Below are 165786 nucleotides of genomic sequence, written 5' to 3'. Positions count from 1 at the left end.
GGTTTCATCGTATTCCCCCTTTATCTATCCATGGTTCAAAAACATTGTAGCGAGGAGAAAAGGGAGTGGCAAGATTTTTCGACAGACAAAATACGAGACATTTCGACAAAATTCAGTCCGATGATCCTTTTTCCTCCTATTCCTAATCTGGCCGGCCATTCCAGAGAAGCTGAATAAAAAGCCAGACCTTATTTAAGAATAGCTTAGTGCTTTCGTTCAAGTTGGAGAGAATAAAAAAGACATATGATTTTTTAATGAAAAACTGAAGCAGTTGATAATACAGGAATTAAAACGAAAACGTATCTACACGCTCTTTTTCTCAATCATACTCTTTCATTCAATCCATATCTCATAAGAACTAAAGGTGCGTTTTTTGCGAGTAGTTATGCAATACGGATTTACATGTACATGGGGGACGGCTGTAATCAATTATTTACTCTTTCTAAAGCTTTCACAAATTACCAATCGTCATTTGTCAGAAGAAGCCTGACATAAGAGTGCAAGTCTAACCTTAGTACCTAGAGTTTAATACTAACTCATTCTATTATTTTTTTCTTATCGAAAAAGCAAAATCTTTATCAAATCGAGTGGTCACTGCCAAACTATGAGAGGGAGGCTCAATTGATTATTAATTTCTTTATATAACATTTAGCAGAGATCCCAGAATATAGCAACATAGAAAATCTAAATAAACTGTTCTCGTTATCATCATGCTGAAAACGTACATTCATTTTTCTAGAAAAGGTTTTGTCTTGCACTCTTTTTGCCAACAAAAAATGAGGATTATGAAAACCTATATTTCTTTTTTAATATTTCCTCGTCCTAAAATCACCACAGCTAATTCCCTTATATACCTTATTGTCATCACTGAACTATATTTTTTATTTCTTTCAATAACTGTGTCTAATTCTAACCATAAATTGCAATCTCTTTTCCCATGCAGCCTGTTAGTCCCAGCAATTCCCGATGGAAGCACGGCTCATTTTGATATCCTCATTTAGCTGTTTGGCTATTAAATACTTGAATGCTACTGCTGTCTGACACAGAAACAACCACGTTCTTTGCTCTGCCTCCTCTTGTGCTTCACTTCGTCTCTCTCATTCTGAATAAATCAACGGCTTCAGCCTGCGGTGATGGTATAAAAAGCCACCTTTTCTCCGCCTATCCAAGCGGGCAAAAGGTGGTTCCAATAGGTTTATAGCTGATAAATCGCTCGATATTTATCTTCTAGGTATTGAATTAAATAATCCACATTTAGCTCTTCACCTGTCGCTTCTTGCAAAATGTCAAGCGGCTTTTTCGTTTTTCCGAAGCAATGGACTTTTTCTGTCAGCCAGCTGCGGATCGGGAGCATGTCTCCCTTTTCCAGCAAATCGTCAAAATGAGGCAGATCCTTCAGCATCGCATGCTTGAATTGGGCGGCATACATATAGCCAAGCGCATAAGAAGGAAAGTAGCCAAAGCTGCCTCCTGACCAATGCACATCCTGCAATATGCCAGACGCATCGGAATCCGGTCGAATGCCTAGATATTCCTCGTATTTATCGTTCCAAAGCTCCGGCAAGTCGTCCACAGCAACGCTTCCATTGAACAGTTCTTTCTCGATTTCATAGCGAATCATAATATGTAAAGAATAGGTGAGCTCATCCGCTTCAATGCGAATAAGAGATGGCTTCGCTTCATTCACCGCCCGATAAAACTCATCTAATGTGATGCTGGCAAATTGCTCTGGCGCGTATTTCTGGAGAAGCGGATAATGGCGCTTCCAATATGAATAATGACGGCCGATGAAATTTTCGTAAAACAGCGACTGCGACTCATGAATTCCCATTGACGTTCCTGTACATAGGGGAGTACCGACCAGCTCTTTAGCAATATTTTGCTCATATATCGCATGGCCGCACTCATGAATCGTACCAAATAGAGCCGTGCGAAAATCGTGCTCATCGTATCGAGTGGTAATCCGGACATCTCCTGGATTTAACCCAATCGCAAACGGATGAACCGTCTCGTCTAAACGGCCGGCGGAAAAATCGTAGCCAAGCTCGCGCAACAATTCGAGGCTAAAAGCGCGCTGTTTCTCCTTCGGAAATTTCTGAAATAAAAATGAGGTATCGGGTTTATGCTCGGCAGCGGCCACTGCTTGAACAAGCGGAACCATACGCTCTCGCAGTTTGGCAAATACTTGGTCGAGCAGTTCAACCGTTATGCCCGGTTCATACAAATCAAGCAACGTATTGTACGGATGTCCTTGATAGCCCCAATATTCGATAAATTTTTGATTAAACTCCACTAATCTTTCTAAATAAGGACGAAACATCGCAAAATCGGATTTTTCTTTCGCTTCTTCCCAAACGCTTTCCGCTTTCGACTGCAACACAACATATTCCTTATATTCCTCAACCGGAATTTTTTTATTTCGTTCATATTCTTTTCTGCATTCCGCTAAGGCACATTGCACCACTGCAGATAGCTCCGTTTGCACATGGCTTGGTGAAAGCTTGGCGATATAAGCGGCCATTTCCTCTGATATCGACATTTTAAACATTTCTTGAGATAGAATGCCGACTACTTCTGCACGTTGCTCTAAGCCTTTTTTCGGAGCGCCAGTCCGCATGTCCCAATACATTAGTTGGATCGCTTCATTGTAGCTCATCATTTTTTTTACATAGCGCAAAAATTGCTGCTCCATTTCCTTCAGCATATTTATCCCCCTTTCTTGGTTCGCCCAAATTATTATAATTCCCTCTTCATCTTCCTTTTCCTCTTTCTTTATGAAAATAACCATGCCACGAAAAAAAAGGGAAGAAATTATTCTTCCCTTACATTCGTCGGCAGCACTCTTTTAACTGCTTCAATTACTTTCTCGCTTTCCTCATTCGTTACAAAAATGGACACGATTCCTTGATCCTCATGTGTGCGGATCAGTCGCCCTATTCCTTGGCGCAACCGCAATAACATATACGGAACATCGACTTCCCAAAATGGATTTTCGTATGCCTTCCGTTTCGCTTGAAACACAGGGTCGTTTGGCGGATATGGAAGCGACCAGATGATGACGTTTGCCAACGACGGTCCCGGAATATCTAATCCTTCCCATAAATGTTCAGAGCATAAAATCGTTTCTTCTTGTCTTTGGAAAGTCGCTACAAGCTCACTTATTTCTTGGTCTCCTTCAAATAAAAAGGAAAGCCCGTCCTCATGTACGGCCTTTTTCTTAAATCTTTGCAGCTCTTGCCGTGAAGGGAACAAAAGTAAAGCCCGTCCATTTGTTTCGCGAATTTTTTGCAGCGCATAGCGATATTTTTGTTCAAATAATGTTTCATCATTTGCAAAAAACGGCATATAAATCGTCATCTGCTCATCGTAATTAAACGGTGATTCCACGATAAAAGATAAATAATCCTTAATTCCTAAGCTCATAGCGATATACTCAAACGATTGGTGATTCGACAGCGTAGCAGATGAGAAGATAAAAGGAATATTTTTGCTAAACACTTTCTCCTGCAATACTTCCTGCACCGTCCGCGGCATGATGACTAGTGTTTTTCCTTCGTTCAGTACTTCCAGCCACGTAATCGCATCACGATTATGGATCAATAAGTGAAGTGAATGGCTAATCTGATCTAAATATTCATCAACAATATTTAATTGATAGTGATCGATGGTAAATGTTTCACTTTCAAAAACAAGTTCATTGCCGATCTTCTCAATCGCTGCAAGCAGTTGTTTGCCTCGTTTCATCAACTGGTCAGAGAAAGAAATTTCTTGGCGATTCGAACCTGCAATTTCTACCGCGCAAGCCGTCAGCTCAGCAAAAAAGCGAGCATTCAGTTGCAGTGCTTCTTCAATAAGATAAGCGAGCTCCTCACGAATGTCGTTTTCTAATAAGCGAGTCAATAGTGTTTCTAATGTTGTTTCCTTCATTCGATATGTTAAGGCCTTTTGAGCGGCAAATTCCAATAAATGCCCTTCGTCAAAGACCACACAGCACGCCTCAGGCAAAAGCGGAAGCTGTCCCTCCCGTTTGCGTGCCTCATATGTCCATACGTGCTCCATATAAAAATCGTGTGAACAAACAATTAAATCAGCTGCTTTCCGATAATGCTCACGCGACAATGTTTGTCCACAGCGATGCCGCTTATCACAGGCAAAGCAATCTTGAAATGAATCCCAGGCAATTTTTCGCCATTGCTCGTCGCTTAAATGTGCATATTCTTTGCGGTCTCCGTAATGATAGAACGACTGCAGCGCTTTGTAATCATGTACAAAATCAGGAAGATCATCAAAAATTTGCTCGTAAAGCTCGACATCATCTTCCGTCATTAACACTCGATCAAGCTTATTTAAACATAAATACTGATCTTGTGATTTAGCAAGACGCACATCAATATGCAAGTCGAGCACATGGGAAATTTTGGCGATATCTCCCTCTTTTTTCACTAACTGCTCAATGAGCGTTTCATCGGCACAAGCAATGATCGCTGGTTTCCCGGTATAACGCGCATAACAGATCGCATAAAGCAAATAAACGATCGTTTTTCCTGTTCCCACCCCGGCTTCAGCAAACATCACTTTCTTTTCTTTAAACGCTCTTTCCAGCTGAAACGCCATATAAACTTGCTCATCGCGCAATTCAAAGCCAGCGTCCGGCAAAATATCATAAAATACATCGCCGATCCATTCATTTAATTTATCAAAAAAGTTCTCGTTTTTTTCTAACGAAAAAGGATAGCGCTCGCGGCTCATCCTTCGACCCCCTCCAACATAATAAGAGTAACAATCAATTATTATCCCTTATCTGTCGGAGGATGTCAATGTAAGAGTCGGAACACTGGCCGCCATTACGCACGAAACACATCAGACATTGCATATGTAAATGCTTGTTTCCATTCGTGTTTGGCTATTTCAATGCTTTCAAGCCCTGTTGTTTCCTCCTGATGCTGCTCTAACAGAGCATAGGTTTTGTCGAGCGCTTGAGAAATTTTTAACAAATCCTTACATAATAAAGCCATTTCATTCTCTCCTTCATCCATTTTGTTATTTCTGCAAGACTCGCATCAAAGCAGATATAAACGTTTATTTCAAGCGAATAAACGCGCAATCCCCTCAATGGCCAAGAGTCTTGTCTTCCTTTATCTCCAAAATATCCAGAAATATTCAAACCGTTGAACCAGCCATTTCCTTGTGAATGGAAGAATGATGCATTTTTGTGCACAATAGGTGCCGATATTATTTATATGCCCAAAAGAAACAAATCATGCTATATTTCTTTACCTATTCGTCATGATGTTTCAACAGAAAGGAGAAAGGAAGTATTTATTTTTATCGTTATATCACTAGTGTTGATGATTCATTAATAAAAACAGAGTAATATGGCTTAACGTCCGCTTTTCTGTTTGCTGACTTCAGCAAAAAAATGAGGGATTCAGGGCTGCTCATTGGATCGTCCATACGCCTAATCTTATATATAAATTTTTACTTTGCAGCGAATCGATTCAGTAAATATCTGATTTTTCGAAAAACCCTTCATCACATAAAACATCAATAATCGACAAAAAACAACCGCACCTCGTTTAAAATAAAAGAGATGCGGTGCAACAATAAAAATGGAATATTGGTTGTTCGTCTGCGAGGCAAAAACTCTTCACTCATCGCTCTTTTGGAGGACGTGGCCCCCAATATTGATAATATTGTGTTTCAATAAAGCCGTTGAAAAGCTTGCGGCGCTTGGTTGCCGGTTTCCCATAATATGTTTCAAATTGTTTGTGCGCAGTTAACATATAGATGGACCATGTATCAAGCTTAGCGAAGGTTTGTCCCATTTCTTTATACATTTCCTCTACCTGCTTCCGCTCGCCAAGCCGCTCGCCGTATGGCGGATTGCCGAGGATCACTCCGTATAGTTTTTTAGTTGTAAAATCCTTTACTTGCATCTGCTTAAATGCAATGATATCGCCTAATCCCGCTTCTAGCGCGTTATCTTTGGCTACTTGAACCATGCGGTGATCAATATCGAATCCGGAAATATCAAGCGGCTGATCATATTTCGCCAAATCCTCCGCTTCTTCACGCGCCCGCTCCCAATGGCGCTCGCCAATCCAGTCCCATTGTTCCGACACAAAGTCGCGATTGAACCCAGGAGCAATGTTTTGCCCGATCAGTGCCGCTTCAATGGGAATGGTTCCCGATCCGCAAAAAGGATCGACGAATGGACGATCTGGTGTCCAATTTGTTAATTGAATGAGCGCGGCCGCCAATGTTTCCTTTAATGGCGCTTCCCCTTGAGCAACGCGATAGCCGCGCTTGTGAAGACCGGCTCCGCTTGTATCAATCGTTAAGGTAGCGATATCTTTATGCAGCGCCACTTCAATGCGATAGAGCGGTCCCGTCTCTTCAAACCACGATACCCGATAATGCTGCTTTAAACTTTCAACAACGGCTTTTTTTACAATAGCTTGACAATCAGAAACGCTGAACAATTGGGACTTCACTGATTTTCCGATGACCGGGAACTCCGCATGAACAGGGATATAATCTGCCCACGGGAGCGCTTTCGTTTGCTCAAACAATTCTTCAAAGGTTGTTGCTCGAAATTCACCCATTTTTAATTTGATTCGATCCGCTGTTCGCAGCCATAAATTGGAGCGGCAAATAGCTAATTCATCGGCAGCAAATGTAATTTTGCCGTTCTCTACCGTGCATTCATAGCCAAGGCGCCGCACTTCTTCTGCTACAATTGATTCAAGTCCCATGGCTGCAGTCGCGATAATCGTCAGCTTACCCATCTGTATTCCCTCCTATAATCGCTGTCCATTCCTTTAAAAATTCTTGCAGTTCCGCAAACGGCAGAGGCTTCGATATATAATACCCTTGTGCATAATCACATCCTTGCTGCCGCAAAAACTTAAACTGCTTTTCCGTTTCTACTCCCTCGGCAATAATCGAAAGCCGTAAATTTTGTCCCATTTTAATAATCGCTGTAACAATTGATGCGTCATCATAGGAAGACAACAAGCTTTTAATAAAGCTTTGATCAATTTTTAAAATATCGATAGGAAAACGGCGCAAATAGCTTAGAGAAGAAAAACCGGTGCCAAAATCATCGACCGCAATTTTCAGACCGAGCTGCTTCAGCTTCACTAGCTGTTCAATGGATTTTTCCGCACGAGGCATAATCGTACTTTCTGTCAGCTCTAATTCTAAAAACCTTGGATTTACGTTCGACTGTTCGATCATTTGTTCAAGCTTTTTCACAAAATCGGCTTGCTGAAAATGAATAGCTGAAATATTAACGGACATTTTTAAATGCGGATAGGTTAAACTCAGCCTTTTTAAATCTTCACAGGCTTGCAAAAGCACCCACTCGCTAATGGGGATGATCATCCCCGATTCTTCGGCAATCGGAATAAACTGGCTCGGAGATACAAAGCCGATATCCGGACGCTTCCATCTGAGCAAGGCCTCCACACCATAAATTTGTTTTGTTTCAATGTGAATTTGCGGCTGATAATGCAATTCAAATTCTTTGTGTATGACTGCTTTTCGGAGCAGATTTTCAAGAAAAAAGCCTTGCTGGTCCTGATCATGTGATTCACTATGATACACTTCAAAATGATTTCGGCCGCTTACTTTTGCCTGATACATCGCCCGGTCTGCATTGCGAATCAATGTTTCGATGTCCTCCCCGTCGTGCGGGTAAAAGCTGATTCCGATGCTCACTGAAATATAAGCTTCATGGCCATTTAAGCGAAAAGCAGCCTTCAAGGCTTCATGGATGGCTTCTGCTATTTGAATCGCTTCTCTAATATGCCTCAAGTTAGGGAGAACTATAATAAACTCGTCTCCGCCGATTCTGGCGATCGTATCCTTTCTTTGCAAAATCCCTTTCAATCTCTGAGCCACCTTTTTCAGCAGCAAATCTCCCGCCAGATGGCCCAGCGTATCATTGACGTACTTAAATCGGTCCAAGTCTAAAAACAAAACAGCAAATTGCTGATTATATTTCCTAGACGTTTGAATTAAGCTTTCGATCCTTTTCGTTAATAAATAACGATTGGGCACACCTGTCAAAATATCATAATGTGCCATCTTTTTTAGCTGCTCAATATTTTTTTTCCGCTCCGTAATATCGGAGAAAATCGCAACATAATTTGTAATCGCTCCTTGGCTGTCTTTAATGGAATGGATTTTCAGCCACTCAACAAATAGCTCTCCGTTCTTTCGTTTATTCCAAATTTCCCCTTCCCAAAAACCGTGATGAATAATCTCATTCCACATGCTTTCATAAAATTCTTTGTTGTGTACTCCCGATTGCAAAATGTTTGGGTTTTCTCCAATCACTTCTTCTGCGACGTATCCTGTGACCATTTCAAAAGCCGGATTGACAAACAGAATATTTCCTTTTTCATCGGTGATAATAAGCCCCTCATGAATATGGTTAATGACGTTTTTGGCAATTTTAGAAAGTATATTTTGTTTCAGCATGACCAACATCCCCCCATTATAGTCAGTAAAAGAACGTCTTGTCTGGTCATTCACAACACTCTTCGCTTCACTTACCACATAAGCTCAGGAGCGCTTCTAGGAGAACGGGTGCGTAACAAAGGCAAGTCGATGACTTGCCTTTGACTTATGTGCAGATTGGCATGAAAAAAAACATACATCGCCACGATATGAATGATTGCAGGTAGAAAAGGGTAATCTCTCTGTACTCTCATATGCGTGAAACGAAACAAAAGAAAAAGACCGACTGCATATGATTTTCTCTAGCTTCAACCGCTTTAATTTCATTGTATCATTTTAGAATGATGGAATATGTGTTTGAACGTTCAAAAATGATAAATATTTTATGTACTTGTGCCATGAGAACCTGTTGTCCTTATACTGTATAAATACATGGAAAAGATGGCTCGATTTAGCCGAAGAGATATTTTATGTATGCACCGTAAAAAACAAAGCAATGATCGGCTCTAAAATCCCAAAGCTTTTTGGCAGCCTTCCCACCCTAGGAGCATCAAAGCATTCGAGAGAAAAAGGATCTTTAACGATACACAGTACCGTTCGACAGAAGCAAGAAAAGCCCTCCTATATGCAGGAGAGCTTTTGCCACCATGTTTAGCCATTAATAATGCTCTGTAAGCCATGTTTTGTTCCTTCGTACTGCAAGCGGCTTTTCGCCTCGTACTCCGGCGGTAATCATCTATCTACAGATGGAACATGCCATCTGTCCTTCCCTCCGTTCATTTCCTTCGGGAAGATGCCCCTACCATCATTTGGGTTTCTCGCTCGAGGGGTTTACCGCGTTCCACCTCTAAGGTTTCCCTTAGAGCTACGTCACTGTGGCACTTTCAGGGTAATTGAGCCATATCAGAACTTGACTTAGGCTCTTTCCCCGCCGTCAGCCCAGCCGAAGCCAGACTGCCCTAGCTTATGGATTCGCTAGGCACGAACACTACGGGCATCTCAGCACCGTGCGAGCATGGACTTTCCTCTACGGCAAAACTGCCGCAGCGATTACCCGAACATTATCAATGGCGCAATATCTGCATAATGTAGTATAGTCCATTTTTTCCTTCACTTCAATGGAAATTTTGTGTTTTATGTAGCCTACTCATATAATTTGTTGCCAAATACGTGCTTTTCTAAATTTGACAACCGCTGTAAAATATCAAAATTGGTCGTGCCAACAGGAGTAGCTGGCCGTTTTTGCAGTTGCTCTATTTGATGCTTTAAACGTAGGTTTTCTTGCTGAAGCTCCTCAATTTCTTGATGAAACGCTTCATAATCCTTAATAATCGCATCTAAAAACTGATCTACCTCATCTTGATTATAGCCCCGCATGCTTACTTTAAATTCTTTTTCTAGAATATCCTTCGCTGTCAGTTTCACGCGACCTGCTAACATAAAAATTCGCCCCCTTAATTCCACATTCCGCTTTTCTTTTCTTTATTTTTTCAGAAAGTCGATCGATTGTCAATTTACCATTGATTCATTTGTTCTTCTTCTATGATAGCCTGTAAATCAGAAAATGAAATAAAAAAAATAGGATAGTTTTTTCTTCTTTTGGCGACGTTTAGTAAAAACTTTGGCGTTCCTTCTTGCTCTTCGTCATAAACAAGCAGCAGCCCCTCACTTTTAGCAACAATAAATTCGTTTTTTAAGCGAAATTGCATAGGACTTTCGTAAGGGCGTTTAGTTACACAGTCAAAAAAGTCCGCTTGTGAGACAATCGATTCGTAATACTCGCGGTTTTCTCCCTTCCATCGTTCTTCTTGATTTAAAAATGGAGCAATGACGGCTAAACGCAGATGCGGATAGGATTCCTGCAATTCATATACCGCTTCTGCTGCCCATAATTCGACGCCAAGCTGTCCGCTAATCATGACCCATTCCAGCCCTTCATCCGCCAGCTCCGTTAGACGCTCTTTAATCGCTTTTTTGATATAAGCAACAGCCGGGTGATGATGGGAAAAAATATGAAGCTCATGCGGCTTGTATCCGCTTAATGCAAGGACCTTGAGCACTTTTTTCTCCCTCCTTTTCGGAGAAATAAAACAGGAACTGAATTTTTCAGTTCCTGTTTCTTTACGGTTTAGAAGCCCCAAGGCATCGGTCCTGCTGGGCCTGGTCCTACTGGTCCTGGTCCAAGTGGCATTGGCGCAGGGCCTCCACCGCAAAAGAATTGTTGATTTGCCGTCTCATTTACCGCCGACTCCGTGTGCGGGAAATAGTGTTGATGCTGGTAAAGATGATGATTGACATGCGTCGTATGAGACGGGTGAATATGTGGTACAATGGTTGCTTGGAAGTGATGCTGTACACAACATTTTGTCGGATGAACAATTGGCGCCGTTACATTTGGTCTGCAATGCATAAATACATCTCTCCTTTTGATTTATCATAAGCTGTTTTACAATACTAGCCTATGATGAAAGGAGCGGACACGTACTAGTATAGATACCCATTTTCTCCGTTATATCATGTTAAATTGGTAAATACAACGACCGTTAAGCCAACCACGACAAAAAATAAATACAAAATTTTTTTATACATCCTTTTCAAGGCTCGTCTCCCCATTACTACTTGTTTTTTCGCACTATTCACAACACATAATTGTACACCTTTTGCGATTTTTCTACAATATTCGCAATAAAGAATAAATTTTCTGTATGTTCTGTCGTTTTTTGCGCTTTCCGGGGAAATCATCATTTCCTGATTTTCCGTTCAAGCCTCTTCAATCGCTTGAGCAACTCGTCGGAGGGCTCGCTGAAGCGATGGGTACGAGCGATCTTTTTCCACATGTGATAAGCTGTTTGCGCATATTCATAAGCCTCTTCTGGCTTTTTATAAACATGTTCATATAGTTTGGCCAGCTCCACTGCAGCTTTGATGCTCCGCGGATCAAAATCAGCCTGCAACAGCTCTCTCCAAAGTTTGACGGCCTTTTCATACTGCTTTTCTTTTTTATAAATAAGCGAAAGCTGCCATTTCGCTATTGCGGATTCCTTCCCTTCCTTTTCGGCTACTTGCTCATATATTTTTCTCGCTTCCCCAGCTTCGCCAACAGAATCAAACCATCGGCCCATCTCTAACTTTTCTGTCACATGTTCGATATCGTACGCTTGCAAAATTTGCTTCGATAAATGAATGTATAGAACAATAAGAGACAGCACATCCATTTCGTTATGCTTCAGCACCCCGGTCATTCCGTCTGGTTGCTTTGATGAGAGAAATTCAAAATACATCATAGGTGCTAAAAACCCGGGAATATCCTCTGTTCGCTCCACCCCAAGAATTTCTTTCTCTACATGGGCTAGCTTGACAGATTCCAACCGATGCTTCCATATTCTTCGTGAAGCATGGTATAAATCGAAATGCCCAAATGCCGGCAATTTCGGTACGGTGTCACGGAGGAGGGTATGACGCGTCTTTAACACCGGCCAATCAAAGGCTTTTCCGTTATAGGTCACAAGCGTTGTATAGTCTACCTCTGATAAAAAGCTTTGATAAAGGGCTACTTCCGCCCCCGGATGCGGCAAAAAATGCTGACGCACCACAATGCGATCAGCATATACACGTGCATGTCCAAGCAAAAAAATTGTATTTCCTGTTCCGCTTCCAAGTCCTGTCGTTTCCGTATCAAAAAAAAATAAATCGCTTATATCATGGCCTTTGCTAGAAAGCGGATGAGAGAATAAAGCCTGCTGCCATTTTTCATGGATCTCATGCAATTCGCCAAGCCGATAGATTCCATGCTGTTGATCGAGTGAATAAGTGACTTCGCGAATCAAGCAATACTCTCCATCGAAAAAAAACGGCTCAGCATTCATGGTACGCCATTGTGCCAAATAAGGCACGTCCGTCTCTGTTTCATCATCTCTGCAAGCTGGCGAAGCCGCGGCGATACTCGTTCCTTTTAATTTTGCCAGCTTTTCTTTAATCGACATGCTCCTCCTCCTTTTCTTCGTTAAGGATGGCCAAAAGCTTAAGCGCATCGCGTTTCGCTCGTTCGGATGATATATGAGTCCCAATGCAGGACGGGCAACCAGATTCACATGGACAGCGCTCAATCATTTGTTTGGCTTCCCTAAGCACCTGCTCCATCTCATGATACAACGCATCACTCAGTCCAATTCCTCCCGGATACCGATCATAAACGAAAATGGTCGGTTGTTCATTATGGAGCGATTTTACTTGCGGTACGACATGCAAGTCAGTGCGGTCGCACATCAAAAACAAAGAAGCCACATACTGGAGGACATGGGTGATTCCAAGCAACCCTTGCTCCATGCGTTCATCGTTCCAATGCGGCAACGCTTCTCGTTTGATGCTGATCCATGCGGCGTTCGTGTGCAGCTCCGCCTCCGGCAAATAAATCGGTCCTGAGCCGATATTCTCGTGTGTTTCTAGTTTGATTTTTTTAAAAATTGTCGCTTTCGCGAGCACCATCACATCGCCAAATCCGATAATTGATAAGTCCGCTTCCCTCTTCCGATCCTCCTCGAGCACTTTCAATTCGACTGCTACATTCGCATCAGTAAAATAGTCGACATCCACTTCGCGAACATACGCTTTTTTCTCTTCCCAATCCAGCTTCTCCACCTGATACTGAACCCCTTGATGCAAATAGATCGCTTCCTCATGAAGCAATGTCATCGCACTAAAGCGGTCCATTTCTCCGATTACCCGATGGTCTCCTCTATTTGACACATCGATAATGACCACATTTTCCTGAGAGGCGGAACGCAAACTGATGCCATGAGCTGGAAACGAGTCACTCATCCAATGCCATTTATTTCCTCGTTGATAAAGCACTCGCTCGTCTGCCAAATATTCAAGAATTTCCTCGATCTCGACACCAGCAAATGTTTCCCCTTGGCGAAAAGGCAATTCAAAAGCCGCACATTTCACGTGATCGACGAGAATCACAAGATTGTTCGGATTTAAGCGTGCGCTTTCCGGACTCCTCTCCAATACATATGCAGGATGTTGAATAATATACTGATCGAGCGGGCTGGAGCTGGCCACCATGACTACCATTGCTTCCTCTTGACGTCGACCAGCCCGCCCCGCCTGCTGCCAAGTGCTTGCAATCGTACCAGGATATCCTGTTAGCACGCATGCCTGCAGCTGGCCGATGTCCACTCCTAACTCAAGCGCATTCGTACTGACTACTCCATAAATTTCTCCGTTTCGCAACCCTCGTTCAATCTCTCTGCGCTCGTTCGGCAAATAGCCTCCCCGATAAGCACGAATAGCTTTGCTCCCCAATTCGTGCTTGATGAGCTGTTGCAAATAAGTAAGCAAAATTTCGACACGAACACGACTTTTTGCAAATACGATGGTTTGAATGCGATGCTTTAACAGTTCGCTCGCGATCGCTTTCGCTTCCAATGTAGCACTTCTGCGAATGTTTAATGCTCGGTTGACAACCGGAGGATTATAAAAGACAAAATGCTTTCTTCCCGACGGCGCTCCATTTTGATCAATGAGCTCCATCGCTTCCCCTGTTAGCACTTCTGCATGCTCTTTTGGGTTCGCAATCGTGGCCGATGTGCAAATAAAACGCGGATGACTTCCATAAAATTCACAAATTCGTTTTAAACGACGGATGACGTTGGCAACATGGCTGCCAAATACTCCCCGATATGTGTGAAGCTCGTCAATCACAACAAATTGCAAATTCTCAAACAATGACACCCATTTCGTATGATGCGGCAAAATTCCTGAATGCAACATATCGGGATTTGTTATGACAATATGGCCCGCTTTTCTCACCCTTTGCCGAATGGTTGGCGATGTATCTCCATCATACGTATCACAATAAATCGTTGTTTCCATTTCCCCAATAAGCTCATTTAAGGCGCTTTTTTGATCTTGAGCCAGCGCCTTCGTCGGGAATAAATAAAGCGCTCTTGCTTCCTTTTGCTGCAATATCTTCTGCAGCACAGGCAAGTTATAACACAATGTTTTTCCTGACGCCGTCGGTGTAACAGCCACGATATTTCGTCCGGCTTCTACCGCTTCATATGCTTTTTTTTGATGGATATATAACGATGAAATGCCTCGTTTCTCTAAAGCATGCCGCAAAGCAGGATGAAGCGATTCAGGAAACGGTGTGCTTTGTGCTTCTTTTTCCGGAATGGTATGCCAATAGGCAACGCATTCATTCTCTTTCCAGTCTTCAATGACTTGTTGCAACGTTTTGCGCTGGTTCAGCATGTTTCTCACCTACCTATTTCTATTTTAGAGAATAGAGGTTCGTTTTCAATAAAAAAAGCACGAAAATGTCGTGCGTTTATTTTAGCAGCTATTTTATTCACTTTCATCCATGCAAACGGTTTGCTTTGAAACAGTTTTGTAGCGAGCAAAATACCAAACAATCCAAAGGAAGGAAGAGCGGCTTCCTCTTTATCTCTCCTGCCATTCACCGATCTCATCCATAACCAAACGAGAGTTTGTTGTGCATATAGAAATTAGAAAATGGAATGTATCTATTTTGATGATGCGTCGCTTCCATATCAATGCCAATGTTGAGCTGCCAAGTTACGTCACAATAAATAGCTATAAAAGGCGCGCCAGTCAGCGAGCCTTTCTAAAAATTGAACAAATCCCATGATAAATACCGTTCTCCAGAATCGGGCGCCATGCAAAGAACACGGGCATCAGACGGCAATCGCTTTGCTATTTCTATCGCATAATGTGCAGCCGCGCCAGCTGAAGCCCCCACCAAAATCCCTTCTTCTGCTGCTAAACGGCGCGCCATCGTTTGGGCATCTTCATCTTTAATTAATAAAATTTCATCAAAAATGTCGCGATTTAATATCTTTGGAACAAATCCAGGCCCAGTTCCCGGGATTTTATGCGGCCCCGGTTCTCCTCCAGACAGTACAGGCGAGCCGTACGGTTCTACGACATAAATCCGCAAACGAGGAAGATGCTTTTTTAGCTCCTCGCCCGTACCCGTCACGGTTCCTCCTGTTCCAGCGGTTAGCACAAAAGCATCAAGCCTTCCTTCAAAGGCCGCTAAAATTTCTAAAGCCGTGCTCTGTCTATGGGCATCTGGATTAGCGGGATTTTCAAATTGCATTGGAATAAAACTATCTTCAATAACAGCCGCAAGACGATGCGCTTCATCAATCGCCCCCTGCATGCGAAGCGAAGAAGGAGTTAGATGCACCTCAGCTCCGTACGCCTTTAAAAGCTTGACACGCTCCATTGTGGCATTATCCGGCATGGTAATCATGCAGCGATAACCTTTCGCAGCGCATACCATGGCTAGTCCGATCCCTGTATTTCCAGAGGTCGGCTCAATAATCGTACTTTTTCCTGGCACGATTTTCCCTTCTTCCTCCGCGCGCTGAATCATTTGAAATGCAGCCCGATCTTTCACGCTTCCACCCGGATTAAATGATTCAAGCTTGATATATACCTCTGCTCCCTTCGGATCGGGAATTCGGTTTAGTTTGACTACTGGTGTATTGCCGATCACATCTAAAATAGACTGATACCGCTTCATCAATATCGCCAACCTTTGTTTATCATTTTTCTTTAACGATTATATTGCTTCACCTTTCCTCTTTCAACGCTTGGCCATTTATGTGAGGAAGAGGGAAGCTGAAAGATCAAACAAGCTTTTATTCTAGAATCCCGGTTTGTAAGTTTTACTGATACTGCTCATTCATAAGATCACAGAGCGCAAGAACCGAGTGAATGGATTGGATCTGTCGCACCGAGAGTGGCTGGAGTTTTTCATGATTCTGTATTCCGTTCACTCGACCTCATGTTGCTGGTCATCCCACATTGGCAAACAAATGGACACCTCTGTTCCTTTTCCCTCTTCGCTGGCAAACGCTATCGTGCCACCATGAAGATGGACGATCTGTTTGACAATCGCTAATCCAAGCCCCGTGCCGCCTTCTGCTCTTGTGCGCGCTTGATCGACACGGAAAAAACGCTGTCCCAACAGCGGGAGCTTCTCCTTTGGAATGCCTTTTCCGGAATCTCGGATGACAAAGCAGCAAGAATGAGTCTCCGCTTCAAAAAGCTGCAGTGTGATCGTGCCTCCTTTTGGCGTATAGCGGATCGCATTGTCGAGCAAATTATGGATGACTTGCTCCATGCGATCGCCATCCCCTTCAACAATCACTTCTGGACTTAAATCCGCGACAACTTGTATTTCCTTTTCATGCAAAAATGGCTCATATTTGGCTAACGTATCTTCAATAACTTGTGAAAATACGAGCGGCACCTTTTGCAGTGGGACGCTTTTTCCTTCCAATTGCGCTAAATCAAGTAAGTCGCGGACAAGCCGTTCCATTCTTCCTGCTTCTCGATGAATGAGCTTCATGTATTTTGTTTCTTCTTCTTTTGTTTTCACCATTCCTGCTAAAATGGCTTCACTGTATCCTTTGACATAACTGAGCGGCGTTCGCAATTCGTGCGACACATTGGCGAGGAATTCCCTCTTGCGCATATCCTCCTCGTGAATGGCTTTTGCCATTACATTAAACGCCCGAGCGAGCCTTCCTATTTCGTCATTCGCTTGAGTCGGAATCCTTGCTTCATAATCCCCCTGCGACATGCTGTAAGCAACTCTTTCCATCTCCTTGAGCGGTCCAGCCAAGCGGTCCGCCATTTTTTTTCCGAACAGCAGCAAAGCCGCCACAAATAAAATAGCAAGCGGAATCCAAATGGACGCAGCCTCCTTGGTCATTTCCTGAATGGTCGCAAGCGGAATATAAAGATAAAACACTCCTTGTAAGCGATGCTCGTCCAATAGCGGCACGATCACACCCATGATTTTGCGCCCAAATCGCTTTTCATAGCCTGTTTTCGTCACTACTTTTCCTTCAAGCAGCTTTTGCCGATCTGCTTCGCTAATCAACGAATCGTAATCGATTTGAAACGGCAAACAAGCGCTTAATTCCCGCGGGTTGCTGACGAGCAGCACTTCCGATGTCGTCTTTTCGTTATACCATTCTACCCGCTTCCGATATTCTTCAGTTATTGGTCCTCCTTGATAATCGCTTGCTAAATTTCTGCCTTCTTCAATCAATGTTTGTTCTACTTTATTTACATATAAATTTTGGTAAAAATAATTTAAAAGAAAATAAGAAAAAAGTACAGTAATAATCACAACAAGGCTCATAGCCAGCCAAATCTTTTGTACTAAAGTCATGGATTTTCGCCGCATCTGTCACACCTCAAATTTATAGCCAATCCCCCACACCGTTTTAATGAATGCTCCACTTTCCTTTAGCTTTAACCTTAATGTTTTAATGTGTGTATCCACCGTTCGAGCGTTTCCTGCATAATCATATCCCCATATCCGAATAAGCAAATCTTCCCTGCTAAATACTTGTCCGTGATGCTTAGCAAGAAAAAGAAGCAAGTCAAATTCTTTTAATGTTAAAATAACATTTTCTCCTTTTACCGTCACTTTCCGTCCTTTTTCATCAATCAAAAGCCCGCCAAAAGAAAGGTCATCTTGCTTTTTGGCTTGATATGTGCGTCTCATGATCGCCTCAATGCGCGCAATTAACTCTCCGGGGCTAAATGGCTTTACGATGTAATCGTCACCGCCAAGCTTAAATCCACGAACTTTATCCCATTCATCTCCTTTTGCTGTCAAAAAGATAATCGGCACATTCGAATAGCCGCGAATATGCTCACATAATGAAAACCCGTCCATATTCGGCATCATGATATCAAGCAAAATCAAGTCGATGGTTTGTTTCTGGATAAGCGCCAGCGCCTCTCGTCCATCTTGTGCTTGCAAACAGGTAAATCCGGAGTTTTCAAGATACATACATACTAAAAAACGCATATCCTCCTCATCATCAACAACCAGAATCGTTTGCTTCGTCTCCATTCTCACCCTTCCTCTCTTATCATTAGTTGAAACGGACCTTTTCCCGTTGTCAATCGTTGAACCACTTGGAGTGTACGGCCATCAATGACCGTCACTTCATTGCTGTCATAGCTTGCGACATATAAGTAATGGCTTTCGCCAATCATCACAAACGGATTCGCCCCTACTGTAATCGACGCTTTTTCCTCTCCTGCATGATCCCATTTGCGCACAGTATTTGAGCCGTGACTTAATGCAAAAATTCCTTCATTTGTCTCGGCAAAACTAACAGGCATCTCTGGAGCAGGAATCGTCTTCATGAGTGTTCCACTAGGTAATGAATAGATATGAATCACGGTTTCTACCGAACTTCCGCTTCCATGGCCGCCAACCCAAAGCTCTTGCTCCCGCTCGCGAAGCAAACCGCCGAGCGCAAATTTCGGAACCGAAAACGTATGGGTCACTTGATGTTTCTCCATATCGATCACAGCGGCTTTTTCATCTTGGAAATCAATCGCATACACACGTGTCCCTGTGCTGTTTTGCAGTAGAGTAAGGGGCTGGCTTCCTATTTTGATGGATCCATTTTCTTTGCCGTTCATGTGAAAAATGCGGATCGCCTTTTGATTTTGGTCAGCTAATAATAGATGCTGTTGATCATTGGAAACAAGTGCACTAATAATCCCCTTGCCTGTTTTCCATTCCTTCTCCATTTTCCCAGTTGCCAAATTATACTCATATGCCCGGTCCAGCTCATGTCCGTATAACAGCAGCGTGCTCCCGTTATTCAGCAGCACTCCTCCTTGAATAGGCTGACCAAGCTCCCATTGGGCGTATTTTTTTTCACGTTTTAAATCGAAAAATGTGACACTTCCATCCTTAATATTTATACTAATCAACACTTTCATCCGTTTAGGAATCTGCGTAAACTCTTCCTGTCGTTCGCACCCCATTAACAAGCTGACAAACATAAAGGCAAGCACAAGGGCAAGTCTCATTGTTCTCCTCCTTTTCAGGCGAAACACTTGACATATTATAAACAAATATTGTGAGAAACTTGTGAAAAATGACGAAAAAATTTTGTATGATATCATTCAGCAATAGAGCATTGTAAAAACTGCAAATTTAGCAATATTTCTCTTTATCATTTTAGCTATTTCCTTTTATAATAATAACATGCGATGGCGAGCGGATAAATGAGGTGAGTGGATTTGGAGTCTTCAAAAGAAAAACTAATTGCGTTTCTAGAAGAGCATGTATCTGATTTTCTAACGCATTGGCGAAACCATGTGCGTATCGCCGATAATGATAAATATATTGATCAAGTAGAGCATAACGGGCTATCTTTCTTTCAACTTGTGAAAGAAATGCTCAGCCATCCCCTTCCGTCAGAACACATTCAAGCACTGGCGGAAAAAATCGCAAAAGAAAGAGCAGAAGCAAATGTGAATATCGGTGAATTTGTCTATAATACAAACCTCGGCCGAAGTCTATTAATCCGGTATGCGTTGCAGTCTGGTCTTCCAATTGACGAGCTTCAACCATTAATTGACGATATTAACGCTTTATTTGATCGTTTTTCGTTTTATGCGGTTACAAAATACACCGAACTAAAAGATGCGGAAATTCAAAAAAGAAACTTGTTTATTTCTCAGTCTCATAAAGATCGGCTCACATTGCTTGGCCAAATGTCTTCGAGTTTCGTTCATGAATTTCGCAATCCATTGACGGCTATTATCGGGTTTATTCAGCTGCTAAAATTTGAACATCCAACCTTAAAATATTTGGATATTATCGAACATGAGCTCCAACAATTGAAATTTCGCATTTCTCAATTTCTTCATGCTTCAAGAAAAGAAGCGGTTGAAGAGAAAAAGGAGACTGTATCTCTTTCCGAGTTTTTCGAAGAGATCCTATCCTTTCTGTACCCAAGCTTTGTGGATGAAGATGTCGATGTGTCTACCAATATCGATTCAACATTGACTGTATTTGTCTATAGGAATCAGCTCAAACAGGTCATCATGAATATTCTTCTCAATTCCATCGAGGCGGTCAAAGAAAAGGAAAAGCCGCGGCGGATCAATATTGATGTGTCATTGATGGACGGAAAGATTGCCATCATGATTTCTAATAACGGTCCAATGATTCCTTCGGAAGCCATTCACGCCATCTTTGAGCCATTTTTCACAACGAAAAAGCTTGGCACAGGAATCGGCCTGTATGTATGTAAAAAAATTATTGAAGATCATGGCGGCCAAATCACCTGCTCTTCCAATCAGCATGTTACTTCCTTTATGATTTCCCTTCCCAGTTCAAACTAAATCCCTCTCCCCTTAATATGGAGAGAGGGATTTAGCGTAGCGGTTTGCGAAATCCTGCATCTTGTGCCTCTTTCTCAGTACAAAACATTCTTTCTGCCTTTGTTACCTTATATTGCGGACTTCCAGGAACATGATAAATTTTTTCTCCGCTTTTTGAAATATTGCCTTTAATCATTGGCTTGGAGCACGATGATGAAGAAGAAGCTTGATCGTTAAATCCTTGATCTGTTGCATAATTTTCTATTGACCAAATCCCCAGTTGCTTCTCCCTGGCTTTCTCCTGAATTTGCCGGAATTCATCGACATATTTCGTATTAGGCTCAAATACGTAAGCCACCCGAGCATAGCCCTGCTCCAGCAGCAGCTCATTAAGCATTTTGTTTCCGATCCATACATAGGCTAGCAACCGGCCGTATTTGTCTCGTTCTCTCACATCCAATTCCAGCTCCACCTTTGTCCCTGATGGCAGTAATTGCTTCACATATTGACTTGACTCCACGCCAAACGGCTGCACGGGCTTGGTCGGATGTACAGATTCAGGTGTGTCAACCAACAATAAACGGACGGTTTCTTCTTTGCTTCCGACTGCAACTTTTAACGTATCCCCATCAATGACCCGTTGAACAATAGCTGGAATTTTTTCTGAAGATGATTGGCATCCCGTTAACACGAGAACCGCAAAAGCAGTCAAAAGCGCCATGAGGTATTTCTTCAATCTTTCTCCTCCTTCCGTATCTTATCGTAGCGCATCTCAGAAAACTTGACCACTATTTGTTCACTTTTTTATCCATAATCCTAAGCTTTCAAGACCATACACAACATTTTCCAAGGCGCATGGATCGCCTAAAAATAGAACTATTATTCCGTTTATATGGAGAAACTATAGAGAAAATGGAACGAACCTTTCGATCTTTTCATTTAAGCGATGCCATCCAATGGAATGGGTCAACATTTCTTCCTCAAACGAGTATGAATTGAACAAGCACCATGAATGCCCTGTTTCCATTGAACGAAATAGCTAGTATATAGAGTATGATGGAAAGATTCATTATACAAATAATATAATATTTAGATTAATAACACTATTAAATCGATAAAGATAAGTTTAAAAGTTTATATTTTTCTATTTCTATATAATTTTATTGACTTATAGATATTTTATAAAATAAAATGTTCTTTGCACGATCATCAATTTAGGAGGAAGAAAAATGGGAGCATTACCTGAGGTTCAACCGATGCAACAGGAACAAAGCAAAAAACATCCTCCCGGGCTTTATCTTTTATTCTTCACCGAGATTTGGGAGCGTTTTAGCTACTATGGAATGCGGGCGATCCTAGTTCTTTATTTAACGACAGCAACCATTAGTGGCGGTTTAGGATTTGATCAAAGAATCGCCGTAAGTATTTATGGGTTCTTTACAGGGATTGTTTATTTTACCCCTATTATCGGTGGATACCTTTCTGACCGCTTTTTAGGTCGTCGCTTAGCTATTACCATCGGCGGAATTATTATGGCCGTCGGCAATCTTATACTGTTTGCGGTCAATACAAAAATAGGGTTATATACGGGGCTTTTACTATTAATTATCGGAAACGGTTTCTTTAAACCTAATATTTCGACGCTTGTCGGTGAATTGTACGGACCAAATGACAAGCGCCGCGATGCAGCCTTTACCATTTTCTATATGGGAATTAACATCGGCGCCTTTTTTGCTCCGCTGATCTGTGGATTTTTAGCTGAAGATTATTTTAAAACGACTGTCAATGGCGTCGTGCAGTATGGATTTAAATATGGTTTCCTTGCCGCATCCATCGGTATGATAATTGGTCAAGTATTTTTTAATCTATTAGGAAATCGTTATCTAGGAGAAATCGGCAAAAAGCCGATTGGCAAACAGAAAACAGCTTCAACTGCGCCAAAAGAGCCGTTAACAAAAAAAGAAAAACAGCGCATTCGTGTGATCTTAATTTTAATGTGCTTTGTTGTCTTTTTCTGGGCTGGCTTCGAACAAGCAGGAAGCTCGCTTACATTGTATACCGATAAGTTCGTCGATAAATCCATCGGCAGCTGGACCATGCCAACCTCTTGGTTTCAATCATTAAATCCATTATTTATCGTTCTATTAACACCCGTTTTATCTGCATTATGGGTAAAATTGGCTAACTCTAAACGCGGTGATTTATCAGCTCCGACAAAGATGGGATTAGGTATGATTTTGCTTGGTCTCGGATTTGCTGTTTTGGTTCCTGCTCTGCTGCAAACCGGAAGCGACGAGCAACACATTACGGTAAAAGCAAATGCATTATTTATTGTTTTAACATACTTTTTGCATACGCTTGGTGAGCTTTGCCTATCACCGGTTGGGCTATCACTTACAAGCCGCATCGCACCGATTCGTCTCGCTTCCCTGCTAATGGGAGTTTGGTTATCAGCAACTGGTATCGCGAATATTTTAGCAGGTCAATTAGCAGCTTTTACGGAGTCATTAGGCTATCTAGAAATTTTCAGCTTAATTGGCGGCATTACCATTGTTCTTGGCTTTGTTCTGTTATTATTATCGAAAAAACTTGTAGAAATGTCAGAATAATAAAGAAAAAAGGATTCACTTATATCGTGAATCCTTTTTTCTTTGCTTATTTACCATTGGTCGTTTTAACATTCTTCAGTCGAGAAGTCTCCCATTTCTAAATCTTGCGAAGCTTGATGAAAGTGGGAGATGAATCGACTTCGGACAAGGACAGGCTTTTGCCTGTTCAATTGTCTGACCCTGTGGTAAAATAAACCTATGTCGTTCTTTCATAACTAGATATAGGAGGTTGCATGGAGAAAATAAAATGCGAAAACCAAGCTGATCCTTCCATGCGTAAAATATCCAAGGTACAAAAGAACTCCGAATTGTCGGACATCTAGGGTTGGAACGACCCGAAGTCACGCTCAGGGAGACGAAAGGCGGCTTTCGTCGTGGAACTGAGAAGCTCCCACTTCAAGCTTTAGCTAAGTGGTGAGTAGTTCACGAAACAGGATTTCTATCGTTCCATGCCTCTCGCTCTATTCCACGTATATAGTAAACATAGAAGGGTTTGGCTTTTTTGCGATTGAAGCATAAATAAATATTGTTTTTGTACAAAAATTGTTTTATAATCATCATGGAACAAAATGAATAGCATCCTCATTCACCCGATGAGGTAGAGGTTGCGGCTTTTATGAGTACAGCGAACGAGATGCAGAGAACATTGAAGACTTCGCTCGAAGGGAAAAGCCGCCGAAGTTGGCACATTTCTCTGGATGTGCGAACTGGGGCTGTCACCGAATAGGGGCAGCACTGTCACGGTTTGCGTAAAGCAACCGTGGGGCGCTATCTTCACGGAAGGGTTGATACGGGTAATGATTGCATTGCCGCCGAATCTCCTTCGGCGGCTTTTTTTATTGCCCGGCTCCTTTCCATGACAACATGAAAAAAAGGAGCGATGAAAACATGGAAAGCGTCATTCAAAAACAGGAAGCCGCCACACCGGCTTCGCCTAACCAGCTGCAACGAAAGCTAAAAACAAGGCATTTAACAATGATTTCTCTTGGGGGAACGATTGGTACTGGGTTGTTTTTAGCAAGCGGCGGAGCGATTCATACCGCTGGACCGGGTGGAGCGCTCATAGCGTATATCGCGATTGGAGTGATGGTATATTTTTTGATGACCAGCCTTGCGGAAATGGCCGCTTATATGCCCGTTACCGGAACGTTTAGTACGTATGCAACGAAATTTGTCGATCCTGCTCTCGGATTTGCTTTAGGATGGAACTACTGGTATAACTGGGCCATTACAATTGCCGCAGAACTCTCGGCTGTGACTATGATCATGAAATTTTGGTTTCCGAATAGCCCTTCACTTTTATGGAGCGCATTATGCTTAGTGATTATGTTTTTACTTAACTATTTATCTGTAAAAGGATTTGGTGAAGCCGAATATTGGTTTTCCCTTATTAAAGTAGTAACGGTTATTATTTTTCTTATTGTCAGCTTTTTCATGATTGTAGGTATTATGGGTGGTGAAGCGGTTGGATTTAGAAACTTCACCATCGACGACGCTCCGTTCCATGGTGGGTTCATGGCGACTCTCGGCATTTTTATGGCCGCAGGATTTTCTTTCCAAGGAACAGAGCTGCTTGGGGTTGCAGCCGGTGAAAGCGAGGATCCGAAACGAAACATTCCTCGCGCCATTCGTCAAGTATTTTGGCGTATTTTGCTATTTTATATACTGGCTATTTTAGCAATCGGGCTGCTTATTCCGTATACAAATGAAAATCTAGCGAATAGCGACGTTACGGTCAGCCCATTTACTCTCGTCTTTGATAAAGCTGGCATTGCGTTGGCTGCATCCGTTATGAACGCCGTCATTTTAACAGCGGTTTTATCAGCCGGAAATTCCGGTATGTATGCGTCTACTCGAATGCTTTGGGATCTAGCAAAAGAAGGAAAAGCGCCAAAATTTCTGGCCAAGCTAAATCACCGCGGTGTTCCTGTTAATGCATTACTAGTCACAGCTTCACTAGGAACGCTTGCTTTTTTGGCTTCGTTCTTTGGCGATGGCACCGTTTATGTATGGTTATTAAATGCCTCTGGTATGTCGGGATTCATTGCGTGGCTAGGCATCGCGGTCAGTCACTACCGTTTCCGCAAAGCATATGCCGCGCAAGGGCGCGATCTCAATGATCTTCCTTATAAAGCCAAATGGTTTCCATTTGGACCATTGTTCGCTCTAGTGCTTTGCACGATTGTCATTTTGGGACAGAACTATGGGGCCTTTATGGGGAAGTCAATCGATTGGTACGGCATTCTCGTTTCCTACATTGGACTGCCATTGTTTTTAGCGGTTTGGCTTGGCTATAAAATCGTGAAAAAGACAAAGGTCGTTCCCCTCAAAGAATGTGAATTAGACTAAAAAACCGCTCGGCTATGCCAAGCGGTTTTTTCAGTCGTGCTTTTTCGTTTTCTGTTCTTCGTCATCCATGATGCCTTTTGTAGCATTTTTAAATTCGCGGAGCGTTTTTCCAGCTGCTTGTCCAAGCTCTGGCAGCTTTTTCGGGCCGAAAAGTAACAGGGCAAAAAATACGATCAAGGCAATCTCGCCAAATCCTATGTTCATATCATTCACTCCATGCGCTTCATTTTCGTCTTTTCCTTTTCCATTATATCATATCATCTTTGAATTACTACCACTTTCGCTTCAAAGTGGGAGATTCCTGCGAACATGGAAACATCCTTCGGTTTTTCAGCTAGCAGACCTTCCCCGTTGTTCCAACGGGAAACGACAAGAAAGCTTGTACATTCGTCCGCTTCACACGTTCGACTGGGCTCGGTTTTCGTTGCTTCGAACCGTGCACAGACAAGGGAACGTTGAAGCTTTTACGTAACGGACGGTGTTCCTTGTCACAATCCTCTATCTTCAGTTTTTCCAAGAACCACTTACAAGTATAGAATAGCACATAGATTCTTGTGATTCCACTACTTTGGCCAATGCCAACCGACATTTCTCTCTCTAACTCATGAAGCGATGTCCGTCATGTTCCTTGAGGCCATAGTCTTCTGTCGGGATATGGAGTAGTCCAATGATCGACATCCTTATTCGTTCAGTGCTTCAGAAACCGCTCTTGCCAGCCATTCCGCACTTTTTTTAGGAGAAGGAGCTAAACTGATCGCGCTAATGACAGACACCCCGTCTGCTCCAGCGGCAATAACCTTCTTTGCGTTGTTCGCGGTAATTCCGCCAATGCCCACGATCGGTATCGACAGACCATGCTCACGCATAAGACGAAGAACGGCCGTTCCTTGTGCCTCTTTTGCATCTTCTTTTGTGCTGGTTGGAAAAATAGGACCGACTCCAAGATAGTCAGCGCCTTGCTCAATGGCGCGTTTCGCTTCTGCCAAATTATGAGCTGAAACGCCGAGAATTTTATTTCCTATTTTTTTTCGTACGACATCTGCCCGTTCATCGTCTTGTCCAATATGGACCCCATCAGCATCAAGCTCTAATGCTAGCTCCACATCATCATTCACAATAAACGGAATATGGTGCTTCCGGCAAAGCGCTTGCAACTCTTTGGCTAATGCATACTGCTCCTTTTTCGAAAGAGCCCCTTTGCCCTTTTCGCGAAATTGAAACATCGTAATTCCGCCTTCAATCGCTTCTGTCAGCACCTCTAACGGACTTCGTTCACAATTGTTGCTTCCCATAATAAAATAAACACGTAATTGCTCTTTCAGACTATCCATTGAAGTTTGCGCCATTTTCATCACCTACGACATCCATTTTTGCCGATACGCCCAATGGTTGGTTGGGCCATGCCCATTGCCGATCCCCAGTTCGTTTTCAATCGCGGCTTGAATAAATGCTTTCGCTGTTTCGATCGCTTCATGGACGCTGCGCCCCTTAGCAAGCTCCGCTGTTACTGCAGCGGCAAACGTGCAGCCTGTTCCATGCGTATGTCTCGTTTCAATTCGGGCGCCCTTGAAATAGGAAAATTCACGGCCATCATATAGCAAATCAACCGCTGCATTTTCAACATCATCGTGGCCTCCTTTAATGACCACGTACGTGACTCCGATTTTGTGAAGCTGTTTTGCCGCTTCTTGGCGTTCCTCTAATGTGCGGATCTTCATCCCCGTCAATACTTCTGCCTCTGGAATGTTAGGAGTGGCTACCATCGCCAGCGGCAACAAATGTGTTTTTAACGCTGACACCGCTGCTTCCTGTAAAAGTGGTGCCCCGCCTTTAGCGATCATAACCGGGTCAACGACAAGCCGACGCCAGCCAAATTGCTTCACCTTTTTCGCTACGGCTTGGATGATATCTGCATTAAACAACATGCCCGTTTTGACGGCGTCTGCTCCTAAGTCCGTACCAATGGATTCAATCTGCTGCTCAACGGCTTCTACAGAAAGCGGATACACTCCCTGCACGCCAAGCGTATTTTGCGCCGTTACCGCCGTTAATGCAGACATTCCAAAGACGCGTAACTCTTGAAATGTTTTTAAATCCGCCTGAATGCCGGCTCCACCTCCACTGTCTGACCCAGCAATCGTTAATGCTTTATAAACTTGATTCACCATGTCTCTCCCCTTCATTCAACTTTGGTAAAGGATCCATATTGACTAATGGCCTCCGCGCCAACTTTGGCCAACTGATTTAAAAAGGCGATTTGAAAGCTTCCAGGCCCATACTCTGCCGCTTCATCAGCAGCTAGTTGCGCCGCCACGCCATAGCTGACAAGCGCCGCTGTTGCCGCTGCTGCATAGTCCTTTTCAACAGCCGCAAACGCTCCGATTACAGATGTGACAAGGCAGCCTGTCCCAGTGACTTTTGTTAACAGCGAATGACCGTTATGAACCACATAAACCGTCGCTCCGTCTGTGACAACATCGTCCTTTCCGGTAATAGCGACTGTCATTTTTAACTGCTGTGCTGCTTTTTTCGCTAGTGCCACCACATCGCCGCTTCCTTCGGCGGCATCCACTCCTTTAATCTCCCACCGCTCGCCGATAACATTCGCGATTTCTGCTGCATTGCCGCGGATGACGGCAATATTTAATTGACGGACTATTTTTCGGGCGGTTTCCGTGCGATATGGCGTCGCTCCCGCTCCAACCGGATCGAAAATCACAGGAACTCCCTGTTCATTTGCTGCCTTGCCGGCAATCAGCATCGCTTCAATTTCCTGTTCATTTAGCGTGCCGATATTTAAAACAAGCGCTCCGGCAATTCGCGCCATATCCGCTACTTCTTGCTTGGCATAGGCCATCACTGGTGAAGCGCCAAGCGCAAGCAGACCATTTGCTGTAAAATTGGTCACAACTACATTTGTGATGTTATGCACAAGTGGATTAGCCTTGCGCACTTGATCGAGTACTTCTGCCACATGTTGCAAATTCATCTTTTCCATCCTCTCCCTTATTCGTTTGTCCAGCTGGATTTGCAAATAAAAATGCACTTTGCGCGTAAGCAAAGTGCATCTATATCGCCTCTATCACTTTCCCTACGCTGGCATTACCCAACAGGTTCAAACGGTCAACGGCGGATGATAGCCGTACTCTCAGCCTGATTCCACAGACTCCCGTATCCTTTTCACTGTTTACAAGCACAGTCTACCCCTTCTCGCCCGAGAATGCAAGCAAAAAATTATGTGCTCCCTCCCGGCAATGATTCCGTTCTTCTTGGCTCTTCATGAAACGAGGAAGATCGCGGCAATGGCAAATTAAATAAATCTAAATCCACAATATAACGAGGGCGCCGTTTCGTTTCTTTATAAATCTTTCCGATGTATTCACCGATTAGCCCAAAAGCAATCAGCTGCAATCCTCCAAGCAGCCAAATCGATGTAATCAACGATGTCCATCCCGTTTGTGTGTGACCGGTCCATTTTAAAAACAGGAAGTAAGCACCAAATAACAGGCTGACAAAAAAAGAAACAAACCCGATCATGGAAATAAAACGAATAGGTGTCACACTAAATGACGTAATACCGTCAAGAGCAAAGGAAATCATTTTTTTTAGCGGATATTTTGTTTCACCGGCAAGTCGTTCCTTTCGATCATAATAAACAACAGTTGAACGAAATCCAAGCAATGGAACAATTCCTCGCAAAAATAAATTGGCTTCTTCAAATCGTTCCAGCTCTTCAACCGCCCGCCTGCTCATCAAGCGGTAATCGGCATGATTATATATAAGGTGAACGCCCATCGCCTTCATCATTCTATAAAATCCCTGTGCTGTATGACGCTTGAAAAACGTATCTGTATCGCGGCGGTTGCGAACCCCGTATACAATCTCATACCCTTCATGAAATTTTTGTACAAACTGGCGGATGACCGACACATCATCCTGTAGATCGGCGTCAATGGAAATGATACAATCTGAGCGAGTTTTTGCGGAAAACAAACCAGCTAATAACGCATTTTGATGGCCGGCATTATGGGCAAGCTTGACCCCTTTGACCTCCGGATAATGCAAACTCGCTTTGTAAATGATCGTCCATGTTGCATCTCGGCTTCCATCATCGACAAATAGTAAAGCACTATATTCGGAAATAAGCCGCTCCCTGACAAGCTGCTCGCGCAGTTCGCGCAGCTGCCGAATCGTTTCCGGAAGCACTTCTTCTTCGTTGTAGCAAGGTACAACAATCGTTAATACAGGTTCGCTCATGATGCTCTCCTCCCTATGATGCTAGTTTGTATAAATAAATCGTCCATGCGGATTCCTTGGAATGAAACACTTTCTCAAGCCGTAGCTGATTTTGGGCTGCGTTTTCGATCGGAAGCGCCGAAAAAATATAACGGCCGCCCATCTTGCGGAATACATCGGTATTCAGCTCTAAATGTTGAATTTTCTTCTTTGAATTCTTTTTAAACATGTAGTGCTTGCCAAGCTCATCGACAAATAAATAGCAACGGCCGCCCCACTTATCGAAATACTTGCGCAGCGTCTGGTTTTTTGCTAGCTCAGGAGCAATGATTTGCCGAAATTGATGTTTATATTCAAGCGGATAAAAATTGTTGTACGTATCCAGCGTATAAAAGCCGTTATATTGAGCAATGGCCGGATGAATGCCGATGCTGGCAACGCGGTATGTATCAACGGGCCGCGCGATATAACGTTTAATTTCCGCGAATTGTTTTTCAGCGTAGAACTGGCGAAACGACGGCTTATTTTGATACATAATTTCTTCGTTAAATATAGCTAAAATAAAAAGCTGCAGCGCAAGCGCCAGCCACACAACATTTTTCCATGCTTTAGCATGCTGCCATATGATTCGCAATGAAAGAGCAAACAATACGTAAATCACCATAGGTCGCAAGAAGTGATAGCGGGCAAAATTAAACTTATTAAGAAGATCAAACCGTTCTGTAAGTGGCAGCCACCCTCGATAAAACCAAAACGCATACCACAGGGAAAGGGCAAAGTTAAGCACATGGAGAAATAAAAACAGCTTTTCTTGCCGCCATTTCTTCCTTTTTCCCACAAAATACAAGGCGAAAAGCGTGATTGGTAAAATCACGAGTCCGTGCACGGTCATGACATGCGTATGACCAAGAATATAATTTTTAAATGTCAAACGAACCGCACGCCAAAAAGAAAGATCAGCATGAAAATATTCATCGCGGCTTGTTGGCTCTTCGGAAAATAGAAGTGAATGAACAAGCCGATAATCAACGGCTAAATATAACACAGTCATATAGATGATGGCGGCCAAAAAGCGCAGATTCCATCTTTTATACCTCAATGCATCCACAAGCCACCAAATGCCCAGAGCACTGAGGAAAAAGAAGAAACCAAGTACAAGACCAGAGTATAGCGGCAATAGTGTAAGCACGAGATAATCCACCCACGACCGCCTGCCAGCGCGAATATTTAAAAACGCCCAAAGTGCCAGCGGCATACCAAGAGTGCTTAACATTCCGGACGGCCAAAATGGTGTTAATGCAAAAGCAAGTGCTACACCAATGCGAATCCATGCCCATTCTTTCTCCCTCATAACATGCGTTTTCAGCAATAAGTACATTCCGATAAAAGCAAATACCCTTGTAATCAGCTGGCTGAGTCCATAAGCATAAATCGATGGAAATAACGCATGGAGCCATACGATTCCACTAAATTCTGTTCCAAAGGCATTTCGCGGCAGACCGTTAATGATTTGCGGAATGACCGCCCCCACCGGCCCAAACAGCTGACCGCTGTTGGCGAGCACCTTGTACCAAGCGATGTTGGAATCTAAATTATCATGTACTCGCATATGCGCATTCTCGCCTAAAATAAAATAAGGCGATACAAACAAAGCGATCACAAGGAATGAGAAGAGCAAAAGTCGCTTTTCTGTTATCGTCATTTCTTCTCCTCCTCTTGTCTGATCATGTTATTTTTATCTTTTAACAAAAAGAGGAAATTATACAGAAAAAAATTGCATGTATAGCAAAAACGTGCGGCTCGATCGTCTCTATACTATGGACACAACTCTATGAGCCGCCTTTGTTCTCAAGAAGCACCATGCATATCAAGTGTGGTCTAAGTCGATACAACCCCTTTCATCGTTGCGTCCTGCCTCTCTTTTGCTGAACCCCTAACATTTCGGCGCTTGATGCCCCCATAAAAAAACAGCGCCATTCCCTCTTATTTGGAATGGCGCTTTCGCAAACGTTATTCTACATTTAATTCGAGCTCTTCAATCCGTTTTTCTGCATAGTTTTGATCCTTTTGCGCATGATAATGCTCCGCTTTTTCAACGATGGCCACCGTATTGTATTCCGGAATGTGCGCGTACGTTTCATACACTCCTTTTGGAATGAGCACATTTCCCTCCGGCCAATAGACGGCGATGTTGCCGCGTTTGACGTCCGCGTATTTGGCGCTCCCCTGCATCATGCCATGCCGGTTGTACACAACGATCGGTTCACCGTCGCGAATATGGAGCGATTTGGCGTCTTCTTCGTTCAGCAAAATATCATAACGGTCGGCGTTATTAAACGGGTCTTTCTCGCTATAGACCATCGAGTTGAACTGCTTGCCCCGCCTTGTTGTGACAAAAAAGCTGCCTTCCGTCTTGCGCAGCTCTGGCAATTCGATCGGAATAAGGTTTCCGCGGCCGTCTGGGGTCGGGCATATGCCGCCTTCACAAAGCCACGCGCCGCCCCATTGAAACACATCACCTTTTTTCCGCAAATGTTGAATGCCGTCGTAGTTTCGGTTGGCCACCGCAATTTCGTCGCGAATTTGCTGGGCGTTTTGAAACTCGATGAGATGCTTTTGTTCCGGCTTGACTCTAGAGGCGAGATCAACATAAATTTCCCATTCCGCGCGCGCTTCCTCAATGCGTGGGCCGTCAATTTCCGGGCTGAAATAGACCATCCGCTCTGTGCTGGTCGAGGTACCGCCACCCGGCTGCTCGTATCGCGTCATCGCCGGTAAAATAATCACCTCTTCCTTCGCATCTAAGAGTGTTGAAGTATTGAAAATAATATCTTGATGCACGCGCAGCTCCAACTGTTCAAGCGCCTGGCGAACGAAATCAGGATTCGGCATCGTCTCAAGAAAATTGCCGCCGCTCGTATACATCAGCTTCATTTTTCGTTCATGACCATCTGGAAGCAAGATGTTTTCAATCGTTTGTCCGATTGTGTCCCCTTGCCAGCGAGGAATCGGAAAGCCCCATATTTGTTCAAGACGGGTAATATTTTCCTCATCAAATTCGCCGCCCGGAAGAACAAATGGGTCAGCCCCCATTTCCCCCGAACCTTGCACACCGCTATGGCCGCGAATCGGCATGACGCCGCAATGCTCACGTCCGATAAACCCGCGAAGCAAGGCAAGGTTAACGACTTGTGACACATTATCCGTACCGAACCGGTGCTGAGTCAATCCCATGCTCCAAACAAATACAGCTGACTTGGCATTAGCCAGTAATCTAGCAAACTCATACATTCGTTCCTTTGAAAGCCCCGATGACTGCTCAAGCGTCTGCCAATCATATTTCGCGACATGCGAACGCAGCTCGTCAACACCGTTCGTGTGTTTGGAGACAAACTCCCAATTAATTGCATCCTCCATCTCAAACCAATGCTTGATAACTCCATTTATAAAGGCGATATCTCCGCCAATATGGACTTGATAAAAATCATCTGCGATTTTTGTTCCGAATAAAGCGCTTTCCCAAATGGACGGAATCCAGTAGTTTTCCATAGCCGGCTCACGGTACGGATTCACAACGATGATTTTCGTGCCTGCTTTTTTCGCAGCGTACATATATTTCGTCGATACCGGCTGGTTGTTGGCAGCCACAGATCCCCAAAAGACAAGAACATCTGTGCCGATCCAATCTTTATAGCTGCAGCTTGATGCACCGATTCCAAGTGAACGCTTTAACGCTGTTTTGCTTGGTGAATGACAAATGCGTGAAGCATTATCGATGTTGTTTGTTCCTAAAAAGCGCGCTACCTTGGCGGCAGTGTAATACACTTCATTCGTAATGCCGCGCGCTGTCAAATAAAAAGCGATCTGTTTCGGATCAAGTGAGCGGATTTTTCGGGCAATCCGTTCAAGCGCTTCATTCCAACTAATTCTTGTAAACTTTTTTTCTCCTGGTTTTCGTGACAGTGGATAGGGAATGCGGCCAAGCTTGCGCAGCTCTGTACTGTCCATTTTGCGCAGCTCCTCCACATCTTCCAGCCATTTTGGGTCCATTGCTGGCATCGTATTTAGACGAAGTACGTTTAAACGAGTCGTACAAAGATGCGGACCTGTCAATGTTTGATCATGAAGTCCGGATACACCGAGCGCACAACCATCGCATACTCCCTGCGTTAAAATGCGGTAGGCATAAGCAAGCTGGTCTTTGTTTTCCAGCATCACTTTTAAAGTATCACGGAGATGATGAGGCTTTATCTTTCCAACTCCCATCGGCAAAAGGCTCGCCCAAAGCGAGGGTTGGGGACGCTGATTCAGTTTGATTGGGCCGGTGTGTTTCGTTTTGCCCATCTTCGCTCCTCCTTTTTATTGGTCATCCTATTTTCGAAACATTCCTACATTTTTATGGTATTATTATATTATATCATCCCTTCTTATTTCCTCAATCAATATGCAGCTGATCCTTTGAGCATGATCAATAAAAAGGAGAGGATGAATGGTATAAATCAGCGATCCTGATCCGACCAGTCAAACAAGAAAAACATCACTTCATTGAATAGAGTAAATCAAAGGAGAATTCGATGGTTTCGACAGTCGCAGGCAAGTTCTTGACTTGTTTCTCATGCCTGCCCACGGAAGGAAGAAAGATGGGCACATTCCATTGGAGTTCTATCACCACACAAGAGGACATCTCTAAAAGGAAAAGGGTGAAAGATTCACCCGGCTTTATATACGCCTAATAGCTTCGGGGTTATATATGAAAAGAAGGTGAAAAGGGTGAAATCGAATATAACGACTGCCAAGCAAATCTATAAATATATGGAGGGAGAACTTCACGAGCAAGAGGACGCCATTGTTCTTGAACAGCCATTGACCATTATCGTGAATGGAGAGGAGTTTGCCACGCTCGTTTGTTCGCCAGAGCACCTTGATGAGCTTGTTCTCGGCTTCCTTGCTTCTGAAGGAGTGATTCGTTTCCACGATGATATTCACCAACTATCCATTGACGAAGAGCAAGGGTTTGCCTATGTTGATCTGTCCGTACCTCTAGCCCCAGCTTCTTCTTTTTCCAAACGGTTCATCGGCTCATGCTGTGGAAAAAGCCGACAGTTTTATTTATTAAATGATGTAAAAACAGCAAAAACGATTACAACCTCCACACGCATCCGCGTTGAGCAATGCTTCGCTCTTATGAATACATTGCAAAATGAAAGCACGGTTTTTCGCCATACAGGAGGAGTGCATAATGCAGCCTTATGCAATGAAGAAGGGATGATCATCGCCCGCTCTGATATCGGTCGTCACAATGCTCTTGATAAAATTTATGGCTATTGTTTGCGCCATGCGATTCCGATGCGTGACAAGCTCGTCGCTTTCAGCGGCCGCGTATCTTCGGAAATATTGCTGAAGGCATCGAAAATGGGGGCAGGAATCGTACTTTCAAAATCGGCCCCGACCGATTTAGCGTTACAGCTTGCCGATGACTTGCACATGACCGTTGTCGGCTTTATTCGCGGAACAACCCTCAATATATACACCCATCCGGAACGGATTATTGTATAACAACCGGCTTCTGTTCGTTTGAAACGAATCTAAAGAAAAAGTTCGGCTGTTACGACCGAGCTTTTTCTTTGTAACAAACAAATGAAAGCCAAATACTAGCAGCCATAAGAACGGTGTGAAAAAATGGTGTAACGAAATGATGAAACTACGATTGATGAAAGGTGACTTCCATCATGTTCTATGATGCATTGTCCCACCTCTTTCTGAATCCAAACGTTGCTCAAAGCTTATAAGTAAAGGAATGGTTTCTATATCCTCCGCCATTCGCTAGCGGCCTTGCCACATCGCTTTTGCGCTTCCTTTGCCGCGAGAATCCGGACGAACGGACAGACAGAAAAATACATTTACCGTGAATGACGCCGGAATATATCACGTTTTCGTTATCCAATCGCTTGGATTTCAATCATTGCACCATGCAACGCTTGAACTAACCGCTTCGCAAACGAAACGGCTTGACTCCCGTCACCGTGAACACACACCGTTTCTGCCACAATTTCCACATCAGTACCTGCAAGCGAACGAACACAGCGTTCGCGCACCATTTTCACCACTTGACGCACCGCATCCTCTTCGTTCGTAATCAAGGCCCGTGGATGACTTCTTGGAGTGAGTGAGCCATCTTCTTGATAGGTCCGGTCGGCAAACACTTCATTTGCCGTTCTCAAACCAAACCGTTTGCCGGCACGAATCAGTTCGCTTCCGCTAAGCCCATATAAAACGAGCGACGAATCCACATCCCGCACCGCTTGAGCGATCGCTTCCGCCAATTCTGCATCTTTCGCCGCCATATTATACAAGGCGCCGTGCGGCTTGACATGAGAAAGCCGGCCTCCTTCCGCCTTGACAAATGCCGACAGCGCTCCAATTTGATAAACAACGTAGGCATACGCCTCCTCAAAAGTGACATGCATATGGCGGCGTCCAAAGCCAAGCAAATCAGGAAAACCAGGATGTGCACCGATCGCCACTCCCTTTTCAAGCGCCATCTGCACGGTTTTCCTCATGACAACCGGATCGCCGGCATGAAATCCGCATGCTATATTAACGGATGTGACATAGTGCAATATTTCGTTTTCGCCAAGCTCATATATACCAAAGCCTTCACCAAAATCACAATTTAAATCGATTTGCGCCATTTATCTCCCTCCATTTTTGGCGGATGATCGCTCTTGAGTACATCATCTCACGCTCGCGCTGGATGTATAATCGCTGCGCTTCCTGCCAAGATGATGGTTGAAAGCGAATGCGATCGCCAGGGCGCGCTTGTGCTAAAATTGGCAAATCGACAGCTAATACTTGAGCGATACGCGGGTAGCCGCCGGTTGTTTGCCGATCCGCCATTAACACAATTGGATCGCCGGACGCGGGCACTTGTACGGTTCCAAACGTCACCGCTTCTGAAACGATCTCTTGGTCCACACTTCTCTGCAACTTTTGACCTCGCAGCCGGTAGCCCATCCGATCAGACTGTGTCGTGACTTCATATACTTCGGTAAAAAAATGTTCAATGCTTTCTTTTGTAAACGTGTGGAAGTCTGGTCCTTCTACGGCACGAATCACTTTTTCTTGACTGTTGATATATTGACGTATAGAAAAAGCGATTCCCCATGAAGGCGGCCATTCTGGCAAACAAGGAGCTGGCCGCAGCGAAAGCTCATCATCTTTTTGCAAAGGGCGGCCATAAAAGCCGCCAATAGCGGCTTTCGTGTAGGTTGAACGGCTGTTCATCAGCGGCGGAACATGCAATCCTCCAGAAACAGCGACATATCCCCGATAGCCTATCCGACAGGCGCCAATGGCAAGTATATCGCCCGGTTGTACCATAAACGGCTGCCACAGCGGTACGGACTGATCGTTCAGTTTGCCAGAAAATTCGCCGCCGCAAATAGCGACAACCGTTCCTATTTCAAAACGCAGGGTCGGACCCAGCATGGTTATTTCTAACACGGCTTCATTTGCTTCGTTTCCGACTAAAAAATTAGCAAGGCGGCTCGCAAAATCATCCATAACGCCGCTGACCGGCACACCGTCTTTTTGACCCCCCCATCTCCCCAAATCTTGTACAGTTGTGAAAAAGCCTCCATCAAGAACAAAAATCCCCATTATTTTTCCACATCCTATATTCTTTCTCCGTCATCGGATGAAACTGCACAACATCTCCAGCTTGCAACAAGCTAGGAGGCTGCCGCTCTGCACAGAATAAAGACAGTGGAGTTTTCCCGATAATTTGCCATCCCCCCGGTGTAGCAAGCGGATATACTCCCGTCTGGCGGTCGGCAATACCGACAGATCCCTCTGGGACAAGCAAGCGTGGAACAGCGCGGCGCGGGGTGGCAAGCTGCGATGGCAGCCCTCCCAAATACGCAAATCCTGGAGCAAACCCAATCATATATACTTTATATGTTCCTGCCGAATGAAGACGAATCACCTCTTCCTCCGTTATGCCATGATACTGCGCTACTTCTGGCAAATCAGGTCCGAACTCTCCCCCATAACAAACCGGGATTACCACCGTGCGTCCTGCTAAAGCTGAAGCCGCTCTCTCCATTCCTTCCACTTTCTCGCTGATGTCTCGGCTTGCTTGTTCATATGTCCCAAGCACAAGCGGGTTGTAATAGACCGTAACCGATGAAAAGGCAGGGACGATATCTATGATCCCTTCCATCGCTTCACAACGGAGCAAACGAGTTAGTTTTTGAACGCGCTCATGTGCTTCGTCGCTGATCTCATTCGAAAAGCGAATCGTCAATGCATTCTCGCTTAATGGAAACATCGTATATCTCATCATTTTTTCCCTTTACATAACGAAGATAGGACGTTTGGAATGGCGCTGATTACATCGGTCGCCAGCACATCGAATGGCGAATGCTTCGTTTTCACTAAAAAATCAGCTGCTTTTCCATGCACCCAAACCGCATTGCTGATCGCCGCTTCAAGCGAACGATGCTGCATCAAAAACGCAAGAATCATTCCTGTAAGCGCATCGCCGCTTCCCCCTTTGGCCAGAGCCGGATTCCCCGTCGTATTGATATACTGCTTTCCATCAGGGGTAGCGACAATCGTATAAGGCCCTTTTAAGACGACGTAGATCCCATAGTCAATGGCCATTTGTCTGCTTACTTGAAAGCGGTCATTTTCCACCTCGCGAATCGATAGGCCAAGCATGCGCGCCATTTCTCCTGGATGTGGGGTCACGATCGTGGGGCTTGTTCGTTTTTTCAAAAAACGAGCGTAGTCGCTCCAAAAAAATAAGGCATCGGCATCAAGAACAACTGGCACTTCTTGGGCAAGAGCCGCTTGAACGATCGGTTTCGTTCCTTCCAGCCTTCCCATCCCCGGCCCTATAGCGATGGCATCCATATCCAAATGGATCAAATCGATCTCTCCAGCAAAGCCGCCATTTTTCGCTGAACAAGGATGATACATCGCTTCAAGCACGCCGCTAGCCACCACAGGATAAATCGTTTCAGGAATGGCCAGCGTCAAAAGTCCCGCCCCGCTCCGTAAAGCCGCCTTTGCTGCCATCATAACGGCGCCGGTCATCCTTTGAGAGCCTCCAATAATCAATCCCTTACCATGCACTCCTTTATGTGAGGCGCGCTTTCTTTCTGGGAGCGTGCGGATGACGTCCTCTTTCATCCATACTTTACGGAAAGCCGCATGGTGCTCCGATGAACGCGGAGGGATCCCGATATCAACCACTACTAATTCACCGTAATAATCAGCGCTTGGAAATGTATAAGCGCTCAGTTTTGGATATTGTATCGTAATCGTCATATCTGCATAAACAGCCGCTCCTATCTCTCCACCGTCAGCCGGAACACCGCTTGGAACATCAATAGCATATACAACTGCGTCATGATGATGGTTCATCGCATCGATGATTTCTTTATAAGGCGATTGGACTGGCCCTTTCACACCGATTCCGAGCAGCGCATCAATCAAAACGTGATAGCTCAGCATTTGCTGAAAAAATAACGGCTCATTTCCGATAAAGCTTTTCACCTCATAACCGCAATTTTCATAGATTTCAAGCGCTTTTTTGGCTGCTCCTTTTATTCTTTCTTTTGGGGGAATAAGCCATAAATCAACGGTATAGCCCCAGCTTTTCAACACTCTTGCCATAATAAAGCCATCCCCTCCGTTATTGCCCGCACCTGCTAACACAGCAATACGCTGAAACGGAGAAATGCGCTCAAGCAGTACTCTAGCAGCGGCTTGTCCGGCATTTTCCATCAATGCTTCTTCACTGATTCCTATATGCTCGATCGTATAGCGGTCAATGGCATACATTTCAGCTGCTGTTACCACACGCATGATCGTTCGCCCTCCTTCTCCAACGATTCACTATGAAATTCCTCTTCCCCATACGTTGTGAAAATCTCCTCAATAAACATGTTAAATGATTCTCCGTTTAACCGAAAAACCCTTTTGTAAAGCAGACGGGTTTTTCGGTTTGAAATTAAAAAAGCTTCAAGGGCCAACCCTTGAAGCTTCTTCTTTTTATATGAGGTTCTGAGCTGAGATTCTGATACTAGTAAATGCATTTCAAAGCGTTTGACTTTTCTCTTTTATCACTTTTCCATTCATTAATTAGGAGGAAACTTGAAGATGAAACAAAGCCGTTTCAACTAATAAATGTTTAAATAGATTAGTTGAGAACGCGTACAGCCTTTACAAAACGCTCTTGCCAATAGGCCATATTGATTGATACATACGTGACACCTTTTGAAGTGGTGGCATTGAGCATTTGCCCGCCGCCTGCATAAATGCCGACATGGTTGATCGTTCCATTGAAGTCTGTATCAAAGAACAACAGATCTCCTTTTTGAAGCTGGCTGATCGAGATCGGAGTCCCTACTTGCGCCTGCGCCGATGAACTGCGTGGCAGAGCAATTCCTGCTTCACTAAATACTCTCATGGTAAAAGAAGAGCAATCAAACGCATCGGTGCGGGATGGACTAGCACCATATAAATATTTGGCTCCTAAATACTTTTCGCCGATTTGAATAATTTTATCAGCTAAAGAGAGAGTCGTTGGTTTTGTGTTGTTTTGCACCGGATCAGCAGAAACTTTTTCGTTTGAATAAGAGACCTTTTGCGGCTGTTCATTTTTCGCTGTGCTGGAAGACACTGCTTGGTTTTGTTCGGCAACACTGACTGGCTGTCCTGCCACCTTAATGGACTGGCCAGCTCGAATCAGATTAGGATTAGCAATCTGCGGATTTAACGCAAGCAACGAGCGAATGGTAGTTTGAAACTTTGCCGCAATGCCAGAAAGTGTGTCTCCTTCCTTTACAATATAATAGCCATTCGCAGAGGACGGCGCAGTAGATTGGGTAGATGATGATACCTGTTTTACTAAATAAACAATTTGACCCTCCTTAATAAAATTCGGATCAGAAATTCCTGGATTCATTTGCAATAATGAATCTACCGTTATATGAAATTGATTAGCAATCTCGCTCAATGTATCGCCTTTTTTCACTACATATGTATCTTCTTTCTCACTCACTTTTAATGTTTGGCCAGGAAAAATAAGATCAGAAGTTAAACCGTTCATTTGCATTAATGTTTCAACCGTCGTATGATACTGGTTCGATATGTTCCAAAGCGTATCGCCTTTTTGAACTGTGTAACTGCTAGCAAAAGCTGTTTGTCCTGCTAATAAAGACGTGATCAGTGTCCCTGTAAAAATCGCCGTTTTTTTCATGTTGCTCCTCCCGATGTATTGATAGTCTCCGTTTCTACGAACATGGATCATTATATTAAAAGAAAATGGCGAATCAATGACAAAAAGAATAAAAAGCAGTTACAAATCTATTACGATTCCATTACAAGCCTTTTGTCTTTGATTCTCCCTAATTCTATCAATCGCCTATCTCCTTTGCCGGAATATCGCCGAAAACTCTATTTTCATACGGCGATCGCTGGAACACTTGATGCAAAACAAACAGAAAAATGTCGACCCTCCGTTCGAGAAAAGTAATGGATGGACTGGCGATTTCGATCGTGATCGTTTCTATAATAAAACGAAACTTCGGGAAGCGCCGGCCGTCATTCGCTCGTGAATCACGCTCCAATTTTTCATGAAATGCTAGCCGTCAGAATGCTCCACCTTCATTCGTTTCTTCATGAAAAATGAGCCGCTCCAAAAAACAATCAAATGCACCAACCAATTTTTTGACTTCGGGAAGATGATAAAATGTTGCTGTTGTTTCCGAATGATAGATGTCTTCATCAGTTGAATACATATAAACGCGCTTGCCTGATGCAAGCGCAATGCCTAATTCAACATGACTCCCCTTCCTGGCCGGAAGCAACATAATAAAAAAATCGGCTGCCATCACCTCTCGCACCTCTTTTTGCCCTATTTGTGAAAGCTGTTCAATGGCTGTCGGACGCTCGTTTTTTGTCCAATCATATGTCTGTGTAAAACCGTTTACGATCAATCTCCGGGCGCAGAGGCGAACCACTTCTTTATTAGCGAAGCTTGAGGCAATATAAAATTTCATTGATTCCTCCCTTATCCATGTATCCTTATGGCAAAAATCGCCTTCGCACGTCCTCTGTTGGAATCAAACACTGATCGGTCGTCCCAAACCATTGATAACGGTTTTTGGCGATCCAATCGTAGAGAAGATCGCGAAGCGGACGTGGAATAAGAACGAATACATATAGACACTTCCACCATCCGCGCAAATGCTTGCATATCTTTAACGCCGCGCTTGACTTCGTATAATAAGTGTTTCCGTCAATCAATATCAAGCTATCAATCTGGCTAGGCACTCGATCGTCTTCCAATAGCGCTTGTCCCGCTTCGCTCTGCAATGAGGCAAACCGAAAATAAGCGTGCGGGTCTCTTTCAATAATCAATCGAACGCTTGCATGGCAAAAGCTGCAAGCGCCATCAAACAGAATGATTTTCACTTCATACCCTCTCCAATGCTTGATGCACTAGCATATAGATTCCCCTAAAAGGCAGCATTTTCATCGATCTTCTGTTGAGGCACGATCCAGATTAAACAATTTAACAAACAAAACAAAGACAAAAAGAAAAAAAATGACTCCGCCCCATACCATCCCACCCGAATGGTAACGCCAAGAGGTTTTTATATAGCGTTCCGCCATATGCAAGAACGGTTCAGGAATCGGTTCGCTGCGCTTTTCCGCATATGATAAATGCTGAACCGTCCATCCCCCTAAAGCAGGCTCCCATCCTCTTTTCCCTTGCTTCAGCCATACTTCAACCACATCACCAACCGCGACACTTAATGGAACGCTCCCCAGTTCATCCTGTATCCACGAGGGCCTATAAACATAATATACGATCACTTCGGAAAAGGATTGCTCTTGGGGAGCCTTGATCAGCTGCTTGACTGACAGTGCCATGCGACGAATTTGTGACGGATGATCGGCCTCGTTTGTTTGATCTTGATATAACCGATCCGAGATGACGACGCCGATCAGGTGTACCGGAGCTTTTTCCTTCGCTTTCGTTATTTCACTAGGTGCAGGAGAAGCACAAATGCGCGCCGGAAAAAGCAGCAGGCACAACCCAAAAACCAAAAGCCCTCTTCTTCACTTCATGTTTCTTCCCCCTCCATAAAACGAAACGTAGTCCATGACTCTTCAATTGCCACGGTCGTCCCATCACTATCCGTCAGCGGCATAGCAGGGACGATAAGCAAGCGACGATGATCATGCAGATGTTGAAACCAAATAAATTCTTCTGCACTCCACGAACCGGACAATGGTTCGCAGCGCTCCCATACATGCAGCACATTGCTTTTACGCAGCATTTCCATAATAGAGAAAGTATCGTCATTGGGTGATGCTTTCATATATAAGTCAACCGCAAGACGATGATAGGTGCCACGCTGGTTGTTTTTCGCCATGATTTCATCGTGATCCCGCTTCATAAATGCCTCGTAGGCGGAATGATTTTCCCAGAACGAAAAAATATAGGCCTCGTTCGCATCGTTTACATTCCAACCACCTATTTGCTGGAGAAAGCCGGAAATCGCCTTTAATTCCTGCCATTGCTCTTGTGCGAACGAAAACCTCCGCTTTTGCTCCGGAAAGACACCGCATTTAATCCGTTTCAGCAGCACTCGATTCCCCCTTTCTCCGCTTGCGATACCATGCCAGCGCTTCTTGTTCCGCTTTTTTGATAAACGGATCCTTTCCTTCTGTGTACGATCCAATATCCAAAGGGAATTGTTGCGCTAGCATTTGTTTCAGCTTGCTATATTCCTTAGCTTGATCGGAGTGAGCGACCATATATTCTTTAAACGCCAAATGCCGCTCGATATGTTCGCTCCCCTTTTGAAACACATGAACGTGATGCGTCCGCTCTTCTCCTCTTTTGCGAAAAAATCTCCGCTTCGCAATCCCGTGTTCCCCCAATGCTTCATAACCAAGCTCAGCCATTTGCTTATTAAAACGATCGACTTCGTCAAGATTGTGGACCTCGACCATGATATCAATGATGGGCTTGGCGCGCATTCCAGGGACCGAGGTGCTTCCGATATGGTAGATTTCAACGCACCCGTTTTGAAAGACGTCTTTCATTTTGTCTGCTTCACAACGAAACTGCTCCGCCCATTGTTCGGAAAATGGAACGACTTCGACTTTTCGCGCCATCCATCATCACCTTTTTTCTTTTAGACATTTCGGCTCCTCATGACCTTTATGCCAAATCGCAGACAATCCCGACAAATCAACGCAAAGGGCCCCTGTACGAGCGGCTCTTTGTGCTGAAGGCAGAAGGAGCATCGTTGTTTTATTTCTCGCGCAAATACATGCTGGCTTTTTTCTTCGCTTAGCGCTTTTATATTTTCATACACGCAGTTTAAAAATGTTTCATCAATATACTCCAATCCCCTCTTTAGCTTCATCGCCATCAGCTTGCAAGCAACAGCCATTCCTTCATAAAATCTTCGATTCTCTATATCTTTGCTGTTGCCGGCCTGATTTCCTATCTCTGTCGCAAACTCTTCCAATTCCTCGATCATTCCTTCAACATCCTGACTAGTAAACCATTTTCTTCGATTGCTCACAAACATCCCCTCCTCATACAAATGGCTACGTAGATGTTAATACTACATAAAGGTAAATTATTCCTTTAAAAAAGATACTGATCCAAGAATTTTTGCCAAATAAAAACGACCAGTTTTCGAATATTTACAATGGAGGGCTGTCGACATGCCAGGACATCGAAAAATGCTTGAGATCGCTTTGCAACTAGAATCCCGTTCCATAAATCCTTCGTTCAACGTCATCATTCTGCCTTTTGTACTTTTTCTAAAAACTGAAGCACCTTTTGAATATAATCGTCTTTGTACATCGCAAAGCTTTTCACATGCTTGGCCTTTTCAGTGAGCCAAATTTCAAAAACATCGCGATGTTTATTATACATGCTTACACTTTCCTTGTATGGAATCGACGGATCATCTTTACTGTGGATAAATAAGACGGGACGCGGTGCTATCTGATCCACTGCTTTTATAGGGATTGATTCCGCCGGATTTAAATCTGTCAACATAGGAATAAGCGTTATAATTAAGTAAGTAAATGGGACGTTGGGCAAATGGGTCCATACAGGCATATAAGTGCGCAAATAGCTTTCTAAATCACTAAATGGACTGTCAGCAATCACCGCTTTTACATCTTTATCCATTCCCGCAGCTAAAATGGAGGTGGCAGCTCCCATCGACACACCATAAAGCGCGACCGGCTCAGAATAATGATGTTTTGCATAATCAATCACACCAAGCAAGTCGTATTTTTCCTTTGCGCCAATCGTAGTCATATCGCCTTCTGATTCACCGCTTGCTCGAAAATCAAACATCATAACGCGGTATCCTTCCGCCGCTAGCGATTGAGCCAACGGCAAAAAAGGAACATTGGGCTCGTAGCGGTTGCCGCCGTAGCCATGCGAAAAAATAATCGTCATCCGAGCCTGTTTGGTCGGTTCTATAATCCATCCTTTCAACTTAAGCCCGTCGTCTTTGCTGATAAAGGTGGCATCTTGATAGGCAAGTCCATAATCTTTTGGTGTTTCTAAAATCGGTTTTCGTTCTTTATGCGTTAAATTCCATCCAACATAGACGGAAATCGCCACACATGCGACGATCGCAACAAGCAATACACTAGCGAGCGAGATCGCAATTCTCTTTTTTGTCCTTGCCTTTCTCTCAAGCTGCATTGGCAAATTCATCGTTGTCACCTCTTTATCTATATTTTGAAACGAAAGAGAGGGAAGCAAAGCAGCATCTGTCTCTTTTATCGCGAAACCGGTTGATGAAACCTTTGATATTTGCACGGAAGCTCCTATTCGTTCAATAATAAACTGAATATTCAGACTTATTGACAGACAAAATAAGAAACGTGCGCTGCACTATGAATTGTCCATATTCGCAGTCAAGAACACTTGGCTGCTTAATGCAAGCGGCTCGCATCGTTATGACCCGCTCTTCTTGCCTTATCTTCTTTTTCCCATTATATCGAAATCTCCTGTTTCCATAAAGGAAATTTTCAAGCCGCTCTTTTTTTATAAAAACACAACCGTTGCCTCCATTCAGCCAATATTCCAAAAGAATGTCTGGTGACCAGTGTTCGTGGTCCATTATTTTACTAAAAAGCAACGAATGCTATGGACAAATATAAGCTTATATACATGAAAAGACGTTCATAACAGCTTCCGCCTCTTAACAGAGCGGGGGAATAGGCTCAGAAATGGAATGTCCAGTAAAAACCACGGCCAGAAGGTCAGTCTTTAGACCTGGCCCCGACCGTGGAAAAACAGTCCGACAGGTTAACATCTATCTAACCGCCTTACTTGTAACAAATACTCTCTGATCTTTTCTTCCACTTTGCTAGGATATGTATAGCCTAATGACTGGCCAACTTTCGCGCTTAACTTTGTAAACAAATCGGCCATGCCAAAAAGAGCCGTCCAGTTATCCTCTATGTTGCTTCCGACAAAGGTCGACTCAAGCTCGATCCACGTTTCTTCATCTAGATATCTTTTAAACCATCGGCCATGCTTGTTCGGATTCACCTTCCAATCATACTGAACACCTATATACCATTCCACCATTTTCTGCAAATAATGAAATCGGATCACAGAATCAAGCATAAACTTAGCAAAGTATAATTCATCGCGCCATAGTCCTTTAGCAACATAAGTCGTATCCCACCAAAAATCATTGATAAGCTCCAGATACTCTTCTTCTGTCGGCTTTTGTGTCAAAAATGCTGAATAAGTTGGAGTTTTTAGCTTCTGAGTCAACTGATCTTTATCAAGTAAAATTTGATAACCGTTATCATATTCCGGAGGAAGCTGCGGTTTCTGAACAAGCGCTATTAGCGATTTCACAGTAAATAGTTGAAAATCAATTTTTGTCCCATCCTCGTAGAGAACAAGGCGGGTGATCCTGTTTTGATTTACCAACGGTTTTAACGGAACGCAAGTAATCATGTCACCAAAACTTTTTAACCATTGGTCACTATCTAGAAAAGGAGTTAAATTTTTAACATATAATTCAACATCATAATCACTAAAGATATCTTTTTTAACATAAGGATTGGACCTCGAGCTTGTTAATATCATCGCTCGAACCTCGCTGTTAGCCTCTCCCCAATGAAGCAATCGGCTCAATAGCTCCTGTTCTTTTTTCATTTACCCCAATCCCATCCTAATTTCTTATTTTCTTTTCTACAATCCCGTCTTGCCCATTGGACAAAGATGACCAATTACGTCGGGATAAATGCCATTGTAACTGCCTTATCATTTTTCTAACACGTCCCCAATGTTTAAGAGAAAAAATAGCAGGTTAAGCTCATCTCCCTAACGACCACATTCATTAGCCATGACGATTTAACCAGCATAAATATTCCCCAAACCATCGCCGCTAAATTCCCTTATCAAATGAATCCTCCACTATAGCAAAGCTCGTACACTTTTTCGCCGTTGTGAAAAATACTCTCTTTCCGAGTAAATGGTTCCCACCCACTCGTTTTGGTAAGCATATCGGCCAATTTCAATATATTGGCCCCTCGATATGGGCCATCGCTCTCGACAAATCAGAGCGTTTGGCGCAAAAAAGCATAAATCGATGCGATTAGCTCGCGCGGCATATCAGAAATAAGCACTCCTCCCAACTACACCATTGATCAAAGCGGCTGCTCGTCCTGTCCTACGACTTCTTGTCCGGCAAACTAAGCAAAACCGAAATAAAGATCCGCGGTATAGGAAGCTGCCTTTGCGATATTCAAGCTGCTTTGCTCCATTCAATAGCGAAGGCACGGCTGTCGCATTTCCTTCAGCGGCATACGTCTATTTCTTCGCTTCAATAAAAAATTCAACAAATCGGGATTCGGTCATTTATGATTTCTCCTTTATATTGTGTCTGACCTTGATCCGTCATTTTCTGTTATTCATCAGCGGATCAAAGTTTTTTATCAATGAATATGTAGCAGCAAAACATATGCCGAGTACAAAAAATCCCACTTCCTTGAAAGCACAGATAGCGAGTAAAAATCTCCAATAAATGATAAAAGAAACGCTTGATAATGATTATCATTCATGTTAGAATAAATGCGGGAGGAAGGAATGACAGACCTCCTTACCTCCCTGTCTCCATTACTTAGCTTCGAATGTTTTGCAATCTGTTTCTGCAGAGCTTTGTGCTTTTTCATGGGAACTATGAGAAATGATGTAGATTTTGTCAGCTTGGCATTGATTGCCGTCACCCCAATGGCGGCAAGTGTTCACTTCACAGAGCACATCTTTGGCCATGTCTGATCACCTCCTTTTTGGAATAGCATGGCAAAACTTAGAGGTTGATTCTAGATTGATTTGTTGCTTGTCCCCCTTTTGGAGTAAGGGGCTTTTTTTGTGTCTCACTTCTACTATATAATAGATTCTATGTAACTGCAAGCTATTGAAAGAATCCCACCGCAGTCCATTCCTATTCATGCTTTTCAAATTGCTCCATAATCTCTGATTTTCCGGAAAATCGGATCGAAGCAGGATCTCGGCGAATGATCTCAGCCAATCCATCTGCATCAAACGCGGCTGGAGCATACAGAATATCATAAAAACGCCATAAAACGGCCCGAAGCGCACCTTGTTCGTCAAAGTCTCCCCATAATTCTTGGAAATCCTGCTAATAACCAAAAGCCACGATATCATCAATGATAAAAAGATTGATAGAAGCTTCTTGCGCTAAAAAGAAAAACAGCGGAATGATCTCTTTTGGTCAATCTCCGAATCATATGACTCCCCTGTCTCCATCGATCGATGTCGATAAAATTAGCAAAAAAGCGCTCTCTTCAATCTTTCCATAAAAAAATAAAAGCTGGCATACGCCAGCTTCTTTTGATCCTCTTATACTCTCATCTTCTTATTTTTATTTACTAGCAAATCGAAACAATTGACCGCAAGCATCTCATAATCCAGTAAATGCTGAGGCCAAATGTGCTGCAAAAAGAGGCGGGCCATCATTTCGCTTCGTTCGCTTTCCGAAGCGTTTTTCAATGCCGTCACGCTTAAATAAAGATCGCACAAACGATTGGCTATTTTTTTCGCATGGTATGTTTGCGCATGTTCCGGCATCGCTTGCAGCCTTGGCAATGACTCCATCAGCTCATCCAATCCGCTTTCCACCGGCTTCGCCAACGGGCGAAGATGTCCGGGAAGCGCCGCCAACTGCTCGCGCATCTTGTCGTTAAAGCGTTCCTCAATGCGATGCTTTCGGATGAGCCGCAATACTTCCAAGCTCAAAATATTAGCGGTGCCTTCCCAAACCGTCAGCACTTGTGCGTCACGAAGAAGCCTTGGAGTGACAAAATCTTCGATATAACCATTGCCGCCGTGCATCTCAATCGCTTCGTGTGCAAAAGCGATCGCCTCTTCAGCGGTGCGCATTTTCAAAATGGCAATCAATAGCCGATTCCACGCTTTTTCTGCTTCCGTTGCCTGCTCTGGCGCTTGCATAATGCGATCAAATAATGCAATCAGCTCAAAACAAGCACTTGTCTGTACTTCTTGGCGCGCCGTCAAGTGAGCCAACGTTTCTCTCACCATCGGGTACGAGGTCAATGTTTGCCCAAAAGCCGATCGTTCCTCTGCATACTGTACCGCTTCATCAAGCGCCCGCTTCATAATGCCGATGGAAGCAACCGCATTGCAGACACGCGATAAATTGAGCGCTTCCATCATGTAATAAAAGCCTTTTGTCGGATCGCCCACAACATAAGCTTTCGCACCGTCAAACACCACTTCCGCTGATGGAACGGCCCTCACCCCAAGCTTATCTTTCAATCGGCGAATTTGAATGCCATTGAGCGATCCATCGTCCGTGCGCCACGGCACAAGAAACAAGCTAAGTCCTTTTGTTCCCGGTCCGCTGCCCTCGATGCGCGCTAATACCATGGCTACGCCGCACATGCCAGCATTGCTCGCAAAGTATTTTTCACCATAAATTTTATAATGATCGCCGCAAGGAACCGCCTTCACCTCATTCGCTCCAACATCCGATCCTCCTTGCCGCTCTGTCAAAAAGGTGGCTCCCTCATATCGTTCGACTTCTCCTGTTGAAATGACATGTGGCAAATATTTATTTTTCAGCTCTTGATCCGCAAAATGCTCCAATAAATAGGCCGTTGCCATTGTCAACGTGACCGGGCAATAAAAACCTGGCTCTACCTGTGATAACAAATAACCTTGCGCGTAAGAGTAAATATAGTTACCTTTTCGGCCAAGCTCTGGAATAGTTTTATGAACATAGCCGACGATTCCAGATTCATATGTTTGCTTTACCGTCTGACGGTAGCCTTCGTTGACCCACACCTCCGATACATCATTTCCAAAGCGATCATATTTGATCAACCTCGGCTGCCCTTCACGATCGGTATGGACGGCCCTTTTATCAAATTCCGTCATACAAAGCTGCCAAAACTTCTCCAGCTCTTTCTCTGCATAGCCATATAACTCTGGATCTAAATATTTTTTTAAATTCTCCAGTAAATTTGGATCAGCTTCGCGCAGCTGCTTCATCGCCCATCCCCCTTAAGACTTGCTTTAATATTTTTCCCGTCGCATTGCGCGGCAGTTCATCAATCTGTTCATATAAGCGCGGAATTTTATAATCAGCAAGCTTCTCTGATAGAAAGCGTTTACAACGATCTGCGAGTGAATCGATCGGTTTTGCCCCAACAATAAAAGCCTTTACCGTTTCTCCCCATTCCGGATGCGGCACCCCAACAACAGCGACATCTATAATGTCGGGATGGGTTCGCAACACGTCTTCCACTTCCTTCGGATAGACATTGACACCGCCGGAAATAATCATATCTTTTTTACGGTCCACAATCCAAATATAGCCGTCCTCATCACGACGGGCCAAATCTCCCGTATAAAGCCAGCCGTTTTTTAATGTTTCTCCTGTTTTTTCTTCGTCTTTATAGTATCTTTTCATCGTTCCTTCGCCGGCGAGCACAATTTCTCCAATTTCACCCGCTGGCACTTCACGCCCCTGCTCATCGACAATTTTCACTTCGCAGTTGAGCGCAGCGAATTTACCGACGCTGCCCGCTTTGTGAGCATGTTCCTCCGGCGACAAGTACGTGCCGTTCGGACCGGCTTCTGTTAAGCCGTATAAGCACATGAGGCGGTCGGTGCGAAACTGTTTGGCGACCAATCGCACTTCTTCAGCTGACAGCGGCGCTCCGCCATATGTCCAATATTGAACGGAAGAGAGATCATGCTGATGAAGGAGCGGGTGCTTAGCCGCAAGCAGATAAGCGACAGGGGCTCCGAAAAAGTGGGTAATGCGGTGCTGTTCGACAAGCTGAAACAATGCTTCTGGGGAAAACGAAGGTGATAATATATGGGTGGCCCCAACATACATGCCGCCAATAAAAAATAAATGAAGCGGAGCGGAGTGACTGAGCGGCATCATATGCAACAAGCGGCTGTCTTTATCCATTTTCGTTTCTAGCGCCATCATGACAGCGACAGATAAAATATTGCGGTACGTAAATAAGACGCCTTTGGGCCTCCCTGTCGTGCCGGATGTATATAAAATCGTCGCTTCATCGTCTTCTTGAAGCGGGCAGGCAATCGAATTCGCGCTGCCATCATGAATGAGCTGCGCGAGCGACCGCCAGCCGTCTTTCGCCTCGCCGGTTTTGATCCATAGAAGATCGAAATCGCCAGCAAGCGGCGCCAGCGCTTCATAAATCCAATCATGGGCGATGACCGCTTTCGCTTCGCTATGCTCGACAATATAGCGCACTTCTTCAGCCGTCAGCCGGGCGTTGACCGGAACGGCAATCGCACCGAGGCGCAAAACCGCAAAGTAGGCATACACAAATTCTTTCGTGTTTGGCATATACAAAACGACTTTATCCTCTCGCTTCAGCCCGAGCCTTTGCAGCGACGAAGCGAGGCGATTGACCGTCTCATCCACTTGCCTGTATGAAAGAACCGCGTCTCCATCAATGATCGCGATTTTTTCCGGAAATTTGCGCGCATTTCGCGCCAAGAGTTCAGAAATGTTCATTCACTTCCCTCCAATTCTTCTAATCTTGTTTTAAAGTCTTCTAAAATCGTTTCCATTTCATGTTTCAGCTGCAGCCAATCATCGATCCGCTCTTTCACCTCCTTCAGCTTCTGCTCACCATATTCAATCGTTTTTTCAAGCTGCTTCCGTCCGGTGCGATCTTTGTCAAAAAGCGAAATCATTTCATGAATTTCCTCAAGCGAGAAGCCAAACCGCTTACCGCGCAAAATAAGCTTTAACACAGCCCGATCCTTTTTCGTGTACAAGCGCTGGCCCGACTCGGTGCGGATCGGTACAATGAGCCCGCGCTCTTCATAATAACGAATCGTCCGCGTGCTGATGTCAAATTCCTGCGACAATTGGGAGATGGTATAGAAATTCATCGAGTTCACCTATATTTTTATTTTTCTGAATTTTATTTTAATTTACGTTAACGTAAAAGTCAATCATTAGATTCGTCTCCCAATCATCGATTTTCCTTAGACCACATGTGCATAGAATCGCGACATTTCATCCATTAATGACGATTTATTTTAACGTATCCACTGACAAACTTTTCGCTTTTTAAAACTATAGTATTGAACAATCTTCTCTGCGCATTTCTTGCCGAACACAACCACAAAAAACAACAAAGGAGCTATCCCATACTAACAGCTCCTTTGTGAAAACCTCTTCATTTATCGTTTTCTGCTACTCCACATATATCATTTTCCGCGTCATTCCGCCATCGACGACCAATTGAATCCCCGTGACAAAATGGTTGTCTGGATTTGTCAAATATAAGCAAGCGCGGGCGATATCGTCCGGTTTCCCGACTCGGCCGGATGGATGCTGGGCGTGGTCTTCATCGCGCAGCTGTTCATAATCACCCGTTTCGATCCATCCAGGACAAATCGCATTAACCGTGATACGATCCGGTCCAAGCGAAACGGCCAAAGCGTGCGTCAATGATAAAATACCGCCTTTGGAAGCCGCGTACGCCTCCGAGTTCGCTTCCGACATGAGCGCCCGCGTCGAAGAAATGTTCACGATCGCCCCGCCGCCATGCGTTCGCATCATTTTTGCTGCTTCACGCGAACAAAGGAACGTGCCGCGCAAATTCGTGTGGATAACATCATCCCACTGTTCGACGGTTAAATCATACGGCGAAACGAAAATGCCAAATCCGGCATTATTGATGAGCACATCCATTCGGCCAAACGATTCCCTGATTTGCTCAAACATCTTCACAATCTCATCCGGAACACTTAAATTGCACACGTATGGATGAACATCATACTTTTGCGCTTGCAGTCTGCTTGTGACCACTTCCACTTCTTTCGCTTTATCGACAGCAACAACCGTTGCGCCTTGCTCCGCGTATGCTTGCAAAAGCGCTCGTCCAATGCCACCTGACGCTCCGGTAATGACGACGACTTTTCCTTGGTACATGCTTTGAATCCCCCTTCTTATTTTAATCATGTACTCCACTGAAACGGTAAATCGTTAAAAATCCTTCTGTTTATTTTTCGCCTGTCCAAATCGTTTCAATGAATTTGAACGACCAATCAAGCGCTCTTTTTTCCGATTCAGGGTGATAAAAACGCGAGAAAGGATTGGCAAACCTGTGTGCGCCTTCCCCCCTCTCGATGTTCACGCCTGATGTGCACGATAATCGTTCTGTCAGCTGATGGACATCAACCGACGCCTCTTGTTCGGCAAACAATAAACGTACAGACATTTTTGGACGCAAATCGGTATAGTCTCGAATTCGGGAACCGTAGTAGCCGATTGCTGCAGCCCCTATCCCATCATATTCAGAACATAACCATGCCACAGTGGCGCCGACGCTGTATCCCCAAAACACGACAGTTTCGTACTTCTTTTTAAGGGTTGCGCTAAATTGTTTCGCCTGTTCAAATCCAATTTCATTTCGACAATATTGATAAGTTTCTTTCTCACCATTGTAATGGAAAGCTTCCCTATTGAGCAAATTAGGGCAATAGACGTCATACCCTTGAGCAGTAATCATTTGCGTTGCATATTTCATATGATCATTGATTCCGTAGATTTCATGGATTAAGACTACAGCAACATTTGAATCGTTACAATGTTTCAACATAAAGTCTTTGTTCCCTCCCTCGAGCGCGCCAAAATGACAAGGACACATTGCCGTTTCTTCGCACCATCCACTTCCATTTCACGGTTCATTATAGGAGATGCTAAAAAATATGTAAACAAAAAATGGAATTTAAAGATAATAAAGACTCTGTTAAAGGTAACTGTTGATATTTGAACCTTCTCTGAACTTTTGATATAATCCGATAGCGACAAATATTCGTATAAAGAACTTAAGTTGAGCAAAGCGCTTAGCAACTTCTTAAAACACATCGACTAATTATCACATACAAAGAAAGAGCAAGTATATCAATAAATTAAACATGTCAAACCTTTATGTTCTGTTGATGGGCGTCTAACTAATGAAACGAGAGAGACTTTTTAGTAACTTCAGTCACTTTTTCAGCAATAAATGCTGTCAATAATGAAATATGGAATTATTAAGGAAGAAGAAACAGTACCCAAATGATAAAAAGGAGGATGAGTTATGTCAAATAACGTAAGACAGAGAAGAATCATTTTAGATTTAGCAGTTACTTTAGATGGTTTTGTTGAAGGGAAAAATGGAGAAGTTGATTGGTGCATCATGGACTCTGAGATGGAGTTTATTAATTTCTTAAACCAAATTGATACTATTTTATATGGAAGAAAAAGCTACGATTTATGGGGACAATTTACCCCAGAAACTACTGATGATGCTGAAAAAGAAATTTGGGAATTAATTCATAGCAAAAAAAAATATGTGTTTTCCAGAACGCAAAAAGAGGCTGATGACAAAGCGATATTCATAAATGATAATATTTTGGAAGAAGTATTAAAACTAAAGAATGAACCTGGTAAAGACATCTGGCTATATGGCGGAGCAAATCTTATTACTACTTTTATCAATTTAGGGCTTATTAATGAATTTAGATTATCTGTCCACCCTGTTATTTTGGGAGAAGGAAAACCCTTATTTATTGATATAAAGCAAAGATTGAATTTAAAACTAGTTAATACAAGAACGTTCTCCTCTGGCGTTGTGCAACTAATTTATCATTGGAATGGTAATTAATAATATGATTCATTCCAATGATAAATTGCCATAAATAGTAATGGTCATTTATTCAACAATTGACGGGTTAGTGCAAGAACAATCGAAAAACTACAATAATAGGTTTCCTTCAGCATTTTGACATTATCAACATGAGCTTTTAACAGAAATGAAATAAAAAACGAGGCCGCTGCCGCAAAGCAACGGCCTCGTTTGCTTCATAGCGAATAATCCCCGTTATCCGTTCAACATCGGGCTCTCCAACTTTTTCGCCAGCTCGACAAAGAACGCAAGCGACTCCGGATTCGCCATCGAACCGACATTCACCGCCTTTTCAAGCGGAAAGCCTAATAGCACCTTACGGATCGGAATTTCCATTTTCTTTCCGTTCAACGTTTTCGGAATTTGTTCCACTTGATAAATTTCATCTGGAATAAATCGCGGTGACACTTTTGTTTTAATGGCCTCCTTCACTTTATGCTTCAATTCCTCATCTAATTTTCTTCCAGGCTGAAGCACAACGAATAGCGGCATAAAGGATTGTCTCCCCATGATCTCCAAGTCAATCACTAAGCTTTCGATCACTCCGTCAACCGTTTCAACCGCCCGATAAATTTCACTTGTTCCCATGCGGACGCCAGCGCGGTTGATCGTGGAATCGGAACGTCCGTAAATGACGCAGCTTCCCTGTTCATCAATTTTAATCCAGTCCCCATGCTTCCAAACTCCCGGATATGTGTCAAAATAGCTTTCCTTATAACGCTTGTAATTTTCATCATTCCAGAAAAACAGCGGCATGGAAGGCATTGGAGCGGTAATGACCAGCTCACCCACCTCATTGATAAGCGGCTGACCATTTTCATCAAACGACTGAACGCTGGCACCGAGCGCTCGGCATTGCAGCATCCCTGCCCGCACAGGCAAAATCGGGGAGCCGCCGACAAACGCGGTGCACACATCGGTTCCGCCGCTGCACGACACTAACCAAACATCTTTTTTAACATGCTCATACACCCAAGCAAATCCTTCGGTCGTCAACGGGGATCCCGTGGAGAGAACAGCTTGTAAATAAGAAAGATCGTACTGCTCTTTTGGGCTGATTCCTAGCTTCATACAAATATTAATAAATGCGGCACTTGTTCCAAAATGAGTGATCTGAGCTTGTTCGGCCAGCTCCCATAAAATGTGGCCATCACGGAACGTAGGGCTTCCGTCATAAAGCACAACCTTGGCTCCTACCAGTAAACCGCCAATCAAAAAATTCCACATCATCCATCCTGTTGTGGTAAACCAGAAAAAAGTGCTGTCAGCCGTCATGTTTTGTTCAATCATCAATATTTTCAAATGCTCCAGCAAAATTCCTCCATGGCCTTGAACGATCGGCTTTGGCAGTCCTGTCGTCCCTGACGAATATAAAATCCAAAGAGGATGATCGAACGGAACATGCTCGTACGAAAGCTGGCTCTGTTCCTGAATCAAATCGCTCCATAGCCAAACAGAATCATCTGGCGCTTTTGTTTGTTCATTTAAATATGATACAAGAATCGTCTTCTTGAGCGATGGAAGCTTTTGGCGAAGCTCGTTCATCACATCGCGTTTGTCAAATGATTTCCCATTATATTGGCACCCGTCCACCGTGATGAACACGACGGGATCAATTTGCTGGAAACGGTCGATAACGCTGCCGGCGCCAAAATCAGTGGAGCAGCTTGACCAAATGGCGCCAATGCTGGCACACGCTAAAAAGGCGATCACGGTTTCCGGAATATTCGGCATATAAGCAGCCACGCGATCGCCGCGTTTGACGCCTAATTTTTTGAGAGCGCTGGCAACCGCCGCTGTTTGCTCCTTTAACTCTTTCCATGTGATCTCGCGTTGTGCGATGTTCTCTGAGCGGAAAATCAGCGCCGTTTTTTCGTCTTGTGCATGACGAAAAACGTGCTCAACATAATTGAGGCGCGCTCCTGGAAACCACTGTGCTCCCGGCATAGCCCGCTTTTCCAACACGCATTGATACGGATGCGAGGATTGCACCCCACAATACTCCCATACTGTCTCCCAAAACTTTTCTAAATGCTCCACCGACCATGTCCATAACTGTTGATGCGTTTGCAGTTTCATTCCCTTTTTTTCTTGCAGCCAATTCATATAGCGATAGATACTCGACTGTTGAATCTGTTCTTCTGTTGGCGTCCATAGTATGGTCCCATCCGTAACCGTTTTCATTTTCGTCCGCGTCAAAACGTGCTGTTTTGCGCAGAATTCACCACCTTTCCCCTTTGTTTCCCAAGCATCTCTTTATTTAAAATTCAGATTATTTTTATAATAACATTTTTTCTAATAGAAGTGTAACTCGAAGATTCGACTTTTCCCCGATTCACCCAACGATTTTCTGTCTTTTTCGACAAACAAGAACTGCCCATCATCACAGGCTCTTAGCTGCCGAATAACAAAAGCAACTTCAAATAAAACGAAGCATCCCTGAAAAGACCATGTTCAGAAACCAACAAACCGTTTTTTCTTTTTCCTTCCATTTTTAGATATCCATAACACCCTATAAAGACCTAAGCGTTATTCGTTTCATCCAAAGAAAAAACAAACGCTGTATCGCTTTCTGCCTCACCTTTATAAAAGAATAACAAACAAAATCATTGACAAAATGACCATCGCTGAATAATATAAAAATAAAAGTTGGTCTAGGGAAAAATTATAATACTAGTACAAATTATTAATGAGGGGGCAACTGTTGTGACCCAAGCAAAACTTGAACGATTATCTGATGCCAAGCCAGGAGAACGGTTTCGAATTATAAAAATCGCAATAGAGGGAACGATGAAGCGAAGATTGCTTGACTTAGGATTCGTACCAGGAAACGAAGTGCTCGTACTGCAGAAAAGTCCACTTGGCGATCCAACCGCTTATCGGGTCAGCCATACAACCATCGCGTTACGAAATGAAGAAAGCTCAAACATTTATGGGGAGAGGATGCGCAATGAGCAACAATCATAATCAATATACAATCGCCTTGGCAGGAAATCCGAACACCGGAAAAAGCACATTATTTAATTTATTAACTGGATTGCGGCAGCATACAGGCAATTGGACAGGAAAAACCGTTGCACATGCGGAAGGCTTTTTCGATTATAAAGGTCAAAGCTACCAGATTACGGATCTTCCCGGAACGTACTCATTATATTCCAATTCGGCTGATGAGGAAGTAGCGCGGGACTTTATCATTTTCGCTAAACCCGATGTTACACTCGTTGTTTTAGATGCCACAGCTCTGGAGCGAAATCTGAATCTCGCGCTTCAAGTATTAGAGATGACAAGTCAAGTGATCGTTTGCGTGAATTTAATGGATGAAGCCAAAAAGAAAGGAATACAAATAGACATCCACAAGCTTTCACAAAAGCTAGGCGTTCCTGTTGTTCCTATTTCTGCACGCAATGAAGAAGGAATTGATCAACTCCTAGATACCATCGATCAAATGGTTCGTGGGGATATTCAAACCAATCCGCTACAAATTTCGTACAATCGCGCAATTGAAGAAAAAATTGAAAAGCTGGTCCCTTTTGTCAAACAGGTGATCGGTGACCACTATCCTGCCCGTTGGATCGCGCTTCGCCTGTTAGATGGGGATATGTCTCTCCTTCAATCGCTACAAAAGGAACCGCGGCAATTTCTAAAGGAGGTGCCCCACTATGCGTGCAACTGCTCCACTAAATCCATTTGAGGAGTTAATGAGCCGGGCACAAAGCTTGACAGATAGCGATACGCGTGAGCAGATCGTTTCCGCCCTTTTTCAAACGTCACAGGCGATCTGCCGAGAATCCGTTCACTATACTAAACAAAAGAAGCATGATGAGACCGAGAAACTAGATCGTGTGCTCACCTCGAAAATATGGGGATTTCCCATCATGCTGGCCATGCTTGCGATCGTCATTTATATTACGGTAGCCGGCGCCAATGTTCCTTCAAGTATGCTGGCAAACTTTTTTAATTGGCTTGAAGGCTATATTGGTCTTGTTTTTAAACAGCTGCACGCTCCAGACTGGCTTTATGGAATTCTCGTATTAGGTCTATACCGCGGAACCGCTTGGGTGGTGAGTGTTATGCTGCCGCCAATGGCGATATTCTTTCCGATTTTTGCTTTGTTAGAAAACTATGGGTACCTTCCGCGAGTAGCCTTTAATATGGATCGTCTCTTTAAAAAATCAGGAGCGCACGGAAAACAATCTCTCACTATGGCGATGGGCTTTGGCTGCAACGCCGCTGCCATTATGTCGACACGCATTATTGAATCGCCGCGTGAACGTATGCTGGCTATCTTAACCAACAATTTTGTCCCTTGTAACGGACGATGGCCAACGCTCATTTTACTCGCTTCTCTATTTATGGCGGCAGGCTATACAGGCGGATGGAAAACATTTGTTACCGCAGGAGTCGTCGTCGCCATGGTTCTGTTTGGAATTATTGTCACGCTCACCGTCTCATGGATTTTATCTAAAACCGCATTGCGCGGCGTGCCGACTCATTATACACTTGAGCTTCCGCCTTATCGTCGGCCTAAAATATGGGATACCATTATTCGTGCTACATTAGATAAGTCCGTGTATGTGCTAAAACGTGCGGTTGCTGTCGCTGCTCCAGCCGGTGTGTTAACATGGATATTGGCGAACATTCACATTGGTGACACGACCATTCTGACTTACATTACGGATTGGCTTGATCCATTTGCACGTGAACTTGGGCTTGATGGCTATATTTTAATGGCTTTCATTTTGGGTCTTCCAGCTAACGAAATTGTGATGCCTATTTTGCTCATGGGATATTTATCAACAGGGGCATTAACAGAAGTCGATGATCTTCATTCGTTAAAGCAAATTTTCCTTGATCACGGCTGGACATGGCTGACCGCATTAAATATGATGTTATTTTCTTTACTTCACTATCCATGCGGCACAACATTGATTAATATTTATAAAGAAACAAAAAGCAAAAAATGGACGCTGCTCGCCTTTTTGATTCCAACGAGTATCGCGATTGCCGTTACCTTTTTAACCACTCACATCGTGCAATGGTTTGATCTTCTATAAGAAAAAATGTCCCGCCTTCTTTCGATAATAGGCGGGACATTTCATTATACATGCTTGACTTCCTCGATATGCGACGCATCACCTTCACTAAGCAATATCATCGCTCCATTCTCCACTTGAATCGTTGTTACACTCGTACCATAAATGTACGGTGGATCCCAAAGCCGCTCAAGCGGCGCATTTTTTAAAAGAGTCGTCAACGCTTTTAAAACCACCGCATGGGTGACAATTAAAATATCGCCTGACGCGTGGCGTTCAATAATGCTTTCTAACGCCGCAAAGGCGCGTTGCTGCACATCGCTAAACTCCTCACCGCGCGCCGGCTGATATACATGAGGCTCATTCCAAAAATGGTGAAACCGCACAGCATCAAATTGCTGAATCTCTTCATGTGTCTTTCCTTCCCAATCACCTAGATGGATTTCTCGCCATCTTTCATCTTCATACATAGGAATCAAACGTTCGCCGCGAATGAGTTTGGCTGTTTCAAGAGCCCGTCCGCTTGTACTTGTATAAATCGCTGTTAAATCAATCTTCTCCATTCTTTTTCCAAGACGAAGCGCATCCTCTCTCCCTTTCTTCGTCAATGGCGAATCATTCCAGCCTTGCAATCGTTTTTCAATGTTCCATTCCGTTTCTCCATGTCTTGTGATGTATAATGTCAACATGCTCCTTCTCCTCCGTCTCTCGAAAATCCCCTAGCCAACCACGGCTCGGGTATCCGTTCTCTAGCGCTATCTTTTTTACTTCTTGATCCACGTAAATATTCCTTTTTCTTTACAGGCGCCCTTGGCTGAATGAAGTTGATCACCACCGGAAGGATGAACATTCTCCTTGCTCGAATCGATCGATTCACCTTCATAAATACATGAGTAGAGTATTGGTGGCCATTCCCGCCTACATGTCATTTCCAAGCGAGCGGCTTCCCCTTGGATAGGTTACAACAAAAAACCCCTCTCTTCGCTTAGAGGGGGCGATTGGTTTGAAAGGCCGTTTTGTTATAGTCCGCGAGCCATTTTTGCAGTTTTTCCGCCTCCAATGATTTACTGAAATAAAACCCTTGTGCAAAGTCACAATCCATTTGTTGCAAAAGCAAAAGCTGGTTATTTGTTTCCACACCTTCTGCGAGCACCTGAATATCAAGGCTTTTCGCCAAATGAATAATCGTATCAACAATGGTGGCATCTTTAGAATTGTCCGCGATCCCTTGGATAAAGCTGCGATCAATTTTTAAAAGCGACACTGGCAAGTTACGGATGTAGGCAAGTGAGGAAAAGCCTGTTCCAAAATCATCGATCGCCACTTGCACGCCAATATTTTTTAACTCAGTCAAAATATGCTTTCCTGTTTCAATATTTTCCATCAATCCGCTTTCTGTCACTTCTAAAATTAAATGCTCCGGCGCAAAATCTGTTGCCTTTAAAATATAGGTAACATGTCCGATCAGTTCCTTACGGTTCAATAAAAAAGGAGATAAATTTACAGCCAGCTTCAAATGATGAAAATGCTGCTGCCATTGCTTCACTTGACGGCATGCTTGCTCTAGAACCCATAATGTAATTTCGAAAATAAATCCACTTTGTTCTGCCAGCGGAATGAACTCCAACGGCGGGATTTCACCCAAGGATGGATGCCGCCATCTGAGCAGCGTTTCCACCCCCATCGCCGTCCCGCTCCCAAGCTCAATTTTCGGCTGATAGCATAAATAAAACTGCTCCCGCAAAATGGCAAACGGGAGATCCCGCTCAATGATAGTCGCTCGATTTTGGACAGGCTGGTAAAAATAATAACCGTTCTTGCCACGCTTTTTCACGTAGCTAAGGGCTTGATCGGCATATTTCATTAATTCGTTGGCATCCACCGCGTCCGTTGGAAAAAAAGAAATACCGACAGAAAGCGTCGACTGAATCATTTGTTTTTCATAATGAAACGGCTGATGGAAAGCGCAAATCAGCTGATCCACGAATTGAGACACTGCTTCTTTCGTCATGTCAGGTAATAGCAAGACAAACTCATCGCCGCCAATTCGAGCAAAAAAGTCAGCGGTGCGCAATGCGTTTCTTACTCTTTTAACCGCTTCTTTTAAAAAGTAATCTCCTGCTTGATGAGAAAAATGATCGTTAATCCATTTTAACTTGTCAAAATCAAGATAGCATAAGGCGAACGTTTTCTGCTGTTCGATCAACTGCCAAATATATTTTTCAAAATATCTTCGATTGGCAATGCCTGTCAGCGGATCGAAATAGGTAAGCTGATAAAGTTTATCCTCGTATTGTTTTCGCTCATTAATATTTTTGGTAGAGATAATAAACCAATGAAAAGGTTGATTTTCATTCGCAACAAACCGTCCATAACCTTGCATCCAAACCCATTCACCATGCCTGTTTCTCTTGCGAAACTCTACCGATTGTTCTTCCTTCGTTTCATATAATCTTTCCCATTTTTGACGCAGCGCTGCTACATCTTCTGGATGTACATGACGGGAGAAAACAGCTTCCATATCCATGTACTCCGCAGAAGCTTCAAATATATGAAACCATGAACAATATAATATTTTTCCTTCAGGGGAAAGAATCAAAAGATCATCAAACGAATGTTCCGCAATCATCCGTAGTTGCTGTTTACTTTCCTGCAATGCCGCTTCCATTCGCAAGAGCTCCATGCGATCGCGCAACACGCACAAGATGGCGCAATCGGTTTCACTTTGGATCGGAAGAAACGATGCGCTGACTGTGACACATCCTCCGTCCGCTTTTTGAACATCCCGTTTTTCATAGTGAACAGCCTGGCCACAACGAACTTTTTCCATATCTTCTAACGAAAAGCCTAGTGCTTGAATATTTCCTGCTTCTTTCCCTATTAGAGATTGAAAAGCCGGATTCATATGTATAATACGCCCATTTGGATCAATGAGGGCAATAGACTCTACAAAATGTTGAAAAAAAGTGGAAAATTTATCTTCCATATGAATAATGACCTCTCCAGTATATTTTTTGCTCTTCCAACAGAAAGTCGCCCTCTTGCTTATCATTTTTTTATGATTCTTACACTTTCATTTTTACTAATATAACAACAAAAATCAACAAAATGAACCCATTTTTTTCGAAAAACGAAGAAAAATTTCCTAAGCTTCAGGCTGTAGATAAAGTTCATGATGACGTTGTCTGCATATTATCGATTCACGGTCATGTCTTCAGCTTGAAAACGCCTAGCAGACAAGGACAACGAAGCCAAACGGGTCCATTGGCGCAGGATGAAAGCGCCTATCACCAATCTGTCTAAACGTATTTCTCTTGTAAAGATACAATCATAGACCGCTATTTTCTCTATAAACCTGTTTTATAACACGATAAACGATCGTTTTGAGCAAAGAAAAAACTTGTTACAAAACTCTTCCAACTACAGTTTTTTTTACAGATGCCATTCCTTTCATTTTTTTGTTGTATTTCATATATTAGGATACAAAACATTCGTTCTAGGGCAAGCAAGTGATAACCCGATTTCAACCGTCAGAGAACCGAAGAACACATGAATCAAAACGATAAATAAGCTGGCCTTTTATTCATAAACAAAATACTCTCCCGTTTTCACAAGCGGGAGAGGTTTAGAAATGATCCTTTTTTAATGGACATATTTTACAATATGAATGCGCCATTGTTGTTTGATAAGAGAGACAGCAGGTTACTCGACGCCCAACCTCCTTTCTTTTTTCCCAAAAACGTGCAAGGTTCATCGTTTGAATGACCGTTTGCAAATCTTCGTTAAGTTGGACGGCAATGTCAGAAAATGCTTCATCCTTCATCAATACGGTTTCATATAGCCAAAAAAGATAAATGGCTATATTTTCCCATAGAATAAGAGAAGGAATCTTGGCAATAGGATGGATTTGCCCAATTAAAGGAGAAAGATGATTTGCAAACAATTCTTCTATTGTTTCTTTGCTCCATTGAATTCGCTTTTGTGCTGATTGTGTATATTGAAGAGGTTCAATCCGAAACGTAGGCAGCCATATTTCCGCAGTATCGTCAGTTTCTAAATAAATACGTTCAAACGGAAGAAACAGCCGTTTATTCCACACTGACATGGCATACAAAGCAATCACAGCAACAAAACTGTAGCGCTTGATAAATATCGAAGCGGCCACTGCCATATTCGGTGCTCCTATTTTTTTCCGTAGCTTTTCGAAATAGTAACGTAAATCCTTTTCATCGAATAACTGAGCAACACAAATAGACAAAGGTGAATCTGTCTGCTTCATGGAAAAACGAAATGGTTCTAATTGACTTCTCTCATAGTCTGAAAGCTCCATTACACTCCTCCTTCTTTTGAGGGGAAATGCGGCGTCCTTTTCCGTGCGGAATACATAGCGGTGTCCCAAACAACGGATCACGGATCACTATACAATCCATTTGAAATACTTCTTTTACTAATTCTGGTGAAATCACTTCTTCTGGTTTTCCCTGTCTATATACAGATTGATCACGAAGGGCCACTATATGTTGAGCATAACGACAAGCTAAGTTTAAATCATGGAGCACCATCACAATGGTTCGCTTTTCCTGCACATTTAATTCATATAATAAATCAAGAATCTCAATTTGATGGGTCATATCTAAATATGTAGTTGGTTCATCCAATAAAATAATGTCCGCCTCTTGGGCCAAAGTCATGGCAATCCATGCTCTTTGCCGCTGTCCCCCGGAGAGAGAATCAACTAAACGTTCAGCTAATGCCTTCATCCCTGTTACTTCAAGCGCTCTATTAACCGCTGCTTCATCCTCTTTTGTCCATTGTTGTAGCCAAGATTGATACGGATAACGTCCTTGTTTGACAAGCTGAAGAACCGTTAGACCTTCTGGAGCTGAGGGGGATTGTGGCAAAATAGCTAATTTTTTAGCCACCTCCTTTGTCGGAAGCTTGGCAATCTCCTCTCCTTCAAGCAGCACAGCACCACTAACCGGCTTAAGAAGGCGGGCCATGGAACGCAAGAGAGTGGATTTGCCACATCCGTTGCTTCCAATCAGCACCGTAATGTTGCCTTTTGGAATGCTTAAATCTAGCTCCTTAATAATCACGCTATCCCCATATGCCAATGTTAATTCCTTCGTTTGCAATGAATTCATGATACTCCTCCCTCTCTACTGTCGGCTTTTATATAGTAGATAAATAAAATAAGGGGCTCCAAGTGCTGCCGTAAACACACCAGCAGGAACTTCGAGAGGGGCAAACATCGTACGTCCCACTAAATCAGCCAGCATGACCAAAATCGCACCAAGCAACGCAGCCGCAGGAAGTAAGGCTCCAAACGATGAACCAACAAGTCTTCGCGCCATGTGTGGCGCCATTAACCCGACAAATCCAATTCCTCCAGCAAACGCTACAGCCCCTCCTGTTAATGCCGTACTTAACAACAGAAGAAAAAGTCTTTGCCTTTGCAAAGAAACGCCAACTCCCAGCGCAATTTCATCTCCTAGTTCCTGAATATTTAACTTACGTGCTGATACGATGCTGATCATCAATAAAATCAGCGCCCACGGAACAAGAAAAGCGACATCCTTCCAAGAAGCTCCATATATACTTCCCGTAATCCATACATTTGCCTGACTCGCACGATAAATCGGACCTGTTATCATTAAGAAAGTGGTTCCAGCCTGCATCAGCGCGGAAATGCCTATGCCGATCAACACAAGACGAAAAGGGGAAATCCCGTTTTTCCAAGCTAGCATATAAACCAAAAGCACCGATACCGTAGCACCAACAAAAGCCCCAAGGGGCAGCCAGTGAATGCTAATGGTCAACGAATGATTTTGATCACTAAATAGCGCTAAAAACGCAACAACAGCCGCTGCTGCGCCACTAGTCATACCGAGTACATCCGGGGAAGCAAGCGGATTGCGAATCATTCCCTGTAAAATGGCCCCTGCTACTGCTAACGACATCCCAACAAACAAAGCTACAATGACGCGCGGCAAACGAAAGGTATGGATCACGATTTTCTCCATATCTGTTCCGCTTCCAAAAAGCGTTTTTGCTACATTCAACGGAGAAATATACGCACTGCCCATTCCTAAGCTCACTAAAAACACGATTAATCCAAACATCAATAATACTAGACTGATAATGACTGCTTTTTTGTCGATAAGAAAAGAAAGATAATTAGTCATGCGAAGCGATAGGTATTTCTTCTTCATTTTTTCAAAATCCCCCTACGGGCAATATAAATAAAGAATGGAACACCAATCAGCGCCGTCATAATTCCGACAGGCACCTCCTGAGGCATTAACACATAGCGCGCGCTAATATCAGCCAAAACTAAGAGAATTCCTCCCATAAGCGCACAATATGGCAACAACCAACGATGATCCGTGCCGACGACCCCTCTTGCTATATGCGGCACCATCATTCCAATGAATCCAATCGGACCTGCAACCGCCACTGAACCGCCCGCCAACAAAACGACAAGAATGGCTGCTGCCAATTTCACCATATTTATGCGCTGGCCAAGTCCCGCCGCCACATCATCCCCAAGCATTAATACATTCACCTTTGGAGCTAACAAAAAAGTGCCAATCCACGCCATGGACAAGTAAGGAAAAACAGCGGCCAGCATATCTAGCTTTCTTCCAGAAACAGATCCAGCAAGCCAAAACAGCACTTCCTCTAACGCTTTTTCATTAGCTGACAGCATTCCTTGGGTCAATGAAGAAAATAGCGCTGCGACAGCAGTCCCTGCTAATGTGAGTTTGATGGGTGTCATTCCTTCTTTTCCGGAAGCACTTATAACAAATACGCTAACAGCCGCTATCGCTGCCCCTAAAAAAGCGAACCATGTAAAGGCCTGAAAAGAGCTTACATGAAAAAAAGTAATAACAAGCACAATAAAAAATCCAGCACCTGCATTAATTCCGAAAATACTTGGGGAAGCGAGCGGGTTTTTTGTCAGTGCCTGCATCAGCGCCCCCGCCATTGCTAAACTCGCTCCAACTGAAGCGCCAATTAATGCGCGCGGCAAACGAACAGTTGTAATGACAATATGTTCGTTTGAACCGTCATTATGTAAAAATGCGTCTATGGCCATTTTCCAGCTCGTGTTAGTGTATCCTAAAATAATACTCATCCACATGCTCGCCCCAAGCAGCAAACATGCCAGCATGAGTCCTAAGCCTTTTGCATAATTCGTCTTTAACATTCTACTTGCTCCCTTAATATAGAAATACTAAAGTTTCTTGCCACTATAAGTCTATTTGATAATGAATCTCATAGTCAATAATATTTTTTAAAATTACCTTATCATTAATTGATACAATTCCTATTTGTTTTATCATATTCTTATTGACAACCATTATCAATACTTTTATTATTGAATCTGTTAATGAAAATGATTATCATTTTTTCGAGAGAAAAGGGGGATTTTTCACTGTGCTAAAACATTTCAAACTCACTACCATTATTGCCGCTGCTTTCGCTTTGCTTCTCAGCCTGACTGCGTGCGGAGGAAAAAAGGAAGCACAGCCAGCACAAACAAATGAAAAGGAAAACGCCCAAAGCTATACAGTAGAGCACGCGATGGGCAAAACGGAAATAAAAGGAACACCAAAACGAATCGTCATCTTGACAAATGAAGGAACCGAAGCGCTTTTGGCCTTAGGAATCACGCCAGTTGGGGCTGTCAAATCATGGACTGGAGATCCTTGGTACGACCATATCCAAACACAAATGAAGGATGTAACAGAGGTCGGCACTGAAAGTGAACCAAACGTTGAAGCTATTGCAGCATTAAAGCCTGACTTAATTATCGGCAACAAATTACGGCAAGAAAAAATTTACGAACAATTGAAAGCAATCGCGCCAACTGTATTTTCTGAAACCCTTCGCGGCAGCTGGAAAGAAAATTTTACGTTGTACGCTAAAGCGGTAAATAAAGAAGAAAAAGGAAAAGAAATCATTGCACAATACGACTCACGTATTGCCGACTTAAAAGCGAAACTTGGCGATAAACTACATATGAAGGTATCCATTGTTCGTTTTATGGCAGGCGATGTCCGAATCTATCATAAAGATTCCTTTTCCGGTATCATTTTAGATCAGCTCGGCTTTGCCCGCCCTGAATCACAAAGCGTAAATGATTTTGCTGAAACTGGCGTCACAAAAGAGCGAATCCCAGCAATGGATGGTGACATTTTGTTCTATTTCACCTATGAAACAGGGGATGGCAAAGCGAACGAGCTAGAAAAAGAATGGATTAACGATCCGCTCTTTAAAAACTTAAATGTTGCTAAACAAGGAAAGGTATACAAGGTCAGCGATACAATTTGGAATACAGCTGGCGGTGTGCTTGCTGCTAACCTCATGCTAGACGACATCGAAAAATACTTTTTAGAAAAATAAGGAGTTTTTAAGAAAGCTGCCTGTTTTATATCAGGGCAGCTTTTTTTCGCATCACATTCGACTTAAAGCAACAGATATCGAATAGGAGGACGAACGGCGCCGAAAAATCATCGTCGCCAAAAAGTTGCTGTTTCACATAACTTATGCTAGATTCAAAGTACGTAATGATGAATGAAAGGATGAAAAGCAATGAAACGTACATCTTTGGCAGCGTGCTTCCTCTCCTTAAGCCTACTTGTCAGCGCTTGTTCTACAGAAAAAGCAAAAGATCAAGACCATCAACAGCACGCCAAAACCTATACAACCAGCTCCGGAGATATACGAGAAACAACAAAATCCGTTGATCATTTACCTAGCTTTTTAAACTCCTATGATGAAAATATGGCCGTTCTTTATCAACAAGCTGCGCAACATCGCGAACTGCTTGAAAGCATTCCCTGCTACTGCGGGTGCGGACAATCTGCCGGCCATAAAAATAACTATGACTGCTTTGTTTACGAAAATAAAAAAGACGGCACCGTTGTATGGGATGACCACGCCACGAAATGCGGAGTTTGCTTAGAGATTGCGGCCGAGTCCATTACAGCATACGAGCAAGGCAAATCTATCTCAGAAATTCGCAGCATGATTGATGCGAAATATAAAGAAGGTTATGCTGAACCAACGCCAACCCATTCATAAAACCGTAAAAAAGCTACCGAGGACGGTAGCTTTTTTATGAATAGATGCTTAGTAGCGTATATAGATCATGCAATGTTTCAATTTGCTTTTGTTTCAACTCTTGCAATAAATTTGTCCAAAGCAGCACCATCGCTTGGACATCGCCATCAGCCGTATGCCTTTTTTCACAGATAATGCGATAATGCTCCAAGGCCGAATCAAGCGTAGAAAACGGCTTGCGGTGAACAGCTTCCATCACCTGCTGCAGCTCTAGAAAACGCATCGTCCATTTTGTTCTATAGTTGGTCCAAAGGAAATGGTTAATAAAAGCAAGGTCGTGCGCAATATGATAGCCCATTGAAATGCCTTCTCCCATCAATGCTAAAAAATGATTCATTTCCTCCTTTAGACGCGGTGCATGCCGGACATCTTCCATTGTAATTCCTGTTAATTGCGAAATATGCTCCGGAATCTCTTTTTCCGGACAAACAAGCGTAAAATAAAAATCCTTCATGGTTCCATTAATGGTTTTGGCAGCGGCCAGCGCAAAAATTTCATCGCCATTCTTTGGAGAAAATCCTGTTGTTTCTGTGTCAACAATAATAAAAGGAATCTGCTCAAGACGCGTATTCATGCTGATCTGCTTTTTCTTCAGTTCATTTAGCATCGCTCGATCCCATGCTTCTTGCTGAAAAGTTCGCCCTTCCGTTTCTGATGCAGCCGATATTTTTTCGCGCGGAACTCCAAGGGACAGCAGGCGAAGCGCTCGCTGCCAAAAACGTTGCTGTTCATTCATCGGATCAATCACCAGCCCGCCTCATCACTAAACGCTGTAATCGCCGGGAAATCTTCATGGCTTGTTTTAATTGCGTTCGTTCATGCCGATTAAGAATGTGAACGGAAACATATTCATTGTTGTCTATCGCAAGCGAATACTTCAACCGAAAATATGCGTATGTGAAAAATGCTTCGCGCGTCGCTTCCGCCAGTTCAACTGGCAAAAGCGATTGGGCACTTATTTCCTCTAATCTTTCTCTCGTCCGCATCGACGCAATATTTCCTTGACAAGCCAAAAACTTCAGCGCATTCACTAATTGGACATAGCCGCTGTACTTCAAATGCAAGCAACCGCTATATGGCCCCCAACGCTCCAGTTGAAAATTGCCGAACCAACCAAGCGGAACCCGCGGAAAAATCACATGCTCCCCTATTCGTTTTAATAAAAGAGAATGGTGGTGAATCCGGTCAATCAAAAACCGTTTGCCTTCCACCACTAATTCACTCGCCCCATAGATGGGACGCATATCCATCGCAATCAGAAGAAAACGGATATCATCTGGAAAATGGTGGTCGATATAAGTAGCGATTTGTTCCTGCCAATGACGGATCGATTGACTCCATCTGCGGTTTGTCGCCATGACATTTCCTGTACAATACGGATAACCCATCTCATATAAATACTTTGTACCAATCTCAGCTAAATAACGAATGAATATATAGCACTCTTCCTCGGCTTCAGCAGCGCATTCAAACAGAATGCCATGATCTTGATCTGTCCATACCGTCGGCTCTCCTCTCCCAATACTGCCCATCGCATACCAGCACCATCTAGCCGGCGGTCTGCCTACAGACGCGCGTCTAGCCGCTTCCTCGGCAAGCGCGATCGCTTGTTTCATGATGGCATCATGGACATCACTTAAAACATAGGAAAGAGAGGGAATTCTCTCTCTTTCCATCACACCGCGCAGCTGATAGGCTAGCTCCTGATGAAAACGGCCTAACTCCTCCACCGTTTTAGCTTGGTTGATTTGTTGAATAAGATCCTTTAGCAGCCTCATCTTTACTGTTGAACCACTGATTTTGTGGAAGGGTTGATAAACACAGGATCTAATTGCTCTGGATAACCATATGATCCATGCTCGCTAATATCAAGTCCAGAAATTTCTTGCTCTGCCGTAACACGCAACCCAATCGTTTTCTTAAGAAGAAACAGGACAATAAATGACACCGCTGCGACATAAACAGCTGCCCCCAGCACGCCGACAACCTGAACGATTAATTGATGGAATCCTCCTCCATAAACAAGTCCCGCTTCCCCCACTCCAGTAATTTCTACCAAGCGCGGTGAAGCAAAAAATCCGGTCGAAATCGTTCCAATCGCTCCGGCGATGCCATGAACGGAAAACGCATAAATCGGATCATCAATTCCTTTTCGTTCAAAATATACAGATGTCCAAAATGTAACCGCCCCTGCTACGGCTCCAATGACGACCGCAGCCCATGGTTCAACGAAGGCGCACGCTGCTGTAATCGCAACAAGAGCCGCTAAAACACCATTGACCATCGCTGGAATATCCGCTTTTCCGATCATAATTTTCGAAGTAACAATCGCCGCTACGGCTCCAGCTGCAGCTGCTAGATTGGTTGTCAAAGCGACATAGCCGAAAAATCCGTCTCCTACAGCCATCGTGCTTCCAGCATTAAATCCAAACCAACCCACCCATAAGATAAAGCCGCCAATGACGGTATATACTTGATTATGTCCTGGAATCACATTTGGTGTTTTATCCTTATTAAATTTTCCGATACGAGGCCCAAGCAAAATGGTGGCAATCAGCGCAGCAACGGCTCCCTGCAAATGAACGACAGTCGAACCTGCAAAATCCTGCATTCCCATTTCTCCAAGCCAGCCGCCTCCCCATACCCAGTGTCCAATCACCGGATAAATCAATACGGTAAAAATCGTTCCGAATATAAAGTACACTGCCAGTTTCGCCCGTTCCGCAAAACCTCCCCAAGCAATCGCCAGCGATACTCCTGCAAATCCAAGCTGGAATAAAAACTTCAATGCCAGAGGTACATTTGCCCACGATAACGCATCAAATGTTCCATCTCCTTCTTTTAAAAACCATCCTTCCGTTCCAATAAAGCTGTTACCAGTTCCAAATGTAATCGCAAAACCAAACGCCCAAAACGCCAAAGAAGCAATAGAAAAGCTTAAAATTTGTTTTCCGGCAACATGGCCCGAATTTTTCATTCTCGTCGATCCTGCTTCTAATAGGGCAAATCCCGCTTGCATTCCAATCACTAATACAGCCCCCATCATGACCCATAATGAGTCAAGCGCTAACGATATTTCTTTTGGACTCATCTTCATCTCCCCTTCTCTTTTGTTATTATACATAACATATATATGTTATAATATATTACATATAATTCGCGGTAGCAACCATTATTTTTTGAGAAAACGATTACATTTTTAATTTTTTTGTAAATTATTATTACATAAAAAAGAACGCCTTCAACAAGGCGTTCTTTTGACATGATAATCGATGAGGAAACCTAACATACTTGGAACGTCGGCCTACATGAACAATGACGCTCACAGAAACGTGAATAACGGTCCATTGTTTCCCACCTTCGCCATAGAAATGTGCAACGAAAGCAAGTCACCAGAATTTTCTGAGACGGTGTATTTTTACAGTTATCGTCTATTCAACCTTTCAGTTGTATTTATATTCATTACGTGTCAACTCATAATCCATTATGTCTCCCTTATAAAAAAACAAATAATGTTATAAAATGTGACATAACTTATCCTAACGATAACACTTTACTCTTCTTCTGACACCACATCGATTGTTCCTTCCATATATACATCATTCACTTGTTCATGAGTTTCTGAAAATCCTAAAGATCTTCGGTCGTTAGCTTCCTTACTCTGAATCTCTTCCGTTCTTTTAAAATCACCTTGTCCCTTTTCAGCCATACTAACTTCCTCCTTCATCATCGAGATGGACAGTGTACTCAACCGTTACTCACCTTCTATTTTGAGCCATTCCTCGCGATTCATTCTTAAATGTAAACGTAAACGTAAAAGAAAATAAAAAAGAAACGTTATGGTTGTAATAAACTGGAGAAAATAGGCCAAACTAACGATGGCATGAAATATGGTTAAAAAGGTGGCGAGCACATGACACACTCTTCACACAATAAAAGTCGCAAACAACCTGATCCATCCCATTCCCAACCGAAAAAGACAGGGTACGGGGATAAGAAGCTGAACGGACCGAATCGTCCTGCGGAATAATTCATATAAAAGGAAGGCGTTTATCAATGAAGCATATTCTTTCTCTTGTGATCAAGTACATTTTACTTACAACCATATTTTTTTCGATTATTCCTTTATTTCTGAGAGTATCCACAGCAGAGCTTTTATGGTTGAGCCTTGTGATGACATGCTTTGCCTATGCAATTGGCGATTTATGGATTTTAACGCGTTTTGGGAATCTGTCAGCAACGATTGCCGATTTTGGCCTTGTCTTTTTTGGGCTATGGATAGGAGTAGGCAGCTTTTATACCGCCTCTGCCGCGGTATTGAATGCCTCGTTTTTCACAGCGTTGCTTGTTACTCTTGGTGAAGCGCCTTTTCACGCCTATATGCAGCAAATCGTATTGCGCGATGGCAAAGTCGCCGAAAAACGTCCGGCTAAGCCTTTGATTCCTTCTGTACAAATGGAAACGGCAGAAGAATTAGACCCAAATCATAAAAACCCAAAAAGCTGACCATCGTTATAAATACGGTCAGCTTTTTTGATTATTCCTCTCGTTTTAATGATAACAATGTTTGCTTGAGCTGTTCCTCCATATTCACAAGCTCTCGCTCTACTTGCTGGCGCTTCACTCGCCCTTCCTGTTGAATTTTGAGCGTCTCCTCTAATGTGGTAATGAGGTTTTCCTGTGTCTTCTTTAGCGTTTCAATATCAATCAAGCCGCGTTCATTTTCTTTCGCCACTTCAATGCTGTTCGTTTTCAGCATTTCTGAATTCCGGAGCAATAGATGGTTGGTCGTTTCCGCTACTTGCTTTTGCGCTTGTACAGCTTTTTGCTGACGAAAGAGCGTCAATGCGATCACGACTTGATTTTTCCATAATGGAATGGCGGTGAGAATAGAAGATTGGATTCGTTCGACCAACGTTTGGTTCATATGCTGAATCATCCGGATTTGTGGCGCCGTTTGAATGGTGACTTGTCTGCTTAACTTTAAATCATGAATCCGCTTTTCTAAACGGTCAGCAAACTGCAATAAATCATTGACTTCCTGCATTTCCATTTGATTTCCTGATTGTTGAGCTTTCGCCTTTTTTTCTGGAATGAGCACGGTTCGCAATTCCTCAAGCCTCCATTCGGCTGCCGCAATATAAATGTTGAGCGCATCAAAATATTCTTTGTTCTTCTCATATAACGTTTCCAGCATCATAATGTCGCGAAATAGCAACTGACGATGCCTTTCCAGCTGATCCGCAATTTTATCAATCTCCACACCGATTTTTTGATATTTCGCTACCATCCCTTGAAGCGATTTAGATACAGAGCCAAAAATCCGCGACAAGAAGCCTTTTTTCTCCGGTAACAAATCATCTGGGCGAACTTCTTTAATTTTGGTCATCAGCGAGCTGATCACTTCGCCAACAGGTCCTGCATCTTTTGCCTGAACATGATTTAAAATGGTATGCGAAAACTTTGACAGCTCTGCTTGCGCAGCTACTCCGTACTGAACGATCGCCTGCTGATTGCTAGGATCAATTTGCTTGGCAAGCTGAAGCGCTTTTTCACGATGTTCCTGCTTAAGTGAATCAATCAGCTTGTTTGGTCGCTCTTCTTCAACAGATCCTGCCTTTTGTTCCGCAGGCAAAGAGAAAGGATTTTCGAGGAGCGAATCAAGCGAGCTTGTCCAATCTTGCTCGCGAAGTTCGTTCTTTGCTTCGTTATCGGACGGTTTCATACTTTTTCTCCTCTCTCCACTCTGTGTTTTTTGGTTTGTTTTGTTCTTCAAGAAGCGATTGCTCTAGCAGCCTGGTTTCAATTTTTAAATCGAACACATCATCCGAAAGGATCGCCAAAAGCTGCTGTTCAGCTGAGCTCTCCAGTTCTTCTAAAAGCTTTTCCGTCTTGCGCAGCGCTTCCTTCATTTCTTCACTGCGAACAGGTTGGTGAATAAGATAGGCATACTTTTCAATCATCGTCACTGCCGAATCCAGCTCTTGGATGAAAAATGACTGAGCGACGCGAAACTTTTGCGGCTGCCGTTCAACCGCTTGAATCATTTTATCCACGGTAGCACTAATGTGTGATATCCGCTGCCACATTACCATTGATCGAATCTTTAAACGCGCCCGCCGCATTCTTCGCCATTTTTTTCGCGCTTCTGCAAGTTGTGTGCGTATATAGTCTTTTTCTTCTTTTAAGAGATCGCCGGCATGAATTCGCTGCGATCTCCATTTCATACAGAAAGAGGTAAGCACCATAGCAGCTGTTCCTGATATAAATGAAAGAAAAAATTGATAATCAAGAAGAAAGAAAACGATCGTGGCTGTTATAAAACCGACGTTCCACGAAACAAACCACCGCCAAAGGGTCATCAACAATCGTTTCATTTTTATCCCTTCCTTAAATAAATGGATTATTGATATTATACCATGTCCTCTCCTTTGATACGAAGCAACTGCGATTTTTGTTTCATTTTCGAAAGTCATAAGACAACTTCAAGCCTGAATATGCTGACTATAGCAAGGATTGCCAATGAAGGAGATGAAGAATTGAAAATGAAATATATTGATTGGCAAATGTGTGCATTTGTTGGCTTGACGTTGTTACAAGAATATTGGTGTTATTTTAGATTGCCGCGCATCTATTATTGGTATGCGCTTGAAGATGACGACCACCGCAACGCAGCATAGAGGAAAGAAGGTGTTCTTATGCATGATGCTCACCCGTATTCGTATTACGCCACACCTTCCGTACCGGGAGCCGCCCCACGCTCGCGAACGATCACCGTCACTGGTCAAGGCATTCTTTATGTGAAGCCGGATACTGTAACGATCACACTTGGTATTCGCACAGAACATACAAACGCACTTGAAGCGCTGTCCAGCAACTCGAAGCGGGTAAACGCCATGATTCAAGCGCTCGAAGCGATCGGCATTCATAAGGAAGAAATCGATACGATCTCGTTTTCAATTTATCCAAAATATACGTATACAAACAATATCGCGGTGTTAGCAGGATATGAGGTCGAACATCTTTTTGAAATTACAGTGAAAGATGTAAAAACGGTCGGCATGATTTACGAAGCGGCTGTAACGAACGGAGCCAATATCGCCCGCGAACTGCAATTTAAACTCGCGCATGAACAGCCCTATTATCAGCAAGCTCTCGCTCTCGCTGTCAAAAATGCTCAAGAAAAAGCGATCGTTCTTGCCCGCACGCTCAGCCTTCCTTTACACGACACCCCAATCGAATTAAAAGAGCAAACCATCTCTTCGATTCATCCTTCCCCACAGCCGCGAACGACTGTTCTCGCCGCATCTGCCGCCCCGCCGATTCAAACACAGGATGTGACGATTACCGCTATTGTTCATGCTGTTTTTACGTATTGAAGGAGATCCCTTTTGATGGATCTCCCTCTCTCAAAATTGGATCTCATGTACTCGCTTGCCGCCAAATAAAACCACTTTTTTTGTTTTCGTTTCCTTTTTAGTCGTTATCGTTACTGTGTACAGGCCAGGAAAATAAGGACCGTACTTCTTCATAAACGGTTCTTTTGTCGGTTGGCCTTGAACGGCTTTACCATCCACAAGCACCGTAGCCTCCTCTTCTTGACGAATAACAAACGAATAAAGAGTCGGCTCAAACACGTATTGGTGAAACAAAAAAAATTGTTTTTCATACACCTTCATCGTAAAAATGGGCGGTATGGATGTCAGCCCTTTTATATAGACATGCTTTTCGTTCCATTGCCGCTCCCAATCACGTTCAAGCATCTCATATGCCTTTGGATGCTGATCGACATATGTGAACAAGGGGGCCAACGTTTTTTCGTTCACCGTGATTTCCTCGCTCCGAATATAGTTTTTCAATGTACGCACATCTTTCTTTTTAAGCGCTTGTTCAAATTGATGAACGGCCGCTTCCTTGCTCATTTCATTTTTTAGTGCAGCATACCCTTTCATCATCACACCAATAAAAAAACAAAAAACACCCCCCAAAATCGCAGCCCATAAAAACGCTCGATAGCGTTTGTGCCACACAATCTGCTTTCGCATCCTTTGGCGCGATGGCACTACTTCTTCTTGACTCACTTGTTCTTGTTCGCTTGTCTCTTCATGATGGCTTTCGTTCTCCCTCACGCACTTTCCCCTCTCCCGTTCTGCATTTCTGATTCATTTTTATGACAGAATTAGGGAAAATATGTGAATGAAAGATAAAGGATCAAAGCATTTATTCTGCAATATATGTACAAGCATGCCAATAAGAAGTGCTCTTGCTTGTACAACATTTCCATCCCTTTTTTATCAACTGTCTTCCTACTAGCTTGTGAAACCAGCCATGCCCAACAACGACTACCGTTTCGTGAAGTTTCGCATACTCCACGAGAAGCTGGGAAGCCCTCTCAGCACGAACCACTGCTTGTGAATAGGATTCCACCCCGGGAGAATACCCGCAAAACCAACAAATTCTCGCCAGCACCAACCATAAAGATACAGGAAGCCGCAAAAAACTGATAGAAGAAAATGGAACAGGCAATTCTGCCTCGCGAAATAGTTCGTTTTTTTCCACCGCACACAAAGGAGAAAGATGTTCAGCTGATTGAACAGCACGCGGCAATGCGCTTGTAATGAAAACGCTGGCCTTCCGAGCTTTCTTCAGTGTCTCGCTGGGAGGCAGATGATCTTGACATATGCCTGCGGCGTCATACGCGGCAATCCATTGAGAAAACTGCGCGGAATTTATCCATCGCTTCTTTTCCTGCCACACAGATTTTCCGTGACGAATGAGCGTAATCTCCATTCTTCTCCTCCTCTCTGAACGTTTTCTTGCCCGTATTCAATCAAACATGAGAAATCATCGATGCAGGAGCCCATTTTTCAGCCAATGAACCTCCCCCGCGTCCCGCTCCAATACATGAGCGTTGCCCGCTACATCTATGAGCTTCTCCTTTCCTTCTCACATTCTTTCTTACGATTGCATTCTCTCCTTCTAGCCAAAACGATCATTCTCTATCTTTTTGTGATCATATAAAAATTTTCCTTATTTGTAAATACATTTAATTTTTTGCTTCATCACTCGCCTGTTAATGTAGATTAACATGTTCTTGTATGATAAAACTTTAGGCCGTTTTCGAAAGTCGTTGTCATCACGGATCCGTATAACGAAAACGATCGGCAAAATCAGCTGATCATCTGGTCACTTTTCCGTCATGCTTTCCATCCCTTGAAATATTTTCGCTTTTTTATTGACGTCCATTTTTTCAATCTGAATCTATCCAGTTCCACATCGCTTGAATATAAAAGACAAAAACAGTCTGTCACATAACGTTCAAATAGATATGACGATTTTGTGAACGTTAGCGAAACAGGATTCATGTTTTTATAGATTAGTCGTATATTCTCTATGGATCATTTTTAGAAAATCGGGGGAGTTGAACAATGGTTGTTCATGAATTGATCAGCACGGAAGCCATTTTTACGGAAGAGCTAAAAAAAGGGTATCATGTATTATTGCAAAAATATAAAAAAGTAGATGTAAAGGTATCGGATATCGGTTTTATTCAAGAAATGAAGGACGGAAGTGAAGAGGTTGTCGAAGTTGTTTTCGATCCTGGCAATGAATACTCTTTGGTTCGTCTTGGTTCATATACATTTGAAAACGGAGCACCTTCTCTCGCTAAAGTGCAACAAACTCTTTTAAAACATCATCGTGATATTTTTGAAGGAGCCGTCTCAGCTTGAGACCGCTCCTTTTTGTTTCAGCGGTGGAAGGTGAATCGCTTCAGCACTTAGCGCTTCAACTGCTTCCAATAAACCTTCATTGATACTTGGATGCGGATAAAGTGGAAACTTCCAATCTTCCTCGCGGCCTACCATTTCAAGTCCGATCACTCCGCTTGAAATGAGTTCAATCGTCCCAGCCCCCATCATATGGACACCGAGTACCATTTCACTGTCGGCATCGCTGATCACTTTAATAAAGCCATCTTTTTGTCCGATGATGCTTGCATAGCCGTTTCCAGTGAGCGGAAACTGTCCAATGCGAACGTCTTTATATTGATCTTTGGCTTCTTCTTCCGTCAGCCCGACGCTGGCAATCGGCGGAATCGAATGAACGATCGTCGGCAAAAACGTCGTATCTGCTTCTGATTGCTTTCCTGCCATCGTTTCCGCCGCTACTTTCCCTTGCTTAATCGCTTTGACAGCAAGCGCTGGTCCGCCTGTCACATCCCCCACGGCAAAAATATGCGGCAACGTTGTTCGAGACTGGGCATCCACGCGAATAAATCCCTCTTCTGTCCGCTCTAGATCAAGACGTTCAATGCCCAATTCTTCGATATTCGCTTGCAAACGGCACGAAACAAACAGATGAGACCCCTCAATCGTCACTGTTTCCTGCTCCTTCACAGACAAGGAAACCGTCACTTGTTCGCCATCGTTCGCTGCTTTGATCAATCGGCTATTCTTATAGACTTTTACTTTCATTTTTTTAAGCAAACGCTGCAATTCGCGGTTAATCGAAGAATCGAAAGCGAAATCATCCGCTTCTAAAATAAGCGACACATTGACACCAAAGGCACGAAAGCTTGTTGCCACTTCAAGCGCTATATAATCACTGCCATAGACGACAAGATGCTCTGGAAGCTCTTCTAATCCATAAATAGAGTAGGCGTTCAACACACGCTTGTGGTCCACATGGATCGAAGCTGGCGAAACGAGCGAAGCGCCAGTGGCGATCATCGCATATCGGAATCGGTACACATCAAACGCATCCCCCTTTTCCACCCCGATCCGATTCTCCGCTAAAAAGAAAGCCGTTCCTTTCATGACTTCAATTTTGTTTGCTTTGCAGAGCGCCTCCACACCTTGACGCAACTGACTCATCACTTTTGTTTTATATTGTTGAAGCTTTCCAGGATGGAAAGCCACATGAGCCCATTCGATCCCCATGTCATTCATGTGCTGAACGCTGGTCATGCTTTGCGCCGCGTGAGCAAACACTTTCGATGGAATACATCCTTTATTTAGACAAACGCCACCAAGCTCCTCTTTTTCGACTAATGTGACGGTGAGTCCAAGCTGTGCGGCGCGAATCGCCGCATGATATCCCCCGGGACCCGCGCCGATGATAACGACATCACGTTCGTGAGCAAGCTCTCCTACGACCATTTAGATCAACTCCATCAACATCAATTTCGGATTTTCGATTCGTTTGGCAAAATAATTCGTAAATGCGACCGCTGTCGCTCCGTCGGCAACGCGATGGTCGAACGACATCGAAAGATTCATCATCGAGCGCACAGCAATTTCATCATTTTCCAGTACGACAGGGCGTTTTTTCGTTTTATGGAACGCGACAAGCGCCACTTCCGGATAGTTAATGATTGGCGTTGCCCCAATGCTTCCTCCAAGCGGGCCGACATTGCTGATCGTAAACGTTCCGCCTGTCATTTCAGCTAATGACAATTGATTTTCCATCGCCTTCTTTGTCAACGCTTTCGCTTCTTCATGAATTTGGCGCAACGATTTCTTTTCGATATTTTTAATGACCGGAACAATCAATCCTTCTTCTGTGTCAACCGCAATGCCAAAGTGATGTTCTTTCTCAAGGCGGATGCATTCGTTTTCCTCATCAAGCTTTGCATTGAAAATCGGGAACTGTTTCAGCGTCAACGAGAGCGCTTTAATGAAAAACGCTGTTGCCGAAATGTTCACATTATGTTCCTTTAATTCCTCGCGCAACGCAATAAGCTCCGTTACATCGATTTCTTCAAAATGCGTGCAATGCGGAATGGTAAAGAGCGATTGCGTCATTTTTTTCGCGATTTGCTTGCGGCGGCCACGGAACGGAATGATCATTTCCTCTTTCGTTTCTTCTTTTGTCACCGTAACAGACGCAGGCTCGCGTTCGGCCGCTGGAGCAACTAGCTGTGTTGCTTGTTCTTGTTGTGTTGGTGCTTGTTGCCCTTGAAGATAGCGATACACATCTTCATCAGTAATGCGTCCTGCTGGTCCTGTTCCTTGAATAAGAGATAAATCTATGCCATGCTCACGCGCGATTTTTCTTGTGTATGGCGAAGCAAGAATTCGTTGTGGTTTTGTTTTGCTTTCATTTGTTCTGGCAGGCTCGCCTATGACTGGTTCGCTTTCAATTTCGACTTCCGCTTCGACCGTCACAGCGGCCTGCTCCTTCGCTTGCTCATGTCCAACCGCTTCCGTCTGTAAAGACAACAATGTCGTTCCGACCGCGATTGTTTGACCTTCTGGAACGAAAATGTCAAGGACGGTCCCCGCCGCTGGCGAAGGAATTTCGGCCACCATTTTATCCGTTTGCACCTCGACAAGCGGCTGATCGGCTTTTACATCATCGCCTTTTTTGACAAAATAATGGATGACAACCGCTTCGGTCATTCCTTCACCAATATCGTGAAGCTTGACTTCCAACATTTCCTATACCCCCTCCAACTAAAACTTCACTGCTTTCTCAATTGCGTGCAATACCCGTTCTGGTGTCGGCAAATAGTAATCCTCAAGCGCAAAAAACGGCACAGGGACATCAAAACCCGTCACTCGCTCAACGGGCGCTTTTTGATATAAGAATGATGTATCGTTGATAATTGAGACGATATCGTTGGCCACTCCGCCTGTCGCGTGCGCTTCCTGAACGATGACCGTGCGCCCTGTTTTTTGTACTGATTCGGCGATGAGATCCCGATCAAGCGGATAAAGGGTGCGTAAATCAATGACATCGGCTTGAATACCTTTTTTCGCCGCTTCCTCCGCTGCTTTCATGGCTACCGGCACCATCGCTCCCCAAGCGATAACCGTCACATCGTCCCCTTCACGCAACTTTTTTCCTTTGCCAATCTCAATCGTATATTTTCCTTCTGGTACTTCCTCGCGAGATGAACGATAGCATCTCATCGGTTCTAAAAATAAAATGGGATCCGGATCCTCGATAGCCGCGATCAGCAACCCTTTTGCATCATACGGAGTCGATGGGCAAACGACTTTGATTCCCGGCATATGGGTAAATAGGGCTTCGGTGCTATCACAGTGGATTTCGGGTGCGCGCACTCCCGCCCCATACGGCGCACGAATGACTATTGGCACCGTAAAATGTCCCATTGTCCGCGAACGGATTCGAGATGCATGTGTCATAATTTGTTCATAGGCTGGATAAATAAATCCTAAAAATTGAATTTCAACAATCGGTCGGAATCCGTTAACCGCCATGCCGATGGCCGCGCCCGTAAATCCCGCTTCACTTAATGGTGTGTCGATCACCCGATCTTCTCCAAATTCCGCTTGCAGCCCGTCAGTGGCGCGGAATACTCCGCCGTTTTTGCCGACATCTTCTCCAAGCACAAGGACATCATCCCGTTCACGCAACATGGTCCGCATCGCATCTGTCACTGCCTGAACAAGCGTCAACGTATTTGTTTTAACCGCCATTGTCATCGGATACTCCCCCGTTTCCATGCATTATATTCATTCTTTTGTTGTTCAATCGTCCACGTTGGCTGAGCGAATACGTAATCAAACATATCGTCCGATTTGGCTTCTGGGTAGTTTTCCATTTCTGTTATTGCTCGCTCGACTTCCCGGCCCACTTCTTCTTGAACCGATTGTGCCCACGTTTCATCCCAAAAGCCTTCTCGTTTCATGAATCGCTCAAGACGCTGGATTGGATCAGCCAGCTCGCGACGCTTTTTGCTTTCATCTTGATTGCGGTATTTTGTCGGATCATCCGCTGTTGTATGCGCCCCATATCTCCATGTGATTGCTTCAATGAGCGTTGGTCCTTCACCATTTCTTGCCCGTTCAAGCGCTTTCTGTGTTTCAAAATATACCGCGAACACATCATTTCCGTCGACGCGAACACCCGGAATATCGTATGCTAATGCTTTTTGCGCGATCGTTTGCGAATTCATTTGTTTTGTTATCGGCACAGAAATCGCATATTGATTATTTTGATTGAAGAAGACAACTGGCGCTTGAAAGACGCTGGCAATATTTAAACCTTCATGGAAATCTCCTTCCGATGTCGCTCCGTCTCCAAAATAAACGATGGCCGCATTTTTTGTTCCTTTTCTTTTTTCTGCATACGCTGCACCCGCCGCATGCGGCAATTGCGTCGCAATCGGCACGCTTGGCGGGAAGATTTTCTTGCCGTTTGGCGGAACGCACCCTTCGTTTCGGCCTCTCCAATACAGCAAAATGCGGGTTAACGAATGGCCAAACGTCATCGTTGCCCCATGATCGCGATAGGTCGGAAACAACCAATCATCATCCTTTAGCGCGAGCGCACTGCCGACTTGCGCTGCCTCTTGTCCTTCATACGGCGCATACGTTCCGATTCGTCCTTGCCGCTGAAGGCTGACACATTTTCGGTCGAACGTTCTTGTGCGCATTAAATGGCGGTAAAAGGTCATGGCCAATTCTTTTGTGATTTGTTCACGGTATTCTGTCATTACAAGTTCCCCATCGTTATTCATCACTTGAATCATTGGAAATTGCTGTTCCATCCCATCACCCTCTTTTCTTCATTATTTACAGACGAATATCCCATTTCGGACGCTTTTTATGAGAGAAGAAATTATTTCTTCTGCTTCGCATTTCCAGCCGCTTTTCACAGAAGCGGTTCGCAGCTTCGATCGTTGTAAGTTGTTCATTTTCCGCTTGTGTATAAATATCAAGAAGCGTCGAATAAATGGCTTTCGTCTTTTGCAGCACGCGTTCTTTATTTGGGCCGTATAATTCATCCGATACTTGAATGAGGCCACCTGCATTGACAATATAATCCGGCGCGTATAAAATGCCTCTTTCTTGCAGCATCTGACCATGCCGTACATCAAGCAATTGGTTATTGGCAGAACCGACAATGGCTCTTACTTTAAATGCATCAATGGTGTCGTCGTTGACAACATTTCCAAAAGCACATGGCACAAACACATCTGCATCGGTTCGGTATATTTCGTCACCTTGTACCACTTTTACCGAGCCGCCGATTTCTTTCGCATAGGAAACAATCGAATCAACAGCCGCTTGGTTAATGTCGCAAACATAAAGGTTGGCACCTTTTTCTAACAGCTGCTCTGCCACCTTATAACCAACCTTGCCAAGCCCTTGAATCGCATACGTTTTGCCTTGGAGGTCGTCGCTTCCCCATAACGCTTTGTTCGTCGCTTGCAGGCCGTAAATCACACCCAACGCTGTCGGAACGGAGGAGTCACCGCTTCCGCCATACTCTTGCGGCACACCGACGATACAGTCCGTTTCCTTCATCGCATGTACGAAATCTTCTGGAGTTGTCCCCATATCTGTTCCTGTATAGAAACGGCCGTTTAACGATTCAACAAACTGGCCCAGCGCTCGAAACAATTCCGGTGTTTTATCTTTATTCGGATCACCAATGATAACCGCCTTTCCTCCACCAAAATCGACATCGGCCGCAATGCATTTATACGTCATTCCTTTTGAAAGGCGAAGTACATCAAAAAGCGCTGCATCAACAGTAGGGTACGGCTGCATACGACAGCCACCGAGAGCCGGCCCTAACGTCGTATTATGAATGGCAATAATCGCTTTCAAGCCTGTTTGTTCATCATTGCAAAAAATGACTTGCTCATGCTCCTTCATTTGTGTAAATAAATCAATGGATTTCCATTCATTTGTAACCGCATTCATTCCCTCTTCCTCCTATGAATGTAGTGTCGCTTGAAGCATCTCCTTAATTTTTTCCTTTGGCAAAATGACTTGCTTGACCTCGCCCACACCAATCAATCTTTCGCCATTTTTCGCTTCCACCTTCGTCATCACAACATGATCGCGAAGCTCCGTTACCGTGGCCGTAACGGTTACCGTCGATCCTTCCAGAGTTGGGGCCACATGCTTAACAAAAACAGCTGCCCCCATTCCTTCCTCATGATCTTCAAGATACGGCAATATAATTTTTCGCGATGCCCATTCCATGTGATACACCATCGAAACCGTCGAATAAACCGGATGAACGACATGGCCTTCAAATTGCGCAAACATATCAGGAGTGACAACCGCCTCCACAACAGCTGTATCTCCAACTTTCATCCCTCGTTTCATTTCTCCACCCCTCTTAATAATACGAGAATAATATAAGACGTTTTATAAACGTAATAAAAAAATAACATTTTCAATATGCTAGACTATTAGATCAAAACATTTTTAAATTAGGTTTTATCAAGATATTTTAGCGATGTAAAGCGTTTAAATTGTAAACGTTTACACAATTAACATCATAAAAATATTTATTAACGTTAAAATAACGTTATGATAATTAAATATTATCAACCGATAAAATCAAAAGTCAATAATTTTCTCAAAAATTGAATCATTACAAAAAAAGCCCCTCATCATGGAGGCGCTTTTATATTTTCTATATAAAAATTATTGTTCTAAAAACATTTCGCGAAGCTCATTCCATTGTTGTTTCGCTTCACTCATCATTTGGTCAAACAGCTCCTGTACAGTCGGTATATCTTGAATAAATCCAGAAATTTGACCAGCGTTCACAAAGCCTTCGACAAAATCACCAGAAAGAGCTCCACGGCGGTGATAGTCCTCTGATGTGTAACGGTTAAATTCTTCAAGAGTAACTCCTGACTTTTCATAGTCAAGCAACTTTTCCGCATAGGCTGTGCGCATAATTCTCCGCACTCTGCCGACTGTACGACCAACGATAACAGTTTCATTTTCTCCAGCCTTTATTACAAGCTGCTTATAATCTTCATGGAAAGGAGCATCTTTGGTCGCTATCAATCTGGTCCCCAGTTGCACCCCTTTTGCTCCGAGAGCCAAAGCAGCGAGCAACCCCTTCCCATCGCCAATGCCTCCTGCTGCAATCACCGGCACACGAACCGCTCGGGCAATTTGCGGGATTAAAGTCATGGTCGTCAATTCGAGATGCGAATTAATTCCCGCTGCTTCATATCCTTCCGCAACCAGCGCGTCTGCACCAGCAGCCTCAGCCTTTTGCGCTTGTCTTACCGATGCTGTCACCACGATCACCTTCACTCCCCGTTCCTTCAGCATCGGAATAATAGGGGCGGGATTTCCCGCTGATAATGAAACCACCGGAATCTTGTGCTTAAACACTAACGAGAGCATTTCCTCTATATACGGAGTTACTTGAATGGGAATATTAACAGAAAAAGGACGATTGGTTCTCTGGCGTGTTTCCACAAGAATATTCTCCACCTCATCAGGTGTCATCGTTCCCACACCAATCGTTCCAAGGCCCCCCGCCTCGGAAACCGCGCTTGTCAGCTGAGCATTGCTAATATTCCCCATCCCCCCTTGAATAATGGGATAACGAATATGAAAAAAACGACAAATATCATTCATGAAATTCTCTCCCCGTTAAAAATATGTTATACTTATCATAACCTTATCACATTTGAGGAGAGATTGAAAATGCTTTATTCATATAACGGAAAAACCCCAGATGTTGACCAAACCGTCTTTATTGCTCCCGGAGCCCATATTATTGGCGATGTGAAAATCGGCAAAGAATCGACTATTTGGTTTAATGCGGTGCTTCGCGGGGATGAAGCGCCGATTACAATTGGAGAGCGGTGCAGCATTCAAGATAATTCCACATGCCACTTATATGCCGAATTTCCGCTTGTCATTGAAGATGAAGTAACCGTTGGTCATAATGTCATTTTACATGGATGCACGATTCGAAGACGCTCCATCATCGGCATGGGCTCAACCATTTTAGATGGAGCAGAAATTGGCGAAGAATGCATTATTGGCGCCAATACGCTTATTCCACCGGGCAAAAAAATTCCGCCACGGTCACTTGTGGTCGGCTCGCCTGGTAAGATCGTCCGCGAAATTAATGAAAAAGATTTAGAGCTTATTCAGTTGTCCATTGACACATATGTACAAAAAGGAAAAGAATATCGCGAACTGCTAAATCACTCCCGTTAATAGGTGCAGCTATAATAAAAAAAGCACAAGATCATCCTTGTGCCTCATATGGTAGACAAAGTCCATTTTGACTTTGTCTATTATTATTTTCCCCATTCCTTTCCATCGTTTCCGTCGCGGGCTGTCCTGAAAGCGCTTGGCAGACCAAGGGACGCAGCCAAACGGAGACGCGAGTGTGAACAAGCAAGGCAAATGGCATCGTACACGCCTGAGACACAAGGTCATTTTCGTGCTTTTTCTATGGATAATTCTCATAAGACCGGACCCCAAATCATCTTCTGAACATCGACGCTCCAAGACAAACCTGCGGCTTGGGCCCAATAGATTATTCCATCATCAGCTCATGAGTATAGACATCGTATTGTGTATCTTTTTTTATTAATTCATTTCCATTTGTGAACACTTCTTCAAAAAAGCGGCTTGCCGGCTTAGCCAGCTCTTTATAGTATTCACTAAACAGCGAAGCCGCATGACTGCCCATCCATTCTTTCGGCAATAGCTCTTCTGGCAGCCCCGGATCAATGAATAAAAACTTCCGATACTCGTGAACGAGTTTCGTCCGCTCTACGAAGCATTCCGCATCTGTCATTTCGCCCCGTTGAATTTTATTTTTATCAATGATGTATTTTTGACTGTACACCGAAATAAATTCTTCGTATTTCTGGTTGATCGCTTCTAAATCCCAACATTTTTCAACAAGCCGTGCATTCGTGTGCGGACCGTCATATTCGGAAATAAAAAAGTCGACATACGGCTCAATTTGATATTTATCAATGAGATCATATACTTGTTTCTCTAAATGGTTCGGAGAGATCCAGCAGCTGTTGGAAATCGTTCCAAATCCGCTCCATACCAACTCTTTTCGCAGTTCATCCCGCAGGGAGCGCTTTTCCTCAGGAATCGTGTAAACAAAAATGCGCCACTTTCCATCCCATTTTTCTGGACGGATTTTGTAAATCCGCTTCGCTGCCTCCTCCATCCGTTTTATGCCGCGCGGTGTCAGCGAATAATAGCTCTTGTTCCCTTTTTTTTCTGCTTGCACCCATCCTTGTTTACTCATGCGAGAAATCGCCGCACGCACTGCCTGGTCGTTATGGCCGAACTCTTTTAGCAGCCGAATCAGGCTACCAATCCAAATTTGGTTGCCATAATGGCGAATATAGTCTCCATAAATCGTAAAAATCATTGATCGTGTATTTATGCTCATATTTGACACCCTTTGTCCCTACCGTTTTCGCTTATTTCCTATTTAGCAAGGGGTTCCCTTCCGACACTTTCATGGTTCAGTATTTTAGCAAATTTTTATAACATTTACAATACGAATAGCATAAAAAGCATCTGATGATAAAACGGGAGCCTCATGTGATGGAGCTCCCGTTTGTTTTTTTCTTATTCACCAGTAAAATGGGGCTTGCGTTTTTCACTAAATGCTGCTAATGCCTCAAGACGATCCTTAGTCGGAATCGTCTGCTCATACGCCTTCGCCTCAATTGACAGCCCTGTTTGCAAGTCGACGTTCATCCCTTGCTGGATGGCGAATTTCGCTTGCCGCAATGCAATGGGACCATTTTGCAGCATTTCATGCGCTAGCGCCTCGCAGCTTGGCAGCAACTCTCCTTTTTCCACTACTTTTGTTAAAAGACCATATGCATACGCTTCGTCAGCTGTTATTTTGCGAGCAGTGAGAATCAACTCTTTTGCTTTTGCCTCGCCAATCAACCGCGGTAAACGCTGGGTTCCGCCGGCTCCCGGAATAATCGCCCAGCTTACCTCGGTAAGCCCCATCACCGCTTCCTTCACTGCAATTCGAAAATCGCATGAAAGCATTAGTTCAAATCCACCGCCAAAAGCATAGCCGTTTACCGCTGCAATCGTCGGCTGGGGCAAATGGGCCACCGCATCAAACACATCGCGAATTTTCTTGACATTGCGGCGCACCTCTGTCTCTGACAGCGTTTTGCGCTCTTTTAAATCCGCTCCTGCACTAAAAGCTTTATCGCCTGCTCCCGTAAAAATCACCACCCGGATGTCACGATCAAAATAAATTTGATCGACTACCTCGCCCAGTTGCACCAGTGTCGCATAGTCAAAACAGTTCATGACTTCCGGGCGATGAATCGTGACAAATCCGATATAATCACGTTTTTCTAATAAAATATTCGCCACGGCTCTTCCTCCTTTTACTAGACATCCAGGTTTTCAACAATGGTAGCGATTCCTTGTCCCACGCCAATACACATGGTTGCCAGACCGTATCGGACCTTTCTTTTTTTCATCTCATAAATTAAGGTTGTTAAAATGCGGGCACCACTAGCTCCAAGCGGATGACCAAACGCAATCGCTCCACCATTGACATTAACAATGTCTTTATTCAGTTCAAGCTGTTTGATGCACTCTAATGACTGGGAAGCAAACGCTTCGTTAAGTTCAACTAAACCGATATCGTTCACCGTTAAACCGGCTCGCTGCAACGCTTTTCTCGTCGCATAAATCGGACCGAGCCCCATCACGGCCGGTTCTAAGCCGGCGACCGCAGAAACCGTATATTTCACAAGCGGCTTCATGCCTAGCTTTTGGGCTTTTTCTGCACTCATGAGCAATAAGGCGGCTGCTCCGTCATTAACACCAGAAGCATTCCCTGCGGTGACTGTCCCATTTTCAAAAAGCGGACGCAATTTTGCTAGCTTTTCCATTGTTGTATCGGGACGCGGATGCTCATCTTTATCTACAACGATCTCTGCTCCCTTTCGATCGCGATACACAACGGGAACAAGCTCGTCGGCAAAACGGTGCGCTTCCATCGCTTTTTTGGCCTTCATTTGGCTTTCATAGGCAAACTCATCTTGCGCTTCACGAGAAATCCCATACCGCTTTGCGACATTTTCTGCCGTTTGCGGCATGCTGTCTGTACCGTACATTTCATGCAGTTTCGGATTAATAAAGCGCCAGCCGATCGTGGTATCGAACATTTCTAAATTGCCGCGCGGAAAATCTTGATCGGGCTTTGCCATAACAAACGGCGCGCGCGTCATACTTTCTGTTCCTCCGGCGATCACTATATCAGCTTCACCAACCATAATCGCCCGGGCAGCATAATTGACAGCATCCAAACCAGAGCCGCACAAGCGATTGACCGTTGTGCCTGCTACTTCAATTGGCAATCCAGCTAATAGCGCCGACATGCGCGCAACATTCCGATTGTCCTCCCCTGCCTGATTGGCATTTCCAAGCACGACTTCTTCGATTTCCTCGACTGGAAGCCCCGGATTGCGTTCGACTAATGCTCGAATCACAATGGCCCCTAAATCGTCCGGACGAACTTCCTTTAACGCTCCTTTATATCTTCCAATCGGCGTCCGGACCGCATCAACAATGACGACTTCTCGCATCGCTTCTTCTCCTTCCTACTCCTTGTTCGTATAGTCGTAAACTCCTTTTCCTGTTTTTCTCCCAAGTCGTCCTGCCTTAACGTATTGCTCCAGTAACGGCGCCGGACGGTATTTTTCTCCTAGCTTTTCATGCAAGTATTTTAAATTGTTTAACCGAGTATCTAAGCCTACTAGATCAGCCAATTCAAATGGTCCCATTGGATAGTTAAGACCAAGCTTAATCGCTTTATCAATTTGGTCCGGTGTGCCGACACCTTCTTGCAGCATGTAAAATGCTTCATTGCCCACCAATGCGCTAATTCGGCTTGTCACAAAGCCCGGAAACTCATTCACAACCACCGTTTCTTTTCCCATTTGTTCAGCCACTTGCTGAATGACTTCGGCCGTTTCATCGCTTGTTTCCAATCCGCGAATAATCTCAACAAGCTTCATTTTATGGACCGGATTGAAAAAGTGCATGGCGATTACCTTTTCCGGACGTTTTGTAAACGAAGCAATCTCTGTCGGGCTCATCGTCGATGTATTTGTGGCAAAATAACATGCTTGTGGCGCATGCGCATCGATGGTTTCGAAAATTTGTTTTTTAATCTCTAATTTTTCCGGTACCGCTTCAATCACTAGATCGGCCGTTTGAACAGCCTCCGCTAAATTTGTTGAATACGACAAACGAGCTTGCGCTTCAAGTTTAGCGGCTTCCGATATCTTATTTAACGATACCGCTTTGTCAAAAATCGCATCGATTTCTTTTTTCGCACTTTGCAGCTGCTCTTCTTTTATATCAACCAACATGGTGACAAAGCCGCCAGCTGCGCTGACATAAGCAATGCCCCTTCCCATCACTCCTGAGCCGACGACGACAATACGGCGAACCATAGCAATCCTCTCCTTATTATTCATGTATTTATATATAGAAGTGAAAACGAGCACCCATCCGCAGATGGAAGTGCTCGAATTTGCGCATTACAAACCGAAAGGATTGAGCGGACGGCTTCCGTAGTATGACAAGATGCTTTTTGTCTCTGTATATAAGTCAAGCGTTTCAATGCAAAGCTCGCGTCCGAAGCCAGATTGTTTATAACCGCCAAACGGCGTTCCTGGGAATGCGGAGAATGGACTATTGATCATGACGATGCCGGCTTGAATTTGCTTCGCCACCCGGATCGCTCGGCCATGGTCTTTTGTCCAAATCGCTGAACCTAATCCGTATTCGCTATCGTTTGCCAGCTTGACAACCTCTTTTTCATCACTAAACTTCATCACAACAACCACTGGTCCGAAAATTTCTTCTTTGACTACTTTCATGCTGTGATTGACATTTGTAATAATAGTCGGCTCATACCAGTAACCGTTTTCAAATCCTTCAACCTTTGCTTCTTTCCCCCCTGTCACAACCGTTGCCCCTTCTTCAAGTGCCGAACGAACATATCCGTCAATGACTTCTAATTGTTCACGGCTAATGATCGCTCCGACATGTGTCCCTTGGTCAAATGGGTTGCCAAGCTTTAATTTCTTTGTTTTCTCCACAAATTTTTCCATAAATTGCTCATAAATGCTTTCATGTACATATAAACGAGAACGCGCTTCGCATGATTGTCCCGTATTGTAGAAGATACCGAATAAAGCCCCGTCCACAGCCGCATCAAGATCCGCATCCTCAAAAATGATGTTCGGCGATTTTCCACCAAGCTCCAATGTAACGCGTTTTAGCGTCTTCGATGCTTTCTCCATAATATCTTTGCCAACTGGGGTGGAACCGGTAAAGGCTACTTTATCGACAAGCGGATGCTCCACTAAATAATTGCCCACTTCGGAGCCCGAACCTGTTACAACGTTGACAACACCTTCCGGCACCCCTGCCTCATGGCAAATCTCCGCAAGCACAATGCATGTTAATGGTGTTAATGAAGCTGGCTTGACAACGACAGAGCAGCCGACAGCAATAGCCGGAGCAATTTTCCACGCTGCCATCATCAACGGATAATTCCACGGAATAATTTGTGCACATACACCGACTGGTTCTTTTTCTGTAAAGTTATGAAATGCTCCTGGCATGTTGTTGACCGTTCCACGATGGCCGACAATTGCACTTGCATAAAACTCAAAATCTTCGATCGCCTGCATGACTTGTCCTTGGGCAGCAGAAAGCGATTTCCCCGTATCTAAAATCTCCAACTCCACTAGCTCATTAAAGCGAGAGCGCATGATAGAAGCGATCTTGTTAAGGATACGCGCCCGTTTATTCACTGTAAAATGACGCCATTTCCCATAGTCGAATGCTTGACGCGCCGCTTGAATCGCCCGTTCTGCATCTTCCTTTGTTCCTTTGGCTACTTGCGCCACCGGTTCGCCTGTTGCTGGATTATAGGTTGTAAACGTTTCCCCTGAAGAACCTTCCACACGCTCACCATTAATAATGAGATGATATTTCTCACGCTTCATTTCAAGTTTTTCCATTTTTTGTTCTTTTACTGTTGACATATCATACACGCTCCCTTTTTCCTTATTTTCCTTTGAATACTGCCGGACGCTTTTCGAAAAATGCGCGTACTCCTTCGCGATGATCTTCTGTCAATCCAGCAATTCTCTGACCATACGCTTCTTTTTCCAAATATTCCGCAAATGAACCGCTCCCGCTTTCGCGCAAAAGACGTTTGATCAATCCAATCGCTTTTGTCGGCATTTGCGCGAGCTTTGCCGCAAATCGTTGCACTTCGGTTTCCCATTCTGATTCAGGAATCACAGCTGTCACGAGCCCAAGCTCATAGGCTGTTTGTGCGCTTACTTTTTCTCCTAAAACAGCAAGCTCAAGTGTTTTGGCGTGGCCAATTAACCGCGGTAAATAGTAAAGGTTTCCGGCATCAGGAACCAAGCCAACATGAATAAACGCTTCAATAAAGCTTGCTTTTTCGGAAGCGAGCCGGAAATCGCAAGCCAATGCTAAGCTCATTCCCGCCCCCGCTGCCACGCCATTAACAGCGGCAATAACGGGTTTTTCAAAATGATGAAGCGCTTTCATCATTGGCGCATAGCGCGTCCGCAAAACCTCTCCGTGATCCAATTCTTCCGTGACGCCAGCGAGGTCTTCGCCTGAGCAGAAGGCTCTTCCTTCACCAGTGATGACAACACTGCGAACCATTTCGTCACCAGCGGCCTGCTTAAGCGCTGAGACAATCTCTTTATTCATTTGCTCCGTAAATGCATTTAGCTTATCCGGCCGCTGAAGGATCAGCCACGCCACATGCTCGCGGACTTCATAACGAATCGTTTCGTACAACGAACAGCCCTCCTTACTTTCCTTTAAAATTCGGCTTGCGTTTTTCCATAAATGCTTGCATGCCTTCTTTTTGATCTTCTGATGAGAAAAGAAGATAAAAGTTTTTCCGCTCAAACTGCATTCCTTCATATAAGGAATAATCGACCGCTTTATGAACGGCTTCTTTAATGAAACGAACCGACAAAGGAGGCTGTTGAGCAATTTTTTTGGCTAGCTTGATCGTTTCTTCCAAAAGCAGCTCTGGTGCCACAACGCGATTGACAATTCCAAGCTCGTAGGCTGTTTTTGCTGACATCCTTTCCCCTGTCCAAAGCCATTCGAGCGCTTTTGTTTTACCGATTAATTTTGTCAGACGCTGCGTGCCGCCAGCTCCGGGCATCACGCCAATATTGACTTCAGGAAACCCGAATTCAGCTGTCTCTGAAGCCAGCAGGAGATCGCAGCTCAGCGCTAATTCAAACCCTCCTCCTAATGCAAAGCCATGTACAGCGGCAATCATCGGTTTTTTTATCCATGCTAAACGATCCCACTCTGCGAATTGATTCAGCATTTCTAAGGTAATCGAATCGTCGTCCGCCATTTCATCAATATCAGCTCCAGCAGCAAATGCGCGCCCTTTTCCCGTTAAGACCATGACCCGCACATCATCATGACGGTCATACTCTTCCATTGCCTTTACAATTTCCGTCACCATTTGACGGTTTAGCGCATTCAGTACATGAGGACGATTCAATTCAATCACAGCAATCGAGCCCTCGATATACGTTTGAATATGCGCGTATTTACTCATTTCCGACTTCCTCGCCAATCATCATTGTCACAAGCTCGCCGGCAAATGACATCAAATCCTTTGCGGACGCTTTTGCTTCACTTGTTCTCATCGCTTCTTTTAACGCTTCATGACTGTCGTAATACATTTCGCATAGTAAATAATATTCGCTTTCTCCCCCCATTGGCGTGCCGACAATTTTGGTTACCTCCATTTTGCGCAGCCCTGGGATTTTCGCTGTAATCGGTGCGTGTGTTCCAAAATAATGCTCATCAAACGCATTTTTATCCTTTGGTTGCTTATAAAGTGCGATCATTTTTACCATTTGTCTCTTCTCCTTTTTTCGTTTTTTACATCCATATCGAAATTGGTTTTAGCGCTTCAAATGGGTTCTTGCATTGTTTACAATAAAAAATGCTGCGGCAGGCGGTCGGACCAAAGACATTTTCCATCATTGTATAAGTGGAGGTGCAATATGGACACTCAATTTGCCATTCGCCGTTGGGACCCATTTGTTTCGGCGGCGGAGCAATTCCAAACTCCTTCAATTTTTCACGACCCTCTTCTGTAATCCGTTCCGATGTCCATGGCGGATGGTTAATAAATTCAACGGTTACGCGCTTGATTCCTTCTAAACTGGAAAGAACTTGTTCGACACGCTGTCGAATAATATCAAGCGCCGGACAGCCAATAAAGGTCGGCAGCAATTGAACAACCACTTCCCCGTTTGTAAACTGGACCTTTTCTACCATCCCTAAATCCAAAACGCTGACGGAATCAATTTCAGGATCTTTAACCGCATCCAACGCCGTTTTGATTTTCTCGATCATCCTATTAGCACCTCCCTTGTTTTTGGTAGTAGTGATCGATGAATTACCAAGCGGCAAGAGGATCCATTCGGTATACTTCAGACAAAGTGGCGATTGCCGATTCCAAATCTGGTGTATGTTCGCCGTTGCGGCCATTTCCGCGCTTCATCTGAAATGCGTTTGGCATTGTCAGATTGGCTTGTTCAAATACGGGTTTCATCGCTTGAATCCACCGCTCTGTTAGCACTTCCTCGCTGTCAATCAAACCGAATTCGACCATCTTGCTTCCTTTATTCCCTAGGGACAAGACACCACCAAAATCGTCCATCACTTTCTCAATCGCTTGAATCATCCGTTCGCGTGCTTCGCCCTGTGCATTGACAAGCTGAACAAACCATGTTTTCCAGTGCATCAAATGATAGTAAAGCTCCATATTGATCTTGATCGCCACCTGCGCTAGCGGCTCATAGGAACAGTTTTTCAATGAATCAATGCGGACCTTCTTCGCTTGTGCGTAGAAGTAATTTCTTACAACGGTAAACGCCCAGTCATAACGAGGCTCCTGTAAATAATGCCCCGGTCCGTTCACTTCCTCCAGTAAAATCGCATTGCGTCTTTCCGATGCTTCACGCCCATGCGCTAGATCATCAGCGCGGCCCATGCCGATCTCTTCAAGCAACTGATAATACATCGCTGCATGCCCCATCGTATCTTGGCTGATCGACGAAAACGCGACATCTTCTTCAATATGAGGGGCAAGCCCCAGCCATTCAGAACCACGATACGCCAAAATAAAATCATCATCAGCCAGCTGAAATAATAGCTCCACAAGCGCTTCTTGATATTCAGGGTATTGCTTCAATTCTTCCGGTTTCGTGATTTTCATCGCTGAATCTCGCCCTTCCATGACAGAATTTCTTTCTCATCCAACATTTGCTGTTCATATTGCCGCCATTTCTTTTTCAAATATCCATATCCTTTTGTCGTACGGTAATCCTTATTATCCAGACGTTTTAGCGCTTCTTTTTCTTCCTCTGTCATCTGACGAATGTCAGAACGTTTTACAACCCAAATATCAGAGACAGGTTCACGACGCATAAAATTTTCTTGAGCCATTACTAGCGCGATTTCATGATTTGGTGCCAGCAGGCTAAATTGATGCTGCAGCGGCGCTGTATCGTTTTTTCTGCTAAAAACCTCAAATACTTGATAAAAGCCTTTTCCGTTATGATTCATAACGATCCCCCCATTACACGGCTGATGAACAGCTTAACGCTTCGCGAACCCAAGCGTTGTTCCGATATGACAATTCTCGGAGGCGAAGACGCTCTTTGGATTTCGGTCCATTATTGCGAATGATTTCTTTAAATTGGCTCCAATCCGGCTGACGATACACCCATTTTCCTTGCGTCTCATCATAGTGCATCGTGTCATCTGGAAGCTTAAGTCCAAGCGATAAAATGCGTGGTACATATTTCGTAAAGAAGTCTTGGCGCAGCTGCTCATTCGTTTTTGTGCGGATGCGATATTTAATGGTGATATCTTGCTTCGATGTCCCTGTTGTCGATGCATTGTCAGGTCCAAAGAACATAAGCAGTGCATCCCACCAGCGATTTAGCGCGCCTTGAATCATTTCCTTTTGCTCTTCCGTCCCTTCTGCAAGCGCTAAAATAATCGATTCTCCATGCTGAGCATGGAATACCTCTTCGGCACAAATCCGTTTTAAAGCGCGTGCATATGGACCGTAAGATGCATCAAGCATATTCGTTTGTGTAATAATCGCAGCTCCATCGACAAGCCAGCCAATTAAGCCAGCGTCTCCCCATGTTGGCGCAGGCATATGAAACACATTATGAAACTTTAAATCTCCTTTAAATAAATCTTGCATAATTTCTTCACGTGTTTTTCCAAGAGGCGCCATTAAATCCTCTGCAACACGAAGCAAAAGCTGACCGTGTCCCATTTCATCTTGCACTTTCGCCATAATACCAAGCTTTCTTCGCAAAGACGGAGCCTTTGGAACCCATTCTTTTTCAGGGAGCGCGCCCATGATTTCGCTAATTCCATGCATAGAGATTAATTTAATCAATGTTAGACGGTATTCTTGCGGCATCCAATCATCTGCTTCAATCTTTTCACCAGCTTCAATTCGTTCCATAAATCGCTGATGCTTCTCTTCTTCTGACAAGCGTTCAAACGATGTAATGACAGTCATTGATATGACCCTCCTAATTATATAACGTTATTTTAACGTAATTATAAAATAACGTTATAAATATTTCAATAATGAAAATTGTTATAATTGAGTATTTTTCATATTTTCGCCTTTTCTTTGCGGCGATCAATGATCCGAATCGCCTTTCCTTCCGAACGAGGAAGTGTTTTTGGCGTATGGATCTCTACGTTCATCGATACAAGACAGTAGTTTTTCAACAAATGCTGAATGTGTTTTTTCAACAGCATCACGCGTTCATGCTTAATGTCCCCGCTGATTTCTCCAATAAACTCCTCATTGACCTCCACGTGCAATTCAACAACATCGAGTGTTCCTTTGCGGTCAAGATGAATTTGATAATACGGAGCTAATTCAGGAACGGTAAGCAAATAATGTTCAATTTCGGATGGGAATACATTCACTCCGCGAATAATTAGCATATCATCGACACGCCCTTTGACGCGCGACATTCTTGTCGTTGTTCTACCGCATTTACACCGTTCTCTTGTAATGGAAGCGATGTCACCGGTACGGTAGCGAAGCACAGGGAACGCTTCTTTTGTAAGACTTGTAAATACAAGCTCTCCTTCTTCTCCATCCGCGACTGGCTCAAGCGTTTTTGGATTTATGACTTCCACGTAGAAATGATCATCCGCAATATGCAATCCATCCTGTGCTTCATGACATTCCATTGCTACGCCAGGTCCAATCACTTCACTTAATCCATAAATATCACAAGCTTTAATCGCAAAAGCTTCTTCAAGCGTTCTTCGCATTTCCTCGGACCAAGGCTCCGCCCCGAAAACGCCATATTTTAATGATGTTTGCCGCGGATCTTTCCCAAGCTCGCGCATGCGTTCCGCAATGTTTAATACATAAGAAGGAGTACCGCAAATGACTTCAGGACGAAAATCTTCAATTAATGTCACTTGTCTGTCTGTGTTTCCTCCTGATACAGGCACTGTCACCATCCCCAGCCGCTCGCTTCCGTAATGCAAGCCAAGTCCTCCGGTGAACAAACCGTAACCGTATGCGTTATGCAACACTTTACCCGGTTCTCCGCCAGCAGTAGCGATGGCGCGCGCGACAATGTCAGACCAATTTTCAATATCATGTTTTGTATAGGCCACCACCGTCGGTTTTCCGCTTGTACCGCTTGAAGCATGGATACGTACTGCTTCACGTAGATCGACAGCCAACAATCCAAACGGATAATGGTCGCGCAAATCCTTTTTCGTTGTGAACGGAAGCTTGCGGATATCTTCAAGCGAGCGAATATGCTCTGGCTTTACATTCCGTTCATTCAGCTTGCCGCGATAAAATGGAACCTTCTCATACACCCTTTCAACCGTTTGCTGCAGTCTCTGTAGCTGCAGCTTTTCCATTTCATACTTCGAAAACGTCTCAACATCATGCAAAATCATTTTCCCATCCCCTTTAAAACGCTTTCATTTTTTTATAAAAATTAAACACCTATTACGTTTAAATAACGTTATAAGTGTTTAACATCATATTTAAGTTAAAAATAGCGCTAACATTGCAAATTGTCAATTATTTTTTACTATTCCCGTTCATCTTAGGACCTTTCACCTACCGCATCGTTCTTAAAGATAAAGAACTTGAAAACTTCTTCTGATAGCTGCGATGCTAGTTTCAATATAACTCAACTATATGGATGTAATGGGACATCATAACATTTTCAGCAATGTGGAGTTTGGGACGTTTTTCAACCATCGGATAACCAACATTCAGCTATAAGCTCATCCTTTTCTTCTATATTGTATAGCGGTTATCCCGTCTCTCTATTTTGTCCGAGCTCTCTTCCTTATTTTCTCGTTGCTTGAACAATATCTTTCAAGAGTTGTATTGCTTCTATCATTTCTTGTTCTGCCATGCTTCCAAATCCTAACAAAATATAAGGTGGAGGAGATGTTTGGGAATCAAACCAATACTTTGCCACAGAATAAATGTGAATGCCCCTTCCTTTTGCTTCCTCGACTAGCCGATCCGCATCCATAACATGATGAAAGTGAACAAGCAAGTGCAATCCAGCCTTTTCGCCAATAATGGTGGCATAATCACCAAAATGCTCATAAATCGCATGGATCAGCGTTTGGCGTTTTTTTGCATATACAGTGCGCATTTTTCGAATATGACGCTCCAAATAGCCTTTTTCCATAAATAACGCCAGTGCTTTTTGCACCACCGTCGCCACGGGCTGGTGATAGCTGGAAAACATCTGGTGAAACGAGCGAAGCAACCGGTTTGGCAATACCATATAACAAACACGAATGGCAGGCGTTAGCACTTTTGAAAACGTTCCGATATAGATGACGCGATCTTGCGTATCGAGCGCTTTTAGAGCAGGAACCGGTTTTCCTTCATATCGAAATTCGCTGTCGTAATCGTCTTCAATCAAAAACGCATTTCTCGTTTCTGCCCATTTTAATAGCTTTTGCCGTTTGCCAATCGGCAGTACCATTCCAAGCGGCAGCTGATGTGATGGGGTCACATAAGCAATGGTGGCATCACTCTGTTCCAATTCCGCAATATGTAAACCATCCTGTTCAAGTGAAATGGGGAGCACCTGATAACGATGGTTTATAAAGACGGCACGGATACCGTCATACGATGGATTTTCCATAGCGATTTTATTTTTTTCAGGTGAGAAAAGCTGACAAAGAAGTCCTGTTATTTGATGAATGCCAGCGCCGATGATCACCTGTTCATCTGAACAATGAATGCCGCGCGCCTGAAACAAATACCGGGCAATTTGCTGACGCAGCTTCCTTTCTCCTTGACGTTCACCATACCAAAGCAATTCCTCCCGCGATGCGTCCATTGCCTCGTTCAGGCAAGCGCGCCACGCTCGCAGCGGAAAATGGGCCGTATCAATATGGCCATAGCGAAAATCGTACCGATACCTCGATACAGGTGACACGGATAACGGAATCACAAGCGGCGGTTCTAACTTCATCCATACATCCTTATCAAATTCTTTGATGATAAATCCCTTCCGCGGCCGACTTTCAACATACCCTTCCGCTACAAGCTGTGCATAAGCGGCTTCCACCGTATTGCGGCTAATGCGCAAATGCTTGGCAAGAACGCGTATGGAAGGAAGCGCCTCACCCGTTTGGAGATGCCCTTTCGCCATTTCGCCTTTGATATATTCGTAAAGCTGTTCATAAAGTGGAAGTCGCCGCTCGCTGTCTAAATGCGGGGTTAATTCAATCATGTTTCCTCCTCCTCTGTCCCCTAAAAAATATCCAAAACTGCCACTATGCATCCATACAGCAGCTTTTTACAATGATTATAACAAAGGAACAGGAGGAAAAAATATGGATGAAATGAGAAGACCGCTATTAGCCTGTAACGATCAAGACAAAATTTCTGCCTTTCTCTCATCAGCAACCACCGGATATTTAGGATTAACTGACAACAGTGAACCATACGTTGTTCCTCTTAATTTCGTTTGGTGGAAAGGCGCCATATACATTCATGGAGCTGAATCAGGAAGAAAAATGGAAATAATAAATCGAAACAAACGGATCTGTTTTACTGTCAGTGAAAATTTTGGAACAATGGTCAATCCAGTACCAGCCAAAACAGATACAAGTTATATGAGTGTTATGATTTTTGGGGAGATCGAAATTGTTGCCGATTTGTCTGAAGCAACCGCCGCGATGCAAAAGCTGCTTGATAAATATGTTCCTGGTTACTTTTCCACTCCTCTTTCCAAACACCACGTCGATTCGTACCGTTCTTCAATGGGAAGCCGTACAATCGTCATGAAAATCATTCCAAAGGTGATAACGGCTAAGGAAAAGCCTTTAAACGAACAGCGTTTATTTTACAAAGGAAGACACGTAGCCGATGATGCAGGGATGGTCTAAAGTGATAAAAACTGAAAACACGACTGCCCCCTTCCTCTTTCTATGAAATAAAGCAGGCACATCAAGTGTCTGCTTTATCCTTCTTTCACAGCTGATTAAGCGCCTGTTCCAAGTCACTCCAAATATCTTCCCACGCTTCAAGTCCCACCGATAAGCGAAGGAGCGAGTCGCTAATTCCCATTTCCATTCTTGCTTTCTCTGGGACGACAGCATGTGTCATGGTGGCTGGATGCTGAATCAACGTCTCCGTATCTCCTAAGCTGACCGCGATATGAATCAGCCGCAAGCCATTGAGCAAGCGTTGAGCCTCTTCTTTCGTCCCTTTCACTTCAAACGAAATTAAACCGCCGCCGCGCTTCATTTGTTTTTGATAAATCGAATAGCTACAATGGTCCGGGTCGTTTGGATAATATACATTCGCAACAGCTGGGTGCTGCTTAAGGCGTTCCACAATTTTTTCAGCATTGTCGCAGTGGCGATCCATGCGCACTGCCAACGTTTTCACTCCACGCAACAAAAGCCAGGCATCAAACGGTGAAAGACCCCCGCCAATATCTTTTTGCGTCGTTTTAGCGATTTCCGCCATCAATTCTTTTGTTCCTACCGCGATACCAGCAATGACATCACCGTGGCCGCCAATGTATTTCGTTGCGCTATGGATGACAACGTCACAACCGAACAAAAGCGGCTGCTGCAAATACGGTGAACAAAATGTGTTATCTACAACAACCGTTATTCCGTGCTCTTTCGCGACTTTTACCACCATTTCCAAATCAATGAGCTTCATTGTTGGATTAATCGGCGTTTCTACATAAATACACACGGTTTCAGGACGAATGAGCTGACGAATTTGCTCTTCTGTTTCCATCGGGCAAAAATCGTGATCAATTTCGTATTTCTGCTTCATTAGCTGCAGCAAACCGAATGTACAGCCATATACTCCTTGCGAACATATCACGTGGTCATTCGCTTTTGTCAAAGCAACAAGCACAGCGGACACTGCCGCCATGCCTGAGCTAAACGCCAAGGCAGCCCCTCCCTCTTCCAAATAAGCCATTTTCTCTTCAAGTGCCCGGACCGTCGGATTAGCCAGCCGCGAATAAATGAATCCTTCCTCTTGCCCAGCAAAGCGTGCTTCTCCTTGCTCCGCCGTATCGAAAGTAAAGGTAGAGGTTTGAAAAATCGGAACGGCTAGACTTCCAAGATGCTCCTTCGTGCAATAACCGTGATGAATCGCTGCTGTTTCAAATCGCTTCTCTGTATATTTCATGACCAATCCCCCTATGTGGTAATAACTCTTCATCTTTAGTATACGATATGCCAAAATCTTTTGTAAGCGCTTTCTAGAAACTTGTTATCTATCTTATACTAGGTTGACATTGGCCGGGGATATCATTTATAGAGTCGAGTTGGCGAACCTTTGTCACACGATGTATGACGAAAAAGCAAATTACGAAACTCCTTCCACCGTTATTTTTTCACAGGCATGATTCGTTCCGTCTATTTTCTTTTCTTGCTGCCATACTAAGGATTTATCCTAACAAAATATGAAAAATTTTCCCCACAAATGTCAGATAGTATCTTGACAAATCCGCCGTTCCGTAAGATAATTCTGAAAAACAGTGATACTAATAATGGTACGGGACTAGTAAATCAATGGAACGTGCAAGAGAGTGGAGCTCGTAGGCTGGAAGGTTCCTCACGGAAAGTTGATTGAACCTGCCCTAATATGGCCGCTTATGCAAACATAAGCCGTTATTCCCGCGTTACTGGGACGAAAGCGGGCGCTTACTTGCGCCAAAAAAGGTGGTACCGCGGAACGCTTTTTCCGTCCTTTTCATAAGGAGGGGAAAAGCGTTTTTTTATGTGAAATTAAAGTAAGGAGGGAAAAAATGAAAAAACAACGAGTGATCGTAAAAATCGGCAGCAGCTCCCTTACCGATTCAAACGGAAAGCTTTCTGAACAAAAGCTGCTCGATCACGTGGAAGCCATCGCTTACTTGAAACAGCTCGGCCATGATGTGATTTTAATTTCCTCTGGCGCTGTTGCAGCGGGATTTTCTCAACTCGGCTACCGCTTTCGACCACAAACAGTGGCAGGCAAGCAAGCGGCGGCGGCGGTCGGCCAAGGACTGCTTATGCAAAGCTATATTTCTGCTTTTCGCTCGTTTGGTATTGTCATCGGGCAGCTGCTCTTAACGCGCGAGGATTTTTATAGTCGGGAACGATTCCACAATTTATTTTCTGCCATCTCTGAATTGCTTGATCGTGGAGTTCTGCCGATTATTAATGAAAACGATTCGGTTTCTGTTGAAGAATTAACATTTGGAGACAACGATTTGTTGTCCGCTCTTGTCAGCGGTTTTTTACATGCCGATGCGTTAATTATTTTAACAGATATTAATGGACTATACGATGGAAATCCAAAAACAGACCAAACCGCAAAAAAGTATCATTTTTTATCGGAAATAACAGATGATTTAATCGAGCAGGCTGGCGGTAGCGGCACCTCTTTAGGAACAGGAGGAATGAAATCAAAGCTGTTAGCGGCACAAAAAGCTCTTTCGTTTGGCGTCAGCGTTTTTGTCGGAACAGGAAGCGGAAAAAGAAAATTGTGTGATGTTTTAGAAGGAAAAGGAGACGGGACATATATTGGCACTCGGCAAGGGCATATGCAAATGCGCAAACAGTGGATTGCCTATCACTCCCAACCAGCGGGGAGGATCGAAATTGACGAAGGAGCAGAAACCGCCCTGTTACATAAAGGAAAAAGCTTATTGCCAGTTGGTGTAACCAATGTATGGGGAGCATTCAAAGCTCTCGATGTCGTGGAAGTGATTAATCAAAAGGGCGAAGTGATCGGAAGAGGACAGGTATACTACTCGGCTGAGGACTTAGTAAAAGTCAAGGGCTGGGCAAGCGAGGCCGCCAGACGCTATTCTATCCACCAGCGTCCAGAAGTCATTCATCGCAATCACTGGGTATGTTTAAAAAGCCCGTCTGTTTCATTGCGTTAAATTAAGAAACGACATGCTTATGACAAAGGAGGCCACCGTCATGAATGAATTGTTGCTAAAAGCTATGCAGTTAAAGCAAGCGGCTAAGTCATTAGCTGTGTTATCGGCATCGGAAAAAAATGAAGCGCTCGCCATCATCGCTGAAGCATTAGTAGCAAAAAAACAATGGATTCTTGCAGAAAATAAAAAAGATATGTCCATTGGCCAAGCAAACGGAATGTCGCCCGCTTTGCTTGACCGTTTACAGTTAACAGAGGAACGAATCAAACAAATGGTCACTGGTATCCAACAAGTGATCGCTTTGCCTGATCCAGTTGGTGAAACGATTGAGGAGCAAACACGGCCCAATGGACTGCAAATCAAACATATCCGGGTTCCGCTTGGCGTGATTGGCATGGTATACGAAGCGCGGCCTAACGTCACAGTCGATGCGGCAACACTCTGCTTAAAAACAGGAAACGCCGTGCTGTTGCGGGGAAGTTCATCGGCCATCTATTCCAATCAGGCACTCGTTTCCATCATGCAAGAGGCACTAAAACATTCTTCTATTCCCCCAGAAGCGGTTCAGCTGCTAGAAGATACGAGCCGCGAAACCGCTCGGAGCATGTTTCGCTTAAAAGAATATTTAGATGTCCTCATCCCGCGCGGCGGAGCCGGGTTGATTCAATCAGTTGTCGAAAATGCCACCGTTCCTGTCTTAGAAACAGGTGTTGGCAATTGTCATATTTTTATCGATCAATCAGCCAAAAAGCAAATGGCAATGGATATTGTACTCAATGCAAAGCTGCAGCGTCCATCCGTATGCAATGCTGTCGAAACCGTCTTGATCCATAAAGATTGGCCGCACGTCGGCGAACTCATCGAAACATTGCACCATCAAGCCGTTGAATTGCGCGGCGATGCCGTCCTCGCTTCTGCTTATCCTTTTATTCAGCCAGCGACAGAGGCAGATTGGCGAACAGAATTTTTAGCACCGATTTTAGCCGTCAAGCTTGTTGAAGACGTAGAAGAAGCAATCCGTCATATTAGCCAATATGGGACAAAACATTCCGAAGCGATTATTTCTGAATGCGCCGCACACGTTCAACGCTTTTTTGAATCTGTTGATGCGGCAGTGCTCTATCATAATGCCTCGACGCGATTCACAGATGGCGAACAGTTTGGGTACGGAGCAGAAATCGGCATTAGCACCCAAAAGCTGCATGCCCGGGGTCCAATGGGTCTGCGCGCCATCACAACGACGAAAACGCTCGTCTATGGCGCAGGACAAGTGCGCGAATGATCGCTCCAATTAATCAGGGGCTGCCCCAAAAGTCAGGAGCACTAACTTTTGGAGCCCCTCTTTTTTCCTCTTTTGAAGCGAATAAAGAATGGAGCAGCAACTATCCGCGAATAAATCCACCTTCGGAATGAATCACTTGTCCAGTGATCCACGCGGCTTCATCACTCGCCAAAAAAACGAATAAGGCGCGCGGCATCACGGGGTGTACCAATCCGTCCGAACGGAAAGTTAAGCAGAAGATGCTGTTTCAACTCCTCGTTCATTCCTCCCAAATCATTCGGACCCTGCGTAATCCCTTTTTCCGTTACTTCAACAACAAATGTTTTCACAAAAGCATCAAGCGCCCCTTTTGTCGCAGCATAAGCTGTCTCTCCGGACATGGGTCCTAAAGATTGTCTAAAGATTGTCCGGATGTCAACAAAATAATGCGCTCCGCCTTGTTGTTTAGAAAATATTTTGGCAAATTCAACGCTAAGCAATATCGGCGCCTTTACGTTTAAATTCTATTGAAAGTAAAGAAAAATGCACCGCCGCCGATATCTCCAAACCTTCATGACCATTCATCACTCACGAATATAGTTTGCTTTAGCAAATGGGTAGCAGCTTGATGAAAAATTGAATCATCCATCAGAGATGGTTAGAAAATTCAACAAAGCGCGGAATTTTCGTTCATTAACAATAAAATTTTTCCATTACGCAATCTATTCGATATGGGTAAAGGGGCTATTTTTTCTCCATTTGAAAAATCGCAACACTTTCTAATAATTCGTTGGCCAGCAATGATAAAGACTGGGCTGCGGATGAAATTTCCTCCATTGCGGCGAGTTGTTGTTCGGTCGCTCCGGCAATCTCGCTGCTTGATAAAACCGTTTTTTCAGAAATATCCTTCATGTGCTCCATGCTTTCTGCCATTTCTTCACCGACTTCAGACATGGAACGCACCGCTGCAGATACAAGATTCACTTTATTCACAGCAAGCTGCGCCGCTTCTTCTATATGAACAAAAACATTCTTTAACTTTTCTGTTGAATCCAGACCTAATTTCACTTTATCTGTACACATAGCTGCGGAACGGACCGCCTCTATTGTTTCTGTTTGAATCGAATCAATCAAGCTTATAATCTGGGAAGCGGATTTTTTGGATTCCTCCGCTAGCTTTCTTACTTCAGCAGCGACAACAGAAAAGCCTTTCCCGTGTTCTCCTGCTCTGGCGGCTTCAATAGCAGCATTTAAAGCCAACAGATTCGTTTGCTCAGCAATATCGGTAATGAAAGCGACAATCCGGCCGATTTGCTTCGATTTTTCGCCAAGCAGTTCCATGATGTTTGAAGTGTAGTCTACAGAAAGGCTGATTTCATTCATTTGTTGCATCACAACATGAATAGAGCCCACTCCTTGAACAGCCGCTTCCATCGCATTTTGTGCGCTTCGCAGCATCTCTTCACTATTTTGTGCTACTTGTTGAAGTGCAGCTGACAGCGTATCAGCTGAATGAGCTGTTTTCCTTATATTTTTTAACTGTTCTTCTGTTCCAGCAGACATTTCTTGTGTAATACGAGCAATTTGTTCAGAAGCGATCGTCGATTGCTCAGCACTTGCTGTCAGCTGCTCAGCAGCGCTCGATACCTGCAGAGAATGAAGATTAACCTTTTTCATAATATGCCGCAAATTATGGACCATAAAGTTAAAATGAGCCGCCAGCATGCCTATCTCATCCTTTGAACGCACCGCTAGCTCTTCGATATTTAAATTTCCATTGGCAATGCTTGAGGATAAATCGGAAACCTTTAGCACCGGCTGAACGATTCTTCGAACAACAAAATAGGTTAAAACAATAGCTGTGAATAGAAAACCAATGATTAAATAGACGAAATTCAACGTCTCTTGCCATGCCTTTTTTTCAATCTTGGATACATCGAAATCTACTCCATACAACGCTAAAACATTTCCTCTATCATCTAATATGGGAGTAACCCCGCTTTTCCACTTTCCAAATTGATTGGTATATATGTCGGTCGTTTGTGCCGTTTTGGTTGTATAGGCTTTGACAACTGCGGTACGAAAGGTCGTTTCATCCGTTGGATATTCAGAGCCAAATGTAAAGCGATCAGAACGTAAGCTGCTGCTAAATACCGGCAGGTCAATACGGCCATTTTCATAAGTAACGAAATACAGATTAGCAACATAGGAATGGGTACTACGAATGGTTTCGTCCATTAATTCGTTGACTTTTAAAGTATCATGGTTTTTTTCGCTCGGTTGATGAATAACAGATTTCACTACCTTTTCATCTACATTTTTCGCCAAAATGGTGCCAAATCCGTTTAGCTCTTTTTCCATGTTGGCTAAATTGCTCTCTACAATAATTTTGTCAGCCAACCAGGCACTTGCGATTCCCATTAGAAAAATAATAGAGCAAACAACGGAAAGCAGCTTCGTTGACAGCGATCGCCTTTTTCTTTTAAACAACGCCAGCACCTCTTTTTACAATGTAATAACACGTTATGGCGTGCATGAAAAAAGGTTCTAGTAAAAACGGCTATCTCTGTCATTTTTTATTTTTTTCTGATGCCAGAATGGGGACATCACTTAATATCGGCGAAGTTGCTTATGATTTGTTGTTTGCTCATAAATCGATCATTGACATTTCTATCTTTTATGATATTATAAATATTGTCCGTAGCTTTAATAACGGGGCATTAGTTCAGGGGGAGAACGCTTCGCTGGCAGCGAAGAGGTCATCGGTTCGAATCCGATATGCTCCATATTTAATGATCAAAAAAGCGGTTTATAGGCCGCTTTTTTATTTTTGTGAAACAGCTTTTCATGGTATCGCGAATTTGATCCGTCAGCCACTCCCGATCAAAAGAGAGAGCGAGCGCCGACAACCATCCCGCTTACAGACAAATGGATGATCTGTAAGTGGGATGGTTCGATCACTCAACCGTCAAAATTAAGTTCTCGATCTACCCATTGCCAACGTCCCGACATACAAAAACACTAATCTATCTTCATATCGCCAGATGATTACGCCTTCCCTACGTATTAACATCTCTAACGCAGAAAAGAAAATGGTCGCTTCATCATTAAACCTGCTACTTATGCTAACATTTGCTTTACTTTCTCCAAGCCAACAAAATCCCCTGTCCATTTCGCTTCTTCAAGACGCAAAGACAGCGGAATCTCGCAATAGATGGTGGCCAGCTTGCGCGATAAATAAAGCATTTCTAAATTCTCGCTAATCTTTTTCTGCTGAGCTTTCGTCAACTGCTCAAGATTTTCGACTAATCCTTCAATAGAACCATATTGTTGGATTAATTTAAACGCCGTTTTTTCTCCGATGCCGCGCACTCCCGGATAATTGTCGCTTGAATCCCCCATAAGCGCTTTGACATCCACAAGCTGCTGCGGTAAAAGGCCCTTCTCTTCATAAAACCGGTCATCCGTATATACTTCATAATGACCGATGCCTTTAGCCAGCAAATAAACGGACACATTCGGAGAAAGAAGCTGAAATAAATCACGATCTCCAGTCAAAATCGAAATGTTCAGCAAACTCCCGTATTGCTTGACAATCGTGCCAATACAATCATCCGCTTCGGCTCCTAATACTCCGATGTTGGGAATTTCGAGCGCAGCGACGGCTTCTTTCGCCAAATCAAATTGCGGCACAAGCTCCGGCGGCGGATCGCCACGATTCGCTTTATAGTCGGGAAACCATTCAGTGCGAAAGGTGGTGCTCCCCATATCCCAGCAGCACACGACATGCGTTGGCCGAATGGTTTGCAGTGCTGCTGATAAGTGCCTGATCAGCCCATGAACCGCATTTGTCGGCACACCGCGGCTGTTTCGCATCCACTGTCCACTCGGAGCAGTCGCATAAAAAGAGCGAAACAATAGAGCCATACCGTCGACTAATAATAAATGTGAATGAGTATTTGTCATGCTTTGCTTATTCCTCTCTATGTATCATTTACTTTTAATGAGCCCATCCATCACTTCATCTACCGGAGGAATCCTTCCTACTTTCTTTATCATAATTTTTCTATTATTCTTTCATACACGGCTTCACCACCATCAAACTGCTCTTTCCTTTTCTTCCTATCAAACAAGCCGTTGGCGCGGTACGTTTCCCTTCTGTACAAGTTCCTCTAAGATCAAAGCGACACCATCTTCATCGTTCGTAGCTGTGATCGAATCGCTTTGCTGCTTCACTGCTTCAGCAGCATTCCCCATCGCGACACGGTATCCCGCAACCGCAAACATCGGCAGATCATTAAGGCTATCACCGACGACCACCGTATCAGACAACCCCATTCCATAATAAGAAGCGAGCTTCTTGATCGCTTCTCCTTTTGTCGCCTGTTGATGATTGATTTCAATATTATTAGGATGCGAAGAAGTAACCGCCACATCCGGCAGCTTCGCAAATTGGAAAGAAGCCTCTTTTAACAAATGGATATTTAAGGAAAAAATAAGAAGCTTATAGACTATTAATGAATCATCATGCCATACTTGGCTAATATCTTCTACATATGTCACACGCGCCTGTTGAAACTGTTTTTGAACAATGCGCTGCAAATCAGGATGCTCTTCCCTTACTTTATAAGCAAGTGCTTCTAGATGTTCGCGATTATGTAAGCCAACGTAGACAGCCGTATTGGTATAAAGTTCACAATATAAATCCGGCTGTGTTCGCACCCATTCTAATGTGGGGATGAATGCTTGCCGATGCAACGGAACCTCGCTCATCACCGCACCGCTTTCCAACGTAATCATCGCACCATTTAAGCCAATGATCGGACAATGAAGACCGGCCCGTTCCAGCGGGAGGTACGCGTCTTTATACGCTCGTCCTGTGGCAATGGCCACAATATGTCCGGCATCTTGGGCTTTTTTGATCGCATCTTTATTTCTCGGACTAATGTATCCCTCTGAATGAAGCAGTGTTCCATCCATATCTAAAGCAATGAACATCGAGCCATTCCTCCATTTCTTTTTAGCTTCACCGCTTGAAAACTCTTTCTCATTATAATACAAAATCCAAGAAAATGAGAGGAATTTACTCTTGATGAAAAATGAGTCTCGCCTTCCCGCACTGGTTTTCCATAAACCAAAAAAGAAATGGCTGGTTGTTCGGTTCTCATCCACAATGGGGCATGACGAGATAAGTCACAAACTCGTCTCCGACCGTCGAGACCATCAAATATAGAGCGCTTTCACCAATAGACAACCCTTCATCTGCTTAACAAAATTGGAGATACAGCTAAAAATTTTGAAAGAGGATTTCTGTGCGTCCCATATATGGAGAGCAAAAAACAGTCGATTCAGCTTATGCGAAAAAAGCAAGCTACACCTCGAATTGAATCTCGCCCGCCTCTTCATTCCATCTTGCACAAACCGCTTTTTTCTCTTCCATAAATGTATAAGTTTTTTTGCCGATTCGAATGACGGTCCCTTCCCACACATGATCCATTTGAATCGTTTCTCCTTTAGGAACTGATAGGACGGTCTTAATTCCAGATGAAGAACCGACCTCTCTCACATAAATCCCCTTTTGTGCATAAACCTCGCCGCCTCTCAACACCCCATGAATGACCAGTTTTCCTCCTGCATAAATATTGCAGTTATAACATCCTTTTCCCGTTATTACCACATCGCCGCTTCCATGAATGACACTATTTAACGCATATGATAATTCAATCGAATCGACAGAAAGCTGTTCATTTTGGCTAATCATCTCTTCTAGGTCGCGAAGCAACTTAGCAAAGCTTTCGTATGCTTTTTGTACTAAAATGCATGTATGTAAACGCTCTCCTAGTTGAATCCAAGCTTCACTTAATTGTTCTCTTTTCGTTTGGCAAATCTCTCGGTACTTTTTCACAGCCGCTTGCAGAGACTGAAATTTTGTTTCGATTAATTTTCCTATCACCCAATTCATGTTTTTACCTTCCACATTGGAGATCACGGTGATCTGCTGAACGGTGACAATCATTCTTTCAAGCTGTTGGCGAATCGTATTCAGTGACTCCATTAATTCTGTAACCGCCATTTTTTGCTCTCCCGAAATGACGGTTCCGCTTATAAGATTTTGATAGATAAAAATGGATTGCTGAGCCTGAATTTTGGCACGGTTGGCATTTTGAAAAATCACAACGCTTCCTTCCGCCTCAACCTCCATACCATCTTGAACATTTCCAATAATTTCGATATCTCCCTTAAAGCGAACATTACCTGTTGAGAGATCGACATCCCCTTGATGGACAAGTTTTGGAATCATGGATACAATAGCCGTACGCCCCTTTTGCACTACTTGAGGCCTTCCAGACTCCACAGCCATTATCTTCACTCCATCTTCTGACATGGCGACCCCCTTTCCAAGTTGAACATGAACTGGAAAGGTATCGCGTACAGGAATCACTTCACCGGTTACTCTTTTTCCCGGAATGCCTGGTTGTGCGGGGTGAATGACTGCAATCACGTCACCCGCTTGAACGCTCGGAACTCCTTCGATTTCACGATAATCTACTGTACCATCCTGGCGCATCTTCGGTTTTTTCGGCTGGTTCGAGCCCGCTTTTACTTCAACCCAGCCGTCCTTTCCTTCCTGAGACGGCGTTCCTTGAGCAATCGCCACATGGATTTTCTCCGTTGCTTGGAGCGCTTCGTTGATGTTTTCTTCAAGAATTCCATGCACAATATGCAACTGCTCTAACCGTTGCGTGATTTCTTCATACGTAACAACCGGTTTTACTTCGGTAAGTATTTGGGCATTTAGTTGCGCATGTTTGGCCGGAGGAAAATCTAAAAGCACGTAGCGTTTGTGTAGTGTCGGCTCGATGAGTAAAGTGGCCTGCATTTTTTGGGAATCCACTGTAATATCCCATGTCCCCTCTATCACTTTTTCTTCCTCTGCATGAACTTCCAATACATCTCCTTGTTTAATGCTAACCACACGGTCTACCTCTTCCCCGTTGCGAAACAGCTTTACTCCTTCCCCAATCGTAATGCTTGGCCCTTCTGAAGAGGAGCGCTGATAAAACAACCTGCCATCTTCCATCCATACTTTAGCGTCTTGATCGTTTAATTCATCAACAGAAATTTTTGTTATTTTTACGATCGCTTGTTTGGTTGATAATCCAAATAAACGCTTTTTCTCGTGCTGAATGATTTCGATAGAAACCTGTTCGCGTGTGGCTTGCAGCTGTTCAAGTCCTAGACGGATCGCTTCATCCAATGTATTTCCTTTTGAAATAATGCTTTCCACACCTGCTTCTCCTCCTTGATGGATACATATTCCTTTATTCTTATAATATATGACTTTTATCCTTACGTAGCAGTGCCAAAAGTCGGACAATTGATGATTCTTCCTATATTTTTGTTGTCATCTTTAAGCAAAACAGAAGGTGAGATTCCTCTGCTGAGAATTCCCACCTTTGCTTTAGTGATCTATTATTCCGTTTGTTAGATTTTCATAATTCCACCTGTACTTGCTGAGGTGACAAGCTTTGAATAGCGGGCGAGGTATCCCGTTTTCACCTTTGGCTCAAATCCTTTCCAGTTCGCTTTTCGCTTCTCCCATTCTTCTTCAGAAAGCTGAACATCAATCGTTCGCGCAACAATGTCGATCACAATATAATCACCATCTTCTACAAAAGCAAGCGGTCCCCCTTCTGCTGCTTCCGGCGATACGTGTCCAATGGATAACCCGCGAGAAGCTCCGGAAAAACGCCCGTCCGTCACAAGCGCCACTTTCGGTCCAAGCCCCATCCCAACAATTTGTGATGTCGGCGCAAGCATTTCCGGCATTCCAGGACCTCCCTTCGGTCCTTCATAGCGAATAATGACAACATGGCCTGGCTTCACTCGTCCTCCCGCAATCCCTTCAAGTGCTTCCTCTTGGGAGTTAAAAACGATGGCCGGGCCTTCATGACGCGTGATTCCTCCCTGAATGCCCCCTGTTTTTATAATCGCGCCATCTGGAGCAAGATTGCCAAATAAAACAGCCAGTCCACCCGTTTCTGAATGCGGCTGATGAATTGGGCGAATGACCTCATGGTTTGTTACTTCACAACCGGAAATATTTTCTCCTAATGTTCTTCCCGATACGGTCAGCGCATCAAGATGAAGCGTTCCTTCTTTTTTCGCTAGCTCGTGAAGCACTGCTGACACTCCGCCTGCTTCATGCAAATCCTCGATATGTATATCAGATGCTGGCGCTAATTTCGCTAAATGCGGCACACGAGCAGCCACTTCGTTGATGCGCTCCAACGGATAATCGATCCCTGCCTCGTTCGCAATCGCGAGTGTGTGTAATACGGTGTTGGTCGAACCGCCAAGCGCCATATCGAGCGCAAATGCATTGTCAATCGCTTTTTCCGTCACAATATCGCGCGGCTTAATGTCATGCTCAATTAAATACATAAGTTGTTGAGCCGAGCGTTTTACGAACTCTTTGCGAGCCGGGTCAACAGCTAGAATCGTTCCGTTTCCTGGAAGCGCCAAACCGAGCGCTTCAGCCAAACAATTCATGGAATTGGCTGTAAACATTCCTGAGCATGATCCACAGGTCGGACAGCCATATTGCTCTAGCTCTTGCAAGCCTTTTTCATCTATTTTTCCTGCTTGATACGCTCCGACCCCTTCAAATACTGAAGAAAGCGAAATTTTCCGGCCGTCGCTCGTCACCCCCGCCTTCATTGGTCCACCGCTCACAAAGATGGTCGGAATATTTAAGCGCATTGCTGCCATCATCATTCCAGGAGTAATTTTGTCGCAGTTCGGAATGCACACCATGCCGTCAAACCAATGCGCCGATACCACCGTTTCAACGGAATCAGCAATGATTTCACGGCTTGGCAGTGAGTAACGCATGCCGATATGTCCCATTGCAATACCGTCATCAACACCGATCGTATTCATTTCAAACGGCACTCCGCCTGCTTCACGAATCGCTTCTTTTACAATTTTCCCAAACTCCTGTAAATGAACATGTCCTGGAATAATATCAATATAGGAGTTCACGACAGCAATAAATGGTTTGTCAAAATCCTCTTCTTTTACTCCGGCTGCTCTTAACAAACTTCGATGTGGGGCACGGTCAAATCCCCTTTTAATCATATTGCTTCTCAATTGCTTCAACTTCAATCCCTCCATATACACCCTTTATATTTTAAGTATTGTATCACTTTTTAGAATAGATTGACAATTATTTGTTTCTCTCATTCAACAACATCATGCTACTGTGAGGCGTTTGGATGATCCAGTAACTAGATTTCCTCGCTTTTCTGCCGGAGTTTAGCCATGCCATTCTATTTTTAAGTAAAACAGTGCGCTACGATATAGAAATCAGAGTCTGTAAAAAATAAAGCGGCTTCTTTTCCATTGAGTAATAAGATAAGCAACATAATTTGCACTCACCTCGCCCATAATGAAAATAGCAAGAATGGACAAGGCGAGGAGGCGCGAACATCATGAAGATTACAGAATTGACATTGGAATTGATCGTCGGATTTATCTTGTTATTTCTTGTCGTAAAAGTGGCTGGAAAAAAGCTGATTCATCAAATTACACCGTTTACCTTTATTTCCGTCATTGTATTAGGAGAATTGCTTGGAAATGCGCTTTATACTGACCATGTGCATATTTGGTACATTATTTATTCAATCACCTTATGGGGAGCCCTCCTCCTGCTCGTAGAATATATCAACCAAAAATGGCTGGCGTTTCGCCTTATCGCTGAGGGAAAGCCAACCGCATTAATTCGCAATGGAATCATCGACTATGAGGCATTGAAAAAAGCGCGCTTAACCCTTAATCAATTACAAAGCCTGCTGCGCCAAAATGAAACATTTTCGATCAGGGAAGTTGCTTTTTGTTACTTAGAAGCTGATGGATCGCTCAGTATATTAAAAAAATCGTCTTACCAAAAGCCGAAAAAAGAGGATTTTCACTTCCCGCCACAGCCTGTCCACATTCCAACTACAATTATCCGAGACGGACAACTATTAATGGACGAGCTACGCGAACTGGAAAAAAGCGAAGAATGGCTATTAGAGGAGCTTCGTTCCCGTGAAATAACAGATTACAAACATGTACTGATCGCTGAGTGGCTAGAAGGAGACGGATTATTTGTGCAGACATACCAATGATGCGGCATTGCTTGATCTGTTCATAAACGAGCCCCTGATTTCTCTCGCAAAAAGCCAATATCGTTGTAACATATAATTTTAACCAGTTGCTTGGCGACCCTTTCTGATGCTTGGTACAATAAATATGTGACGGGTGGAGTAGAAACATCTCCTTCGCCAAACTTTTTCAGAGGAGTAAGTGTCCCTATGATTGATGCTCATATCCATCTTGATCAATACGATCAAATTGACGAGCGAATAAAAACATGGCAAGAAGCTGGCATCTCAGGAGTTGTTGCAGTCTCGACAGATTTGCCGTCGAGCTACCGGACATTGGAGCTGAAGCAGCGATTTCCATCGTTCGTATACGCCGCGATTGGCTTTCATCCAGAACAGCCACTTCCTCATCCACAGGACTGGGAAGAATGGGTTCATCTAGTACAAAAAGAACGCCCAAAGCTGGGAGCGATCGGGGAAGTCGGGCTCCCTCATTACTCGGCAGACGCGACCACCCGTTATCAAAACCATTGCGAGCGTTTCGAGCAAATCGTGCAAATCGCTTCCTCCCTTTCTTTGCCATTGGCTCTTCATGCGGTATATGAAGGAGCCCAAACCGCTCTTTCTATTTTACAAAAATATGCCGTAAAATACGCTCATTTTCATTGGCTAAAAGCAGAAGCTTCTATTATCAAGCAAATCGTCCGATGCGGCTACTATATTTCCGTCACTCCAGAAGTTTGCTATCGTGAACGCGACCGAAAACTGTTATCCTTTGTACCGATCGAACAGCTGCTTTTAGAAACGGATGGACCTTGGCCATTTGCCGGCCCGTTCAGCGGTATGGAAACATCTCCTTTATTGTTAAAGCATTCGCTGCAAACAGTAGCCGCGTTATACAAGCAAGATGTCGAGACTGTAAAAACCACAATCGTTTCCAACACCAAACGCATTTACCGTTAAGTTTCACCGCACAGACCAAGCGGGGTGCTCCCTGCTTATAACGACTCCATCCATTTATTTACAGTATACAAACGAAAAATAGACCATTCCGCAACATGCGAAATGGTCCGCGATTTTATGATGGATGATCGTTTCCTTTGTTGTCTCCATCAAGAGAACTCTTTGTTATGTTTTCACGCTTTTCAATGAAACCTTATGAAACAACTGTCTCATCGCTGATCGGGGAATGTCTCCATTTATTGCTTCGCTAACGTAGCCGCTTCTGTCTTAACAGCCGTTATCAACGGATGCCCAAGCTCTAATCCTGCGTAGCGGGACAACGCCCCTTCGATGCCCATTTGTCGAATCGTCTCTTGCAACTCCACCGCTTCTGTATCTTCTTGATAATCAAATTGTAAGAGAGCGGCGATTCCTTTGACGAGCCCTGATGGGATTTCATGAAACAAGTCATAATATTGTTTGGCAGGGCTGATGAGGCGATCGTTCGGACCAAGCTTGCGAATCGGCGAACGCCCTACTCTCGTCACCTCATCCGTAATCGCAGAGTTCGTGAATCTTTGAACAATTTTTTCGATATATATTTGATGTTCATCAACATTCCATCCATACTTTTGAATGAGTACTCGTCCAGATTCATTGAGCGCCTTCACCACGTCAGCATAAATCTCTTCGTCCTTCATTGCCTCATTAATCGTGAAAAACTTTTTGCAATAACCTAAATAAGCGACAAGGGCATGCCCTGTATTCACGGTAAACAATTTTCTTTCAATATAAGGAGGCAATTCATCGACGATGCGTACTCCTTCAATTGGCGGAATGGTTCCGATCATTTGCTTCGCTTCAATGACCCACTCAAAAAATGGCTCCACCGTAACAGAAAGCAAGTCCTCATTTTGTTGATTTGGAACGATGCGGTCAACGGCACAGTTCGGGAAACCGCAATATTGGCTGGCCATTGTTTGCTCTTCTTCGGATAATTTTTTCCATATATGCTCTTTTAAAAAGCTGCTGCCGCCAATCATATTTTCACAAGCAATGATATGAACAGGAGTTCGATTCACCTCCAAGCGCTTGCGAATCCCTTCAGCGATCACAGGAGCAATCAGCGGCAATACATTCGGCCCGACAGCTGTCGTAACGAAATCTGCTTTCGCGATCTGCTGAAGCACAGCTTCGTGATCCTTTACACTGTGCAGCGCTGTCACATGGTAAACGTGTTGCTCTTCGATTTGTTCTCCGGCAATAATAACCCGATAGTGCCGCTTTTCTTGCAGCTCTTGAACAATCTCCTCGTTAACATCCACAAATACGACTTCATAGCCCGATTGCGAAAGTAGTTGGCCAATAAAACCTCTGCCGATATTTCCAGCACCAAAATGAACGGCTAACACGTTAATTCACCCCGTTTAAAAGCTGAAGAATCTCTTCCTTCTCTGTCGCATGAATCATCTTCTCCACATTTTCTTCCTCTGAGCAAACAATGGCGATTTTCGATAAAATCTCTAAATGCTCATTTTCTTTGCCGGCAATGCCAATTAATAGCTTGACAATGTTTCCTTCTCCAAAATCAACACCATTTGGAACTTGAACAATCGAAAGACCAGGTTGCTTCACTAATTGCTTCGCTTCTTCTGTTCCGTGCGGAATCGCCACAAAATTCCCCATATATGTCGATGTCATCGCTTCTCTTTCAAACATTTTCTCAATATATACCTCGTCCACATAGCCTTGCTCTACTAAAATCGTTCCAGCTAAACGGATTGCTTCTGTTTTATTTGCTACTTCTGCATTAAGAACAATGTTTTCTTTTTTCAAAATAGTCAATGTCATTCACTCCTTGCGATTTTGAAGATGCTGATAAAAAAAGATTTCTAAATGCTTTCCTAAAAAAGAATGAAGTTGCTCGGCCGTTCCTTTTGAAAACAAACGCACACTTTCTTCATCTTTAATAATGAGAGAGCTGATTTGACTCAATACCGATAATGCTTCTTCTGGAGCATCGCTTGGCGCTAAAAGCAGCAAAAGCCGCTCTACATCCATTGGTTGATGATGCATTCCCATCACGGTTTGTGGATGAGCAAGCTCATACATTGTAAACGAAGGGACAGAGATAGCCAGACTGCGTGTGTGATAAAGCGCTAACGGCGTCTCAGGAATGCCTAATCCGCCAATTTGCTCTCTGCGCATTAATTCCGTTAGGACTTGCTCCGCCTCTTGGATGATTCCTTTCTCTTGCAGGCGGCCACACGCTCTCTCTAACACTTCGTGAACCGAGCGCGCTTGTACAAGCTGTAACGTAAATCCATGAAGAAGCTGGACAATCGTTTCGCTCATCGTTTGAATGGCGTTCATTTTTTGAATCGTGTTTCTGGAAACGTCCACCTGTTTTTGGCGGCTGACCGCTTTCTTGTTTTTTAAAAATTGCCGAATGGCAGCAGCTTCTTCCTCCTGAAGCATAGGACTGACAAGAAAATACGGTTCACTCAATCCAGAAATCGGAATGGTCGACACAATCAAATCGTATTTGCTCATATCAATACGATTTAGCTCAAAAAATGATCGTTGTTCAATCGCTGAAATATCGGGTATTTCTTTTTTCAGGCGCGTCGCTAGTATTTTTGCGGTTCCTAACCCGCTTGAGCAAACGACTAAAGCATTCAGACCTTTCTTTTCCCTGAGCAGTGCAGACGCAAAATGAAGAACCACATAACCAATTTCCTCTTCTGGAATGTCCATGTCGAGAAAAATGGCATGCATTCCTTTTTTAACAATTTCAAAAAGCTCGAAATAATCTTGACGAATTCTCTCAAGCAATGGATTCGTAATTCCCATATTATGCTGGATGCGGTATAAAGCCGGCTTTAAATGAATGATCAAATCCTCATATAAAGGATAATCGCCCGTCAAATCGACACCGATCTCTCGGCCGACAAAACGAATAAGCTCTTGCACTTTTCTGCCGATTTCTAAGCTTCCTTCTTCCAGCATATATCCACGACGATCGCGAAATTTCGCCCCCATTAAATGCATCGTGATATAACCAATTTCCTGTTCAGGAATCACAAGCTGAAAGGCCGATTCTAAAGATTTGGCTATTTTTTCTGCCATTTCATATTCTTTTGTTGTCCGGATCGTTTCTAGATACTGTTCTTCAAAATTGATTTCTTCTCCTTGCATAATCCGTTCAATCGCTAGTGCAAGATGGATCACTAACGCTACATAGGAACTATCCGCAATCGTAAAGGGGAGATCGTCCTTCATCATTTCAATTTGCTTTTCAATAGTAAACAGCTTTTTCTTATCAACAAGACCAAGCAGCTTTTCCGTAATGGCGCTTAATGTATCATTTGCTGCGTCTGCCATGGATTCCTTCATAATTGTCAAAAATTCGGATTCATCCAAATGATGCAGCAATAATTGGCTGATCATTTTTCGTTTCGCTGATTCCGATCCGACGATTTCCACGCCATATCCTCGTTTACGGATGAGCGAAAGGCCATCTTTTTCAAGCATTCCTTCGATTTTATCCAAATCGTTGCTGATCGTGGCAACGGTGACATTTAAATCATGCGCAAGAGATAAAAGTTTGACAGGTTCAGCATTTTCTAATAAGGCAATTAAAATCATCGTTTGCCGCTCTTCCGGTGTGTATTCAGCATGCGATAAACCAAAAAGGTATGCCTGCAGTTCTTTTTTGACATGCTCTTCCCCTATAATTTGGATGCCTACTCCCGCCTTTTTCACCAAGCGCAGCCCGCTTTCAGTTAAAATTTGTTCAACCCCCTTTAAATCTCGATGAATGGTACGGTTGCTGACATCCAACTGTTCCGCAAGCTCGCCTACTGTGATTCCCTTGTCATTAGATAATAAAATATCTAATATTTTCCTTTCCCTTGCTGATATATACACGATAGCCACCTCCCATCTTCAGCAACTATTGGAGTATAGAACGCACCAAAAAAATTGTAGACCTTGTTTAAAGAAGCAACAACAAATTGAAAAACTATTTTCGTCCTTGCACTTGTTGCCATTTTTAAAAAACGTGGCAAAAAGATAAGCCTTCCGCTTATCTTTTTGCCCAGTCACTATTTACTTTCTTTCAACATTTGAACAAGCTCATCATATTTCGGGCTGCCAAGGAAATTATCAACAGAAACATGATAAGCATTCGGCAATTTTTCTTTTGCGCGGCTCGTTAAGTTTTGATGTGTAATCACAACATCCGCATCTGATGGAAGCTGGTTGATCGATGTATTCGTCACTTCAATATCGAGTCCCGCTTTTTGCACTTTATTTTTCATAATGGAAGCTCCCATGGCGCTTGAGCCCATCCCTGCGTCGCAAGCAAATACAATTTTTTTCACATCGCCTAAAGTGGCCGGTTTCGGCTGTGTTTGCAATGCAGCCGCCACTTCACTTTTCTTTCCTTTTAATTGTTGCATTTTTTCAGTCGCTTCATGCAAATCTTCCTGTTCTGCTTTCGCAGACTTTAAGAAAAAGGATGCGACGATGAATGAAACCGCTGTAGCCACTAATACACCAGCTAACACACCGAAATAATTTCCGCGCGGCGTCATGGCAAGTAAGGCAACAATACTACCTGGTGAAGGAACCGCGATCAAGCCCGCATGGAAGATCGTGAAGGTGAGCACCCCGCTCACTCCACCGGCAATGGCTGCTAAAATCAACACCGGACGCATTAAAATATATGGGAAGTAAATTTCATGAATTCCGCCAAGAAAATGGATAATAGCGGCACCAGGCGCTGATTGTTTCGCTGTCCCTTTTCCGAATAACCAGTACGCTAACAAAATACCAAACCCTGGGCCCGGATTCGTTTCAAGCAAGAATAAAATCGACTTTCCATCCTTTGCTGCTTGTTCGATACCAAGCGGACTTAAAATTCCGTGATTGATAGCATTGTTTAAAAATAGTACCTTCGCAGGCTCAATAAAGATATTAGCAAGCGGCAACAGCTTCATATTAATAATAACTTCTACTCCAGCCGCTAATGTTTTATTTAGTCCTAAAACAACAGGTCCTACTCCTTTAAATGCTAATAGCGTTAAGGCTCCGCCGATAATCCCGGCTGAAAAGTTGTTGACCAGCATTTCAAAGCCTTGCTTGACTTTTCCTTGAACAAGACCGTCAAATTTCTTAATTAAATAGCCGCCAAGCGGTCCCATAATCATCGCGCCAAGAAACATTGGGATATCCGCTCCGACGATAACCCCCATGGTCGCTGTCGCACCCACTACTCCGCCGCGAACATCATAAACCATTTTTCCGCCTGTATAACCGATTAATAATGGCAGTAAATACGTAATCATTGGACTTACGAGTTTCGCTAATGATTCATTTGGAAGCCATCCTGATGGAATAAATAAAGCGGTAATAATTCCCCATGCAATAAATGCGCCGATATTCGGCATAATCATTCCGCTTAAATAGCTACCGAACCGCTGTATTTTGACGCGGAAATTCGCTTGCTGTTCCATACGTTTTTCCTCCTTACTTAAGTTGTATGACTATAGTTCTATGTTAAAGCGCTTACACCTCATATTCAATGTAAAGTAAATATCATTTTGTCTGACATATTCTTGTCAATATTTAAAAACGGTCTTAACCGCTATATTGTCTCGTAATCCCTAGAAATATTTTGGTCATTCCTTCCCATTTTCATGTTATTTTCACCATGGCTTGATATATTTAAGCGACCAACAAGAAGTATGTGTACAGAAGAGGTTCGTCTCTAAACACCACATAAACCGAAACGATGGAGTGAGAAAAAAATGAAACGACTATTTTTATTAGTGATGTTTATATTCTCCCTTGGGATCTTTGTATCTGCTAATACTACAGCAGCGTGGGCAGCAGACAGCGGAAATTACGAAAAACATGATCAAAGAGAAGGAGGGGGACACCGAGAAGAAAAAGAGGCAGGAGGATTGATCGGCTGGGCAGCTGTTGCAGGAATGACGGCCGCCTTTTCGATCTTTCCTCTCCGTCGAGCAGGCAAAGCACTTGCTACCTCGTTTCCAAAGCAAAAAAATGGAATCAAACGGCTTATGCGTTTCACCACAAAATGGCATATACCTATTGGAGTAAGTGCTTTTATATTCGCTTCAATCCATGGCTTATTGATGTACCTATCTAAAGAAGAACTAAGAATACGGGAATATATCGGAATTAGCTCAGTAGTTCTTTTAGCTGTCGCGACTATTTTCGGATTTGCTCTTTCAAAAAACAAAACAAAACAAAAACTGCGCCAAGCACACAAGGCGCTTCTGTTGCTAACCGGTATTCTAGCAATCGTGCATATTGTCCTATAAACAAGCCGTGCAACAGGCAAAACCCGCAAACCATATTCCCTGATCATATTATAGCGCTGCTATATTGTGTAAAAACAATACACCCACCATACGAAAATGGTCAATTATGCATACGCAGACAGCCTTATGTCACTTGATCGTTTTCCTTTGCTAAACTATATCAACAATTGAGGGGGAAGTTGACCTTTCGGCTATGTTTTGGACAAAATTCGTTCTCCATTCCCTTGGCTATTAAAATAAAGGCTTTCCCCCATCCACTGGAGAATAAAGAAAGAAACCAAAAAGGATAGAGAGAACGATAAGGGCCCTCCTCAAGAAATCGAAAGGCTATCATCGCGATGAGGGACACCAAAATAAGCGTATGTACGAGCGCTACCAAGCTCTCTCTTTCTTTTCTTGCCTGATTTCATTCGCCGCTCGCCTTTCTAGGAATCGAGCACTCTATAATGTTAAGACTTTTGCGAAGTAAACGATCCGTATTTCTTCTCGTAATGGCTCAACGCCAAAAGCGGAAAAACGTAACGATAACTGTGATAATGAATATAAAATCCCCCTGCCATCCCTTGACCGGTCGGATAAGAGACCGTCCAATCTTTGCTATTGAGCGATTGTTGCAAAAAACGAAGCGCCGCTTCCATTTCAGGAATAGGCTGATCGAATACAGCAACCAACGCATCAAGAGCCCATGCTGTATGAACTGCCGTGCTAGTCCTTAGCGGTATATACGCTTTAGCGCTGTCACTTTTACAAGATTCTCCCCAACCGCCATCACTGTTCTGAATACTTAACAGCCACTTAATCGCTTTTTGCATCGACGAGTGCGTGGAAGGAACCCCGACAGCAGCCATTCCCGTTATCGCCGCCCATGTGCCGTACAAATAACAAATTCCCCATCTCCCATACCAAGAACCATTTTTTTCTTGATGATCCATTAACCATTCTACTGCATAAGCAACAGTTGGATGATCTTTTGTTAAACGTGCAAATGTACCAAGAAACTCCAAAGTTCTTCCCGTTAAATCGGCCGTTGATGGATCTGACAGCAAAAACTCCGCCCCATCGATTGGCAAATAACGCCATAGACGACGATCTACATTTTTTTCAAAAGCAGCAAAACCGCCATCATCATTTTGCATAGAGAACAACCAACTGATCCCTCTGTCCCACGCTTGACGAAACGCTCCTTCTTCTGATGCCATTCGGTAAATCGCTCGTAAAGAAGCGGTCGTATCATCAAGATCCGGATTGATCGTATTGATATCAGAAAATCCCCATCCTCCCGGTGGGCTGTATGGGTTATGTATCGCCCAATCGCCATATCGATAGTGCTGACGAGAAAGCAGATAGTGATTCGCTTTTTGAATGGCATCGTCTGTCGGCGGCACTCCTGCTTCCTGCAATGCATAGCTGGCTAATGCTGTATTCCATACATGTGCCGTCGTATATTGTATGTGCGTCTGTCCATCAATGGTACAACGAAAATTTTTTAATCCCTCAATGGCTTGAGCAATCACAGGATGGTCTTTGGAATATCCTTCTGAAAGAAGCGCAAAAATCATTAAAAAAGTGGCGCTGAAATAACTATAAAAAGTTCCATCTGTCTCTAAATGTTTCAACATATACTGAATCGCGCGCTGCTTCGCTGCCGCGCGAATATGCGCAGGCCATCCAAGAATCGATTGTTTCACATAGGAAAGAAACCCGCGGTCTATACGCATCTCTCGCCAGTCCTCTCCCTCCCCGCGCATTCCCAATAACTCCGAAAGATTGGGGCTTTTGCTCGTTTTCCGGCTGTATTTGTTATCCAACAAAACTAAGAGTGGCGTGAGATTAGCCCGCCCGTATACCGAAATATCAAAAAAGTGCAGCGGAAATGAAGGTGGTAAAAGCAAAAATTCTAATGGAAGCGGGAAAAACGGTGGCCAGCGATACTGTCCCGTCAAAGCTAGCATAAATTTCGTAAACATATGAGCATTTTCGATCCCCCCCATTTCTAAAATCCGTCTTCTCGCTGCTCGCAAACGGGGATCGCTTTTTCGCCGGTAACCAGAATAAAGTAACGCATAATAAGCCTCGACTGTTGCGCTTACATTTCCGTCTCCCTCATCATAAAATAGCTTCCACGCCCCATTATTTTCCTGCCTGCTTTCAATTCGTTCCACCAGCGATTGGATAAGTTGTTCATCATTTATTTCTAAAGAACGTAATAAGATGATCATATAAGCATCTGTCGAAATACCTGTTTCAAACGGATGGCGCCATGATCCGTCAGAAGCTTGCGCCCGTTTTAACAAAGCGACCAATCGGTTCCGTTCATCCGGCATTGCCTATCTCCATCCTTTTCCTGTAATCTCACCGCTTTCTCTTTCATACTTATTCGTATAGAAGCCAAATGATTCACAGAAGGAGTGATTCGCATGTGCTGGTTCAAGAAGAAAGCTCCTTCCCTTTCTCCCTTTCTCGTCGCTATTCAAATGGAGTTGAAAAAGAAAAAACGAAGAGGCAATCGCATAACTGAACAAGATTTATCCGCGGAAGAAAGGAGTTTACTACGACAAATTCGCGTCCGCACACAAATAAGCAATGTGAACAATATTACAAGAACCGCCGCCTATCTTGATTTTTATCAGAGGCATCGCGAAATTCATTGGGCATTTTTAGGCCATATGGTTTCACGAAACGGCGGCTGGAATATGACTGACTTAAAAGGAGAATGGCTGCTTGCTTTGTTGGCGGAAGAGGAGCAGCAAGCTTTTTTTTCTTTTTTAGAAAGAGGCAACTGGTTGATTTTTCAAGATATTTATCCGCAATTTTTGCTGTATGAAGAAAGTAAAAAACGAGGAATCCCTTTATTTTATCTTTTACCATGTTTTCATGTGTCATTATTTATGGAAACGATTTGGAATCATTTTTGGCGCTACAACGATCCATATATCCTTGCCATCGCCCTCGTCATTAATGAGCAAAGCTATTTAGAAAAACGGGTCATTCAGCATCCTGCCTTTCAAAAAAAAGTCTTTGAAGCACTTGAATTTAAAATCCAGGACTTTTTCAGTCTTAATCACATTTTATTTCCGTATGAGGATGAACAAGGTCAGACGTTGCTAATGGGTGAAACGATTCATCACTTTCAGTCGCTACATGAGCGAATCATGCTCGGCAAACGGCTATATGCTCTATTATTCCAAGACAACGATACATTGGAGAGAGCCGTGCGTTGGGCATCGTGCCATCCACACACAGGAACGAGAAAAGACTACTGGCCACATCTATTTAATGATGTCCGTGAATCGCTGCCCGGCCAGCCATACCGCCGCAGAATAAAAGATTGCCAGATTGCACAAGGAGAGCCGCGCATTTATAGCCCGCCGCTTTTGTATGTTTGGAAAAATGTCGAGCATCAAGAAGCGGAACAAGGAGATTGGTTCACAGACCCAAGCGTTGTCCATTATTTAGCAAAAAACAGCGAATGGTTGAATGGAGAGATCTCAAATGCCTATTGTAAAACGCTCGAAAAATTGGAGCTGGCAGCCGCCGCCAAAAGCCACTTATTCTAGTTTTTTTAGAAATGAAACGAAGCGGGCCTATATCGCTTCTTCCCTTCTTTCATCTTGGCTTGGAACATATTTGGATTTATACTTCACAGGAAAAGGATGGTATACTTTCCCTCAACGTCCGCTGGCTGCGATTTTTCCCATCCATATTCTCTTTGCAACACTAGGACTTTCCGCCTTTTCCCTGCTTTTTCTTTTCATTATGACCAAGCTGCAGCCTTGGCAACGAAGTTTATTCGTGGTCGCTCTAAGCTTTTGGATGGCTCTTTTGGAGGCAGGGGCAGAGGCTGCAGGCTGGTTGATTCATACCTCTCAATGGAGCCACACCTATTCTTTTATAGGATATTGGCTATTTATCAACATCGTTTGGCGTTTTTTCCGCTGGATGTGTTTTTGGTGATAGGAAAGAACCGGAAGAAATGATGTATTCTAACCAACACGAAAAACAGCAGTTTTAAAGTTGAAGGAATTTTACGAACGTTGCTTTTTTATGCTCGAACCATGGACAGACAACACCGGCTTAGCGCTTCCTGCGAATAACATGGAGGAGGTAAAACATCTGTGCAATGATAAAGGAAAGCAAAAGCACGATGATCGTCCCAAAAATATAAACAGCCCCTTCTGCCGGGTCTCCTCCATTATCCAACAAACTCCCAAACAACATAAACAAAATGAAGCTCGCACCTACAACAAGAAAAAAAATGCTAATATATTTTGCCATCGTTCTCCCCCGTATTGTTTATTTTTTCAAACTGAAAAGGGTGCTGATCGGTTTGAAGAGAGATACAACAAAGTATTTTCACCCTCATAACGCTCAAGAAACGGCTCCACATCTTGCTTCAATGCCGCTAAATCTTGATGCTTGCGCCATTCGCTCATCTCTTCCACCTCCACTTTGTGATGAGACAGGAAACTTCTCGATCAATATGTTAAAAAACGAATCAAGAGGGCTCCATTGATGATGTTTACCAAACAGTGAGACTTATTTACAACTTAACTTGAAGATTGAAAAACTCCGCATCTATGCAAATGTTCATACGATACGTTACATCTATTATATATAATTCGGATGAAACAAACGACAGATTGATGGCTGAAAAGAGAAAGCGCTGGCCTCTGCTTTCCAATGGCAACGAAAGGCAAGCAAAGGATAGAAACGATGATTCTTCTTTTATTGGTTCGTTTTCAACCGGCAGCTTTCATTCCTTCAACGAAATAAACGCGTCCATAAATGTTCATCCTTTTATCTGTAAAAGCTCTTGACTATGCCAACTATTCCCACTTATGATGAAACTATTAAGCTATCACAGCCAGAATAACCGATCCTTCGCGACGATCAACAACCATCTTTTTATCATAAATGGCATCCGAAGATAACAAAAAGAATCTGTGGAGAACGGATGGCTGCTGAATCAACTCGGCAAACTTGCCATCATTGCGCATTTGGGTGACAAAGACTGAAAAAAGGGCCCAAACTTCATATCAATATAAAATAAAAACGTTAAGCTACATCTGGAATAGTCAAGATAGACCGAACAAAATGATATAAAGGCAGATTGAGCGACTGACCACCAGCCATCGAATGAAGGTTGGACAAACAATCTGCGTTTATATAAAAGAAAGGCCAAAACTTATAGAGGGGGAAGGAATATGGGGATGTTTATGAGCTGGTTAAGACAGCAGGCCAGTGCAGCCTTCATTCTACTGTTGATACGGCTCTATCTTGGCTATACTTGGCTGACAGCAGGATGGGAAAAGCAAACCGGAGAGTTTGATGCAACCGGCTTTTTAAAAGGAGCGATCGCTAACTCCTCAGGTGAGCATCCAGCCGTCCAAGGATGGTGGGCAGCGTTTTTAAAGCATGTCGCTTTGCCAAATGTCGAATTTTTTAATGCGTTAGTAGTATGGGGAGAAATTCTGGTTGGTGCCGCATTGATCCTTGGCATATTTACAACTTTCTCAGCGCTTATGGGAGCCGTGATGAACTTTGCCTTTATGTTTTCCGGCACGACCAGCACCAATCCACAGATGGTACTGCTTACCTTCTTTTTGCTCGTTGCCGGCTTTAATGCAGGAAAATGGGGGGTGGATTATTGGGTAAGCCCCTATCTTCGTCAGCGTTTCCGCCGCAACCCCTCATATCCAAGTCAAACCACGAGACATCTATAGCTCTTTCAAGCGAGCAGCCACAATCGTTTAACAGGCTGTTTTGATGGCCGGATGCCCAAACGCCGTTGTTGGTCGTTCATTCATCGATCTATCAAGCGGTTGGTCGTTCGGTTTTTGTGTTTTATCGTACGAAGACGCTGCAAACTTTTCTGATCGTTGAGACACTTGCCTTTTGATACGGTTCACTCCTCTTGCGGAAGCTATAAAAAGCGCCCACTGCCATTAAGCAGCAAGCGCTTTTTATATTTGCCGTTATGATTTTCTATACCTTATGCTTTATAAGCACAAATGAGCCGCAATTTTCGCCGCCAGTACGGCATTGTTTTTCACTAAGGCGATGTTCGCTTCTAAACTTTTTCCTCCGGTTAATGCTTTAACTTTGTCAAGCAAGAAAGGCGTGGCTGCTTTTCCGGTAATTTGTTTTTCTTCCGCCTCCTTCAATGCGGCGGCAATCATTGAATTAATATATGCTTCTTCCAATTCCGCTTCTCTCGGAATCGGGTTCGCAATCACAAGTCCGCCATTTAAACCAAGTTCCCATTTTGTCTGAATAAACGCAGCGATTTCCTCTGGAGCATCAAGGCGATAATCGACCTTGAACGGACTTGTCCGCGAGTAGAAAGCAGGCAACGTTTCCGTGCCATAACCGATGACCGGTACACCATGCGTTTCTAAATATTCCAGCGTCAATCCCAAGTCTAAAATCGATTTCGCTCCAGCGCACACAACCGCTACATTCGTTTGCGCCAATTCCTGCAAATCGGCGGAAATATCCATCGTTTGCTCAGCGCCGCGATGGACACCGCCAATGCCGCCTGTCGCAAACACTTGAATTCCCGCCATATGCGCGCAAATCATAGTCGCTGCTACTGTCGTCGCTCCGTGCTTTTTCATCGCAATGACGTATGGCAAATCGCGGCGGCTTACTTTTTCAATTTCTTTGCTTGTTCCCAAAAACTCCAATTCTTCATCATTCAAGCCAATTTTAATTTTTCCGTCCAAAATAGCGATCGTTGCTGGCACAGCACCATTTTCCCGAATAAGCTGTTCCACTTCCTTCGCTGTCTGGACATTTTGCGGATATGGCATTCCATGGGAGATAATGGTCGACTCTAAAGCGACAATCGGTCGCTTTTCTTCTATTGCTTTTGCTACTTCTTTTGATAGTACAAGTACATCTTTTCCATTCATTTGTTTGGCCTCCTATGAAAAATAGTGTTGGCATGTTTGGTTCAATACATGTTCATTCAGTCTCGAACAAACCGTTTCCTTCGTCTGCAGCGCGATGATGGAGCTGCTCATGCCAAGCCGGCATGCATCGGTAAACGATTTTCCTTGATTCATTCCGTATAAAAATCCGGAAACGAACGCATCGCCCGCTCCCGTTACATCGACAACATCGATCGACGGCGCAGCGATCGTCCCACTCTCTCCGCGCTGTGTTTTGTACGTAATCCCTTTGGCGCCGCAAGTGATAACGACATGCTCGACACCAAGAGAAAGAATGTAATCACCTGCCGCTTCTGTTCTTTCTCCTTCCATTCCTGCGAGGGTGAGCGCTTCATCTCGGTTAGCAATCAACCATGTCACACCGCGGAGGTCGCTAGGCAGCTTTTTCATCTTGGGAGCCGACACAGGCGCGACACACAACGGAATCCCTTCCTCGCGGCAACGCTCAATCACAAATGTTAACACCTCGCTCGAAAAATTCGTATCCAATAGCACAATAGAAGCAGAAGAAATATACGGCCATCTTTTTCGAATAAAATCAGTGGTAATCGTGTCATAAATCGCCATATCAGCTAGGGCAATGACCATTTCTCCTTTTTCATCTAAAACAGCCGTGTAGGTGCCAGTATGAGCATTGGTTTGCTTTGCGGTCTGACTCATATCGACATAGGCACCTGTCGTCGCCAGCAGCCACTCTCCTTCCTGATCATCGCCAACAACGGTTAAAAGAGAAACCGATTCGCCCAGCCTTCCTAAATTTTCAGCAATATTTCGCGCGACTCCGCCGCAGCTTTGCGTAACAGTGACTGGATTGGATGTACCAAACTGAACGGTTGAGAGCGACTGCGCTTTGCGATCGACATTCGCTCCCCCAATGCATACAATCCGCGATGATTCTGGAAGCACATAGGCCCTGCCAACAATTTTCCCTTGCTTGGTTAACGAAGAGATGTAGCCTGCCACAGCCGAGCGCGAAAGCTCAAGCTGTTCAGCTAATTCTTGTTGTGTAATAAATGGATTTTTGCGAATGAGTGTTAAAATTCGTTGCTCTTTTTCATTCATCTGAATGCACCTCAGCATCCTCAAACATTTGTTTAAATTATAAACAAATGTTTATCATCTTGTCAATCACAAACGTCTCATCCACACTCGTAAATTAGGAAATCTTTTCTGTAAATCGGCACTTCGGATAATGGCTGCAGCCTTTGAACATGCCCTCATTTTCTTTTTCAAAAACAAGCAGTATGCCTAATCATGCTGTTTCAAAAAAAGAAGCGTAAATTCGCTTCATCCGCCATTAAATCGTTTTGTTGAAACAGCTTTCACAATCTCAACTTAATAAACTGCACATCAAAGCATGACTTGAAGAAAAACGGACCATAAAGCCCGGTCATTCTGCATTTTTTCTCCTTTCAATTTCTAACCTTTGGATCAATCGATGCAGTTTCTGCTGATCTCTTTGATGCAGATCAACAAATTCTATTCCGTAGATTACATGGTTTATCAGCTCTTCTTTCCGCACAATCCTCCCTTTCAGAGAGAAAGGCTCACCATCAATAACAAAATAAATCTGTAAAAAAATTTGTTTTCGGACAGGCAAATCTAACGTGCAACTTATTTGTAAACCCGTACGGCTTATATCATTAATTTGTCCCGCTCCTTTTTTATTTTTAAGGTTTCCTAATGGCTGATTGCCAGATTCAAGCAATTCAAAATGACATTCCTGCTCAAACAATTTCACGCGAAAGGCTTTTCTTTTCTCCTTATCTTTTAGCTTGATCTGCAAATCGGTTACCGATTCCTTCAACGTATGAATTTGCTCTTCCTTTTTTCTTAATTGTTGCTTATAAAAGGCATGAAAAAGGATAAGAGAGAAGATAAGTAAAAATAGGCACATGAAAATTGCGCTTATCATTATTTCCATATCAACAAATCCTCCCTTCTTTTAGTTCACCCCGCGAACTGGCGATGGCTTCCCTAATAAATATCCTTGTCCTAAATGAATGCCTAATGCTTTGGCCATCGCTAGATCCTTTGGTTCTTCGATTCCCTCCAAAACAACATATATATTTCTTGGCTGGCAAAACTCCAAAAGCAGTTGGATTTCGTTTTGCTTTTCCTTTGAAACAGATAAATCGACAGCATAGAAACGATCCAGCTTGACGAAATCCGGCTCCAACTCCATGACGGTTCGCATAGACGTCTCCCCTTTGCCGAAATCATCAAGAGCAATGGCATACTTCTTACTCTTTAAAAAACGGATTTTTTCTTTGAGCAAGCCTACATCTGACACCTTTTGCGCCTCATTAATTTCCAATACAATATTGCGATTAGAAAACGAGCAGTTTCTGATTTTTTCAAGAAAATCTGGAAATGAAGGATGAGTGATTGTAGAAGGATACGCATTCACAAACAATTGGGTATGTTCCACATAAAACGATGTCAAAGCACGATCAATGGAACAAATATCCAAATCATACAATTTATCTTCTGCCATGGCCCATTGAAAAAGACATTCCGGATTTTGAAAAAACTCGCAGCGCAGCAAGGCCTCATATCCGAATATTTGCCAATTTTCTAATACATAGAGCGGTTGAAAAACATGACGAAACCTTCTCTCGCGAATAATGTCTTCTAGTATAGCTCCGTTTGTGTTCAACATAGCATATAACCCCCTAATGACTATGCCTTCTGTTTCCCTGTTCCGTCTTTTATAAATGCCCGCTGAACAGGCATTTGCATAGATTAACCAAGCGATCCATTTTTTTCGACATTTTTTGTAAAGCGATAATATCTATAGTATATCACTAATATGATTTTAATATCTATTGTCTCTGGGTAAAATTTAAAGATTAGGGCTACTGTTACCTAGAGAGGTGGTAAAATGAGTGACTTACCGAAGATCATTGGAGAACGTATTCGAAAATTTCGTAAAGAAAAAGGGCTAAGCCAAGAGGAGTTAGCCCATATGGCTAACCTCCACACTACTTATATTGGACAGTTGGAACGCGGAGAAAAGAATGCTACTTTAGGGAGTATAGAAAAGGTGGCTAATGCCCTAGACATTTCGCTGGAAGAACTTTTTCGATCCATTCATTCTCATTCAGATTCTCAAGTGTATACCCTGTCTCAAATCATTACCCACTTGCAAGCAATGAGCGTTAAGGATCAAAAAACCATTCTTAAATTGCTAGAGATATTACTGGAATGGAAAGAGCAGTAAAAAGCAGTCGTTTCACAAATAGGTTTAAAATTGAGGCGGAATTTCTATACTCCTCCGCCCCTTTCAACTTCATTGCCCCATATGGATGCATGCTGCTGTCTATTGCAGCCCTCATACGTTCATCCAAACTCAACATCACATGTGATATGGACAACCATTGAATCCCTCCTGTATTTTTGCGTGATAAAAGCAGCTAGCCCACAAACTTTCTCCTTTTAAAAGTGATCATAGAAAAAGCATCCTTCATAGCGAAGAATCATTTACAAAATATTCACGATTATTTCATAACTCATACTTCAAAAATGATACAATACTATTATGGACATTCTTATTTTTTTATAGTGGGGGGATTATAGTGAAGCTACAAAATAAAGTTTCTATTGTTACTGGAGCTGCATCAGGCATGGGGAAAGCTATCGCCGTTTTATTTGCCAAGGAAGGAGCCAAGGTCGTTGTTTCTGATATGAACGAGAAAGGCGCCTACGAAACGGCGGAGGAAATTCGTGCAAATGGCGGAGAAGCAACCGCTGTTACAGTGAATGTTGCCAAGGAAGAAGATGTTCAGCAATTAATTGACACAGCTGTTCAAACATATGGAACGTTAGACATTCTTGTCAATAATGCAGGAATTATGGATAATTTCGTACCGGTTGCAGACCTAACAGACGAGCTGTGGGAAAAAGTTTTGGCAGTCAATACGACTGGACCGATGCGAACCATTAGAAGAGCGATGCCGATCTTTTTGAACAAAGGACATGGTGTGATTATTAACATTGCCTCCATCGGAGGGCTATACGGCTCAAGAGCTGGAGCTGCCTATACCGCTTCCAAGCATGCCGTGATTGGCTTAACCAAAAACGTGGGATTTCAATATGCCAATATGGGCATCCGTTGCAACGCGATTGCCCCTGGGGGCGTCAATACGAACATTGGCACAACGATCAATCATCCTAATCCGTTCGGGATGGAACGGGCAACCGCTGGAATGAACGCCAATCCGAGGAGCGGCGAGCCAGAGGAAATTGCCAAAGTCGCTCTATTTCTTGCTTCTGATGATTCAAGCTTCGTCAATGGCACCGTGATTACAGCTGATTCTGGTTGGACCGCTTATTAAATCGTTTCGCTTTAACAGCGTTCCGAAAGAAGTCTCCCATCCTCAAGGAACGGAGCGACAGCCCAGTGAGTAGGTGGGAGACTTCTTTCGGGAATTACGTTAAAAAAAAGAATACACCTCCCCTACCTACACTCCGTTAAAAAGTGGGGGGCTTCTCGGTCGATCATGTTAAATCGCCTGTAATGCCTTCCATATATCTCTTTTCAAATCATCAATATGCTCAATTCCTACCGAAAACCTTACGAAATTAGCGGGAATTCCGGCTACCTTCATCTGCTCCTCCGACATAACGCCGCTCCACATGGCTGCTGTATGAACCACAAGAGAATCAACTCCTCCTAAGCTTACGGCGTTAAATGGCAATTGCAAAGCAGATACAAAACGTTCCGTTTCTTCATATCCGCCTTTAACAGCGAAAGCAATAACAGCCCCAAATCCATGCATTTGCGATTTAGCTAATTCATGCTGAGGATGGCTTGGGAGGCCAGGATAATACACGCGCTCAATCTGCGGTTGCTGCTCTAAAAATGTGGCTAAAGCCAATGCATTGGCGTTAATGCGCTCCATTCGCAACGGGAGCGTACGCAAGCCGCGCAGAAGCAGCCAGCCATCCATCGGCGACAGCACAGAACCAATCGAAATATGGGTATGCCAAATTCGTTCAGCCAAGTCTTGGCTTGTACAAATGACGCCAGCTGTTAGATCATGATGCCCTCCTAAATATTTCGTCGCACTATGAACAACCATATCGATGCCCCAATCATGCGGACGCTGATTGATTGGTGAGGCAAACGTATTATCCGCGATAGTAAGAATGCCATGCGAACGTGCTAATTTCGCTACCGCTGCTAAATCTGTCAGCACCAGCGTCGGATTGGCCGGCGTCTCCACCATAATCAGCTTTGTATTAGGGCGGATCGCCTGCTCGAAAGCGTGGATATCCGCTTGCTCGACCAACGTCACTTGGACGCCAAACCGCGGCAGCAATTCATCCATAATCTTCGCCGTGCTCATATAGTGACGTGTCTGAGCAATTACATGATCCCCCGCGCCCACTAAAGATAATACAGCTGTCGCAATCGCCCCCATTCCAGATCCCGTAACAAGCGCCGTTTCGGTTCCTTCAAGCTCCGCCATAATTTTCTCCACGCGCCGATGTCCCGGATTTCCGTAACGAGTATAATACTGAGGATGTCTAGGTGTTCCTGCCATTTCGGCAAACTCATCAGAATCCTGAGCACGAAACGTTGCTGTATAATAAATGGGCGGCGCAATGGTATCATCATTCGTTCGATCGTCATCACCGTGAATCACCAGCGTCTCCGTTCGCATTGCTTCGATATTCTCATTCTCGCGATCATGATCTTTCCCCATACCGATCTTCTCCTTTCAAACTGAAATCTTTACATAACAATGTTATCCTGCTGCTCTCCCTATTGTGCACTCTAGCGTTGAAAGATATAGACATGAAACAAAAACGCCATGTTTCCACTAACCAATAGAGCTACGAGTCGATTTTTGACCCTACTTAACCATCAAGTGTTACCTTGCTCTATCGCCTAACAAAACAAAATAAAATTTCTATTTTTCTATCAATTTAATTGGTATTATATAACTTCCTCCATAAAAAGTAAAACTATGGAATTGATCATGTCCAAAAAATGAAAAACGTCGCTTATAAACACACAAAGAGAGTTTCACCATCTCTATAAATAATGAACCTATCCCACCTCCACTCCGTGAAGAGGTGGGGTAGGTGGATGATGTTAAAATCTAGGTCTATCTTTATCCTGTCAACGCATAACAAAAGCCCGACCAACACTGCTTTCAGATCCATTCATCGCTTGGTGAAGCAGTTTGTTGTTCGGGCATCCAACCGTCGAAAGCGGATCATCCCCTGTTCATATAGGGAAGAAATATAGAGGGATCAAGAGATACCATCTATCATCGCTGCATGCCATATGTCCAACCAGCACCACAGGTCTCTATATATCAAATATTAGGAAGCGGACAAAGCTAGTCCCTTACAACGCGCCTTCGCGATGTAGTTATTTCATCCGATCGCTTACTACAAACGTTGCGATTTCCGGGAAAAATGACAAAACGGCTATAAATAAAAGCATGATAATAGCGTATGGGATTACCCCCTTGACAATTTCGGCTATCGTGTTGGTTCGATCTAGCCCTTTCAAAACGAATAAATTCAATCCAACAGGAGGAGTGATCAAAGCTAATTCCATATTTACCACCATCACTACGGCAAACCAGATCGGATCAAATCCTAACGAAGTGATAATTGGATATAAGATTGGCAGCGTAATGACCAGGATGGAGATCGTTTCTAAGAAACAACCTAAAATCAGTAATACGATATTAATTAAAATAAAGATCACCCACGGTGATACATTTTGCGAAATAGCGAATTGCGTGATGGCTTGTGGGATTTGCAGTACGGTCATAATATATCCAAGCAGCATCGCACCGACAATAAGCATTAAAATCATCGCATTTGTTTTAACTGTAGATAATACAATGGTTTTGATATTGGAAATCGTTAAATTTTTATATATAAAAATAGAAATAAGAATACTAAGCATAGCACCAATCGCCGCTGCTTCGGTAGGAGTAAAAATTCCTATATAAATACCACCAATGACCACAATTGGCAAAATCAATCCCCATATAGCGCGCTTCGATGCTTCCTTTCTTTCTTGCCAAGTAGCTGGAGCTTCCTTAATGTGACGCGTTTTCCAAGACGCAAAGATCATAAACGCCATCGTTAGCAATATTCCCGGAACAATACCGGCCATAAATAATTTCCCAATGGATTCGCCGGTTACAGACCCATATATAATCATCGGCACACTGGGCGGGATAAGGATACCTAGCGTTCCACCAGCTGCTAGCAAGCCAAGCACCATTTTTTTATCATATCCGCGCTTGGTCATTTCCGGGAGCGCAACCGCTCCAACTGTAACAGCCGTTGCTACACTGGACCCAGATATAGCAGCAAAAATCGCGCAGCAAAATAATGTGGCAATCGCTAACCCGCCCGGAAAATGCCGGAACCATCTGCTTGCCATTTCATACAGATCACGTCCTACACCACTCACAACCAAAACTTGGCTCATCAGCACATACATAGGCAAGGCCGTAAGAGTAAAATCATCTAAAGATTTGTAAGAAATGATCGGAATTTGCAAAAAAGAAAACGTTCCGCCGTTGAACAGATACATTCCACTAATGGCCAATAAGCCAAGGGCAAAGGCAACTGGTAAACCGATCAACAATAACGAAGCCATTCCACCGAGAAAAAAGGCAATATTCATATATGTCCTCCCCCTTTCTGAACGCCGCCATCCATTATTTGAAGAATAAAGGCAATGCAAAGTAATATGCCTCCGATTGGAAGAAGCAGTTCTGGGATATACATAGGTATGCGTAACAACGAGGCAGATGTCGTTCCTAGCTGATATGTGCCAAATACATACTTAAATCCATAAACCGTAAAAATGATGCTAAAAATAAGGCCTAATGCATTAGAGACATAAGCCAATATTTTTTTTATACGATCAGACAATACATTAATGAATAAATCTACTGTAATATGAGAATACGATCGAACAGCATATGCAGAGCCTAAAAAGCAGCTTCCTATAATCGCGTAGATGGACAGCTCGGTAGCCCAAATGGTTGGACGATTAAAGACGGCTCGCGAAATGACATCAAACGTCGTCATACATGTAGTCAATATGATAAGGATGCCTGCCGCTATACCTCCAGCAAAGACTAACTGATCAAACGTTTTATACACCCATGAGAAACGCTTCATCTTCTTCCTCCTTCTGAAAAAAGGAGAAGATCTTTCTCTCCCTTTTTCCATTTAACGTAAAGTTCGCTTTATTGAAGATGCTCTATGCTGTCAAGCAATTCCTTTCCTAAATCTCCCGCTTGTTTGATATAGGCAGCGCGCGCCGGTTCAGCTGCTTTCTTCCATTCCGGCAATTCCGCTTCTGAAATGGCTTCTATCTTCATTCCCTTTTCTTTTAACGCTTTGGCTGTTCTTTCATCTTCCGATTTTGCTTGCGCGCGAATCCATTGTTCCGTTTCTTTAGCCGTTTCGCTTAATAGATTTTTTGTGTTTTCTGGAAGGCGATCCCAAAAGTTTTTGTTCATCGCCAGAATAAATTCTAAATAGGCATAGTTATTAATCGTTAAATATTTAGCTACCTCATCATAATGGCGTTGCAGCATCGCCGTAGTTCCTGATGTGGCTCCGTCTATCGTTTTACGCTGCAAAGCGGTGTACACCTCTCCCGCGCCTAAAAATACTGGGGAAGCACCATAAGCTTTAATCATTTCTGAGGGGATCTCTCCGATACTACGAATCTTAAGTCCTTTAAAATCGGCAGGAGATTTAAGCGGCCGAACATTATTGGCAAATTGCGCATAGCCATAGTCTGCATACATTAACACTTTGGCTCCTTTTTCTTCCATTGCTTGATTTAACTTCTCTCTCATCTCTCCGGATAACGCTTTCCCTGCTTTCTCATAATTTGAGAAGGCATACGGGACATCAAAAATTCCCATAGCCGGAACAACGGAAGACCATAATGTCGACGAATTCACTCCCATTTCCACTCCGCCTGTCAAGATCGCTTGGTTCATTTCTTTATCGCTCAACAGCTGTCCAGCCGGATATACTTGAATTTTGACCTTTCCTCCTGATTTTTCCGTCACCTTCTTAGCAAAATTTTCAATTCCGATGGAAATATGATGATCTTGAGGCAAATTATACGCTAATCGGATTGTAACTGGTTCATATTCATTTTTTCCGCCAGAGCTTGATGCTTGTTTTGTCATCGTGTTGCCGCCGCAACCGCTTAAAATAATAGATAATAAGAAACAGATACTCAGTATAAATGATAACTTTTTCATCCTTACACTCTTCCTTTCCTTATTTTTTCCACATGTCTAACCCTTCCTAAAGCTGGATTTGCGGTCAGGCTAGCAGCAAAGTCGGCGGCTTCTAATAGCTTTTCAAAGTGAATACCAGTATGAATGCCCATTCGTTCGAACATATATACCAAGTCCTCTGTTGCCAAATTGCCAGCAGCTCCCGGAGCAAAGGGACAACCTCCAATTCCGCTCACAGCGGTTTCGAATATCCTGACCCCCATTTCATAAGCAGCATAAGCATTAGCCAGACCCAGTCCTCTTGTATCATGAAAATGAACAGCAACAGGAATATCCCCTGCTATTTTGAATATATCCGCAAGTAATTCTTTCACTTGCTTTGGAGTTGCCACACCAATCGTATCCGCAATGCCGATCCGGTGAACGCCGGCACGGACGGCCCGCTCAACAAGTGATAAGACTTGTTTTGGTGGTACCTCTCCTTCATAAGGACAGCCAAAGCTTACAGCGATTGAAAAGCAGATCTGAAGATTCTCTTTACCGTTTTCTTCTGCTATTAATTGCTTAAATTTCTCAAAATTCTCTTCCATACTCATACCGATATTTTTTACATTAAATGTATCCGTTGCTGCGGTGATCCAATTGATTTCGGATATATGAGTTCGGACAGCTCGTTGAAATCCTGTAAGATTGGGGACAAGTGCGACAAGCTCTGTATGACTAAACCCTTCACACAGCTGCAGCACATGCTCTGCATCTGCCATTTGTGGAACTTTGCGCGGATGAACAAAGGAGGTGACTTCGATTTTTTTTATGTTCGCTGCTACTAGCATTTCCACTAACTTGACCTTTTTCTCCGTAGGCACAAAATAGCGCTCATTTTGCAAGCCATCTCTAGGGCTTACATCAATCATTTGGACAGTCTCCAATTCAAATGACCCCCTCCTGCTTAAGTTTTTCTAGCTGTTTAGCAGAATAACCGAGAATGCCAGCATATATTTCGTCATTGTGTTCTCCTAATTTAGGACCGATCCACTTCATTTCTCCCGGCGTATCTGATAATTTCGGTACAATTCCAGGAAAAAGACATTCCTGCCCATCATCCAACTCGAGCGGCAACAGCATCTCTCGCTCTTGATATTGCACATCATGGACAATATCCTGAATACTATAAATAGGACCTGCTGGAATGGAGGAGCGATCGAGCGTTTGTAATACTTCCGTTAAGGTATGCTGTTTTGTCCAGGATTCTATCACGCTATCAATGAACTCAGCATTTTCGGCACGCCCTTGGTTATTCGCATACTTCGGATCATTGGCTAGGTCCTCCCTACCGATCACCTGCATCAATCTTTGAAAGATGTTATTGCTGTTCCCTCCGATCACCACGTGCTTTTCATCTTTACACTTATACGTGTTAGATGGAGCAATTCCGGGCAAGGTACTGCCTGATCGCTCCCGTACTACTCCGGTTAAAATATACTCAGGCAACATCCCTTCAAGCAGACTAAATACGGATTCATATAATGCAACATCCACTAACTGTCCTCGCCTTGCCTCATCCCTCTCCCTTGCATATACTGCCATTAACGTTCCAATAACTGCATATAAACCAGCCGTTAAATCACCGATAGCGACTCCTGTTCTAACGGGAGGACGATCTGGATACCCTGTTAAATATCGCAACCCACCGATGGCTTCCGCAACACTTCCAAATCCGGCTTTATCACGATACGGGCCTGTTTGACCGTATCCGGATATTCTTGTCATGATAATCGATGGGTTTAATTTTTTCATCTCTTCGTAGTCAAGCCCCCATTTTTCAAGCGTCCCGGGTTTGAAATTTTCTAATACGATATCTACTTTTTGAACCAACTGCTTGACAATCTTTTGCCCCCTAGCATCTCTTAAATTAAGCGTGATCGATTTTTTATTTCTTGCCTGCACGTACCACCATATGGATGTATCGCCATGCATCAACCTCCAATTTCTTAATGGGTCTCCCGCCTTCGGTTCTTCGACTTTCATCACCTCAGCGCCAAATTCAGCCAATATCTTTCCAGCAAAAGGGGCTGCAACAAAATTTCCCATTTCTAACACTTTCATTCCTTCTAATGGCTGTTTCTTAACCATCCAACCGTTCACTTCCTTTCGCTGTAAAGATGGACATAAAATTTGTAATCGCTTTCAATGTGTTCCCGCATATATCGGCGCGCATCATCTGCACATCCGCTCGCAATCGCTTCAAATATGTTAAAATGCTCTTCGATCGCTAATTCCACTCGCAGATCATTTCTTTTCAGTATCGCCATTCGATACATGCTGTTGATTCCTCTAAGATGACAAATGGTTTTAATTAAGAAAGGATTGCCGCTCGCTTCGATGATTCCTTCATGAAATTTAACGTTCATGTCGTGGATTTTTTTGAGCTCGTATTGTCTGCATATCTCATGTTTCGAGGGCAAATGTTGGCGCAACATCCTGATTTGTTCTTTCGTAATTCGCTGCGCTGCATAATAAGCGGCAGCTGGTTCCAACTCCACTCGGCATTCATAAAGATGTTGAAAATGGCTGATATCTGGATGAAATACCGTCACCCCACCCCTTTTATTTACAATAACAAGACCATCTTTCTCCAGTAAGCGAATGGCTTCTCGAATAGGACTGCGGCTCACCTCAATTTTCTTTGCAATTTTCTCCTCGATTAATCGTTCGCCAGGTGCAATGCGTCCATTCATAATTTCTTCCCGTAAATATTCATACACTTGTTTTTTTAACGTTTCTCTCTTCATCATCTGCGGCTTCAATCTTCTCACCTTCATTTTCGTCGACTGTATACAATCATCATTAAAACGTTTGCAACTAATTTATTACCTTCCTCCTTTACTTATTACTATTTTTTATCCCGTTTCATCACCACTATCATTAAAAAAGGAATCCCCTTTTTCAACTCAGAGAAAATGAGTTCATCATATAGGAAAATATACGTATACGAATACAGGACTGGCTTTTGGATATTCAAGTACTCATTTTTATGAAAAGGTTTAGTTTATGTCATTTTTTCCATCTGGACCTACATGAAAGAATTTCATATCCTGTTCATAAAACCATCCTCGATCCCCATCAAAACATGGTATAATAGTACTATTATCTTAATCTAATGAATGATTCACTACTTGGCATCCGACCAGCCAGCATCTAAAGCGTATCTATCAAAAATGATATTGGTTCAGCCTAGCCAATCGAATCATTGACCTAGTATGCCACCTGTTTCACATTGAACATCCAGGCACATTCCGGGATATAAAACAATTTGATAGTAAAAAAGACCCCAAGACAAAGGGAGGGGATGCTAAGTGAACAACAAAATAAAAAGCAAATTTTTTCAACTGATTAGCTTTGATAGGAAGTTATTAGAAGCAGCCAGTGTGATCAATATTCAACGCATGTATTTATTAAGTTGGATCATGGGAGCCATAAATATCGTGCACATCGCATTTTTTGGACTTAATGTTCCATCAAGTCCTCAGCATGTTGTCCTCTGGTATCACTCTATTATTACTCTTCATTTGACTATGCTGTTGGCAAATATGATTTTGGGCTTGATTGCCTTTAAAATAAAAAAGCAAGAAAAAGAAGGAGAGAAGAAAGCTTACTTGATGCAAACGATGTCTATTTTTTTGAATCTCCTTTTTGGCATTCTGCTTTGTGTAAGTGACCAGCTTGTTACCACTAATATCAACCCTCTACTAACAGCCTGCATAGGAGTCGGTTTGATTTTCTTAATCCCGCCTATCATCGCAGTTGTCGTTTATGCAGCCACTTTCTTTTTATTTTTTTATATGGTTACATGGACACAGCATGTACCCGAATTGTTGATCCATATTCGAATTAACAGCGTAACGGCTACAGGAATGGGATTAGGCATATCGCTGATCCTTTGGAAAAATCATCTGTCTAAGCTGAAGCAAAATCACGTCATCCAAGAGCAACAAAGGAATCTGGAAGAAAAAAACGAGTCGCTGCAATTTTTAGCTACTCGCGATGCTCTGACCGGTCTTTTCAATCGGATGCATTTTATCGAGCTAGCTAATACGGAAGCTATTAAAAATGGGAAGACCAACCAAGAAGCTTGCATTATTATTTTAGATATCGATTTCTTTAAAAAGGTGAATGATGACTTTGGTCATCCTGCAGGCGATCAAATTTTAAAAGAGCTTTCTGACATTATTCAAGCTACGCTGAAGATCACCGATATTTCTGCCCGCCTTGGCGGGGAGGAATTTATCATTTTGCTTCCCCAAACCGGCTTACAGCTTGGCAAAGAAATCGCCGAGCAGCTTCGGCAAACGATCGAAGCCCATTCTTTTTCATATGAAGGAAAAACCATCAAAGTTACCGCAAGCTTCGGTATCGCCAAGCTCAGTCATTCGTTTCACACATGCTATAACGATGCCGATAAAGCGCTTTATATGGCCAAGCAAACGGGACGAAACCGCGTCATGGCAGCAGAGTCCCAATCAGCGAGAAATGGGGCATCAACAACAGAACCGCTGTAGCAAGGAGAGAAAGCAAGCCTTCTATGATTCCAAGTTCACGATGTTTTTTCCATTTATAGTTATAGTCGTTTTATTCATGACAGGTTATCGACAAAGTCCATTTTGATTTTATCCATAACATCAGAATGGCTTGAAAACGCTTGGCAAACAAGGAACGGCGCCAAGTGGAGACGTGAAGCGAACAAAAGAAATTCATGCGGGGGCAATCGAGATCAGCGACCAACGATAAATACGTTCATCAACAGTCTGATGAACCATTTCATAACCATATGCATACGATGGGTGTTGATGAACGGTAAGGAGGGAAAGAGAAATGATTCCCGTATATCCATATTACAGTTATGAAACGGTCTGCAAACAGAAGCCGATCGCGTTTCCGCCTCAGCATCAGCCAAAACAGCCTGGCTTGGAGTATATCATGAATCCCCGGCCTATTTTTGATCATCCTGGTTATAAAGGAAGCGGTAAACTGCAAAATAAAGTGGCCATTATTACAGGAGGAGACAGCGGAATCGGGCGAGCGGTAGCCATCGCTTTTGCCAAAGAAGGAGCCGATGTGGCCATTGCTTACTTAGATGAGCATGAGGATGCCAAAGAGACGAAAGAATATATAGAAAAATACGGGCAGCGTTGTTTACTGCTTTCTGGCGACCTAAGAGAAGAGCGATTTTGCCATCAGCTTGTTCAAGAAACGATCGATGCTTTTGGCAAGCTGCATATTCTCGTTTTAAATCAAGGGGTGCAATATCCGCAACGAAGTATTCTTAACATTTCAAAAGAACAGTTAGAAAATACATTTCGCACTAATATTTTTCCTATGTTTTTCATCACACAAGCAGCTTTGCCTTATTTAAAGCCGGGCAGCTCTATTATGAGCACGGCCTCTGTTACAGCTTATGAAGGTGAACCGTCGTTAGTGGATTATTCGTCAACAAAAGGGGCAGTTGTATCGTTTACTAGATCGTTAGCACTGCAACTAGTAGAAAAAGGCATACGCGTCAATGCGGTGGCACCCGGCCCCATTTGGACCCCGTTAATCGTTTCCTCTTTTTCAGCTGACAGAGTCAAAACCTTCGGCACCGATACACCGATGCGCAGAGCCGGACAGCCGTACGAATTAGCTCCGACATACGTTTATCTTGCTTCCGATGATTCCTCTTATGTCACAGGTCAAGTATTACATGTGAATGGCGGCACCATGACGGAAACATAAGAGGAAATGAGCTAAGCTATTATCTGCTGCCCCATTTCCTCTCTATCTATCAAACAAAGTCGCCGCGGAAGGATGAAAATAACGCGCTTTATAGAATGCTTCCCCACTTATACCTTATGCATTGAAGTGGGGTTTTCTTGCTTGAAGATGATAAAACCGGTTCCGTGTATTGACTTTTATCCCTTCCCTATTAACCGACTAACTATATTATGCAACAAAACCGTCTCCTTCTTTTTTAACATCTTCCCCGAGAAGTCTTCTGCCTCCAAATAGAGTGTAGGCGGGAGAAGTTTCATTGAATCATTTCTGTTTTTTCATAATCTGGATTGTGTATATAATGATAGATTTTGCCTTGCTCAAGATAAACGATGGAGTAGCGCTGAGCTTCGTCTTTGTTATCATAAGTGGCAAATACGACAATCCCATTGTATGTTTTGACGCCATCTACATCGATTTCATCAAGCTCCATCCCACTTGATCCCTTCGTCGCTTGAAACTGATACGTTTTCGGAAAGCCTATATCATAACGGTACATGATGACACCGCTCCCCTCAGAATCCACCACCCGTACCGCTTGAACCTTTAATAATGCATCCACCGCTTCTTTTGTCATGCTAAGCTGAAGCTGCTTTTTTAGCTCATCTGGAGTCAATGATGGATTCGTTTGTGTGTTTTCGTTGTGGTTCGTGATATGACCATTTTGGACATCTTGCTGGTTGGTTTGCTCTGAATCTACTACCGTTTCTCTTGTTTTTGAGCCTCCTTCTCTAGCTTCAGGTCCTGATGGTTCCTTATCCGAACAAGCTCCCAGCAAGAAAACGAATAAAGCAGCAAGCCATTTTTTATTTTTCATCATGTCCCCCCCTGTAGTTTCATTGATTAATGGAAACAGCAACATAGGAACAATCCCTTTGTATAGAGCTTACAAGATGGTATACACCTTCATCATTTGTAATTATTTTCCACAGTCTTATTATAGGTTAGTGTAAATATATGTAAATAGTCATTTTATATTAAATTGCTATTCGTTTACCTCATCACCCCGTTCTTCTTTCTCCCATTCATAAATTTCCTCCTAGAATCTTTTATAAATATGTTATACTTGTTAAAATGAGGTGTTATCTATGTGGAAAGAATTTAAAGATTTTGCAATGCGTGGAAATATTGTTGATTTAGCGATTGGGGTGATTATCGGCGGCGCCTTTAACAAAATCGTTTCTTCTCTTGTCAACGATATGATCATGCCACTACTCGGTTTACTGCTTGGCGGTCTTGATTTTAGCAGCCTCTCATTTCAATTTGGAAAAGCCAATATAAAATACGGGATGTTTATCCAAACCATCGTTGATTTTCTTATTGTTGCCTTTTCCATCTTTTTGCTTGTAAAAGGATTAAACAAACTGCATCAACGCAAAAAGCAAGAAAAAATAGAAGAACAGCCTGTGTTATCCAAACAAGAGGAGCTGTTGAGCGAAATCCGCGACTTATTGAAGCAACAACAAAGGGAACGAGGATAATCGCAGCCAAAGTCCATTTTGACTTTGGCTGCATCCGCTTTTTCATCCTCCCTTTTTTTCCTAGCAAACACAATTGCGAGGCCACTAGTGCAGCATAAAAGTGGTTGTCAATAGTCTAAAAAGAGACACCCTTTGTTTGCTGCTATCATCCAATGAACAATACCGGGTTTCCCGCTTTTCTGCTGAAATCGGCAAGCCGATTTGCTTGCCGACTAAGCCCCGCGCAAATAAGGAACGCTTGGTGGGTAAGTCCATTTGCCCACTGGCGTTCCTTGTTTGCGGGGGAGGCAGAAAGCTATACAGATATCAGCACAAATGTACGGTTATAAAAGCCAATAAGCAATAGGAGTGACGATTACAAGAGTAAGAACCGTCCGTTCAACCCAAATGACCAACAGCTTCGGAATACTAAGCGGAATTTCTGTGGAAAGAATGCATGGGATCACGGCTGAGAAAAAAAGAATAGCTGAAATGGAGACAACAGCAATAATAAATTTAGTAATAAGTGGTGCTTCTGTTACTAGTAATGCAGGTAAAAACATTTCGGCAATCTCTATAGCTGAGGCTTTAGCTGCAAGCAATGGTTCGGGAATTTGTAGCAAAGCAGTTACCGGATAGAAAAGATATCCTATAATATCAAATAACGGTGTGTATTCTGCTAGCAGTAAGCCAAGCAACCCGACAGACATGATGGACGGCAGAATACTCATTGTCATAACAAAGCCATCTTTTAGATTATCCCACACATTTTCAATGAGGCCTTTCGAATGTTGTACAGCCTCCATAGCTTCTGACCAAGCCTTCTTCATATAGTTCCCTTTTACTTTTTCCTCAGGCTGGCCTTTCCCACCATAATACTCATCGCTCATCCTACTTAATGGCCATATCCTAACCGTAATAGCTGTGACAAGAAATGTGACGAAAAATGTGATCCAAAAATACGTGTTCCATATATCCATAAGTCCAAGTGTTTTCGCAACGACCACCATAAATGTAACAGATACAGTAGAAAAGCCTGTCGCAATAATCGCAGCTTCTTTAATTGTGTATTTCCCCTCTTTAAATACTTTATTAGTGATTAATAATCCGATTGAATAACTTCCAACAAACGACGCAACTGCATCAATAGCTGATCGACCAGGAGTCTTCCAAATCGGCCGCATAACAGGCTGCATCCATACTCCTATAAATTCTAAAAGACCATACCCTACAAGAAGTGCGAGAAATATCGAACCAATGGGGACTAACAAACCAACTGAAATCACCAATTTATCATATAAAAAAGGTCCCATGTCCTCTCTAAATAACCATGATGGTCCAATCTTAAACAGCAGCAAGGCAGCAACAAGTAATCCTATTACTTTTAGCACAGAAAAAATGATGGTGACAGCATTCTTATTCCATGTTTTATTAATAAATGGATACACAGCTCCTAGCAAAATAACCATAAAAGCGTAATATCGAACAAGAGATGGGAATTCAGCACGTATCCAAGAGACCATGTGATCTAACATAATAGATGAATTTTCTCCTATTTTTATAGGAATAAAAAACATAAATATGCCGATAGCACTATAAACAAAAAACTTCCATGCATGCCCTAAGGGAGGCTGTAATGATAAAAAAGATTGTTTATCTGTATCTACCTTCATTCTTTCATACCTCCTTATTTTATTTTCATACATAACTTGTAAAGAAAGCATCAGTAACAAAGCTGTCCCTTTGCAACAACTACTTGTCCATTCTTAATCACGGTCTCTGCATGATTCATGCCGTAGTAATAAATTAATTGAATATAGTTCGATACATTAAAAATCGTCATATCTGCTTTTTTCCCTGCCTCAATACTGCCGATTTCATGTCCGCGTCGAATGGAGTGAGCAGCATTAATCGTAACGGCAACTATAACCTCTTCTGGAGTCATTCCCATATGAAGGCAACCAAGCAACATTATTAATGGAAGCGATACAGTTGGAGAAGAACCCGGGTTATAATCAGTAGCAAGAGCAATCGGAACTCCTGCATCAATCATTTTTCTTCCATTTGCTGCTTCTTTCATTAAGAAGAATGCTGTACCAGGCAGCAAAACAGCGATAACGCCTTTTTCAGCCATCCGCTTAATTCCCTCATCTGACACACATAATAGATGATCAGCGGAAATCGCTCCAATCTCTGCAGCTAACTCTGCACATCCGTACGGCTCAATTTCATCTGCATGAATTTTTGGGGTTAATCCATAAGCCTTCCCTGCTTCTAAAATAATTTTTGCTTGCTCTGGAGTAAAAACGCCTCTGTCGCAAAATACATCATTAAATTCTGCAAGCTCCCACTTCTTTACTTCTGGAATCATCTCTTCAACGATGGTATACACAAATTGATTAGGACGGTCCTTAAACTCTACCGGGATAGCATGGGCACCCATAAATGTGGAAATGATGTCAATAGGATGGGCTGCATGCAATTTTTTCGCAACAACTAACTGCTTGAGCTCATGTTTTAAATTCAGACCATAACCACTTTTTGCTTCAATTGTTGTAACCCCATGCAATAAAAATTGATCAAGTCGTTTCTTCCCCTCTATAAACAATTCCTCCTCTGACGCCTTCCGGGTCGCTCTCGTTGTTGCATAAATACCACCGCCAGCATTCATAATTTCCATATAGGTCATGCCATCTAGTCTCATAGCAAACTCTTTTTCACGGCTGCCAGCATAGACAAGATGAGTATGAGGATCAACAAATCCTGGCATGACCGTCTTTCCCGTTGCATCAACTATTTCTGCCTTATCTATTTTCGCTTGAAATTGTTTACAAAGCTCTTGATCTGTCCCTACAGCAACAATTCTTCCTTCTTCGATCCAAACACTTCCATTCTCAATAATATGAAGTTCTCTCATTTTTTCTTTCTTTAAAGGGGCTGTAGAACTTCCTTTTAAAGTAATCAATTGTTTCGCATTGCGAACGAAGAGGGGGCACATTCACTTCTCTCCTCCTTGTCACCTTAGCATTGGCATATGAATTCCTTTTTCCTTAGCTGTCCTAATAGCTAGTTCATAACCGGCATCGGCATGGCGAACAACACCCATTCCAGGATCTGTCGTTAATACACGCTCAAGACGTTTTTCCGCTTCTCTTGTTCCGTCAGCAACAATTACCATTCCCGCATGAATAGAATATCCCATGCCAACACCTCCACCATGATGAACTGATACCCAACTAGCGCCTCCCACTGCATTAATAAGCGCATTTAAGATTGGCCAGTCTGCAATCGCATCACTGCCATCCTTCATTCCTTCTGTTTCTCTATTGGGCGATGCTACAGAGCCTGAATCTAAATGGTCCCGACCGATCACAATTGGTGCCTTTAAATCTCCTTTGGCTACCATGTCATTAATAATTTTCCCGAATTTTTTTCTTTCTCCATACCCTAGCCAGCAAATGCGTGCTGGCAATCCTTGAAACTGAATCTTTTCTCGAGCCATACGAATCCAATTACATAAATGCTTATTATCACTAAATTCCCGTAAAATTACTTCATCCGTTTTATAAATATCTTCTGGATCTCCAGATAATGCTACCCATCGAAAAGGCCCCTTTCCTTCGCAAAATTGAGGGCGAATATAAGCAGGCACGAACCCAGGAAAATCAAAAGCATTCTCTACTCCTTCATCTTTTGCTATTTGGCGAATATTGTTCCCATAATCAAATGTAACTGCCCCTTTTTTCTGCATTACCAGCATGGCTTTTACATGTTCAGCAATCGTTTGTTTCGCGCGTTTCACATACTGTTGAGGATCGCGGTTGCGGAGCTCGATTGCTTCTTCAATCTTTATCCCTGCTGGAAAATATCCGTTAAGCGGATCATGGGCAGAAGTTTGATCCGTTAATATTTCTGGAATGAATTCTTTTTTTACCATTTCCGGTAATAATTCCGCAACATTTCCCAGCAATCCAATTGACAAAGCTCTTCCTTGCTCCTTCGCTTGTTTTGCCATGTCAATGGCTTCAGCGAGATTCTCTGTCATTGTGTCTAAATACTTTGTATCAAGACGACGTTGAATGCGAGAGCGATCCATTTCAATGGCAATACAGACTCCGCCATTCAATGTGACTGCAAGTGGCTGGGCTCCCCCCATCCCTCCAAGCCCTGCTGTTACGGTAATGGTTCCTTGTAGCGTTCCTTGGTAATGCTGGCGGGCCAATTCAGCAAAAGTCTCATATGTTCCTTGAATAATTCCTTGACTCCCAATATAAATCCAACTTCCCGCCGTCATTTGTCCATACATAATCAATCCTTTTTTATCAAGTTCATGAAAACAATCCCAATTAGCCCATGCTGGAACCAAGTTAGAGTTAGCTATCAAAACACGTGGAGCATCCTTATGTGTTTTAAAAACAGCTACAGGTTTGCCCGATTGAATCAACAATGTTTCATCATTTTCTAAGTTTAATAACGTTTCCACAATCATGTCATAACATTCCCAATTACGAGCAGCTTTTCCAATTCCTCCATATACCACTAAATCTTGAGGACGTTCTGCAACATCAGGATTTAAATTATTAGTTAACATGCGGAGTGCTGCTTCTTGAATCCATCCCTTAGCATGTAGAGTAGAAGAAGTATACGTTTCTAATAATCGTTTTGTCCCTGTCATTCAATCACCTCATTTTCTATATTTCTGAATTTACAGATAATTATAAAATAGAAATAACGTGAAATATATCACCCCTCATTTCGAATCACGATACATATTTTAGAATAATCTAATAATTCGAATGAAATTTAGAGCTTTTTTTATAATTATTTTAGATTTTTATAATTATTTTCGATAAAAAAAGACAGCCAATATATGGCTGATCTCTTACATCACATTGAACAGATCTTTTTCTTATAAAGATACATCTCACTATATAAAAACCGTATATTTTCTTATACTTAAACGCTAATGAAAAACAGCTAAACTTTGTATTTTATAAATGTAAAAAATTATCTTCATTTGTTTATCTCTATTTCAATACTCTCTTTTCAAATGTCCTCCATTCCACTTGTACATTCGGTATTCTTTGGGTGTCATCGTCGTTATTTCTTTAAAAAGACGGTTAAAATAATTGGGATGGCGAAAACCAACCTGATAAGCGACTTCTTTAATTGACAATTCGGTCTCTACCAAAAGACGTTTTGCTTCCGTTATTCTCGTATGAGCTAACAGTTGGCGGAAAGACACCCCTTTTCTTTTCATTAACAAATGGCTATAATAGGCTGGGCTTCTTCCTACGGCTTCAGCAACTTTCTCAAGCGTCAAATCCGGCTCAGCAAAATATTTTTCGATATAGCTAATGCCTTTTTCAATGACATCTTTTTTCGCTAATGTCTCGGCCTTCTTGGCACGATCAAGTAATTCATAAAGAAATAGAAGCATTTCTTGTACAATCCGATACAATACCCTGTTGTATAAGATTTCTGCAAAAATTCTCATATAATACTCTTCCATCTCATATTGATCAAGCTGATAAGTTTTCATAAATCGTCTAATTTGAGCCAAAATACTGGTTAATCTCGTTCGAAGCATTTCTGGATTGGGAAATGGAGTTTTTATAAATAAAAATTCATTGTGCATCCAAGTTTTTATTTTTTGTTTGTCAAAATTATTCAGCATCTCAATCCATTCTCGTTGTTCGTTCGGTGTTAAAAAGGGGTCCATCTCCTTCCAGTATTCATATTCATCCTTCGGTACAATCACTTGATGATATCCGATAAAGAAAGTCACTTCCAATAGTCTTCTCGCCGTTTGATATAGATCCCGCACTGTAGTTTTATTTGAACGAGGAGAAACAAGCACTGCTGCGAGCGGTTCAGAACTCGTTCTCTCCCATTCTCTTAAAATTTTCCATGCCTCTTCTTTTAAATCTTTGTTTGCACCTGAAAATACGCAGACAACCATATCCGTCAACGGCAGAATGGTGGGAGACTCGTAAAATGGATAATAGGCTAAAAAAGATATCAACTCTGGTATGCTTTTTACATTCTCTGTTTGCAGTAAAATGAGAGAAATATTGGCTGACTGCTCTCCTGGACAAAATAAAGATCGATATGATAAATCATCATCTGTAAAAGAAGCTGGCGTATTCACCATCCCGTCACCAATAGAGCATGAAAGTGCTGCTTGCAAGCAATGTTTAATTTTTACAGGTTCAATTGGTTTAATAAGCAAGTCTACACTTTGCCACTCAAGTGCTTGCTTTGCACGTACAAATGTTGCTTCTGCAGTGACAGTAATAATTCTTCGACAAAAGCTTTTCACGTATCTCGTCATTCTCCCCCAATTCTCACTAGGAACCATATCTAATTCTATATACAGAATATCGGGAGCTTCTTTTTCTAATAATTCCATTGTTTTAGATAACGTACTAGCTGTTAATACACTGCTTATGGGAAGTGAATAAGCAGAAATAAGCCATTCAAGCGCTATTCGTTCATGATGGTCACGTTCCGCAATCAACAATTTCATCACATCTTCACCCACCTGGCATTCTTATCACACTTTCCTTCGCTCAAACCCTGCAAGCGCCTCAGCGCACAAATAGGCGGCTAATGTAATCGTTTTGCGATTTTCATCGACAGTCGGATTCACTTCAGAAATATCAAAGCTTGTCGTTTTTGGATGAGCAACGATATGCCGGATCAGAGCGCGAACGATTTTCGGATCGAATCCAAACGGAGATGGCGCACTTACTCCAGGGGCTGCGCTGGCGCTGATCGCATCCATGCAAAGCGTCAGCATCACGACATCGTATTTTTCGATAAATTGTTCAATCGTCGTATATACCTCTTTGATCCTCTCCCACGTCACCTGTTCCTCTAAAACATAAACACAACCATACCGCTGAGCGGTTTCAAACAAAGCGGCTGTATTGCCAAAAGGCTGAATTCCGAGACATAAATATCCAGCTTGGCGGTCTGCATCTAATATTTGGCGAAACATCGTACCTGATGACGTTCCCTGATCGTAGGGCCTCATATCAAAATGAGCATCTATATTAATGATGCCGATGCTCTTTTCCGTTCCAGCTGCTTGGCGTACCCCTAAGTAATGCCCGTACGCCGTTTCATGGCCTCCTCCAATAATAATCGGGGTGATGTGATACTGAATGAGATGCTGAACCGCTTCGCCTAGTTGCTGTTGGCTTTGTGCCAGATGATGATCGTCACAGCCGACATTGCCGACATCGAAAACGAATGTCTTGTCAGAAAAATGCCATGGCAAATGGGCCAATGCTTTTTTTACTTCCACCGGGCCGTAATAAGCTCCGACGCGCCCCTTATTTCGCTTGACACCTTCATCACATTGAAATCCTAATAAAGCAAATGCTTTTCCACCTGTCATTTTTTCAAGTTCATCTATATTTTTTAGTTGCACACGCTGATGAAATCGAAAGCTGAGCGGATCCGTACTGCTGTCAATCCTTCCTGTCCATGTGCTGCTTTGCGGCTGATGGTACACTCTCCAACACGTCCTTTCCTAATTAAGGATTTTATCCTCAAAACACTGGAACCTTTTTAGATATATTCTCGATATACAGTGCAGTTCCTTCTATTTTTCAAAGTCCCCTACTTCCCAATGAAAGGCAACTAGCAGAGCTGCGCCAAACAGAGTCGTTCTTCCTGGCGATCATCAGACGGTTATCGCCCGAAAAGTTTCTTGTCTGTTATAAGGCTAACGAATCATCCTTTTCAATCTATCGTTTCTAAAAAAGCTGGCATGAAAGAAAGGCAAGCCGCAGAGACTTGCCTTGAACCGCTGGGAAGCAATACAAATAACATATATGTGCAAACGTTAAATGGTATCTATATAGACGGCTGAACTAAAATTTTGATTTGGCTTTTTTGAGTCGTTAACGCTTCAAACCCTTTTGGTACAATTTCATCTAAACGAATATAGCTTGTCACAAGATCCAAGGCGTTGATTTGACCATTCGCAATTAAACGAATGACCTGTGGAAAAATATTGCGGTAAGCAATGATGCTTGTCATCTTCCGCTCGGTCAACACTAAATGGTTTACTGGCAAAGATGTCGGCTTCTCCCAGATACTCACATTCACAATATTTCCCTCAGGCCTTGTCGCCGTGACCGCCATATTCAGCGTTGCCTCAACGCCCGCCACCTCAAATGAGACATCTGCCCCAAGCCCTTCTGTATAAGCAAAAATTTCGGCGACAGCTTCCTGCTCTAAGGGATGGATGACCAGATCCGCTCCTACCTTCCGGGCAAGCTCCTGACGCTCTGGTGAAACCTCCACCGCAATAATGTTGCTTGCCCCTGCTGCTCTTGCCGCTTGAATGACAAGCAAGCCAATCGGTCCCGCACCAAATACAGCTACTGTATCTCCAATCTGTAAACCACTTTGGCGCACAGCATGAACAGCTACTGCTGTAGGCTCCACCAATGCAGCTTGCTCCCATGACATGTGATCAGGAATTTTATGCACCATGTGGGCCGGAACCACGCTATATTCGGCAAATCCCCCGTATCCTCCAGATAGACCAACAAATCCCAACTTTTCACAAACGTTATAATGCCCTTTTCGGCAAGACGGACACTCGCCGCAGCTATAAATCGGTTCCACACAAACGCGGTCGCCCACCTGAATACGTCCTACACCTTCTCCGGCTTCGACAACCTCTCCAGCATACTCATGCCCCATAATAATCGGCGCTTTGTCCTTTGAAAGCGGATGTGGTTCCTTTACCGGCACAAAAATAGGCCCTGCTAAATATTCATGTAAATCTGAACCGCAAATCCCCGCATATGCTACTTTAATTTTTACTTGTCCCGCCTCCGCTTTTGGCTCTGGAACTTCCTCTACGCGAATATCTCTCGCCTGATACCATCTAGCCGCTTTCATCTACAGCACTCTCCTTTTTTCGAGGGATATGGATAGATTTCTACAAATCACCACATCATTCCTTTACTTCCACTAGAAAAAATTGAACATTTTGTAAAAATAGAGGAATACTCTGCTTGTTTTTCATCACCATGGCTCTAAACGCCGTTTTCATTTTCCTATTTCAACATACAAGGACTTTACTGGTTCATTCATCCAGTTCGTGCTACAATAGAAAAGAATATTTTTATGGAAAGGGATGGACTGTTTGGCTAGTACGCATACATTTACAAAAACAGAGGAAATTGTTCATGCGATTACTCATGGAATTGGAGCGATATTAAGCATCGCCGGACTCGTTATTCTTGTTGTAATGTCCGCTATTTATGGAAATGAATGGCACGTCATTAGCTTTAGCTTATTTGGCAGCACCATGCTTATCTTATATTTATCCTCCACTATCAGCCACGGATTGCCAGAAGGAAAAGGAAAACAATTATTTCAGATTTTTGACCACTCCTCCATTTACTTTTTCATCGCTGGAACCTATACCCCGTTTCTTTTTTTGGCCGTCAAAGGAACAACAGGATGGATTTTGTTTGGAATCGTCTGGGGGCTTGCGGTTGCAGGCACAGTTTTTAAATGCTTTTTTGTCACTCGTTTTTTATATACTTCCACCCTTCTCTACATTGTAATGGGCTGGCTCATCATCTTTGCTTGGAAGCCCCTGGCAGCCAATCTTAGCTCTGAAGGCCTGTTATTTCTCGTATCTGGGGGAGTTTTGTATACGATTGGCGCTATTTTTTACGTATGGAGAGGTGTAAAATTTCATCACGCTATTTGGCACCTGTTTGTATTGGCGGGTTCAATCGCTCACTTTTTCGCCGTATTATGTCTGCTTCCTACTATTTAAACAGAGCGTTAAAAATTGACCCCATGAATGATGCATATGTTTTGCTTTTTCAAACAAACGCAAAGATAATAAACTTATACAAAATTTGGATAGGGGGATTGCCATGAAAAGCATCACAGACAGCGCTTTATTATCAAATGGGGTAAAAATGCCGTGGCTCGGACTTGGAGTTTATAAAGTGTCAAACGGCGATGAGGTTGTCAAAGCAGTGCGGACAGCGCTGGAAATCGGCTACCGCCACATCGATACAGCTTCCTTCTATGAAAATGAAGAAGGGGTCGGCCAAGCGATCAAAGAATCCGGAATACCGCGTGAGCAGCTGTTCGTTACAACAAAAGTGTGGAACACAGAACAAGGATATGAAGAAACACTTCAAGCCTTTAAAAGAAGCGCAAACAAACTTGGGCTTGAATACGTGGATTTATACTTAGTGCATTGGCCAGTGAAAGAAACATATAAAGAAACATACAGAGCCTTGGAAAAGCTTTATAAAGAGGGATTTGTTCGCGCGATTGGCGTGAGCAATTTCCACATTCATCATTTAGAGAACTTAATGACCGACTGCGAAATTAAACCAATGGTCAATCAAGTGGAATATCACCCTCGATTGACACAACAAGAGCTTCATGCTTTTTGCCGAAAGCATCAGATTCAGCTGGAAGCATGGTCTCCGCTCATGCGCGGCGTTTTGCTAGAAGAACCGATTCTGGTCGACATTGCCAATAAATATGGCAAATCACCGGCACAGGTTATTCTGCGCTGGGACCTGCAAAATCAAGTGGTCACAATTCCGAAATCCGTCACACCTCAACGAATAAAAGAAAATGCCGAAATCTTTGATTTCGAACTGACAGCTGAAGAAATGGAACGGATTTACTCATTAAACCAAAACAAACGAATCGGCAAAAATCCAAACGATTTCGACCTTTAAGTCCCCCCTTTAACAACTCTCTCCCACCCGCATTGCAGAGGTGGGAGATTTTTTTGAGCCGTTCAATTCCTCATAGTTAAGATAAAAACGCGTCGGCTTTCCCGATTGTGTAGCCGATTAAGCGTTTCAATTCCTCATAGTTAAGATAAAAACTTGAGCCATCCTCATGTAAAACGTATGGGACATTTTCCCAAGTTTCAATTCCTCATAGTTAAGATAAAAACGGAACTCCACAAATTATTGAATACGATGACACCGAGTTTCAATTCCTCATAGTTAAGATAAAAACTCCTTCGCTTTGAATTCTTCAAGTTTCCCTTCGTTGTTTCAATTCCTCATAGTTAAGATAAAAACTGGTGGGGACATCGATACCAAAGGGAGGATGAGAGGTTTCAATTCCTCATAGTTAAGATAAAAACCCCCAAAAATGATGATGAAATCAGCATTTGGAAAATGGATACAATGTTATTATAAGCTTGTCTTAAAATTCGATCAACACTTTCTTTGCTTGATCGCTGTAGGAGTTTTGGCTACTAGAAATATGTCGTCGATCCCCCGGGATTTTTGCACGATTGGAGATCGACGACTCCGTCTTAACCATTTTTTCATAATCAATCGCCCTTTTTTCTGATGCGAGTCCGCCAGATGAGAAAAGGACCACAATCAAGCGACATGTAAGAGTCACCATAAAATGCAGGCTAATGCTGCAAGAGGCAGTCGGATAACAGCTGTGCCGGGAGCAAAATGTCATTGCGCTTTACATCGTATAGACCATACGGAATAAGACGAAGCCCCGGCAGAAAATCACATGTTAAAAACAGCAGCGTATATAAAATATCATGGAAAGGAAAGCCTCTTTTCTGAAGAGCATGCAGCAGTTGATCGTGGTAACGAACCGCTGCTTCAAACGAATCATCAATCGTCATCATCCCTGTAAACGGCAGCGGGATTTCGACGACAATTTCGTTATGGTCGACTACCACCACACCGCCGCCCATTTCGTGCACTCGCTGCGCCGCAATAGCCATTGCCTTCGGGGATTTGCCGATCACAAGCAGTTCGGTTGTTGTATTGTACGTCGACGCCATGCCATCAAGATTCACTGCAAATCGATCTAAAATCGCCTTCGCTACCCACTGCCCATCGCGGGCAATAAGCGAGGCATAAAGCAGCCCTTCGCTTTTAGAAAGATCCGCATATCCATTCACCGATGGCAAAGCAACGTCTCTTCGTTCTGTAATAACATTGCTTTTAAACGAAACAACAGGAACAGAGCGGGCATCCGACAAATGCGGATAACAGTACAAGCGTTCATCCGCTAATTGCTCTTTTGGAAACAAAAATGGCTTTTTTGTCGCATACTTATTCCATTTTATTGCGGGGAATGGCGTGAGCAGCTGCCCGTCTTGAGCAATAAGTGTTCCTTTCGAGATGACAAAAGTCGGTTTAAAAGTGGTTAGGTCAGGCAGAAGTACCATATCAGCAAGCTTGCCCGGCGCTATTCCTCCAATTTGATCATCAAGGCGCAAATATGTCGCCGCATTAATCGTTGCCATTTGCAGAGCCGTCATCGGCGGCACTCCAAGTTCGACCGCTTTTCGAATCAATCCGTCCACAAAACCTTCTTTTTCAATAAAACTAGGATGAGCCCCATCTGTCGTCATGGTAATTCGTTGTGTATTGACCCGCCCCTCAGTAATAAGACGAATAATCTCCGGAAAATCCGGACGGAGAGAACTGTTGCGAAGCGTGGTCCACATCCCAAGCCGCAGCCGATCAAGCGCTTCTTTCGCTGTAATCGCTTCATGACAAGCATCGACGCCGCTTGCTGCAATACTATTTAACTTGTCATAAGAACAGCCGGCCGTATGTCCGTCTACTATTTTTCCTATTTTTTTCGCGATTTCGATTGTCTCCATTAAAACTGGATCGCCTTCGTACAATAATGGCCACCTTGTCACTTCAGCCGTCCCGGCGACTTCATCCATAAAAAGCAACGCTTGAATTTCTTTTGGTTGAAACCAATCGCGCTCCCCAGGGAAATCCGCTTGTGAAACAAGACGAACAAGCCAAAAGAAGTTGCCTGGCATTGTTTGCAGATCACGGACTAATTGTTTAAATCCGTCAGCTCCCAAGTGCAAATAAAAAAACAAGTTATCGTTCACGGTCGTCGTAGTGCCTAAAGACAATGCCTTTTTTGTCATACTAACAGGATTATAAAAAACCCAAGGATGAGCATGTGGTTCAATAAATCCGGGAGAGACATACATTCCGCTTGCATCCATGATAATAGTTTCATCATTTACTGCCACATCCTTCTCCCCAACATAGGCAATCGTATCTTGATAAATGGCAACATTTTGCCGCAAAAACTCTCCAGAATAAACATTCGCAACCATTCCGCCTTGAATGACAAGATCAGCGGGGCGGCGGCCTTGAGCCACTTCTATTAGTTCGGTTCTTTTCGCTTTTCTTATCAATGGACTCCCTCCGTTTTTCAATATATGGCTTTCTTTTACCCACAGTGAAAAAGAGCCAAGGAGGCGATAAACGCTCTTGGCTTTTAAAAAAATACAAGCACACCTCAAGCATGAAGCCATGGATTTACTTGAACGCACGGTCCCATTCCCTCTTCTTCAAGCAGCTTCCGGACATCATCAGGAATGGGGACAGCAAAGATGCGGCCGCTGTCTTCTTTTACCCAGCCTCTCACTTCAAAGCCGTAACCCGTTCTCATCTCTCCCCGGAACACTTCATGTTTTAATTTGACCGTTTTACGTTTAATTTCCTCGACTTCCGTCTTAATGGTTACAACATCATCGTAATACAATGGATGCTCAAATCTACAATCGGCCTGAAGAAGAGGAAGGATAATTTGCTGTTCTTTCATTAGTTTTAAAGGCGGCAGTCCAATGCTTCGGAAAAATTGATGTCCGGCGATATCAAACCACTTAAAATAGTTAGGATAGTAGACAATTCCAGCTGTATCGGTATCACCGAAATTGACACGGAGCTGAAATTCATTTCTTTTCATGCCCATCGCCCCTTCAATGGTTTCCTTCCTCTTATTGATGCTTCAATAATTCTCGCAATTTAAAACGTTGAATTTTTCCAGTAGCGGTTTTCGGAAGCTGATCAATAAATTCAATCACGCGCGGATGCTTATAGTGGGCTAAATGTTGTTTCGCAAATTGCTTTAGCTCTTCTTCCTTTTCTTTCGATGGTTCTATTCCATCTTTCAGCACAACGAACGCTTTCGGAATGGTAAGATTCCGATCATTTTCAATGCTCACGACAGCAGCTTCCAAAACATCATCATGCTGTAAAAGGCAATTTTCAATTTCAATCGGAGAAACCCATATTCCTCCCACTTTGAGCATATCATCGGAACGCCCGCAATACCAATAGTATCCATCATCGTCACGATAGTATTTATCGCCAATATACAACCAGTCTCCAACAAATTTTTTCTTATTTTGCTCATGAAGATTCCAATAGCCGTGAGCAATGGAATCGCCATGAATCACTAGATCGCCTATTTCGTTAGGCGGCAATTCCATTCCTTGCGAATCAATAATCTTTACGTCGTAACCCGGTACCACTTTTCCTGAACTTCCTTCTTTAATATCGCCCAGCCGATTGGAGATAAAAATATGAAGCGCCTCTGTAGATCCGATCCCATCTAAAATATCCACATTGAACAGTTCCTTCCATTTTCGATAAAACGCAGGCGGAAGGGCCTCCCCAGCAGAAACACACACACGCAAGGAACGAAGATCAAACTGTTTCCCTGTTTTTTGCACATAATCAATCATCGCTCCATATAGTGTCGGAACACCGAAAAAGATGGTTGGCTTGTACGTTTCAATAGCTTCAAATATCATTTCCGGCAAAGGGCGTTCTTTCACAAGAATCGTAGAAGCACCGACACCGAGCGGGAAATACAGGCCTCCGCCCAGTCCATAAGCAAAATACAATTTCGATGCGGAGAGACAACGATCATCTTCGGTGATTTTCAGCACTTGCTTAGCATAGGTATTCAATGCATATTCCATGTCGTGCTGTAAATGGATCACCCCTTTTGGCTCTCCCGTGCTGCCGGAGCTAAAAAGCCAAAATGCTGCATCGTCTTTATTTGTCGGGGCAACGTCCAACTCCTTGCTGGCGCGATCAAGCAAGCGATAAAAATCAAGGGTGCCATCCCTTTTAATGTCAGCGCTTTCATAAATTACGATCACATGCTCTAAAAACACAAACCGCTCCTTTAAATGCTGAAGCGTCTCCCAAAGATCGGCATGAATAATCAACCCTTTGGCGCGGCTATTATTTAAAAAATATTCGTAATCAGACGGCTGCATCATCGTGTTAACCGGAATTGGCACAGCCCCGATTTTAATGGCACCAAAAAATGTGTAAATAAATTCCGGGCCGTCATGGCATACCATAATGATACGATCTTCCAATTTATATCCAAGTGCCCGCAGCATATTCCCCGTTTGATTCGTTCTCTCCTGAAGCTCGCGATAACAAATTTGCTGATCGCGATAATAAATCGCCGTCTTTTCTCCTAATCCATTACGGATATGGTCATCAATAAACAAATTCCCTGCATTATAAAGCATCCCTAGTCCGCGTAATTCCATGGCTCACCATCCCATTATTTTAAAATTGGACATCAAGTGGACCCATGCAGAAACCGAAGCAGGAAGCCCGCAGAAATAGGCTTAACCAATCCATTTCCGGGGCCTCATTCACGAACCTACCCTTTACATTCCCTTCCAATTTGGCTGGCGTTTTTCTAAAAAGGCGCTCAATCCCTCTTTCGCATCCTCCGAACGGAATAACAAGTTTTGTAGCTCCCCTTCGTAACGAATTGCCACATTTAACGGCATTTCTTTTCCATTCATAATCGATAGCTTAATATTCGATACCGCATAAGTTGCACTGCTGACGATCTTCCGCGCATATTCCAGCGTCCGTTCCCTCGTCTCCGCTTGTGGAAATACCCTATTTACCAGCCCGATCTCTAGCGCTTCTTGCGGCGTCACTGTCTCCCCGCTAATGTTCATATCCAACGCACGAGAATAGCCAACCAGACGCGCCAGCCGCTGCGTGCCTCCTGTTCCCGCCAACACTCCAAGCGTCACTTCCGGCAGTCCGATTTTTCCTGCCTCCTCTCCCATGAACCGAAGATCGCACGCCAATGCCATTTCCAGTCCTCCCCCGACCGTATGCCCTTCTAAACAAGCGATATACACTTGAGGAGCGCGCGCGATTTTATCTAATGTCTCGTTACAGAACAAGCAAAATTGCGTTTTAAACCGTGGATCCGCTGCCCGTAAAAAGTGGATATCCGCCCCCGCTGAGAAAAATTTCGGCATATCGCTCATCAGCACAACCACTTTTATGTTTGGATCAAACCGAATGTCGTCGATCGCCGCATTCAGCTCCTGATAAAAGGCGAGATCATAAGAATTGGATTTGTTAATGTGCAAATGAATTTCCGCCACCCCTTCGTTTTTTACCACTGTTAAATTTTTCGTTTTTGTTTCTACCGCCATTTTATCTTCTCCTCTCCTTCTATTAGAATTGATTTTATAGTAAAAGACCGCATGTACCCCGCTGCTCTAAAACGCTAAGCTTCTCCTCGTTCTTCTCACCTCCCGCAAATCTCCCTGCTTCTGTTTTCGCTTAGTTCATTTGTACAAGCGATTCCGCCGCCACTTCCTTTAGTTGTTCTTTAAATTGATTGGCTAGGTTTATATTCATAGGCAAATACCCTTCTGTTTGTAATTCTTCTTTTTTCTCAATCTCTGTCAGCCAAACGTATACTTCGTTGACCGTATGATTTAACGCCTGTGCAAAACGACTTGGTATCGCTCCCTGTTCATGACGAAGCTCATAAGCCCAGCTTTTCGCGTATATTAAATGATCTTGCTGCTCGCGGATAAGCTTTTGGATACGTGAAGTGACAGCCGGATGATTCGCTTGGAGAAAAGATTGCCACACAATATCGATGGCTAGGTTCGTAGCATACAAGGCCGCAATGAGCGTGATCCAGTTGTTCACATTCACAATACTTGTAAACGCTTTCCCGGTCTGGCCGTAAATCTCCGCTTTTTTTCCGCGAATGCCGCGCAAATCAAAACACCAGTTATATAGTAGTCTTGCGTGCCCTAATTCTCCTTGCGCCATGGCAATCGCCGCTAATGTCGCCTCGATATTGGGACCGCTCACTCCTACTTCCACCAAACGATCCCCAAGGACATATTTATGATCGGCGATCGTCTCAAGCAATTCCGTCAATGCATGTACTTCCCGTTGCGTATGGTTCATCGGACTCTGCCCTCCTTCTGCGCAAATAACCAGTTAGGCTTTTTCACCCAAACAATCTGACTGCGGTCGACAACCGTCATTTCTGACCAATCTTCTTCATCATAAGTAAAGGAGGCATAGACTTTGGCCAGATGTTCGTTTTCTGCCTCAACAGTGCCGATATGGGTTAATGGATCTCCGCGCTTAATTCGGGCGAAAATGTCAAATGTTTTTCTTTTCGTAGCCACCATTATTTTGAACTCACTCCCCAATATTTCAATTTTTCGCGCCCTTCAGGACTCAACCTATCCACCGTCCATGGCGGATCCCAGACCACGTTAATCTGCACTGCCTGAACCCCGTTCTCTTGAAGGAGACGATGCCGAATGTCTTGTTCGATCCATTCCATGCATGCGCAAGAAACTGCGGTATATGTCATCGTAATATGAAGCTCATCGCCATTTTTTTCGATATCATAAATGAGTCCCATATCAACGACGCTTATTGGAAATTCGGGGTCCATCACTTCCTTCAGCGCTTCCCAATACTTCTTTGTGTCGCTCCCGATTTTTCCCATCACACCGCATCCTTTCGTAATTGCTCTAATTCTTTGGCTCCTTTTTGAATGCGCTCAACAAATTGTTTATTATGCGGTCCTCTTTGCTTAAATCGCTTGATCACGTTATCCCATGTATCCGGCTGGTCAACTAGCCACTTTTTATTGACCGGATCGAATTTACATGGGAACGGGACGTCCAACACGTATTTTTGCTGTTGTTCATCATAATGAGCAGGCACTTTCACCCCAATCGATTCACAGAAAGGAACAGCAGTAGATAGCCATTTTTGGCGCAATTCATCATTCGTTCGTCCTTTTAAACGATATTCAAGCTGCGCTGATCGGCTTTTCAAACGATCTTCTACCCCAAAAAATTCAAGGGCCATTAAAAACATCCAATCAACGGCTTTTTGTACCTCTTCGCGCAGTTCTGGGTCCTGCATGGCCGTTCTCATAATCACTTCGCCGTTTCTAAGATGGAACAACTCTTCCTTGTCAACTTTCACTAATGCACGTTTCCAAGGACCATAGGACGTATATTCGAAGGCGTCGCCAAGGAGCGTATACCCGGCTCGATCAAAAAAGGCGTTAAAGACTCCTAGCTCAATCCAATTGGACAGCTCAAAATCAAATGCATACGGATTTTTCCAACGATGTGGTTCACGTTTATAGAGTAAATCATCAATATTTTGTCCTAAATCTTTTAAGAGGCGGTAAGCGATGTGAGCATGGCCGATCTCGTCTTGCATAATGGCCAGCGCGGTAATCTTGTTGTTTAGTGTAGGAGCTTGATCATATACCGTAAGTAAAGGCGGGATGCTTAACAATTCCGTATCCCCAACAATGATTAACGTTTGTTTAAGAGCTTGTAAGTACTCTTCATTCATGTCTTCTAATCCTTCTACAATAAAACCGTTTTGAACCTTTTCTTTCAGAATAGTAGATGGATCCACCTCTTCTCCCTCCTTATTATGTTTTTTATTTTATCGTCTGTTAAACATAATATTAATACACGTAATCCGCATTGTCAACATAAAAATCAGAAAAATATAAAAATTTAAAAATAGCGGTATTTCAGTATTGAGAGCAGGAACGCTTTAATTCAACAATCACAAATGACAACTAAAAATCCATAACGTTTGTTTTTCGATCGTGTTTTTTATATAAAACCTTCTATATATAATGGATTCCAAATAAAAAAACTGACTGCAACTGATATGCTCCCCCTAAGGTAGACAGATTAAAAAATAAAAATCTGTTTTCTCTTAGGGGGAGTTTTTCTGTGTCTGGCAAACATTATTCTGAAGAGTTTAAATATGAAGTTATTAAAGCTTATGAGA

149 protein-coding genes, 1 tRNA gene, 1 other RNA gene, 1 pseudogene, 1 CRISPR repeat array and 2 riboswitches are annotated in these 165786 nt (G+C 43.4%); of the genes and pseudogenes, 32 read left to right on the top strand and 120 right to left on the bottom strand.

Annotated elements, in window-relative coordinates:
* Positions 1 to 1195: 1195 nt before the first annotated feature.
* The 15 genes from AT864_RS09950 to AT864_RS09875 all read right to left on the bottom strand — a co-directional run bounded on the left by AT864_RS09950 (position 1196) and on the right by AT864_RS09875 (position 19353).
* Positions 1196 to 2704 carry a carboxypeptidase M32 gene (locus AT864_RS09950; protein WP_066148714.1) on the bottom strand — a complete coding sequence of 503 codons (1509 nt, stop codon included), beginning with the start codon at positions 2702 to 2704 and terminating at the stop codon, positions 1196 to 1198.
* Positions 2705 to 2811: 107 nt separating this feature from the next.
* Positions 2812 to 4749 carry an ATP-dependent DNA helicase gene (locus tag AT864_RS09945; protein WP_066148712.1) on the bottom strand — a complete coding sequence of 646 codons (1938 nt, stop codon included), beginning with the start codon at positions 4747 to 4749 and terminating at the stop codon, positions 2812 to 2814.
* Positions 4750 to 4844: 95 nt separating this feature from the next.
* Positions 4845 to 5015, bottom strand: a complete 171-nt coding sequence (locus AT864_RS18145; RefSeq protein WP_197431012.1) for a hypothetical protein — start codon at positions 5013 to 5015, stop codon at positions 4845 to 4847.
* A gap of 636 nt (positions 5016 to 5651) precedes the next feature.
* Positions 5652 to 6788, bottom strand: a complete 1137-nt coding sequence (locus AT864_RS09940) for a class I SAM-dependent RNA methyltransferase (protein ID WP_066148710.1) — start codon at positions 6786 to 6788, stop codon at positions 5652 to 5654.
* The gene (locus tag AT864_RS09935) at positions 6781 to 8487 is read right to left on the bottom strand and encodes a bifunctional diguanylate cyclase/phosphodiesterase (protein ID WP_231734628.1); all 1707 of its coding nucleotides are present in this window, start codon (positions 8485 to 8487) and stop codon (positions 6781 to 6783) included. Before AT864_RS09935 ends, AT864_RS09940 begins: the two co-directional genes overlap by 8 nt.
* A 646-nt stretch (positions 8488 to 9133) precedes the next feature.
* Positions 9134 to 9528, bottom strand: an RNA gene (gene rnpB, locus AT864_RS09930) — RNase P RNA component class B.
* An 81-nt stretch (positions 9529 to 9609) separates the two neighbouring features.
* Complete coding sequence (gpsB, locus tag AT864_RS09925) at positions 9610 to 9906, bottom strand: cell division regulator GpsB (protein ID WP_044742380.1); 297 nt, start codon at positions 9904 to 9906, stop codon at positions 9610 to 9612.
* Positions 9907 to 9980: 74 nt separating this feature from the next.
* Entirely contained in the window at positions 9981 to 10526 is a 546-nt protein-coding gene (locus AT864_RS09920; protein WP_066148706.1) for a DUF1273 domain-containing protein, read from the bottom strand.
* A gap of 68 nt (positions 10527 to 10594) precedes the next feature.
* Positions 10595 to 10876, bottom strand: coding sequence for a spore coat protein (locus AT864_RS09915; protein WP_066148704.1), 282 nt, complete (start codon positions 10874 to 10876; stop codon positions 10595 to 10597).
* A gap of 331 nt (positions 10877 to 11207) precedes the next feature.
* Complete coding sequence (locus tag AT864_RS09905) at positions 11208 to 12449, bottom strand: ribonuclease H-like domain-containing protein (protein ID WP_066148700.1); 1242 nt, start codon at positions 12447 to 12449, stop codon at positions 11208 to 11210.
* Positions 12439 to 14721 (bottom strand): DEAD/DEAH box helicase, encoded by a 2283-nt coding sequence (locus tag AT864_RS09900; protein ID WP_156450526.1) that lies wholly within the window; start codon positions 14719 to 14721, stop codon positions 12439 to 12441. The genes AT864_RS09905 and AT864_RS09900 overlap by 11 nt, the downstream gene beginning before the upstream one ends.
* A gap of 376 nt (positions 14722 to 15097) precedes the next feature.
* A complete protein-coding gene (cysK, locus tag AT864_RS09890; protein ID WP_044742551.1) occupies positions 15098 to 16021 on the bottom strand; it encodes a cysteine synthase A in 924 nt (307 codons plus the stop codon).
* A gap of 252 nt (positions 16022 to 16273) precedes the next feature.
* Positions 16274 to 17698 (bottom strand): cell wall metabolism sensor histidine kinase WalK, encoded by a 1425-nt coding sequence (locus AT864_RS09885; protein ID WP_066148695.1) that lies wholly within the window; start codon positions 17696 to 17698, stop codon positions 16274 to 16276.
* A 3-nt stretch (positions 17699 to 17701) separates the two neighbouring features.
* Positions 17702 to 18376 (bottom strand): response regulator transcription factor, encoded by a 675-nt coding sequence (locus tag AT864_RS09880; RefSeq protein ID WP_044742549.1) that lies wholly within the window; start codon positions 18374 to 18376, stop codon positions 17702 to 17704.
* Between the two features lie 2 nt (positions 18377 to 18378).
* On the bottom strand, positions 18379 to 19353 hold the full coding sequence (locus AT864_RS09875) for a YncE family protein (protein WP_066148693.1): 975 nt from the start codon (positions 19351 to 19353) through the stop codon (positions 18379 to 18381).
* 213 nt (positions 19354 to 19566) lie between these two features.
* Here AT864_RS09875 and AT864_RS09870 point away from each other — a divergent pair, with 213 nt between their 5' ends.
* Positions 19567 to 20676 carry a histidine kinase N-terminal domain-containing protein gene (locus AT864_RS09870; RefSeq protein WP_066148691.1) on the top strand — a complete coding sequence of 370 codons (1110 nt, stop codon included), beginning with the start codon at positions 19567 to 19569 and terminating at the stop codon, positions 20674 to 20676.
* A gap of 31 nt (positions 20677 to 20707) precedes the next feature.
* Here AT864_RS09870 and AT864_RS09865 read toward each other — a convergent pair whose 3' ends face one another.
* Positions 20708 to 21391, bottom strand: a complete 684-nt coding sequence (locus tag AT864_RS09865) for a thermonuclease family protein (protein ID WP_231734627.1) — start codon at positions 21389 to 21391, stop codon at positions 20708 to 20710.
* A gap of 493 nt (positions 21392 to 21884) precedes the next feature.
* On the opposite strand from AT864_RS09865, the gene AT864_RS09860 reads away from it, so the two are divergent.
* Both AT864_RS09860 and AT864_RS09855 read left to right on the top strand, forming a co-directional pair.
* Complete coding sequence (locus AT864_RS09860; protein ID WP_066148689.1) at positions 21885 to 23264, top strand: peptide MFS transporter; 1380 nt, start codon at positions 21885 to 21887, stop codon at positions 23262 to 23264.
* A 591-nt stretch (positions 23265 to 23855) separates the two neighbouring features.
* A riboswitch (Lysine riboswitch) is annotated at positions 23856 to 24043 on the top strand.
* Between the two features lie 109 nt (positions 24044 to 24152).
* Entirely contained in the window at positions 24153 to 25613 is a 1461-nt protein-coding gene (locus AT864_RS09855) for an amino acid permease (protein WP_066148687.1), read from the top strand.
* 30 nt (positions 25614 to 25643) lie between these two features.
* Here AT864_RS09855 and AT864_RS09850 read toward each other — a convergent pair whose 3' ends face one another.
* The 7 genes from AT864_RS09850 to AT864_RS09820 all read right to left on the bottom strand — a co-directional run bounded on the left by AT864_RS09850 (position 25644) and on the right by AT864_RS09820 (position 34193).
* Positions 25644 to 25817 carry a twin-arginine translocase TatA/TatE family subunit gene (locus tag AT864_RS09850; protein WP_044746464.1) on the bottom strand — a complete coding sequence of 58 codons (174 nt, stop codon included), beginning with the start codon at positions 25815 to 25817 and terminating at the stop codon, positions 25644 to 25646.
* A 476-nt stretch (positions 25818 to 26293) separates the two neighbouring features.
* Positions 26294 to 26959 carry a thiamine phosphate synthase gene (gene thiE, locus AT864_RS09845; protein WP_066148685.1) on the bottom strand — a complete coding sequence of 222 codons (666 nt, stop codon included), beginning with the start codon at positions 26957 to 26959 and terminating at the stop codon, positions 26294 to 26296.
* A 9-nt stretch (positions 26960 to 26968) separates the two neighbouring features.
* Positions 26969 to 27781 (bottom strand): bifunctional hydroxymethylpyrimidine kinase/phosphomethylpyrimidine kinase, encoded by an 813-nt coding sequence (thiD, locus tag AT864_RS09840; protein ID WP_066148683.1) that lies wholly within the window; start codon positions 27779 to 27781, stop codon positions 26969 to 26971.
* An 11-nt stretch (positions 27782 to 27792) separates the two neighbouring features.
* A complete protein-coding gene (thiM, locus tag AT864_RS09835) occupies positions 27793 to 28602 on the bottom strand; it encodes a hydroxyethylthiazole kinase (protein WP_066148681.1) in 810 nt (269 codons plus the stop codon).
* A gap of 82 nt (positions 28603 to 28684) precedes the next feature.
* Positions 28685 to 28796, bottom strand: a riboswitch (TPP riboswitch).
* Between the two features lie 51 nt (positions 28797 to 28847).
* The gene (locus AT864_RS09830) at positions 28848 to 29870 is read right to left on the bottom strand and encodes a glycosyltransferase family 2 protein (protein ID WP_066148679.1); all 1023 of its coding nucleotides are present in this window, start codon (positions 29868 to 29870) and stop codon (positions 28848 to 28850) included.
* Between the two features lie 13 nt (positions 29871 to 29883).
* Positions 29884 to 31551 (bottom strand): DUF6044 family protein, encoded by a 1668-nt coding sequence (locus AT864_RS09825; RefSeq protein ID WP_066148678.1) that lies wholly within the window; start codon positions 31549 to 31551, stop codon positions 29884 to 29886.
* A gap of 308 nt (positions 31552 to 31859) precedes the next feature.
* Positions 31860 to 34193, bottom strand: a complete 2334-nt coding sequence (locus AT864_RS09820) for an FdhF/YdeP family oxidoreductase (protein WP_066148676.1) — start codon at positions 34191 to 34193, stop codon at positions 31860 to 31862.
* Positions 34194 to 34661: 468 nt separating this feature from the next.
* Here AT864_RS09820 and fdhD point away from each other — a divergent pair, with 468 nt between their 5' ends.
* Positions 34662 to 35405, top strand: coding sequence for a formate dehydrogenase accessory sulfurtransferase FdhD (fdhD, locus tag AT864_RS09815; protein ID WP_066148738.1), 744 nt, complete (start codon positions 34662 to 34664; stop codon positions 35403 to 35405).
* A gap of 380 nt (positions 35406 to 35785) precedes the next feature.
* Here the strand turns inward: fdhD and AT864_RS09810 are convergent, their stop codons facing one another.
* The 20 genes and pseudogenes from AT864_RS09810 to AT864_RS09710 form a co-directional block, all read right to left on the bottom strand.
* On the bottom strand, positions 35786 to 36541 hold the full coding sequence (locus AT864_RS09810; RefSeq protein ID WP_044746457.1) for a LamB/YcsF family protein: 756 nt from the start codon (positions 36539 to 36541) through the stop codon (positions 35786 to 35788).
* Positions 36516 to 37508 (bottom strand): biotin-dependent carboxyltransferase family protein, encoded by a 993-nt coding sequence (locus AT864_RS09805; RefSeq protein ID WP_066148674.1) that lies wholly within the window; start codon positions 37506 to 37508, stop codon positions 36516 to 36518. The genes AT864_RS09810 and AT864_RS09805 overlap by 26 nt, the downstream gene beginning before the upstream one ends.
* Entirely contained in the window at positions 37489 to 38190 is a 702-nt protein-coding gene (gene pxpB, locus AT864_RS09800) for a 5-oxoprolinase subunit PxpB (protein WP_066148671.1), read from the bottom strand. Before pxpB ends, AT864_RS09805 begins: the two co-directional genes overlap by 20 nt.
* The gene (locus AT864_RS09795; protein ID WP_066148669.1) at positions 38190 to 39722 is read right to left on the bottom strand and encodes a bifunctional ADP-dependent NAD(P)H-hydrate dehydratase/NAD(P)H-hydrate epimerase; all 1533 of its coding nucleotides are present in this window, start codon (positions 39720 to 39722) and stop codon (positions 38190 to 38192) included. Before AT864_RS09795 ends, pxpB begins: the two co-directional genes overlap by 1 nt.
* Positions 39723 to 40056: 334 nt before the next feature.
* Positions 40057 to 41118, bottom strand: coding sequence for a LysM peptidoglycan-binding domain-containing protein (locus tag AT864_RS09785; protein ID WP_066148665.1), 1062 nt, complete (start codon positions 41116 to 41118; stop codon positions 40057 to 40059).
* A 391-nt stretch (positions 41119 to 41509) separates the two neighbouring features.
* Positions 41510 to 41920: a nucleoside 2-deoxyribosyltransferase gene (locus tag AT864_RS09775; protein ID WP_066148662.1), complete on the bottom strand. Its 411-nt coding sequence runs from the start codon at positions 41918 to 41920 to the stop codon at positions 41510 to 41512.
* A gap of 25 nt (positions 41921 to 41945) precedes the next feature.
* Entirely contained in the window at positions 41946 to 42335 is a 390-nt protein-coding gene (locus AT864_RS09770; RefSeq protein WP_066148660.1) for a thiol-disulfide oxidoreductase DCC family protein, read from the bottom strand.
* A 60-nt stretch (positions 42336 to 42395) separates the two neighbouring features.
* The gene (locus AT864_RS09765) at positions 42396 to 42974 is read right to left on the bottom strand and encodes a hypothetical protein (protein WP_066148658.1); all 579 of its coding nucleotides are present in this window, start codon (positions 42972 to 42974) and stop codon (positions 42396 to 42398) included.
* 17 nt (positions 42975 to 42991) lie between these two features.
* Entirely contained in the window at positions 42992 to 43519 is a 528-nt protein-coding gene (locus AT864_RS09760) for a YdbC family protein (protein ID WP_066148654.1), read from the bottom strand.
* Complete coding sequence (locus tag AT864_RS09755) at positions 43500 to 44051, bottom strand: GrpB family protein (protein ID WP_066148652.1); 552 nt, start codon at positions 44049 to 44051, stop codon at positions 43500 to 43502. Before AT864_RS09755 ends, AT864_RS09760 begins: the two co-directional genes overlap by 20 nt.
* A gap of 20 nt (positions 44052 to 44071) precedes the next feature.
* On the bottom strand, positions 44072 to 44467 hold the full coding sequence (locus tag AT864_RS09750; RefSeq protein WP_231734626.1) for a hypothetical protein: 396 nt from the start codon (positions 44465 to 44467) through the stop codon (positions 44072 to 44074).
* Positions 44468 to 44688: 221 nt separating this feature from the next.
* Positions 44689 to 45627, bottom strand: a complete 939-nt coding sequence (locus AT864_RS09745; protein ID WP_156450523.1) for an alpha/beta hydrolase — start codon at positions 45625 to 45627, stop codon at positions 44689 to 44691.
* Positions 45628 to 46224: 597 nt separating this feature from the next.
* Positions 46225 to 47091: an aminoglycoside 6-adenylyltransferase gene (locus AT864_RS09740; RefSeq protein ID WP_066148650.1), complete on the bottom strand. Its 867-nt coding sequence runs from the start codon at positions 47089 to 47091 to the stop codon at positions 46225 to 46227.
* A gap of 963 nt (positions 47092 to 48054) precedes the next feature.
* Complete coding sequence (locus AT864_RS17565) at positions 48055 to 48210, bottom strand: DUF1540 domain-containing protein (RefSeq protein WP_080862730.1); 156 nt, start codon at positions 48208 to 48210, stop codon at positions 48055 to 48057.
* A 291-nt stretch (positions 48211 to 48501) separates the two neighbouring features.
* A pseudogene (locus AT864_RS18685) lies at positions 48502 to 48689 on the bottom strand (GNAT family N-acetyltransferase); the annotation flags it as partial.
* A gap of 112 nt (positions 48690 to 48801) precedes the next feature.
* Positions 48802 to 50472, bottom strand: coding sequence for an acyl-CoA dehydrogenase family protein (locus tag AT864_RS09730; RefSeq protein WP_066148644.1), 1671 nt, complete (start codon positions 50470 to 50472; stop codon positions 48802 to 48804).
* Positions 50450 to 51979: a class I adenylate-forming enzyme family protein gene (locus AT864_RS09725; RefSeq protein WP_066148642.1), complete on the bottom strand. Its 1530-nt coding sequence runs from the start codon at positions 51977 to 51979 to the stop codon at positions 50450 to 50452. Before AT864_RS09725 ends, AT864_RS09730 begins: the two co-directional genes overlap by 23 nt.
* A complete protein-coding gene (locus tag AT864_RS09720; protein WP_066148640.1) occupies positions 51976 to 52362 on the bottom strand; it encodes a MerR family DNA-binding transcriptional regulator in 387 nt (128 codons plus the stop codon). The genes AT864_RS09725 and AT864_RS09720 overlap by 4 nt, the downstream gene beginning before the upstream one ends.
* Positions 52363 to 52669: 307 nt before the next feature.
* The gene (locus AT864_RS09715; RefSeq protein WP_066148638.1) at positions 52670 to 53410 is read right to left on the bottom strand and encodes an SDR family NAD(P)-dependent oxidoreductase; all 741 of its coding nucleotides are present in this window, start codon (positions 53408 to 53410) and stop codon (positions 52670 to 52672) included.
* Between the two features lie 70 nt (positions 53411 to 53480).
* Positions 53481 to 54080 (bottom strand): dienelactone hydrolase family protein, encoded by a 600-nt coding sequence (locus AT864_RS09710; RefSeq protein WP_066148633.1) that lies wholly within the window; start codon positions 54078 to 54080, stop codon positions 53481 to 53483.
* Positions 54081 to 54563: 483 nt separating this feature from the next.
* Between AT864_RS09710 and AT864_RS09705 the strand changes: the two genes are divergently transcribed.
* Positions 54564 to 55130, top strand: coding sequence for a dihydrofolate reductase family protein (locus AT864_RS09705; RefSeq protein WP_066148630.1), 567 nt, complete (start codon positions 54564 to 54566; stop codon positions 55128 to 55130).
* Between the two features lie 216 nt (positions 55131 to 55346).
* Here AT864_RS09705 and AT864_RS09700 read toward each other — a convergent pair whose 3' ends face one another.
* A complete protein-coding gene (locus AT864_RS09700; RefSeq protein ID WP_066148732.1) occupies positions 55347 to 57335 on the bottom strand; it encodes an acetoacetate--CoA ligase in 1989 nt (662 codons plus the stop codon).
* Positions 57336 to 57857: 522 nt separating this feature from the next.
* On the opposite strand from AT864_RS09700, the gene AT864_RS09695 reads away from it, so the two are divergent.
* The 3 genes from AT864_RS09695 to AT864_RS09685 are packed head-to-tail and all read left to right on the top strand — an operon-like array spanning position 57858 to position 60205.
* A complete protein-coding gene (locus AT864_RS09695; RefSeq protein WP_044746441.1) occupies positions 57858 to 58118 on the top strand; it encodes a FeoA family protein in 261 nt (86 codons plus the stop codon).
* Positions 58102 to 58842, top strand: a complete 741-nt coding sequence (locus tag AT864_RS09690) for a FeoB small GTPase domain-containing protein (protein ID WP_066148628.1) — start codon at positions 58102 to 58104, stop codon at positions 58840 to 58842. Before AT864_RS09695 ends, AT864_RS09690 begins: the two co-directional genes overlap by 17 nt.
* Positions 58811 to 60205 carry a nucleoside recognition domain-containing protein gene (locus AT864_RS09685; RefSeq protein WP_066148626.1) on the top strand — a complete coding sequence of 465 codons (1395 nt, stop codon included), beginning with the start codon at positions 58811 to 58813 and terminating at the stop codon, positions 60203 to 60205. The genes AT864_RS09690 and AT864_RS09685 overlap by 32 nt, the downstream gene beginning before the upstream one ends.
* A gap of 44 nt (positions 60206 to 60249) precedes the next feature.
* Here the strand turns inward: AT864_RS09685 and AT864_RS09680 are convergent, their stop codons facing one another.
* From AT864_RS09680 to AT864_RS09655, 6 genes are all read right to left on the bottom strand, one after another.
* Positions 60250 to 60873, bottom strand: coding sequence for a histidine phosphatase family protein (locus AT864_RS09680; protein WP_066148622.1), 624 nt, complete (start codon positions 60871 to 60873; stop codon positions 60250 to 60252).
* Between the two features lie 296 nt (positions 60874 to 61169).
* Positions 61170 to 63170 carry a bifunctional diguanylate cyclase/phosphodiesterase gene (locus AT864_RS09675; RefSeq protein ID WP_066148620.1) on the bottom strand — a complete coding sequence of 667 codons (2001 nt, stop codon included), beginning with the start codon at positions 63168 to 63170 and terminating at the stop codon, positions 61170 to 61172.
* 639 nt (positions 63171 to 63809) lie between these two features.
* Positions 63810 to 64514 (bottom strand): IucA/IucC family C-terminal-domain containing protein, encoded by a 705-nt coding sequence (locus AT864_RS09670; protein WP_066148618.1) that lies wholly within the window; start codon positions 64512 to 64514, stop codon positions 63810 to 63812.
* Positions 64495 to 65328, bottom strand: a complete 834-nt coding sequence (locus AT864_RS09665; RefSeq protein ID WP_066148615.1) for an ABC transporter ATP-binding protein — start codon at positions 65326 to 65328, stop codon at positions 64495 to 64497. The genes AT864_RS09670 and AT864_RS09665 overlap by 20 nt, the downstream gene beginning before the upstream one ends.
* Positions 65329 to 65343: 15 nt before the next feature.
* Entirely contained in the window at positions 65344 to 66396 is a 1053-nt protein-coding gene (locus tag AT864_RS09660) for an iron ABC transporter permease (protein WP_066148613.1), read from the bottom strand.
* Positions 66393 to 67394 carry an iron ABC transporter permease gene (locus AT864_RS09655; protein ID WP_066148610.1) on the bottom strand — a complete coding sequence of 334 codons (1002 nt, stop codon included), beginning with the start codon at positions 67392 to 67394 and terminating at the stop codon, positions 66393 to 66395. Before AT864_RS09655 ends, AT864_RS09660 begins: the two co-directional genes overlap by 4 nt.
* Positions 67395 to 67624: 230 nt before the next feature.
* Between AT864_RS09655 and AT864_RS09650 the strand changes: the two genes are divergently transcribed.
* The gene (locus AT864_RS09650) at positions 67625 to 68593 is read left to right on the top strand and encodes an ABC transporter substrate-binding protein (protein ID WP_066148606.1); all 969 of its coding nucleotides are present in this window, start codon (positions 67625 to 67627) and stop codon (positions 68591 to 68593) included.
* A 189-nt stretch (positions 68594 to 68782) separates the two neighbouring features.
* Positions 68783 to 69274 carry a PCYCGC motif-containing (lipo)protein gene (locus AT864_RS09645; protein ID WP_066148604.1) on the top strand — a complete coding sequence of 164 codons (492 nt, stop codon included), beginning with the start codon at positions 68783 to 68785 and terminating at the stop codon, positions 69272 to 69274.
* Positions 69275 to 69308: 34 nt separating this feature from the next.
* On the opposite strand, the gene AT864_RS09640 is transcribed toward AT864_RS09645, so the two are convergent.
* From AT864_RS09640 to AT864_RS17560, 4 genes are all read right to left on the bottom strand, one after another.
* A complete protein-coding gene (locus AT864_RS09640) occupies positions 69309 to 70061 on the bottom strand; it encodes an exonuclease domain-containing protein (protein WP_231734625.1) in 753 nt (250 codons plus the stop codon).
* Positions 70054 to 71091, bottom strand: a complete 1038-nt coding sequence (locus AT864_RS09635; protein WP_066148602.1) for a DUF294 nucleotidyltransferase-like domain-containing protein — start codon at positions 71089 to 71091, stop codon at positions 70054 to 70056. Before AT864_RS09635 ends, AT864_RS09640 begins: the two co-directional genes overlap by 8 nt.
* A 2-nt stretch (positions 71092 to 71093) precedes the next feature.
* Entirely contained in the window at positions 71094 to 72404 is a 1311-nt protein-coding gene (locus AT864_RS09630) for an ammonium transporter (protein ID WP_066148600.1), read from the bottom strand.
* 462 nt (positions 72405 to 72866) lie between these two features.
* A complete protein-coding gene (locus tag AT864_RS17560) occupies positions 72867 to 73022 on the bottom strand; it encodes a YozQ family protein (RefSeq protein WP_231734624.1) in 156 nt (51 codons plus the stop codon).
* Between the two features lie 347 nt (positions 73023 to 73369).
* Between AT864_RS17560 and AT864_RS09625 the strand changes: the two genes are divergently transcribed.
* A complete protein-coding gene (locus AT864_RS09625) occupies positions 73370 to 73819 on the top strand; it encodes a YndM family protein (protein ID WP_066148598.1) in 450 nt (149 codons plus the stop codon).
* A 31-nt stretch (positions 73820 to 73850) separates the two neighbouring features.
* On the opposite strand, the gene AT864_RS09620 is transcribed toward AT864_RS09625, so the two are convergent.
* The gene (locus tag AT864_RS09620) at positions 73851 to 75038 is read right to left on the bottom strand and encodes a toxic anion resistance protein (protein WP_066148595.1); all 1188 of its coding nucleotides are present in this window, start codon (positions 75036 to 75038) and stop codon (positions 73851 to 73853) included.
* Positions 75022 to 75690: a 5-bromo-4-chloroindolyl phosphate hydrolysis family protein gene (locus AT864_RS09615; RefSeq protein ID WP_066148593.1), complete on the bottom strand. Its 669-nt coding sequence runs from the start codon at positions 75688 to 75690 to the stop codon at positions 75022 to 75024. The genes AT864_RS09620 and AT864_RS09615 overlap by 17 nt, the downstream gene beginning before the upstream one ends.
* A gap of 162 nt (positions 75691 to 75852) precedes the next feature.
* On the opposite strand from AT864_RS09615, the gene AT864_RS17915 reads away from it, so the two are divergent.
* A complete protein-coding gene (locus AT864_RS17915) occupies positions 75853 to 75993 on the top strand; it encodes a hypothetical protein (RefSeq protein WP_156450522.1) in 141 nt (46 codons plus the stop codon).
* An 18-nt stretch (positions 75994 to 76011) separates the two neighbouring features.
* Complete coding sequence (locus AT864_RS09610) at positions 76012 to 76692, top strand: SIMPL domain-containing protein (protein WP_082741666.1); 681 nt, start codon at positions 76012 to 76014, stop codon at positions 76690 to 76692.
* A gap of 30 nt (positions 76693 to 76722) precedes the next feature.
* On the opposite strand, the gene AT864_RS09605 is transcribed toward AT864_RS09610, so the two are convergent.
* Together AT864_RS09605 and AT864_RS09600 are read right to left on the bottom strand one after the other, a co-directional pair.
* Positions 76723 to 77442 carry a hypothetical protein gene (locus AT864_RS09605; protein ID WP_066148591.1) on the bottom strand — a complete coding sequence of 240 codons (720 nt, stop codon included), beginning with the start codon at positions 77440 to 77442 and terminating at the stop codon, positions 76723 to 76725.
* Positions 77443 to 77533: 91 nt separating this feature from the next.
* Entirely contained in the window at positions 77534 to 78103 is a 570-nt protein-coding gene (locus AT864_RS09600; RefSeq protein ID WP_066148589.1) for a histidine phosphatase family protein, read from the bottom strand.
* A 638-nt stretch (positions 78104 to 78741) separates the two neighbouring features.
* Here AT864_RS09600 and AT864_RS09595 point away from each other — a divergent pair.
* Complete coding sequence (locus tag AT864_RS09595) at positions 78742 to 79044, top strand: hypothetical protein (RefSeq protein ID WP_044746422.1); 303 nt, start codon at positions 78742 to 78744, stop codon at positions 79042 to 79044.
* Here the strand turns inward: AT864_RS09595 and lpdA are convergent.
* The 7 genes from lpdA to AT864_RS09560 form a co-directional block, all read right to left on the bottom strand.
* Positions 79036 to 80472, bottom strand: a complete 1437-nt coding sequence (gene lpdA, locus AT864_RS09590) for a dihydrolipoyl dehydrogenase (RefSeq protein WP_066148588.1) — start codon at positions 80470 to 80472, stop codon at positions 79036 to 79038. The genes AT864_RS09595 and lpdA overlap by 9 nt on opposite strands.
* Positions 80473 to 81747 carry a dihydrolipoamide acetyltransferase family protein gene (locus AT864_RS09585; RefSeq protein ID WP_066148727.1) on the bottom strand — a complete coding sequence of 425 codons (1275 nt, stop codon included), beginning with the start codon at positions 81745 to 81747 and terminating at the stop codon, positions 80473 to 80475.
* 21 nt (positions 81748 to 81768) lie between these two features.
* Positions 81769 to 82764: an alpha-ketoacid dehydrogenase subunit beta gene (locus AT864_RS09580; RefSeq protein WP_066148586.1), complete on the bottom strand. Its 996-nt coding sequence runs from the start codon at positions 82762 to 82764 to the stop codon at positions 81769 to 81771.
* On the bottom strand, positions 82761 to 83831 hold the full coding sequence (gene pdhA, locus AT864_RS09575) for a pyruvate dehydrogenase (acetyl-transferring) E1 component subunit alpha (protein WP_066148585.1): 1071 nt from the start codon (positions 83829 to 83831) through the stop codon (positions 82761 to 82763). The genes AT864_RS09580 and pdhA overlap by 4 nt, the downstream gene beginning before the upstream one ends.
* A 25-nt stretch (positions 83832 to 83856) precedes the next feature.
* A complete protein-coding gene (locus AT864_RS09570) occupies positions 83857 to 84993 on the bottom strand; it encodes a Glu/Leu/Phe/Val dehydrogenase (protein ID WP_044746418.1) in 1137 nt (378 codons plus the stop codon).
* A 12-nt stretch (positions 84994 to 85005) separates the two neighbouring features.
* A complete protein-coding gene (locus AT864_RS09565) occupies positions 85006 to 85404 on the bottom strand; it encodes a thioesterase family protein (RefSeq protein WP_044746417.1) in 399 nt (132 codons plus the stop codon).
* A 324-nt stretch (positions 85405 to 85728) separates the two neighbouring features.
* Positions 85729 to 86685, bottom strand: a complete 957-nt coding sequence (locus AT864_RS09560) for a nitronate monooxygenase family protein (protein WP_066148582.1) — start codon at positions 86683 to 86685, stop codon at positions 85729 to 85731.
* Positions 86686 to 86754: 69 nt separating this feature from the next.
* Here AT864_RS09560 and AT864_RS09555 point away from each other — a divergent pair, with 69 nt between their 5' ends.
* Positions 86755 to 87276: a gamma carbonic anhydrase family protein gene (locus AT864_RS09555; protein WP_044746478.1), complete on the top strand. Its 522-nt coding sequence runs from the start codon at positions 86755 to 86757 to the stop codon at positions 87274 to 87276.
* 325 nt (positions 87277 to 87601) lie between these two features.
* Here the strand turns inward: AT864_RS09555 and paaX are convergent, their stop codons facing one another.
* The 14 genes from paaX to AT864_RS09485 all read right to left on the bottom strand — a co-directional run bounded on the left by paaX (position 87602) and on the right by AT864_RS09485 (position 100970).
* On the bottom strand, positions 87602 to 88477 hold the full coding sequence (gene paaX / locus AT864_RS09550) for a phenylacetic acid degradation operon negative regulatory protein PaaX (RefSeq protein ID WP_183186979.1): 876 nt from the start codon (positions 88475 to 88477) through the stop codon (positions 87602 to 87604).
* A gap of 188 nt (positions 88478 to 88665) precedes the next feature.
* The gene (locus tag AT864_RS09545) at positions 88666 to 89442 is read right to left on the bottom strand and encodes an enoyl-CoA hydratase-related protein (RefSeq protein WP_066148577.1); all 777 of its coding nucleotides are present in this window, start codon (positions 89440 to 89442) and stop codon (positions 88666 to 88668) included.
* 17 nt (positions 89443 to 89459) lie between these two features.
* On the bottom strand, positions 89460 to 90665 hold the full coding sequence (locus AT864_RS09540) for an acetyl-CoA C-acetyltransferase (protein ID WP_044746413.1): 1206 nt from the start codon (positions 90663 to 90665) through the stop codon (positions 89460 to 89462).
* A gap of 15 nt (positions 90666 to 90680) precedes the next feature.
* Positions 90681 to 91538 (bottom strand): 3-hydroxyacyl-CoA dehydrogenase, encoded by an 858-nt coding sequence (locus tag AT864_RS09535; RefSeq protein ID WP_066148576.1) that lies wholly within the window; start codon positions 91536 to 91538, stop codon positions 90681 to 90683.
* A gap of 87 nt (positions 91539 to 91625) precedes the next feature.
* Entirely contained in the window at positions 91626 to 93143 is a 1518-nt protein-coding gene (locus AT864_RS09530) for an aldehyde dehydrogenase (RefSeq protein WP_044746411.1), read from the bottom strand.
* Between the two features lie 22 nt (positions 93144 to 93165).
* A complete protein-coding gene (locus AT864_RS09525) occupies positions 93166 to 93939 on the bottom strand; it encodes an enoyl-CoA hydratase-related protein (RefSeq protein ID WP_066148573.1) in 774 nt (257 codons plus the stop codon).
* A gap of 13 nt (positions 93940 to 93952) precedes the next feature.
* Positions 93953 to 94729, bottom strand: coding sequence for an enoyl-CoA hydratase/isomerase family protein (locus AT864_RS09520; RefSeq protein ID WP_044746409.1), 777 nt, complete (start codon positions 94727 to 94729; stop codon positions 93953 to 93955).
* Positions 94722 to 95033, bottom strand: a complete 312-nt coding sequence (locus tag AT864_RS09515) for an EthD family reductase (protein WP_044746408.1) — start codon at positions 95031 to 95033, stop codon at positions 94722 to 94724. Before AT864_RS09515 ends, AT864_RS09520 begins: the two co-directional genes overlap by 8 nt.
* Positions 95034 to 95058: 25 nt before the next feature.
* Positions 95059 to 95538 carry a 1,2-phenylacetyl-CoA epoxidase subunit PaaD gene (gene paaD, locus AT864_RS09510; RefSeq protein WP_044746407.1) on the bottom strand — a complete coding sequence of 160 codons (480 nt, stop codon included), beginning with the start codon at positions 95536 to 95538 and terminating at the stop codon, positions 95059 to 95061.
* Between the two features lie 43 nt (positions 95539 to 95581).
* The gene (gene paaC / locus AT864_RS09505) at positions 95582 to 96424 is read right to left on the bottom strand and encodes a 1,2-phenylacetyl-CoA epoxidase subunit PaaC (protein WP_044746406.1); all 843 of its coding nucleotides are present in this window, start codon (positions 96422 to 96424) and stop codon (positions 95582 to 95584) included.
* Positions 96400 to 96753: a 1,2-phenylacetyl-CoA epoxidase subunit PaaB gene (gene paaB / locus AT864_RS09500; RefSeq protein ID WP_044746405.1), complete on the bottom strand. Its 354-nt coding sequence runs from the start codon at positions 96751 to 96753 to the stop codon at positions 96400 to 96402. The genes paaC and paaB overlap by 25 nt, the downstream gene beginning before the upstream one ends.
* 13 nt (positions 96754 to 96766) lie before the next feature.
* On the bottom strand, positions 96767 to 97732 hold the full coding sequence (gene paaA, locus AT864_RS09495) for a 1,2-phenylacetyl-CoA epoxidase subunit PaaA (protein ID WP_066148569.1): 966 nt from the start codon (positions 97730 to 97732) through the stop codon (positions 96767 to 96769).
* Positions 97733 to 97830: 98 nt separating this feature from the next.
* On the bottom strand, positions 97831 to 99156 hold the full coding sequence (paaK, locus tag AT864_RS09490) for a phenylacetate--CoA ligase PaaK (RefSeq protein ID WP_066148567.1): 1326 nt from the start codon (positions 99154 to 99156) through the stop codon (positions 97831 to 97833).
* 401 nt (positions 99157 to 99557) lie between these two features.
* Positions 99558 to 100970 carry a PLP-dependent aminotransferase family protein gene (locus AT864_RS09485; RefSeq protein ID WP_231734623.1) on the bottom strand — a complete coding sequence of 471 codons (1413 nt, stop codon included), beginning with the start codon at positions 100968 to 100970 and terminating at the stop codon, positions 99558 to 99560.
* A gap of 112 nt (positions 100971 to 101082) precedes the next feature.
* On the opposite strand from AT864_RS09485, the gene AT864_RS09480 reads away from it, so the two are divergent.
* Positions 101083 to 101628 carry a pyridoxamine 5'-phosphate oxidase family protein gene (locus tag AT864_RS09480; protein WP_066148722.1) on the top strand — a complete coding sequence of 182 codons (546 nt, stop codon included), beginning with the start codon at positions 101083 to 101085 and terminating at the stop codon, positions 101626 to 101628.
* Between the two features lie 85 nt (positions 101629 to 101713).
* Here AT864_RS09480 and megL read toward each other — a convergent pair whose 3' ends face one another.
* Positions 101714 to 102898, bottom strand: a complete 1185-nt coding sequence (gene megL, locus AT864_RS09475; protein ID WP_066148565.1) for a methionine gamma-lyase — start codon at positions 102896 to 102898, stop codon at positions 101714 to 101716.
* 622 nt (positions 102899 to 103520) lie between these two features.
* Here megL and proB point away from each other — a divergent pair.
* Together proB and AT864_RS09465 are read left to right on the top strand one after the other, a co-directional pair.
* Positions 103521 to 104645: a glutamate 5-kinase gene (gene proB / locus AT864_RS09470; RefSeq protein ID WP_066148564.1), complete on the top strand. Its 1125-nt coding sequence runs from the start codon at positions 103521 to 103523 to the stop codon at positions 104643 to 104645.
* Between the two features lie 40 nt (positions 104646 to 104685).
* Entirely contained in the window at positions 104686 to 105927 is a 1242-nt protein-coding gene (locus AT864_RS09465; protein ID WP_066148562.1) for a glutamate-5-semialdehyde dehydrogenase, read from the top strand.
* Between the two features lie 161 nt (positions 105928 to 106088).
* On the opposite strand, the gene AT864_RS09460 is transcribed toward AT864_RS09465, so the two are convergent.
* Entirely contained in the window at positions 106089 to 106406 is a 318-nt protein-coding gene (locus AT864_RS09460) for a hypothetical protein (protein ID WP_066148560.1), read from the bottom strand.
* A 244-nt stretch (positions 106407 to 106650) separates the two neighbouring features.
* Positions 106651 to 108396: a methyl-accepting chemotaxis protein gene (locus tag AT864_RS09455; protein ID WP_066148558.1), complete on the bottom strand. Its 1746-nt coding sequence runs from the start codon at positions 108394 to 108396 to the stop codon at positions 106651 to 106653.
* A gap of 224 nt (positions 108397 to 108620) precedes the next feature.
* Between AT864_RS09455 and AT864_RS09450 the strand changes: the two genes are divergently transcribed.
* Positions 108621 to 108692: transfer RNA gene (locus tag AT864_RS09450), tRNA-Ala, on the top strand.
* A gap of 334 nt (positions 108693 to 109026) precedes the next feature.
* On the opposite strand, the gene AT864_RS09445 is transcribed toward AT864_RS09450, so the two are convergent.
* The 4 genes from AT864_RS09445 to ilvD form a co-directional block, all read right to left on the bottom strand.
* On the bottom strand, positions 109027 to 109872 hold the full coding sequence (locus tag AT864_RS09445; RefSeq protein ID WP_066148554.1) for a 5'-3' exonuclease: 846 nt from the start codon (positions 109870 to 109872) through the stop codon (positions 109027 to 109029).
* Positions 109873 to 110031: 159 nt separating this feature from the next.
* Positions 110032 to 110904 carry a Cof-type HAD-IIB family hydrolase gene (locus AT864_RS09440; RefSeq protein WP_066148552.1) on the bottom strand — a complete coding sequence of 291 codons (873 nt, stop codon included), beginning with the start codon at positions 110902 to 110904 and terminating at the stop codon, positions 110032 to 110034.
* A 373-nt stretch (positions 110905 to 111277) separates the two neighbouring features.
* Positions 111278 to 113194, bottom strand: a complete 1917-nt coding sequence (locus AT864_RS09435) for a FapA family protein (protein ID WP_066148548.1) — start codon at positions 113192 to 113194, stop codon at positions 111278 to 111280.
* Between the two features lie 197 nt (positions 113195 to 113391).
* A complete protein-coding gene (gene ilvD, locus AT864_RS09430) occupies positions 113392 to 115068 on the bottom strand; it encodes a dihydroxy-acid dehydratase (protein WP_066148546.1) in 1677 nt (558 codons plus the stop codon).
* Positions 115069 to 115400: 332 nt separating this feature from the next.
* Between ilvD and AT864_RS09425 the strand changes: the two genes are divergently transcribed.
* Together AT864_RS09425 and AT864_RS09420 are read left to right on the top strand one after the other, a co-directional pair.
* Complete coding sequence (locus tag AT864_RS09425; protein ID WP_066148544.1) at positions 115401 to 116078, top strand: DUF421 domain-containing protein; 678 nt, start codon at positions 115401 to 115403, stop codon at positions 116076 to 116078.
* Between the two features lie 186 nt (positions 116079 to 116264).
* The gene (locus AT864_RS09420; protein WP_066148542.1) at positions 116265 to 117017 is read left to right on the top strand and encodes a TatD family hydrolase; all 753 of its coding nucleotides are present in this window, start codon (positions 116265 to 116267) and stop codon (positions 117015 to 117017) included.
* 236 nt (positions 117018 to 117253) lie between these two features.
* Here the strand turns inward: AT864_RS09420 and AT864_RS09415 are convergent, their stop codons facing one another.
* The 4 genes from AT864_RS09415 to AT864_RS09400 form a co-directional block, all read right to left on the bottom strand.
* Complete coding sequence (locus AT864_RS09415; RefSeq protein WP_066148540.1) at positions 117254 to 118408, bottom strand: mannitol-1-phosphate 5-dehydrogenase; 1155 nt, start codon at positions 118406 to 118408, stop codon at positions 117254 to 117256.
* 1 nt (position 118409) lies between these two features.
* Positions 118410 to 118847 (bottom strand): PTS sugar transporter subunit IIA, encoded by a 438-nt coding sequence (locus tag AT864_RS09410; protein ID WP_066148538.1) that lies wholly within the window; start codon positions 118845 to 118847, stop codon positions 118410 to 118412.
* Positions 118848 to 120926, bottom strand: coding sequence for a BglG family transcription antiterminator (locus AT864_RS09405; RefSeq protein ID WP_066148536.1), 2079 nt, complete (start codon positions 120924 to 120926; stop codon positions 118848 to 118850).
* Between the two features lie 176 nt (positions 120927 to 121102).
* Positions 121103 to 122515: a PTS mannitol transporter subunit IICB gene (locus AT864_RS09400; RefSeq protein ID WP_066148534.1), complete on the bottom strand. Its 1413-nt coding sequence runs from the start codon at positions 122513 to 122515 to the stop codon at positions 121103 to 121105.
* A gap of 294 nt (positions 122516 to 122809) precedes the next feature.
* Here AT864_RS09400 and AT864_RS09395 point away from each other — a divergent pair, with 294 nt between their 5' ends.
* The gene (locus tag AT864_RS09395; RefSeq protein WP_066148532.1) at positions 122810 to 123349 is read left to right on the top strand and encodes a hypothetical protein; all 540 of its coding nucleotides are present in this window, start codon (positions 122810 to 122812) and stop codon (positions 123347 to 123349) included.
* A 449-nt stretch (positions 123350 to 123798) separates the two neighbouring features.
* On the opposite strand, the gene shc is transcribed toward AT864_RS09395, so the two are convergent.
* Complete coding sequence (gene shc / locus AT864_RS09390; protein WP_066148530.1) at positions 123799 to 125673, bottom strand: squalene--hopene cyclase; 1875 nt, start codon at positions 125671 to 125673, stop codon at positions 123799 to 123801.
* A gap of 93 nt (positions 125674 to 125766) precedes the next feature.
* On the opposite strand from shc, the gene AT864_RS09385 reads away from it, so the two are divergent.
* Both AT864_RS09385 and AT864_RS09380 read left to right on the top strand, forming a co-directional pair.
* Positions 125767 to 126906 (top strand): DUF2515 domain-containing protein, encoded by a 1140-nt coding sequence (locus tag AT864_RS09385; RefSeq protein WP_066148528.1) that lies wholly within the window; start codon positions 125767 to 125769, stop codon positions 126904 to 126906.
* On the top strand, positions 126842 to 127303 hold the full coding sequence (locus AT864_RS09380; RefSeq protein ID WP_066148527.1) for a CBO0543 family protein: 462 nt from the start codon (positions 126842 to 126844) through the stop codon (positions 127301 to 127303). Before AT864_RS09385 ends, AT864_RS09380 begins: the two co-directional genes overlap by 65 nt.
* A gap of 120 nt (positions 127304 to 127423) precedes the next feature.
* On the opposite strand, the gene AT864_RS09375 is transcribed toward AT864_RS09380, so the two are convergent.
* Entirely contained in the window at positions 127424 to 127624 is a 201-nt protein-coding gene (locus AT864_RS09375; protein ID WP_044746386.1) for a hypothetical protein, read from the bottom strand.
* A 26-nt stretch (positions 127625 to 127650) separates the two neighbouring features.
* Complete coding sequence (locus tag AT864_RS18505) at positions 127651 to 127782, bottom strand: hypothetical protein (RefSeq protein ID WP_255357500.1); 132 nt, start codon at positions 127780 to 127782, stop codon at positions 127651 to 127653.
* Between the two features lie 777 nt (positions 127783 to 128559).
* On the opposite strand from AT864_RS18505, the gene AT864_RS09370 reads away from it, so the two are divergent.
* On the top strand, positions 128560 to 129072 hold the full coding sequence (locus AT864_RS09370; protein ID WP_066148720.1) for a DoxX family protein: 513 nt from the start codon (positions 128560 to 128562) through the stop codon (positions 129070 to 129072).
* 276 nt (positions 129073 to 129348) lie between these two features.
* Here the strand turns inward: AT864_RS09370 and AT864_RS09365 are convergent, their stop codons facing one another.
* The 5 genes from AT864_RS09365 to AT864_RS09350 all read right to left on the bottom strand — a co-directional run bounded on the left by AT864_RS09365 (position 129349) and on the right by AT864_RS09350 (position 132964).
* A complete protein-coding gene (locus tag AT864_RS09365; protein WP_066148524.1) occupies positions 129349 to 130263 on the bottom strand; it encodes a pseudouridine-5'-phosphate glycosidase in 915 nt (304 codons plus the stop codon).
* Between the two features lie 12 nt (positions 130264 to 130275).
* Positions 130276 to 131364: a carbohydrate kinase gene (locus AT864_RS09360; RefSeq protein ID WP_066148522.1), complete on the bottom strand. Its 1089-nt coding sequence runs from the start codon at positions 131362 to 131364 to the stop codon at positions 130276 to 130278.
* A gap of 94 nt (positions 131365 to 131458) precedes the next feature.
* The gene (locus tag AT864_RS18680) at positions 131459 to 131545 is read right to left on the bottom strand and encodes a topoisomerase DNA-binding C4 zinc finger domain-containing protein (RefSeq protein WP_369815520.1); all 87 of its coding nucleotides are present in this window, start codon (positions 131543 to 131545) and stop codon (positions 131459 to 131461) included.
* A 147-nt stretch (positions 131546 to 131692) separates the two neighbouring features.
* Positions 131693 to 132226, bottom strand: a complete 534-nt coding sequence (locus tag AT864_RS09355) for a PilZ domain-containing protein (RefSeq protein ID WP_231734622.1) — start codon at positions 132224 to 132226, stop codon at positions 131693 to 131695.
* Between the two features lie 21 nt (positions 132227 to 132247).
* Positions 132248 to 132964, bottom strand: a complete 717-nt coding sequence (locus tag AT864_RS09350) for an EAL domain-containing protein (RefSeq protein ID WP_066148520.1) — start codon at positions 132962 to 132964, stop codon at positions 132248 to 132250.
* A 222-nt stretch (positions 132965 to 133186) separates the two neighbouring features.
* On the opposite strand from AT864_RS09350, the gene AT864_RS09345 reads away from it, so the two are divergent.
* The gene (locus tag AT864_RS09345) at positions 133187 to 133525 is read left to right on the top strand and encodes a helix-turn-helix domain-containing protein (protein WP_044746378.1); all 339 of its coding nucleotides are present in this window, start codon (positions 133187 to 133189) and stop codon (positions 133523 to 133525) included.
* A gap of 355 nt (positions 133526 to 133880) precedes the next feature.
* Complete coding sequence (locus tag AT864_RS09340; protein WP_066148518.1) at positions 133881 to 134639, top strand: SDR family oxidoreductase; 759 nt, start codon at positions 133881 to 133883, stop codon at positions 134637 to 134639.
* A gap of 168 nt (positions 134640 to 134807) precedes the next feature.
* Here the strand turns inward: AT864_RS09340 and AT864_RS09335 are convergent, their stop codons facing one another.
* The 7 genes from AT864_RS09335 to AT864_RS09305 all read right to left on the bottom strand — a co-directional run bounded on the left by AT864_RS09335 (position 134808) and on the right by AT864_RS09305 (position 142372).
* The gene (locus AT864_RS09335) at positions 134808 to 136013 is read right to left on the bottom strand and encodes a PLP-dependent aspartate aminotransferase family protein (RefSeq protein WP_066148515.1); all 1206 of its coding nucleotides are present in this window, start codon (positions 136011 to 136013) and stop codon (positions 134808 to 134810) included.
* 674 nt (positions 136014 to 136687) lie between these two features.
* On the bottom strand, positions 136688 to 137968 hold the full coding sequence (locus tag AT864_RS09330) for a TRAP transporter large permease (protein ID WP_044746374.1): 1281 nt from the start codon (positions 137966 to 137968) through the stop codon (positions 136688 to 136690).
* Positions 137965 to 138471, bottom strand: coding sequence for a TRAP transporter small permease (locus tag AT864_RS09325; RefSeq protein WP_044746373.1), 507 nt, complete (start codon positions 138469 to 138471; stop codon positions 137965 to 137967). Before AT864_RS09325 ends, AT864_RS09330 begins: the two co-directional genes overlap by 4 nt.
* Before the next feature lie 68 nt (positions 138472 to 138539).
* Positions 138540 to 139577 carry a DctP family TRAP transporter solute-binding subunit gene (locus AT864_RS09320; RefSeq protein WP_066148513.1) on the bottom strand — a complete coding sequence of 346 codons (1038 nt, stop codon included), beginning with the start codon at positions 139575 to 139577 and terminating at the stop codon, positions 138540 to 138542.
* A gap of 2 nt (positions 139578 to 139579) precedes the next feature.
* The gene (locus AT864_RS09315) at positions 139580 to 140485 is read right to left on the bottom strand and encodes a hydroxymethylglutaryl-CoA lyase (RefSeq protein ID WP_156450521.1); all 906 of its coding nucleotides are present in this window, start codon (positions 140483 to 140485) and stop codon (positions 139580 to 139582) included.
* 1 nt (position 140486) lies between these two features.
* On the bottom strand, positions 140487 to 141689 hold the full coding sequence (locus AT864_RS09310) for a CaiB/BaiF CoA-transferase family protein (protein ID WP_044746371.1): 1203 nt from the start codon (positions 141687 to 141689) through the stop codon (positions 140487 to 140489).
* Between the two features lie 8 nt (positions 141690 to 141697).
* On the bottom strand, positions 141698 to 142372 hold the full coding sequence (locus AT864_RS09305; protein ID WP_231734621.1) for a GntR family transcriptional regulator: 675 nt from the start codon (positions 142370 to 142372) through the stop codon (positions 141698 to 141700).
* Between the two features lie 540 nt (positions 142373 to 142912).
* Here AT864_RS09305 and AT864_RS09300 point away from each other — a divergent pair.
* Together AT864_RS09300 and AT864_RS09295 are read left to right on the top strand one after the other, a co-directional pair.
* Positions 142913 to 144115, top strand: coding sequence for a GGDEF domain-containing protein (locus AT864_RS09300; protein ID WP_052661037.1), 1203 nt, complete (start codon positions 142913 to 142915; stop codon positions 144113 to 144115).
* 313 nt (positions 144116 to 144428) lie between these two features.
* Positions 144429 to 145328: an SDR family oxidoreductase gene (locus tag AT864_RS09295; RefSeq protein WP_044746369.1), complete on the top strand. Its 900-nt coding sequence runs from the start codon at positions 144429 to 144431 to the stop codon at positions 145326 to 145328.
* A 292-nt stretch (positions 145329 to 145620) separates the two neighbouring features.
* Here the strand turns inward: AT864_RS09295 and AT864_RS09290 are convergent, their stop codons facing one another.
* Positions 145621 to 146181 (bottom strand): hypothetical protein, encoded by a 561-nt coding sequence (locus tag AT864_RS09290; protein WP_066148511.1) that lies wholly within the window; start codon positions 146179 to 146181, stop codon positions 145621 to 145623.
* A 271-nt stretch (positions 146182 to 146452) separates the two neighbouring features.
* Here AT864_RS09290 and mscL point away from each other — a divergent pair, with 271 nt between their 5' ends.
* Positions 146453 to 146845 (top strand): large conductance mechanosensitive channel protein MscL, encoded by a 393-nt coding sequence (gene mscL, locus AT864_RS09285; protein WP_066148509.1) that lies wholly within the window; start codon positions 146453 to 146455, stop codon positions 146843 to 146845.
* Positions 146846 to 147168: 323 nt separating this feature from the next.
* Here the strand turns inward: mscL and AT864_RS09280 are convergent, their stop codons facing one another.
* From AT864_RS09280 to AT864_RS09255, 6 genes are all read right to left on the bottom strand, one after another.
* Positions 147169 to 148497 carry a YjiH family protein gene (locus AT864_RS09280; RefSeq protein ID WP_066148507.1) on the bottom strand — a complete coding sequence of 443 codons (1329 nt, stop codon included), beginning with the start codon at positions 148495 to 148497 and terminating at the stop codon, positions 147169 to 147171.
* Positions 148498 to 148547: 50 nt separating this feature from the next.
* Positions 148548 to 149822: an imidazolonepropionase gene (hutI, locus tag AT864_RS09275; protein ID WP_044746364.1), complete on the bottom strand. Its 1275-nt coding sequence runs from the start codon at positions 149820 to 149822 to the stop codon at positions 148548 to 148550.
* A gap of 18 nt (positions 149823 to 149840) precedes the next feature.
* The gene (gene hutU, locus AT864_RS09270) at positions 149841 to 151499 is read right to left on the bottom strand and encodes a urocanate hydratase (protein ID WP_044746363.1); all 1659 of its coding nucleotides are present in this window, start codon (positions 151497 to 151499) and stop codon (positions 149841 to 149843) included.
* Between the two features lie 357 nt (positions 151500 to 151856).
* Positions 151857 to 153353, bottom strand: coding sequence for a helix-turn-helix domain-containing protein (locus AT864_RS09265; RefSeq protein ID WP_066148716.1), 1497 nt, complete (start codon positions 153351 to 153353; stop codon positions 151857 to 151859).
* A 27-nt stretch (positions 153354 to 153380) separates the two neighbouring features.
* Complete coding sequence (gene hutG / locus AT864_RS09260; protein WP_066148505.1) at positions 153381 to 154346, bottom strand: formimidoylglutamase; 966 nt, start codon at positions 154344 to 154346, stop codon at positions 153381 to 153383.
* Between the two features lie 344 nt (positions 154347 to 154690).
* A complete protein-coding gene (locus AT864_RS09255) occupies positions 154691 to 155749 on the bottom strand; it encodes a 2,3-butanediol dehydrogenase (RefSeq protein ID WP_066148503.1) in 1059 nt (352 codons plus the stop codon).
* A 247-nt stretch (positions 155750 to 155996) separates the two neighbouring features.
* Here AT864_RS09255 and AT864_RS09250 point away from each other — a divergent pair, with 247 nt between their 5' ends.
* Positions 155997 to 156641 (top strand): hemolysin III family protein, encoded by a 645-nt coding sequence (locus AT864_RS09250; protein WP_066148501.1) that lies wholly within the window; start codon positions 155997 to 155999, stop codon positions 156639 to 156641.
* A 103-nt stretch (positions 156642 to 156744) separates the two neighbouring features.
* Positions 156745 to 157572: an aldo/keto reductase gene (locus AT864_RS09245; RefSeq protein ID WP_066148499.1), complete on the top strand. Its 828-nt coding sequence runs from the start codon at positions 156745 to 156747 to the stop codon at positions 157570 to 157572.
* A gap of 59 nt (positions 157573 to 157631) precedes the next feature.
* Positions 157632 to 157991: direct repeats of the CRISPR family, unit length 30 nt; unit sequence GTTTCAATTCCTCATAGTTAAGATAAAAAC.
* A 279-nt stretch (positions 157992 to 158270) separates the two neighbouring features.
* Here AT864_RS09245 and AT864_RS09240 read toward each other — a convergent pair.
* The 8 genes from AT864_RS09240 to AT864_RS09205 all read right to left on the bottom strand — a co-directional run bounded on the left by AT864_RS09240 (position 158271) and on the right by AT864_RS09205 (position 165399).
* On the bottom strand, positions 158271 to 160052 hold the full coding sequence (locus AT864_RS09240; protein WP_066148497.1) for an adenine deaminase C-terminal domain-containing protein: 1782 nt from the start codon (positions 160050 to 160052) through the stop codon (positions 158271 to 158273).
* Between the two features lie 104 nt (positions 160053 to 160156).
* Entirely contained in the window at positions 160157 to 160606 is a 450-nt protein-coding gene (locus AT864_RS09235; RefSeq protein WP_066148495.1) for a thioesterase family protein, read from the bottom strand.
* 31 nt (positions 160607 to 160637) lie between these two features.
* Positions 160638 to 162215: a benzoate-CoA ligase family protein gene (locus AT864_RS09230; RefSeq protein WP_066148493.1), complete on the bottom strand. Its 1578-nt coding sequence runs from the start codon at positions 162213 to 162215 to the stop codon at positions 160638 to 160640.
* A 123-nt stretch (positions 162216 to 162338) separates the two neighbouring features.
* Positions 162339 to 163133 carry an enoyl-CoA hydratase/isomerase family protein gene (locus AT864_RS09225; RefSeq protein ID WP_066148491.1) on the bottom strand — a complete coding sequence of 265 codons (795 nt, stop codon included), beginning with the start codon at positions 163131 to 163133 and terminating at the stop codon, positions 162339 to 162341.
* A 130-nt stretch (positions 163134 to 163263) separates the two neighbouring features.
* Positions 163264 to 163908, bottom strand: coding sequence for a Phenylacetic acid catabolic protein (locus tag AT864_RS09220; protein ID WP_066148489.1), 645 nt, complete (start codon positions 163906 to 163908; stop codon positions 163264 to 163266).
* Complete coding sequence (locus tag AT864_RS09215) at positions 163905 to 164138, bottom strand: hypothetical protein (RefSeq protein ID WP_044742350.1); 234 nt, start codon at positions 164136 to 164138, stop codon at positions 163905 to 163907. The genes AT864_RS09220 and AT864_RS09215 overlap by 4 nt, the downstream gene beginning before the upstream one ends.
* A complete protein-coding gene (locus tag AT864_RS09210; protein WP_066148486.1) occupies positions 164138 to 164464 on the bottom strand; it encodes a metal-sulfur cluster assembly factor in 327 nt (108 codons plus the stop codon). Before AT864_RS09210 ends, AT864_RS09215 begins: the two co-directional genes overlap by 1 nt.
* On the bottom strand, positions 164464 to 165399 hold the full coding sequence (locus AT864_RS09205; protein WP_066148484.1) for a Phenylacetic acid catabolic protein: 936 nt from the start codon (positions 165397 to 165399) through the stop codon (positions 164464 to 164466). The genes AT864_RS09210 and AT864_RS09205 overlap by 1 nt, the downstream gene beginning before the upstream one ends.
* Positions 165400 to 165786 lie beyond the last annotated feature (387 nt).

This window comes from Anoxybacillus sp. P3H1B, assembly GCF_001560855.1.
In the GTDB taxonomy this organism is placed as follows: Bacteria; Bacillota; Bacilli; order Bacillales; family Anoxybacillaceae; genus Anoxybacteroides; species Anoxybacteroides rupiense.
This window is presented reverse-complemented; position numbering and strand designations above follow the sequence as displayed.

Bases quoted from the DNA above. Each gene is read 5' to 3' on its own strand.
- AT864_RS09850 (WP_044746464.1), bottom strand. From the start codon at position 25,817: ATGAACATAGGATTTGGCGAGATTGCCTTGATCGTATTTTTTGCCCTG.
- AT864_RS09625 (WP_066148598.1), top strand. From the start codon at position 73,370: ATGAAGCATATTCTTTCTCTTGTGATCAAGTACATTTTACTTACAACC.
- AT864_RS09555 (WP_044746478.1), top strand. From the start codon at position 86,755: ATGCTTTATTCATATAACGGAAAAACCCCAGATGTTGACCAAACCGTC.
- AT864_RS09685 (WP_066148626.1), top strand. From the start codon at position 58,811: ATGCGTGCAACTGCTCCACTAAATCCATTTGAGGAGTTAATGAGCCGG.
- paaB (WP_044746405.1), bottom strand. From the start codon at position 96,753: ATGAATCATAACGGAAAAGGCTTTTATCAAGTATTTGAGGTTTTTAGC.
- AT864_RS09715 (WP_066148638.1), bottom strand. From the start codon at position 53,410: ATGTACCAAGGAAAAGTCGTCGTCATTACCGGAGCGTCAGGTGGCATT.
- AT864_RS09705 (WP_066148630.1), top strand. From the start codon at position 54,564: ATGTCAAATAACGTAAGACAGAGAAGAATCATTTTAGATTTAGCAGTT.
- AT864_RS09225 (WP_066148491.1), bottom strand. From the start codon at position 163,133: ATGGCGGTAGAAACAAAAACGAAAAATTTAACAGTGGTAAAAAACGAA.
- hutU (WP_044746363.1), bottom strand. From the start codon at position 151,499: ATGACAGGGACAAAACGATTATTAGAAACGTATACTTCTTCTACTCTA.
- AT864_RS09485 (WP_231734623.1), bottom strand. From the start codon at position 100,970: ATGATTGAATTAACCCCGCATTTAGACAGCGAGCGGCGACTTCCACTT.
- hutI (WP_044746364.1), bottom strand. From the start codon at position 149,822: ATGTGCCCCCTCTTCGTTCGCAATGCGAAACAATTGATTACTTTAAAA.
- AT864_RS09310 (WP_044746371.1), bottom strand. From the start codon at position 141,689: ATGGTTAAGAAACAGCCATTAGAAGGAATGAAAGTGTTAGAAATGGGA.
- AT864_RS09540 (WP_044746413.1), bottom strand. From the start codon at position 90,665: ATGCGAGAAGTCGTCATTGTTGATGCGGTCCGGACGCCGATTGGAAGA.
- AT864_RS09600 (WP_066148589.1), bottom strand. From the start codon at position 78,103: ATGGAGATTACGCTCATTCGTCACGGAAAATCTGTGTGGCAGGAAAAG.
- AT864_RS09210 (WP_066148486.1), bottom strand. From the start codon at position 164,464: ATGGGAAAAATCGGGAGCGACACAAAGAAGTATTGGGAAGCGCTGAAG.
- AT864_RS09380 (WP_066148527.1), top strand. From the start codon at position 126,842: ATGCCTATTGTAAAACGCTCGAAAAATTGGAGCTGGCAGCCGCCGCCA.
- AT864_RS09745 (WP_156450523.1), bottom strand. From the start codon at position 45,627: ATGAATTTGCCAATGCAGCTTGAGAGAAAGGCAAGGACAAAAAAGAGA.
- AT864_RS09360 (WP_066148522.1), bottom strand. From the start codon at position 131,364: ATGAATGAAAAAGAGCAACGAATTTTAACACTCATTCGCAAAAATCCA.
- AT864_RS17560 (WP_231734624.1), bottom strand. From the start codon at position 73,022: ATGGCTGAAAAGGGACAAGGTGATTTTAAAAGAACGGAAGAGATTCAG.
- AT864_RS09410 (WP_066148538.1), bottom strand. From the start codon at position 118,847: ATGACATTGACTATTTTGAAAAAAGAAAACATTGTTCTTAATGCAGAA.
- AT864_RS09795 (WP_066148669.1), bottom strand. From the start codon at position 39,722: ATGCGTGTGGTAACAGCAGCTGAAATGTATGCCATTGACCGCTATACG.
- paaC (WP_044746406.1), bottom strand. From the start codon at position 96,424: ATGGAAGGGCGAGATTCAGCGATGAAAATCACGAAACCGGAAGAATTG.
- AT864_RS09620 (WP_066148595.1), bottom strand. From the start codon at position 75,038: ATGAAACCGTCCGATAACGAAGCAAAGAACGAACTTCGCGAGCAAGAT.
- AT864_RS09690 (WP_066148628.1), top strand. From the start codon at position 58,102: ATGAGCAACAATCATAATCAATATACAATCGCCTTGGCAGGAAATCCG.
- AT864_RS09440 (WP_066148552.1), bottom strand. From the start codon at position 110,904: ATGTTCATTGCTTTAGATATGGATGGAACACTGCTTCATTCAGAGGGA.
- AT864_RS09725 (WP_066148642.1), bottom strand. From the start codon at position 51,979: ATGAACATTTCTGAACTCTTGGCGCGAAATGCGCGCAAATTTCCGGAA.
- AT864_RS09945 (WP_066148712.1), bottom strand. From the start codon at position 4,749: ATGAGCCGCGAGCGCTATCCTTTTTCGTTAGAAAAAAACGAGAACTTT.
- AT864_RS09595 (WP_044746422.1), top strand. From the start codon at position 78,742: ATGGTTGTTCATGAATTGATCAGCACGGAAGCCATTTTTACGGAAGAG.
- AT864_RS09425 (WP_066148544.1), top strand. From the start codon at position 115,401: ATGAAGATTACAGAATTGACATTGGAATTGATCGTCGGATTTATCTTG.
- AT864_RS09580 (WP_066148586.1), bottom strand. From the start codon at position 82,764: ATGACAATGGCGGTTAAAACAAATACGTTGACGCTTGTTCAGGCAGTG.
- AT864_RS09420 (WP_066148542.1), top strand. From the start codon at position 116,265: ATGATTGATGCTCATATCCATCTTGATCAATACGATCAAATTGACGAG.
- AT864_RS09880 (WP_044742549.1), bottom strand. From the start codon at position 18,376: ATGGAGACGAAGCAAACGATTCTGGTTGTTGATGATGAGGAGGATATG.
- AT864_RS09785 (WP_066148665.1), bottom strand. From the start codon at position 41,118: ATGAAAAAAACGGCGATTTTTACAGGGACACTGATCACGTCTTTATTA.
- AT864_RS09515 (WP_044746408.1), bottom strand. From the start codon at position 95,033: ATGGTAAAAATGATCGCACTTTATAAGCAACCAAAGGATAAAAATGCG.
- AT864_RS09630 (WP_066148600.1), bottom strand. From the start codon at position 72,404: ATGAGTCCAAAAGAAATATCGTTAGCGCTTGACTCATTATGGGTCATG.
- AT864_RS09235 (WP_066148495.1), bottom strand. From the start codon at position 160,606: ATGAAAAGAAATGAATTTCAGCTCCGTGTCAATTTCGGTGATACCGAT.
- AT864_RS09730 (WP_066148644.1), bottom strand. From the start codon at position 50,472: ATGAAGCAGCTGCGCGAAGCTGATCCAAATTTACTGGAGAATTTAAAA.
- AT864_RS09710 (WP_066148633.1), bottom strand. From the start codon at position 54,080: ATGTTGAAACATTGTAACGATTCAAATGTTGCTGTAGTCTTAATCCAT.
- AT864_RS09820 (WP_066148676.1), bottom strand. From the start codon at position 34,193: ATGGGCAAAACGAAACACACCGGCCCAATCAAACTGAATCAGCGTCCC.
- AT864_RS09320 (WP_066148513.1), bottom strand. From the start codon at position 139,577: ATGAAAAAGTTATCATTTATACTGAGTATCTGTTTCTTATTATCTATT.
- AT864_RS09935 (WP_231734628.1), bottom strand. From the start codon at position 8,487: ATGCTGAAACAAAATATACTTTCTAAAATTGCCAAAAACGTCATTAAC.
- AT864_RS18505 (WP_255357500.1), bottom strand. From the start codon at position 127,782: ATGAGCGAATGGCGCAAGCATCAAGATTTAGCGGCATTGAAGCAAGAT.
- AT864_RS09905 (WP_066148700.1), bottom strand. From the start codon at position 12,449: ATGTCGATTAAAGAAAAGCTGGCAAAATTAAAAGGAACGAGTATCGCC.
- AT864_RS09940 (WP_066148710.1), bottom strand. From the start codon at position 6,788: ATGGGTAAGCTGACGATTATCGCGACTGCAGCCATGGGACTTGAATCA.
- AT864_RS09400 (WP_066148534.1), bottom strand. From the start codon at position 122,515: ATGGAACAGCAAGCGAATTTCCGCGTCAAAATACAGCGGTTCGGTAGC.
- AT864_RS09740 (WP_066148650.1), bottom strand. From the start codon at position 47,091: ATGAAAAAAGAACAGGAGCTATTGAGCCGATTGCTTCATTGGGGAGAG.
- AT864_RS09700 (WP_066148732.1), bottom strand. From the start codon at position 57,335: ATGAAAACGGTTACGGATGGGACCATACTATGGACGCCAACAGAAGAA.
- AT864_RS09660 (WP_066148613.1), bottom strand. From the start codon at position 66,396: ATGAAGAAGAAATACCTATCGCTTCGCATGACTAATTATCTTTCTTTT.
- AT864_RS09520 (WP_044746409.1), bottom strand. From the start codon at position 94,729: ATGAGTAAATACGCGCATATTCAAACGTATATCGAGGGCTCGATTGCT.
- AT864_RS09220 (WP_066148489.1), bottom strand. From the start codon at position 163,908: ATGAACCATACGCAACGGGAAGTACATGCATTGACGGAATTGCTTGAG.
- AT864_RS09265 (WP_066148716.1), bottom strand. From the start codon at position 153,353: ATGAAATTGTTGATTGCGGAACGTGACCATCATGAACGAATAGCGCTT.
- gpsB (WP_044742380.1), bottom strand. From the start codon at position 9,906: ATGTTAGCAGGTCGCGTGAAACTGACAGCGAAGGATATTCTAGAAAAA.
- AT864_RS09810 (WP_044746457.1), bottom strand. From the start codon at position 36,541: ATGGCGCAAATCGATTTAAATTGTGATTTTGGTGAAGGCTTTGGTATA.
- AT864_RS09295 (WP_044746369.1), top strand. From the start codon at position 144,429: ATGATTCCCGTATATCCATATTACAGTTATGAAACGGTCTGCAAACAG.
- AT864_RS09655 (WP_066148610.1), bottom strand. From the start codon at position 67,394: ATGTTAAAGACGAATTATGCAAAAGGCTTAGGACTCATGCTGGCATGT.
- AT864_RS09805 (WP_066148674.1), bottom strand. From the start codon at position 37,508: ATGGGGATTTTTGTTCTTGATGGAGGCTTTTTCACAACTGTACAAGAT.
- AT864_RS09610 (WP_082741666.1), top strand. From the start codon at position 76,012: ATGCATGATGCTCACCCGTATTCGTATTACGCCACACCTTCCGTACCG.
- AT864_RS09245 (WP_066148499.1), top strand. From the start codon at position 156,745: ATGAAAAGCATCACAGACAGCGCTTTATTATCAAATGGGGTAAAAATG.
- AT864_RS09885 (WP_066148695.1), bottom strand. From the start codon at position 17,698: ATGCGGCGAAAATCCATGACTTTAGTACAAAAGATTTGGCTGGCTATG.
- AT864_RS09280 (WP_066148507.1), bottom strand. From the start codon at position 148,497: ATGAAGGTAGATACAGATAAACAATCTTTTTTATCATTACAGCCTCCC.
- AT864_RS09255 (WP_066148503.1), bottom strand. From the start codon at position 155,749: ATGAAAGCGGCTAGATGGTATCAGGCGAGAGATATTCGCGTAGAGGAA.
- AT864_RS09755 (WP_066148652.1), bottom strand. From the start codon at position 44,051: ATGGCGCGAAAAGTCGAAGTCGTTCCATTTTCCGAACAATGGGCGGAG.
- shc (WP_066148530.1), bottom strand. From the start codon at position 125,673: ATGCCGGATGAACGGAACCGATTGGTCGCTTTGTTAAAACGGGCGCAA.
- proB (WP_066148564.1), top strand. From the start codon at position 103,521: ATGAAAAAACAACGAGTGATCGTAAAAATCGGCAGCAGCTCCCTTACC.
- AT864_RS09670 (WP_066148618.1), bottom strand. From the start codon at position 64,514: ATGGAGCTTTCAGACTATGAGAGAAGTCAATTAGAACCATTTCGTTTT.
- thiD (WP_066148683.1), bottom strand. From the start codon at position 27,781: ATGGTGAATCAAGTTTATAAAGCATTAACGATTGCTGGGTCAGACAGT.
- AT864_RS09215 (WP_044742350.1), bottom strand. From the start codon at position 164,138: ATGGTGGCTACGAAAAGAAAAACATTTGACATTTTCGCCCGAATTAAG.
- AT864_RS09775 (WP_066148662.1), bottom strand. From the start codon at position 41,920: ATGAAATTTTATATTGCCTCAAGCTTCGCTAATAAAGAAGTGGTTCGC.
- AT864_RS09680 (WP_066148622.1), bottom strand. From the start codon at position 60,873: ATGTTGACATTATACATCACAAGACATGGAGAAACGGAATGGAACATT.
- AT864_RS09675 (WP_066148620.1), bottom strand. From the start codon at position 63,170: ATGGAAGATAAATTTTCCACTTTTTTTCAACATTTTGTAGAGTCTATT.
- AT864_RS09915 (WP_066148704.1), bottom strand. From the start codon at position 10,876: ATGCATTGCAGACCAAATGTAACGGCGCCAATTGTTCATCCGACAAAA.
- AT864_RS09350 (WP_066148520.1), bottom strand. From the start codon at position 132,964: ATGTTGAACACAAACGGAGCTATACTAGAAGACATTATTCGCGAGAGA.
- AT864_RS09855 (WP_066148687.1), top strand. From the start codon at position 24,153: ATGGAAAGCGTCATTCAAAAACAGGAAGCCGCCACACCGGCTTCGCCT.
- AT864_RS18145 (WP_197431012.1), bottom strand. From the start codon at position 5,015: ATGGCTTTATTATGTAAGGATTTGTTAAAAATTTCTCAAGCGCTCGAC.
- paaK (WP_066148567.1), bottom strand. From the start codon at position 99,156: ATGATTTTGCATGATGTTGAGACGTTTTCGAAGTATGAAATGGAAAAG.
- thiE (WP_066148685.1), bottom strand. From the start codon at position 26,959: ATGGCGCAAACTTCAATGGATAGTCTGAAAGAGCAATTACGTGTTTAT.
- pdhA (WP_066148585.1), bottom strand. From the start codon at position 83,831: ATGGAACAGCAATTTCCAATGATTCAAGTGATGAATAACGATGGGGAA.
- AT864_RS09570 (WP_044746418.1), bottom strand. From the start codon at position 84,993: ATGAATGCGGTTACAAATGAATGGAAATCCATTGATTTATTTACACAA.
- AT864_RS09950 (WP_066148714.1), bottom strand. From the start codon at position 2,704: ATGCTGAAGGAAATGGAGCAGCAATTTTTGCGCTATGTAAAAAAAATG.
- thiM (WP_066148681.1), bottom strand. From the start codon at position 28,602: ATGAATTTGCAACATGTGGCAGAAGTACTCGATCAAGTGCGCAAGGCT.
- AT864_RS09615 (WP_066148593.1), bottom strand. From the start codon at position 75,690: ATGAAACGATTGTTGATGACCCTTTGGCGGTGGTTTGTTTCGTGGAAC.
- fdhD (WP_066148738.1), top strand. From the start codon at position 34,662: ATGGAGGGAGAACTTCACGAGCAAGAGGACGCCATTGTTCTTGAACAG.
- AT864_RS09230 (WP_066148493.1), bottom strand. From the start codon at position 162,215: ATGGAATTACGCGGACTAGGGATGCTTTATAATGCAGGGAATTTGTTT.
- pxpB (WP_066148671.1), bottom strand. From the start codon at position 38,190: ATGAGATATACGATGTTTCCATTAAGCGAGAATGCATTGACGATTCGC.
- cysK (WP_044742551.1), bottom strand. From the start codon at position 16,021: ATGAAGCGGTATCAGTCTATTTTAGATGTGATCGGCAATACACCAGTA.
- AT864_RS09375 (WP_044746386.1), bottom strand. From the start codon at position 127,624: ATGGCAAAATATATTAGCATTTTTTTTCTTGTTGTAGGTGCGAGCTTC.
- AT864_RS17565 (WP_080862730.1), bottom strand. From the start codon at position 48,210: ATGGCCAAAGATGTGCTCTGTGAAGTGAACACTTGCCGCCATTGGGGT.
- AT864_RS09365 (WP_066148524.1), bottom strand. From the start codon at position 130,263: ATGAATGGAAAAGATGTACTTGTACTATCAAAAGAAGTAGCAAAAGCA.
- AT864_RS09720 (WP_066148640.1), bottom strand. From the start codon at position 52,362: ATGAATTTCTATACCATCTCCCAATTGTCGCAGGAATTTGACATCAGC.
- AT864_RS09535 (WP_066148576.1), bottom strand. From the start codon at position 91,538: ATGGTTCGCCGTATTGTCGTCGTCGGCTCAGGAGTGATGGGAAGGGGC.
- AT864_RS09860 (WP_066148689.1), top strand. From the start codon at position 21,885: ATGGGAGCATTACCTGAGGTTCAACCGATGCAACAGGAACAAAGCAAA.
- AT864_RS09825 (WP_066148678.1), bottom strand. From the start codon at position 31,551: ATGACGATAACAGAAAAGCGACTTTTGCTCTTCTCATTCCTTGTGATC.
- AT864_RS09645 (WP_066148604.1), top strand. From the start codon at position 68,783: ATGAAACGTACATCTTTGGCAGCGTGCTTCCTCTCCTTAAGCCTACTT.
- AT864_RS09335 (WP_066148515.1), bottom strand. From the start codon at position 136,013: ATGGGGAAAGATCATGATCGCGAGAATGAGAATATCGAAGCAATGCGA.
- megL (WP_066148565.1), bottom strand. From the start codon at position 102,898: ATGAAATATACAGAGAAGCGATTTGAAACAGCAGCGATTCATCACGGT.
- AT864_RS09480 (WP_066148722.1), top strand. From the start codon at position 101,083: ATGAGAAGACCGCTATTAGCCTGTAACGATCAAGACAAAATTTCTGCC.
- paaA (WP_066148569.1), bottom strand. From the start codon at position 97,732: ATGACTGTCATTACATCGTTTGAACGCTTGTCAGAAGAAGAGAAGCAT.
- AT864_RS09290 (WP_066148511.1), bottom strand. From the start codon at position 146,181: ATGAAAAATAAAAAATGGCTTGCTGCTTTATTCGTTTTCTTGCTGGGA.
- AT864_RS09445 (WP_066148554.1), bottom strand. From the start codon at position 109,872: ATGACAAATACTCATTCACATTTATTATTAGTCGACGGTATGGCTCTA.
- lpdA (WP_066148588.1), bottom strand. From the start codon at position 80,472: ATGGTCGTAGGAGAGCTTGCTCACGAACGTGATGTCGTTATCATCGGC.
- AT864_RS09385 (WP_066148528.1), top strand. From the start codon at position 125,767: ATGTGCTGGTTCAAGAAGAAAGCTCCTTCCCTTTCTCCCTTTCTCGTC.
- AT864_RS09530 (WP_044746411.1), bottom strand. From the start codon at position 93,143: ATGTCAACAGTAAAAGAACAAAAAATGGAAAAACTTGAAATGAAGCGT.
- AT864_RS09355 (WP_231734622.1), bottom strand. From the start codon at position 132,226: ATGGAAATAATGATAAGCGCAATTTTCATGTGCCTATTTTTACTTATC.
- AT864_RS09370 (WP_066148720.1), top strand. From the start codon at position 128,560: ATGTTTATGAGCTGGTTAAGACAGCAGGCCAGTGCAGCCTTCATTCTA.
- mscL (WP_066148509.1), top strand. From the start codon at position 146,453: ATGTGGAAAGAATTTAAAGATTTTGCAATGCGTGGAAATATTGTTGAT.
- AT864_RS09325 (WP_044746373.1), bottom strand. From the start codon at position 138,471: ATGAAGCGTTTCTCATGGGTGTATAAAACGTTTGATCAGTTAGTCTTT.
- AT864_RS09565 (WP_044746417.1), bottom strand. From the start codon at position 85,404: ATGAAACGAGGGATGAAAGTTGGAGATACAGCTGTTGTGGAGGCGGTT.
- AT864_RS09330 (WP_044746374.1), bottom strand. From the start codon at position 137,968: ATGAATATTGCCTTTTTTCTCGGTGGAATGGCTTCGTTATTGTTGATC.
- AT864_RS09830 (WP_066148679.1), bottom strand. From the start codon at position 29,870: ATGAGCGAACCTGTATTAACGATTGTTGTACCTTGCTACAACGAAGAA.
- paaD (WP_044746407.1), bottom strand. From the start codon at position 95,538: ATGATCGAGAAAATCAAAACGGCGTTGGATGCGGTTAAAGATCCTGAA.
- AT864_RS09635 (WP_066148602.1), bottom strand. From the start codon at position 71,091: ATGAGGCTGCTAAAGGATCTTATTCAACAAATCAACCAAGCTAAAACG.
- AT864_RS09560 (WP_066148582.1), bottom strand. From the start codon at position 86,685: ATGAATGATATTTGTCGTTTTTTTCATATTCGTTATCCCATTATTCAA.
- AT864_RS09395 (WP_066148532.1), top strand. From the start codon at position 122,810: ATGAAACGACTATTTTTATTAGTGATGTTTATATTCTCCCTTGGGATC.
- AT864_RS09875 (WP_066148693.1), bottom strand. From the start codon at position 19,353: ATGAGACTTGCCCTTGTGCTTGCCTTTATGTTTGTCAGCTTGTTAATG.
- AT864_RS09345 (WP_044746378.1), top strand. From the start codon at position 133,187: ATGAGTGACTTACCGAAGATCATTGGAGAACGTATTCGAAAATTTCGT.
- AT864_RS09465 (WP_066148562.1), top strand. From the start codon at position 104,686: ATGAATGAATTGTTGCTAAAAGCTATGCAGTTAAAGCAAGCGGCTAAG.
- AT864_RS09665 (WP_066148615.1), bottom strand. From the start codon at position 65,328: ATGAATTCATTGCAAACGAAGGAATTAACATTGGCATATGGGGATAGC.